Raw genomic sequence first — 219240 nt, forward strand, 5'->3', positions numbered from 1 at the left:
GCGTAATAATAGAAACTTGACCAGTGTAGCCCAACGAGGATATTGCGGTTTCAATCGCCTCACAGGCAATCCGATCAGCGGTGATCACCGTCACGGTATCTGCCGTCTTCTTATCGAGGAGATATTCGACAGCGAGACCAGCGAACACCGGATCCGCTTTCTCGACGTCATGTTCGTCTTTGTCTGTAGATTTTGAAGCGATCGCCCGCCGTGCAATATCCTGAGCGGTCGTCGCCTTGCTGTGTGACACAGTCGGTGCATCAACAGTCTTGGCCCACCCCTCATCTTGAGCGCGCTCCAAGGCTGGTCTGACGCCTCCCTGTTCGATTTCTTCTTCAACGCGGGAGGGTACGAAGAGAGTGACGCTGGCACGTCGAACGACTTGGCGGAACCGACGATGTTTGGACGTTCCGGGATTCCCTGCGCTGATGAAGACATTCGTATCGACTAATGTGACGTGCTCGGGGGAGAGAGGAGATGACTCGTCCATGAGACGGAAGGCAAATTACGATTCTGAATTCGGAAGCGGGGCGGCCACGTCGAGGTCAGTCTCGAACTCGATATCACCTGCGATGTCTGGAAAGATGACATCGAAGTGTGGATCGTATTCTTGTCCGACTGCGAGCGCAGGTCTCAAAGCGAGAACGATACTGATTGCCTCGCCAGTCGGAATGTCGAGTGGATCGGCAACCATCCGCTGTGTGATTTGACCTGCATAGTGCAGCCCAGCCTGTCGGACTGCAGCAGCCACTTTCCCAACACCATATCGCTCCACGAAGTACGAGACGTCTTCATCGACCTCTTGAAGCGCGACTGCATGCAGGATCGTCGGTGTCACCACAATGCCGTCGGTCGTGATTTGTAGTGGCTCCGCGGTCACTTCGACAGGCCGGTCACCTTCCAGCGTGACGATACCGAGCGCCTCGAGCGTTTCGACGTGATCGTAGACCGTGGTCTTCGGAATCGCCAGAGCCTCCTTGATCTGTGGGCGAGTGGCTGGTCCGTAATAGCAAGCGTAGACGTAGACGCGAGCAAGCGCTGGATGCTCCAGCAGTCGTCCGACGGTCGCAAGCTGATTGATTCCGGCTTCGAGGTCCTGCGATGGTGTTTTTGAGACGGAACGTGGGGGCATACACTCTAGTACGAAATCCGTAAACTTCAAACTAGTCCCGCCGCCCGAACCAGCAGAGACACCACCACATTGGCGCTCTTTTTCGCCACCCGAAGAGTGGAGTACACGCCGCCGTCCCCCCGAGCTTCACGTGAAAGAGTGGTGTGTCCCCCCCACCGTCTTACCCAACAACGCGACGGCGGAGAGTCCAGCGTTGGGTAAGATGGCACCCACCACCGTTTCAGCAATTCTCAGCCAACCGCCGACACGCACCGCAGAACAGCGAGCACGAACACACACCATCACTTCACCGAACGGTGGTGTGTGTCTCCGCTCGACGGGCGGGGACGGACACGACACAGAGGTGGGTGGTGGGCCGCCTTTCGAGGGAGGCCCCGTCCGTGCCGTCCGGGCCACGTACCGTCCCGCCGTGGCACGTTCAGGTGTCGGCCTCGGGAACCGTGTCCGGGCGTCGCAGGACGTACGCTATGGCGACGACGATTCCGAGCACCGGCACCAGCGTACCGAGCACGTAGCCCCACCAGAACCGCGGCGTCCCCGTCAGCCGATACATCCGACGGGCGTCGAAGAACGTCGCGACCGGTAACAGCGGCCACGCGACGACGACGAGCGGCGGAAACAGGAACGTGGCACCCCAGACGAGCACGCCCCCGACAAGTAGTTTGTACCAGACATCCGAGGGAGCCGGTTCGCGGGACTCCGTTTCCGCGTCGGTCGCCCCCGACGACGGCACCGGGTCGGCTGTGGTCTCGGCGGCGTCCCCGGCGCGCTGTTCGGGGTGTGTCCGCTCCGGCGCGTTCTCCTCCCGCTCCGGCGCTTCCCCGTCATCGGCGGCGTCCACGCCGCGCTCTGCGGTCCGCGGTTGCGCTGTCGACGCCGGGGCCGGGGTGTCGTCCACCGACGCCGGGCCGTCCCGCCCCGCGCTGGAACTGCCCAGCGACCCGAAGACGTCGGCGACCCGGTCGACGACGGGTCGCGCTGTGCTTTCGGGCCGTCCGACGCGGTAGACGGTCGGGTCGCTTTCGGACTGGGCGGGCAAACTGTCGAACGCCTCGAATTCGGAAGCGCCCGTCTGGGCGGTCGTTTCTATCCGCTCGGTACCGACGAGGTCCGCGCGGGTTCGGTCCCAGACTGGGATACCGGCCCGCTCCAGCAGACCCACGAGCACGAATACGACGACAAAAAAGACACACAGGCCAACAATGGCGGCGGATACGTAGCCAACCGTCGACGACCCAACTGCGTCGAACGTACCGTATGCGGCCCCACCACCGATGATAAGGCTGAGGACACCGGCCACGAAGAATGGCAACGCCGACGGTCGCCACTTTTTGAGTGCTGCGATGGCTTGTGGAACAATATACCACGTATCAGCATCGCGCGTCCCAGCATCGAACTCGAGGACATCCCCCCGAATCGTTTGTAATCGCTCACAGACCGCTTCGGCATCGGCATTGGGAGCAGCAAGCCGTCCGCTGGCGGTGACAACCTGTGTCCCCTCCTCGGGGGCCAGCCAGCCAAAGGCCACGACCGAGAGAACGACGCCGAGGACAGCGACAACGGCAGGGGGAATCAAGCCGAGGTCGTAGCCCGAAACGAGATAGACAGCGCCCCCAAGGGCAAAAGCGAGCGGAAGCAGCACGACCAGCTTCCGAGCCCACCCCAGCGAGGGAACTGACGGAGTGACGACGCCCGCCCGTTCAAGATTGGCGTATCGATGCTGCGTCCAAAACAGCGAGTCGTCCGTTGTCGACACCGTTGGTTGACTGTCACAGAAGGTCTGGCGAATGGCAGCAGCGTCGTCCGGTTCGAGTCGGTAGCGTCGCAGCAAGCCATCCCGAAGCTGGAGCCGAATCAGCGCGTCGTCGTCTTCGAGAGACAGTACAACGAGTGCCCCAAGCGTGACAAGCCCGCCGATGGCGGACAAATAGAGCCACAGCAGTCCGTCATCCACGGCTCGCGCCAGAAGCGTCGTCACGACGGTCGCGATGACAACGGCGGCAATGAATTTCGCATACCGGAGGAGATACCACCTGCCTTCGTAGTAGTCCAGTATCTCGACCTGTTCCGGAGCAACCTGCGTCCGATACTGGACCCGTCGAAACGGTGTCCGCGTCGTCCCCGTCACCGTGACAGTGGTCTCGAAGGTGTCGGTGAACGCCTCGAAGACCCGGTCGAGTTCTGCGGATGGGATGGCGCGGCTCGCAGCAAGCGACGAAAGCTCTCCCTCGTCGGAAGGTCGGGTAGAAAACCAGACTGCAAGCACAAAGAGGCCGGCCACAAGAGCCGACGCGACGGTCCGTTGCACAGTAGTGCCCCCAACCACGCCCGTCACGAGCCACGTCAGCACGCCAGCGAGCACGGCGATGACAGCGCCGACAACCAACGACAGCCACGTCCACGTGACCGTTCGGCGGCCTGCAACGAGCAGTTTTGACCGGGGGACGTACTCCGTTAGCCCGTCGTCATGCTCGACCGTGAGCAGGGGCTCGTCGAGTTCAGCCATCGCCGATTCGTACTGCTCGACCGCCGTTGCAGCGGTTTCGGCGGGCAGTTTGAACAGCGCCCGAGTTCCGCCATCGGTTCGGAAGACAAGCGTATCAAGGTCTGTGGGACTACGTAGATACAGCCACAGCGCGATGCCACCGACGAGTGCCGCCACCCCACCGACGCCAATGGAGATAGGGAGGTCGTATGCAGTGCTCGCAAGTCCTCCAGCGGCAAGCCCGGCGAGCAATCCACCGCCGACCGCGATATATCGGCTCCAGTCGTCAGGTGCCGAGCGATAGCGGAGGCCGTCGAGGCGGGCAGGAACGAACCAGTACTCGCGGTCGACGATGTACAGAGGGGTCTTCCAGCCCGAAGCATACCGCAAGAGCACATCGGCCCGCTGCTGGAAACGTTCGAGGTACGGCTCCGGCTCACCGCCGAAGGAGACACGCCCGCCGAGAGACTGAATGGTAACCCCCTCCGAGGGACGTCTGGAAACCGCGGCGACCACGTACCCGCCCACGACGGCTGTCCAGGCCACCATTCCAGCAGTCCCGCCGATTACGTCCGTTACGAGCGAATTGGCAACAAAAGCGACCAGCAACACCGCAACGGCAACCCCAATCCGCAGACTCGTCGTGTCGGTCAACAAATACGCGATAGCGTCCTTGTTTAGATGGCGGATGGTTCGAGGCGTCTCGTCGTCGTCCTCCTCGTAGCGCTCGTATACAATCGTCCGCTCGTCGAATCGCGCGAATGACTGGCCGTCGCATACGCGACACGACCGAGTGTTCGTTGTGTATGTATCTCCGCAGTCTGTACACCGCCACTCGGTAGCGCTCTCCGAATGACCCATCCGCCGATTCCCCCAGTAAGAATATGTATATAACCATACAATAATTTTGCGGAAGACGGGTTTGTGAATCGCTCAGGAAGTATGACGCTCGGCTTCGGCAGACGAACCGCGGCAAAAGGTGGGGTGGGATGGGCCGACGCCGTCCGTTCATTCCTCGACGGTAATCGTCCCCTGCATCGACAGCCGGTGTGGCTCACACCGATATTCGTAGACGCCCGGCACCTCGAAGGTGTGTTCGTATTCGAACCCCTCGTTTCGCGTCTCGGGGACGCCCTCCCACTGGCTGTCGTCGGGCTGGCTGCGAACCTCGATGTTGTGAAAGTCGCCCTCCCAGACGAACCGGACCGTCGTACCACTCGAAACAGTCAGGGCCTCGGGCTCGAAGTTCTGTGTTCCACCGGGGCCGACAATGACCGTCTCGGGGGCTTCCACAACGGTCAGCGACATGGTGTCTGTCGCCGGTAACGCGCGCCCGTCGGGAGTTGCCATCTGTACCGTGAGTTCGTACTCGCCGGGCGAGCGCTCGATGTCCGCCGTCGTTGCCCCGTCGTCGAGGTGGACAACCGCATCCGTACGCGGTATCTGCTCGCCGGTCGGTGTCGCGCCCGTTCCAAACCCGACGACGAAGTAGCCGGCCGTCTGGCCGGCCTCGGAAAGCGGCGTCTCCGCCGCCGCTGTGGTGACCGCACCGCTGGGTTCGAACGCGAACGACACCGGCGACGTGGCCGGCTCGTCCGCGGCAGGGTCGGCGATGGTGAACGACCCCGACTCGACGCTCACCGCGACGGTGTCGGTAAGCGGGAGCGCACGCCCCTCGCCGTCGGCGGCCTGCAGCGTCAGCTCGTGTGTGCCGACGGGTAGCTCAAGGACATCGCGGGTGTCGCCATCCTCGTAGTGGACGTGGGCGTCGCCGTGTGGCACCGGCTCGCCGGGGTCGGTGGCACCCTCGCCGATGCTGATAGAAAAATACCCCGCGTTGTCGGTCGCCTCGCCGGCCGGCTGTATCTCGATGTTCGTCGCGGTCATCGAGACCGCGACGCCGTTGGCTGCCGTCTCGCCATCCAGCGGTGCCTCGAACGATACGGCCGCGTCGGCTGCGACGTTGGTGGGCTGGTCTTCGTCGGCGGCTTCGTCGCCGGCAGCGGGCTCGTCGTCGTCGTCGGGCTCTGGGGTCGCATCTGTCTCGTCGTCGTCCACCGACTCGGGCGTATCGTCATCCGGCGCTGTATCGCCACAGCCCGCGATGGCTGCGGCAAGTCCAAGCCCACCGATGCTGAGAATCTGTCGTCGCCGGGGCGGAGCCATACATCGAGTATGGCTGCAAGTAGCATATCGCAGTCGATAGCGGCAGCGTTTGAGCCGTGTCGGCGCAATACCCGCCCTAGGTTCGAGCCGTCGGTGTCGACACACCGCCAACAGCGCAGTCCATCCCGGGTCGGCGATACGCCACTTCGACATCTCAGAGAGCGTGGATCGCAGTAGTTCGAGGAGAAAGCCTCGTGTTTTTGCAGGGTGAAATGGTGGCGTCCTCTCGCTCACTCTTGAGAATGGTAACAATGTCGGAGAGCTCAAAGAGTCGACGATCATCACGCTCGTCTGCTGCGTCCTCAACGGAGCGTTTGAAACCAGAGCGGCTGAACAGGGCGAGTCTATATGGTAGCACACCACTTCCATTGGGTGTCCAGTCGATGTGCACTACAGGCGGGACAGGCCGAGTGCCTCGGGGTCGTACGGAAGACGAAGTCTTCCGTGATGACGAGACGCCTTCGGCGTCTCGAACCACTTGCCCCCGAGGCGGGTCACCGGCTACCAGTGTTCGCTGACTGGAAGGGGTAGTGCTATTTGGTATCACGTTTTAGTGTCTAAGATGAGTAATCCGTCACCAACCATGATGCAGGGTGATAGTGGCGTTGTCGGGCTGAATCAGCTGCTCCGCGGCGGATATCTTCGGAACCGGATGTATCTCATCGTCGGAACGCACGGCACGGGGAAGACGACGCTTTGCAGCCACTTTGTGGAGGCGGGCCTCGACGCCGGCGAAACCGCCCTGTTCGTCCACGGCGAGGAGTCGGCATCCGAACTCCGCGAAAACGCCGCCCAGTTCGGCATTGATATTGCGGGTGCCGAATTCCTTGACCTCGGCCCGGATTCGGCGTTCTTTGAGAAAGACGAAACGTATGACCTCGTCGACGCCAGCGAGGTCGAGGGCAAGCGATACACAGAGCAAATCCGCGAGGCGATTACGGAGATCGACCCCGACCGCCTCGTCATCGACCCGATTACGCAGCTTCGGTATATTGAGGCGTCGGACTACCACTACCGCAAGCGTGTCCTCTCGCTGATTCGCTTTCTCAAAGAACACGAGATTACCGTCCTCGGGACGACATCGGTCAGCGACACCCACTCGACGGCGTCGGAGATTCTGTCGATTAGCGACGGCGTCGTTCGGCTGTCACGGAGCGAAACGGGGCGTCGAATCGAGGTCGAAAAGAACCGCGGCCGCGGCCAACAGAGCGGCACCCACGGAGTCGAAATCCGCGCCCACGGCGTCGAGGTGTTCCCGAAGCTCACGCCGCCCGAATCGCCCGCCGAGCGGCGTGGTCTCGACCCCGTCGCAACCGGCGTTGGGGAACTCGATTCGCTCACCGGCGGCGGGTTCGAACACGGTACGACGACGTTTATCAGCGGTCCGCCCGGCGTCGGCAAGACAACGGTTGGAGCATATTTCTTATTTTGGGCGGCACAGCAGGGCGAAACCGCGGCCGTCTACCTGTTCGAAGAGCGCATCGAAACGTTCGAAAAGCGGTGTCGGGCGATCGGGCTGCCTATCGATGCGCTCCGGGATGACGGCCGGCTCAAACTCACCCGTATCGAACCGAACGCGATGTCTGCCGAGGAGTTCGCCAACATCGTTCGAACCGACGTTGTCGACGGCGGCGTCACGACAGCGATGATAGACGGGTTCTCCGGCTACACGACATCCATCCAAGGCGAACAGGACACGCTCAAGCGGGATTTGCATGCGCTCCTTCGGCATTTGAACGAGCTAGATGTTGCGGTCTTCATGACGGAGGCCGTCCATCAGATAACCGGCCTCACGTCAGCGACAAGCCGGAACATCAGCCCGCTGGCCGACAATCTCCTGTTTCTCACGTACGTCGAGTTGGGCGGCTCGCTCGGCCGTGTCATCGGAATGCTGAAGAAACGCACCGGCTCCTTCGAAAGCGGGATTCGCGAGTTCGAAATAACCGACGAGGGGGTACAACTCGGAGCGCCGCTGGACCATCTGCAAGGGCTCCTCGAAGGAACACCGTCGACACGCGGACACCGGCTCGAATCGAGCGACACGGAGCCATGACCGACGGCGGAGCCACGCCGGAGGACCGCTATCCGCAGCCGCCGGCGCTCGACGATGTGGATGCGACCGTACAGGTGCTGGTGGTCGACGACGGGAACCGACGCATCATCCGGGATATGCTTGCAGACCACGTCACCGTCGTTTCGGGCGAGACGGTGACTGATGCGGACCTATATCTCGTCGAGGACCGGCTGTTGGAGCGCTACCGCCACGCACTCTCGGACGCGATGGACGACCAGCATCCGGTGTTCTGCCCGATTGTGCTCATTCAGTCACGCGGGAGCGAAGCCGGCGTCCCGGCATCGCATGACGGAGGTGCGGTACTGATTGATGAGGTTATTTCGGCACCGATTGACCGCACAGAGCTGGTCCGGCGGATACAATCGCTGCTCGTCCGTCGGCAGCAGTCGCTCGAGTTGAGCGAGTCAGTGACGACGCTGCGGGAGCGAGAACAGACACTGCGCCGGTTCGAGCGGGCGATACGGCAGACGGACAACGCCGTGGCTATCACCGCCGCGGATGGCACTATCGAAATGGCGAACCCGGCGCTTGAGGAGCTTACCGGATACAGCGAAACGGCACTAGTTGGCCGTCAAATCGGCGCGTTAGAGCCGGGGGACTCGCATATCACCTTCGACGATGCGTTCTGGGAAACCGTCCAGAGCCGAGCGACATGGGACGGCGAGGTCACCATCGAGCACGCCGACGGAGACAGACGCATCACCGATACAACGGTCGCGACAATCGCGGACGGCGACCGCGCCGAAAACCACGGGCCGGCTGACGACGGCTTCGTCATCGTCTGCAACGACATCACCGACCGAGTCACACAGGAGGAGCTGCTGCAGCAACGGGAAAGCCAACTGGGATTGCTTCGGGAGATACTCACCCGGATACTGCGACACAACATCCGCAACGATTTGACCGTCATCGAGGGCAACGCGAAGCTGCTCGCCGAGCGGGCGTCCGACCCGGAAGACAGTGACCTCGCAGAGACCATCGCTGAGACGGCGGGTCGGCTCCACGAAATAAGCGAGACAGCCAGAAAGTACAGCAATCTCGTCGGCAAAGAGCCCGAGACGGCCGCGGCGTTCGAGTACGACCTCGCCGAACTCATTCCGGAGTTGGCCACAGACCTAGAGTCGGCGTATCCGGAGATTACCGTCGAATGGGAGGCTCCCGACACCTGCCCGGTCGTGGCGACCGACAGCCTGCGGGTCGCACTCGAAGAGCTACTCGAAAACGCCGCCGAGCATAACACAGCGCCGGACCCCACAATCAGCATTCGCGTCCATGCGGCCGAGGACATCCGTATCATCATCGAGGACAACGGCCCGGGACTGCCCGAGACGGAGGTAGCAGCACTCGAACAGGGTCAGGAGACGCCGCTGGTACACAGCGTTGGCGTTGGGCTGTGGCTGAGCAAGTGGGCAATCGAGGCCGTCGGCGGCACGCTCTCGTTCGACACCGGCGAGTCGGGGACGAAAGCCATCATCGAACTCCGCACACCGGCACGCGTCTCCGGCGTGGAGTATACGGTATCGACACCACGCGAGCGCGAACAGCGGCTCAAACGGCTCGTCGGCCGAATGACAGACGGTGTCGTCGAAGTGGGTGCCGACTGGCAGATTACGTACATCGATGACCAAGCCGAGCCGCTGCTTGAATGGGATGCGGCCGACGTTCGTGACTGCGACCTGCGGAGCGTCTTCCCGGACAGTCGGGAAACATCCGTAATAGAGCAGTACCGGACGGCGATGGAAGACCGGTCCGCCGAGAGCTTCGAGGCGTATTTCCCGGCACTTGGCCGCTGGCTGGAGGTGTACGTCTATCCCGACTTCGAGGGCGGACTCTCGGTGTATCTCCGGGATGTGACGGACCGGCGAGCGTACGAACAGGAGCTGACGGCGCGAACGCGGCAGCTCCGTGGCGTACTCGACAGCGTGGACGCCGCCATCTGGCTGCGCGACCCGGAGAGCAACTTCCTGCTGGTAAACCAGCAGTTGCGCGACCTCTTCGGTATCCCTGCAGAACGCGATATCGTCGGCAAGCCGCTTGATATCGTTCTCCCTGACGATGTGGCCGCCCAGTTCCGCAGCAACGACCGGCGAGCATGGGAAGCCGAAGCGACCATCGAGTCCGAAGAGACGGTGGCGACAGAAGCCGGCGAGCGGGCGTATCTCACCCACATCACCCCGTTGTACGACGATACCGGGGAGCCGTATGCGACCTGCGGCATCGCGACAGACATCACCGGACAAAAGCAAACCGAGACCGACCTGCGCGAGCGGGTCCGCGAACTCGATGCGCTCCACCGGACTGCCGAGCTGTTTGCCGCTACGGAGGCATCGACCAAGAGCGTGCTTGAGAGCCTCGTTTTCGACATCCCGACGTGGTTCCAGCATCCGGACCGCACCGAAGCGAGGCTGGTCTACGACGACATCGAGGTCACGACAGACGGATACGAACCGCTGGACGACCAGCTTTCGGTGTCGATGACAACTGATTGGGATGCGGAGTTGGCAATGACAGTCGGGTATCGTGCCGACGACCACGCCGACGCCAACGACCCGTTCCTTGCCGAAGAGCGTGCGCTACTGGACAGTGTGCTGTCGTTCATGCATGAACACCTCGGCCATCGTCGCAGCAGACGGCTCTACCAGACGATAGCGGAGCAGTTCCCGAGCGGCGGCGTGTTCCTGTATGACAGCGACCTGCGGTATCAAATCGCCCGTGGACGCGGGTTCGAGTGGGCCGACGTTGGTCCCGAATCCCTAGAGGGGAGCCGGGTTGAGGACATATTCGACGGCGAGACGAAAGCGCGGCTGGTCGACCTGTATGAGTCGGCACTCGACGGCGAGGAACGCTCGATTGAAATGGAGTATTTCGGGCGTACGCATCAAGTCCGCGCCGCACCGGTCCGCGATGCGGACGGGCGAATCCGCTATGGGGTCTCGACCACAGAGGACATCACCGAACAGAAAGCCCAACAAGCGGAGCTAGCGGCAACGAACCGGCGGCTCCAGATCGCCCTTACGGCGACTGAAACCGGGATTTGGCAGTGGAACGTGGCGACCGACGAGGTCTACTGGGATGACACCGTCGAGCGCTTGCTCGGCTTATCGCCCGGCTCGTTTGAAGGGACTATCGAGGCGTTCGAACAGCGGGTCCATCCGGACGACAGAGAAAGATTGCAAACAGAAATCGACCGAGTGCTCGACCGCGGTGGCCGCTTCGAGACGGAGTTCAGAATGTATCACGAAGACGGGGACCCGCGGTGGGTGGCTGTTCGGGGGAAGGTGACCGAACAAAACGACTCCACGTGGGTGGTCGGCGCACACACGGATATTACCGAGCGGAAAGAATACGAGCGGCAACTCGAAGCCCAGCGCGACAATCTTGAGCTCCTAAACGAGATGCTCCGGCACGATATCCGAAACGACCTCAACGTCATCAGTGGGTATGCGGACCTGCTGTCGGAGGCAGTCGACGGAACGGCCCAAGACGACATCGAAACAGTACGGCAGAAAGCCGAGGAGGCGATCGGGCTGACAAAGACAGCCCGCGATCTGGCGGCGGCAATGTTAGATGCCCATCCCGAACAGCAGTCGCTGCCCCTTGCACAACCGCTTGAAGAACAGATAGAAGAGATTCGCACCGGCAATGAAGAGGCCAACATTACGGTCGAGCGACCGCTACCGGAGGCGGTTGTCGAGGCCGACGAGATGCTTGCGGCAGTGTTCCGGAATCTGTTGCAGAACGCGATCCAACACGCCGATACGGACAGCCCGGACGTGGTCGTGACCGTCGAAGCGGCCGATGACACAGTACAGGTTCGCATCGCCGATACCGGTCCGGGCATCCCTGACGCACAGAAGGACGACATCTTCGCCAAAGGCAAAAAGAGCGCCAAAAGCGCCGGCACCGGCATCGGGCTGTATCTCGTCGAGACGCTCGTCGAGCGGTACGGCGGTGCTGTCTGGGTCGAAGACAACGAGCCGAGAGGGGCCGTCTTCGTGGTTGAACTTCCAAAAGCGCGTTGAACATCCCGTTGTCGGCCGCTTTGTGGTTTGTCATTGTCTACCTAGACGTCGTTGCGAAGACGCCGTACGTCTACTTCGTCTGGCGCGACCGAATGGCGTTCGAAGAAGACGACGGCGAGTTCCGCACCGTCGATGATGTCACCAAACAGCCGGTGACGCCGGCCGACTGAGGGCTGCAATCGTCGCGAGGCTGGCGTACCGACGTTTCTGCGCTCCGGAGGCAGCCGTCAGGAGCCCTCAGCGGCGGGGTCGGCACCACCGGATTCCTGTTCGGGTGAGGCGGCCATGGCTGTGTCACCGTCCTCCGGAACGTCCTCGAACTGGTATCCCGGCGGGTCCTCTTCGGGTTCGGAACAGCCAGCGACCACCGTAAACGTCGCAGCGGCCGACGCCGCGATGAGGAACTGTCGTCGAGTGGTATCAGATGCCATGGAGAAAGAAGACAGTGGAGCTATCTGAACCTTTGGGCGGGGGCAGAGAGTGAAAACGGGCCCACAAACGACCTCAGTCAGCGCGGTGGGGGTGTTCGTCCCGGCTGGTCGTCGGCACGCCCCGGCCACTCAGCGCCATCGCAAAGAGCACCAGCGGCGAGAGGAAGCCGAACAAGTAATACGGCGCATACGACAGCGTCGCGACGCCGGTCGCTGAGGCCATGAAGACGCCGCCGGCGTGCCACGGAATCAGGGCACCGGTCGGGGTACCAGCCGCTTCGACGGCCCGCGAGAGTTCGTCGCTATCCAGTCCGAACTCCTCGTAGAGATTCCGGAGCGTCATCCCCGGAAGCACGATGCTCATGTACTGTTGGGCGGTGAGCGCGTTGATGAGAATCGCGGAGACACCGGTTCCAGCGATCAGCCCGCCCGAACTCTGGACGCCCTGCGAGAGATGGTGGGCCAGCACCGCAAGCACACCGGTATGCTCAAGCAACCCGCCCAGCACCAGCGCGGCAACGACGATGGTTATCGTCCAAGCCGACCCCGTGAGACCGCCGGTCGCGAGGAGGTCGTTAACCAGTTCGGACCCGGTTTCGGGGGCGGTCCCCGACATGAAAACCTCCCAAGCGGGGACGAACGCCGCCCCCTGAACCAGTATGGCGGTACAGACGCCGGCGAACGTGCCCACGACGAGCACGGGAAGAGCAGGATAGCCGCGAAGCGCCAGCCCGAACGTAATCGCAAGCGGTGCGAAGACGAACAGCGAGAGATTGTACGTCCCGTCGACGGCGGTCTGAATCTCCGCGATGCGGTCGGCCGGCACAGCGCCGCCAGCCTGCAGCCCGAGGGCGGCGAACCCGAGCACGGCAAGCCCGAACGCGATGGCTGTCCCGGTTCGCATCCGGTAGATGTGGTCATACAGCGAGGTGTTTGTCACCCCGGCGGCGAGGTTCGTCGTATCCGACAGCGGCGACTGCTTGTCGCCGGCGTACGCACCGGAGATGACCGCACCGACAGTCATCGGGCCGGGAACACCGAGTCCCGTCCCGATACCGACGAAGGCGACGCCGAGCGTCCCGACGGTGGTCCACGACGACCCGATTGCAAACGCGACCACGGCGGCGAGAATCGCTGCGACGGGGAGGAACACCCGCGGCGAAAGCAACTCCAGACCGAAATACATCATCGCCGGAATCGTTCCGGCGTCGACCCACGTTGCGATGAGGGCGTAAATCGTGAATATGATGAGAATCGCCTGCAGGCCCATCAAGAGCCCGTTCGAGATGCCTTCATACAGGTCGGGCCACGAATACCCGAGATACTGACCGAACGCGCCGGTGAACACGATACTCCAGAGTAGCGGAACGTGAGGGTCCAACCCGAGCACGGCCGAGCCGACCCCCAAAAAGAGGACGACCGCCAACACCGGAGCGAGCGCCAGCCGGAACGACGGCCGCCGCTCCGGGGCGATGTCGTCGACGGTTTTCGGCGTGAAATCGAGTGCCATCGCTCTCGTTATGCAACTTAATCATAAAAAGTCTATGTTTGATAACCCAAAGGCATGAATGGCGGTATCGCAACCCACGGGCGAGAATACACCGGATGCAGAGAACGGAACAACAGTTCGGACGGCAACGGCCATCAAGTAGTAAGAAGCGATAAGCTAGCCGCTGGGCTGTCTAGCGGCCGACATCGCCGCCGCTGTTGCGACGCCCGCGGCGAAAAACAGACGCCGGGAAGCGATGGAATCTATGGGCCTCACCAAGCGGCGTAGATGGCGTAGTTGAGGACAAACGCGAACGATACCCAACCGAGATACGGCACCAGCAGCGCGGCCGCAAGGCGGCTGACTCGCCCAAAAGCTGCGATAGTAGCCAGGATGGCGACCCAGAGCGCGCCGACCACGACCAGTCCCAAGTCGGGGCGCTGTAGCCCGAAGAACGTCGGCGTCCACGCCAGGTTGAGCACGAACTGTGCGGCGAACGTGCTGAGTGCGACCCGAACCGCCCGTTTGTCAGTTCCTCGCAGCCAGACGATTGCCACTGCCACGCCCATGAGGACAAACAGGAGCGTCCAGACGACCGGAAAGAGCAATTCGGGCGGGTAGAACCACGGACGCTCGAACCAGCCCGTCTCCGAGCCGACACCCACCGCGGGTGCGGACCCGAGGGCGGTTACTCCCAGTACCGCACCGACGCCAACGATAATGTCTCGCCGCGTCAGGTCGTCTCGTCGGAGCACGTTGCAGCAACTCGATGGGGACCATATAATACCTATCGCCGGCGAGTCCCCGTCATGCACCGTCGCGTCGAAGCCGCGTTGCTCGTCGGCGTGTGTCTGCTTGCTGTCGGGCTGTGTGTCGCCTACGGCGCTACCGAGCCCGCGCCGGACCGCCACGACTACCCCGAGGTCGATGACCTCGGCGTCTCGCCGGACCATCCCATCGAGTCGCCGGCATCCATCGGCGGGACGGTCGCCGCAACCGACCCTGTGGTCATCACCGCCAGCGTTGATGGCAACACGGTCGCCTACGTCGTCCGGGATGGCCCCGCGGTGACCGTAGGCCAAGAGCTGTGGGTCTTCGGCCCCGTCGAAGCCGTCGACGGGCCGGTCGACACCGGCGCTGGGACCGACGCTACCGTTGTCGCACAGGTCGACGCCGAGAGAGCGGTCGTACAGGACCCGTGGGAAGTCGGCTACATGTACGCCGTGTCAGCGCTGGCGGTGTTGTGGGTGCTGTTCCGGGCGGTCCGTCACTGGCGGCTCGATACGACGGCGCGGGCTGTCGTCCCGCGGGGTGAGCGCCGTGGCTGAACTGCTAACACACGTGCTAGCTGCCTACATACTCGCGACAGCGCTGTCGTGGCGCTGGCGGTCGCTGACCGCTCCGTATGTCACAGTCGCGATGGCCGGGGCGGTCACGCCCGATTTGAATCGGCTTGCGTTACTCCTGCCGGGCGAGCACGTCGAGGCAACTCTCGGCGTTCCCGTCGATTGGGGAGCCTTCCACACGCTCGGCGGGACGGCCGTCGTCGTGGCTGTCGGGGCGTTGCTCACGCCGGCGCGTCACCGTCGGCTCGTTGCTGCGATGCTCGCTCTCGGGGCGCTTTCACACCACGCGCTCGACATGCTGTTGTTTACTCCCACCGGTCGCTCGTACGCCGTTTTCTGGCCGCTCACCCAATATACGCCGCCGACGCCGGGGCTGTACCTGAGTACCGACCGCTGGCCGGCCCTTGCCGCCGGAGGGCTGGCCGCGGTCGTGTGGCTGCTCGACCGCAGACGAGAGATGGCTGCCGAGGACCGCTAGACAGCGCCGGGAACAGACGACGGCGCTCAGAGCATCGCACGGATGCTATCGGCGTTCCCAACGTACTGGAGCGTTAGCTCCCCGTCCTCGTCTTCGTCCCGCAGCTCCGGCATCTCGATGTCGAACGGCCCGATAGCAATCGTCCCGAATCTGCGGCGTTGCCGATACCTAACGCGGACACTCGCAGCCGAGAACAGCCACGTAATCGGCCCCGAAACGGGCTCACAGCTCCGGATATCAGTAGCCGGGACAAACCGGACGAGCGTGTCGTGGTGGGTGTTGTACACCGCGATTCCCGAGGAGTAAATCCGGTACTCGATGTTCGTATACCGCCGGTGGATGGCCCACACTGCGGCGGCGGTGAAACAGACCGTCGAGAGGACGTAGAGCACGCCCCACAGAAGCTCACCGCGGGAGCCGAGGCCGGCGAGTTCGACGATGAACAGGCCGTAGGTAAAGAAGCCGAGGGTGGCTGCCAACCCGACGCCGACCAGCGATAGCGGCACGTACGCCGCGAGGAGCGGTCGCGATGCCGGTGAGACACACAGCGCTGGCTGGCCGGGGGGCGGCGTCCTGCGGAACCGGTCCGGAAGCGTCGGCGGCGTGATGGTGACGGCGCGCTCGGTCAGGATGTCGAACCCGCTCTTTGCGAGGATGATTCCGACGACGACTGCTGCGAACTGGTCTTCGGAAACGAGCCCGCCATCGGCGAGCATAACGATGCCGGCGAGGAGCCACAGATAGACAGCCGGGCGGAACACCTGAAAGGTCGGCGTGACGCGTTGGGACTCCCGGTCGGTGATAAACCGCCGGAGGGCCATGGCGTGCCCGAAGACCGTCCCGACGGCTGCGAGCAGTACCGTGCCCGCTACCTGCGGCGGGGCGTCCGACCGCAGCAACTGCGCAAGCGTCGCTTCGAGCGGCGTCACCACCGCGACCAGAATGTGTAGCACCCCGGCGATAACGAGCGCATACACCGCAAGCCAGAGCAAATTGAGTCTGAACGCCGGTCCGCCGTCCCACAGCGCGATGTCGTCGGGGAGCCGCCCGTCGCGGGTGGCCTGTGCGAGCAACACCTTTGGGACGTTGAATACGAGTACCACTCCGATTTCGAGCCAGTACAGCAACAACACCAACACCGGGTCCCAGCCGAGTGCGAGCACCCCCGCTAACGGCAGGAGGTTCGCTCCCAGCAGGGCGGCCAGCGGACGGTCACGCGTGGAGGGCTGCATCAGCAGTACGGAGAGATGTTGTACGACGCGTCCTAATACTCCCGGGGTTCGTGGGTCGTGAGGACAGCGCTCGCGGTGCCGATACAGGCCGGGGGAGAAGGGGTGTTTCGTTTCGGAGTTGTCGTTCCACGCGCCGACAAATTGCGCAATCTCAATCGGGAAAGCGCCCATCGGACCGTTATCTGATATTCATTTAGATATATGGGATTTATGCGACTGAATACGCAGTTGTAGGCCTAAACAGCATATATTCGAAAGCTTTAGTATGGATTGGCGTTACACTCGATATATAGTGAGCACGAACAACTCAGCCAACGGGGCCGCCCACAACAGCTACACCCAGAAGGGAAAGCTGTTCTGCACCTCCTGTTCCTACAGCAGTCGCTACGACGGGGGATGGACAACCGTCGAAGCCGACGGCACACTCCACTACCTGTGTCCGTGCTGTGGGACCGAAATCACAACCCGAACAGCGGATACGACGCCGCATTCTCAAACAGCCCGAGTGCCGGCTGTGGGTGGAGAAAAGCGATGACCCGCCACGCTGTTGTTACCGGGCTAGCGATGTACCGGTCCGGAGCTGTGACCCTTGAGGAAGCCGCCGCCTGCGGGGGCACCTCCACGGCGGCCCTCGCTGCCGCCCTGAGGTGCCGTGGTATCGAGCTACGGGACGAAGACGATCTCACCGTTGCCGAAGCCGCATAGAAAATTCCCAGTGAATCTTGCTGCTTGTCGACTGCCTGAAAACGCCGTAATTTTGTTCTTTGCCGAGCAGCGACTACACCTAGATGCTCGAGACGCTTGCTGACGTGATATTATCTGTTCTCCGATACGTCGGGCTCCCTGCTCTATTCGTCTTTTTCATTATGAAAGGGGCGTTCATCGCGAAACCAATTCCCACGACAGTGATTCTGCCGGGCTACGTGCTCGTAGTCTCCGCAGACCGCATCGAGACCGCAACTATCATCCTCGTTTCGACAGTCGGCTTCGTCGCCGGGCAGCTCCTTGTCTACTACCTCGCACGCCGGGAAGGGCTGTCATCAATGCAGTCATCATCGCGAATCCACATCCCGTCCGAACGTATCGACCAAGCCGAACGATGGTTCAAGCGGTACGGTGGCCTCGGCGTGTTCGTGACCAACTTCGTCCCGTATCTTCGAGGGCTGATATTCATTCCAGCGGGTGTAACACGCTATCCAGTGCTTCCGCTCGCGTTTTTCGCGTTCGCCTCGACACTGATATACCATACAGTGATCGTCGCCATCGCCGTGGGAGCAGTGCGGGCGATACTGTGAGCAGTCGCAGCAGCGGTGTGCGTGGCGACGCGCTCCTCGCTCACACACCTGTCAGCGGAGCTGTCGGACGAACGCAACTGCCCCGAATGCTGCAGGACACTCAGGCAGCAAGCGGGTCAACATCGCCGGCGGCGTAGTAAAACGAGTGGCCGGACGGACACTGCGCTTCGTGTACGTCGTAGTCGTCGCTGGGTTCGATTTCGGTGTCTTTGACGAACTTGATTTCCTTGTCAGCCGTTAGCTCAACCACTGAGAAATTGATGTGCGTGTCGCAGATGGGACAGGCGACGACCTGATCCCCCATTTGTTCGGTTCGTTCGATACCCATACGGCCACAATAGATAGCATTTACCATATATCTTTCCACTAGTTTTGATTATTAGGATACGTACGGCAACCCTAACGCAGTATTACTGGACGACGGGCGCTATACATTCCGACCGGCCACTGCTGGCTTCGCAAGCCGACATGAGAGAAACACACATGCCAAAGCCGGGGGGTTCCGCACTGTATTTTCTTTATCCAACATGAGGCGGCGTACACTGTTTTTGTGAGTAATTCGTTGCTGCGGGAGCAACTTGATGTACGTTCAAATCGAACGCAAAAGCGCATGAAACACCTCACCGCCGAAGAGCTGGCAGACCAGAACGTACTCCAAGAAGGCGACATCACGACCGTATTCGACGAAGCGGCGATGGTCGTCGAACAGAGCCGGTATCAAGCTGAAACAGCAGCAGCGGAGAGCCCCCGAACGCACGCGGACGATGAGTTCTACTACATTACCGCCGGAGCGGGGAAGATGCGGGTCGGCGACGAAACCAGCGAGGTGAGCGCGGGGGACGTGGTCTACGTCGACGGAGGCGTCAAGCACGACTTCTTCGATATCGAAGGCGAGCTCAGAACGCTCAAAGTGTTTGCGAGCGCCTGACCCGGTAACGTACGGGGCACCGACTACACGACTCTGTTTTGCAATCCGTCTCCCGACGCGAGCCGCTCGACGTTTTCGGCGAGAATATCAGCGCGGCGTTCGAAATACGCCGGCGTGTGTCCGGCGTTGTGTGGCGTGATGAGAACGTTGGCAAGCCCCCACAGTGGATGGTCCTCGGGAAGCGGTTCGGGGTCGGTTACGTCGAGCACGGCACCCGCAAGCTGGTTCGAGCGAAGGCTGCTCAGGAGTGCGTCGGTGTCGACGACCGGACCGCGGGCGATGTTTATGAGCAGCACATCGGGTGGCATCGTCCGAAGCACCTCGGCATCGATTAGCCCCTCTGTGGTGTCTGTCAGCGGGCAGGCAAGAATGACATAGTCGGCCCCGGTGACGGCCGCGTGGATGTCGTCGAAGCCGACCACCTCGTCGGTCGGGCCGCCCTTCGCCGGGGTGTAGCGAACGCCCGTGGTCTCGACGTCGAACGCCTGTAGCCGGTCAACAATCGCTTCGCCGATAGCACCGAGACCGACGACGGTTGCGTTCGAGCCGGCCAGCTCGCGCGTTTGGTAGCTTCGCCATTCCCGGCGCTCCTATGGCAGCTACATCGGGCAGTGTAAACAGCGTGCCGCTAAGCGCTTGGGCACCCATACCGACGAGCCTCGGGCGAAACTGTCGCTGTACGCGAACATAGCCGATACGTATCATAGAGAAAGCCGCTCTTATAGCCACGAGAGGCCATCAAGCGGCTATTTCCCATTCGATGGGTATCGTCACAACGGACACTGTTTTGCCGTTTGAAGGGCCAGCTATGACGTCGACCGGCCACGAATCCGAGGCGGCTGGGCCAACGCTGTATCTCGAATCGAGCGAGCTTGACCCAACGGAGTCGTTTTGCACAGATGTCTTCGAGAATGCAGCCGACGGCGAGTATCGGGTCGTCCAAGTAACGGCGACACAGTCGTTTGAGTCGGTCCGTGACGCGTTGAACACGCAACTGGAACAGATTAACGACCCATCGGAAGCGGCAGTCATCATCACGACGCCGCAGGCCGAAAAGGAAGCGACTCGGGGGCAGGTCGGTGAGGATACGCCCCTGTATGGGTTCCGGGTGAGCCCGGACGACCTGACGGGCATCTCGATTGCCTTCTCGCAACTCATCGAAAAGTGGGAAGCCGAGGATGCGCCAGTGAAAATCTGTCTGCGCGACATTGAGTCGCTGCTACCCTACCACGACGCTGAGTTGGTCTACCGGTTCCTCAACACCGTGCTTGCGACGCTACAGGGAGCAGGCGCTGATGTCCATGCACATTTCCGCTCCGGGGCAACCGACGACCAGTCGCTGCAGTTGTTCAGGTCGCTGTTCGATACCGTCGTCGACCACGAGGCGTCACCCCTGCAATCGGTGGCTGAAACGGAGCCCGACGCCGAGCAAGCACCGTCAACAGCGTCGGGCGAGGCCACATTGTCCGGAGATGACGAGGACGCAGCCGACAAAGAGACAGCACCGGAGCCTGACTCCGTCTCCAGCGGAGAGATGTCAAACGAAGAAATCGATACCTTCCTCTCCGGAGAGGGGTATGGAACGCTCGCGTTCGGCGGTGACAAGCCGTATGCGATTCCCATGTCCTACGGCTACGATGACAGCGAGCGGGTACTCTACATGCATATGGGATTGTTCGAGGGAAGCGAGAAAGCATCCCGAATCAGAGACCAGACACCGGCATCGCTGGTTGTCACCCGTTATGAACGACCGGATAAGTGGCGGAGCGTCGTTGTCGAGGGAACGGTCTCGAAGCTCTCCAGAGACGAGGTTCGAGAACGGGAGGTTGTGACGGCGTTTGCGAAAAGCGAACTCGCATCGGTCGATATCTTCGTTCCGGACCTTTCGGAGGTCGACTTCGAGTGGTATATGCTCGACCCGGAAACGCTCAGCGGCCGCCGAAGCGTCGGGTCGATGGCCGGTGCCGAGCGCTGAAGCCGCTGGCGTCCACTCCAAGTCCGCCGTGACAGCGTTCGGACAGCGGGTGACGAGACGCCACGAGCAGCGAGGATAACCGACAGGATAATAAATAGTATGTAGATATTATTATCCAGATGCGAAACCGTTCCACATTGGAGCCATCACCGTGAGTCGTTTTCCGTCTCTGCTGTGCCGGTCTGTCGCCCGGGGGCGTGAGTACCTCGTAGACTGTGCTCGCATCGATACTCGGTCGCTGGCTGTCTTCCGAGTCTTCGTCGGCTTGCTGGTCGTTGCCGACGTGTTTCTCCGTGCCCGGAACTTTTCGTTCTATTACACCGACAGCGGTGTCGTTACCCAAGCACTCGCTCAAGCCGACACCCACGAGTACGCGGTGTCAGTCTACTATCTCACATCCGACACCACCCTCATCGCCGCGTTACTTGCACTGCAAGTCTTCATCGCGCTTGCGCTCGTTGTCGGCTACCGGACCCGGACCGCAACAGCACTGACCTTCCTGTTTGTCATCTCGCTTGACCACCACAACCCGTTCGTGCTTAGCTACGCCGACACGCTGTTTCGCCTGCTGTTGTTTTGGGCACCCTTTCTCCCGCTCGGCGAGCGGTGGGCCGTCGATGCGGTCCATGCTGCCCGGACGCCCCGGCAGTCAGTGGTGGGCGCAGCCACGTTCTTGGCGCTCGCCCAGATGGTCTTCATGTACTTGCTGAACGGTATCCACAAGACCGAGTCGGAGGCATGGCAAAGTGGCGAGGCGACGCCGCTGATTTTCGGCATCGACGAAATGACCTTCCTGCTCGGTGAGTTCTTGGGTGCGTTCCCGACGCTGTTGACCTACGGCGGATTGCTCTGGTTCTATATGCTGCTGGGGTCGTGGCTGTTGTTCTTTTTGCGAGGGCGGCTCCGTCTCCCGCTTGTCGCGCTGTTTGTCGGCGGCCACCTCTCGTTTGCGCTCACCGTCCGCATCGGCGCGTTCGCCTACGTAGCTCTCGCCGGGCTCGTTTTCTTCCTCCAGACTCCGTTCTGGCGGGACGCCGGCCGGCTTCTTCGTCGGCTGGGCATCGATACTGCCGGTGTCGTGCCGCGAGACCGGCTCTATCGGTTTGCCGATACGCTGCCTGCGTTGCGGCTCCTTTCGGGCCGCTATGCAGTCATACGGACCGGCGCATACAACGCTGCGCTTGCGGCTGTGCTGGTTGCGCTAGCGCTCGTTTGTGCGGTCTTCCTGTTCAACGCCGGCGCCATCGTAGACGACGGATACGAACAGAGTCGACTCAACCACGAGGTCGAGCACACGACCGGTGGGGAGTACGTCCACACGGTTGCAGCGGGACTCGGCATCAGACAGCCTGAATGGAGCGTCTTCGCCCCACACCCCCGAACAAACGACCGATACTACGTCTTTGGCGCAAAGACCGTCGACGGACAAGAGCGTGACGTCTACAACGACCGCGCGTTCACTTGGGACCGGCCCGAGCCGCTTCAGGAGCAACACGACACCTACCGCGAGCGGTTCTTTATGAACAGCGTCAGACGCGCAGGGGACGATGCCGAACTACCCGGGCGGTTCGGCGAGCACATCTGCACCGTCTACGAAGAACAGTACGGAATCGAACTCACCCACATCAGCATGTTCGAAGTCACGGAGGATATCACTCTGGAGACGATTACCGACACCGACAGCCGAGAGGACGACCGCGAGCATTTCTACAGACATGACTGTGACTGACACCTCGCAGCGCCAGCGCCGTTGGCAGCAACGACGGTCACGCAAGCGGCTCGCTCAGTTCGCAAACAGGGCCTGCGTGAACGCCACCCGGCTGCAAAAGTGGACGGTTGGCGAATATTTAGACTACTCTAACCATATCTTTCCTTGGCGCAAACTTATTGTTTTGTAGCACATCCGCTTCAGGTGATGGATGCGTCTCCGGTCGTCGAAGAGTACGTCAAGCAACTACACCGGCTCGAAGCGGAACACGGCCGCCGAATCCGGACGACAGAGCTCGCAGAGGCTGTCGACCGGACGAAGGCGTCGACGACGAGCATGGTCCAGAAGCTCGACGAGCGAGGGCTCGTCGAACACGAAGAGTACGGCGGCACCGCCCTGACGCCGACCGGTGAGGCGGTCGCAGACCGACTGGTCCGGAAACACCGGCTTCTGGAGACGTTTCTCGTCGAACAGCTTGATTTACCGGAAGCGGTGGCCCACGATGAGGCCGACCGGCTCGAACACCACGTCAGCGACGGCGTCACAGACCGACTCGCAGAACTCCTTGGCGCTCCCGGCGGACCAGCGTGGGACAGCCGGGCGGTGTATCCGGCCGCAGCGTCCGCAAAGCGGCTGACAAGCGGCGAGCCCGGTGAGTCGCTCGTCGTAGAGGCTGTCCCCCACCGCCAGCCCAAGGCCCGCTCGTATCTGCTCGAACGTGGTGTCAAGCCGGGAGCCGTCATCGAAGTCGACGAGGTCGGCCCTGCCGGCCTCGTGACAGTCACCGATGCTGCGGGCGACCGCTCCGTTCCGGTTCCAGGCCGCCTTGCTCGGTACGTCGGTGTCCGACCGCCGCCGGGGGTAGACCGCAATGATTAGACACGGCTAAACTATAGTTTAGCTTAGTAAAATACTTCAACCTGCTCAGAAAACGTACTGGTGATGAGTTCCCATCCGCGACAGAACGAATCGAAGGGTGTCTCGCGTCGTACATTCGCGTTGCTTGCGGGAAGCGCCGTCACTGCCGGGCTTGCGGGGTGTACTGACGACCCCATGGAGAACGGTGACGCGCCGGCGACAAACGGCGGCGACGACCCGTCAGATCTCGATGTCGATGACCGCACCGTCGTCGCATCGATGCCCGCGCTGTGGGATTTCACTCGGCAGGTCGCCGGTGACGGCGACGACACAGTCCAGCCAATCGACATCGTCCCGGTCGGCGAACACGGCCACGACTGGAACCCCGAGCCCGCGACCGTCGAAGATGTCGACCACGCCGGCGCGTTCGTCTACATGCGTGATTTCGCCGCGTGGCAGGACGATGCCGCAGCAGCGCTCGAAGACGACGGCGGTACCGTAGTCATCGACGCCTCTGCCGGCATCGACTTCTTCGATAGCCCGGCCGAAGACAACGACGAACACTGGTGGATGGACCCCGTCTACGCACAGGAGGGTGTCAGCAACATCGCCGACGGGCTGGCTGAGATGGACCCCGACAACGCGGACTACTACCGGGACAACGCCGCGGCATTTACTGACGAACTCCAAGCGCTCCACGAGGACTTCCAGGATATCGTCGACCGAGCCGAACTCACTTCCATCGTGGTCGCGACCCACGACTCCTTCCAGTGGTGGAACCGCCAGTACGGCATCGACGTCCACTCTCCCGTCGGTACGTCGCCGGACGACGCTGCGACGCCGCAGGACGTCCAAGAAATCGAGGAGCTAATGGAAGACGAGGGTATCGAGCACGTCCTCTACGACGTTGGCGAGCCGGCACAGCTCGCCGAATCGCTGGCCGCCGAAACGGATGCAGACATTCTGCCGCTCACGCCCGTTGAAACGCAAATCGACGGCGCGCCGGAGCTGGATACCGGTATCGAGATGGAGCCGGACTGGGGCTACCTCGAACACTTCTACGAGATCAACCTGCCGTCGCTCGAAACCGCACTGCACGCCGAGTAACCTCGTATCGAACCCGAAGACAACTAACCGTCCCACCGAAGTAAACGATGCCCAACATACTCACGAACGGACGCTCGGCTAACGGGGCCGAGGACAGACGCACAGACAACACGACCAGCGACGAACGCTCGACGGCCGCCGTCAGCGTCGAAAACGTCAGCTTCGCCTACGACGACCAGTCGGTCCTACAGGACATCTCGATGGAGGTCTCTAAGGGAGATTTTCTGGGTCTTGTCGGCCCGAACGGCTCCGGGAAGACGACGCTCCTGAAGATTATGCTCGGCCTTCAGACTCCCGATTCGGGGTCGGTCGAGCTGTTCGGCACGCCGGCATCGGAGTTTTCGGCGGGGACGCGGCTGGGCTATGTGTCACAGCACTCGACGGACGCGGACTCGATGATGCCGGTCACCGTCCGCGAGGTCGTCGAGATGGGCCGGTACCCCCACGCCGGCCTCGACCGACTGACACAGACCGACCACGACATCATCGACGACGCCATCGAGCGGGTCGAGATGGAATCCTACGCCGACCGGCGCATCAGCAACCTCTCCGGTGGCCAGCGCCAGCGAGCCTACATCGCCCGCGCGCTCGCCTCCGAGGCCGATCTGCTCGCACTCGACGAGCCGACAGTCGGCGTCGATGCGGATGTCGTCGACCAGTTCTACGAGCTTCTGACGGAACTCAACAACAACGGAATCACTATCATGCTCATCGAGCACGACATCGAGACGGTGAGTGAGTACGCTGACACGATGGCGTGTCTCGATGGCGAGCTCTACGAGCACACGACGACGAGTGAGTTCCTCGAAAGCGGTGCACTCGAACAAGCGTTCAGTTCTGCACGGGCAGTAAGCTCCAGACCCGTCGCAGGGGGCGATTAGCCGTGGCCGTTGGGAACATCCGGAATCGCGAATACAGCACGCGAGCACTCAGTATTCCCGTCCTCTTGGTCGCGTTTGCGGTGTTCATCGTCTGGCTGTTCCCGCCGCTCTTCGAGCGCTTCTGGGGTGTGATGGAGGTCATCTTCAACGACCATTGGCTGGTTTCGAGTTCGTTCCTCCAGCACGGCTTCACCGCCGGTGTCCTCATCGGCTTTACTGCCCCGGTTGTCGGCTCGTATCTCGTCAACCGACAGATGGCGCTCATCGGCGAGGCCTTGGCACACACCGCCTTCGGTGGCGTCGCCATCGGGCTGTTCGTCGGCGCAGCGGTTCCCGACCTCAACTACCCGCTCGTGTGGGCGCTCGTCGTCGCCACGATAGCCGCACTCGGCATGCAGTACGTCGCTGTCAAAACGGACGGCTATGCCGATATCCCGATCGCCATCATGCTGACCGGCGGTTTCGCGGTCGGTATCGCCGTCATCTCCTACGGTGTTGTCTTCAGCGCGACCGTCGAGAGCTACCTCTTCGGCGACATCCTGTTCGTCCCGTTCGAAAACGTCCAGCTGATGGTCGGGCTCACGCTGCTTGTGGGACTTGTTGTCGGACTCACACACAAACAGCTGAAGTTCATCACCTTCGACCGTGAGGCGGCACGGCTCGCCAGAATCAACGTCTGGTTCTACGATACGCTGCTTATCGTGCTAACGGCGCTCGTGGTCGTCGCGGCGATGCAGATACTCGGCGCGATTCTCGTGGCTGGAATGCTCGTCATCCCCGTCGCAGCGGCGATGCAGGTGACAGGCAGCTTCAACCGCGGGATGCTCATGTCGGTCGGCTTCGGACAGGTCGCCGTCATCGGTGGGATCCTCAGCTCCTATTATCTGGGCATCGCCACCGGGCCGATGATCATCATCGTCGCCATCCTCATCTACATCGGCGCGGTTCTCAGCTAACAGCCTAGATACGGAGAACCACAAGCGCGTGGTGTTCTTGCACCGGCAAAAATGAATGAACGCCCTGCGCCCGAAGGGCGCAGTCAGTCGTCAGCCGCGTCGGTCAGTTTCTGTCAGCACGCCGTCGAGTCGCGAGCAGCGCCGCACCGAGCAGCGCGATGAGCGCGATGACAGCGCCGAAGCCGGCCTGGTCGTCAGGCTCGGGTGTTTCTTCGGGCGTGTCGTCAGGCGTCGCTTCAGGTGTCTCTTCGGGCGTGTCGTCCGGGGTCTCCTCCGGTGTCTCTTCCGGCGTCTCTTCCGGCGTCTCCTCGACCGCTTCGAGTTCGCCGAAGATACCGTTCTGTTGGACGACCGTGCTCCCGCGGACGCGGAAGCCAACGCGGGCTTGGTCGCCTTCGTCACGGTTGCTGAAGTTGATCGTCGCTTCGAAGGAGCCGTCCTCTTCGATGTCGACGCTCTGTGTTTCGAGGAAGCTGGCGGTGTCACCGCGCTGCTGGACGCGAACGGAGGCACTCGACCCGGGCGCGATGTTGGTCGTGCCGGAGATGGTTGCCTCGTCGCTGGGTTCGATGACGACGAGGCCGTCCTCAACGTTGTCGAACTGTGCGCTGCCAGTCGCGAAGGTGAACGTCGCCGACGTCACGGCGTTCTCACCGGGGCGGAAGTACGGGTAGGCTTCGTCGCCGACATCGCCGTCAGCGCCGCCTGTCGGGCCGAGTTCGTCGATGTCTTGGCCTTCCAGCGAATTGTAGCCGAGGTTATTCTCGTCGGCTGTATCCTCGATGTCGTCGGCATCGAGGAACGTGAACCGGTCGCTGTCGTCGGTTTCGTACTCCAGCGAGACCTCGAACTCCGCACCGTCGCGGAGGCTGCGGTCGAACGGCTCGGCGTCCGTGTCGACGACGATGTACAGCTCTCCAGCCTCGTTGTCGGCAAGGATGAAGACGTTGCCGGGACGGGCGTCTCGGAGGTCAAGCTCGTTGGCGTCCTGGTTGCCAATCGGGTCGACATCCTCGAAGGTAAAGGAAATACCTTCACCAGTCAAATCGGAGTCGTCGTCGGCCGCTTGGTCAACGGCGAGTTGGTAGAGCGTGTGGGCGCTGAAGCCCTCCTCTTCATCAGGGATGACGGGGTCGAAGTCGCCTTCGAGTTCGACGAGCATCCCGAAGATGCCCGATGCCTCGATTTGGGCAACGAGGAGGTCATCAATCGCGATTTCGTCACGCTCGGTCAGCGGGCTGTCGTTGATGAGTTCCTCGATGGTATCTTTGTCGTCAGCGTTTTCTTCGGGACCGGTCCAGATGACCGTGTCACCAAGTGACGGACGCTGCAGGTCCAGCGTCGCAAAGCCGTCCTCGTCTTCGACATCTGAGACGCCGTTCTCAGCGATGAACTCGCTGGATGCGGTCGCGACGAGGTCGTAATCGGTCGCCTGCAGCGGCCGGACAATCTGTGTCGTCGGGTGGTCGTCATCGTTGCTAATCAGGTCGAGTTCTTCGAGGTACTCCTGGAAGTTGACCCGGTCGCCGTCATCCGTGTCGTCATCGTCGTAGAATCGGGGGACGATTTCCCAGTTGTTGCTTTCGGCGAGTTTCGTGTAGGGGAACTCACCGGATTCAATGTCGTCGAATTTCTCGCCCTCGATTTCCGGGCCCTCTTCATTCGCAAGTCCGATGAGACTCTCGACGATGTCGTCGTCGGAGTAGAGCATCGAACTGGAGTCAGCGCCGGTGCCCATCATCCGGGTGTTGAGCCAGAATTCGACACTGCCGCTGTCGCTGTCGTCTTCGACGTAGATGATGTCGACGAAGCCGGCGTCCTCACTGCCGAACTGGAGGAGGGCTTCGTCGGTGTCTTCGAGTTCAAGTTCGACGTGGACGATGTCACCGGCGGTCTGGGTGTAGACACCCTGACTGAAGTCGATGCTGACGTCCTCGTCGTCGACGGTTGCGCTCGCGGTAGCTTCGGCTTCGGTGTCGTGGACCTCGAAGTCGAAGTCATACGTGCCGTCGTCGATGCCGAAGAAGCTCACGTCCTCGGCGGTGTCGCGAATCTGGTAGAGCAGAATTTGCTCGTCGGCGTCGTCAACGCCGTCCTCGTAGAGAACGACGTTCCAGCTACCGACCGGATTGACGTTCCCGCCAACCTCGCCGAGGTCGTAGTTGGCGTCACCGTCAACGCCGACACGGAGTTGCGCTTCCATGTCGTAGCCGACGTCGCCAAGCTCGTTTTGAGCGTTCTGAATGAAGTCGAACGGATTGTCGAACTCGGCTTCGTTGCCGTCATCGTCGGTAACGTCGACGCCGTCTTCGTCGTCGTTGAGCTCGACAGTGCTGATGTTTTCGAAGTTCTCGAAGCTGTCGAGTTCGTTCCAAGTGAAGATGTTGAACAGTTCCTCGTCGTCGAGGTCGCCGTCAGCGCTCACGTTGAGCGAGTAGGTCCCACGGCGGGAGTCGATGTCGAGTTCGACCGTGCTGTCGCCCCAGTCATCGCTGAGAGCCGGGAGGTCGTCTTCGTCGAACTCAACGTCAAGGCTCTGGATGGTTGTCTCAAACGTGTCCTCTTCAGCCGGGCTAGGTGGTAAATTCCCACCACGGAGGAAGTAGTCGTCAGCATCGAGGTTGTCGGTGCCTATCTTGACTACGTAGAGACCAGCGTCAAGCAGATCATCAAGATTGGCTTCGCTCGTGCTGTCGCTATTACCGATTGTGGTGTTAAGGAAGTCTTCTGCGCCACCGGAGAAATCACTGCGGAATTCCTCAATGTCTCCGTATATATCACCGCTACTGATTTCTCTTTCAAACGAGCTGGAGTCGACGCTGCCGCCCTCAAACGAGTCGACACTACGGAGCTCGTAGCCATCTGTTTGGTTGATGTCGTCACCAAAGACGAAGACATCTTGTCCTTGCCAGACGACAGAACCTTGGTTTGCATACTCAACGTTTGCGTCAGGAGTGTTCGCAGCCGCACTTCCCGCAAGCGCCGCTGTTCCGGCAAAGAGCCAGAAGAACATCAGCGATGCCAGGAAGATGGCCCGCAGTTTATGATTGGGTTTTCGTGTCATGTTTGGTTTCGTTTCGTTGGTGCCGCCGAACCTGCCTCCAACCGCAGCACAACAGCGAACCGACGGTGGCTGCCACCGCCGCGGCCGTACTTGGGTCCGACGACATGGGTAGGGGCACCCCGAATAGAACCCGGGGGTAGATATATGCTTTCTGGGCAGAATCGGCCGTGTTAGCACTCAGCTAACCGAAATAGAGGAAATACGGGGGACCGAATAGCGTCACGCGCTCGCAGGCGAGAGCACAGATTCGATAGTCGCAGGCCACCGTCAGCTACCGGGACGGCGGGCGCTCCAGCGGTGGCGCGGCGTCGTACGCGGCAGCCCCCTCGCTGGAGCGGAAGAAACAAGCGTTAATCCACCAGCCGGACTACCGCCGTCTATGATCTCCCGGCGTGAGTTCGTCGCTTCCGTCACCGCTACGGGTGCTGTTGTCGTCGCCGGTTGCGGCACCGACGAAGACGCGGCTCCCGAGGAGACGCCCGCCCCGAACGACCTCGGCATCGAGCTGCTCGACCACACCTTCCGGCGCACCGCCGGCGGCGGCATCGAAATCGAGCTCACCCTCGAAAACCGCGCCGACGAGGAGCGGTCCGTCGACATCACCGTACAGGTTTACGACGACGAGACGCTGCTCGACGAGACGCTGGTGCGGATGACGACGCCGGCCGGCGAGCAGAACACGTCCTCGAGTGTGCTGGTCGACCTTGCTGCCGTCGAGGCTGTCACCCACTACGTGCTGTCCGTTCGCCGTGACCCGTTCGTCGACCCCGAGGAGGCCCCGCTTCGTGAGGCGTTCGACGGCGACCGACTCCGGGAGGCGCTCGAATGACCGACGACTCGCCCGCCGTCGCGCTCCTGACCGGCCGTGACCATCCCGACCTGACCGAGGACGGGCGGGCGCTCGCTGACGAACTCAAGCGCCGTGGCATCCATGCCGAGCCGGTCGTCTGGTCGACGGCGGACGTCGACCGCCTCGGCGACTACGATGCCGCCCTGATTCGGGCTTGCTGGGATTACCACACCGACCTCGATGGGTTCCTGTCGTTCCTTGAGGCGCTGTCTGCGTCGGCGGTCGCTGTCTACAACCCGCTGGCTGTCGTCCGGTGGAACGCCCACAAATCCTACTATCAGGACCTCGCAGCCGCCGGGCTCCCGGTACCGCCGTCGGTGTGTCTTGACGCCGGTACTGACACATCGCTCGAAGGAATTCTCGAAGCACACGGGTGGGCCGAAGCCGTCGTGAAACCGGCTGTCGGTGCGGGGTCGGAGGGCGTCTGGCGGACAACGCTCGAAACCGCCGCCGCCGACCAACAGCGGTTTGTGGCCGCCTGTGCCGACAGCGATGTCGTCGTCCAGCAGTACCGCCCGGAAATCAAACACGGCGAGCGCTCTCTCGTGTTCGTCGACGGCGAGTACAGCCACGCCTGGAACGACCCGACGAAACCGGATGACTTCAGCGATTTCGAGCCCCCGGCGTTCGGCTACGAGCCGGACGACAAGACGCGGGAGACCGCCCGGGCGGTGCTCGACGTCGCCTGCGAACAGGCCGGGTATACACCGGCGGACCTCCCCTACGCCCGCGTCGACTACGTCGACAGCGACGATGGTCTGCTCGTGCTGGAGGTCGAACTCATCGAACCGAACCTCGGACTCGTCGGCGCAGGAGCGGTCGAACGGCTGGCCGAGGCGGTTGCCAAGCGGCTATCGTAACTCGAAGCCCGACGACGGAACGCACCGGCCACGACCGCAGCCGCGGCGGCGGCCATCTTGATTCAGCGAGGGAATCCCGGCGTTTACGCCGGGAGGGAATCGCGTAAGCTCCGGGCGACAACCGCCGGGACTGACGCCTGATTGAATACCAGACGTAAGAGTTTAGTTACATGGATGCTTACATAGCTCTGTGCGAACCGACGTAGACATGGAGCGGGATGGCGACCTCCACGAACGGGTTAAAGAGTATGCCCGTGAGAACGGTATCCGCCACCCGCGAGCATACCGCGAGCTAATCGAAAAGGGATTAGAAGCCACTGATGCCGACTAAGACGCTCGAAGCGACACTCGCGCCGCCGACAGCTCACAAAGAGCGAAAGCTACAGCAACTCCACGACCTGTATCACGAGGGGCTGCACGAAGCGTTCGAGGCTGGCGCTGATACGCAGTCGGCAGTCAACGACATTGTGACGCCCTACGACCTGCCGTATCAGGTCAAAGACGCACTCAAAAACTACGTGCCGTCGTTGGACGATGCACAGGAATTGAGTGACGACCACCCGACACGGATGGTCAACCGTGCCGCCAGCTTCGACTACTCAGAGGAGCGAACACACAGTTACGTGTGGGAAGTCCCGCAACCCGGACGTGGGACGAATTTCTGGGTACCGCTTCGCATCAATCCTGAACAGGAGCAACTGTGGGCCGACCTACTGGACGGGAACGTGTCGCCCGGTCAACTCCAACTGATACAGAATCGCACATCATGGAAGCTACACGTCGCCGTCGAGTATTCCGTCGAGGACGCCGACTACGATACCGACAGCGACGACGTGACGCACATCGGTCTGGACATTGGTGAATCGTCGCTTATCATGGGCTGTGCCCTCAGAGACGGTTCACCGACCCGCCCGCTTGTGTGTGACGGGAGCCGTGCGAAGCATCTCCGCAAAGAGATGCACACCACCCTCAAACGCCTGCAAGAGCGTGACGCCGCCGAGTGGCGCATAGACGAGCGATTCGACCACTACCAGAACGCCCTCACGGATATTGTCGAGAAGGCGTCTCGGCAGGCTGTCGAGTACGCCCGTGGATTCGAGAAGCCGGTGCTGGTGATGGAGGATCTGACGTACATCCGCGAATCGTTGGACTGCGGCAAATTCATGAACCGGCGACTCCACGCATGGGCGTTCGCTCGGTTACAGGACCGAATTGAGGACAAAGCGCGAGCCGCTGGTATCCCGGTCGAATACGTGAACGCCGCATACACCTCGCAAACGTGCCACGAGTGCGGTCACATCGGCTATCGAGACAGTGGCGGAGCGTTCCACTGTACGAACGACGGGTGCCACATCACGACGTTTGAGGGTGATATAAACGGCGCTATCAATATCGCACAGCGGGCAGACCCGTGGGGAGAGAGCGTGCCGCTGAAACCGGCAGGCAATGACTCGCCTCGGGATGGGAGTGCCTGTGACAGCACCACGACCCACACCGAACAGAGCCAATCAGAGCAGATGACGCTCGGTGAGGTCGGGTCGAAACCCACTGCCAGTAATTAGCTGGTATTCCCACGCAGGGAAGCCGCGCCGTTCACGGCGCGGAGGATGTCACTAGCAAAAAGAACGACCGCGGACGACGTCACTCGACGACGACGGCGCCGTACTGGTTTTGTGCACGGTGGGCCGTACAGACGTAGAGCGCGGCGCCCGGTTCGTCGAACGTCACCTCGTAGGTGAATCCCTCTTCGTCGACAAGTTCGGTCTCTAGGTCGAAGTCGCTGTCGGGCTCGGACACGACGTTGTGGGCGCCGCCCTCGCCGGTCCACTCCCACGTGACAGTCGTACCGGCATCGATACGGACGCCCGCAGGGTCGAACGCGAAGCCGTTCGGACCTGCCCCGTTGTCGATGGTGATTTCGTCTTCACCAGTCCGGTCGACAAGCCCGTCATACTGGTTCGCATCGTGTTCGTTGAGGAAGTTCTCGGCTGCTTCCGCTGGGTCCTCGGGAGCGGCGTCGTCGCCGTTTCCGTTTTCGTTTCCATTCCCGTTCCCGTTACAGCCGGCAAGCGCGCCGGTTGCCGCAACAGCTGCTGTTCCACGGACGAATCGGCGTCTGGTGTGTGTGCCCATACTCGGGGTAGCGGGCGAAGGAGGATATCTTTCGGCCGCTACATGTTCGGTTGCAGCTTTTTTGTTCGGGAATGCAACGTTTGGTCGGGCAGTCGGCTATCGCGGGGGCGTCGTTGCCCGGACAGTCAGTACTCGACAGCGTCTTCGATGGCCGCTTCGAGGTCGGCCCAGAGGTCATCGACGTGTTCGGTGCCGACGCTCAGCCGGATGAGTCCGTCAGTAAGCCCCGCAGCGCGGCGCTCCTCGGGCGGAATCGAGGCGTGGGTCATCGTCGCCGGCTGTTCGAGAAGGCTTTCGACGCCGCCGAGGCTCTCAGCGAGGGTGAACACCTCCGTCGAGGAGACAACCTCACGCGTCTCCTCAAGCGTCGCATCGAGTTCGACGCTGACCATCCCGCCGAAGCCGTCCATCTGTTCGGCCGCGAGTTCGTGGCCGGGGTGGTCATCGAGACCCGGGTAATGGACGCGGTCGACGGCCGGGTGGGCATCGAGCTTTTCGGCGATGGTTTCGGCGTTCGCACAGTGGCGGTCCATGCGGACAGGAAGCGTCTTGGTGCCACGGAGTACCAGAAAGCAAGCGAAGGGGTCGGGCGTCGCGCCGACGCTGTTTTGATAGAAGCCCAACTGCTCGTCGAGGTCAGCGTCGTCGGTTACGAGCGCGCCGCCGACAACGTCGGAGTGGCCGCCGAGGTATTTCGTCAGCGAGTGTGAGACGATGTCTGCGCCGTGTTCGAGCGGGCGTTGCAGATACGGCGTGGCAAAGGTGTTGTCGACCGCACAGAGCGCGTCGTGGTCGTGGGCGATGGCCGACAGCGCCTCGATATCATTGATGCGCAACAGCGGGTTGGTCGGCGTCTCGACCCAGAGCAGTTCCGTTTCCGGGCGGATGGCCGCCTCGACGGCGTCGAGGTCGGTCGTATCGACAAAGGAAAACGAGAGGTCGTACTGCTCGAAGACCTCCCGAAAGAGGCGGTGGGTGCCGCCGTAGACATCGTCGCCGGCAACAACATGGTCGCCGGCCGACAGCAGATTCAGCACCGTATTGATAGAGGCCATGCCGCTGGCGAAGGCCCGTCCGTAGTCGCCGCCTTCGAGCGCGGCGAGGTTGTCCTCAAGGGCCGTCCGCGTGGGGTTGCCCGTCCGGGAGTATTCGTAGCCGCGGTCCTCACCGGGGGCGTCCTGCTCGTAGGTCGAGGTGGCGTAGATGGGTGGCATAATCGCGCCGGTCTCGGCGTCAGGCGACTGGCCGGCATGGATCGCCTGCGTCTCGATGCGACCGTCGGCCGGCTCCTCGTCCGTCTCGTCGGAAGGGTCAGTCGGCTCCATGAATCCACTCCTCGTAGGAGTCGTAGATACCTTTCGACAGGTAGCGCTCGCTGGAATCAGGAAAAACCGTCACGACCGTATCGTGTGGCAAGCTAAGGTCGCCGTCAGCGGCACGGCGCGCGACATCGAGGGCGACGACGCTTGCGGCCCCCGAGCTCGTTGCAACGAGCTGTCCCTCCTCGGCAGCGAGCCGCTTCAGCTCTTTTTGGGCGTCCCGGTCGCTCACCGACTGAATCTCGTCGACCAGCTCCGGGTCGAACAGCTCGTTTGTGGTGTGGTCGTGTGTGCCGATGCCTTCGATGTTGTACTCGCTGGCTTCGGCATCATCGCCCGCCGCCCGACGAAAGACCGACCCCTCCGGCTCGACGGCGACGATGTGTGTCGCGGGGTTCGTATCGAGCGCATACCGGGCCATCCCCATCAGCGTCCCGGCGGTCCCGCAGCCGGCGACGATAGCGCCGACCTCGCCGTCGAGCGCCTCGTAGACCTCCGGCGCAGTCGTCTCCGCGTGGGCCTGTACGTTCAAGTCCGTCGAGAACTGCTGGGGAACGACGGCGTTGGGCTCGTCGGCGGCGAGTTCGTGTGCGCGTTCGATGGCACCACCCATCCCCTCCTCGGTCGGCGTGTTGACGATGTCGGCACCGAGCGCCCGCATGAGTACCTGCTTTTCGACGCTAAACTTCTCGGGGACGGTGAAGACGGCGTCGACGTCGTACTGGGTGGCCGCCATCGCCATTCCGATGCCGGTGTTGCCGGCCGTCGGCTCAATGACGGTGCCCCCGGGGTCGAGGTCGCCGGACTCCAGTAGTCCCTCGATGATGTGGACGCCGACCCGGTCTTTGATGCTTGCCCCCGGGTTGAAGGATTCGAGTTTGGCGTAGACAGGAACGTCGGGCGGGCTCGCTTGCACTCGCACGAGCGGCGTCTCGCCAACCGTCTCGACGACGGATGCGAGCGGCTCCCGGTGTGTGGTCATGGTCGCCTCCCGTGGTTTTGCATACAGCTTCGACGCTTCGTCAAGCGAGAAAATAAAACCGCGTGCTAATTTTCAGGCGTTTCTGCCATCACCCAAAGAGCCCTTGGAACACCGCCGCATGGAGCTGTGGAGTCCTGTCGGAGACCAACACTGAATACCCCGGCGCATCCACCGTGGCGCATGCGATGGACTCGACGACGCGTCGTCGCTGCCATCGGTGCCGCTACGACGGCAGCGGTGGCCGGCTGCAGCGATACTGACGAGGATGCGGAAAACGGAACGCCGGCCGGTCAGGAACACGAACAGACACCGACGCCCGAACAGACGCCGGAGCCAGCAAGCGCCGTCCCGATGGTCGGATACGACGCAACGAGGACGGCTGCTCCGCCGGGCGTAGCCGGTCCGGCCGGTGCGGTCGAGGCCGACTGGACGTTCGAACTCGACGACCGGACGACAGCCGCACCCGTCATCGCTGACGGCACGGTCTACATCGGTGGCGACGACCTCACGGTGTACGCCATCGACGCCGACGACGGCACCGAACGCTGGCAGTACAGCACCAACGGCGACGTGACCGCCGCCGCAGCCACCGACGGAGACCGGGTCTATGTCGGCAGCAGTGACGGCAACCTCTATGCGCTTGCCGACGGCGACGACGAGTGGGTCTTCGAGACCGGCGACGGCATCGACTCAGCACCTGCGGTCGTTGACGGGACTGTTTACGTCGGCAGCGGTGACCGCACCGTCTACGCCGTCGATGCCGACAGCGGCCAAGAGCAGTGGCACTTCGACGCCGACGACAGCGTCACTGGCGCGCCGGCCGTGGTCGGCGACACCGTCTATGTCGGCAGCCGCGACAGCAACGTCTATGCGATTGCTGCCGACGACGGTACAGAACGCTGGACGTTCCGCACCGAAGGGGCCGGCTCTGTGTCGCCGGCCGTCGCCGACGGAACGGTGTACGTGGGCTGCTGGGATGGCCGTCTCTACGCCATCGACGCCGCCGAGGGCGAGGAGCGCTGGCAACTGTCGCTCGACGGACGGGTGCAGGCGTCGCCGGCCGTCGCCGATGGGACAGTGTACGCGGCCAGCACCGGCGGCGACGTTGTCGCGGCGACGACTGACGGCGAAGCGCTGTGGCGGACGAACACGAACAGCCGCATCGAGTCGGCACCGACCGTCGCTGGCGGCGTTGTCTATCTCGGCAGCGGCGACCGGAACGTGTACGCCTTCGATGCCGCCAATGATGGCGAGGCGTTGTGGCGCGTCGATGTCGAGGGCGCCGTCCACGCTGCTCCGGCGGTCCTCGATGGAACGGTCTACGCCGGGACCTACGGCGGTGACGTTGTCGCGCTCAGAAACGAATCGGCGTAGCTGCGGCGGAGACCGCAGCGACATCTTCGTGGCGGCCTGTCGAACCGGATGCGTTTCCAAACTGTTTATACGCCGGCGATTGGAACCGATTGGTATGCCCAAAGAGCAAAAAGAGGTCCGAGACCTTCAGGAAGGCAACTACGTCATGATCGAAGATGTCCCGTCGAAAATTACCTCCTACAGCACCTCGAAGCCGGGCAAGCACGGGAGCGCCAAAGCCCGTGTCGAGGGAACGGGCGTCTTCGACGGCCAAAAGCGGAACTTCACCCAGCCGGTCGACGCGAAGGTCTGGGTACCCATCGTCAACCGAAAGCAGGGACAGGTTGTCTCCGTCTCGGGTGACGACATGCAGGTGATGGACCTCGAAACCTACGAGACCATCACGATGCGCATCCCTGAGGACCTCGCCCCCGAATCCGACGACGAGATCGAGTACCTCGAATTCGAGGGACAGCGCAAGGTCGTCTGAATTTCTATGGGCGGATTTCCCGGTGCAAACGCCTCCCGTGAGGCTGCCGATTATGCTGTCGTCGGGGCACCGCTGGACGTCTCGACGACGTTCCAGCCCGGCACCCGGTTCGGTCCCGACCAAGTCCGCCGCTTTGCCCGCCCGTTCGACGACTACGACCACCGCACTGGCAGACGGTTCTCGGACCTCGTCTGCGACGCCGGCGACGTCGCCGCCTGGGACGACGCCGCCGATTACCTGCAGTTTCTGGACGGCCAACTCACAGACCACCACCGCGACGGTCGAGTGCCGCTGTTGCTCGGCGGCGAACACACCGTCACTGTCGCCGGCCTCCGGGCGGCCGACCCCGATGTCTACGTCTGTTTGGACGCCCATCTCGACCTGTATGAGTCCTACGCCGGCAACGACCTCGCCCACGCAACGGTCGCCCACCACGCGCTCGACATCGCCGATGAGGCAATTCTGCTGGGCGTTCGCACCGGCAGCGAAGCCGAGTGGGACCGCGCCGCAGAAAGCGACGTAACCGTTGTCGAACCAGAGGCTGTCGCCGGCTGGACGCCCGACTTCGACGGCGAGGCCTACTTCAGCGTCGATATCGACGCCGCCGACCCGGCGTATGCGCCGGGCACCGGCACACCGGTCCCGTTCGGGCTGGAGCCACGGACGATGCGGTCCGTCGTCAGGGCCGTTGCCCCGCAGGCGGTCGGCTTCGACGTTGTCGAGGTCAACGACCGCGACGACGGACAGGCGGCCTCGCTTGCTGGCAAGCTGCTTCAGGAGTTCGTTTTCGCACACGCCGACGGCTAGAACGGAGCGTCCTCGTTGCGGCTGGGCCACGCCGCGACGCCGAACGTACAAGGCCCGCCCGCCCGAGGCTCCGGGCATGCAACTGGAGACGCTCTGTTCCCGGCTCGACGACCGACTGAACCACGATGACTACGCTGATGTTGATGCCAGCGCTAACGGCCTGCAGGTCGGCGATGACGACCGGACCGTAGAGCGCGTCGCCGTGGCCGTCGACGGCGTCGAGGCAACCGTCGACGCCGCTGCCGAGGCCGGCGCGGACCTGCTCGTCGTCCACCACGGCTTCGTGTGGGGTGGCCTCGACCGCGTTACCGGCCGTGAATACGACCGCATCGCTGCCTGCATCGAAAACGACGTACCACTGTACGTCTCTCATCTCCCGCTGGATGGTCACCCGGAACTCGGCAACGCTGCCGGGCTGGCTGAGTTCCTCGACTGTACGGTGACCGAGCCGTTCGGCGACTACGGCGGCGTCACTATCGGCCAGCAGGCCCAGGCTGAGACACCCTACACGGTTGCCACCCTCCGCGAACGGCTGGGCGACCTCGATACCGGCGGGCAGCCGGTGCAGGTGCTCGATTTCGGCCCCGAAACCATCGAAGATATCGCCATCGTCACCGGCTCCGGGACGGACTGGATACGGGAGGCCGAGGCTGCCGGCGTCGATGCGCTGGTGACCGGCGAGGGCAAGCAGAAGGCCTACCATGAGGCCCGTGAGGCCGGAATTTCGGTCTTTCTGGCGGGCCACTACGCCACCGAAACGTTCGGCGTCCGTCGGATAGCCGAACCCATCGAAGAGTGGGGCCTCGAAACGACGTTCCTCGACCATCCGACGGGGTTGTGACCCCGTTTCGTTGTCGGGCATCCCGCGTTGCCTAGCGGTTTCGGAACCGACGCCACGTATATATATGTGTGGCCGCAGCCACGGGATGTATGGACGACCCACCCGCCGGAGTCGGCGCCGAAGGAGGGCCGTCGGAGACTGTCATCGAAACTGACGAGGCGACCGTCACCGAGAGCGCGGAGCTTGAGCGTACAATCGGGCTTTCGGGCGGGCTTGCCATCGGTATCGGAACGATGATCGGCGCGGGGATTTTCGTCTTCCCGGGGCTGGCAGCCGGGCGTGCCGGGCCGGCGGCGGCGTTGTCGTTCGCCATCGGTGCGGTCATCGCCCTGCTGGTCGCGCTGCCGGCCTCCGAGCTGGCGACCGCGATGCCGAAATCCGGCGGCGGCTACTATTTCATCTCCAGGGGGCTGGGGACGCTTGCCGGCACCATTGTCGGCCTGTCGCTGTGGTTCGGGCTGGTGTTTGCGACCGCCTTCTATCTCGTCGGCTTCGGCTACTACGCTGTCGACGCGCTTCGTGAGGTCGGCTTCGCCGTCGGCGAGGGCATCGTCATCCCGTTGGCGCTGCTTTTCGGGGCGGCGTTTACGGTGTTGAACGTGACGGGGACGGAAAACGCCGCGAAGCTGCAGAACGGCATCGTGGCGCTGTTGCTCTCGATTCTGGCCGTCTTCCTCAGCGCAGGCGTCCTGACCTCGCTGGGCGTCGTCGGCGAACCCTCCGCTCCCGAGCAGTTCCTGCCGGCCGGCGCGGGCATCGGCATCGTTTTCTCGACAGCAGCGCTCGTGTTTACCTCGTATCTCGGCTTCGCACAGATAGCGACCGTTGCCGGTGAGATGAAGTCGCCGGGGCGGAACCTGCCGCTGTCGATGGTCGGGTCGGTGCTCGTCGTCGGCGTGCTCTACGTGCTGACAATATTCGTCGCCACGAGCGCCTTCGGCGCGACGCGACTCTCGGAGCTCGGCGAAACGGCGATGGTTGCGGTCGGTCGCGAACTCCTCGGTCCCGCCGGGGCGCTCGCCATCATCATCGGTGGCCTGCTGGCGACGATGTCGAGCGAGAACGCGTCGATTCTATCGACCTCGCGGGCGATTTACGCCGTTTCGCGGGATGGGCTGCTACCGTCGGCGGCCAGCCGTATCAACCTGAAATACGGCACCCCACACGTCGCGCTGGGGATGGCCGGCGGGCCGATACTCGCGCTGACGTGGACAGGACGCGTCGAGATACTGGCCGAAGTGGCGTCGTTTCTCCATCTCGTCATGTACGGGCTCATCTGTATCGCTCTCATCGCTCTCCGCCGCGACGAGCCGTCGTGGTACGACCCGGACTTCCGGACGCCGGGCTATCCCGTTATTCCCATCCTCGGCGCGGTCGCGAGCTTCGCGCTCATCGCATTCATGCAGCCGCTGTCGCGCATTCTCGGCATTGCTGTCATCATCGGTACCGCCGTCTGGTATGTCTACTACGCGCGGGACGTGAACCTCAAAGGAGCACTATAACCATGACACGTGTACTCGTACCAATCGAAGTGTTGGAAGGACAGTCAGTTTCGTGGGGACTCATCGAACTGCTCGGGACGGTCAACGTCACCGTGCTCGGCTACCACGAGTTGCCGGAGCAGACGCCACCCGAGCAGGCCAAAGAGCAGTTCGAAGGGCGAGCCAACGAGGCGCTTTCCGACCTCGAAACCGAGTTCCGGGATGCGGGGAGCACGGTCGACTCACGGCTCGTCTTCACGCAGGACGGTCGAAGTACGATCAACCGGGTCGCAACGGAAGTCGATGCCGACGCCTACACGATTCCGGGCATGACCGGAGACATCGCACGGATTTTGGTACCGCTGTCCGGCGATGTCGCCGTCGAGCGCATCCTCAGCTTCGTCGAAGCGCTGCTCGGCGGGCGCGACATCGGCGTGACGCTGTTTCTCGCAAGCGACGCCGAGGGGGCGGGCGAACTACTCGACCGAAGTGCAACACGGCTCCGCGAACAGGATATTTCGGTCGAGACGCGGCTGGAGACGGGAGATAGCCCGTTCGACGCGCTCGTCGAGGCCGTCTCCGGTCACGACGCGGTCGTCATGGGTGAAAAAGCGCCGTCGCTGTCGTCGTTCCTGTTCGGCGAGGAGACAGAACGCCTCGCAACCGCGTCCGTCGGCCCCGTGCTCGTCGTTCGAAACCCAGACAACCGCGAGGCGTGACGGCTACGCCGTCGCGCGCTTCCACTCGGCGAGGCCGACGACCTCGCCGTCGACCGCCTCGGGGTCGGCCTCGACAGCAGCCCACCGAACCATCTGCGCAACCGATTCCGGGTTGCGGCCGCCGCCGTGGTTCGTCAACTCCGTATCGACCCGCCCGAGGTCAACGACGCCGACGGTGGCGTCGAGTTCGGCGGCGAACTGCCGCGCGATGGCCTCGGCGGCGGCCTTCGAGACCGCATAGGCACCGACGCCGGCTTTCGCCTCTCGGGCGACGTTTCCCGACGGAACGAGCACGCGAGCGTCCGCCGAGAGATGCGGAACGGCCTCCCGAATCGTAGCGAAGACGCCGCGGGCGTTCGTTCGCAGCATGTCGTCGAACGACGAATAGCTCGTCTCGAAAAGCGGCGTCTCGCCGGGGGGTCCGTGGTAGACGCCGGCGTTGGCGACGACACAGTCGACGCCGGGAGCGTCGCCGGCCCGGGCGGCGGTCTCCAGCAGCCGCTCGGCGTCGTATTCGTCACGGACATCGGCTCGAACCGCCGTGGCCTCGCCGCCGTCGGCTTCGATGTCAGCAGCGACGGCCTCGATGTCGTCGGCGCTACGGCTACAGACGACGACGTGTGCGCCGGCGTCGGCGAAGTCGGCTGCGACCGCCCGTCCGACGCCGCGTGACCCACCGGTGATAACTACGGTGTCCATATCGGCCTGTCGCGCGCCTCCACCAAGGCGGTTTTCCTGTGAGTCTCTCCCCCACACCCGACTTAATAGGGGTGCCGCTCGTACGAAGGTGTATGTCTTCGACCCGTTCGGTCGTTGTCGTCGGCTCCGGGTTCGGCGGCCTCTCGGCGGCCTGCTATCTCGCCGACGCCGGCCTCGACGTGACGGTGCTGGAAAAGAACGAACAGCTCGGCGGTCGAGCGTCAGTGCTGGAGACCGAGGGGTTCCGCTTCGACATGGGGCCGTCGTGGTATCTGATGCCCGACGTTTTCGAGCGGTTTTTCGACCATTTCGACCGCGAGCCGGGGGACTTCTACAAGCTCGAACGCCTCGACCCACATTACCGCATCTTCTGGAAGGACGGCGATACGGCGGCGGTCACCGACGACCGCGAGGAGATGCGGAAGCTCTTCGAGGAGTACGAATCCGGTGCCGGCGAAGCGCTCGATTCGTATCTGGCGACCTCGCGCGACCACTACGAGTTCGGCATGGAGACGTTCGTCTACGAGGACCGCCCGCGGCTCCGCGACTGGGTTGCCCTCGACGTGATGCGTGCCGCACCTGTCGGGCTCAAGCTGTTGGGGACGATGGACGACTACGTCGCCGACTACTTCGATGACCCGAAGCTCCGCCAGATAATGCAGTACTCGCTGGTTTTCCTCGGTGGCGCGCCCAACAACACGCCAGCCATCTACAACATGATGAGCCACGTCGATTTCAATCTCGGCGTCTACTATCCGGAGAACGGTCTGCGGTCGGTCGTCGACGCCTGCGTCGAGTTAGGCGAAGAACTCGGCGTCGAGTACGTCACCGACGCCGAGGTCACCGAAATCGTCAACCGCAAGGACGGGTTCACCGTCGAGTCATCCGCCGGCGACTTCGATGCCGACCGCGTCGTCAGCAATGCCGACTACGCCCACACCGAACAGGAGCTGTTGCCCGAACACGAACGCCAGTACGACGCCGAGTACTGGGACTCCCGGACCTACTCGCCGTCGGCGTTTCTGCTGTATCTGGGCGTCGAGGGCGATGTCGAGCCGCTCGAACACCACACGCTCGTGTTGCCGACCGACTGGGACGGCCACTTCGAGCAGATATTCGACACGCCGGCCTGGCCGGACGACCCCGCCTACTACCTCTGTGTGCCCTCGAAGACCGACGACAGCGTCGCCCCCGAGGGACATTCGAACCTCTTTGCGCTGGTGCCGGTCGCGCCGGGGCTTGACGACGATGCGGAGACCCGGGCGTGGTACCGCGACCTCGTGCTGGACGACATCGCCGAAAACACCGGCGTCGACCTCCACGACCGCATTGTCTTCGAAGAAACCTTCACCGTCTCGGAGTTCGCCGACCGGTACAACAGCACGCAGGGAACGGCGCTTGGGCTTGCGCACACGCTTCGGCAGACGGCGCTGCTCCGGCCGCCGCACCGTTCGGACGCCTGTCCGGGCCTGTACTTTACCGGCGCGTTCACCACGCCCGGCATCGGCGTTCCGATGTGTCTGATAAGCGGCGAACACACCGCTGAAGCACTCCTCAACGACGCGAGATGAGCCAGCCGCTTTTCGACCGCCTGCTGCCGAGCGACGCCACCGCCGCCGGCTATCTCCTGCGGCTGTCTCGGCCGCGCTTTTGGCTGTATCTCGCCGGCCCCGTCGTCGTCGGGGTCGCCTACGCGGCCGAGACACCCGCAGAGCTGTTTTCGCCGCTTGCAGTCGCGCTGTTTGCCTATTTTCTGCTGCCGGCGAACGTCTTCCTCTACGGTGTCAACGACATTTTCGACGCTGACATCGACATCGAGAACCCGAAGAAAGAACAGCGAGAGGTTCGCTATCGCGGCGATTGGACCGTCCCCGCACTCGTCGTCGCGACGGGCGCGCTCGGCGTGGCGTTCCTCCCGGCGTTGCCGCTGGCCGGCGTCGCCGCGATGGTCGGCTTCCTGTTTTTGGCCGTCGAGTACAGCGCCCCGCCGCTGCGGTTCAAGACGACGCCGTGGCTGGACTCGCTGTCGAACGGCCTCTACATCCTGCCGGGCGTCGTCGCCTACGCCGGTATCGCCGGTGACGGCCCGCCGCTTGCAGCCATCGCAGCCGGCTGGCTGTGGGCGATGGGGATGCACACCTTCTCGGCGATTCCGGACATCGACCCCGACCGTGCGGCCGGCATCGAGACGACGGCGACCGTCCTCGGAGCGCGTCGGACCTACGCCTACTGCGGTGGCTGCTGGCTGGCGGCGGCGGCCGTCTTCGGAACCGTCGATGTCTTTTTCGCCGCTGTCCTCGGCATATATCCCGTCTTCGTCGCCGCCATTGCCGGCCTTGGTATCGACCCCGAACGGGCGTACTGGTGGTTCCCGGCGCTCAACACCGCCGCCGGAACCGCCCTCACACTCGGCGCGCTGTGGGTGATGCTGCATGCGTAAACTGGTCGTGTTCGCGGGCGGTCTGTGGGAGGTGACGCCGTATGCGTAGTTTCGAACTTCCCGCCCGGCCGCACGTCGAGCGCCGCCTCGACGAACTAGTCGACGAGAACCGCTTTACCATCGCGGTCGTCTTCCCTGCCGTCGGTGCGATAACGCTGCTCGGTTCGGCGGAAGGCGTGCTGCCGGAACCGCTGTCGTTCAATCCGTACTTTTTGCTTTTCGGCGTCGCGGTGATGCGGCTGCCGCTCATCGCCGGCATCGCGCCGCTGCTAACGAAACGCGCCGCAGCAGGGCTGTTGGTGCTGTGTGGCTACACCTACGCCATCGAATTTACCGGCGTTCTCACCGGCTACCCGTACGGCCACTTCGAATACGGGGTCGACCTCGGGCCGATGCTCGCCGGCCACGTCCCCGCGGCGTTGCCGCTTTTCTTCCTGCCGCTTGTGGTCAACGCCTACCTCCTGTGTCTCCTCTTGTTGGGCTCGCTGGCCCGCCGGGCAGCCGTCCGAATCCCCATCGTCGTCGCGGCCGTCGTGGGGATGGACCTCGTGTTGGACCCGGCGGCCGTGGCGGTCGGCTTCTGGGCCTACGACGCCGGGGGACTCTACTATCAGGTCCCGTGGACGAACTACGCCGGCTGGGTGCTGTCGGCGACCGTCTCGGTTGTCGTCCTCGACCGAGCCTTCGACTGGAACGGTCTGCTGGCGCGGGTAGAGAGCTGTCGGTTCATGCTCGACGACCTCGTGAGCTTTGTCATCCTCTGGGGCGTCGTCAACGCCTACTTCGGCAACTGGCTGCCGGCGCTGCTGGCGGTCGGGTACGGCTATGGGCTCTGGCGGACGGACCGGTTCGACTTCCCGGAACGATAGCAAAAATGAAGCAGGCCGGCTATCCCATCGGAAGCGGGTCACGCGGTCGTTCGGATGGTATTGCGGTTTCTTCGCCCATCGAGATAGGGCTGACCCTCGAAAAGACCGCCTCGGGGTCTTTCGTCCACGCCCAGTGCCAGCGCGTCCGGGCGACAAGCGCCAGCTTACGGAGCGTGCCGAGCGACGGCGTCTGAGTGACCGTATCGAGGTCGTGGTCGCGAATGAGTCGGTGATGGTCCGCATACAGCACCGCAGCAGTCAGGACAGGGAGCTGGCAGTCGACAGGAAGGTACTTGATGCCCGCGACGCCCTCACGGTAGCGCCGTTCGGCCCGTTCGAGCTCGTGTTCGATGGCGTCGCCGAGTTCGTCAGTAAACCGGTGGGCTTCGATATCGGCTGGGTCAACGTCGTAAGCATCCAGCGTCTCCTGCGGCAGATATATCCGATTTCGTTCCTCGATGTCCTCGCCGATGTCGCGGAGGAAGTTCGTCAGCTGGAACGCCTCACCGAGCGCTCTGGCGCGGGGGACGGCGGCATCGGTGTCTTCGGTTCCCATCAGCATCGTCATCATCACCCCGACCGCCGAGGCCGACCCCTGCATGTAGGCTTCGAGTTCCTCGTAGGTCTCGTACCGGGACTTCTCGATGTCGGTCAACATCGCGTCGATGAACACCTCGACCTCCTCGTCGGGAATGTCGTGACGGCGGCGGACCTCGGAGAACGCCTCCAGTACGGGGTCATCGGGCTCAGTTCGACCGAGCGCCGCCTCGCGAATGTCGAGCAGTTCCTGCCGCTGTTCGTCCGGCGAGAGGGCTCCCGGGTCGTCGACGACCTCGTCGGCGAGGCGGAAGAAGGCATACAGCACGTACGTCGGGTGGCGGACACGCTCGGGCAGCAGCCGCGTCGCATAATAAAAGGTCTTCCCAGTCTCTCGATGGATGGACTTGCTTTCCGCAAGCTGGGTCGAATCGACCATCTTCTAGAAAGGACGGCCGGCTACACCTTATTTGTTTGTGCCGACCCAAACCTGACATTCAACGGAACTGGATAATAAACCTTTCTATGGGCTGCGAAGAAGCGGCGGTAGCGACCGTCTACACCGCCGCAGTCAGGCTATCTGGGCTTCGTATTCGTCGGCTGTCAGGAGTGACTCGTAGTCGTCGCCGTCGGCCTCGACTTCGAGCAGCCAGCCGTCGCCGAAGGGGTCGTCGTTTACCAGTTCGGGGGCATCTTCGAGGTCGTCGTTAACCGCGACGACCTCTCCGGAGACGGGGGCATAGAGGTCCGAAACAGCCTTGATGGACTCGATGACGCCGAACTCGGCCTCGTGTTCGATGCGGTCGCCGACCGACGGCAACTCGACGAAGACGATGTCGCCGAGTTCGTCTTGGGCGAAATCAGTGATGCCGACCCTGACGACATCGTCGTCGGGCTGGGCCCACTCGTGGCTCTCCAGATACCGCCGGTCAGCGGGAACGTCGAAGCTCATATCGGTGTTATTTGCGGTGGGCCTTGTAGTGGTATCGGCTTGCCGGCCGCCGCCGTCGGACAAGACACTACTCGTAGAACGGCAGCGCCTCGACGACAGCGTCCTTCTCGTCGCCTCGAACCACGACTGCCAGCTCCGTTCCCGGCTCGGTGTATTCGACCGGCACGTAGCCGAGCGCGATGGCCGCCCCGAGCGTCGGGCTCATCGTCCCGCTTGTGACTTCGCCGACGACATCACCGGCGGCGACGATGTCGTGGCCGTGGCGGGCGATACCGCGGTCTTGCAGCCGAAGGCCAACGAGCCGCTCGTCGGGGCCGGCCTCCCGTTGGGCCGCGAGGGCATCGCTGCCGACGAACTCCGTGCCGAGGTCGACCGCAAAGCCGATGTTCGCCTCGTAGGGGGTCCGCGGGTTCGTCTCGGGGTCGAACTCGTTGCCCCCCAGCAGGAAGCCGGCCTCCAGCCGAAGCGTATCTCGGGCACCGAGTCCGCACGGCTGGCAGTCCAGCGCCGACCAGACCGTCTCGGCCGCGGCCGTCTCGAACAGCAGTTCGACGCCGTCCTCACCGGTGTAGCCGGTTCGGGAGACGAGACAGTCCACGCCGGCGACCGTCCGCTCGGCCGCTTCGAAGCGGCTGAGGTCGAAGACATCGACATCGAGCGACGACAGCAGTTCCAGCGCGTCGGGACCCTGTAGCGCGACCATCGCGTAGTCGTCGGTAGCGTTGTCGACCGTGGCCGCAAGGTCCCAGCGGTCGGCGAAGGACCGCCACCGCTCCGCCATCAGTTCGTCGTTGCCGGCGTTGGGGACGAAAAGATAGGTCGCACCGTCTGGCAGCCGGTAGACGACGGTGTCGTCGAGTAGGACGCCATCGTCGTCGGTGATACCGGCGTATGTCGCCTCACCGGGAGCCAGCGACGCCACGTCGTTCGTCGTCAGCCGGTTTGTCAGCGCGGCAGCGTCGGGACCGGAAACCTCGATTTCACCCATGTGAGAGATGTCGAACTTGCCGGCCGACTCCCTGACGGCGTCGTGTTCAGTCCGGATGGAGTCGAACTCGACGGGCATCTCCCAGCCGCCGAACTCGGTCAGTTTCGCGCCGGCGTCGGTGTGGGCATCGAAAAGCGGTGGCGTCCGAAGGGACATACCGGGGTCTCGACGGCGGCGGAGTAAGTATTTATTTGTCGGCGGACCGCCGAATCCGCGTATGGGACTGTTCGACCGGCTCCGCGGTGAGACGCGAGTCGGCATCTTCGTCGACGGCCCGAACGTCTTTCGGGCGGAGTTCGACGTCGACCTCGACGAGTTGCGGGCGCTGGCGGGTGATGAGGGGACCATCGCGGTCGCCCGCGTCTACGTGGACGAAAACGCCAGCGGCGGGCTGATTCAGGCCGCCGAAGCCCGGGGCTTCGAGGTCGTGACGACAAGCGGCGACGTTGACGTGAAGCTCGCTGTCGACGCCGTCGAAGCGGCCGTCGACGAGCAGGTCGACACCGTCGTCGTCGTCTCGCGGGATACGGATTTCAAGCCGGTGTTGGAAACGGCAGCAAAGCGCGGCCTCCACACCGTCGCCGTCGCGCCCGGCACCCACGGCCGCTCGGACGCGCTTCGAAACGCCGCCCACGACGAGATTACACTCGAATAACATGACCAGTATCGGCGTTCTCCTCGGCATCGGGGCCGTTGCGACGGCGGTCGTTTGGGTCGGGTCGTCGGCGCTCGAACGGGCCTCCGGTCGGCTGGCCCGCCACTATGGCCTTCCACGGCTGGTGCAAGGGACGATTCTCGCCGCACTGGGGTCGTCAGCGCCGGAAATAGCCAGTACAGTCATCGCGACCATCCGGTATGGGGAGTTCGAACTCGGTGTCGGTGTTGTCGTCGGCTCGGCGGTGTTCAATATCCTCGTCATCCCGGCGCTTTCGGCGCTGCTTGCCGACGGCGCGCTCGACACCGGCCGCGAGGTCGTCTACAAGGAGGCTCAGTTCTACATGCTGTCGGTCGCGGCGCTGTTTCTCGTCTTCGCGCTGGCGGTTATCTACTTCCCGGCCGAAGGCGACGGACTTCAGGGCAACGTCACCCGTCCGCTGGCGGTGTCGCTGCTGCTGCTCTATCTGCTCTATATTTTCGTGCAGTATCTCGATGTCAGCGAGTCGAACGCCAAGACGACACGGCTGGAGCGGCGGCGGTTAGCAATCGAGTGGGGGTTGCTCGTCGCGGGCGTTGGGCTCATCATCGCGGGCGTCGAGGGGCTTGTCGTCGCCGCCATCGGCCTCGGCGAAGCCTTCGGCACCCCCTCGTTCCTGTGGGGGCTGACCGTCGTCGCGGCCGCGACGAGCCTCCCGGACGCGCTCATCAGTGTCGCCGCCGCCCGCATCGACGAGCCGGCCGTCTCGCTGGGTAACGTTCTCGGGAGCAACATCTTCGATTTGCTCGTGGCCATCCCCGCCGGCGTGTTGCTCGGCGGCGCGGTCGCGGTGTCGTTTACCGCCGCCGTCCCGATGATGGCGTTTCTCGTCGTTGCGACGGTCGTCCTGTTTGCCTTCGCTAGGACCGGCATGGAGATATCGAACGCGGAGGCGTGGGCGATGTTACTGCTGTACGGCAGCTTCATCGCGTGGCTGCTGTTGGAGAGCATCGGCGTCATCGACATCGTCTGACGCGGGAGGGCCATCCTGTCCCGTGTGGCTTTTGCGCCGGCCGGCCGAACCCCGGAGCATGTACGACGGCCCGATACTCGACAATCATCTCCATCTCGACCCAGTCAATGGCCGCGGAGCAGACGCCGCCGCGGAGTTCGCCGATGCGGGGGGCACACATCTCAACGTGCTGAACAAACCGTCGTGGAACCTCGTCGGCGAGGTCGACGACGAGGACGGCTTCCGGGAGACGTTCGACATCACCATCGATGTCACCGCTGCGGCCGACGAACTGCTTCCCGGTCGCGCGTGGCCGGTTTTGGGCGTCCATCCCGCGCTCATTTCACAGCTTGTCGACCGCGGGTACGGCCCCGAAGAGGCAGCGGAGCTGATGTGTGCCGGCATCGATGTCGCCGCCGAGTACGTTGCTTCGGGGCGCGCGCTGGCAATCAAGTCCGGCCGGCCGCACTATGACGTTGCCGACGCCGTCTGGGAGGCTTCGAACCAGGTGATGCGCCACGCGTTCGCCCGCGCCGCCGAGGTCGGCTGTGCCGTCCAACTCCACACCGAGGGCGGCGAAGACTTCGAAACGGTCGCCGAGTGGGCTGAAGCCGAAGGGCTGGCCCGCAAGCAGGTCGTCAAACACTATTCGGCCGGATACGTCGACGGGCCGATACCGAGCGTTATCGCCCACAAGGACGAACTCGAACGGGCCTGTGGGGGCGAGTGGCCGTTCTTCATGGAGACGGACTTCATCGACGACCCCGACCGACCGGGGGCGGTTCTCGGGCCGAAGACGGTGCCGAAGCGGACCCGATGGCTCGCCGAGGCAGGCCACGAGACGGCGCTGCGCCGGGCACACGTCGAGACCCCGGCACAGGTCTACGGCATCGATACCGAGGCGACGCTGGACGAGAACTGACCGAAGCAAGTCAAAGTGAATCGCCTCGGGGTCAAGCCCCGAGGCTTCCCGTTTCTACGACGTGACTTGCAGACACTTCATGGATATCATCCGTGTCCGTAGCGGTCACAGTCTCCACGGGCGTGTCTTCGGGCCATCCAAGCCCTAACGCAGAAAAGCCTCTCTCCAAGACATTCATCGCTGCATTCGCGTCCCTGTCCGTCTCGAACCCACAACTCGGACAGGAGTGTTCTCTGACCCAGATGGGTTTCGCTGACTCCACACCGCACGACGCGCATTCTTTGGTGGTGCCTCGTGCTTCGACTTGCACGACGTGACAGCCGTACAGGTCGGCCTTGTATTCGAGGAGGGTGATGAACTGTCGCCACGCCGCATCCTGCTTGTTGCGACCGTTGTGCGACTGTTCGAGCATTCCCTTCACGTCCAAGTCCTCAACGAATACAGCATCGTACTCGCGGACGAGCCACGTCGTAATCTTGTGCTGGTAGTCCAGCACCTTCCGCTTGATGTGACGCTTGACCTTCGCCACTTCCCGGCGTTGCTTCTCGTAGTTGTTCGACCCTTCTTCCTTCCGCGACAACTTGCGTTGTTGACGGCGAAGACGCTCGTACTCGTCTTCGAGGTTGAGCCAATCCACGGTCTTGCCGTCGCTGGTGTGGATGTAGTTCTGGATGCCAAGGTCAATCCCAACGCTGTTACTTGCGTCAAGCGAGTTCACGTCGGGCTTCTCGGGCAGATCGGCGTCGTCGGTTTCGAGGCCGAACGAGACGAACCACTCGCCGGTCGTCTCCTTCTTGACCGTGACTTCCTTAATCGAAGCGAAGTCAGGAATCGGGCGATGGTAACGGATTTTGACCCAGCCGATTTTGCTGAAGCGAACGTAAGCGAACCTGTCACGGCCCCTCTTTTCATCGAGGTCGAAACCGGACTGGTTGTACGTCATGCTTCGGTACTCGGTAGGTGCTTGCCGTTTGAGCTGACCAACGTTGTACCCCTTCTCTTTCTTCTTGCGAAGATTCGAGAGGTTCCGATGGAAGCGAGCGACAGTGGCTTGCGCGGCCTTCGAGTGCAGTTCACCGAACACAGGCCATTTGCGCTTCCACTCGGGGAGTTTGTTGTTCTGGTCGTACTCGGATGGTTTGTCGTCCTCTGGGCTGTTCTCGTAGTCCCAGCGGACATGGTTGTAGAGTTGGCGATGAACGTCCAGATGATGTTCCAGTCGCTCCGCTACCTCTTGTGTCGGGTAGGCACGGTAGCGGTGACTGTGTTCCATCGCTGTCTCTTGATTACCGATGTGTTCACTTAATGGTTTGTATCCCTGCGTGTCGGCTTCATCCCCGAGGTCAAGCCTCGGGGTATTCGCCTTGTCCACTGATAAACTTCTTTCACGGAACATCCGGGCCACAAGATTATTTTAACCGGGGGCGACAGCTACGACAGTATGACTCCCGCTACCGACGCCGATAGCAAGCCGTTCATCGAAGCGGCTGTCACAGGCGCAGTTGCCTGGGTCCTCGGCTACGTCTTCACCTATCTCATCGTTTCCGGCGACATCGAGGAGTCGCCGCTGAATCAACTCATCGAGGCCTTCGAGGGCGAGCAAGCGACCTACGAAATCGTCGGCTGGGTGTTTTATAATGCACACCTCGTCGATGTTTCCTACTCCGGGCTCGGCCCGCTTGCGCCGCCGCAGAACTTCGTCGGCGGGGATGGATTCACCCCGTTCCTCTATGTCATTCCGCCGGCACTGCTCGTTATCAGCGGCCTCGCCATCGCCCGCTATACGGGAGCATCGGATGTCAACGACGGAGCCATCTCGGGGCTGCTCGTCGTGCCGGGCTATCTCGTGTTGGCGGCGCTGGGGACGGTGCTGTTTTCCATCTCTGTCGGCGGCGTCTCCGGCGCGCCTGACCTCGCGCCCGCGGTTCTCATCGCCGGCGTCGTCTATCCGGCGGTCTTCGGCGCGCTCGGCGGTGTCGTGGCATCAGTGACGGCCTGACGGCAGGACGCAGCGTCTCACGTCTCGGCAGCGAGTATCGGCTCGACGTCGTCGAGCACCTCCTCGTGGTCTTCGGCAACCGATTCAACGATGTCTTCTTCCGCATCGTCGAGCGCTTGGGGCTCGGCATCGGCTTGGGCGACTGCTATGGCCGCTGTTTGTCCGTCGTGTGCGGTTTCGAGGAGGTCCTGCAGAAGGCTAACAATCTCTTGGCCGTCGTACTGCTCCAGTTCCTCATCCGGAACGATGGTTTCGTCTTCGATTTCCTCGTAGCGTTCCCGGATGTCGGATTCACAGTTGTCGAGCGTCGTCTCAGTTTCGTCAGCCAGCCGGTCGAATCTGGATGCGTCGAACGTCTCCGGGGACTGCAGCCACTCCTCCAGTGCGGTTCCGACCGAGTCGACGCGAACCGAGACCTCTTCGGTGCAGTGCTGGACCATCTCCCAGTCCTCGCTATCGATATCAATACAGCCCGCAGTGACGATACCGGCACCCCCGAAAGCGCCAGCGACGAAGGACCGTCGGTTCATTACCCCGTTGCTATTTTATCCGAAATCATAAGCGTACCGACGAATGTGGCTAGCCGAATCGGCTCCTGTATCGGCCGCCCTCAGCAGATGACCCGCTCGACGTCCAGCGCTGTCGCTCGCCGGACGACCGCGTCAACGGGGTCAGCAACGCCCGAGAGGTTATCGGAATCGCCATCAAGCACCAGCAACGCGGCCCGCCGCCCCGGTTCGATGACCCCACAGTCAAGACCGACGGCCTCGGCACCCGCGGTCGTAGCCATCCGGAGCACTGTCTGTGAGGGGAGCTCAAACGTCTTCGCAGTGTATGCCATCTCGCGGAACATCGACGGCGGATTCAACATCACGTTGTCCGTCCCGAGCGCGACGTCAGTGTACTCAAGCAGGGTTTCGATGGGCGGCCGGCCGACCCCGAGCACGCGGTTTGCACGCGGACAGACCGCGATTGGCGTTTCTTGGTCGGCGACGCGTTCGAGATGCTCGGCCTCCGCATGGACCATATGCACCAGCAGGTCCGGCTCCAAGTCCAGCGCCGGATGAATGTCGGTCGCGTCGGGCTCTCCGGCGTGGATGGCAAACGGGACACCACGCGCTGCGGCGGCGGCCCGTTGGCTGGTAAAGTCGTCGTCGTTCGCGCCGCTGGCACCGAACCCGTCGGCCACGTCCAGCACCGCGGCGTCGTCGCTCCCGAAGATGAACGCCTCGATGTCGAGGCCCTCGGCCGCTTCGCGTAGGGTTTTGGCCCCCTCGATGCCGAACTCGCGGAAATCGAGAAACGCCGCGGTGCCGGTCTGCTGCATGAAGCGGAGCGTGCGATACATTGCATCGACTGCCGTCTCGCGGTCGGCCGCCTGCAGCCGCTGGTGTTTCAGGCTGTCTGGAGGGGCCACTGCCGCTTCGAGGCCGAGGTCGACGGCCGCCTCCTTGGCGACGGAGTCACCGACGTGGCTGTGGGCGTTCACGAACGCCGGCAGGATGATGCGGCTCGCATCGCCGTCGTGGTCATCAATGCGTTCGACCGCGGTAATGTGGCCCTCCTCAATGACGACCCGGCCGTACATCGGGTCGAACGACCGCCCGGCGAGGACCGTCCCCTCTAGTGTCTCCATAGATGGAAGACGTGAAGCGGAGGCATATGAGTTGTTGGAATATGGTTTCTTTATTTACGGAATTGCGTGGTTTTTGGTCGTCAATCGGATGTTTCACAACTGCTCTTTGAGGTAGATGCCAAGGTAGCCACCGAGAGCGGCCAGCCCGACCGTGTAGACGGCCGAAAAGCCGAGCAGCAGCGGCCACAGCGACACTGGCAGTCCCGGCCCACCGAGGAGAAACGGGAAAAAGAACAGACCGCCAACGAGCGTAAAGAACGCAACCGGGAGAAACATGAAGCCCCCGGCCAGCGCTCCGGCCTTGGCACCGTCGGTCCGGGTGCCGCCGTCGAGATAGGCGGTTGTCGCGCCGCCGAGTAGCGTCGACAGCGGGATGAAGTACAGCACGACGCCGACGACAGCGCCGATAACAGCATTGAGTACCGTGCTGCTGCCATCGTCGCGCGGTGTGTCTCGTTGTCGGGCATCGTCGTGTCGACTGTGGTCGCGGGAGAGGGTATCGTCCGAGCGGAGGGAGTCGTCAGGGACCATACTTGGGGGCGGACGCGGCCGAGAGAAAAACCCGTCGGCGCGGCGCAGAACGGCCAGCCGCATAGTCGAGATGGAGCCGCTATTCGTCGTCGTAGCGCGGCGTCTGCAGCCGCCGAGCCACGAGAGCGAACGCGCCAAGACAGACGAGATACAGCTGCCAGCCGCCGACTGCGATGGGGAACCGGCGGTCGACCGGCCCGTCTTCGAGTGCGGAGGAGGGCTGTGCCGGGTTGCCGACGTGGGTGTCGGCAGTCGTGCCGGTCCGGCCGGCGTCGACGGCCGCGCCGGTCTCGTCGCCGAACTCGATGTCAACGAACGTCTGGACGACCCCGTCGCTGGCCGAGAGATACAGCTCGCCGTCGAGCGCGTAGAACGTGTCTCGAAGCGGCCAAAAGAAGTTGATGCCGGAGAGGTGGCTCCAATCGAGGGCGATGTGAGCGACCGTGTGAGCAACGAGGGCGACCCACGCGACTCGGATGCCGTAATCGCCGAACCGGTCGCGAAGCCACGAGCCATCGCGAACCGTCTCCCAGTAGAGGACAGCGGCTGCGGTGACCGAAAGCATCATGGTATGCAGGACGGTCCGATGAGCGCCGTCCATCACCCAGCCGAGGGCGGTATCGAGTTCGGGAAACAGGATGACAAGCAAGACGACAAGGAGCGCTCGCCGGTCATAGAACCGTCCGAGAAGTCCGACCGCAAGCAGGAACGCGACGGCTGCGTGGACGACTGTCGACGGCATTATCGGCCACCCCCTGCGGCGCGGTCGATGCGCTCGACGCGGGACTTTGCGACGGCCGCCACGACAGCGCCCCCGACAAGGACGGCCTGCCAGCCAGATTCGACGAGATAGAGCCGGCGGTCGTCATCGCCGGGAGCGACCCACGAGCGAACGTGATGTGTGTCGGTCGTTCCCGGCGATGCAAGGCCGAAAGCACCGCTTCCGAACTCAACGTAGGTCTGGACAAGCCCCTCCTGTGTCGAGATGACAAGCCGGCCGACGACAGCGAAATAGCGGTCCGAGAGCGGATACAGCACGGCAGCCCCCGCGGGGCTGAAGAGTTCGGGGGCGATGCCGGCGACCGCATACGCCGCTGTCGCAACCCACGCAACCCGAACGCCGTACCAGCCGTACCACGAACGAAGCCACGATGTCTCGCGGAGCCGAGTGTCGTAGGACAACAGCACCGCCGCCGCGAGCGGAATGAAAAGGGAGTGAAAGACGGCGTTTGTCGTCCCGATGGCGACGAGTTCGAGGGCAGCGTCGGCGTCGGGAGCAGCGGCAGCAGCCGCAACGACGGTCAGCGACCTGCGGTCGAAGGCCGCACCGAGCAGGGCGACGCCGACGAGAACGCCGAGTGCGATATTGACAAGCGTCGGCGGCATCGAACACCGCTGAGTGCTGCGAGCGCATAATCGTTCCGCCGGAGGCGGAAGCGACCGTTTATATTCGTGGCTGGCGTCGCCTCGGATATGCGTGAGCCGCGTGCGGAACTCGCCGAGCGAATCGCCGGCGAGGTGACGCTGTCGGACGACCCGGGAGCGACGCTCCGGAAATGGCGCGAGGAGTTCGATGTCGCCCAGACGACGCTGGCGGATGAACTCGATGTTTCTGCGTCGGTCGTCTCGGACTACGAGAGCGGCCGACGGGGCAATCCCGGTATACAGATCGTCCAACGCGTCGTTGAGGGGTTGTTGACGGTCGACGAGCGCCGCGGCGGCGACCGGGTTCGCCAGCACGCCCGGGTGCTGTCTGCGGGCTTCGACAGCGATGTTGTCTACGACCTCCGGGAGTATCCGGCGACAGTTCCGATACCGCGGTTCCACGAGGCCATCGGCGCCGAACCGGTCACAGAGGGGCAAGCCGAGACGGTCGCGGGCCACACCGTTATCAACAGCGTCGAGGCAATCAAGCGACTCTCCAGCGAGGAGTTCTACCGGCTCTACGGTCAGTCAACCAACCGGGCGCTGGTTTTCACTGACGTGACTCGCGGCGAATCACCGCTGGTCGCGCTACGCGTCGTCACGCCGACGCCGTCGGCAGTCATCCTCCACGGACTCGACGCCGACGACCTCTGGGAGCACGCGCCAGCACTCGCCCGAGCGGACGGGGTCTCGCTTGCGACGACGACGATGCCGCTGGAGGCGTTGCTCGAAGAACTGCGGTCGTTCCCGTAGCTGTCCGACGCGTACGGGCGATAGAAGGGGTGTTACGACGACTACTCGTCGACGAGGACAGCGTTTACCTGCCCGTCCTGACCGGGGCGGGAGGTAACGCGGGCGCGACCCATGTCGGTTTCGATGATAGCGCCCTTGGTGATGATGTTCCGCCGGACGTAGTTGGGGTTCGAGGGGTTCTCCGCGACGTCCTCGATGGTCGCGGGCTCGACGCCGTCGTCGGTCGCGACGCTGGCGGTGTTTTTGGCGACGGCGCGGACCTTGGCGTTGCCACCGTGGGTTTCGACGACCTTCAGTTTCTGATCGCCGACCTGCGTTTCGGTCGGAGCCGAGCCGAGTTCGTGCTTGCGCTTTTTGCGAACGGCGCGCCGACGGCCGCCGGTTCGCTTCTTGGTAGAGCGGGCGTGGTTCATACAAGCCACGTGTCCGGGCGCGTACTTCAATGCCTCGGGTTGGAGCCGTCACAGCGCATCCCCTCGCGGTGAAGTCTCGCCACGCGTCCCGAACGGCTAAACCGGCGGCGGCCGACTGCCAGTGTATGACGCTGAACGAACTTCCGGAGCTGTCGCCAGCCGACGGCGAGGTCGAGACCGCCGAACTCGTCGTTGAGGACGACGTCCTCGTGAAGCTGTTTGCACTCGGCCCCGGCGGAGCCTTCGACCCCCACGTCCACGACGACTGCGAGAACGTGTTTCACCTGCTCGACGGCGAGGTCATCGTCACACAGGACGACACCGAAGAACACATCGAAGCACCAGCGGTCGTGCACAATCCCCGCGGCATCGAACACGGGGCACGGAACGACGGCGACGAGCCGGCGCTGTTGACAGCGAGCCTGTGTCCGCTTCCCTGATAAGTCGATGTCGAGCATGAACAGTCACTCTCTCACTCGGAGCACGGAACGGCAGAACCCCCGACAGCGACGCGAGGCGGGGCGACGGCCGTCACAGGGCGGACACACTGGCCGCCAGCGAAAGCGCCCCCAGTTGAGCCAGTCAAGCGGGGTGGACCGATGCTAAACCCCGTCCGCGTTGACGCCATCATCGACCTCACCTATGGCGCGTTGATTGCGCTGTCGGTTGTCCTGATTGCGACGTTCGAGCCGGCGGCTGTCGGTGTCGCGTTCGGAATCGGTGTGTTCGCATCGTACGTCGTTCACGTCGTCTGGAAGATGGCCCGGTTCGACCCGAGCTGGATGACCCAGGCCGTCGAAGAATCCGTCAGCGAAACGGTCGGAAAGCAGGTCGAAGAGGTCCAAGACCAGGTGGAAAAACAGGTCGGCGACGTCCAAGACCAGGTGGAGGAAACCGTCAGTGAGACCGTCGAAAAACAAGTCGAAGAGACAGTTGGCGAGACCGTCGAAAAACAAGTCGAGGAAGCGCAGGCGCAGGTACAGGAGACGGTCGAAGAGACGGTCGAAGAGACGGTCGAAGAAACGGTTGGCGAGACCGTCGAGGAGGTCCAAGAACAGGTTGAAGCTGTCGACGAGCGGGTCGACCGACGGCCTCGGGAAGAAGACATCGAAGAAATCGTCGAAGAGTCAGTCGACGAGGAAACCGAACAGTCCTGACATCCTCGCCGTAGCCGTTACGCTACTTATTTTACGCACATCGGTATAATATCGTCCAATGGTCGAAGCCCTTCTGGTAGTCGGGGTTATCGCGTCTCTCTTCGTCGGATTCAATATCGGTGGTTCGTCGACTGGAATCGCTTGGGGGCCACCCGTCGGCGCGGGTATCATCAAGAAGACGACTGCGGCGGGGCTCATGACGGTGTTCGTCTTTCTCGGCGGTTGGACGGTCGGCCGCAACGTGATGGACACACTGAGCGGACAGATTATCACGATCGAACTCACGCTCTCGGCGGGCGTTGCGATTCTCTTTTTCATCGGGCTGGGCATCCTCGCCGCCAATATCTTCGGCGTTCCCGTTCCGACGTCGATGACGACAGTCGGCGCGATTGCCGGGCTCGGGCTGGCGACTGGGACGCTTAATTACCCGGTAATCGCGGGGATTATTTCGTGGTGGGTCGTGACGCCGGTCATCGGGTTCTGGATCGGCGGCATTATCGGACGCTACATCTATCCCGAAGTCAATCGACGGGTGCAGATCAAGAAGTCGGAGGGACCGCTACTGACCCTCGACCGTGATGCGGCGGTTCCGAAGCCGACGTTTGGCCCGAACACGACGTGGACGGAACTCATCAGCACGTCAGCCGTACTTGTCATCGGCTGTTATATGGCTTTCAGCGCCGGGGCAAGCAACGTCCCGAACGCTGCTGCACCGCTGGTCGGTGGTGCAAGCGGACTTCCCGACGATACCGCAATCATCCTTGCCACAATCGCCATCGGAGTTGGCGGGTTCACAATCGCTCGGCGAACGATGGAGTCGGTCGGCGGTGAACTGAGCGACATTCCGTTGCTCGCGGCTCTTTTCGTGATGGTCACCGCATCGACGATTACGACGGTGCTCTCGTGGTTCGGCATCCCCATCAGCCTCGTGATGTCGACGGTGATGACGATTGTCGGTATCGGGTGGGGCCGTGCGACCCGGCCGGTTACTGTCAGCGACGCCGTCAGACGGGACACGGGAGACGCTGAAATCGTTCCGGGAGCAATTACGGCGAAAGGAATGGAGGGCAAAGCCGCATCCCCGATCGGTGAAGCAGAGCCTGACGAAGTGCTCGATGCGGGGGACCTGTTCAACCCCCGGGCCGTTATCAAATACATCTCGATGTGGATTATCGGGCCGTCGATATCGACGCTGCTTGCCTATGGGTTCTTTCGCATTCTCCCGGGCGTTGCCTGAGAAATAACCCAGGTTACGAACAACCGACCAGAAAGCAGCTTGATTATCGAGTGTTTTACAACCTGTTTGCGAATCAGGCAAACAAGTTTTATCTGCTATCGGTCTGAGATGTAGCTGTCGACAATGTACGATGAGATTCTCTTTCCGACCGACGGCAGCGACGCTGCCGAAGCGGCGCTGGCCCACGCTATCAGCATGGCCGACGCATACGACGCACAGCTCCACGTCCTGTATGTCGTCGATACAACCTACGCCGGCGTCGGGGCAGCCGGGAACACGAACGTTAACTCCCTCCGTGAGGAGGGCGAGTCGGTGCTGTCGTCGACAGCCGACCGAATCAAGGACGCCGGCCGCCCGGTTGAGACGGTGCTGAAGGAAGGCCATCCGTACGACGAGATACTCGCCTACAGCGAGGCGGGTATCGACGTCATCGTAATGGGGACCCGCGGCCGCAGCGGCGTCGACCGATATCTATTGGGCAGCGTCACCGAAAAAGTCGTCAGGACCGCCGAACCACCCGTTTTTACCGTTCGACCGGAGGAAAAGCCAGAGTAGTCCGGTCTCGTATCAATCGTCGGCCGGCGCGCCGGACCGCGCCGGAGGCTCCGAGAGCAGCCAGCCGCCGGTCGTTGCCTCCTCGGCGACGTGGGGCTGGAACACCCACGCCGAGAGCACCAAAATCGGCACCATCGTCACGCCGACAACGGCAAAGCCCCAGTGGAGGCTCGGAAGGAAGTACGCTGAGAAGACGAGCGGGTATATCGACCCGCCAACGGAGCCGATACCACCGACGATACCGGCGACGCTACCGGAGTCGTCGGGAAACATCGCCGGCACCTGCGCGAAGGTGACATCCTCCGCGCCGTTCACGGCGCGGCTTCCCTGCATGGGAATGCCGGCTAACTACCGGCAGTGGGTTCCGACCCGACCTCTCCGAGCGTCATCTGCCGTGGTTGGCTCTGTTCGGTGGGGGTCGCGGCGCTGTCACAGGCGCTCCCATCCCGTGAGATGTCATCGCCCGCCGGTTTCAGAGGCAGGCTCTCACCCCACGGGTCGTGGCGGTCAGCGATGTTGACCGCCGCGTTGATGTCTGCGTGGTACTCCGATACCCAACACTCGTCGTTCTGACACCGGAACTCATCGCCGTCCCGATACCCGATGTGCCCGCACTCGTGGCACGTCTGGCTCGTGTACTCCGGGCGGATGTATTCGACCGGGATGCCAGACTCTCGCGCTTTGTCCTCGATGCGCTCCTGCAAGCGAGCGAACGCCCATGCGTGGAGGCGTCGGTTCATCCACTCGCCGTAATCGAGGTCTTCGCGGATGTACGAGAGGTCTTCCAGAACGACCACAGGCTTCTCGAATCGGCAGGCGTACTCGATTGCCTGCCGAGACGCCTTTTCGATGATGTCTGTGAGTGCGTTCTGGTAGTGGTCGAACCGTTCGTCAATCCGCCACTCGGCGGCGTCACGCTCTTGGAGGCGCTTGAGCGTCGTGTGCATCTCTTTGCGGAGGTGACGAGCGCGGCCACCGTTGATGAGTAGTGGGTCGGTCGGAGTGCCCTGCTCGCAGGCACAGCCCGCGAGCAGGTGTGCTTCGCCAATGTCGAAGCCGACTGGTGTTACATCGTCGTCTGTCGGTTCGTAGCCCGGTTCTTTAACCGGAAACTCGACGGTGACGTGAAGCGTCCACGACGTGCGGTGACGTTGCAGGCGGAGTTGTCCTGCCGACGCTTCACCGTCCACGATGTCGTGCCACAGTTCTTCTTGAGCGGGGTTGATACGGAGTGGTATCCAGAAGTTCGTCCCGCGACCGGGCTGTGGTACCCACCACGTAAACTCGTAGTCGCGTTCCGGCGAATGGTCGAACTCAGCGGCTTGGTTGGTGAGCCGAACCGGGTGGTCGTCGTCCAACTCCTGTGCATCGTAGGTTCCGTGCAGTTGCGGAACGTAGTTACACAGGGCCGCCTTCGCCTGATACGGCAGGTCGTAGGGAGTCACCACGTCGCTGGTGGCGGTCATCGTCTCGCACCCGGCCTCAAACGCCTCGTGGAGTCCTGCCCGGTAGGTGTCGAGCAGGTCGCACAGTTTGCGCTCTTTGTGGGCTGTCGGCGGGGCGAGCGTGGCCTCCAGCGTTTTCGTGGTTGTCGCGGTCATGCTACTGGTTTTCCACGTAGTCCATCAGCACGTCGATGCTCACTTGACCGGTCGTGGCGAGGAAATACCCCGGCTGCCAGAACGCATCTTCGAGCGTCTGTTTCACCTCAGGGTACTCCTGGCGAATCCGGCGGGATGTGACGCCCTTGAGCGAGTTGATGAACTTCGTGAGGTCGGTGGTGGGTTTGGTCGTGAACAGAATGTGAACGTGGTCGGTGCCGCCGTCCACGTTCTTGATGTCGGCCTCGAAGTCCTCTGCAATCTCGTGAGCGACTTCAGCCACGCGCTCCAGCCGCTCATCGGTGAGGATGTCGGCGCGGTACTTCGTGACGGTCACGAAGTGATATTGAAGCGCGTAGACCGTGTGCGACCCGGATTGCAGGTGATACTCCATTTGGCCTCACCAAATACAAGACACCCAATCTCAATAACTCTTGTGCCGTTGGGTATTCGGTCGGGCAAAACCGCGTGGACTGTCGAACCGGGCTTACGCGATTCACGCCCGCCGTGAACGGCGGGATTCTCTCGCTGAATCAAGATAGATTCGATGCGATGTGCGTTTTCGATGCGACGCTGTCCAAGCGCCCCTCTTGCCATTGTTTCTGGGGATGGACTGCGGCCACATACGGCTGAGCGTTGATATTAGTTCGATATATGGCGACGCCACGAACAAGTGGTTCTCGCCCGCGGCAATGGGCGTCGGCTACCGACCTGCGAGACCGACCAGGTGTGGCGCTTCGGCGACGATTATCTCCTCGGTGCCAAGCTGAGCCGCGTTCTCGCTGCCCGGCAGACAGAAGACGGCCGCTCCGTCAGCGATACCGCCGACAGCACGTGTGCCGACGACTCGGGTATCGATTTCCTCGTAAGAGAGCGTCCGGAACAACTCACCGAACCCCGGAAGTCGCTTGTCGAACAGCGGCTCGACGGCTTCGATTGTCACGTCGTCCGGCGTGACACCGGTGCCGCCGGTCGTGACGACACAGTCGACATCGTCGCGGCCGATGAAGCGGTCGACAGTGTCCTGTACCCTGTCGTAGTCGTCAGGGACGAGTTCCCGGACAGCGATTTCGTGGCCGGCGTCGGCCATTGCCTCGGCGATAGCGTCGCCTGCGCCGTCTTCCTCTATTGTTCGGCTCGAAGAGATAGTCAGTAGCCCGACACCGAGGCTGTCGACATCGTGATGATGATGGTCGTGGTCATGGCCGTCGTCGTGGTCATGGCCGTCGTCACCATCGTGGTCGCGATGGGTCTCATCAGCGCCACCCGTTCCGTTGTCTTCGTCCACAGCGCCTTCGTCGCCATGTTCGGTGTCGGTATCGTCGGTCATACCCGAGCCTCGGCGGCCGAGTGGATAAGGGCGGCGGAGCCAAAACGGACGTGTAGTGGACTGGCTGGCTGGTATGCCGCGCGTGGCTTGCTGACACCGCTAGTGTTTTGCACCCGCCGAACACAGGCCCAGATTATGAAGGCCATCTTCTATGAGGAACACGGCTCGACAGACGTACTGCAGTACGATGACTTCGACGACCCGGAAATCGGCCCCGAGGAGGTACTGGTCGATATCAAAGCCGGCGGGCTGAACCACCTCGATGTCTGGACGCGGAAGGGGATGCCGAGCCCCGAGGAGCTGCCGCATATCCCCGGCAGTGACGGGGCCGGTGTCGTCAGCGAGGTCGGCGAACGGGTGACACAGTTCGAGGCGGGTGACCGCGTCGTCGTCGAGCCCGGTCTCTACTGCGGGGAATGTGAGTTCTGCCGGAAGGGCGAAGAGTCGCTGTGTGTCGATTACAAGATGCTCGGCGAGCACGTCCGCGGCGTCCACAGCGAACTCGCAGCGGTTCCGGAGACGAACCTCATCGAGCTGCCCGAACACGTCGACTTCGTGACGGCGGCATCGGCACCGCTGGTTTTCCAGACCTCTTGGCGGATGCTGATGACGCGGGCCGAGATTCAGCAGTCCGACAGCGTCCTCGTTTTGGGTGCTTCCGGCGGCGTCGGCCACGCCTGTGTCCAAATCGCGGCCAACGAGGGCTGTGAGGTCTTCGCGACGGCGTCCTCGGAAGAAAAGCTCGCCCACGCCGAGGAGTGTGGAGCCGACCACCTCATCAATTACGAGGAGGAGGACTTCGACGAGGCGATCAAGGAGCTGACCGACGGACGCGGCGTCGATGTCGTTGTCGACCACATCGGCGAGGCGACGTGGGACAACTCGCTTTCGGCAGCGGCTCGCGGCGGCACCATCGTCACCTGCGGAGCGACATCCGGCATCTCTCCGGAGACGAACATCCCGACCGTCTTCTGGAAGCAGCTCGACATCCTCGGATCGACGATGGGGACGCCTGGCGAGGTCGACGAAGTAATGACCAAGGTCTTCGACGGAACGTTCGAACCCCACGTCCGAGAGGTCCTTCCCATGAGCGAGATCGCACGCGGCCATGAGATGCTCGAATCCCGCGAAGGGTTCGGCTCTGTCGTGGTCGTTCCGGACAGCGACTACGACCCCGGCGAGTATGAGTGACGGCTACCGACACGACCCTGATGCCTTCGACGAGGAGGGCGACCGTATCGTCGAAAGCGACATCGAAGAGAGCCGCGGCCACGGTGGGTCAGGCGGCGACGACGTGTCCGGCGAGCATCCCGACGCCGTCGAGCGGGAGTTCGACTGGCGCGGCTGGACGCTCGTGGCAGCTATCTTCGTCGCCTTTCTCGTCGTGCCGACCATCATCTACCTCTACCCGCGCTTCCCGACGCTGTTCGGCCTCTCGTTTTTGGATGCGTACCTCGTGTTGCCGATGGTGCCGGCGCTTGTGCTCGGCGTGCTAGCGGTGTGGGCGACGACTCGCCCCTGAGTTCCGCAGCCGCCACACGCGCCTCGGGACCCCCACGCTTTTTGCCTGACCGCAGGTGTATTCACCCATGACATCGACGGCGGAAGTCGCGGCGTTCGCCGCGGACGTAAGCTACGACGGACTCCCGGAAACGACCCGCGAAGCCGCAAAGCGGCGCGTGTTGGACGCGGTCGGGGTCGCTCTTGGGAGCCGTGACGACGAGCGGACAGCGCCGGTCCGTCGGGCGGTACCGCGAGTGACGACCGACGGCTGTCGGCTCTGGGGAACCACCGACGCGGCGACGGCGTCCGATGCGGCGAACCACAACGCCACGGCGACGGCTGTGGGGCCCGGAGGTGTCTACCTGTCGCCGACACTATCGGCCGCATACGGACCACTGGCAGCCGTATTGGCTGTCGCTGAGAGCCGCGGGGTAACCGGCGAGGAGACACTCGCGGCGCTTGCGGCCACACAGGAGATTCACGGCGAGTTGGCACTGAACGCGCCGCTTGATGAGTTCCATCCGGCAAGCCATGGCGCTATTGCCGGCGCGGCCGGTGTCGGTCGTGTGCTCGGACTTGATGCCGAGCGCATCGAACGGGCTGTCGGTCTGGCCGCAGGACAGGCGTTGCTGGCTGTCGGCGACGACGAGTACGCGGCGCTTGCGGTCGGTGCGAGCGCCGCCACCGCAGCCGAAGCCGGACTGCTGGCCGAGGCAGGAGCAACATCCCCTGATACGCTGGCTGGCCCGGGCGGCTGGCACGACCTCGTGGGGCCGTTTGACCTCGATTTCGACCCGGGGTGTGAGCGGGTTCGTGATGCCGCCGTCCTTCCATACGACGTCCACCCATACGCACAGACGGCAATCGCCGCCGCGGTCGACCTTGCGGCGGATGCCACTCTGGACCCGGCTGATATCGATACTGCCACGGTTGAAACGTTCGCCGACGCCGTTCCTGTCGTCGCCCCCGAGGCCATCGCAGCGGCGCTCGTCGACCGAGAACTGTACAGGCAACCCACCGCACGGGCCGATCTCGGCCCGGTCGCCGAGGCAGTCGAGACGGCGGCTGACGACGACCTCACCGACCGAGCGGCACACGGCGAACTGCCGGCGCGAGTCACCGTCAAGCTCCGCGACGGGGCAGTCCACGAGGTCGAGCACGGCCGGTTCGACGGCCATCCCGCACAACCGGCCCCGTGGGGGACTGTCGAAGAGAAGTTCCACGCGCTCGCAGGCGACCGGTATGACGCCGACCGCCGGGCCGACATCGTCGATACGGTCCGCAGTCTTGAGGCCGAAAGCGCCACTGAGCTGGCGTTGCTCTTGGATTGATAACCGCGGCGTGGCCGCCGTTGGGAGAGTGGAGGGCCAGCCATCTGCTGATGGTCTGTCGTGGCACCCGTGGGGAACAGACCCGTTCTCAATCCATCGGGTGCGATGCACACCATATTAAAATAACCAACAGCCTTAATATCAAATAGTGTATGGTGGCTACTGTGACGAGCGGGTCTACTAACCAACGAACGAGCCGCGAGGCGAGCACAGAGGCCGAAAAAGCAGAGGAAGCGGCTGCAACGGCTGAAACGGTCGAGCCCGACGCAGTCGACCCCGACGACGTGGTCAAGACCGCCGATGGCGAGCTCATCCATGAACCGACGGGGCTCGTGCTCGAAGACGAGCATATCGACCGTGGTCCGGAGTGGCGTGCGTTTACCCACTCCGAGCGGCAGTCGAAATCGCGTGTTGGGGCGCCGACGACCCAGACGATGCACGACAAGGGGCTGACGACCCAGATCGACTGGAAGGACAAAGACGCCTACGGGCAGTCGATTTCGTCGGACAAGCGGTCACAGATGAACCGACTGCGGAAGTGGCAAGAGCGGATTCGGACCAAGGACGCGGGCGAGCGGAACCTGCAGTTCGCGCTGTCGGAAATCGACCGGATGGCCTCGGCACTGGGCGTCCCCCGGTCGGTGCGGGAGGTTGCGTCGGTTACGTATCGGCGGGCACTGGATGAAGACTTGATTCGGGGACGCTCGATCGAAGGGGCCGCCACGGCGACGCTGTATGCCGCCTGCCGGCAAGAAAGCATTCCGCGGTCGCTCGACGAGGTCGCAGAGGTTGCCCGCGTCGAACAGAAGGAAATCGGCCGGACCTACCGGTATCTCTCACAAGAACTCGGCTTGGAGATCAAGCCCGCCGACCCGAAGGAGTACGTCCCGCGCTTTTGTTCGGAGCTTGCGCTCTCTGAAGCCGTCGAGCAGAAGACCCGAGAGATCATCGACGTAACCGCCGAGGAGGGAATGCTTTCGGGGAAATCGCCGACGGGATACGCCGCCGCCGCGATTTACGCTGCGTCACTGCTCTGCAACGAGAAGAAAACACAACGGGAGGTCGCCGAAGTCGCACAGGTGACAGAAGTCACTATCCGCAACCGCTATCAGGAACAGATCGAAGCGCTCGAACTCCACTGAGTCGTCGGCTCGCTGCCGGAACGAGTCAGTACCGGCCGCCAGTCAGTCGTTGCTACACTTGGTGTCGTCGTCACGTTCGCTCTCCGTGCCGGCGGCGCGTTCGGAGTCAGCGCTGTCAACGTGTTCGTCACCGGTGAATGCGGGCGCAATGCCGCAGGTCCTGGCGTAGTGGCGGAGCTCGGCCGTTGAAATATCGGCCTCACGGGCGGCCTCACGAGCCGTCGACAGCCCGCGGACGTAGCGTGCCACCGCGGCTCTGGTTCGGGCGTCGTACATATCCCTCGAAAGCCGATACGCGGTTATCGAATGTAAGGCTTTTTCTAAATATCACACATGTATGGACAGTCAAAGAGGAAATGGCGTTAGTAACAGACTATTTTCCACATTAACCTTCGAAGTCTCGACGCATTGCGATTTCGAACCACGGGCAGAGCCGTAGCTGTCGGTACCAGCGCTGATTCTCATAGAGGCGTTCGTAGGGAGCCCAAAGCACTCCGGCCACCTCTTCTTCGTCAGGGTCGAGCGAGACGTCGTCGAGCGTGCACTGCAGGACCGAACAGACCTCCCATTCGAGGCCTGCATCCAGATAATACCGCTTGTACTCGAACTTGTCTGTCACCCGGAGGTCACTGTACTGGTCGGGGGTGACTCCCAGTTCCTCTTCGAGCCGTTCTCGGGTTGCTTCGAGTTGCGTCTGTCCCTCGACGGGATGCGAGGCCACGGTGCCGTCCCAATGGGTGTCCCACAGGCGCTTTGTCGGCGCACGCTGAGCGAGCAGAACGTTGCCGTCGCCATCGAAAACGAGCACCGTAAACGCCCGGTGGCGGATGCCGTCGCCAGTGTGAGCGTCGAGGCGGTTGACAGTCCCTGCGGCGTTGTCGTCGCTGTCGACAGCGATGACATCTTGCCCGGCGTTCGGGTGGTCGGCCGTCTCGGCGTCGGTCGTATCCATGCCCCATCCGACGGGCGGGGCCACCAAGGGCGCTTCGGCTTCATGGGTGGCGTGCCGCTATCCGCGGCGCTCGGCGAGAATGAGTCGGGTCTTCGTCGAGACGACCTCGTCGAGTTCGCGGGCACGAGTAATGAGGTCATTCAGTGTGCCCGTGTCCGTCGTGTCGACGACGACGACGACGTCTTCCTCACCGGAAACCTGCCAAACGAAGTCGACCTCGCGCCACTCGGTCATCCGGTCGGCGATGTCGCCGGTATCGACATCCACAGCGACGCTGATTTCTATCATCGCCTTCACGTTCCCGGTACGGGTTGCGATGGTGAACCGCTCGATAATTCCCTCTTCGAGCAGTCGCTCGACGCGGTTGCGAACCGTCCCCTCCGACGTGCCGACCTGTTCGGCGATTTCGGTGTAGGGGGTCCGGGAGTCGCGCCGGAGGATGGCGAGTATCTCTCTGTCGAGGTCGTCCATCGAGATTCGTGGGTTGCGGCCGCCGGCACTTACCGATTACGAATTTCGTAATGAGGCTTCGAACACAAGCGTTAATGCGGGGTATAGCATACGCATCTCGTAATGACGGACGCCTACGTGGCACTGGAAGACGGGCGTGTCGTGGAGGCACGCGCCCGTGCTCCCGGCCGCACGCGCGGTGAACTGGTTTTCACGACCGCCTACACCGGCTACGAGGAATCGCTCACGGATCCGAGCTACGAGGAGCAGATTCTGACCTTCTCGTACCCGCTCATCGGCAACTACGGGGTTCGAGAGGAACGGTTCGAGTCCGACCGCGTCCACCCCCGTGGCGTCGTCGCCCGCGAGCTAACCGAGGATGTCGCCGAGTGGCTCGAAGACGAAGGCGTGCCGGCCGTCGACGCCCTCGACACGCGCGACCTCGTCACCGGCATCCGAGAGCAGGGAGCGATGAAATGCGGCATCGCTGCCGGCCCGGACGCGACCCCCGAAGACGCGGAGGCCGAACTGGCTGAGTGCAAGGGGATGAGCGAGCATACGGACATCGGCGGTCAGGTGTCCGTCGACGAACAGCTTACGTTCAACGCCGACGGTGACGGGCCGACTGTCGCGCTCGTCGACTGCGGGGCGAAAGGCTCCATCATCGACTCGCTCGTCGACCGCGGTGCTACTGTCGAGATGCTACCCTACGACGCGACGGCCGATGATGTCAAGGCTGTCGACCCCGACGTGCTGTTCATCTCCAACGGCCCGGGCGACCCCAAGAACTTCGAGGCAGCGGCCGACCTCGTCGACGAATACGCCGGTAACCTGCCGCTTGCAGGCATCTGTCTCGGCCAGCAGGTCATCGCTAACGCCCTCGGCGGCGAAACCGAGAAGATGGAGTTCGGCCACCGCGGCGTCAACCAGCCGGTCATGGACCTCCGGACCGAAAAAGTCGTCATGACGACCCAAAACCACGGCTACACCGTCTCCGAGCCGGGCGAGCTTGATGTCACGCAGGTCAACGTCAACGACGAGACGCCCGAGGGTCTCGAAAGCGACGAACTCGACATCATCACCCGCCAGTACCACCCCGAAGCCAACCCCGGTCCCCACGACACCCTCGGGTTCTTCGACGACGTTCTCGGAATGGTCGAGGAGCCGGCGGCAACCCAGTAGCGCCACGGGACGTCTGTTTGGCATCATTTAACAAGAAAAAGAGCTTATTAGCGCTTTCTATCTATAGATTACGGTCGTTTCGCTCCGGCGATTCGGTTTCGGGTTTTTATGTGCAGTCGCGTCAATAACGTGCTATGTCGCTGAACGTATCACGGCTCCTTCTCCCCGGCCGTGTCCGGCACAGTTATACGGGGAAAATGGGTGCCACCTTCGCCTTTGTCGGCGCGTTAACGGTGCTCTTCGGAGCCATCGCATACGGTGAGGTAACCGCCGCCGCCGCGACCGGCGATGCCGCAGCCGTACAGGAGGCGGCAGTATCGGCCATTCTCGGGCTCATCATCCTGCTCGGGATCAACCTCGGGCTCGTTGCTGCCACGCTGGGCGGTGACACCGCCGCCTCGCTTTCAACGCTGGCCGCGAAGGCCTCGCGGATGGGCGACGGCGACCTCGATGTCGAGCTTGAGACCCGTCGCGAGGACGAAATCGGCGACCTCTATGCGGCCTTCGACGAGATGCGCCAGTCGGTGCGGACATCGCTGGAGGACGCCAAGAACGCTCGCGAGGACGCAGAGCAGGCACAAAAGCGGGCAGAGGAGATCAACACGGAACTACAGGCCGAAGCCGAGCGCTTCGGCGAGGTGATGGACCGCTGTGCCGACGGCGACTTTACCCAGCGGCTCGACGCCGAAACGGACAACGAAGCAATGCAGTCCATCGAGGGGTCATTTAACGAGATGATGGACGGCATCGAGGCGCTTGTCGGGCGCATCGAGCGCTTCGCCGACGCAGTCTCCGAAGACGCAGAAGCCGTCCGTGCGAACGCCGAATCGGTCATGGAGGCCAGCGAGGACGTAAACCGCGCCGTCCAGAACATCTCCGATGCGGCCGGCGACCAGACCGAAACCGTCCAGCAGATCGCACTGGAGATGGACGATGTCTCGGCGACAACCGAAGAGGTCGCCGCCAGTGCCGACGACATCGCCAAGACGGCTCGGCAGGCCGCCGAAACGGGCGAAGCCGGGCGGGAGACCGCCGAGACGGCCATCACCGAGATGAACGAGGTCGAGTCGAGGACCGAACAGGCAGTCGCGTCAATGGAAGAGCTCAACGAAGACGTCCGCGAGATCGGCGAGGTCTCCGAGATGATTGCGGATATCGCCGAGCAGACGAACATCCTCGCGCTGAACGCCTCTATCGAGGCAGCACGGGCGGACGGCAACAGCGAGGGCTTCGCGGTCGTCGCCGACGAGGTCAAGGCGCTCGCCGAGGAGACGAAGGCAGCGACCGAGGAAATCGACGACCTCATCGGGACCGTCCAAGACAGAACACAGACGACGGTCGACGACATCCGCGAGACAAGCGACCAAGTTTCGGAGGGCGTCGAGACGGTCGAAGATACCGTCGACGCTCTCGAACGTATTGTCGACAGCGTCGAGCGGACCAACGACGGGATTCAAGAGATCAACCAGTCGACAGACGCACAGGCTGACGCCGCACAGAAGGCAACAACGATGGTCGAAGATATGGCTGCGACATCCGAACAGACTGCAAGCGACGCCGAGACGGCCGCAGAAACGACGGAGACACAGGCCGAGTCTGTCAAAGAGGTCTTCGACCTCATCGATGGCCTCTCCGAGCAGGCCGACACGCTCAGCGAGACGCTCCGTCGGACTGACACCGAAGAGGCGTCAGCAGCCGACCTCGATGACCAGCCGACGCTCGCGGCGGGGGATGATTAACGATGGTGGGACTTACGACCCTCTTTTGGCTCGGCGCAATCGGCATGCTCGTCGGCACGCTCGCGTTCGCGTGGGCCGGCCGTGACGCCGGAAGCGGCGAGCGACGGTACTACGTGACACTTGTCGGCATCAGTGGTATCGCAGCAGTCGCCTACGCCGTTATGGCGCTGGGTGTCGGCTGGGTTCCCGTGGCCGAACGGACTGTTTTCGTCCCCCGGTACATCGACTGGATTCTCACAACCCCGCTCATCGTCTACTTCCTCGGGCTGCTTGCGGGGCTTGATAGTCGGGAGTTCGGCATCGTCATCACGCTCAACACCGTGGTCATGCTCGCCGGCTTCGCCGGGGCGATGGTGCCCGGTATCGAGCGCTACGCGCTGTTCGGCATGGGGGCGGTCGCATTCATCGGACTGGTCTACTACCTCGTCGGGCCGATGACCGAAAGCGCCAGCCAGCGGTCCTCCGGAATCAAGTCGCTGTACGTCCGCCTCCGAAACCTGACGGTCGTCCTCTGGGCGATTTATCCGTTCATCTGGCTGCTTGGACCGCCGGGCGTGGCGCTGCTGACACCGACTGTCGACGTGGCGCTTATCGTCTACCTTGACCTCGTCACGAAGGTCGGGTTCGGCTTCATCGCACTCGATGCTGCGGCGACACTTCGGGCCGAACACGGCGAATCGCTCGCTGGCGTCGATACTGACACGCCTGCGGTCGCCGACTAAAAAGCGCCTGTTTTTCCGCGAACGTCCCGTCGTTATAGGCTGAGCAGGCGCAATACCACGTCGTTCACGGCGTGGATACGCGCCGTCGCTCTGGGAATCATCTCCATTCAAACACTTGCTCTGAGTTTCCCACAGTAACGTTTTATTGACAGGCCGCCTTACCAAACAGTAGGAATCGGTCGGAACGGAGCGGATTCCGTCCCGTCCTACAGAGGCGGCCTGTCCGCCCACATCAATGAGACAATATCTGGAACGTGGTCACGAACATCGGATGCTCGAAACGTCCGATCCATGGTGACTGCGGTTGCAGAATTTCCGCTACCGTGAATTCCGGTGACGCCTGCTGGCGTCCCCACGGCAAAAACAACGTTGGGACGCCAAATATGACTGAGGATACACGTAACGGCGGCTTGGCACTGCCCGCAGTCCAGCCCGCTTCAGATCGTGAGCATCCCGCCGGATTCGTACCGGGATGATGCTCGGTTGGACTGCAAACCTGAAACTCCCAACTGCGGTCGGGATTCCTCCGCCTTCACGCGGAGGAGGATGTCAATCTACGTAGCGGTACTGCCGTTCGCCCATTCGCCCCCAGCCGTCGAAGACGAACTCCGAGTCAGGGGCCGTGAACTCCTCGACGGCCGTCTCCTCGTCGTAGTTGTGGGCGTCGTGGACGTCCTCGTACTCCTCGAAATCGAGGTCGTAGCGGGAGTCGAGCTGCTCGTCGATGTTCAGCGCATCGAGCTCAGCCTCCCAGCCGTCCTGTATCGTCTCGACGTGAATCTCCGCCTGCGCGCCGGAGCCGTAGGAGCCGACGAGTAGCTGGTCGCCGACGGCGTCCTCGCCGGCCTCGGCAAGGGCCTTCAGTCCCGACACACGGGCGACGTGGACGGAGCCGGTGTACCAGTTGCCGACCTGCCGGGAAATCGAAAGGGTCGGGTTGATAGTCCGGTCGTACCACTCCTGATACCGGTCGGTTTCCTTGAGCGCGTCGGTGTACTCCGACAGCGCCTCGCGGTATTGTTCCTCGTCGTCGAAGCCCTCCGGCCGCGGCTGGCGACCGATGTCGTCAGCGAGTGCGTCTTCGATGTCCGTGTCGCGGATGATGTGCCGGTAGGCGAGCACTGCCGCCTTCCGGACCATCCCGGGGAACGGCGTGTGGAACGGCCCGAGTCGGAAGTCGTCGGGGTGGATGTCGCCGCCGACGCGCTGGTAATCAATCATCGCCTCGCGCATCCGGGCGAGATAGACGTTCACCGAGCGCTTGCCGTCAACGCTGGGGAACTGCTGTTGTGGCTTGAGGAAGTCAGTCTCGTCGGCCGAGCCGAAGCCCTGTGCCTTCGACAGTTCGACTAAGTCCGGGTCCTCGTCGATGAGCATCGCGACCGCGCCAGCGCCCTGTGTCGACTCGCCGGGGTCGTCACGAGCGTACAGCGCCGTATCAGTCGCGACGACAATCGCCGCCCGTCCGCGGTTGCGGCCCGCGCGAATCCAGTTGTAAGCGTCGTCGATGCTCTGTGTGCCGGCCACGCAGGCGAACTTGCGCTCGCCCTTGTTGGCGTGATGGAAGTCGCCCTCGAAGACCTGTTCGAGACAGCCCGCGATATACGTCGAGACGGGCTTGGAGTGGTCGAAGGCCGACTCAGTGGCGACGTCGATACGGCCGATGTCGTCCGGTTCCAACTCTTTCCGCTCCATCAGCCGATGGGCGGCGTTGGCCCCCATCGTCACGATGTCCTCGTACGTATCGGGGAACGAACTGGCGTGGAGGCCGAGCCCCTTCGTGTACTTTTCCGGCGCGTCGTCCATCGCCGGCGCGAACGTCTCCGCGAGGTCGAGTTTGAGCTTCCCGGTGTGAATCTCGATGGCGTCGATGCCTACGCTCGTCATACCTGCCGTGTCGTACCGGTGGTATAATATTTTGTCGATGGGTACTTCGACGATTGACGAATTAGTGGGCCGAACGTTTGTATGCGAAGAATACAAAGTAAACATATGGGGACGATATCAGCCAGAGTGCCGGACGAGCTAGAATCCGAGCTTGAGGCATACCTCGAATCCGAGACACTCGACCGGAGTACGGCAGTCAGAAAGCTCCTCTCGGAAGGACTCGAGCAGTGGCGACGCGAGCAAGCACTCGAAGCGCTCGAAGCCGGCGAGATGACGGTCAGTGCCGCTGCCGAGCAGGCTGGCCTCTCAGTCTGGGAACTAGCCCGGCTTGCCGAGGAACATGACATCACGTGGGTCGACAGCGACCACCTCGAAGCGGACCTCGAATCGCTGTAGATGTGGGTCTTCGATGCGACGCCGCTCATCTACCTCGCGAAGGCAGAGCAGTTGGAGATGGTAGCGGCGCTCGAAAAACGGTGTGTACTTCCTGGCTCAGTCTATGAGGAAGTCGTCGAGGCTGGAATCGAACAGGGCTACCCCGACGCCTGTCGAGTTGAACACGCCGTCACGGACGGCACACTGGCCGTCGTCGAAGGAGAGGAGACACCGCTTTTGGGCCGCCTCAGGGAAGCAGACGGGCTGACTACAGCCGATGCATCGGTGCTTGCCTGTGCCGCCACCCACGATGGCGTTGCCGTAATGGACGAGTCATATGGTCGGAATATCGCCGCCGCCGAGGGCATCGAGACACGAGGAACGGCGTATCTGGTGCTGTTGGCAGTCAAACGCGGGACCATCGACGCTGAAGCGGGGCGGGAAGCGATTGATTCGATGCTGGACGCCGGGTGGTACTGTTCGCCCGACGTGTATGGGAAGGTGGTGCGGAAGTTGGAGTCGTTCGAGTGAGCTATCGACCGGTTCAAATCGATTGCCAATATCAGCCGTCTACTTGGATAGGGTATGTATCTCTGCTTCCGTCTCCGAAGACCAGCGTTACATCGAAGACGTCTTGGCTTACATCAACCTCCGGGCGGCCAGATCCGTCGCTTTCAAATTCGGCTAACGTCATGTCGGTGGTCCCTTCCGGCAGGTCAGCATACTCGCCATCAGCGCCATCATCTTCGAAGTCAACCGGGTCATCTCCGAGGTTGATGCCTTGTTGACCACCACCAGCGTCAAAACGCCCGTCACTGCCGCTGAATACGACCTCGTCGTTTCCACCGTTATTGACACGGTCTGCATCTCCCTCGCCAGTTTCGTAGTCGATACCGAGCCCAGTCACAACCACGCCATCATCCGGTGTTTCGATTGTGAAATCAACTATCGACCCGGCTTCGTTTGTCGTTTCCGCGTCTATTATATCCGTTCTATCAGCCATTGGGTCGCCGCTTTCGTCGACCTCAACGGTTACGCTGTCGGTGTCTTCACCCCATATCCCGCGGCTGTCCTGACCACGTATTATAAGCGTGTTCTCGCCTTCGTCGAGTAGCGTAGCCGATACTTCGTCGTCTATGACGTCGACTTCAACATCTTCGAGGAATTCACCATCACTAGTTTCCATCGGGTAAGCATTCCCCTCACCGGGGTCGTCACCCTGTAGGTACCATTCAGCGGCTTGAATGGTCGTGCCGCCCCGCTCGTCGCTGATTTGACCGATATTCGAGACGGTCGCTGTAAGTTCGAAATCATCATCCGCGCCCAGCGGCTCATCGCCTTCATCGGGACCGTCCGCATCGAAAACTCTCGGGCCGGGAAGCGGATCGCCTCCATTTCCAACTCCGACTTCGCGTGACAGCTGTATCGGAGTGAGTGTGTCATCCTCAGTGCCCCCATCGAACCCGACCCGTGTCACTCGGAGGTCGTATTCGTTCTCAAGTTCTACCGTTATACTGTCGTCTTCAGCATTGACATTCACACCGGGCGAGCCGGCCAACTCGTCCTCCCATATTTCAGGCTTTCGGGTCGGAAGCTGTATTCGCATTTCATCACCAGCGGGCTCAAGCGGAATCGTACCGGTCGGGCCGTCAAGTGTTTCGGGATCAAGTGTTACTGCTTGCGAACTCGAACGGGAGATATCACCGCTGAATAGAACCAGATTGATCCGATTGGTTTCAGGGCGGATGACGGTCTGTCCACGAACAGTGAGTTCAGCGTTCCGAAATTCATTGTACAGTAGCGAGTGCTCAATAACAGTATCAGGCGGATCCTGGAACTCGTTGTAGTTGGGCCGGTATCGAAGGAACGTTGTATCGAGATCGCGGTCGAGGAGAACCTCAGGTGAGCTTTCGAATTCCCCGCCAGCGACGGCGGCGTCTTCAATACGGACCGGTTCTACAGGGTCGATGGTTTCAATAGTTCCAGCGGGTGAGGGTGGATTCACGGCAACAATCCGAGCTGGGTACTCTGTCCCAAGCTGGACCCTGACGGGTCGGTGCTCAGAGACGGGGCGAAACTCCCCGTTAGTATCTTCAACTGACCGGAGGTCAAGCAACGAGTTCCGCAAATCTTGCATATCGCTTTGCACCTCGCTGTTGTGGTTAAATTCAACCTCGGCGTTCTGGTTCGGGACGACAAACGCCTGATAACTGGAGAAGGCGATAATCAGTATGCCGAACAACAGTATCGTCCCGACGAGGACGGATTGACCGCGCTCGTCGGCCGCAAATGTCATACTCGAACCACGTCGGTCGCAGATAAAAGCGTGTTCCCTATTCCTCTTCGACGAGTTCGGGGTCCGAAAGCGCCCGTCCCAGCGAGTCGAGGCCGTTGACCCAGTCGGCAACGAAGCCGTACTCGATGTCTTCGGCAACGTCGAGACCGATGTCGTCGCCCTCGATGACGAGCGTGCCGGCCTGAACGCAGTGTGCGAGGGCGGTGTCGAGGTCTTCCTCTTCGGCTTCGGCCGCCGCAGCGGCGTCGATGTACTGCTCGATGGTGCCTTCCTCGGCGGGACCGCCGACGATGTACTCCTCGGCGGCATACAGCGCACAGACGAGCGACGTCTGGATGCCGTCGACCAGCGTGAGCTTTTCTTCGTCGTCGATGTCGACCTCTTCGAGGACGATTGCCCGGATGTTGTCGATCTCGGCGGCGGCGGCCTCGGCGTCTTCGAACTCGCCGTCCTCGTAGTCGGTGATGACCTTCGCGATGGCGATAGTCGCATCGTCGAGGAGGTTGAAGAACAGCCGCGCGGAGTCGTCGCTTTCGGGGTCGATTTCCTCCTCGCGAAGTCTGTCTAACCAGTTGTTCCACCGTTCTGCCGTGTAATACTCGCCGGGAGGCGTGCTCATGCCCGAAGGTACGCGGGGCGGGGGATATGCCTTTTCCTTGGCGGTCTGTCCGAAGTCGACTACTCCGGAATCTCAGGGTCGTCACCGTCGGCGGTGTCTTCGATGACGACGCGTTCGGATTCGACTTCGCCCTGCTGGTCGTAAAGGGAGATCGTGATTTCGTAGTCACTACCATAGCTGTACCAGTCACGGTACTCCAGGGAGTCGGTTGGTGCGCCTGAGCTTCGTGACTGAGCGCTGCCTTCCTTTTCGAAGTCAACCTCAACTGACTCGAACTGGTCATCCGGGTCGGCAACCGCGTAGTCGACGGTGTATCCCTCACGAAAGACGATGAGAGCAAAAAACGAATCGTCGGACACCGAGAGGTCGGAAAAGCTCGGCCGCTCGGGTTCCCGAACCTCCGTACTGTCGCTGGCGAGTGCAACATCTCGGTCGTCGGATTCATAGAACGTCGCCGACACGTCGTCACCGGCCGTGAGCCCGCCGACATCGGCAGCAGCAACGGTCACCGTTTCGTCGCTGTCGGCCGCTGTCTCGTACTCGGAGCCGTCGTGGGTGACAACCAACCAGCCGTCAGTACCGGTATCGAGTGCAATATCGAAGCTGTCCATCCCCGCGTGGATATCCGGTTGGACCGTCAGGGCTCCCGCAGCAGAGACTGTGGTCGCATCGGTTGCCAGTTCGGCACCGCCGTCTGCTTCGGAGAGAGTCGCAGTGATTGTTTCATCGGCGATAGGTACGTCGTCGGCGTCGATATTCTCCGTTCCCGAACCGTCCGGGTCATCGACGTTGAGTTCGAACTCGTCGCCGGCTTCGTTTTCGACTCGAAGGAAGGCACTTTCGAGGTGCTCAAACTCGTATGCTACCTCGAATTCGTCTTGGCCGTCGAAGATCGGCGACTCGACGGTGACAGAGCCGGTGGGGTCCGGTGAATCTTCAATCGAAACTGTCTCTGTCGCTGCATCGTCGTCGGTAGCGACAGTCACCTCGGCAGTAGGAACGTAGCCGTCAGTTATCTCGTAGGATTCGATTTCGGTGGTCCCTTCGTCAGCATCGAGCTGGAGGTCGTCCGCAACCACGTCGTCGATGAGAGTGTTGCCGTCTGCATCCTCGATAGTGAGCGTGATGTCTTGGGTATCGGCTTCTATATCGACATTCTGGACCGAATACTCGACAGTGAGGTCCTCACCGACCGCGCCACTATCGAGGTCCAGTATAGCCACCTGAAAACCGCTCGGGAGCTGTAGCGTCTCTTCTGCGACGACAGCGTTGTCGGCCGTATCGATGACGATGACCGTTGTCTCGCCGACGCCGCCGTCGAGGGTGGCGCGCTCGCCCGGGCGGAATTGGCTCTCAAGCGTCTCGACAGTCCGGTCCTCAATGCTTCCGCGCTGTTCGCCGCCGTTCCGCGTGACGATGTCAACCGACGCTGTGTCGAGGGGTTCACCACCGGCGTGGACGAGTACTGCTTCCCCATCGACCGCCTCGATTTCGATGTCAGCCAGCGGACCGTCCGGCTGCTGTTGGTCGAGAACGCTCGGGACGGTGTAGGCACCGACCGCTGTTGCCGAAACCAGAAAGACAGCGACGAGCAGCAGGCTTCCGAGGCTCTCGGACTGTCCCCTGTCGTCGCGTCGCCACATCAACGGTTGTACCTGCGTAACGAGGCAGTATAATCCCTCGGCTGACTACTCGCCTTTCGGCTCCCGTCCGAGCTCCGCTTCGACTGCCTCTACCTTCTCGCGTGCGCGCTGGTCGGTCGTCCGCTTGTCGTCGACTTTCAGGAACGTGCTCACGCGGTCGGCATCGACAGCCTTGTGGGCGGCACCGACCGCCGCCAGTAGCGTGTCGATGTCGTCGGCTTCGATAACGGTGCCCATTGGGTTCGTCTCGTAGGTCACATCGAAGTCATCGAGGGCCGCGACGGCGTCAGCGACATCGCTCGCCATGCTGTCTTCGATGACCGGTGCGACGCTTAGGAGTGCAACGACAGACATACACGGCCGTTCGAGCGGGAACGGCAAATAACCGACTGCCGAGGCCACATGCACGCCCGCAGCGAGGAATCGCGGGGTCCGAAAAGTGACCGCCGCTGATTGATGTACGACGTGTTTGTGCCCATTGTACAGTACAGATGCTACTTCCGCATCGTGAAAGTTGCCCGATTGAAAACTGTGGAGTAGCTACCCGAGTGGTGTCCCTGTATGGACGAAAGACGATGCACGCGACGGCAGGTCGGCGCAGGTGTGATTGGCGGCCTATCGGTGCTCGTCGCTGGCTGTCTCGGAAACGGCGACGGAAACAGCAGTCACGGCGACGGCAGTTACAGCGTCGACATCATCGACAGAGACACCGACAAAGCGGTCGCCGACTACCACGGCCACTGGCACGGCGACCTGCCATCCGTACCGGTCGGAGAACACATCTCTTTGGGTGCTGTCGCCGAAGACGACGAGGGCAACGAAGTCACGCTCGGCGACGACGGGCTTCAGCTCGCTGCTCGGGAAGTCGGCGACGGCGGGATACTCAGCACGGACTCCCACGGCAACCACGTTCACATCAATGGAGACGCAGCCGGAGAGACAGCCGTTGTCGTTGCGTTACACGATGGAGACCACGTCGAGTGGGAATCGTCAGCGCCCATCGACGTCGTCGTCGAGTAAACACGCAGGCGTTGCTCGTCGGGTAGTTCAGTAGAGAAATGCGCTGGCCGAGATTTGAACTCGGGTTGTGACCATGGCAAGGTCACGTGATACCACTACACTACCAGCGCGCCTTCGCATCTCACCGTACCGGCGAGATGAATAAAAGGCTTGCGAAAGCGCCGCCGGCATGCGACACTGGCGTCTGGGAGAGGGACACACGGCTGAAACCCCTGTGAACGCGGTGCACGACCGCCACATACCGCGATACTTTTATGGGTGGATTCGGTAGGACCGGCACAGTCTCGTGAACGGACGAGGAAGCGTTACGGCATGACACGCAGCGTGCTCGTGCCGTCGTCTCTGACCCGGGAAGCCGAGGACAAACGCGAGGCGACTCGCAAACTCGGCTACGTCGCCCGTGCGGCGACGGTCTTCCGGGTCGACCGCCTCGTCGTCTATCCCGACCGGGATGGCGACGACGGCCGGTTCGGCGACGGGTTCGTCAGCACCGTGCTGGAATATGCCGCCACGCCCGCATACCTCCGAAAAGAGGTTTGGGACAGGCGGGGCGAACTGGAGTACGCTGGCATCCTGCCACCGCTCCGCGTGCGTTCACAGACCGGCTCCGGATCGGACGGTTCGGGGTCGTTAAGACAGGGAATCGTGACCGAGGTCGGACCTGACGGGCGCGTCCGGGTCAATTGCGGAATGCAACACCCGATCTCTCTCCCCGTCCCTCCCTCGATGGAGGTCGGGAAGGGAGAGCGCGTCACCATCAGGGTCTCTTCGCGAGAGCCGGTTCGCGCAAAGCTCGTCGACGAATCCCCACCGGGATTCGCCGTCGACTGTGCGACCATCGAAGCCAGTCTCGCCCGCCCGGACGCCGGCGTCCGTATCGCCGCGTCCCGGCATGGGGAGACGCTTTCGGTCGACCGTCTCGACGGTATCGTCGGTCGGACGACCGCCAACGGATTCACGGTCGCCTTCGGCGCCCCCGAACGGGGGCTGCCGGAGATACTCGGCTGTGAGCCTCGCGAGGAGGCTATCGGCGATGAGCCCGAAGCGCGGTTCGACCTTTGGCTCAATACGGTTCCGAACCAGGGTAGTGAGGTTGTGCGAACGGAAGAAGCGTTGTTCGCCACCCTCGCGCCCCTCACACTGGAGTGAGATAAATGCCACAACCAAGCAGACCACGAAAAGGCTCGATGGGCTTCAGCCCCCGTAGCCGTGCGGCCAGTGAGGTACCGCGCTTTAACTCCTGGCCGGACGACGAAGGACAGCCCGGTCTTCAGGGCTTCGCCGGCTACAAGGCCGGCATGAGTCACGTCGTTGCGATCAACGACGAGCCCAACTCCCCCCGAGAGGGACAGGAGGAGACCGTCCCGGTGACCGTCGTCGAGACGCCACCGATGCGGGCTGTCGCCGTTAGAGCCTACGAAGACACACCGTACGGAAAGCGACCACTGACCGAGGTTTGGACCGACGAGGTCCACGAGGACCTCGAGCGGTCCCTTTCCGTCCCAGAGGAACAGTCCGGAGACATCGAAGGCGACATCCGAACGGCACTCGACGAGGGTGCCCTCGCGGACGTGCGGGTCATCACCCACACCGTCCCCGGTGCGCTTTCGAGCGTCCCGAAAAAGGAACCCGACGTGATGGAGACACGCGTCGGCGGCGGCTCGCTGTCCGACCGCGTCGACTTCGCGCTCGATCTGGTCGACGACGGCGGCGAACACACCGTCACCGACGTCTTCCGCGCCGGCGAGTACACCGACGTCGCTGGCATCACGAAGGGCAAGGGGACCCAAGGTCCCGTCAAGCGCTGGGGCGTCCAGAAGCGAAAGGGCAAACACGCCCGACAGGGCTGGCGCCGACGCATCGGCAACCTCGGCCCATGGAACCCCTCGCGGGTCCGCTCGACGGTCCCCCAGCAGGGACAGACCGGTTACCACCAGCGCACCGAACTGAACAAGCGGCTTATCGACCTCGGCGACGACGATGTCTCCCCGGATGGCGGCTTCGTCAACTACGGCGAGGTCGACGGCCCCTACGCCCTCGTGAAGGGCTCCGTTCCCGGCCCGGACAAGCGCCTCGTGCGCTTCCGGCCGGCGGTGCGACCCGGCGACCAGCCGCGCCTCGACCCCGAGGTCCGGTATGTCTCCACCGCTTCGAATCAGGGATAATCCATGAAGGCAACAGTACGCGACCTGGACGGCGACGACGCGGGCGAGGTCGAGCTCCCGGCGGTCTTCGAGACCGACTACCGGCCCGACCTCATCAAGCGCGCGGTGCTCGCCGCACAGGCCAACCGAATTCAGGACACAGGTACCGACGAGTACGCGGGCCTTCGGACCCCGGCAGAATCCCCCGGCAGCGGCCGCGGGATGGCGCACGTCCCACGACAGAACGGTCGTGCGCGTGAGGTGCCGCAGGCCGTCTCCGGCCGCCCGGCACACCCGCCGAAGGCCGAGAAGGACCGCGGACTCGACATCAACACGAAAGAGCGCAAGCTCGCAACGCGCAGCGCCATCGCCGCGACGGCTAACGCCGACCGCGTCGAGGAGCGCGGCCACGAGTTCGACGAGGAGACCGACCTCCCGCTCGTCGTGAGCGACGAGTTCGAAGACCTCGTCAAGACGCAGGAGGCCGTCGACGTGCTGGAGGCCCTCGGCGTCTACGACGACATCGAGCGCGCCGAGGACGGCAAGACGGTACGCGCCGGCCGCGGGACGACCCGTGGACGGAAGTACACCGAGCCGAAGTCGGTGCTCGTCGTGACCAGCGACGACCAGTCGCTTGCGGCACGGAACCTCGCTGGCTCCGACGTAGCAACGGCCGACGAGGTCAACGTCGAAGACCTCGCACCCGGCACGCAGGCCGGCCGGCTCACGCTGTGGACCGAAAGCGCCCTTGCGGAGGTGGCCGAGCGATGACGATCAAGCACCCGCTCGTCACCGAGAAGGCGATGAATGACATGGACTTCGAGAACAAGCTGCAGTTCGTCTGCCACCCCGAGGCCACGAAAGGCGACATCGCGGCGGCAGTCGAATCGCAGTTCGACGTCGAAGTCGATTCGATCAACACGCAGGTCCGCATGGACGGCGACAAGAAGGCTATCGTTGAGCTGTCGGCCGACGACGACGCGCAGGAAGTCGCTTCCCGAATCGGGGTGTTCTAAGAATGGGACGCAGAATCCTCGGACAACGACGCGGCCGCGGGACCTCGACGTTCCGCGCCCCGTCGCACCGATACAAGGCAGACCTGTCGCACCGGAACGTCGAAGAGTCCGACCTCGTCACCGGCGAGGTCGTCGACATCGAGCACGACCCGGCGCGGTCGGCACCGCTCGCCGACGTGCAGTTCGACGACGGCGACCGCCGACTCGTCCTCGCACCTGAGGGCGTCACCGTCGGCGACGAGATTCAGATCGGCGTCTCGGCCGAAATCGCCCCCGGCAACACGATGCCGCTGGCGGAGATTCCGGAAGGCGTCCCGGTCTGTAACGTCGAACGGCAGCCCGGCGACGGTGGGAAGTTCGCCCGCGCCTCCGGCGTGAGCGCGACGCTTCTCACCCACGACCGCAACGCAGCGGTCGTCCAGCTGCCGAGCGGCGAGATGCGCCGGCTGTCGCCGGAGTGTCGCGCCACCATCGGCGTCGTTGCCGGCGGCGGACGAACGGAGAAGCCGTTCGTCAAGGCCGGCAACAAGCACCACAAGATGAAATCGCGGGGCGGCAAGTGGCCCCGCGTGCGTGGGGTCGCGATGAACGCCGTCGACCACCCGTTCGGTGGCGGCGGCCGACAGCACCCCGGCAAACCCAAAAGCGTCTCCCGTGACACGCCGCCGGGCCGTAAGGTGGGCGACATCGCCTCCAAGCGGACCGGCCGTGGCGGCAAAGGAGGACAAGAATGAGCTCGGAATACCAGATCGGCCACGAAGGGGAGTTCACCTACCGTGGTCACACGCTCGACGAGCTGCAGGAGATGGAGCTCGACGAGGTCGCGGAACTGCTTCCCGCCCGACAGCGGCGAACCATCAAGCGGGGTCTCTCCGTCGAGCAGGAGAAGCTGCTCGACGAGGCACGCGAGGCCGGCGAAGAAGAGACCGCAAACAACCCGATTCGAACCCACCTGCGGGATATGCCCATCCTGCCAAGGTTCGTCGGGCTGACGTTTGCGGTCTACAACGGCCAGAGCTTCGAACGCGTTGAGGTAGAGCCTGAGATGATCGGCCACTACCTCGGCGAATTCCAGCTCACCCGAACGTCGGTCGAACACGGACAGGCCGGCATCGGTGCGACCCGCTCCTCGAAGTTCGTACCGCTCAAATAACCATGGGAATCAGCTACAGTGTCGACGTCGACCCGGACGAGACGGCAAAAGCGATGCTCCGGGAGCGTCACATGAGTCACAAGCACAGCAAGGAAATCGCCCGGGAAATCAAGGGCAAGACGGCCGGCGAGGCTGTCGACTACCTCGAAGCCGTCATCGACGGCGATCGGTCGGTGCCCTTCAAGTCCCACAACACCGGTGTCGGTCACCGAAACGACATCGAGGGCTGGGACGCCGGACGGTATCCGGAAAAGGCCTCCGAGGCGTTCCTCGACCTGCTGGAGAACGGCATCAACAACGCCGACCATCAGGGCTTCGAGGGCGAGGAGATGGTCATCGAACACGTCGCGGCACACAAGGTCGGCGAATCCCCCGGCCAGAAGCCGCGCGCGTTCGGCCGTGCCTCGCCGTGGAACACCCCGCAGGTCGACGTCGAACTCGTACTCAGAACGGAGGACGACGAATAATGGCAGACGAACACCAGTTCATCCACGACGGGCTTCAGCGAACCCAGATTGACGAGTTCTTCTCCGAAGAGCTCTCCCGTGCCGGCTACGGCGGCATGGAGGTCGCGAAGACGCCGATGGGCACCCAGATCGTACTCAAGGCTGAGAAGCCGGGGATGGTCATCGGCAAGGGCGGAAAGAACATCCGAAAGATCACGACGACGCTCGAAGAGGAGTTCGGCCTCGAAGACCCCCAAGTCGACGTTCAGGAGGTCGACGAGCCGGACCTCAACGCCCAGATCGTCGCCGACCGGCTGGCCAACGCGCTCGAGCGTGGCTGGTACTTCCGGAAGGCCGGTCACACGACCATCGACCGCATCATGGAGTCCGGCGCCCTCGGTGCCGAGATCATCCTGAGCGGAAAGGTCACCGGCGCACGCTCGCGCGTCGAGAAGTTCAACCGCGGCTACATCAAGCACAACGGCGAACCCGCCGAGAGCATCGTCGACAGCGGTGTCGGCACCGCGGTCATGAAGCTCGGCACCATCGGCGTGCAGGTGAAGATCATCCCGCCGGAGGCCGAGCTGCCGGACGACTTCGAGGTCTACGAGGACATCGAGGTCGAGGACTTCGTCGAGGAGCCGGAGGGCGACGTCGAGGAGCTGCTCGAAGCGCCCGAGGACGCCGAGGCCGAATCGGTCGGCGCTGACCCTGAAGAGGTCATCGAAGAAGAAACCGAGGCGGAAGCCGTCGAGGAGGTCGCCGAGGAAGAAATCATCGACGAGGAAGGCGTCGAGGCCGAGACCGGCGACGCGCCGACCTCGCCGCCGGACGCCGCCGAGGAGCCGGACGAAGCGCTCGACGAGGACGTCGAGGCGGAAGCCGAAGAGCTCCTCGACGAGATGGAAGACGAGACGACAGACGAGGAGGAGACATAGTATGGCCATCCTGCACGTCGACGAGATCCGCGACATGACAGCCGCCGAGCGAGAGGTGGAACTCGAACAGCTCGAAACCGAGCTGCTCAACGAAAAGGCCGTACTAGCTGCCGGTGGCGCGCCCGAGAACCCGGGCCGTATCGGCGAGCTGAAGCGAACGATCGCCCGCGTGAAGACGATTCAGCGCGAGGAGGGCGACTTCGACGAATGAACCCCGAGACGCTCGTCCGCCACGAACTCGTCGGCCTCGACGTCGAGGTCACTGACGCGCCCAACCCCGACCTCGTCGGGATAGCCGGGCGTGTCCACGACGAGACGATGCGAACGCTGCTCGTGGCGACGGGCGACGGGGTTAAACAGGTGCCGAAGGCGGAGACGACGTTCCGGTTCGAACTCGACGAGGCGGCTGACAACGGGTCGGTCGCGGTTGTCGTCGAGGGCGAACGGCTCGTCGCACGACCCGCCCTCCGCACCGAAACCAAAGGAGGTTCACTATGGCAATAGGACTCGACGTAACACAGCCTCCGGAACCCGAAAATCCGGAGGAGTACGACTACGAGACATGTCCTTTCTACGGTGAGCTGCCCGTCCGCGGGCAGGTCATCGAGGGGACCGTCGTCTCGACCGACATGGAACGTACCGTCATCGTCGAGCGAGAGTACGACGTGAACGTACCCAAGTATGACCGTCTCATGAAGCGACGGTCCCGCATTCCGGCACACGTGCCGGAGGTACTGGAGCCGCTCTCGGTCGACGACGAAGTAAAGATTGCAGAGACCCGACCGCTCTCGAAGACGAAGAGCCACGTGGTCGTCGAAGTCACGGAGGGTGATGCCTAATGGAGGCACTCAACGCTGACGTGACACAGGGCCTCGAAAAGGGCTCGCTCATCACGTGTGCCGACAACACTGGCGCACGCGAGCTGAAGGTCACCTCGATTTCCGGCTACTCCGGCACCAAGAACCGCCATCCGAAGGCGGGACTCGGTGACAAGATAACCGTCTCGGTCACCAAAGGGACCCCTGAGATGCGACGACAGGTCCTTGAGGCGGTTGTCATCCGCCAGCGCAAGCCCATCCGTCGTCCGGACGGCACGCGCGTGAAGTTCGAGGACAACGCGGCGGTCATCGTCGACGAAAACGAAGACCCCCGCGGGACCGAACTCAAAGGCCCCATCGCTCGTGAAGTCGCAGAGCGGTTCGGGAGCATCGCCTCGACGGCGACTATCATCGTATAGCTATGACACGACAACCACACAAACAGCGCAACCGACAGGAGCGCGCCGCGCTGCACGAAAAGCAAAAGCAGGTTCGCGCGCCGCTGTCGCCGGAGCTCCGCGAGGAGTACGGCCAGCGGAACGTCCGCGTCAACGCGGGCGATACGGTCGAGGTCCAGCGCGGCGACTTTGCCGGCGAGTCCGGCGAAGTCGTCACTGTCGACCTCCGTGCGGCCGAGATTCACGTCGAGGACGTAACACAGGAGACGGCGGACGGCGAGGAAGTGCCGCGTCCGCTGGAAGCCAGCAACGTCCAAGTGACCGAACTCGACCTCGAAGACGAGGTCCGCGAGGCGCGCCTCGAAAGCGAGGAGGATAACGAATGACGAACCATCAGAAACGACTGGCCGTCCCGAAGTCGTGGCCGGTCGAACGGAAAGAAGAGGCCTACACGACGAAGGCCGCAGCAGGTCCGCACGGCGAAGAGGGCGTTCCGCTCCTCATCGTCCTGCGTGACGTGCTCGGCTACGTCGATTCGAAGAAGGAAGCACGCTACGCGCTCGAACAGGACAGCATCCTCATCAACGGGACGGCTGTCTCCGACGAGCGTCGACCGGTCGGGATGTTCGACATTCTGGCCTTCGACGAGCGTGAGGAGTACTACCGCATCTTCCCCGACGAGGGCGGTCGGCTTTCGCTGACGCCCATCGACGAGGACGCGGCGGGCTCGAAGCTCGGCAAAATCGTCGGCAAGACGCAGGTCGCCGGCGGCGACACGCAGCTGTCGCTTCACGACGGCGAGACGCTGCTCGTCGAGGACGCCACCGCCTACGACACCAACGACTCCATCGTCGTCTCCAACGACGGCGAGGAAATCGTCGCGCACTTCACCTACGAGGAGGGTGCGCTGGTGACGGCGGTCAGCGGGGCCCACGCGGGCCGCATCGGCACCATCGACGAGATTCAGGTCACGCCCGGGTCGTCGGCCAACAACGTGCTCATCGACGCCGAAAACGACGACGAGCGCTTCGAGACCGTCGAAGAGTACGTCGTCGTTATCGACGAGAACTTCACTGACGGAGGTGACGACGAATGAGCTCCGAACCAGACGCTGGCGAGTTCCACGAGATGCGTGAGCCGACAGTCGAGAAGGTCGTCGTCCACATGGGCGTCGGCCGCGGCGGTGAGCCGCTGGCGCAAGCCGAGGAAATCCTCGAAGAGATCGTCGAACAGCAGCCGGTCCGGACGACCGCCCAGAAGACGATTCAGGACTTCGAGGTCCGGGAGGGCGACCCCATCGGTACGAAGGCGACCCTCCGCGGTGAGGACGCCGAGGAGTTCCTCGAGACGGCGCTGCCGCTGGCGGACATCGACCGCAAGCAGTTCGATGAGACCGGCAACTTCAGCTTCGGCGTCGAGGAACACACCGAGTTCCCGAGCCAGGAGTACGACCCACAGATAGGCATCTACGGCCTCGACGTGACGGTCAACCTGGTTCGGCCGGGGTACCGAGTGCACAAGCGAGACAAGGTCAGCCGGTCGATTCCGTCGAATCACCGGCTTACCGCCGAGGACGCAGTGACGTTCCTCGAATCCAACTTCGACGTGGAGGTCTCCGAATGAGCGACTCAGAACAAACAGGCGAGCAGGCCGCAAAGCGAACCGGCCAGCTCGAAACGTGTCAGCGCTGCGGGCGCAAGCAAGGTCTCGTCGGTAAATACGATATCTGGCTGTGTCGACAGTGCTTCCGAGAGGTTGCCCGCGGCATGGGCTTCAAAAAGTACAGCTAACAATGGCGGACAACGACCCCCTGGCCAGCGCGCTGTCGGGACTGGACAACGCCGAGAGCGTCGGCCATCTGGAACAGACGATACAGCCCGCCTCGAACGAAATCGGCTCCGTACTCGAGGTCTTCTACGACCGCGGGTACGTCGACGGCTTCCAGTTCGTCGACGACGGCAAGGCCGGACGTTTCGAGGTTGAACTGAAAGGCGCCATCAACGAATGTGGTGCGGTCAAGCCCCGCTACTCGGCGGGTGCAGACGAGTTCGAAAAGTGGGAAAAGCGATTCCTCCCCGCCCGTGACTACGGGACCCTCATCGTCACGACCAGCCACGGCGTCATGAGCCACTACGAGGCCCGCGAACAGGGCATCGGTGGACAGGTAATCGCATACGTCTACTGAACCATGCGCACAGAAATCGAGATTCCGGACGAGGTCACGGCGACGATGGACCACCTCGAGGTGACCGTCGAGGGACCGAACGGAAGCGTCACGCGACGCCTCTGGTATCCCGACATCACGGTCGACGTCGAGGACGGTGCCGTCGTCATCGAGACCGACGACGACAACGCCAAGACCCGCTCTACGGTCGGCACCTTCGAGAGCCATGTCACCAACATGTTCCACGGTGTCACCGAGGGCTGGGAGTACAGTATGGAAGTATTCTATTCACACTTCCCGATGCAGGTCTCCGTCGAAGGTGGAGACATCGTCATCGAGAACTTCCTCGGCGAGAAGGCCCCGCGGAAGACGCCAGTCCGTGGCGACACCAGCGTCGAGGTCGACGGTGAGGAACTCACCGTCAGCGGCCCGAGCATCGAAGACGTCGGCCAGACGGCGGCCGACATCGAACAGCTGACGCGTGTCTCCGACAAGGACACCCGCGTCTTCCAAGACGGCGTCTACATCACGGAGACGCCCGACCGAGGTGATGTCTGATGAGCGATGATGCTGCCGACGAATACGAGGAACTGACCGACATCAGCGGCGTCGGAGAGGCGAAAGCCGAGACGCTCCGGGAGGCCGGCATCGAGACCGTCGATGACCTTCGGGAGAAGAGCCAGGACGAACTGGCCGACATCGACGGCGTCGGTAACGCGCTCGCAGCGCGTATCAAGGCCGACGTCGGCGACCTCGAAGTCGACGCCGAGACCGACACCGAAGTCGAAGACGAGACGCCGGAAGAAGCCGACGACGAAGCGGAAGCCGAAGACGTCGAGACGGAACTCCAGCCGCGCGGGCTGGCCGACAAGACGCCGGAGCTTTCCGACGAAGAGGAGCGACTCCTCACGGAGCGAAAGCGCGTCGGCAAGCCGCAGTTCAACCGGCAAGACTACCACAAGGACAAGCGGACCCCGACCTCGTGGCGTCGCCCCCGTGGCACGCTCTCAAAGCAGCGCCGCGGTATCAAGGGCAAAGGCCCGACGGTCGAGGCCGGCTTCCGGACGCCGAAGGAAGTTCGGGGCAAGCACCCGAGCGGCTTCGAGGAAGTCTACGTCGAAAACGTCGACGACCTCGAAGGCGTCGACGGCGACCGCGAAGCCGCCCGCATCGGCTCGACGGTCGGCGCTCGCAAGCGCGAGCGCATCGAAGAGGTCGCAGAAGAAGAGGGCATTCGCGTGCTCAACCCGACCTACGTCGAAGTGGAGGTCGAAGAATAAGATGACTGACCTGAAAGCACAAAAGCGGCTCGCGGCCGACATCCTCGATGTTGGCGAGAACCGCGTCCGGTTCGACCCGGACGCACAGGCGGAAATCGCCGACGCGATTACCCGAGAGGACATCCGCGAACTCATCGAGGACGGTACCATCGAAGCGAAGACGGCCAAGGGCAACTCCCGTGGCCGTGCCCGGAAGCGACAGCAGAAGCGCGCCTACGGCCACAAGAAGGGACACGGCTCCCGGAAGGGTCGTTCTGGCGGGCGACAAAACGAGAAGGAAGACTGGCAGAGCCGGATTCGCGCCCAGCGGCGCGAGCTGCGCGAGCTGCGCGACGCCGGCGACATCAGTCGCGAGCAGTACCGCGAGCTGTACGACATGGCCAGCGGTGGCGAATTCGACAGCGTCGCGGACCTGAACCGATATATCGACGACAAACACGGTGAACAATAATGGCGACAGGACCACGATACACGGTGCCGATGCGGCGTCGCCGCGAGGCCCGAACGAACTACCATCAGAGGTTGCGCCTGCTGAAATCAGGCAAGCCACGACTGGTCGCTCGCAAGAGCAACAACCAAACCAAGGCGCAGCTGGTCGTTACGGGTCCGCAGGGAGACGAGACCGTCGCGAGTGCCACCTCGGCCGACCTTGAAGCGTTCGGCTGGGAGGCTCCGACGGGGAACCTGCCTGCGGCGTATCTGACCGGCCTGCTGGCCGGCAAGCGAGCCATCGAGGCAGGCCTCGACGAGGCCGTCCTCGACATCGGGCTCAACACGGCGACGCCCGGCAACAAGGTGTTTGCAGTACAGGAAGGTGTAATCGACGCAGGGCTGGAGGTTCCCCACAACGAGGATGTCTTCGCCGACTGGCAGCGGACCCGCGGAGCACACATCGCGGAGTACGCCGAGCAGCTCGAAGACGGCCTCTACAGCGGCGACTTCGACGCGACGGAGCTTCCGGACCACTTTGACGAAGTGCGAGAGCGCGTGGAGGATGAACTATGAGTAACGGATGGGAGCCGCGAACGCGGCTCGGACGGAAAGTAGCGGACGGGGAGATAACCTCGATGCAGGACGCCCTGCAGTCGGGACTCCCGCTGAAGGAACCCGAGCTCGTCGACCAGCTCCTGCCGGGGCTGGAAGACGAGGTACTGGACATCAACATGGTCCAGCGGATGACCGACTCCGGCCGGCGCGTGAAGTTCCGCTGTGTCGTCGTCATCGGCAACCGCGACGGCTACGTCGGCTACGCACAGGGCCGCGACGACCAGGTCGGCGGCGCAATCCAGAAGGCCATCGATGTCGCGAAGCTCAACATCATCGACGTGCCGCTCGGCTCCGGCTCTTGGGAGGACCGCCCCGGCGGTCGTAACTCCCTGATGCGCCGGACGACCGGCAAGGCCGGCTCCGTCGAGGTCGAACTCAAGCCCGCACCGCGCGGGCTCGGCCTGGCGGCCGCGCCGACGGTCCGGCACGTCCTCGAGCTCGCTGGCGTCGAGGACGCCTGGACGAAGTGTCACGGCAACACGCGGACGACGCTGAACCTCGCGAAGGCGACGTACAACGCGCTCCGGAACGCTTCGGAGTCGCGAACGCCCGAACACACGCGACAGGTTCGACAGGAGGCACAAGAATGAAGGCCATCGTCCAAGTTCGCGGTGAGGTAAACCAGGAACAAGGCGTCCGTGACACCCTCGAGATGCTCAATCTCGACCGGGTCAACCACGCGACGCTTGTCCCGGAAACGGACGCCTACGACGGTATGGTCACGAAGGTAAACGACTGGGTCGCCCACGGCGAACCCTCGGCCGATGTCGTCGCGACGCTCATTGAGCGTCGCGCCGAGCCGGCTGCGGGCGAGGGCGACATCGACGACGAGTGGGTCGCCGACAACACCGACTACGACGGCGTCGAAGCACTCGCCGAGGCACTGGTCGATGAGGAGACGACGCTGCAGGAAGCGGGGGTCTCGCCGACGCTTCGGCTCCACCCGCCACGCGGCGGCCACGACGGTATCAAACACCCCACCAAGGAGGGGGGCCAACTCGGCAAGCACACGACCGAGGAGATCGACACGCTCCTGGAGGCGATGCGATAATGTCAAAAAAACGTAGACAGCGCGGGTCCCGCACCCACGGCGGCGGTAGCCACAAGAACCGGCGCGGTGCCGGCCACCGTGGCGGCCGCGGCAACGCGGGCCGCGACAAACACGAGTTCCACAACCACGAACCGCTCGGCAAGTCCGGTTTCAAGCGTCCCCAGAAGACACGGCGGGACGTCGAGACCGTCAACCTCCGTGAGCTCGACGAGGACATCGCTGTGCTCGTCGAGGACGGCATCGCAGAGGAGTCCGACGACGGCTACGTCGTCGACGCCCGCGACGTCGTCGAGGACGGCTACGAGGCCGACGTCGTGAAGGTCCTCGGAGCCGGCACGGTGTACAACGAGCTCGAAATCGTCGCCGATGCGTTCTCCGAAAGCGCCGAGCAGGCGCTTGAAGTCGCTGACGGCGAGGCCGTGCTCTCCGAGCGCGGCGAGGAGCTTGAAGCCGAAAAAGATTCAACCGACGAGGAAGACGAGGAATCGTAAATGAGCTGGAAGGAAGCCGCCGAACCGGTGCTCACACGACTACCCGCAGTCAAGCGGCCGGACCGGCACGTGCCGTTCAAGCGAAAGCTCGGCTGGACAGCGGGTGTGCTCGTGCTGTACTTCTTCCTGACGAACGTCGGGATATACGGCCTCGGGCAAGGCGAGGACATCTTCGGACAGTTCCGGACCATCCTCGCGGGCGAACAGGGTTCACTGCTACAGGTCGGTATCGGTCCCATCGTCACCGCATCCATCGTGCTCCAGTTGCTCGGTGGGGCGAACCTGTTGGGGCTGAACACCGACGAGAACCCCCGTGACCAAGCGCTCTACCAGGGTCTTCAGAAGACGCTCGTCATCGTGATGACGGCGCTGACGGCCTTCCCGATGGTGTTCGCCGGCTTCCTTCAGCCAAGCCAAGCGGTCGCGGATTCGCTCGGCATCTCGACCGGCGCGCTGGGCTGGATCATGTTCCTCCAGATCTTCCTGGGCGGAATGTTGATCCTCTACATGGACGAGGTCATCTCCAAGTGGGGCGTCGGCTCCGGTATTGGCCTGTTCATTATCGCCGGCGTGAGCCAGCGGCTCATCGGTGGCTTCATCGCCTGGAGCGGCCTCGACGCCGGCTACGTGGGCTTTTTCCCACGGTGGTATGGAATCCTGACCGGACAGGTAGAAATGGGGCCAGTACTCACCCAGACAGGGCTGTTTGACCTGTTCCTCGGCCCCGGCGAACTACTGGCGCTGATTACGACGCTGCTCATCTTCGGCATTGTCGTCTACGCCGAGTCGGTTCGCGTCGAGATTCCGCTCTCGCACTCGCGGGTGAAGGGTGCGCGCGGCCGCTTCCCGGTGAAGCTCATCTACGCCAGCGTCCTGCCGATGATTCTCGTCCGGGCGCTGCAGGCCAACATCCAGTTCCTTGGCCGAATCCTCAACAACCAGTGGGCCGGTATGCCCGCAGTCATCGGCGAATACAGCGGCTCGGAGCAAGGCTTTGCCGAGCCGACCGGCGGCCTGTTCTACTATCTGGCCCCCATCTACTCGCCCGAAGACTGGATGTGGTGGCTCGGTGAGACGGCCGCCGCGCCGTGGCAAATCATGCTTCGCGTCGGGGTCGACCTGACGTTCATGATCGTCGGTGGCGGCATCTTCGCCATCTTCTGGGTCGAAACGACCGGGATGGGGCCGCGAGCGACTGCCGAACAGATTCAGCGCTCCGGGATGCAGATTCCGGGCTTCCGACAGAACCCCGGTACGACCGAGAAGGTCCTTGAGCGATACATCCCGCAGGTGACTGTCATCGGCGGCGCGCTCGTCGGATTGCTGGCTGTCATGGCAAACATGCTCGGCACAATCGGACAGGTGACAGGGACCGGACTCCTGCTCACCGTCTCCATTACCTACAAGCTCTACGAGGAAATCGCCGAAGAGCAGCTGATGGAGATGCATCCGATGATGCGCGAGATGTTCGGCTAACACCGAGACGCCAATTTTCCGATAGTAACCGATTTGAGGCTCCCGCGAATCGAACCGGTATGCGTATCGTCATCGTCGGTGCCGGCGAGGTCGGAACCTCGATCGCAGACAGCCTCGCCGCAGACCACGATGTCGTCGTCGTTGATATCGACGAGGACCGCGCCGAGACGCTCAAATACGACATCGACGTGATGACACTGGCCGGCGACGGCACGGCGCTTTCGACGCTGCAGACCGCCGACGTCGGCTCTGCTGACCTCTTTATCGCCAGCACGGACGACGACCGCGCTAATCTCGTCGCGTGTGGGACGGCCAAAACCATCGGCGACCCGTTCACCATCGCCCGGACAAACAGCGTTGAGTACCTCCGGACGTGGGAGCTGACCGAGTCAGCGTTCGGCGTCGACTTCATGGTCTGTTCGGACCTGCTGACCGCCGAGGACATCGTCCGCGTCGTCGGGCTGCCGTCGGCGGTTGATGTTGACCCTTTCGCGGGGGGCCTTGTGCAGATGGCGGAGTTCGAAATCTGTGCGGGAAGTCCAGTCGCCGGGCAGACAGTCGCCGAGGCCGACCGCTTCGAGTCGCTAACGTTTGCCGGGCTGTTCAGGGACGGCGAGATGGTGCTTCCGCAGGGGGACACCGTGGTCAAGCCCGGCGACCGTGCGGTCGTCATCGGCAGTCCCGAAAGCGTACAGGCGTTCGCCAGCGACCTCGCGCCGGAGGCCACCCCGGGCGGCGCCGACGAGATTGTCATCATCGGCGGCTCCGAAATCGGCTACCAGACCGCCCGGCTGCTCGAAGAACGAGGTCTAAAGCCTCGGCTCATCGAACAGGACCACGACCGGGCGCGAAAGCTCGCCGAGGAGTTGCCGGAGACGCTCGTGATGGAACACGACGCCACGGATACCGAATTCCTCGCCCGCGAGCACGTCGACGAGGCTGACATCGTCGTCGCGGCGCTGGACAGCGACGAGCGCAACCTGCTTGTCTCGATACTGGCGAGCCGGCTGGGAACAGAACGTATCGTCGCCGTCGTCGACAGTGCCGAATACGTGGACCTGTTTGAAGAGATCGGCATCGATGTCGCAGTCAACCCCCGGCAGGTTACCGCCGAGGAGATAACGCGGTTCACTCACGGTGGTGTCGCCGAGAACATCGCCGTCCTCGAAAACGACCAGGCGGAGGTGCTCGAACTGGAGCTGACCGACAGCGGTTCCCTCACCGGACAGACGGTCCAAGAGGTCGCCGACGGCCTCGACGCCGAGTTGGTCTTCGGGGCAATAACGCGAGGACGAACGCTTATCGCACCACGGGGTGACACCGAATTGCTCCCCGGCGACCACATCGTCGTCTTCGTCGAGACGGCGTTTGTCGATGAGCTGACGAGGATGGCATAATCGACCGATGGTCAGGATACGCGTCGATTGGCGTGCGAGTCTCGACCTCACGGGCCGGGTACTGCTGTATCTTGCTGCGCCGCTGTGTTTCCCACTCGTGTTGGCGGTGTGGTACGGCGAAGCGCTCGTGCCGTTTCTTGCCGCCATTGCAGTGACGCTGGCGCTCGGAGCCAGCCTCCGGACGCTACCCGGCGACCCGGGGAACCTCGGTCCCAGAGAGGCGTTTCTCGCCGTTGCGCTCATCTGGCTGCTCGTGGCGGCGGTCGGAGCGATACCATTCATCGTCGCTGGTGTTGGAACCATCGCCCACCCGGTGAACGCGATGTTCGAGTCGATGAGCGGGTTGACGACGACCGGGGCGACGGTGCTACAGGAGTTCGACCACCACAGCCGCTCGGTGCTGATGTGGCGACAGCTCATCCAGTGGCTCGGCGGGCTCGGGATTCTCGTACTCGCGACGGCGATTCTCTCGGAGATCGGGGTCGGTGGGGCGCAACTGATGGAACGGGAGAGCCAGACAAAAAACGTCAGCAAGCTGACGCCGCGCATCTCCGACACCGCCAAGCTCATCTGGGGGCTGTACGTCGGAATAACACTGCTCGCGGTGGGTGTCTACTATGGGCTCCATCTCGCCGGGGTCGCCCCCGAGATGGACCTGTATAACGCTATCGCCCACGCGTTTACCTCGGTCGCGACCGCCGGGTTCTCACCGGAACCGCTGAGTATCGGGGCTTTCGAGCCGATTGTCCAGTGGGCCATCATTCCGTTTATGATCGCAGGGTCGACGAGTTTCGTGCTCATGTATATCGCCATCAACGGCGAGCCGATGCGACTGCTGCGAAACGACGAGTTCCACTTCTATTTGGGTACGCTGGGGCTCTTTTCGGCCATCGTCGTCGCAGTCCTCGTCTTCGACGGGACCATCGATTTCAGCTCCGAGGAGACGATTCGGCACGCCCTGTTCAATGTGACCTCGATTGTGACGACAACCGGGTATGCGAGCACCGACTTCGAGCTATGGTCGGCGGCCGCGAAGTACGTCCTCTTTCTCTCCATGTTCACCGGTGGGATGGTCGGGTCGACGACCTGTTCGGTCAAGTCGCTCCGGTGGCTTGTTGCGCTGAAATCGTTCCGGCGGAACCTCTTTACCAGCGTCCATCCCGAGGCGGTCCGACCGGTCCGGCTTTCGGGCAGTCCTGTCGACGAAGAGACCATCCGCGACATCTACGCGTACCTCCTCTTGGTCGTCGTCATCTTTGCGGTATTCGCCGTCTTCGTCGCTGTCGACGCCGACCGGGCCGGCATCGGGCTGTCAGCGTTTGAGTCGATGGGGGCAGCCGCCTCGACGTTTCTGAACATCGGTCCCGCGTTCGGCGAGGCCGGGCCATACGGAACCTACGACATCTTCCCGATGTCGACGAAGGTAGCGATGATACTGCTGATGTGGATCGGTCGCATCGAGATTATTCCGGTGCTTGTGCTGCTTACCGCCGCCTTCTGGCGGTCGTGACCGGACCCGTCGGATTTATCCGAAGAGCTGTTGAACACCAAGCGAATGCGGTCAATCCGTCTCCGTGTCGACTGGCGAGCCACGGCGAGCCTCCTCGGGACCGTCCTGAAATATCTCGCGGTCGCCCTGCTCGTCCCGCTAACTGTCGCAGTCATATACTGGGAGGACATCTGGGTCTTCGCTGTCGCTATCGCTATCACGGTCACGCTCGGTTTCACGCTGGAACGACTTGACCCGGAGCCGGACATGGGGCCCGCAGAAGCGCTGTTGCTTGTCACGGTGTCGTGGCTGGCTGTCGCCATGGTGGGGTCGGTGCCGTACCTGCTGGCCGGCTATGGGACGGCGTCGACGCTTGCAAACCCCGTCAACGCCCTTTTTGAGTCGATGTCGGGCTTTACGACGACCGGGGCAACGGTAATGGGAGAGATATCGACCGACCAGCACTCACACGCGCTTTTGCTCTGGCGACAGCTCACCCAGTGGCTCGGCGGGATGGGCATTATCGTTCTAATGATTGCGATTCTGCCGGAACTGGCGGTCAACGGTGCCCAGTTGATGAAGACCGAGGCACCGGGACCGGAGCTCCAGAAGCTCACCCCTCGGATCGCCGAAACTGCCCGCGTGCTGTGGCTCGTCTACTTCGGCTTCACCGTACTGCTTGCGGCGTTGCTGTACGGACTCCATCTGGCCGGCTTCGCGCCGAATATGCACCTCTACAACGCTGTCGCCCACGCCTTTACAACGCTACCGACCGGCGGGTTCTCGCCGGAAAGCGACAGCATCGCCGCCTTCTCCGCGGTCGTCCAGTGGGTTATCATCCCGTTCATGGTCATTGCAGGAACGAACTTCGCGCTCTTTTGGCACCTACTTGACGGGGACATTCGGACGCTGCTGAACGATGCTGAGTTCCGGGTCTACGCTGGAGCGATTGCGGTGCTGTCCGCAATACTGGCTGCGTTGCTATACGGCGGTGCGGCACCGGCACAGGAACTCGGCGGCACGACGGCCGGCAACACCGAAAACGCGCTTCGGCAGGCCGCCTTCCAAGTTGGCTCGCTGATGAACTCGACGGGCTTTGCGACCAGCGACTTCGCCCAGTGGGGCCCGACGGCCCAAGCGCTGCTGTTGTTCACGATGTTCGTCGGTGGGTCGGCCGGCTCGACCGGCGGTGGTATCAAGGTCATCCGCTGGCTCGTCGTCATGAAGGCGATACGTCGGGAGCTTTCGGTGACGGCGCGGCCTGAAGCGGTCAAGCCGGTCCGGCTCGGCGGTTACGTCGTCGACGAGGACGTCGTTCGTGGCATCATGGTCTTTACGCTGCTGTATCTGGCGCTTTTCGGCGCCGCAACGGTATTTTTCGCCGTAGATTCGCTCCGGGTCGGCTACGAGTTGAGCGTCCTTGAGGCGATGTCGGCTTCGATTGCCACGTTGGGGAACATCGGTCCCGGCTTCGGAATGTTGGGGCCGTTCGGCAGCTATCTCGGGTTCCCGCCGGAGACGAAGATCGTCATGGTGTTTCTGATGTGGGTCGGGAGGCTAGAAATCATCCCGGTCCTTGCGGTGTTCACCGGCGCATTCTGGAAGCGATGAGTCACTCGACCCGAAGCTCGTAGTCCTCGTCGGCACCGTAGACGGTCCGGAACAGCGCCTCGACAAAATCGGCGGCGTGTTTCGCGTCGGTGACGGCCGAGAGATAGACGACGCCGTCGTCGGCCGTCCGAGTCTCGGGCTGTTTGATTTTGAACACGTGGTACTCCGAAAGCAGCGTCGCAAGCCGCTCTCGCTCGTCGGCGGCGGCGTCGAGCCGGAGCCGCCGGTCTTCGTAGCCCACACGGGTGTCCCCTGCCACGAAGGTCACCGTGCCGCCGTCACGCCTGACAGCGAGGATGTGTTCGACGAGTAAGCGGCGGCGACCCTCGGCGTCGGTCGCTCCCATCGTAGCCATGTCGGGGCGGCCGGCACATGAAGCCGGCGCTCGGCGGCATTCAGACAACTCTTTTAGGGGTCGGTTTGAACGGGCGAGTATGAGTCAGCCGAAGATTCTGCTGCTCGGAGCACCGGGGGCAGGCAAGGGGACACAGTCGAGCAACATCGTCGACGAGTACGGCGTCGACCACATCACGACGGGGGACGCGCTGCGAGCGAACAAGGACATGGAAACCGAACACGGGACGCCACGGGAGTTCATGGAAGCCGGCGAGCTCGTTCCCGACCCGGTGGTCAACGAAATCGTCCAGGCAGCCATCGACGAGGCCGACGGCTTCGTCCTCGATGGCTACCCGCGGAACCTCTCGCAGGCGGAGTATCTCTCCGACATCACCGACGTCGACGTTGTCGCGCTGCTGGATGTGGGCCGCGATGAACTCGTCGACCGGCTGACCGGCCGGCGGATGGACCCCGAGACCGGTGACATCTACCACACGGAGTTCAACATGCCCGACGACGAAGAGGTTCGTGAGCGACTCGTCCAGCGCGACGACGACACAGAAGAAACGGTCAACGAGCGTCTCGACGTCTTTGACGAAAACACCCAGCCGGTCATCGACTACTACGAAGACGAGGGCGAACTCGTCCGCATCGACGGCGAGGCGAGCCCGGACGAAGTCTGGGACGACCTCCAAGCCGCCATCGACGACGCGCTGTAGACAGCAGCGAAACCCGGCCGGCAACAGCGACGCTTTTTTCGAGACTGCGTGTCGAGCGGCGCATCGAAGGTAAAAGGTTGATTACCCACGCTTCGTTAGGGGCGGTAATGGCACGTACAGCGTCGAAGGTACAGAGCCTCGTCAAAGAGGACGCGGAGATGGAGGAGGCCCTCGAGTACGTCCTCGAAACGGCCGACGAGGGGAGCGTCTCGTGGGGCGATGTCTCCGACGAGCTAACCAGCGGCCAGTGGGGCCGCCTCATCGAAAAGGGGATTCTCGTCGACTCCGACGGCGAGGGGTTCGATGTCGACGACCCCGACGGCGTCCGCGAGGCCCTCGAAGACGACGACCTCGAGTTCCCCGACCCGCCGGATGCGGATTCGTCGTGGACGAAGTGGGATAAGGGAGCCGCCGTGGGTTCGGTGGCGATGTTCGCCGGCTACATGTTCGACTCCGTCCGGGAGCCGCTGGCCGACGCACTCAACCTGCTTTTGGGCCCGCTTTTGGACCTGCTGCCCTTCTTTGCCGTCGTGATGGTGCTCGCGCTGTTTACCGGGCTCTACTCGACGCTGCTGCAGTCGAACCTGATGGACATGGAGGTCATGGGCAAATACCAGGGCCGGATGAAAGAGATTCAGGAGCGCCGCAAGGAGGCCAAAGAACGCGGCGACGACGAGGCGCTCGAACGCATCCAAGAAGAGCAGATGGAGGCGATGGCCGACAACCTCGGGATGTTCAAAGAGCAGTTCCGGCCGATGGTGTGGATTATGCTGCTCACCATCCCAGTGTTCCTGTGGATGTACGCCGTCGTCGGCTTCCGTGGAGCGCCGCTGTATCCCGAGATCGAACTCGTCCCGGTTGTCATGCCCATTGCCGGCGAAGTCGACTGGACCCACGGCCTGCTCGGCCCGATACAGGTCTGGATTGTCTGGTACTTCGTCTGCTCGATGTGCTTTACGCAGGTGCTTCGAAAGGCACTGAACATCCAGACGACGCCGACGTGACCGCACGCCCTCGCCGCGAAGGGTAACGTCTTTCAACGCCAGCGGCGGAGTACTGATATGTTGATAACCATCTCCGGGCCCGCCGGCAGCGGCAAGAGCACCGTTGCCGCCGGGCTAGCGGAGTCGCTCGGGTACGAACACGTGAGCGGCGGTGACATCTTTCGCGACCTCGCCGACGACCGCGGGCTGACGCCGTTAGAATTGAACAAACGCGCCGAGGAAGACGACCAGATAGACCGCGACCTCGACCGGAAACAGCGGGACATCGCCGAATCGCGGGACGATATCGTGCTCGAATCCCGGCTGGCCGGCTGGATGGCCGGCGAACACGCCGATTTCCGCATCTGGTTGGACGCACCGCTCAGCGTTCGCGCAGAGCGCATCGCCGACCGCGAGGACAAATCTGTCGAACTCGCCCACAACGAGACGAAAGAGCGCGGCAAAAGCGAGGCGCTCCGCTATCGGGAGTACTACAACATCGACATCGAGGACCGGTCGATTTACGATTTGGCGCTCAACACCGCACGCCTGTCGCCGGACGGCGTCCGTGCTGTCGTCGAATCGGCCGTCAACGCCTACGCGCCCGACGACGACGAAGGACAGACCCCCGTCGAAGGCGTCACCTACGAGTTCTAAACGATGCGTGAACGTGGCCCACCGGCCGACCGTGACCCCGAGACGCTGCTGGAGTTCGGCGTCATCAACCTCGACAAGCCCCCCGGCCCCTCGGCACACCAGGTCGCTGCGTGGGTGCGGGACATGGCCGGCGTCGAGCAAGCCGCACACGCCGGCACGCTGGACCCCAAAGTCACCGGCTGTCTGCCGGTGCTGACCGGAACGGCGACCCGTGCCGCACAGGTCTTCGACGAGAGCCGCAAAGGCTACGTGGCTGTCCTCGAACTCCACGGCACCGCACCGTCAGACCTCGAATCGACTGTCGCGGAGTTCGAAGGACCGCTCTACCAGAAGCCGCCGCGGAAGTCAGCCGTGGCCCGCCGGCTCCGTACCCGCACTGTCCACCGGCTCGACGTACTGGAGTCCGAAGCCCGGCGCGTGCTGCTCTCAGTCGAGTGTGAAAGCGGCACCTACATCCGAAAGCTCTGCCACGACATCGGCCTCGCTGTCGGAACCGGCGGCCATATGGGGCCACTGCGTCGGACGAAAACCGGCGGCTTCGACGACCGGACGCTCGTGACCTTCGAGGACTTCGCTGATGGGCTGGCGTTCTGGCGGGACCACGACGACCCCGAACTGCTCTGTGACGTCGTTGCTCCGGCCGAGCGGGCGCTTGAGGGACTCCCGCGTCTGACTGTCGCCTTCTCGGCGGCGTCAGAGATAGCCAACGGCGCGCCGGTCTACGCGCCCGGCGTGTTGGCCCACGAGCTCGACGGAGCCGATGAGGGCTCGCTTGTCGCCTGTTACACCCCCGATGGTGCAGCGGTCTGTCTCGGCTGGCTGGTCGGCGACCCCGACGCTGCCGACGGTACCGTCGCCGAACTCGAACGTGTCCTCGTTTAACACGTCCACGGCGAAACGAAGAGGTTAAACGTTCCAGCGCCGTCCCTCGAAATGCAAGGGACCGTGGGGTAGTGGTATCCTCTGCGCATGGGGTGCGTTGGACCCGTGTTCGAATCACGGCGGTCCCATTTTTCCCCGTACAACAGGAAGTCAGTAGACGTTTCAGCGTCTCTATGGCAGGTTAGCGGGCTGAGTATAACGATAACCAGCATCTGAGCACACGCCTGGACCTGCTTGGTCGGCCTACTCGCTTTCGCACCGGGTGTGTTGTCCCCAGAATCCGGGATATTTTGTAACCGTCACATCGCCGAGCACCCGCGTCTGGCAGGCGAGCCGGAGGCCGGATTCCGGGTCGTGGGGCGGAACGGCGAGCCGCGACCGCTCGCGCCGACCGATGTTGCTTACCGCACCGTCGATTTCGACCGCACACGTCCCACAGGTACCAAGTCCACGGCAGTTAAGCAGGTCCGAACGACCGTTGTGTGGAGAGAGGCCGGCGTTTAGCAGGATATCGCGGAGTATCGCTCCCTCCTCACACTCGATTTCCCGGCCGAAGGCGGTGACCGTTGGCATACGACATGTTGCTTTGGAAAGGGCAAAAACACTCCGACGATGTCGGCTACGGGTTTTGTAGGCGGCACCAACAGCCATCGGGACGGTGTTGACTGAGTAGAGCGACCGACATCGTTTACTTCTCCGATGACGATTGCGAGCTAAATGCAGCGCGTGACCGAAATCATCGACACAATGCACGACGCCAACTCGGGGTCTTCCATCCGGGTTGAAACGGAGGCCGATGTCTACCACGGAACGGTCACCGAGACGGAGTACACGCCACCCGGAGCCGACGAGACAGGACACGTTCGCGTCGAGTTTCAGACCGCAGCGGACGAAACGTTCGTCGTCCGAACAGCCGCGAGCGACGCCGCCCGGAAGTTTTCACGACCGGAGGTACAGCCGGCTACGGGCGGGGAAGCTGCCCCCGTCGGCGCGTTCGACTTCGAGTAGCGGCGACGAAAGCCAAAGGACGGGAGGAGGAGTCGGTGGGAGAGGCCGGGCGTATCCGACTCGCCCGAGTCGGGATGCCCACTTGGGGTCTTGTCCGCGGTGAGAATAGCCCCTATGGCGGCAATTTGCGGTGGGTTCAAAAGCAGCCTGCGCACGGTTGGCAACCGCCCAGCGGGCACGTCCGGAGGCTTTTATATCGTCGCGGTTGAACGTCTGGTGTGGCAGATTCCTTCGACAGCGACACCCGCCCGCCGGACGATGTCGACGACACGCCGACAGTGTCGTGTTCGCGGTGCGGTGATGAGTGGGACCTCGACTACGAACTGGACACCCTCCGAGTCGGCAACCAGGCCGTCGAGCGGTTCGCACTCGACCACAAGCGCCACACCGGCCATTTCCCCGACGACGTAACGCCGTGGGTCGCAGCCTGCGAACAGTGTCCGGACGGCGACGAGTTCCTCCGCGAGCGGCCCGCACAGCGGTGGGCTGAGATTCACGCCCGCCACACCGGTCATGCGGTGTCACTCAAGGGGTCCGACGACGAGACGGCGACGGTTGACAGGTAGCGCAAGCTACTCGTCTGCCATCTCCTGCAGCCGTTTTCCCTCTTCAGTCTCGACGTCCAGTTCCGGTACCTCGACCGGTCGCAGGTCCTCATTGACCGCGACGAAGACGAAGTACGATTCGGTCGTTACCTCACGGTCACCGTTCAGCGGGTCCTCGCCGTAGGCCCGGACGCGAACGCGGACGCTTGTCCGACCCGCCTCGTAGGCGTAGGCCTCGACAAGCGCTATTTCACCGATTTCGAGCGGTCGTTCGAAGTCGACGGAGTTGATGTGGGCAGTCACGCATGGACTGCCGGCAAACCGCATCGCGCTCATCGCACCGGCTTCGTCCATCCAATTGAGCACGTTCCCCCCGTGGGCGGTTCCGAGATTGTTCGCATGGTGGGGTTGGATGCGGTTCCGGTCTTCGATGAACGTCTCCAGCAGTTCGACCATGGAACACGGTTGCGGACGGGGAGGGCATAAACCCGTTCCCGGTAGGACCCGGCATCGGAGCAACGGGAACCGAAAGACGGGAGCAGGGGCTAGTGCTGGTCGTTGTGGAGTCCGGGGTTCGTGACCGCGCCATTGGCGGCCGAGCCGAAGAGGCTCCCGTACTTGGCGACAACGCCGTTCGTGTAGGCCGGTTCGGGGTCGTCGCGCTCGTCGAGACGCCGTTCGAGCTCCGAATCAGAGAGGTCGACCTCGATGGTTCGGTCGGGGATGTCGACGGTGATGTGGTCACCGTCTTCGAGCGCGCCGATAGGGCCGCCGACAAACGCCTCCGGGGCGATGTGACCGATCATCGGCCCGCGGGTCCCGCCGGAGAAGCGGCCGTCGGTGAGCAGCGCCACATCGTCTTCATGGCCAGCACCGACGACGGCGGCGGTGACACCCAGCATCTCCCGCATGCCGGGGCCGCCCTCCGGCCCCTCGTTGCGGATGACGATGACGTCGCCGGACTCGATGTGGCCCTCCTGGACGTACTTCATCGCGTCCTCTTCGTTTTCGAAGACGCGAGCGGGGCCTTCGTGGTAGAACTCATCGTCGCCGGTGACCTTCAGCACCGCACCGTCCGGCGCGAGGTTACCGGTGAGAATCTTGATAGCGCCTTCGGCTTCCTTCGGGTCGTCGACGGGATAGAGGAAGTCAGCGTCAATTTCGTCGTCGGTGGGGAGCCCGTGTTCCGATTCGAGATGAGCAAGCTCCTCTTCGATAGTGCGGCCGGTGACGGTCAGCTGGCTGCCATCGAAGAGGTCTGCCTCCATGAGCCGCCGAATGACGACGGGGACGCCGCCGATTTCGTGGAGGTCGTTCATCACACGGTCGCCGCCGGGCTGGAGGTCAGCGATCTTCGGTGTCCGACGGGAAATCGCATCGAAGTCCTCGATATCGAGGTCAATGCCGGCCTCTGCTGCCAGCGCGAGCAGGTGGAGGACGGCGTTCGTCGAGCCGCCCATCGCCGTCTGGAGGGCGATGGCGTTCTCGAAGGACGTACGGGTCAGGATGTCCGAGGGATGTCGGTCTTCTTCGACGACTTCGACGGCGAGTTCGCCGGCGCGTCGGGCGACGGCGTACCGCTCGTGGTTCTCAGCGGGCGGGGAAGCGCTGCCGAGCGGTGCGAGCCCGAGCGCCTCGGACAGCGAAGCCATCGTGTTGGCGGTGAACATTCCGCCACAGGAGCCTGCGCCGGGGCAGGCGTTGCGTTCGAGGTCATCCAACTCGTCGCCGCTCATTTCGCCCTGTGCGTAGGCGCCGACGCCTTCGAAAACCTGCACGATGGTCACGTCTCGGCCCTCGTGTTGGCCAGGCATGATGGAGCCACCGTAGAGAAAGACCGAAGGGAGGTCTGTCCGGATGGCAGCCATCATCATTCCGGGAAGGTTCTTGTCACAACCGGCGACGGTCACAAGCGCATCCATCCGTTCGCCGAACGAAACCAGCTCAACGCTGTCGGCGATGACTTCGCGGCTGATGAGCGAGGCCTTCATTCCCTCGGTGCCCATCGAGATAGCGTCGGAGATGGTTATCGTCCCGAACTCGATGGGCATTCCGCCGGCCTCGTCGATACCCTCAAGGGCCGATTCAGCCACGTCGTCGAGATGAACGTTACAGGGCGTGATATCCGCCGCCGGGTTCGGCACACCGATGAGTGGTGACGAGAGGTCCTCGTCGTCGTATCCCATCGCCCGGAACATCGCCCGGTGGGGCGCACGCTCCGGTCCTTCGGTGACCTCGCGGCTTCGAAGCCGCTCGTCTTTGCCGTAGGCCCCCGGTTCGTCGCCGTCGAGGGCCGCGTCGTCGTCTGGCTCGGTCTGCTGGCTCATATTCGGGGGGTGGTGGTCGAGTAACTTAACCACCGGTGTCCCGGTGGCCGATATGGGGCAGTTGAAGATGCAAATAATTGTCGGCTAAAATAGTACATCCAGTTACCGTGTCGACAGACAGTCAGAAATACGTATTACTATATTAGGGTAGCGCTTAATTACCATCACTCGAATCCCACGGTGTATGAGACCAATAAGCACGGCCTCGAAGGCGGACATCTACGAGTGTTTCGACTGCGGTGTGCGCATTGAGACGACGGTTGCGGGGCGCTGTGACTGTGGTGGTGAGTTCGTCCATCTCGGCCGAAGCCGAGACCTGTAGCCAGCGGCGAAACGTGGCCGGGGCGAAACCGACAACACGGCCAGCCACGAAGGACCGGCAATGCGAGTCCGTGTCGAAACCGGCGGACGGGTTCACATCGGGTTCCAGAACCTCTCGCTGGCCCACGAACGGCTTTACGGCGGCGTCGGCCTCGCTATCGACGAGCCACGCGCCGTTGTTGAGGCGGAGCCAGCGTCGACCGTTGAGTGTGACGACGCTGTCGTTGCGACGTACGCCGAACGGGCCTGCAGCGAACTCGGCGTCAACGGCGCACGCGTCGAGGTCTGCGAGCGGCTCCCCCGTCACGTTGGCCTCGGCAGCGGGACACAACTGGCGCTAGCGACCCTTACTGCGGTCGCCCGCGCTCACGATGTGGCCCTCACTGTTCGGAAACGAGCGCCGGCGCTGGGCCGTGGCGGCCGCAGCGGCGTTGGCGTCGCGACGTTCGAGGCCGGCGGATTCGTCGTCGACGCAGGACACCCAACAGAGCGATTCACGACCGACCCACCCGCCGCCGGCTCGTGGACGGTACCTGAAGTGGTCGCCCGACGGCGGGTCCCCGACGACTGGCGGCTCCTGCTGGTGCTGCCGGACGCCGCCCCCGGCCGTAGCGGCGACGACGAAGACGAGAGTATCCGCGCTGTCGTCGAAGACGCCGACCCGGGTGTCGCCGACGAACTTGCTGGCGTCTTGGTTCGCCGGCTCCTGCCCGCCGTCGCGGAAGGGCGGCTCGATGCGTTCGGCGATGCCGTCGGCGCGTTCGGCCGGCTCAACGGCGCGTGGTACGCCGACCAGCAGGGTGGCGTGTATCGCCCGCCCGCCGGCCGAATTATCGATAGGTTGTCCGACTGCCCCGCGGTTCGCGGGCTCGGTCAATCGTCGTGGGGACCGGCGGTCTACGGCGTCACGGACGCATCGATGGCGGCGGACGCGACAGCGGACGCGAGGGCGGCGCTCTCGGAGCTCGGCGTCGACGCCCGGGTACAGGTCGTCGAACCGCGTAACGAAGGAGCCCGCGTCGAGACGCTCTGAGGAACACGCCGGCGTCTCGCTCGGTGTGTGTCACGGGGGCACTGACCGCTGCCCGGCGGGCAAACGCTTTATTCACCCGGCGACCAACGGAAGCGTATGGACCGTATCCCGTTCGGGATTCGTCGTCTGGACACGACAGTCGGCGGCGGCGCACCGCCCGGTAGCGTCGTCCTGCTCTCGGGAGAAGCCGGGGCGGGTGCTCGCGAGTTCATGTACACCAGCGCACTGCTCAACGGGCTCGCACGGAGCAACCCGGACCTGTTTGAACTCTACTACGGTGGCGTCGATGACCGCTCGACGCCACCCGACAGAGTCCACTACGTCTCCTTTACCGACGGCGAGCGAAAGCTCCGTAGCGAGATGTCGCTGGCTGTCGACGACGAGATAGTCGACGAGGCAGTCGGCAACATCACGTTCCACGACCTCTCGCCGGAGTTCTTCCGCCTCAGCCCCGTTCCACGGGAGTGGTACGCTGAACGGACCCAGTCGATTACCGAACTCGGCGGCTCCGAGAGCCGAAAGAGTGTTCCAGAGGCGCTCGGCGACCGACTGACGGAACACGCTGCCGGTAACCTTGTCGTCATCGACTCTATCGGCGACCTCATAAGCACGTCAACGGGCGACCTCACGTGGGGCGACGTACCCGTGTTACTGAAAGGGCTCTCCCGGGCGGCGTACAACTGGGGTGGACTGATTATCGCCCACGTTAGTCAGGAAGCACTGACCGACCAACGGCACGGGGAACTCGTCGATGCCACTGACGGGACATTGCTCTTCGAGTGGGAAAGCGGCGGCTCTGCCCGGGCGAGAACGATGGTCGTCAAGCAGTTCCGCGGCGTTCTCTCGCGCATCGAGGCCGAGGACATCGTCCGCTTCGAGACCGAAATCGGCGACGCTGGCTTCGATATCAGCGACGTTCGGAAAATCCGGTAATCTGCCGAACGCTTAACTGGATGTCGGCCCTAACAACACCTGATGGCTACTGAGCCGGCAGGTGGGGCCGAATTCTCCGTCTCGCTGCCACCCTCGCTCGCCGAGTGGCTCGACGAACGAGCGGCAACGCTCGGTATGGACCGCGAGGAGCTTCTCGTCCAACTTGTCGGCTCGTACCGTACCGCCGCCGAAATCGGTGACGAAGAAACCAAAGAGCTCATGCAGAGCCTCGATATCGAGGCGGTAGTCGATGAGGCGGTTGCCGACCGTCTGGAGGCGGCTGATGACCTCGGCGAAATTGAAGGCCGCCTCGAGGCCGTCGAAACGGGGCTGGCAGACAACGTCGAGGACCTCCGCAGCCGTGTCCTCCAGCTCCGCGACCTCGTCCAAGACCGCGCCCACGCCGACCACGGCCACGAGGAGTTCGACCAACTCGCCACTCGCACAGAAGACCTCGCAGGCGAGCTTGAGACGGTTCGTCGGGACATCGAAGACCTCTCCCAAGAGCTAACGACCGTCGACGACCGGTTCGAGGATGTCGAGGGGAAGCTCGACCGGCTGGCGCGGGTCGTGCTCGCGCTCCGCCGTGAAATCGAGTCGATATCGACCACGGACGCGGAGATATTAGCACATCTCAGACAGCGAGCCAACAGGAACGGAACGACCGACGCCGTCTGTGCGTCCTGTGGCGAGCGAGTCAGCATCGGCCTGCTCGGCGAGCCGCTGTGTCCGTACTGTGATGTCGAGTTCCGCGACATCGAGTACGCCGACGGCCGCCTGCGGTGGTTCTCGACGCCGCGGCTTGTTGGCCCGGATACCCCGAAGGCGGAGCATGACGATGAGTGAAGATGCCGACGACGCCGCTGCCGGGACGGCTGACGAGAGCGATGACGCCCCAGAAGCGGCTGTGGAGGAGAATGACGACCCGGAAGCGGCTGTGGAGGAGAATGACGACCCGGCTGTCGCTGTCGACGAATCGCTTGCTGAATTCGAATTAGAGCCTGCCGACGACGAGTCGCTCGAAGAGCTATTTACCGAGGTCGAAACGCCGGACGTCGACGGTGAGGAGCTCTGGGAGGAGGTGCTTGCTGACCCGGCAGAGGCGACTTCGGAGCCGGCCGAGGCGGCGGAAGCGGCGGTTGCCGGCGAGGGAGCGGCAGTCGATTCCGGCGAGACGGTCGTTCAAAAGGACAAGTACTGCCAGCGATGTGAGTACTTTGCGGCACCGCCGGAACTCGCATGTGAACACCCGGGGACCGAAATCGCCGCCGTCCTCGATAGCAAGCAGTTCCGCGTCGTCGACTGTCCGATAGTGGCCCGTCGGGAGCACGCCAAGGCGCTCTTTCCGGACGAAGAATAGGGGACCGCAGACTTTTGCGTTCGCCCCAGCTACGAACACGTATGCAGTTCTGTGACGACTGCGGTTCGATGATGCACGCCCAGGGCGAGGCGATGGTCTGTTCGTCCTGTGGCGCAACGACGGAAAAAGACGAAGCCAAAGCCGCCGAGTTCGTCAGCACCGACGCACAGACCGACGACGATGTCATCGAATCATCCCCCGACGCCGATTTCGAGGGGAAGCCGACGGCCGATGACATCATCTGCGACGAGTGCGGCCACGGCGAAGCGTGGTATACAATAAAACAGACCGGGGCCGCCGACGAGCCACCGACGCGCTTTTTTAAGTGCAAGGAGTGCGGCCACCGCTGGCGCGGCTACAGCTAACTACAGCTTCGGTCCCGACTGTGACTGCGGCGACTCGTCAACCGGACTCTTGTCCTCCTCACGGCCAAGCTCAAGCATGTCGGCGACTTTGAGACGGTTAACCTCGCCGAGTCGGTCGGCAATGTCGGTCATGACCGACTGTGCAGCGTCCTGAACGGGGCTTGCATCCAGCTTGACTGCCGGAAGTTCGCTCCCGTCGGCACCGAAGTCCTCGTGAATCGGGAGCTGACCGAGCAGTTCGACATCGTAGCTTTCGACCATCTCCTCGGCCCCGCCGCGGCCGAACGGGTCGTGTTCGTCGCCACAGCTCGGACAGTGGTAGCGGCTCATGTTCTCGACAATGCCGAGGACAGGCGTCTCGTGCTTCTCGAAGAGCCGCAGCCCTTTCCGCGCGTCGTCGACGGCCATCTCCTGTGGCGTCGTGACGATGACGACACCGGCAACCGGCAGTGTCTGAACGAGGTCAAGCGAGGCGTCGCCGGTCCCGGGCGGCAGGTCAACGACCAGATAGTCGAGCGCGCCCCATTCGACGTTCTCGAAGAAGTGAGTCATCACGTTGTTGACCATCGGCCCACGGAGGATGGCCGGGTCGTCTTCCTCTTCGAGGAGAAAGCCCATGCTCATGACCTTCACGCCGTCGGCGGTCGGCGGGACGATTTTCTCATCGGGGGTGACACCGGGCTGTTCCTCGACCGGCAGGACGCGGGGCGCGTTCGGGCCGTGGATGTCGGCATCAAGCAGGCCGACACGGGCACCGAGCTCGTCGAGCCCGGCCGCGAGGTTCGCGGCAACGGTCGTCTTCCCGACGCCGCCCTTGCCGGAGGCGACCGCGACGACGTTCCGGACGTTCGGCATTACTTCCTCGTCGAAGCCGTGCTCGCGGCCGACCTCGGCGTAGAGGTCAGGTTCGAGGCCCACATCGGAGACTGCCGCACGGATTTCGTCGCCGAGCTCCAGCTCTGCCGGGGCGAACGGCGTGTTGAACGCCAGCGAAATCGACGCCGTCCCGTCGTCGATTTCGACGTCGTTTATCAGCTGCATCGACAGGATATCCTCGCCGACGATCGGGTCTTCGATTTCCCGGAGCCGCGCTTCGAGTTCGTCTTCGAGTTCGGTCATCTGATTGTCCGTTTGAAGGGCTCGCGGACGTATGAGACTTTACTTTCCGGCCACGAGAAGAAACATCGAAATCGGGTTGTTCGGCGGTCGATACGTCGTCTCAGGTGGGGGTCACATCGCCGGCGGAAGCACGATGCCGAGCAGTTGGGTCAGGATGTAGAGTCCGACCCACATCGAGACGATGATACCGATGAGGTAGCTGAGCCCCATCAGCGACGTCTTGATGGTGCGCGGTTTGCCGAGGAACCACGCGAGGACGACCGTATAGACCGGCAGTCCGATGACGGCGAAGATGACCCACGTGCCGGGGTAGATGAATTCCCACGTCATTAGTCATCAGCCTCCGAATGACCGTGGCCGTCGCCACGGAGGTGTTCAATCGCGTGCAGTTCGATGACCGGGAACAGCTTGAGGACGGCCATGAAGAACAGGGTACACAGCGCGATAGTCCCTGCAACCGACGCCAGCTCGATGGGGCTGGGGAAGTAGTCGCCGGGCACGCTGTAGTACATCCCGAAGGTCGGATACTGCAGTCCCTCGACGACGAAGAAGACCTTCTCGACGAGGGTGCCGACAAGCACCATGACACTCGCGATAATCGACCGGGTCGCGGTGAAGTACTTCTCAGGCTTGACCGCCTGTGCGAAGATGTACGCCAGCGCGATGATGACGAGGCCGATAGCGAACCAGTAGACCGGCGAGGTGATCTTCGCCATCGTGACGTACGCCTCGTCGACAGGGGCGGCGTAGACGCCGGTGATAATCTGCTGGAGCTGGAGCCACAGGAACAGCAGGCTGAACAGTCCGAGCCACAGAGTTAGCCCCTGAACGACCTTGTCAGTCAGGATGTGATACCAGTCGTAGCCGCGGCGGAGCACGGTCGACAGGATGATGACGCCGGCCAGCGCGGAGGTCAGCGCGATAGACAGGAACTGCGGCCCCTGCACAGCGCCGTCCCAGCCGGGCATCGACGGCACCAGCGCGAACAGCCACGGAATCACACCACCGTGGAGCAAGAGCGGCGCCATGACGATGATACCGAGCGCGAGCCACCAGACCATCCGTTCGATAATCTGGTCTTCCTTTTTCGTGTAGCCGATGGTCATCACCTTGTAGAGCGGCTCAAGCTTGTTCGGGAGGTCATCCCGAAGCCGCGTCATGTCGTAACGAAGCGTCAGTGCCAGATACGTGGCGGTCATCACCATGTAGAGGGTGATGACGGTCACGTCCCACACGAGCGGCGACTGGTGGACAGTCACCGGGTATGAATCGACGATGCTCGTGACCATCCGGTCTGGTCGGCCCATGTGGACGACAATGTAGAAGCCGGCCATGCTCAGCGCGCCGAGCGTCAACAGCTCTGCGAGTCGGGCGACCGGCTGGTATTTTTTCATACCGAACAGCCGGACAGCCGCAGAGAGGATGATACCGCCGTGGGCGATACCGACCCACCAGATGAACGCGCCGATGTAGAGACCCCACGTGACGCCGCCACCGGAGCCCCAATCGGAGAGGTTCGTAACCGCGAGCCCACGGTCGACCTGATAGAGCCACAGGCCGATCCAAGCGAGCCCGACAACGGCCGCGAGGGCGAAGACGATGTAGAATTTCTTGCCCGTTGTCTGCATCGGACGGACGATATCGTCCGTACTAGGTGTTTTCGAGGACATCAGTCATCACCCGTCCCGAAGGTCAGCTGGTCGAGGTGCTCTTTGCGGTCGTCCTGAACGCCGATCTGCTCGTAGGTGACCGGGCCCTCAACCTGCTCGGCTTCGGGGCCGGGCTCGTTGCCGAGGTACGTGACGTTCGGCTGGGTGCCGAGGTCATCGAGCAGCTTGAACGCCGAGAGCTTGCCGCCCCACGGCGTGTTGGATTCGCCCCAGTCTTCGTCGATGTCGACGTTGTTGGTCTCGCCGTCTTCGTTTTCGAGGGCTTCCTCGGCGCGCTGCTCGAGGAACTGGTTGGGCCGGCTGTCGGGGTCGTTGACGTCGCCGAAGTGAATGGCGCTCATGCCGGCCGTGTCGCAGGCCTCCATACAGGCGACGGTACCGACCTTCTCTTCGCCTTGGTGACCATCCTGCCGGGACGGACAGAAGGTACACTTGCCCATGGTACCCTGCGCTGGCCGCATGTCGTTCCACTGGCCGCGCTCGTCGTGGAGGTGGTCGTCAGTCTCTTTGAGGTGTTCCTGTCGTTCCTCATACGGCATCTCCTTGAGCTCGTCGTAGTCGTTTTCGGAGCCGGGGAGGTCCTCGTATGGAACGTCGGGTTCGCCCCACTGGAAGTAGTTGACACCGTACGGACAGGCGACCTGACAGTATCGGCAGCCGATACAGACCTCGTAGTTCGTCAACACGAGACCGTCCTTGTCGCGGGTGTGTCGGGCCCGAACCGGACAGACCTTCTCACACGGCGCGTTCGAACAGTGCTGGCAGGGCCGAACGAGGAAGTTCTCCTGTTCTGTCTGCTCGTCCTCGTAGGTGAGGACGTACATCCAGTTTGCACCCTCCGAGGTCTGGTTCTCCTCGATACAACCCGTGACACACTCCAGACAGCCGTCACAGCGTTCGAGGTCAATGACCATCCCCATCTGGACATCGTCGTCGTCGCCCGTGTCCGATACGGGGTTGTCACCGTACTCGTCGTCGGTCGGGCTGGCGGCGCTCGCGACACCGCTGAAGCCGAGCGCCGCAGCACCGGCACCCATCTTCTTCATCGTGTCTCGACGGGTCTGGTCAGTGTCGGGGTCGAAGTCGGACAGCTTCCCGACAGTACCGTCCTCGCCAGTGAGCCGCTGGAAGAGACCTCCGTCGTCGGACTCCATCTCTTCCTCGTAGGCCTCGGCAGTCGGGCGGTCGTCGACATCGAACTCCTCGACGACCGCGTCGTTGTATCGGTCGTGGAACTCGGCTTCAGAGAGTTCGCCCTGAATGAGCCGCATGGCGTCTTCCGCCATCTCCATGCCGAGGTCCGCATCGTATTCGGTCTCCTCGAGCTTCTCTCGCATCTCCTCTTCCCATTCTTCACCCATGGGATGGAACGATTCGTCCGTTGGTTCGTCGTTGCTCCCGCAACCGCAACTGTCGCGGTCGCAGGATGAGTCGTCACTGTTCATTGATAATCACCGTAGCGTGCCATCGAACGTCCGCGGCCGCCGGGCGTCGCCGACGGAACGGTCATTCGACGATCACCGCGTGTCCGCGCTGACGGTCGGCTCGTAGGTAACACAGAGAAAGTACCTCCTCGTCGAAGACGTGGTCGAATGAGACTCCTCGGCGACAGCCGGAGTCGGTGCCGCGGGTGGAGCAGGAGCTATCACCGCACCACTCCAGGACAGCCTCCGCCCCGCCGGAAACCTCGATGGCAGGAGGTCGTAGGGCGGATGCCTCGTCCGCTTCGACGAATCCGTACGGTAGTCGAACACCGGTTTCGCCCGTCGTGTCTGCGAACGGCGCTCCAGCGCCAGCGTCGCCCGAGGACGCGGGCTGGTCGTCGCCGACCAATGGGTAATGAGCCGCCGGGCCGTCGGCTGTGCTCGCCGTGGGTCCATCGGTGAACGTCCGCCTCTCGACACCGGGCGCTGCCATCACTCGGGGTGTTTGACTGGACAATATTAAATACTCCCCATTCCCCGTGACTGCCGGCAGTAGACGGCCTCAGACGGGCGTTTCGACTGATTCGGCAACTTTATGTGCATATAAGAAATAGGCTGAACATTGGCGGTCGTTACTGAGACGAAGGTTCCACCAGTTCGTTCGGCGAACGAACCACACTGTATATATACTACCGCCGGAACGGCCGTCTCCGACAGCCACTTTGCTCGCGGGCACGCAGCGTTCGTGTGCGCGTCGAAGTGTATCCCGGCAAAGAAGCTGTCGTCGACTTTGACCCCTCGCTTACCTTCGAGTGTGTCGACGACTGCACGTGGTGTTGCCACCACGGCGTGCTGCTGTACGAGCAGGACTTCCTCGAACTCGCCGACCGGGAGTCACTTGCGGCCTCGACAGCCTCGTTTCAGGGCCGGGACTTCGTCCGCCGGGAAACCAAACCCGACGACCACCCGCACACCGGCGAGGACGGCATGGCCTGTGTCTTCCTCGGAGCCGATGGCCGCTGTCAGCTCCACGCTGAATACGACTGGAAGCCCACCCGCTGTTCGGTCTTTCCGCTGGAGGTGACTGTCGAGGACGGCGACATCCACGTCGGCATACGTGGGGAGGCCCACGACCACTGCGACGGCCTCGACGTCAGCGAGCGCCGAGTTGTCGACCATCTCGAGGCGTTCCTGCCGGAGTTGCTATGGGAGCTCGACGACCCGACGACCAAAATCGAGCTTTAGATGGTCGTCGTGTCGGTGCTCCCGCACTCCGGACACTGCGTCAGTTCGCCGAGCGGCGGGTGCTGGACGTTCCCCCACGCGTCGGCGTCGGGCGGCGCTTCGAAACCGCAACTTCGACAACGATGTGTGGTACTAACAGACATGATTAATGGTGACACACCACTATCACTTAAGCGTATCTCCGGGCGGAACCGACATGGCTGTCGAGCGCCTACGACCGGCCGGCCGATGACGAGGCATCCGGGCCGAGTCGGTGTAGGCAGCCGGCAGCGACGAGCCCTATGAGTGCCGAGGCCGCTACTTTTGACGGTAGACAACGTCTCTGGGAGTATCTGGTCGTGGCCGCGGTAGAGATAGGCCCCGGTCAGGTTCTCATCGGGCGAGCAGACACGGATTTATTTATCGGTCGTCAGAGGCACCACAGCAACGGCGGAGGGCAAACCAGCGGTCAAACAACATCGACGACTTCGGGTGTCGCCATCCGCGCCAGCACGATAGCCTCGACATCGGCTCTGTCAGCAATCGCGTCGGCGATAGCGCGGGCGGTCCGTTCGTCGGCCGCGTCGTCAACCTTGTTGATAAGGGGGATGGCGCGTGCGCCGTCCGGGATATCCTTCAGACCGCCAGCCTCGTCGGCGACGACCGAGCCCACCGTCTCCGGAGTTATTTCGTCGCCGATATCGATGTCGGCCAGCGCGGCGACTCGCTCCGGCCGGTGGACGTGTGTCTCATCCAGCGGCTTCCCGACCGCGTGGGCGCTGACGACCGGAACGACCGTTGCTGTGCTGGCCGGCAGCTGTGGCTCTCGGTTGTTCGGCGCTTTGAACTCTCGGGTGCGCGCGCCGTCTGCTTTCACCAGTACAGGACCGTCGTGGGCGTCGGCGACCGCATCGACAATTTCGGGGCCGTAGCCGCGGTAGCGGTCGCTGCGGTCGTGGCCGGCGACGAGCCCGAGCGGGTACGGCGGGGCAGCGTCGAGTTCGGCGACCGGGTCGTCGGTGACTCGGACCGACGCAACCTCGCGGTCGAAGATGGGTATCCGAACCGTTGCCGTCACGATGGGCTGGTCGAGCAACCCTGCCAGCGCATACAGCGTCGTCTTCTTGCCGCCGGCACCGACCAGACAGGTGACACCGTCGGCGGCCGAAAGCGCCGCTACGATGTCGGTCACGGTTCAGTTCGCGGCGTCCCCGTGTCCAGATAGCTCGGTGCGAGGTCGTCGAGTTCGAGCCCGAGGAGATAGGCGTCGGCCTCGACGGCCCCCTCGGCGAGCCATCCGACTGCCTCGTAGAAGGTGTCGTCAGTGAGCTCCTTGATGTCGGCAGCGGCGGCCGGCAGCCACCAGCCGTGCGCCGAGAGGAACGCCCGCCGGTAGTCGTCGGCCCCGTCGCGGGCGAGCATTTCGAGGGCGGCGAGTTCGACCGCCACGTGGTCGGGTTCCTCACGGAGATGCTCGGAATGCTCGATGCCGAGGTCGCGGTAGGTCTGTTTGACCGCCGCCAATGGCTCGCCCAGATAGTCGTCGGCATACCACGATTCGTGGGCCTGCATCTTCGGCCGTGGGCCGACAAAGAGCCGGGTGTGAACCCGCTTGAGGCGGTCGGCTTCTTCAGCCGGGTCACTGACAGTCGACTGCCACTTCGAGAGCAGTCGGTAGCCGTTGGCGAGCGCTTGCGGTGACGCGTCAGTCGGGAGCTGTTCACTTGCGAGTCGGTCGACGGCCGCCTCGCTCGGTGGGTCCGCGAGGACCCCCGAGAGGAAGGCATACAGGTCGGCGAGGTCGGCCGCCGTGTCGGCTGGTTGTGTCATAGGAGCGTTGAAATCGTGTATGGAACGCGGTGATAAACAGGTTGGCCCTGCGCCGCTACATCGGGAGCGGCAGCGGCGTGAACTCGGCGGCGAGGATGTAAACGAGCGCGAGCGCTATTTTGCCGGCGACCGCGAGAGCGCCGGCGAAGACGTACGATGCCGCGGTGACATCATCGGGGAGCGCTCCGGACCGCTGTGCGAGCGCACTGCCGCCGAGGAAGATGGCAGGCAGGACCATCCCGCCGACGATAGCGACGCCGATAAAGAGGCCAGCGTACGTCGTCAGCATGTTGTTGACTGCCTCTGCCGCGGCCGGGGCCTGTCCGGGCAGCATCGTCACCGTCGCAAGAACGGCCAGCAGGGAGCCCACGAGCAGCCCGGAGGCCGCAAGGGCATACGACTGGAGCGTCCGCCCCGGCGAGCGGGTCGCAAGCGCTGTCAGCCCGACGGCCGCCGCCAGCCCGGCACCGAGGCCGCTGAGTATCTGAACGGGAATCAGGAACGTTTTGTCCCACAACGGCACCCGGTTGGTGGCACCGGAGCCGAGCGCCATCGCCGAGTACAGCAAGACACCGGCGGCGAGTACGCCAAAGAACGCACCGAGGCCGAGCCGTATCTTCTCGGACGGCCGGGTGATATCGGCCAGCCGGTCAAGCAGGTCAAGCAGACCGACACGGTTGGCGACGCCGCGGACGCCACCGCCGACAGTCCGTCCGCCGGTCGCTGTCTCCGCCGTACCGCCGTCGGAGGCAATATCCGTGCCGCCGTCGGCGACCGCCGGTCGATTGGGCCGCTCCTTCCCGAAGGCCGTCCAGCCGAACATCAACAGCGCGCCAAGGCCGAACCCGGCGATGAGGTACGACCCGATAGCCATCCACGAGCCGAGGTTCGACATCGTAAACGGGAGCGCCATCGCCCGGAACGGCGTCGCGAGGTGAGACAGCATAATCGGCGGGCTGATAGCGATGACGAGCAGGCCGGTCAGATAGCCGTATTTGGCGAGCTGGCCGTGCTCGACTGACTCCCGTCGCTTCGAGAGCACGTCAGCGACGTAGGCGGTCAGGTACGCGCCGCCGGCAAGGCCGATGAGCGCGACGTATTGGGCGATTTTCCAGTCCCACTGCGTGTACGGTTCGTTGAAGATTATTTCGAGTGGCATGGGTGAATCACTCCGATATCACGCTGTCGGCGTCGTCCCCGAAGACGATGCGGGCGGCCTCCGGTTCGAACGGCGTCGAGGTGCCCTCTTCGTCGAGCTTCTCGGAGAGTTCATCCGGCGTGCCGAAAAGCAGCGCGTCGGTCGGACACTCCGAGGAGCAGGCCGGTTCGAGGTCTTCTTCCTGTCGGGGCTCGCAGGTAGTACACTTGTCCATCAGCCCGTTGCCCCGTGCGCCGAGGGGGTTCATCTCGTCGGCTTCCGGGACCTCGGCGTCGGGGTACTGCGGCGCGCCGAACGGACAGCCGACGCCGCAGTAGTGGCAGCCGATACAGAGGTCGCCCGATACCCGCACGGTGCCGTCGTCGCGGAACAGGAGGGCGTCGGTCGGACAGACATCGACACAAGGGGCCTCGGCGCAGTTGTAACACTGCATCGGCTTTTGGGCCTCGTCTTCGGTGCCATGTTCGAGGGCGACGACCTCGATGCGGTTCGTCTCCGGCGGGAGGTCCCACGTTCGCTGGCAGGCGACCTCGCAGGCGCCGCAGTCGATACAGGACTCCCAGTTGGGGATGACTCGGGCCGTGTCGTTGGATTGGTTGGTGCTCATTGTCGGTTACCGTTTGTGTCGGTTCATACGCTGTTCCTGCCAGTCGAGCTGCGTCTGGGACAGCTCCGGAATCTCATCGTCGTCGGCGGTCCGGACGCTACAGAGCGTCGTCTTCGTCTCCTGCATCTGCGTTTCGACGTCGTAGGCCGGTGCAGTACCGGCGTTGATGGTTTCGCCGATGACGAGCGGTTCGAGCCCATCGGGGACGTTGCCCGTCACTTTCTCGCCTTCGAGGATACCGCTCCAGTGGAACGGGGCAAAGGCGTGGTCCGGTGCGACCCGCTCGGATGGCCGAGCCTGAACCATCATCTCCGCATGCGGCGTCTCGGTGACTATCCAGTCACCCTCCTCGACACCGAGTTCGTCCGCGACCGTCGGATGGATCTCCAGGTACATCATCGGCGCCCGCGAAGCGGTCCCCAGCGTACTCCGGGTCTTCGCTCCGGCACCGGTGTGTTCGACCTGTCGGCCGGAGGTGAGCACGAGGTCGTAGTCCTCGACGGCATCGATGTTGTCCTGCTGGACCTGGTAGTTGTCAAGTTCGACCCGCCAGTGGTCCTCAACCCGGTCGTTGCAGGGATACTCCTCGACAAGGTCCGGCCGCGGCGAAACGGCCGGCTCCCGGTGAACCGGGTACTCGTCGGTGAGATTCCACGCCTTCATTCGTGCCCGGCCGCGCCCCCACGGCGAGTCGGGCTGTGGGTTGTCGAAGTCCTCGTAGTCAGACACGTCGATGTCGTGGCCCCGCTCGGCGAGTGCTTCGGCGGTGTCGAGTACCGACGTGTCTTCGCGTTCGGCGTACTCCATCGGGAGTGTCTTTGCGGCTGGGTTCCCGGACTCCGGAAGAACCGTCGCGAAGCCGGGATACTGTGGGACACCCTCGATTTCGCCGTCCCACCACTCCGGCTCATAGGAGTCTCTGAGCTGCCAGTTGTCATCCGGGCTTCCCCACCAGCGAGCGCGGAAGTCCATACCACCCTCCGAGGGTGGCTTCGAGGCGTCGTAGAGAATCGGCGTCCCGGGGTGGTCCTCGTGCCAACAGGGCCACGGCAGCCCGTAGTACTCGCCGTGGAACTCGTGGGCCTCGTCGACCTCGGCCTGGAGGTCCTCGACACTAAACAGGTCGGCGTTTTCCTGGTGGGCCTTCAGCCGTTCCGGCGTCTGGCCGACGTAGCCGACCGAGCGGGTCCCGAGGTTCCACTCGCGGGTGACGTCTTCGACCTCGTCGTAGTCGAAGTGTTCGCCGAGGCCGAGGCGTTCGCCGAACTCACACATCAGCTCCCAGTCTTTTCGGGCGTTGTGTCGGGGCGTCGCCGCCTGGCTCCGCCACTGAATCTGTCGGCCGGTGTTTGTCGCGCTGCCGGCCTCTTCGAGATTCGTCGCCGCCGGCAGCAGGTAGGCGTCGGTATCCATCTCGGCGAGTTCGGCAACCTGGTTCGGGAAGATGTCGATGTTGACGATGAAGTCGAGTTCGTTCACCGCCTCGCGGACCTTCCCGTACTCGCTGAGCGAGGCGAGCCCGTGGCCCCAGAAGATAGCCGCTTGGAGCGGGTCCGGCTGGTAAATTTCCCACTCGTCGTCGAGAACACCCTCGAACCAGCGGGCGACGGTGAATCCGTCTTTTTCCATCAGCTCTCGGGAGTGGAACCGTTCGCGGACCTCCTCGTAGCTGATTTCGCCAGGGGTGCTTTCGGTCTCCGACCAGACACTCGCCCAGTGGCGCCACGCGCTCTCGTCGAGCCCGTAGTAGCCCGGCAGTGTACTCGAATCGACGCCGAGGTCGGTCGCGCCCTGCACGTTGTCGTGGCCACGGAAAATCGGTGTGCCACCGGCCGACTGGGCGGCGTGGCCGAGCGCGAGGTTGAGCATCGCGTAGGCACGGACGTTGCCGTTGGCGTTGTTGTGCTGGGTGCCGCCCATCGCCCACTCGACGCAACTGACGTCGGCGTCGGCGAGTTCCTCGGCGAGTTCCATGAGGTCCGATTCGGAGGTGCCACAGATGTCCGAGACGGTTTCGAGGTCGTAATCGACCAACACGTCGTCACGGAACTCCGCCCAGTCCATCACACGGCTGTCGATGAACGCCTCGTCGTGGGCGTCGAGATTGAAGACGATGTGGTACAGCAGCCCGTAGATGAACGCCACGTCCGTCCCCGACCGGAACTGATAGAATCCGTCGGCGGCGGCCGCCGTTTCGGTGTACCGCGGCTCGGCGACGATGTGCTTGCCGCCGCGCTGTTGGGCAACCTGGAAATGCTGCCAAGCGACCGGGTGGCTCTCGATGGGGTTGTGGCCGATAATCAGGTTGACATCGACGTTGCGCATGTCGTTGGAGTTGTTCGTCATCGCGCCCACCCCCCACGTGTTCGCGATGCCGGTCACGGTCGTCGAGTGACAGATACGCGCCTGGTGGTCGATGTTGTTCGTCCCGTACAGCGAGGCAAGCTTGCGGATGAGATATGCGGCCTCGTTGCTGTGACAGGCCGAGCCGACCCACATCGTCGCGTGTGGCCCCGTCTCCTCGTGGATATCGTTGAGCCGGCCGCAGATTTCGTCGAGAATCTCGTCCCAGTCCATCCGCACCCAGTCGCCGTCCTCCAGCTTCATCGGCTCCTTGAGGCGCTGTTCGGAGTTCTCCGTCTGCGTGAGCGACGACCCCTTCGAACAGAGCCCACCCTGATTGATGGGGTTGTCCTCCCACGCCTCCTGGCCGACGATGGTGTCGTCTTCGACGGCCATCTTCAGTCCACACCCGACAGAGCAGTGGGTACAGACCGTCTTGACGAGCTCTTCGCCCGTATAAGGCGGTCCGTCGTCACCCGCCGCGTCGTCCTGTGCCCCACCGCGTTCGAGTAGCGTTCGTCCCCCGACTGCTGCAGCGAGTGTCCCTGCGGCCCCCGCCTTGAGGAACCCCCGCCGGTCAAGGTCGAGTGTTGAACGTGACATAGGCCACCATATGATACTATTTACAATTAATATACCGGTTCTTTACATTCGATTGCAAGCAATTGAAGGTCTTTTTATACGTGCTTTGCTCCGAGCTCCGAAACCACACCGTGACATTTAATCCCATGAGCGCCCCTATCGGAGTACAATGCCCATCGCAGACCGGATGCTCCGGGTCGACCTCTCCGCCGGGCGCGTGGCGAGCGAGGCTGTTCCCGACGCGTGGCTCGAAAAGTACGTCGGCGGGAAGGGGCTCGGAGCCCGGTATCTCTATGAGATGGAACCGGGCGTCGAGCCGACAGGGCCGGCAAACCGCCTGCTGTTTATGGTCGGACCGCTGACCGGCTACACACCCGGCGACCAGCGGTACGCGGCGCTGACGAAATCGCCGCTGACCGGGGCGTTCCTCGATTCCTACGGCGGCGGTACGTTCCCCGCTCGGCTCGCTGGCTCGCTCGGCCCACATCTCGGCATCGAGATAACGGGCGCGGCCGACGAGCCGGTCGTCCTCGTCATCGAGGACGGCGAGGCGACTGTCGAGCCGGCGACATCGCTGTGGGGCCGCGACGCCGAGGCGACGTGTGAGTCGTTCCCGGACGCCGCCGTCGCCTGCATCGGCCCCGCGGGCGAACACGGCGTCCAGTATGCGACTATCGCTTCGGACGGCGGCGACCACCACGCCGGCCGCGGCGGGGCGGGAACGGTGATGGGAAGCAAGAATCTGAAAGCCGTCGTCGCCCGTGGGCCGGCCCCGGATGGCTTCGAGAAGCTCCGAGACCGCTACGAGGCCGCGTTCAAAAACAGCAACACTGGCCAATGGCTCGCGGCCAGCGAAACGCTCGAAACCGTCGATTTCGCCGACGCCGTCGGCGTGCTCCCGACCCGTGGCTGGCAGGACGCCGAGTTCGACGGGGCCGAGGATATCGGCATCGAGACGGCACGCGAACGCGCACACGGTCGCGAGCGGCCCGACGACCCCGTCCCCGGCGGGTTCCGTGTCGACAGCGACGCCGGCGAGAGCGTTCCTCGGGGGGCAACGCCCATCGTTTTGGGCGCGGGGCTCGGTATCGACGACTTCGACGCCGTCGCCACGCTCGGGACGGTCTGTGACCGGTTGGCGCTCGATGTCATCACCGCCGGCAACGCCGTCGCGTGGGCCGTCCGCGCCAGCCAAGAGGGACTCATCGACCGGTCGATTTCGTTCGGTGATGAAGCGGCCGCCCGCGACCTCATCGAGGAAATCGCCGAGCGGTCGACGCCGCTCGGCGACACGCTCGCCGACGGCGTCGATGCCGCCGCCGAGCGGTACGGTGGCGAGGGGCTGATTCCGACAGTCAAGGGCATGGAGCTGTCGTCCTACGACCCGAGAGGAGCGGCGGCGATGGCGCTTGCCTACGCAACGAGCGACCGCGGTGGCTGTCACCGCCGCGCTCGCCCCGTTGAGGCAGAGCCGATAGCGGGCGGCGACTGGAGCACCGAGCGGCGCGCAGCGACCGTCGTCGACGAGCAGGACCGCCGGGCAGTGCTGTGGAGTCTCATCGCCGATGACTTCCTCGAAGAGGTGTTCAGAGCCGACCTCGGAGCCGAGTGGCTGGAGGCCCTCGGCTACGACCACGACCCGGAGGACCTCGAAGCGGTCGGCGAGCGCGTCTGGACGCTGGTGCGGCTGTTCAACGTCCGCGAAGGCTTTTGCCGCGAGGACGACGAGCTACCGGCCGTGTTGACCGAACCCCCGGAGTCGGGCGGTGAGGGTATCGACCCGGACGCCTTCGATGCGCTCTTGGACCGCTACTACCGCCAGCGTGGCTGGGACCAACGTGGCCGGCCGACGGCCGAGTTGCTCCGCCGGCTCGACATCGCCGACCTGCCCGATTCGGCAACGCCGGTCCCAGCCGCGGCCGGAGGTGGTGACCGATGACCGAGCGCATCGACCTCGACGACATGGCCGTCGAGGAAAAAGCGGAAGACCCGGACGGCAACTACGGTGACTGGCTCTGGCGGGGCGAAGGGGACCCTGACGACGAACCCAGCCCTGGCTGGACGGATGGTGATACCGAAGCGACGAGCGAAAGCGAGGAATCAACCGGCGGCGGCCCGGACCGGCAGGCCGCTCCCGGCGTTCCGAGCACCGGCGGGGGCGGCCCGGTCGGCGTCCCGGAGGACCGGGGCGGTGCCGGCGGCGGAACGTCCGGCAGCGCCGCCGAAAACACGCCGGGCGGCGGCATCGAACAAGCCGGAACGGCCGAGACTCACGATGTCGATATCGACGATATGACCATGGCGCTTACCTACAAGGCCGCCCACCACTTCACCGAGCCACAGCGGGTCTTCGCGGAGGCCAGAGAGTGGGCCGACTGGGTCGGGGTCGTCGGCGAGGTCTCGACGCCCGCCATCCGGAAGTTCCAGCGCGAGGCCGGCGTCGAACTGGACTTTTTCGGCGGCTCCGAGTCCGGGCCCGACGAGCGGCTTGCCGACATTGACGCCGAGTCGATGTTCTACGCCGAGCGGATGGTCGTCGTCGGCGTCGACGGCGACGAGTGGATAGCTGACGCGGCGGACTGGGAGTTCGTCCCGCTCGAACACGCCGCCGAAAAGGCCGATTGGGAGCTCAAAGAGGAGTTCCTCGACTAGGGCGGCCTGTGAACTACCCCACCCTGCTCGCGCTGACGCGCTCGCTGAGGGTGGGGTTTCCTGCTTCCACGACGTTGTCAGACTGCGTCTGACAGCCAATCAGATTCCGCGGAATCTGATGAACGCGCTTTGCAGGAACCGGAGAGGTTCCCACAGGGAGCGCAGTCTCCACAGGCGTTCCTTCGGAGTGCCCCACTCCTAGTGTCTCGACGGGGTAGTTCCGTGGGACAGCGCACGCTTCTTGTCGCGTTCTAACGCTGTCCGTGGCTGGGAGCTTCGCAAGGAGCGAGCCGGTCGACGTGGAACGGCCAGCGAGTCGAAGTCCACAGGTCGGAACGCCCATCTTACACGCTGGTCGGGCGTTCACCGATAAAAATGCTTGCGTGGGCCTGTGAGACAGCCTCCAGAACATGCAAGGAAAGGTGAAGACGGCGTTGACGAATCGCGGAGCGATTCGTTCGCACACCAGAAATCGGAGATTTCTGGGGACGTCCTCAGAAACGTAGTTTCTGATGGGCTGCACGAGAGCTTGCTCTCGTGAACGCTGTATCCCCGCCCTACTGCGTCCTCAGAACGCAAAGCGTTCTGATGTGCGAACGAGAGCTCCGCTCTCGTTAACGCTCCTTGTCCGCTACGCGGACTGCGCTGCTCGTTGAGGAAGGGGGCTTAGCGCCTCAATTCAGCTAAGAGCCGCTATGGAGCAGTTCCGTCCGGCACTGCGGGCAGTAGTGGATGATGCTTTCTTCGGCCTCCGGCGCGAGGTCTGCGACCACGTCGCCGATTCGTTCCTCGATAGCTTCGGCGGTGGCTTCGCTCGTGTACTCCCGACCACAGCCGGCACAGGTCTGCATCTCTCCCTCCGCGACGAGCGTCCACGCCGGGTCCGGACCCGTCTGCTGTTCGGGCAGTAACCCGAGGTCAAGCCCGGCGTCGACGGTGATGACATCCTCGACGCAGACATCGGCACAGAGCCCGCAGTTGACACATCGCTCGTGGTTGAACTCCAACCCGGAGCCGGTGCGGCGGAGTGCATCCGTCGGACAGAACCGCGAGCAGGTCGGCGTCAACGTACAGCCCTCGGCGACATCGACGACGCCGAACGTCTCCAACCCACGGATGTGGTCGCGGTCGGGGTCGACGTGTTCGAGAATCGTCCGGACGCTTTCGAGCGCCCACGCGTGGGTGTCGAAGGCGGGCGCATCGCGGTCCGGGTCGTCAATGCGGCCGGTCGCCTCGTGGTCGCCGGCGGGGACGGGCGACTCGTCGAGGCCGACGACGGCGAACTGCGAAAGCGCCTCGACGAACGCCCCCGGGTCGTCGGGGTCGGGCGAAAAGAAGGCGACCCGTTCGCCGAGCCCGAGGTCGGTCGTTGCCGTGTTCAGCCGGTCGACGAGTTCGGCTTTCGGGTCGGGGCCGGAGTGCAGACAGTGGCCGCCGCAGCCGACGATGGCGACGCCATCCGCGCCCGCTGCCAGTGCGTGCAGGACGTGTGCCTCGCCGACCGTGTCGGTACAGTTGACGTCGACCGGCAGTATCGGCGGGTACTCGATGTCGTCCGTGCCGGCGGCCGCACGCCGACCGTACTCCGAGAGCGCGGCCTCGGCCCGCTCCGAACAGACGAAGGCGACAATCGGTGAGTCGATACCGGGCGAGTCGCCGCCGAGCAGCCCCGAGACGAGGCCGCCGTCATCACCGGGCGTCAGGAGTGCCTCGACCTCGCGGGCGATTCGTTCGTTCGACGGCTCTCGGAGCATCGTCGCGCCGGTCGGGCAGGCGCTGGTACAGGCACCACAGTCCTGACAGCTGTCGCGGTGAAACCCGACCTCGTCGATGGCCGTTCGTTCGACGGCCCCGTGCGGACAGGCGTCGACGCAGGCGTTACAGCCCATTTCGCCGTGGTTGCCGGACGCACAGATATCCATCTCTAGGTCGAGATAGTCGGGGCTCTCGAAGCCGCCGAGCAGCCGCTCGACGGTGTCGATGGTGAGGCTGTCGATGGGGGCCGTATGGAAGCCCCGCTGCCCACCGACGGTACCGCTGTCGCCGTCGGGATAGACAATCTGGTCGCACTCGACGGTGCGTTCGACGCCGTCCATCTCGATAGCGTCAGTCGGACAGACATCGACCCACTCGCCGCCCTCGGCGTCGGGGGCGATGTCGACCGGGCGTCGGGTCACCTTCCCGTCCGGCCCCTCGTGGACGCATTTCATACACGAGATGCAGTCGTCGGTGACCCGCGAGCGGACGGTCACCTCGAAGTCGCCGTAGGTTCCGGAAACGTCGACAACCCGGCCGCGCTCGACCGATACGTCATCGAGGTCGGCGTCAACGTCGGTGAGTTCCGCGCCATTAGCAAAGAGCGTCACCGTCGCCGGGCCGGCGATTGCGGCGGCGACCTCGGGCGCGCCGACGACGACGACCTCGTCGCCGGCCTGATGTATCGAGCTCCGCGGCATCGGCGTCTCCTGCCGGCCAGCGTTAGCGGCGTTGAGCAGGCGGGCGGTTTTGTCGGTCGCCGTCGGCTCGTCGTGGACCCAGCCGGCCCCCTCGCGCTGGTCGACGAACTCGATTTCCGCCGGGTGAACGCCGTGTTCCTCGGCGACGCCACGGAGCTTCTCCTGCATCTTCGGCTCCGGACAGGTGACGAGCAGTTCGCTGAGGTCGTACTCGTCGATGACGTGTTCGAACGCGCCGATTTTGTCCTGACAGAGCAGGCTCGAACTGGCCGCGACATCGACATCCTCGACGTCCTCGCGGGCGGCTTCGAGGTCGATGTCGCAGGTGTCGGCGCACGAACAGAGAAAGGCACCCGTGCTCATTATCCCCATTCATCCATCGGACGCACCTAAACCTGTCGCGGAGGCCCGTCCTTTGCCGGGGGGTTGATATTGACAAAGAGTTAGGCGACGAGTTCGGCGCCGGTCTCCGAGAGCGCGACCGAGACGTCCTGTCGGGTCCGCTGGTTAATTTGGTCGAGGTTCCGGGTCAGGACATCGAGAATGTCCGCCGGTTCCGGATAGACGAGAACGCTTTCGTCGTCGTCCTCGATGACGAGTTGGGTATCCCGCAGCGTCACGGTGTCGCCTTCGATGCCCGCGACAACGACCGGAATGGCCTCACCACGGTCGGACCCGCCCTCTTCGACCTTGGTGATGTAGACCGATTCCAGCGATATCAGGTCCTTGTACTCCCGTATCTGTTCGGCACAGGCGACCATGTCCTGTGTGATGGCCGTCTTCTGTTCGTTCCCGTGCTCCCCGGTGTAGCAGTGTTTGCACACCCGCAGTTCCATCCGCATGCCGCCCTGTTTTCAGCGAGCGACCATGACGGTTGCGTCCGCGGCGGGGGCGGCCGCGGTGTGCTCCGACGGACGACAGCCACATGCCGACGGCAGCCGAAGTGAGGGTATGACTGACCGACCGACGCCCGGTCGCGGGCGAACACCGACCGCGCAGGCTATCGACCCGGCGGCCCCCGACGAGTTCGGCCTCACGCAGGTGTGGTGGGGCGACGGCAAAGGCAAGACGACGGCGACACTCGGGATGGCCTTCCGCGCCGCCGGCCACGGCTTCCGCGTCCACGTCCTCCAGTTTATGAAGGGTGGCGCAGACAGCGTCGCCGACGTTCGCGGCGAATACAACGCCATCACCGCAGTGCCGGGTATCAGCTATGAGAACCTCGGCCACTACGGCTGGCACGCGATGAACGACGGCACGGAGGAACGCGACCACGCCGCCGAGGCCGAAGCCGGACTGGACCGCGCCCACGAGCTGGTTGCGGCGGCCGACGACGCCGACCTTACGTCGCCGTTCGACCCGGACAGCGACCCCGACGACGGCGTCCACATGCTCGTCTTCGATGAGATACTCTACGCCGCCGACAGGGAACTCGTCGACCCCGAGGCGGTCGTCAGGCTCGTCGAGGAAAAACCGGAGAACCTTGAACTCGTGCTGTCAGGGAGCCACTCGCGGCCGGAGTATCTCATTGAGTCGGCCGACCTCGTCACGAACGTCCGCAAGGAGAAACACCCGATAGACGACGGACAACGGGCGCGGATGGGCACCGAATACTGACGCTCAAGCGAGCAGCGCCGCGCCGAACGGCATGACCATCCCGGCGAAGGCGATGTCAGCATAGGCCAATATCATCACGAGTATCGCGCCGGGGATACCGCCGACCGCACAGATGAGGACGGCGACGGGCGTGATTTCGACCCCGAGTCCGAGGGCGCTGGCGAGAAACAACACGATGACGCCGACGACCGCGTTGACAATGAACGGCTTGACGGCCTTGATGACCGTGTATGCGCCGAAGAGCAGCGCCAAGGCGATGACGAGCAGCGTCAGTTCGAGCGTTGTGACCATGCACGGCGCTACATTCAGCGGAGTTGACCTCCTCCCACCCGTAAACGGGGTGGGATTCCCACGGTACCGCACCGCTTGGTTGGGCGTTTCAGGTTTGCAGTCCAGTCGGCATGACCAGAACTCCTGGCGGGGCCAAGCCGCCGTTACTCCTATCCCGGCATGGGATTCAGAGTTACCGTGCTGTTCGGCATCCACAGCCAGCGGCCCAAAGGGGATTCCTTCAGACGTGGCGTGGCCCGAATCCCGATATTATCCGTTTACCAGGGCGGCGAAACCGCCTCGGCGTGGTCATGGCTACGTCCCGATTGAGGATAAAACTCCGGGATGGCTCGACCTCGTGGAGAGGGTTCTAGTTGTCGGCTTCATCCACACCCGTAAACGGGTGGGCTTTCGCCTCGCTACCGCTGTAAGTCCCTTGGGGCCGGCGGCGACGAGAACGAAACGTTTTCACGGGGGCTGCCGCTACAGTAAGTAGAGGGACCGTGGGTTAGTGGTATACTCCGGGCCTTGGGTGCCCGTGACCCCGGTTCGAATCCGGGCGGTCCCATTATCGGTTTTCGTGACGAAGAGCGGATTCGAATCCTACCGAACGCGCACAGCGAAAGCGAGCACGTTCGGGTCCGGTTCGAATCCGGGCGGTCCCACTGGCTTTCTGTTGGCTGTTGAGGGGGTAGCGCGTATCAGCCACGGCTGGGGACCGGCGGGACGACGAACAGCGAGACAGCGACGAAGGCGGCGGCGACGGCGCTACCGAGGCCGAGCCCGGCCGCAAGCGGGGCTGTCGACCACCAGCCAGCGGCTGCCCCTCCGGCCATGGAAGCCGGCATCGCCGCCAACAACCCGTCGTACCGCGTCGGTGTGTCGGGCACAGTTCGGTGCTGTGCCGGCAGCCACTTGAGGGCGACTGCAGCAGCGTTCGTAGCCGCCCTCAGTGACGCTGTGTCGGCGGCTCCCGCGAAACCTGCCGGAGGCTCGGAGCGCGGCGCTGAACCGATGGGATAGTGCCGCCGCGTGTCCAAGCGCCGCCGTGACCGATACGGAGACCGACCGCGTTGCCGCCGTCCGTCGGACCGGTTTCGGGCTGGTCGCTGGCGGCATCATCTTCGCCGCGCTGTCGACAGTCGCCCCGGGCGTGCTGCTGGCCGGCGTGCTGTTGGCGGCGGCCGTCGTCATCCGATTTGAGCAGCCGCCGGGAGCCGGCGTCATCAATCTGAGTGCGGCGCTGGCGATACTCGGGGTGCTGTTGTTCCTCAACGGGGCACTCGACATCGGGCCATTCGGGCCGGCGGCCGTCGCCGGCTTCCTCGTGGTGGGCGGCGCGTTCGACATCATCGCCGCGCGGCGGCTGGCGGCGTACGTCGACTGATGGTAGCTACCGTAGCTAGATCAACTGCTTCCGAGAGGGGCGGTAGTCCCGCGAGAGGCGCTACTTGCCCCAGAAGGGGTCCCGCTTGCGCTGCTTGTCGAGGTACATCCGCAACGCTTCGAGTTCGTCGGTCGGAATCTCGTCGGCGAGTTCCTGTTCGAGGATCTTGGCGTGTTTCTCGGGGACCTCCGCCCAGAGTTCGTCGCCTTCCTCGATCTGTCTGCCGACCGTCGGGCCGTCAATCGAGGCGGCGACCTGTTCGCCGGTGCGGGCCTCGTCGATGTCGTCGCCGGCATCCTGGAGCGATTTCAGTTCGCCGACGCGTTCGGGCTCGTTGCCGTCCCACTTGACGACACGGGAGTTGCGCTTGAGCGTGCCCGAAAGGACTTCGACGCCGACAACGGCGGGATTGGACTGTCGAAAGACGTGGTCTTTGAGAACGCGGAACCGACAGGGCCGCTCGATTTTGTCGAGAATCTGCTCCTGTTGGGCCTCCTCGATTTCGGTGACGTAGTCGTCGTACTCCTCGACGAGTTGGTAGATGACGTCGTCGGCGAACAGTTTGACATCTTTTTCCTCGGCCTCTCGCTCGGCGTCGTCGAGCACGTCGACGTTGAACGCGAGGACAGCCTCGTGTTTCGGCTCCTCGGCCGTCGAAGCGACGGCGATATCGCGGGGGGCCACGTCGCCGACCTCCGCGCGGACGATGGGTATCTCGGCTTCCTCAAGGGCGGCCGCGATGGCCTCCAGCGAGCCGAGCGTGTCGGCCTTGACGACGATGCCTTCCTCCTCGGTGACGACCTGAATGTCGGCGAGTTCGGCCTCGACTTCGGCGATGACCTCTTCGACGGGGCGGTCGCGAACGACCCGGACGGGCGCGCCGGCCATCGCATCGTCGAGGTCGGGTGCAGCGATTTTGATACCGGCCGCCGCGCCGACCGCCTCAACCTGCTCGAACTGCTTTTCGGTGCGGATTTCGGCGAGCGGCTGGGGCTGTAGCAGCGCCCGGACATCGGTGACGATGGTTTCGTTTTTGCCGCCGACAACGATGGTGTCGTCGGCACGGATTGTGCCGTCATAGAGGACGATATCGAGCGTCGTCCCGAAGCCGCGTTCCTCCTTGACTTCGAGGACGGTCCCAACGCCGGGGCCGCCAACGTCGATAGACATCTCCTCTTTGAGATATCGCTGGGAAAGCCCCATCAGCACCGTCAGCAGGTCGGGAACACCTTCGCCAGTCTCGGCGGAGACGGGCACGACGCCGATGTTCTCACGGAAGTTCTGGACCCGCCAGTACATATCGGCGGAAAAGCCCTCGTCGGAGAGTTCGCCGATAATCTCGTAGAGCTGTTCGTTGAGCCGAGATTCAGCGCGGTCGCTTTGGGCTTCCAGCGTGCGCTGGACCGGCTCGTCCGGGTTGGGATTCCAGCCCGGCACGGTGTCGATTTTGTTCGCCGCAACGATGAACGGCGTTTGCGTGCGCTTGAGGATGTCGAGCGCCTCGTAGGACTGCGGCTGAAAGCCGTCGTTGACGTCGACGACGAGGATGGCGATGTCGGCCAGCGCGCCGCCGCGCGACCGCAGCGTCGAAAACGAGTGGTGGCCGGGCGTGTCAATGAACAACAGCCCGGGCAAATCGAAGTCCTCCGGCGAGACGAGCTGGCCGGCGAGCTCCGAGATGGTATCAAGCGGCACGGCCGTCGCGCCGATGTGCTGGGTAATCGCCCCGGCTTCGCCGGCAGTCACGGCGGAGCCGCGGACCTCGTCGAGCAGGCTCGTCTTGCCGTGGTCGACGTGGCCCAGCACGGCGACTATCGGCGTCCGCAGTGCCGTCCCGTCCCCGGCGTCGGTGGTATCGGATTCAGACATAGAAGGGCCCTTTGTCTACCTGTGGCCGCCGCCGTCATATAACGGTTTCAATGTCGGCTCGCTGGCGACCCCCCTACACGCGCCCACAGCGACCCCGAAGGTGACGAACGCTGTGGACCCGAACGTTGATAGCCCAGAAAGCACAACCGGGGCGTATGGTAGACATACTCGCCGAGAACCTCTCGGAGAAGGAGGTAATGGGGTCGGACGGTGCCAGCCTCGGCACCCTCTACAACATCACGATGGACCTGAAGACGGGGACACTACAGGACCTCGTCATCGAGCCCGGCGAGCGGGCCGGCGACCTTGAATTCGAGCGGGACGAACAGGGCAACTATCGAATCCCGGTCAGCCGCGTGCAGGCCGTCAAAGATACTGTCGTCGTCGCTCGCTGATTTTCGATGCACGTTCTCGATTCGTCGGCGTTTATCAACGACTACACGACTGACGAACAGCTCGCGACGATTCCGCTCGTCCGCGAAGAACTCGAATCCGAAGCCGGCTATCGCTTCGACGCGCTCGAAGGGTCTGGAATGCGCATTCACATCCCGGACCCGGAGACGGTCGAGCGCGTCAAGCGGGCCGCCCGCGAGACCGGCGACGCCGAAACGCTTTCTCGAACCGACATTCGCCTACTCGCGACGGCCTTCGAACTTGACGGCGTCCTCGTCACCGACGATTACGCGATGCAGAACGTCGCCGACAAGCTTGATACGGCAGTCGAAGTCATCGCACAGGAGGGCATCGACGAGCGCCGCGACTGGAACTACCAGTGTCAGGGTTGCGGCCGGACCTTCGACGAACACCACGAGCGCTGCCAAATATGTGGCAGCGACCTCGAACGGAAACGTCCCTGAGGCTGTCCTCGGATATCCGGGTAGGTACCAAGCCCGCGCTGTCACGCGGTAGTCGGAGGCGGCCAGTTTGGGGACTGGTGGAATCAGTCCAACTCCTCAAGCCCGACCGCCACGAGCTGTTCAAGTACCTCCCGCTCGGTCAGTCCATGCCGGACCGCCAACCGCTGGACCTGCTGGGCCTGCTGGTCGTCGCATTCGAGCGTGTACTCCGGCATGTAATGACGTGTGTTACCTATTGGCATAAAGATGCGTCAGACGGACGGCGGACGCCGGAGCGACAAACAACCTTAATCTATCGGTGACCGCTACGGCGGGTATGGACCGACGCTACGGCGGCCGGCCCAAGTGGCGGGTCGTCGCCGACATGACGGCCGTCGGCGCTGGGGCACTCATTGTCGGCATGTTGACCGGCATCGTAGTTTTCTGGCTCCTCGGCCAGCCGCTGGGACTCGACCCGGAGGCACCAGCCGGCCAACTCGTGTTCTCGCTTGGGACGTACAGCGGGCTTGCCGCCGCAGGGCTCCTGTATCTCGTCCGCCACGAACTGCCGCTGTCGTATGTCCGTGCCCGGCTGCCGTCGGTGCGCGATATCGTCGCGACGGTCGTGACGCTGGGGCTGTTGGGCGTGCTCGCGATAGCGCTGCCGGAGGTCGTCGACCGGCTCGGACTGCCGCTTGCCGAACACGGCGTCGCCGACGTCATTGAGGTGAACCCGGCGGTCGCGTTGGCGTTCGTTCCGCTTTCGATACTCGTTGTCGGCCCCGCAGAGGAGTTCGTCTACCGAGGCATCATCCAGACCCGTCTCAGAGAGCGGTTCGATGTCGTCAACGCCGTCGCTATCGCGAGTGTCGTCTTCGCCGTCGTCCACGTGCTGGCGTATCTCGACCCGGCGAACCCGCTCGGAACGCTCGTGACAGTCGTTTTTCTGCTGTTGCCGCTGGGTGCGGTGCTCGGGGCCGCCTACGAGTACACCGAGAATCTGGTCGTCGTCGCGGTCGCACACGGCGTCTACAACGCCACGGTGTTCATGGTCAGCTACGCCGATGTCGTCGGAATGTGGTAGCGGCGGTCACTCGACGCGTCGGACGGTCTTGTCCGCGACCGCTTCGGCTTCCTCGAAATCACCGCCGCCGAGGAGTCCGCGGGCGGCGCGTTTGCCCCACTCGACGGCCGGCTGTGTGAACGTCTCGATGCCCAGCAGTTCGCCGTAGAGAATACAGGCGGCTTCCATCCCGTAGAGCAGTTCGCCGACGCCGTGGGCGTCGAGGCTGTCGAGTTCGATGCGGACGTTCGGCTGTCCAGCGGCGGCCAGCGACGCCTCGGTCGCCTCGAATTCGGCATCAAGCAGCGACTCCAGCGATTCCCCGCCGAGATACGACAGCGCGTCGATATCCGTCTCGGGGATGTCGACGCCCGCCCGCTCTCGCGGGCGGACGAGCGTGACAAGCTTGTCCTTCCGACCGGCGCGGTACAGTTGCAGCTGCGAATGCTGGTCGGTCGCGCCGAGCGCCCGGGCCGGCGTCTGTCCGAGGCCGTCCTTACCGAGGCTTTCAGCCCACAACTGGGCGAACCACTCAGCGAACGGTTCGAGCTGCTCGGCGTACGGGACGATAGCGTTGGTCGTCGCCCCGCGCTGTTCGGTCGCGTAAGCGACCGCACCGTAAGCGTAGGCCGGCGATTCGAAAAGCGACGGCGCAAGCGACTCACGGCCGGCCGCGCCGCCCGCGAGAACGGCTTCGATATCGCAGCCGAGCGCGGCTGCAGGCAAAAGCCCGACAGCCGAAAGCGCCGAGAAACGGCCGGGAACGCCCTCGGGAACCGTACACGACGGCAGGTCGTGGGCGTCGGCGAGCGTCCGCAGCGGCCCCTCCGCGCCGGTCGTGACGACCGTCCGGTCGGTCCAATCGACGCCTGCGTCGGCCATCGCTTCACGGACGACGAGGAAGTTCGCCAGCGTCTCGGCGGTCGTCCCCGACCGCGAGACGACGTTGACGAGCGTCGACGAGAGCGGGAGCTCATCGAGCAGTTGACGGGTGGGGGCCGGGTCGACGTTGTCGAGCGTGTAGTGACTCTCGGCACCCAGCGCTGCCGTAATCGTTTCAGCGCCGAGCGCCGAGCCGCCGATGCCGACGGTCAGTACTGCCTCAGGGTCGAACCCCGAGACAGCCTCATAGATGGCGTCGGGGTCGGTATCAGTCGGGAGTGCGAGGCTCGCATAGCCGAAGCGCCGGGCTTCGATGTTCGCTTCGATGCGGTCGTGGGCGTCGGCGACACGGTCGTCGAGCCGCTCTAATGACGCCTCGGAGACGCCAGTGACGGCCTCGGCGGCGAGGGCGTTACCGAAATCGACGTTCATGTTCCGGTCACCGGCGGCGACCGCCAAGGCGTTGACGGTGAGCGGACGGTCGGAGACGTGCTAGCGGCTCCCGCGAAACGCCGAAGGGCATCGATACCGTTCGAGTGGATATGAACGCCCAGGAAGGCTGTTTTTTAGTCACGCACGCTGAGGAAGCGTCGGCGGTGCTGAAAGACGTCGACCGCGGACAGGTCCACACCCTGGCCGACAACCCCGGCGTCGAGGTCCGAGACGTCATCGAGGGGACGGTCGCCCCCGAGCCGCCGATGGAAGTGGCCTACCAGCTTGTCGACATCGAGACGCGCCGGCAACTCTCCATCGAGGAAAGCCCGGAACCGCCGACCCAACAGGAGCGGGCGATGGCCGCCGAGCAGCCGACCGGCGAGATGGCGACCGAAGAACGCGCCGGCACCGGCGAGATACACGTCCTTTCGGTTCCGGAAGACCAAACCGAGCCGGCCGTTGAGGATGTTCTCGACGACGAAGCGACGCTGGTCCGGGCCGCGAAGCTGGGCGTCGAACGCGTCGAAATCCGCAGCGAACCCGGTGTCGTCAGTGTCCGGTATCTCCCCTGACCGGCCACCGCAGCCCGCTTTCGCGATAGAAACGCCTTTCCGGCCACGCGGATTCTCACCCGGTAATGACCAGCGTCAAGGAGTTCCGCATCGAGGAGCCGGCAACGGAAACGGACCTCGGTGCCGGAGCGTTCGTCTTCACCGATGACTACTCGGTGTTCGACTGGGGGAAGATGCCCGACTCGATACCCAACAAGGGTGCGTCGCTGTGTGCGATGGGCGCGGCGAACTTCGAGCGGCTGGAGGCCGAAGGCATCCCGACCCACTACCGCGGCGTCGTCAGCGGCGGCGAGGTTGTCGCACTGTCGGAGGCGGTCTCACCACCCCGGGAAATGGCGATCGAACTCACGCAGGTCCCCGACCTGCCGCACGACGGCCGCGAGTACGACTACGAGGCGTTCCACGCCGACGCCGGAGAGAACTACCTGATTCCGCTCGAAATCGTCTTCCGAAACACGGTCCCAGTCGGCTCGTCGCTGCGCTCGCGGGCCGACCCCGAAGCGTTCGGCCTCGACTACGAGGAGTGGCCCGACGAGCCGGTCGATTTGCCGGAGCCAGTCGTGGAGTTTTCGACGAAGTTCGAGGAGTCCGACCGGTATCTCTCGCGGTCGAACGCCGACTACATCGCCGGCAAGGCCGACATTGACGACCTCGAATCGGTAGCCCGCGATGTCAACACCATCGTCACCGAGACGGCTGCCGAAGCCGGATTGAAACACGAGGACGGCAAAATCGAGTGCCTGTATTTCGACGGCGAAATCCGGGTCGCCGACGTGGTCGGCACCTTCGACGAGAACCGCTTTTCCCACGACGGCCAACAGCTCTCCAAGGAGGTCGTCCGCCAGTACCACAAGCGGACCCAGTCCGAGTGGGTCGAGGCGGTCGGCGAGGCCAAAGAGCGGGCAAAGGCCGAAGACGTCGCCGACTGGCGGGAGCTCTGTGAGACGGAGCCGGAGCCGCTCGACGACCACGTTATCGATGCCGTTCGGGACATGTACACCGCCGGCACGAACGCCTACATCGACCGGGAGCTGTTCAGCGCGCCGCCGCTTTCAGAGGCCGTCGAAACGGTCAGGAAACTGTAGGCGGACGAATCCCGGGTGTTTTTATTATCGGCTGTAGAACGGCCGGATATGACCCCCCTACAGATTCTCGACCCCGTGATGGCGGTCGTACTGCTGGGTATCGTCACGACGCTCGCCATTGTCTTCGGGTTCATCTGGGCGTACGGCAAGATACGGGAACCGCCGGAGATTCACACCGACGACGAGAACGGCGGCCACGCGGCCTGAAAGGACGGCACTGTTTCTGCACCGTGTTTGGAGCAAGACCGTACTGACAGCAAGCCGCGGGTGTCCCGTGGCAAGACTCTTAGGGTAGCCAAAATATCGTCAGTTACAAGCTTTTAGGATAGCCAAAACGAACCACGGTGGAAGACGTGGACGGGTTAGAAGTCGACAAAGCGGTGCCCAGTAGCCGTTTTTCCTGGCCAAATCGTTCTCTTTTCGGGACAGATATCGATAGCTATATATGCTTTAGGCCGACCTAAAACTACATGTATGAGTCAGCAGCGACAGACTGACGGTAACGACGGTCGGTTCACCGGGCGGCGAGCATTCATTGTAGGCGCAGCGGCAACCGGTGTTGCCGCATTCGCCGGATGTACTGACAACGGCAACGGTGACGGCAACGGCACCGGCAACGGCACCGGCAACGGCACCGGCAACGGCGACGGCAACGGGGGCGCTGACAGCGTCGCCGGTGCATCCCCGCTCGGCCAGCCGGTAGAACCCGCAGGCGTTTCGTGGGACGACCTCGGTGACCTTGAAGGCGAGATCACCGTCTATTCGGGGCGGACGCCCGACCAAATCGACCTTGTGTTCGAGCAACTCGAAAACGAGTACAGCGGGCTAACGATTAACCGCGACTACGACGACAACGACGCACAAGTCAACCAGTTGATGCAGGAAGGCGAGGCAACGCCGGCGGACGTGTTTTATTCACAAGACCCCGGCGCACTGCAGGCAGTCGCCGACAACGGTCTTACACAGGTGCTTCCGGAGGATGTCATCGACACCGTTCCGGGAAGCTACCGGCATCCCGACGGACACTGGACCGGCGTCAGTGGCCGCGTCCGGTCGGTTCTGTACAACAGTGACCGTCTCGACGAGACACCGTTCGACAGTTGGGACGAGCTTCCGGACGACATCTTCTCGTACGCCGAAGATCCACGGTTCGAAGGCATTATCGCAACACGTCCGAACTCGGGGACCTTCCGCGGGTTCATTCAGTCGATGGTCGAACTCGAAGGCGAAGAAACGACCCGCCAGTGGGTTAGCGACTTCATGGACCAGGACCCACAGCTATTCACGAGCGGCAGTAGCCACGCGGAGGCGATCAACCGCGGTGGGGACGACGATCCGATAATCGGGCTCGGAAACAGCTACTACGGGGCTCGCATCGTCAACGAAAACCCCGACGCGCCGCTCCGCGTTGCGTTCACACAGGATGACCCGGGCGCTCTGTTCAGCGTGGCCGGTGTTGCTGCGACGGCCAACGTTGATGACCCCGAACTCGTCGCTGAGTTCGTGCGCCACCTGGTCGCCGTCGAGGGCCAGGAGTTCATGATGGAGGACAACGGCGAGTTCCCTGTCATCGACGGTGTCGACTACGTCGGTCCGCTGCCCGGCCCCGACGAACTCAACTCGCCGACGTTTGACCTCTCAGAGTTCGATATGGAGCTTCAGGGCGCGCGCGAGCTCCTCGAAGACGAAGGGATGCTTCCGGTCTAACAGCCTTCGAAACACCCGCTTCGTATCACCGTTTTACCGCGTCCGGAATCTCCCGAGCCCGGTGGAGGCTCGGGACAGGTTCCAGCTCCGTGGCGAACTGCCCACGCCCGTGTCGTCTAGACAGCGCATATAGAACAGAAGGTTGGCCCGCTCACGTAGAGAGTAATCCAAAGCCTTAGGCCGGGCGGAACCGAAAATCGGCGTAATTCGCTCGGCGAGCAGAAAACGACGGTAATCACACGGACATACCGCCGTTTTCGCATGGGACCGCACGACGGTACAGCGGAACACAGTGGCCGGACAGCCGTGGGATATCGGCCGCATCTGCTGAAGAAAGACACTATCACACCAATGACGGAACAACGCCAGTCGGACGAATCACCACCAAGCGGTTCGATTAAGGAGCGCATCGACCCTTGGATGGTCGGCCTCGCGTTGCTTAGCGCCATCCTCGCCGCACTTGTCGTCTCACCGATGCTCTGGCTGGTCTGGCAGGCCACAACGGTCGAGCTTGGACGGGCATACGACCTGATGTTCTCTCTCCGGACCGCAGAGATTACCCTCAACAGCATCGTGTTGATGGTGTCGGTCACCGGCTTTTCAATACTGCTCGGCGTTCCGCTTGCAGTGCTGACAGTCCGAACTGACCTCCCGTACCCGCGGTTCTGGACAGTCGTCGCCGCGCTGCCGCTCGTCATCCCGAGCTACATCGGTGCGATTGCGTTTGTCTCGATGTTCGGTTCTGGGGGCGAGATTGATTCTCTGTTCGGCATGACGATTCCGCGAATCGACGGGCTATGGGGGGCTGTTTTCATCATCACCCTCTACACGTATCCGTACGTCTTTCTGACGACGCGGGCCGCGCTGGTCTCGATGGACAGTCGACTCGTAGACGCCGCCCGGACGCTCAATCATGGCCCCGTCAAAGCGTTCCGCGACGTGACACTGCCGAACATCAGACCCGGTATCGCGGCCGGGGCGCTACTGGCAGGGCTGTATGCGATTTCTGACTTCGGAACGCCCGCGTTCATGCAGGCTCGTGTGTTCACAAGCCGGATATACGGGGAGTTCAGCGGGTTTCAAGTCGAGTACGCCGCGTTGCTCGCGCTGCAGCTAGTCTCTATCGTCGCCATCGTGCTCGTTATTGAGGCCGGCATCGGCCGGGACGAAGACGCCAGCGGCGGGGGCGGAAGCGGGGCGACTATCATGCTCGGCCACTGGAAGTGGCCGGCGATGGGCTTCGTCTCGTTGCTCGGCGTGCTTACACTTGTCATCCCGGTTGCAATCTTTACTACCTGGGTGTTCCGAAGCGAAGGAGACCGGATCCCGGCCCTCGAATTCCAGACCGAGGTAGCGTTCAACTCGGTCTATCTTGCGCTACTCGCCGCACTCGTTGCGTGTCTGTTCGCTCTGCCGGTCGCGTATTATTCGGGCCGGACGAGCTCCTTCGTTTCACGAGTCCTCGAACGTGCTACGTACATCGGTTTCGCGGTCCCCGGTGTCGTCATCGGTCTGGCATTGGTGTTCCTCGGCACGCGAACGCTGCCGTCGTTGTACCGGGAGGGGGTGTGGCTGCTCGTGTTCGGCTACGTCATTCGATTCCTCCCGCAGGCGGTCGGCACCGTCCGGTCGTCGGTCCTCCAAGTCGACGACGAGACTATCGAAGCCGCACGGACGCTCAACGCCGGACGGTTGGAGACGTTCCGCCGCGTGACGCTTCCGATGATAGCCCCAGGTGTCGTCGCCGGGGCCGTCCTTGTCTTCCTCACGACGATGAAGGAGCTGCCGATGACGCTGATGCTCCAACCAATCGGCATGGACACACTCGTTATCAAGGTGTGGCAGGCACACGAAGCACTCGCATATCGGTACGCCGCTGTTCCGGCGCTACTTCTCATCCTCATTTCGGGCGTGACAATGATTGTCCTGCTCCGGCAGGAAGGCTACGAGGTTACCTGACTCGGGTGGAGCACCTACGGTCAGTCGTCGCCCGAGACCGCCTCGCCGAGGCCGTCGACCGGACGGTCGGGTACCATCTCGTCGAAGGACTCCGGCAGCCCGAGTTGGTAGTCGTCGGTGTCGACATCGTCTCTCAGTTCCGTACGGCCGTGGTAGACGTGGGTCGCGTTGTCGAGGTGGAGTTGGACGGCCTCCAAGAGTGCCTCAGCCTCCAGCGGCTGGCCGCGGCGTTCGAGCTCTTCGGTACTTGCGCCCGCGGGTGCGTTGAACGCCCGTTGGGTGATTATCGGTCCTTGGTCGAGGTCCGTCGTCACGTAGTGGGCGGTGACGCCAGCGATGCGGACGCCTTCCTCGCGGGCCTGCCGATAGGCCTCCGCACCGGGGAACGCCGGGAGCAGGCTCGGGTGGATGTTGATGATGCGGTCCTCATACCGGAAGACGACGTTCGGGCTGAGAATCCGCATATACCGCGCGAGGACGATGAGGTCGGTGTCGTAGTCGTCGAGGAGTTCGAGGAGTCGCTCCTCGTCGGGGGTGCCCTTCTCGTCGCCGATATTATAGAAGTCGACGCCGTAGTGGTCGGCAAGCGGTTCGAGGTCGTCGTGATTGCCGATGATGACGCTGATGTCCGCGCCGAGTTCGCCGTCGGCCCACGCCTCGAAGAGCGCCTCCAGACAGTGGGACTCCTTTGTCACGAGAACAGCGATGGTCCGTGTCTCGCGGTCGGCCGGGAACCGCACCTGAATGTCGACACCGAGTTCGTCGCCCAGTTCCGAAAGCGCCGTCCGAAGCTCCGACTCCGTACAGGACATCCCTGCGGTGTCGACGGACATCGTCATCCGGAAGATTCCTTCCCGGACGGCCTGGTCGAGGTCCTCGATATTGATGTCACGCTCGAAGAGCAGCGTCGTCACGCGGGCGATGAGACCGGTGTCGTCGTCGCCGACGACCGTAATTTCGGTGTACTCTCGGGTCACGGCCGCCACCTCCGACTCGGGCTGAACGGGCCAGTCATACTGTGCTGTCAGGGGGCCGGCTGTCAAAAGGGCGACGTTCTCGTCTTCTGTGGCGGGTTCTCCCCCGGTAGGGAGACACACGTCCGCGAGTCCGACGGTCGTATCCACGAACGTGTACACCTCCCCGAATACACAACCGTTTTCACGCACGAACACGCCACGTCAGATATGACCGCCTACACCGCGACCGTCACCGTCCGGCTGAAGCGGGGCGTCCTCGACCCCGAGGCCGAAACGACACAGCAGGCCCTCGAACGGCTCGGGTTCGAACTCGAAGACCTCCGGTCCTCGGACCGCTTCGAAGTCGACCTCGACGCCGACGACGCCGAAAGCGCCCGCGAGCGGGCCACTGAGATGGCCGAGCGCTTGCTGGCGAACCCGACTATCCACGACTACGACGTCGACGTCGCCGAAGCCTAAGATGACCGTCGCTATCCAAATGCTACCGACGCCCGCCTCGCCCACGGAGGGATCGGCGTGACCGTCGCTATCATTCGCTTCGGCGGCTCTAACTGCGACCGCGACGCCGAGCGAGCGCTCGCACATCTCGACATCGACGCCGAAATCGTCTGGCACGAGGACGGCCTCCCCGAGGAGACGACAGGCGTGATGATTCCCGGCGGCTTCTCCTACGGCGACTACCTCCGAGCCGGCGCGATGGCCGCCCGTGCGCCCATCATGGACGACGTCCGCGAGCAAGCCGAGGCGGGCGTGCCGGTCCTCGGCGTCTGCAACGGCGCACAAATCGGCTCTGAGGGCGACCTCACTCCCGGCGCGTTCACGACGAACCGCAGCGCCCGCTTCCAGTGTGAGCCGGTGTATCTACGCGTCGAGAACGCCGAGACGCCATGGACTGAGGCCTACGAGGACGGCGAGGTCATCGAGGTACCAATCGCCCACGGCGAAGGGCGGTTCGAAATTGCCGACGACGAACTCGAAACGCTCGTCGACGAGGACCGAGTCATCTTCCGCTATTGTGACGCCGACGGCAATGTCACCGACGCGGCAAACCCCAACGGCTCGAAGGACAACGTCGCCGGCGTCCTCGGCGAACACGAAAGCGTCGCGGTGCTGATGCCCCACCCCGAGCGGGCGTCGCTGCCGGATATCGGTCCGACGGACGGACAGGGCGTACTCGAAGGGTTCCGCTGACTAGTTGACAAGCGGCTGGTTGTAGGCCGTCTCGTTTTCCATCACGTACTCCCACGTTGCGGTACACTCACAATCGACTTCCTCGAAGACCGACGGGTCCTGTCTGAGGTTGAAATCCTTGATAGCCCGCTGGACGAGGTCGTCACACTCCCCGCAGTTGTGCGGGCCGCGGTCGGAGCCGTGGCCGACCGGGTCGGAAACGACGATGACATCCTCGTCGGCGGTCGCTTCGAGCACGTCACAGACCGACCACAGCCACGGCGGCCGATAGCCGCCGTCGTGGTAGAGTTCTTCGACCATCGTGTGCCGCTGGACGTTACAGGGGTTCATCGAGACGGTGTGACAGCCGTCGGCGGCCGCACACCGACGCACCGACCGCTTCATGTCCTCGACAGCGTCCGGCTCGGCGAGAAACGGCGGCTTCAGCAGGAGATACGCCTTCACGCCCGCACCAGTCGCCTGCGCCTCAACGCAGGCGTCCTCGAACTCTGCGAAGTCGAAGTATTTGTTGACGGCGTCGTGGCGGACCCGGTCGGTCGCGGTCTCCAGTCCGATTGCCACGTCGGTTTCGAGCCCTCGGTCAGTGAAGTCGGCGACCTTCTCACGGTCGACAAAATCCGGCAGCGACTCGACGACCATCCGGTCGCGGTCGGCGAACGTCTCGGCGATGGCCGCCCGCGTCTCGGCGGGGATTTCCCGCTCGTCGAGAAACGAGCCGGAGGTGTAAATCTTGATGAGTCCCGCCTTTTCGTCGGCGTTGTCGGCCTCGTGGTCCAGACAGTGCTGTATCTGGGTCATCAGGTTCTCGTGGCCGACGCTGCCGCCCTCGACCGACTCGGCGACGTATCCACACATCGTACAGCCACCGGCGCGTGCCCATCGGCAGCCGCCGGTGTTGAGAATAATCGTAAGCGACTGGTATACGCCGTCAGGGGTGTTGTCCTCGTCGAGCCACACCCGCGTCGGCTCCGTCGGGTCGTAGGTGTCGTCGTTGCGCGCCCGAATCTCGCGCATCACCTCGTTGTGGGCGTCCATTCCGCGCCCGTCTTCGTAGGTATCCGGCGTCGGCTGACTCATTGGCAGGCCTAGCCCGGCAGGCCGTAAATCCGTGTCGACTGCCCGTTCAGCGACAGCAGCCGCCGGGCAGCCGCCACCACCAGAGCGTTGCTCCGAAGGCGGCCCCGACGGCGTTGTAGCCGACATCCAGCGCTGACATCGTCCGGTAGGGGAGTTGCCCCTGCAGCAGTTCGATGGCGGCCCCATAGAGCGTGGCGACGGTGACTGCCACGAGCAGCCTCCGAGGGTCGTCAGCCCGGAAAGCGGCGGACAGAGCCACTGCGAGGACGGCGTAGCCGCCGACATGGAAGACAGCAGTGCCGCCGGGGATAGTCGTCCCGCCATCAGCGACACCGGGGTCAATGACGGACGCGACGAGCAACACTGCCGCCCAGCCCCCGGCGGCAGCGGCCCATCGGGGCCGGAGTCGAGTCATGGCCGCCGTTCGGCCGACGCGTACTTCAGCGGCGTGGTCGTTCAGCGAAATCAAAACTGGTTACTCCTCTACGGTAAGTATTACCTCGGTTGGGGACATCTAGCTAGGCGGTGTAACCGTATGACTGACTTAGGAGGGTTCCACGACCGAATCGCACGCATCGACCTCTCGGAGGGCGATGTCGCCTACGAGAGTATCGACCAGAAAGACGCCGAGAAATATCTCGGGGCGCGCGGGCTCGGTGCCAAGTACGTCTTCGACCAAGGGCCAGATGTCGACCCGATGGGGCCGGAGAATCTGCTGGCGTTCATGACCGGACCGCTGACCGGTACACAGGTGACGATGAGCGGCCGCATCGCCGTCTGCACGAAGTCGCCGCTCACCGGAACAGTAACCGACAGCCATCACGGCGGCTGGTCGGGCGCGCGCCTAAAGTGGGCTGGCCTCGACGGGGTGCTCTTCGAGGGTGCGGCAGACAAGCCGGTGTACGCCGTCGTCGAAGACGGTGCCGTCGAGCTGCACGATGCGTCACACCTGTGGGGAAAAGGGGTCCACGAGACCCGGGATATCCTTGCAGAGGAACATGAAGGCGCCTACGGCAAGAACCTCTCGATGATGGGTATCGGCGAAGGCGGCGAAAACGGCGTCCGATACGCCTGCATCATGAACGAAGACGACCGAGCGTCCGGCCGGGGTGGCACGGGCTGTGTGATGGGTTCGAAGAATCTCAAGGCCGTGGTCGTCAAGGCAAAAACCGACATGCCGAAGCCCGCCGACCCCGAGACGTTCACGGAAGGCCACAAGCAGGCCATGGAGCTGATTCAGGAGTCGGAGGTCACCGCGCCCAATGAGGGCGGGCTCTCGCTGTACGGGACAAACGTCCTGATGAACGCCACCGAGGAGATGTCGGGGCTCCCGACCAGAAACGCCAAATACACCTCGACGAACGATGCTCGCGAGGACGGCTTCGGTGACGAGGGCTTCGACGCTGAGGCGGTCTCCGGCGAGAACGTCAGAGAGAACATTCTCGTCGACGAGCCGACCTGTCACTCCTGTCCGGTCGCCTGCAAGAAGGAAGTCGAGGCCGATGTCGTTCATAAGGGCGAGGAGCTGAACGTCCGGACTGAATCCTACGAGTACGAGTCGGCGTGGGCGCTCGGTCCCAACTCCGGCCACACCGAGCGTGACGAAATCGCGCTGATGTTACAGCGGTGCAACGACCACGGCATCGACACCATCGAGGCCGGCAACATGCTGGCGATGGCGATGGAGATGACCGAGGAGGGCAAACTCGACTCGCTTGGCGAGGGTATCGAGTGGGGCGACACGGAGGAGATGGTCGAGATGATAACGAAAATCGCCACCCGTGACGGCGAGTTGGCGGACCTGCTCGCCGAGGGGCCCCGTCGCGTCGCCGACCGGATGGACGCCCACGACAACTCGCTGGCGGTCAAGGGCCAGACGATGGCCGCCTACGACCCCCGCTGCATGAAGGGGATGGCAATCGCATACGCGACATCGAACCGCGGCGCCTGCCACCTGCGCGGATACACCCCCGCCGCCGAGATTCTCGGCATTCCGGAGAAGGTCGACCCCGTCGAGTGGGAGGGCAAAGGCGAGCTGACAGCGACCTTCCAAGACATGCACGCTATCAGCGACAGCTTCGATATCTGCAAGTTCAACGCATTCGCCGAGGGCATCGAGGAGTACGTCACCCAGTACAACGGGATGACCGGCCGCGATGTCGGCGAGGAGGAACTACTCGAAGCCGGCGAGCGTATCTACACGCTCGAACGCTACTACAACAACCTGGCCGGCTTCGATGGCAGCGATGACGACCTCCCGGACCGCTTCGTTGAGGGCCGTGAGGGAGCGGTCCCCGGGCAGGGCGGCAGCGAGGGCAGCCTCGTCGAACTCGAAGAGCTGAAAAACGAATACTACGAGACCCGTGGCTGGGTCGACGGCGTCGTCCCCGACGAGAGACTCGACGAACTCGGTATCGATGTCGGCCCCGGAACGGGCGTCTCGGCGGGCGACTCAGCCGCGCCGGCCGACGACTAATGTAGCCGGTTATCGGCTGAGGTCGAAGGCGACGGCGACACCGCCGCCGATGACACCCCAGAAGACGAACCGGTATCGACCCGCCGGGAGCTCCGGACAGACCGCAAGGTCGTGAATCGATTTTTCTTCGATGGCTTCCTCGGTGAGTTCGACCTGCCACTCGAAGCCGTCGCCCGGCGAATGGACGATTTCCTCGTCGGTGTACCCCATCGGTCGGTCGGCGTCGGCAACGCGAACGTCCTGCCAGCCGTCGTCGGTGGAGACCTGCAGATTGTACTTGTTTCTATTGCCGGTATCGACAAATCGGTCGGCAACGTTTGTCAACCGGATTGTCGCCGTTTCGCCGTATTCGTAGGCCGGTTCGTCGACGCGAAGCGCAAGGGCTGGGTCGCTATCTGCTTCGACCGTCCCCCACTCGATTTCGGCCTCATCAACGCCCTGCGGGTGGCGCTCAACCTCTTCGGCGTCGCAGTCGAGCGGAGGAACCGGTTCGGGGTCGTCGTCAGGGCGTACGTGCCCCGTAAGGTCAGCAACCGTCGGTCCCAGCGGGTCGTCGGCCGTTCCGACGACAGTCGCCGTCTCGCCCCACCCGTTGGTCACCGCAACGGCAGCCGTATCGGCCGGGTCGTCCTCGAATGTGACCCGAAGCAGCGCCGATGGGTAGGTGACGACCTCGGCACAGGCGGTCTCCTCCTCGCTGGTATCGATGACATCGGCGCGTGCGACCAGTTCACCGTCGTCGAGACGGCTGTCTGCGATTTCGAGTCGGTCGTGGCAGGCGTTCGGGCCGACAGACTCGACGACGACGAGCCGCTCGTCTCCGTAGTCGATGTTCTCGAGAAACGACTGGAACTCGTCGCTGCGGTCCTCGCCGACGGCATCATCGTACCGGCCGAAAACTGCCTGCTGGCGGTCATCGTCGTCGATAACGACGACGTTTCCGACGGCGTCGTCTCGGTCCCACGCTGGGCGGCCGGTCCGCACCGCAAGCGGCATCGTCTCGGTCGTGATACCGTTAGTCTCGCCGTTGTCCGTTTCGGGGTCGAGACAGCCGGCAACCGCGGTGCCAACGCCGACACCGGCGAGCCGAAGCGCTGTCCGCCTGTGAAGCTTCATACACGACCGTCGATGGCCAGTAGATGAGTGGCTTGTGGTGGCTCAAAGAGCCGCTTGATATACGTTAGCCACCGCTCACCGGGGGGAAAAGTGCGAGTTCGTCGCCCTCCTCTAGGGTCGTCTCGAACCCGTCATCCGAGACGAACGGGTTCCGGTCGTTTCTGAGAACGCGGATGTGGTCGCGCAACTCGCCGTCTTCGTCGAGCACCTCAGCTTCGAGGTCCGGGTGGGCCGCAAGCAGCTGCTCGAAGGCGTCCCCGAACGTGTCGCCGGGGGCGGCATCGACCTCGACGCGTTTCGTCCCGGCAGCCTCAGCGAGGTTGGCGAATAGTCGCCATTCCATACCTGTACTGTGAGGGGCCGGCCGTATTAGGGGTGACGACCGTGCCGCCGGATGATTTATGAGCGGCGTCAGAGTATGTCAACACATGTCACGAACACTATTCGGTATGCTCGGTGCGGTAATGGCACTGTTTCCTGACGCTGTGCTCGATGCCTTCGAAGCAATCGCACTCGAATCGCCCGGCGAGTACACGCCGAGACCGTGGCTTCGCTCCGGGGTCAGAGCCGAGGGACTCGTTTACGCCGCTCTTGCCGTGGTCGGTGGGAGAGCCTACACCGGACTACTGTACGTCGTGGGCGCGGTCGGCGCAGTCGTGGTCGCCGCGCCACGACAGTATCTCGCGTTCGGGGCCCGACTCGCCTACGAGGACGGCGACAGCGTCGAGTGGACCGATGGGTTCGTCCGTGCGGCGCGCTGGTTGGGCGTCTGCTGTGTCCTGCTGGCTGTTCGGGGGGTGCGAACGGAGCGAGAGGACTGACCTCACCGGACGACCGTTACGGGTACTGGCGACCGGCGAACGACTGTCTCGGCGACACTGCCGAGCAGTATTCGGGAAATGCCGTCCCGGCCGTGGCTCCCGATGACGACGTGGTCGATGTCTTCGTTTTCGGTAGCGTCGATGATAACCCGTGCTGGACGACCGATTTCGGCGGCCGTCGCGACTGAAACCCCGCGGTCGTCGCCGCGTTCGACGGCCCGTTCGAGCATGTCGTTGGCGGCGTCCCGTTCGGCATCGAGAACGCGGGCGACGCCGCCGGCTTCCATACCGGCCCCATAGCCGGCCTTCGAGGGGTCGATAGCCCGCAGACAGACCAGCGTCGCCTCCGGAAACTCGTCGGCCGCGTGTTCGAAGGCCGTCCACGACTGCTCGGAGCCGTCCATCGGTACGAGAACGCGCATACCGAACCGAGCGGGCCGGCAGACAAAAAGCCACCTCCGAATCCCGGCTGCTGTCGCCGCGGCCGGTCAGTCTCTTCCGTGGCGGGTCAGACAGTTCGAAAGCCCACGGAGCTCGACCGGTTCGGAGTTGTCCGGCGAGTAGACCACCATCTGTCCCTGCTCCATGTAGGGGACTTTTCCTTCCAAATTCGAGGGGATGTTAACGGCCTTGATGGCGTCCTCGTCGCCGAGATTCAGCACGACAGTCGTGTTTATTTGCTTGAATATGGGGTCGGCGATATCCTGTGGGTCCTGCGTGATGAGAAAGAGGCCAAGCCGTTCCTTGCGGCCCTGCTTTGCCGCCTCGGCGAACTTGCCGATAACGCGGTCGGCTTGGACGCTGTCGGCGTCGGTCAGGAAGTTGTGCGCCTCGTCCATCCCCAAGACGAGCGGCGTCTCCTTGATGCGGTCGTGTGTCGGGTCGTTGGAGAGCTTTTCGTCGACGATGAGCGAGGCGACCGCAAGAACCACGGTCGTCGTCGCCCGCGAGTCGTTGATGTGGTAGGTCGGCACCGTGGTGACGCCGCCGGGCCGGACGAACTCCGAGACGAGGTCCGTAATCGGGCGCGCATCGCCATCGAAGATGTGGCTGAAGCCGCTGATGCGCCGTCGAACGGCATCGAAGGTCGCTTCATGGACTTTGCCGGATTCGTCGAGTTCCTCCCGAAGCGCCGGGTCATCGAGGAACGACCGGAACTGCTCGTAGGTGCCGCCGTCGCCGAACTGTCGCTTGAACCGCTTCAACAGCACGCTGACGAGCGCGTTGTACTGGTTGTCGTTGAGCCCGCTGCCGGCGACGAGCCACGGGTTGTCATGGACCATCGAGAACGGAATCGAGAACTCGACCTGCTCGGCGCGGTGGTGGGAAGCAGCATACGACGTGCCGTCGACGGCCGGTACGAACGCCTTCGTGTCGTCGACACCGCCGTGGGCGATAGCCTCCCGCTCGAGCCGTCGCCTGAACTCGGTTCCGATGTCGGGGTTGTCGTCGTGGAGCTGTGCGTACTCGTCTTGGGGGTCGAACTGGACGAGCGCAGGTGCGCGTTCGCGGCCGTCGCCGATGTCGTAACGGCGGTCAGCGGCGAGATACTGCCGTAGAATGTTCTTGGCGGTGTGGGTCTTCCCAGAGCCGGTCCCGCCAGCGACGAGCGTATGTCGGAATACGAGCGGGTCACCGGCGTCGTCGTCGTCCTTTAGCCGATAGTCGATGGTCGGCGGGCTGGCGGCCGTCTTGACCTTCTGGCCGCCGACGGAGAGATGGCCGACGAAGACGCCCGCCTCCGGAATCTTGAGCCCGGTCTTGATTTCGGTATCGTCGACCGCCTCTCTGACAACTGTCTCGGGCTTTGGCACCCGGTCTGTCATCCGGCGTTTGAGGTCACCGTCCTCTTCGTAGAGCACGGCAACGGGCTCCAGCGTCGCCATGAACTTGTAATCGTGTTCGTCGATGCCGTCGCTTCGCATCGCCCGGCGGGCATGAATCTCGGTCGCGTCGTCGGCACGGAACTCGCGTTCGTATTCGAGCGCCGCAATCCGGCAGAAAAGCCGCTCGCCGTCCGGGTAGGCCGCAACGAGGTAGCTCCCGATGCGGATATCATGACGGTTGTCGGCGGTGACGTAGGCACGCAGCCGGGTGTCATCATCGTCCTCACTGATACGCAGCCCCGCAGAGGCCGAGATGGTCCCGATACCACGGTCGGTACCGACCGGGGTCGCCGAAACCGCCTCGAAGTCGTCGCCGTCGTTGGTGTCGTCGCGTTCGTCGTCGTCGCCGAAACTGTCGAATCTACCCGGGTCGGACATACACCGATTGTGTCCGGCATCGATTAAAAACGTGCGCATGCCGCGCTCGGCCTACTTGTCGTTGGTGTCGATATCGTCGATACCTTCACCGGGCAGGCTGATGAGGTTCTCCCGGCCGATGCGGAGTTTGTCAACCCGGTCCTCGTCAGCCATCGACGACAGTAGCTGTGAGACCTTCGCGTTCGACCAGCCGGTTTCCTTGACGATGTTGGCCTGCTTCATCCGCCCGCCGTTCTGTTCAAGCAGGTATTCGACGCGCTCCTCGTCGGAGAGCAGTTCCATGTCGATTTCGTCGTCCGCCGTCTCGGCGTCGCTTCCGGCAGCGTCGTCGGAGGTCGGCTCCGCTGACGCGCCGCCGGGCGGGGGACTATCGGCGGAGGCGTCCGGTGGTGTTTCTTCGCTTCCCGACCCGCTGCGGCGACCAGTTGGCGGCCAGTGGCGGGCGACAAGCAGGTACAGGCCCAGCAGTAGGGCTGCGCCGCTCAACAGCAACGCGCCCCACAGAAGCATCGTCGATATCCCGACATCGGGAGCCGGCCCGGGCGACGACTGCGGGTAGACGATGGTGAAGTAGCCGGGGCCGAACGTCTCCGGCCCCTCCCAGTGGAGGTCTCCTTCTTCGGCACCAATCGGCGAGGTCGTCGGGCCGGCGTAACCGGGCGGGGCCGCAATCGTAAGCGACTGGTCGTCTTCGAGACCGGGGAGCCACGGGCCGTTCGTGGTGTTGAACGCATCGTCGACATAGAGCGTCCCGTTGTCGTCGATACGGGCGAACGACTCCCAGACGAACGTAACGCGGAGCTCGCCGTACTCCGTGCCGTTTTCGTCTTCGACGATTGCGCTGTCCCGGCGTGGAGCGGTAACGGCCATCTCACGGTCGGCCGCCCGCTCGGCTTCGGCGGCGGCCCGCTGGAACGCCCCGTGTCCGGGGTCTAAATCCTCACGGCCCGCTTCGAACGCTTCGGCGAAGGAGTCGAACCTGTCGCGGTCGGTCTCGTTGGTGAACGGGACAGAGACGGCTATCGTCCACTCGGCGTCGCCGTCGTCTTGCAACTGTGCTTCGAAGTGCGTCTCCTCGGCGTCGGGCTGGGCGAGAGCCGGGGCGGCACCGGCGGCTACCAGACACAGGAGGAGGGCACAGACGAGGACGGGAACCCGACACCGCATTGGGTAATGTGTGGACACCCGCAGGGCAAAACCCTTTCCATCGCGAGATAAAACGTCTCAACGGTTGATAAAGCGTCTCGGCAACTGTGCGCCCGCCATTTCGAGGCGGGCGAGTACGGGCGGATTTTTATTCGTCGGCGTACAGGGGCTCCATATGAACGGTGCCCGAGCAGTCCTCTGTGCCCTCCTCATCTGCGTGGCCACCCTCGGCGGCGTCGTCATCGCCGCCGATTCGCCGGACGGGGCGTCGGCCGCCGAGCCGACGGTGTCGGCCACGGACGCACCCCTACCACAGACTGACGGTGAGTCCGACCGGCTGCTGTCGATTGTCTCGGAGGGCGACACCGCCGAGTATCTTGACCCGCCGCCCGGTACAATCGACCGGAGCGGCCAAGAGACAGTCATCGTCGATGTCTCCTCCGCAGTGGGGACAAACAGCGACACCATCAGAAGCGAATTCCGCCAAGAGTCGCTCGTAGCGGCGTTCGAGGAAGCGACGACCGATGCGGAGCGAAACGACATTGCCGCCGATGCGGCTACTCGGCTCGACGAGCGCGCCGACGCCCTCATCGCGGCCGAGCGGACGGCTATCGCCGAATACAACGACGGGGCGATAGGCGAACGGGAGTTCCTCTCGCGGATTGCGGCAATCGACAGAGCGGCAGACAGAACAGCGACGACAGCCGACTGGCTCAGAGACGACGCAGAGACACACCTGAGCGACGAAGCCCAGCAGCAAGTCGCCACCGACGCCGCACAACTGCTGCGGTTGCAGGGGCCGGTCCGGGAGCGAACGGCTGCTGCGCTCGGCGGCGACGAGCCGGTGCGGGTCAACGTCGACACCCGCGAGGAGGCGGTCGTACTCGCCACCGTCGATGACGGTACCTACGTCCGCGAGGCCGTAGACCCCACGGCACAGACGGTCCATATAGAGGACCGCTACGATGATGATACCGTGCTCGCGCTGTCGCGGTTCCAAGAGCTGTACCCATGGGTCGACGACGCCCGGAGCGGGACGAGTATCTCCCTGTTCAACTCCGACCACCCGCCGACTCGCATCTACCAGTTCGAGATTCCGCACACGCAGGGCGAACTCATGGCCTACCTCGATGGTGGGTCGGCCGACATCATCCACGAGACCCACCGGCTTGACCCCGAGTCGATGCCCGCGACGACCTACGAAGCGAGCGACAACGGGCTGGCGCTGCAGGTGAACGCGACCCGCGGCGGCGGTCCGCTCGGCATCGAGGTTGTCGATGCGGATACCGGAGATGACGTACCGGCGACAGTGCGCGTCAACGAATCCGAAATCGGAACAGCCGACGACGGGCAACTGTGGACGGTCAGCCCCCGTGGCGCAGTGACGGTGACCGCGAGTCACGGCGGCGATTCGGTCTCGCTTGAGACCGAGCTGTAGCCCGGGCTTTTTATGCGATAGCGCGCCAGACAGGCCATGTCCGACCGTGCGGTCGCTCCTATCGTCGCCGTCGTCTGTCTCGTCGGCGTTGTCGTCGCACTTGCTGCGGCCGTCGGCGGTGCGGTTCCGACCGATGTTGCCGCACCGCCGCCGTCGGCGACCATCGACGCCTCGGCCGGGGCGGACGGAGAGCTCCGGCTGACACACCGCGGCGGCGAGCCGCTGACTCCCGAAACGCTACGACTGCGGGTCTCCGTCGACGGCGAACGGCTCGACAAGCAGCCGCCGGTGCCGTTCTTTTCAGCCCACGGCTTCGAGAGCGGCCCGGATGGGCCGTTCAACAGCGCCTGGAACGGCGACTGGCGGGCCGGAGAGACAGCAACCGTAACTGTCGCGGAAACGAACGCGCCATCTGTCACCGTCGGCTCGACGGTCGAGATACGGCTCTACGCGGGTGACCACCGATTGGCGCGGCTGGAGACAACCGCTAGCACAGTGTAGTGACCCGTCCGAACGACTACCTACCGCCGCATTCTGCGCGGGTTCATTTCTCGTCGGGGACCTCGGCAATCGTCGTAATCGCACGCGGCGTGCCGGGCGCGCGCTGCTGAATGCGGTGTTCGAAGGTCTCGAAGCCGGCCGCCGCGAACATCCGGTCGGCCTCGTCCTCGTCGTAGAAGAGCATGATAGCGTCGGCGAGCTTCTGGAACAGCGTCGAGTTCGGATAGTCGGGGCCGACGACCAGCACCGTTCCGCCGGGCTTCGTGACGCGGCGGGCCTCCGCAAGCGCGTCGACGGGATTGGGCCAGTACTCGATGGACCCCGACGACCAGTAGGCGTCGAAGCTGTTGTCGTCGAAGGGAAGCCGTTCGGCGTCCCCGCGGTGGAAATTGACGGTCCCACGTTTGCCGAACTTGGCGTAGGCCTTCGCAAGTTGGTGGGCCGACTGGTCGAGGCCCCACACATCGTCGGTGTGTTCCAACAGCCCCTCGGTCGCGAAGCCGGTCCCACACCCGACATCCAGCACGCGGTCGCCGTCGTCGATGTCGAACCACGTCAGTGCCTCGTCGCGCATCTCCTCGTTCCAGATGAAGGGGTTGATGGTGTCGTACGCCTTCGAGAGGTACTTGTAGAAGAGCCGCGCGCGGGCTTTGTCTTCGAGGACTCCCATCACGCTACATAGGTTCGGTCGGGCCATAAGACCCCGGATTCGGGCCGGGCAAGCGGCAAAGAATCGTCAACACTCATTACACGCCCCGCCCACAGGCGAAGTATGGCTTTCGAGGAGATGGACGTCGATACCATCTGGATGGACGGCGAGTTCGTCGACTGGGACGAGGCACAGACCCACGTGCTGACCCACTCGCTGCACTACGGCACCGGCGTCTTCGAGGGTGCGCGCTGTTACGATACCGAGGATGGCCCGGCACTGTTCCGCTGGGAGGAACACCTCGACCGGCTCTTCGAGTCGGCGAAGGTGCTCGACCACGACATCGACCACACACACGAGGAAATCACCGACGCGACGCTGCGGCTCATCCGCGAGCAGGGCCTCGAATCCTGCTACATCCGGCCGCTGGTCTACTACGGCTACAACTCGCTGGGCGTCTCGCCGGAAGACTGCCCGACAAAGACGATGGTCGCCTGCTGGCCGTGGGGGGCCTACCTCGGTGAAGACGCCATCGAAAACGGCGTCGACGTGATGGTGTCGACGTGGCGGAAACACGCCTCCAGCCAGATTCCGACCAACGTGAAAGCGACCGGTCCGTATATCAACTCCATGCTGGCCGGCGAGGAGGCACGCCGCAACGGCTACGTCGAGGCAATCGTCCTCAACAAGGAGGGGAAGGTCGCCGAGGGGCCCGGTGAGAACATCTTCATGGTCAACGACGGCGAGATATACACGACCGGGCTCTCGGAGTCCATCCTCGACGGCATCACCCGCGATACGGTCATCGAACTGGCGCGTGACCTCGGATACACCGTCCACGACGAGGCCGCTATCGGCCGCGGACAGCTCTACACCGCCGACGAGCTGTTCTTTACCGGCACGGCCGCCGAGGTCACGCCCATCCGGAGCGTCGACGACACCGAAATCGGCAACGGGGGCCGCGGCCCGGTCACCGAGGAGATACAGCAGCGGTTCTTCGATTTGGTCGACGGGAAGCTCGACGGCTACGACGAGTGGTTCCTGCCGGTCGAAACAGAATAACAGCGTCTGCCGAGGTTAGTAGAAGGCTATCGGCGTCCCGGCGGCGTCGTCTTCGGCTATCTTTTCGAGTGCGTCGTCGAAGTCCTCGCGCCGGACCTCAGTGCGGCCATCACGGATAGCAAACATTCCGGCTTCCGTAGTGAGACTTTCCAGCTCCGCCCCCGAGAACCCCTCCGTCTCTTCGGCGATAGCTGCGAGGTCGATGGCCGAGTCAAGCTGCATCCCACGGGAGTGAATCTGGAGAATCTGGGTTCGGCCCTCGATGTCCGGCTCCGGAACCTCGATGAGCCGGTCGAAGCGACCGGGACGGAGAATCGCGCGGTCGAGCATGTCGAAGCGGTTCGTCGCCGCGATAATCGAGATGTCGCCGCGTCGGTCGAAGCCGTCCATCTCCGAAAGCAGCTGCATCATCGTCCGCTGGACCTCGGCGTCGCCGGACGTCTTTGACTCCGTCCGCTTGGCGGCGATAGCGTCGATTTCGTCGATGAAGATGATGGCGGGTTCGCGCTCGGCGGCCAACTCGAAGAGGTCACGGACAAGCCGTGCGCCCTCGCCGATGAACTTCTGGACCAGCTCGGAGCCGGCCATCTTGATGAAGGTCGCGTCGGTCTGGTTGGCGACCGCCTTCGCCAGCATCGTCTTCCCCGTCCCGGGCGGCCCGTGCAGAAGCACGCCGGTCGGCGGCTCAATGCCGACCTCCTCGAACTTGCCGGGGTTGGTTAGCGGGTCCTCGACAGCCTCACGGACCTCGCGAATCTGTTCGTCGAGGCCGCCGATGTCGGCGTATCCGACATCCGGGCGCTCGGAGATTTCCATCGCCTGTGCCCGGGCGTCGGTTTCGGCGTCCAACACCGTCTGGATGGCAAAGGAGTCGTTGATTGCGACCCGGTCGCCGGCCTCCAGTTGGTTGTAAAGCCGAGGCGAGACATCGGTGATGACCTCTTGGTTGTTTCCGTGCTGTTTGAGCAGCACTTGGTCGTCGGTCAGCTCCTCGACGGTCGCCAGATACAGCGACGAGGTCTTCAGCGCCTCGTTTTCGGCCTGTAGCTCGCTGACCTCCTCGTGGAGTTCCGATTGCCGCTCGCGGGCGTCCTCTAGCTGGTCCGCGAGCTCCTCGTGGACCTGTGAAACCTCGATGAAGTGGTTCCGAAGCGCGGCCAGGCGCTCGGCCTCGGACATCTCGGGGTCGAGGTTGAGCGTCGGCCGGTCCGGAAGCGAGGGACTATGCGACATTAGCCGTCGATAGGCGTTGGAGATTAAAAGGGCCTTTGGGTGGGGGAGAGCGTTGCGGTACCGAGTGACACGCTGCTTTCCGGCGGTTCTGACCCCCAGCGGGGGACATATCACTCCTCGAGCGACTCGTACTCGGCGACCATCTCGTCGTAGGTGTCGATAGCCGACTCGACGGGGTCGGCCGTCGACATATCGATTCCGGCCGTCTCCAGCAGCTCCAGCGGGTAGCCGCGCGAGCCGGACCGGAGGAACTCGCGGTAGTCGGCGGCCGCCGACGCACCGTCGCGCTCGATGCGGTCGACGATGGCCGTCGCCGCGCTGATGCCCGTCGCATACTGGTAGACGTAGTAGGCGCGATAGAAGTGGGGAATCCGCATCCACTCGCGCGCGATGTGGTCGTCAACGACCGCCGGCTCGTAGTACTCGGCCTTCAACTCCCGGTACAGTTCGTCGAGCCGGTCCGGCGTCAGCGCCTCGCCGGCCGCGTTCAACTCGTGGGCGCGGTGCTCGAAGTCGGCGAACATCGTCTGTCGGAACAGCGTCGACCGGAACCGTTCGAGATACTCATCAAGGACGTGCCGTCGGAAGGCAGCATCATCGACCGTTTCGAGAAGGTGTTTCGTCAGCAGCGTCTCGTTGACCGTTGAGGCGATTTCGGCGACGAATATCTCGTAGTTCGAGTAGGTGTACGGCTGTGTCTCGCTTGTCAACTCCGAGTGCATCGAGTGGCCGAGTTCGTGGGCCAGCGTGTACATCGAGGAGATGTCGTCCTGATAGTTCAGCAGGATATATGGCTGGCTGTCGTAGGTTCCCCCGCTGTAGGCACCGGACTGCTTGTTTTCGGTCTCGTAGACATCGACCCATTGGGATTCGAGCCCCTCGGCCATCCGGTCGCGGTAGTCGTCTCCGAGTGGCGCAACGGCGTCGATGACGTACGATTTGGCCTGCTCGTAGTCGACAGTCGGGCTCTCGTCGTTTTCAAGCGGCGCGTACAGGTCCCACATCCGGAGTTCGTCGACGCCGAGACAGTCGCGTTTCAGCGCCGCATGCCGGTGAAGAACATCGAGGTTGTCCTCGACGGTCTCGACAAGCGTCTCGTAGACCGCCACGGGAACGTTTGGGCCGTTGAGGGCTGCCTCGCGGGCCGAGTCGTAGTTCCGCGCGGCTGCGAGCTTCTCGTCGGCCTTGACGCTCTTTTTATACGCAGTGGCGACGCTGTTGCGGTAGTCCGCCCACTCGTCGTAGAATGACTCATACACCCGGCGGCGGAACTCGCGGTTGGGGTGTTTCTGGAGTGTCGTGAAGTTCGATAGGGTAATCGGCTGCGGCTCGCCGTCCGGGTCCTCGACAGCAGGGAACTCCATATCGGCGTTTGTCAGCATGTTGTACACGTCACCGGCGGCGTCGGTCACGTCGCCGAGGTCGGCAAGCAGCTCTTCGATTTCGGCCGACCGCGTGTGCGGCTTCATCCGCAGCACGTCGTCGAAGTAGTGGTCGTACGTCTCCAGGGCGGGGTTTTCGTCGATATACTCGTCGATAGTCTCGCGGTCGAGGGCCTGTAGCTCCGGCTCGATGAAGCTGGCGGCGCTGGAGGCGTCGGCCGCCAGCGACCGCGCACGCGCCGTAAGCGCCTGATACGTCTGGTCCGTCGTGTCCTCGTCTTTCCGCATCCGGGCGTAGGCAGCGACGTTGGCTGCCTGCCGCATCACCGACTCACGGAGTTCCAGCACCGACTGGAGCGTCTCCGGGCTTTCGGTGACCCGGCCCTCGTAGGCCGCGAGGTCCTCAAGCCGACCTTCGAGTTCTCCGAAGGCGTCCTCCCACGCCTCGTCGTCAGCAAAGAGGTCCGTGAGGTCCCACGTGTACGTCTCGTCGATGTCGCTTCGCTCGGGAACCGAACTCATGGCGGCGTCTTCGGCCGGCGCGACCCTAAACCCGTCGTCACTCGGGCGGCGAGAGCGCGCCGGCAACGCGGGCGTCGGCCAACCGTTGGCGGCGGCGCGTCGCAAAGACCGTCCGGGCTGATTCAGCAGCACGGTCATCGACCGTGAACTCGACGCCCGGATAGACGACATCGGCCAACAGCAGCGGCTCGGGTGGCGCGGCGGCGATACCGTCCGCCCCTGAGAGCGGGTCGTCGTCGAGGGCGCGGCCGAGAAACGAAAGCGGCCGCTCACCGCGGGCGACGGCGGCGACGGCGGCGACGAGCCGCCGGACGAGCTGGCGGGCGAAGCCGCCCGCACGGCAGTCAACGACGAGAAAGGGCCCCTGCCGGCGGAGCCGCATCGACAGCGTCCGTTCCGTGCCGCGGTCGTCGGGCGTGAAGTTGTGGAAGTCATGCGACCCGGAGAGCCGGGCACAGGCTGCGCGCGCCCGTGTCGTATCGGCGGACGGCTCCGGCGCATACAGGAAGTACCGGTAGGCACGCGCCGTCGCGTCGTGTGTCGCATGAAAGGCGTCGCCGACATCGGCGGCGGCCCACGCCCGAACGGACGCGGGAAGTTCGCCGTTGAGCGCCCGCGGCAGGAGCCACGCCGGAGCCTCGAAGGCAACCGTCTGTGCGCGCGCCGAGACGCCGGCATCGGTGCGGCCGGCGGCGGCGTAGCCGGGGGGCCTGCCGTCCTCGAAGGCGACGCCGAGCGACGACAACGCCTCGAACAGCGCGTTTTCGACGGTTTCGCCGTGGGGCTGCCGCTGAAACCCGCGGAAGCCGGTCCCGTCGTAGGCGATTCGGAAGGCGCGCATCCCTCAGGCGTAGTCGTCGTAGGTGGGCCGTCCCTCCTCGGGCGGGAACGCCGCGAGCGGCACCTGCGTCTGGTCGCCGCTTGCCATGTCTTTCAGCGTCACGGCGTCGTCTTCGAGGTCCTGTTCGCCGACGACGACGACCGTCTCGGCGTTGATGCCGTCCGCATAGGAGAGCTGGTCGCCGAAGCCGCGGTCCGAGAGGTCAGTCTCGACGACGTGGCCGAGTGCTCGAAGCTCTCTGGCGACATCGAGGGCGACATCGCGGGTGTCGCCAACCGTCAGAACGTAGTAGTCGGTCGAAAGCTCCTCGGCCGGCCAAACGCCCGCCCGCTGGCAGAGCAGCGACAGTGTCTCGTGGCCGATACCGACACCGACAGCGGGCGTTGGCTGGCCCCCGAAGCTCTCGATGAGGTCGTCATAGCGGCCGCCGCCGAAGACCGACCGCGAGACCTCGCCGCTGGTGTCGAAACACTCGAAGACGACACCGGTGTAGTAATCGAGACCGCGGGCCGTCTCCAGCGAGACCGAGCAGAACTCGCGGACGCCGAAGTCCGCAGCGGCGTCGAGGACGGCCTGCAGGTTCTCGACAGCGGCCTCGACACGGTCGGTGCCGGCGAATTCGACGAGTTCCGAGAGGTCGTCGGTGCGGAGCAGCGAATCGAAGGTGTCGGCTTCCTCGTGTGTCAGTCCCGCGCCGACGAGCAGCGAGCGGTACTCTTCGTCGTCGATTTTTTCGCGTTTGTCGACCGCGCGGATGGCGTCAGTCGTGTCAACGTCGCTGTCCATCGCCGCCAGCAGACCACCGAGGATATCTCGGTGCGAGACGCGGAACTCGAAGTCCGCACCGTCGAGGCCCAAGTCGGTCAAGGCGTCGGCGGCGGTCGCGAGGACTTCTGCGTCGGCCTCCGGGCGCTCGGAGCCGAAGATGTCGATGTTCGTCTGGTAGAACTCCCTGAAACGGCCTTGCTGGACCTGCTCGTAGCGCCAGAAGGGCCGCGTCGAGAACCACTTGACCGGCTTGGCGAGCGCCTGCTGTTTCGCGACGACCATCCGGGCGACCGTCGGCGTCAGCTCCGGCGTCAGCGAGACCTCGCGGCCGCCCTTGTCCTCGAAGGCGTACAGTTCCTCGACGATTTCTTCGCCGGATTTGTCGACGTATAGCTGCGTCCGTTCGAGGGCGGGGGTGCCGACCTCGCGGAAGCCATAGCGTCGAGCGCGCGTTTCGATGGTGTCTGTGACCTCCCGGCGGGCGGACATTTCGCCGGGGTAGAACTCACGGAAGCCCTTCAGGCCGTCGTACATACGGGCGGCTTCGACGGCGAGGGCCTAAAAGGTGCGATTGTCGACTGCAGCGGCGGCGTCGGGGGTTAGTCTTCGACGACGACCTCGACCGGCTCCTCGTCGTCGTCCAGTTCCTCGTCGCCACCGGACTGCTGTTGCTGATAGAAAAGCGCCGCGGCGACCCCAAGGACGAGCCACGACCGCCAGTTGGCGAGGTTGAGCGTGTACCCGATGCCGAACGGTTTCTTTACGAGCATCCCCTCGCCGGGTTGCCAGTACGCCGAAAGCATCCGGCTGATGGAGGGCCGTTCGAAGTTGTACGGGATACCGAACAGCTCACCGGACTGCGGCTTGTCTGTCATACCTACCCCTACGTCGGACCGGGACTTATCTGCTGTGGTGGGACGGGAACTATCAGGCCCGGGCCCGAAACGATAGTATGCACCAGTTCCTCGACGGCGAGTGGGTGACAGAGTACGAGGCGACAAACGAAGACGGCGAGTTCGAGCGGCAGACGACGACGTTCCGCGACCGGGTCGACCCCGAGGAGGCGACGGCCGGCCGGTATCATCTCTACGTGAGTTACGCCTGTCCGTGGGCCCACCGGACGCTCATCGCCCGGAGGCTGCTCGGCCTTGAAGACGTTATCTCGGTCGATGTCGTCGACCCCTACCGCGCAGCGGACGGCTGGCAGTTCAGCCCGGAAAAGGACGGCTGCACGCCGGATACGGTCAACGGCTTCGATTACCTCCGGGAGGCCTACGTCGCCGCCGACCCGAACTACACCGGGCGTGTGACCGTGCCGGTGCTGTGGGACACCGTCGAGGACACCATCGTCAACAACGAATCCAGAGAGATACTCCGGAACCTGACGACGGTGTTTGCCGACCTCGGCAACGGGGTCGACCTCTCGCCGGAAGGGTTGCGCGACGACATCGATGACGCGCTCGACCGCATCTACGAACCGATAAACAACGGCGTCTACCGCACCGGGTTCGCCGACTCACAGGCGGCCTACGACGACGCTGTCGCGGAGCTTTTCGATGCACTCGACTACTGGAATTCGGTGCTCGAAGACCAGCGGTACCTCGTCGGCGACCGGCTGACCGAAGCGGATATCGCGATGTACACGACGCTTGTCAGGTTCGATGAAGTGTATCACACCCACTTCATGTGCAACCGTCGGCTCATCCGCGAGTACGACACGCTCTGGCCGTACCTCCGGGACCTCTATACGACGTTAGGCTTCGGCGAGACGACGCGGATGGACCATATCAAGGAACATTACTACACGACCCACCCCGACGTGAGCCCGAAGCGAATCATTCCGGCCGGACCAGCCCCCGACTTTGAAGCGCCACACGACCGCGACGAGTTGGCCGGCGAGCCACCGGTCTGAGGCCACATCGAGCCGCCGCCGTTCGCCCGCGTCGGTACCCCATGAGAACCGCCAACAAGCATATATGCATGGGTGGTATACACACCCATAGCCATGCCCGACACGAAGCGCGGCCGCGAACGGAAGGGAATGAAGAAGCAAGAGCAGCGCCGTCGGCGCGAAATCGAGCGCGCAATGGAAGCGCGTGACCACGAAATCGACCTTGATGCGGTCTACGAGGACGAAGAGGAGCTGGAAATCGAACTCGACCGTTGAGCGTCGCTCGACGGCGTGTTTCGTCTTCTCCGAAGCAGTGACCGCCCGATAGCCGCGCGTGTTCCGAACCGGCTTCGGCGTTCGAAGCGACTTATACCCGGCACGCACAAGCAGCTAGTATGACCGACTACGAGCTCGATGCGGTCGACCGGGAGATACTCTATGCGCTGCAGGAGGAAGCACGGAACCTCTCGTCGAGCGACATCGCCGAGCGAACCGACGCCTCCTCAAGCACGGTCCGCAAGCGTATCCAGCGGCTCGAGTCGGAGGGTGTTATCAAGGGATACAGCGCCAACATCGACTACACGAAGTCGGGATATCCGATTCGAATGTTGCTTTACTGTACCGCGCCGATACCCGAACGGGGCGAATACATCGACGACATCCTCGACATTCCGGGGGTTGTCTCGGCACAAGAACTCGTCACGGGCGAACAGAACCTACTCGTGACGGCTGTAGGCGAAACCGACCAGGACATCACGCCGGTCGCACAGCAGATCGCCGATATGGGATTGACCATTACCGACGAGGTACTCGTCCGTAGCCACCGGTCGACGCCGTTCGATGATTTTTCGTCTGAGTGAGGACGGTCAGGCACCCGATACCGCGCAGGCAAGCCTCGGGAAGCCTGCTTCACACTCGAATCACCGCTGAATCGGACGCTCGCCGCCGCTACGTGCCGAGGCCGGCACGAACCTTCACGTGAACTACCCCTGCCTACTCGCCTGCTTCGCAGGCTCCTTGAGGCAGGGGCTTCCTGATTCAACGACGCGACTTGCAGACACGGAAACCGAGTCCACAGCGGTCGCAGTCTCCGCAGGCGTTGTCGCTTCGGAGTGACCCACTCCTAGCTTGGCGAGACCGCGAGAAAGAACGTTTAGCGACGCGTTGAAATCCCGGCCCAACTCAAAGCCACACGCGGGACACGAGTGTTCGCGAACCCACAATGGCTTCGCCGTCTCCACCCCACACGAGGCACACTCTTTCGTCGTCCCCGCTGGTTCGACTTCGACCACATGACAGCCGTGTTTCCGCCCGTGATGCTTGAGAATACGGATGAAGTCGCGCCAGCCCACCTCGGCTTTGTTTCGGGCATTCCCATCATCTTCCAGCATCGGCTTCACGTCCAAGTCCTCGACGAACACGGCGTCGTACTCGGTCGTGTACGCGTGGGCGAGTTTGTGCTTGTAATCGCGTTTCTTGTTCCGCATATCCATGTGGACCTCTGCGACGCGCTGGCGCTGCTTTTCCCAGTTGTTCGACTCGTATTCCTTGCGGGAGAGCGACCGGTGCTCGCGTTCGAGGCGTTCGCGGTCGTCAGACAGGTCGAGACGGTTGATTGACCGCCCGTCCGAATCGTGAATGAAGTTGAGGACGCCGAGGTCGAGGCCCACTGTATCTTCGGGATCGATGTCTTCGGGGTCTGGTTTCTCTGGTTCGTCTCGGTCTATGCTGAACGACGTATACCACGCACCCGTCGCCTCTTGCTTGACGGTGACGTGTTTGATGTCGTCCGGGTCGATGTCGCGGTGAATTCGGATGGGGATTTCGAGCGTCTTACCACGCACTTTCTTGAGTGTTAAAAGTCCACGACCCTCGGGGCCACTCTTGTTGTCGAGTTCGAAGCCCCGCTGGCGATACGTGAAACTCTGGAATTCTCGCGGCTTCTTCCAGTTCAAGTCCCCGATTTTGTGCCCGTTATCGCGTTGCTGGGCGAGTCCAGTGATGCTGTGGTAGATACGCTCCACAGCGGCTTGGAGGACGGTGGAGTAGACGCTACTCCACTCCTCCCACTTGGTTTTCCAGTCGGGGAGTTCGTCACGAACGCTCCAGACGCGTTGGCGGACGGTTTGGTCGGCGCGTTCGGGGAGTTGGTCGAGCCGGTACAATGCATGGTTGTAGACTTGGCGCACGGTGTCACGCTGCCAGCCCAGTAGCTCTCGCTGTCTACTTGTTGGCAAGAGTCTGAAACGCGGGCTGTAGTCCATGCGCGTGTACTTGTGTTTTCGCTTTATAGTTTATTAAACATGTTGGTTGAGCGTGGTTGATAGTCGTGCGGGCACTGTATCCCCGCCCTACTCGCTCCCGTTGGTCGCTCCTTGAGGACGGGGGCTTAGCGCCCTCTCTTCACCTAAAATCATTTCTTTTTGCACGAATTCGTCTATTCAATGAACAATCTCGAACAGACCGTTCGAATCGAAGGGTATAATAACCAGACTGTTCATTGAAAGAGTAGAAGCCAGTAGAGAGTCCATGCGATGGCTCGTGCTGGTTCCGGACGAAACATGAGTAGTAAACCATCCCCACCCGGCGACGCTACCGCACAGCGCTCCGAACGGCCGCCGTCGTCTTCGCTTGTGCCGCGGGTGTCGACGTGGACGGTCTGGGCCCTGTTTCTCGCGAGCGTCGGGGTCCTCGCGGTCGCAGTGTGGCGCGGCGTCGGCTGGGGTGTCGCCGGTATCCTGCACATTGACGGGCTGACAGCGGTGATGTGGGTCGTCGTTACGTTCTTCAGCGGCATCGTTCACAGCTACTCGCGGCGTTACATGGACGGCGACCGCTACATCGACCGGTTCTTCGGCAAGGTGTTTGCGTTCACCGTCGTCGTCGGCGTGCTCGTCGCGGCCGACCACGTAGCGGTGTTCGTGGCCGCCTGGTTGGCGATGGGACTGGCGATGGCGTCGCTCATCGGTCACGTCCGCGACTGGGAGCAAGCACGCGCCGCCGGGCGGCTGGCCCGCCGCTACTTCCTTGGCAGCAGTCTGCTGCTGGTTGGGGCGTTGGCTCCGCTCGTCTGGATGACCGATGCGACCACGATTACGGGACTGCTCGCCGCGTTCGATACCGTCCCCCGGACGGTCGCCATCGCGGCCGCTGGCGGAATTTTCCTCGCGGCCATCGTCCAGTCCGCGTTGCTCCCGTTCCACGGGTGGCTGCTCTCCTCGATGACGGCACCGACGCCGGCATCGGCGCTGATGCACGCCGGATTCGTCAACGCCGGCGGTGTCCTCCTGACGCGGTTTGCGCCCGTCATCGCCGACGAGCTGGTGTTCATGTCGGTCGTCGTCTTGGTCGGTGCCACGAGCGCGCTGCTCGGGCAGGCGATGTTGCTCGTTCAGACGGATATAAAACAAAAGCTCGGCAGTTCGACGCTCGCACAGATGGGCTTTATGATTATGCAGTGTGGGCTGGGCTTTTTCGCCGCGGCAATCGCTCACCTCATTCTCCATGGCTGCTACAAGGCCTACCTGTTTCTCGCCTCCGGGGCGACCGTCGAACAGACCACACCGAAAAAAAGCGGCCACGGCCACACCAGCCTCGGATTCCCCAGCCTAGCCATCAGCCTCCTCACGGCCATCGGCGGCGGTGTGCTGTTCATGGCGCTTACCGGAAAGCTAGCGGGGCTGACCGTAACGCTCGACAGCGGCATCGTCCTGACGCTCGTGGTCGTGCTCACGACGCTGACCGCGGCGCGCGACATCCTCCATCAAGCGAGTCTGCCGACCGCTGTACGGTTCGTCGGCGTTCCGCTCGTTGTCCTCGTCGCTATCGGCAGCTACGCGGTGCTTTTCAACGCTATCTCCGGGATGCTCTCGGGCGTGCCGATGACTCAGACCCCAACAGAGCTGACCGCCATTCACTACCTCGTCGTTGCGCTGTTCGCCGGAGCCTATCTCGCCGTCGAACTCGGCTATCACCGGTCGAGCGAACGGCTCTACGTCGCGCTGCTGAATCTCTCGCAGCCGGACTCGGAGACTGTACTCACCAACAAGGAGGACTACCATGACGTCTGAATCACCGACCAACTACGACGGTATTGACTCGCGCATCGACACCGTGGCCGACAGGGTCGGCTCCGTGTGGCCGCTGCACTCGTTTGTCACGGCGAACCCCCTCTCGGGGTTCGAAGGCAGTCCGTTCGAGGATGCGGTCGCCGAAGGCGAACGGCTCTTCGGCGGCCGCGGCTATCCGCGTGCGGACATCTTCCGTCGAGCGTGGGAGGATGGCCGCATCGACGACGACGCGCTCCGGACGGAGTTAGAGCGCCGCGGCATCGAGCGCGACCCCGAGACGCTGCTCGAAGCGATGGAAACGGCGGAGACGAAACGCGACGACGACCCCGACGACGCGACGGCGGCGGTCGACCGTGTGCTCTCGAAATGGCTCGCCGCGTATCTCGACCAGGGACAGGCACCCTGGCCGATGCCGAACCGCGAGGAGGGCTTCTATTCGGCCTGGCGTGCGGTCGCGCCCTACGACAGCGATGTTCCCGGTTGCGACGACACCGAAGACGTGCCCGCGACGGCCACCGGCGCCGTAGAGACGGTGCTCGATGCGTACCCCCGTCGCCGATGGGACAGCATCATCGAACACCACCTCGCCGCGCTGCCCGGCTGGACCGGGTTCATCAAACAGCGAGCCGACGACGAGTTCGACCCCTGGCAGTCCGAATACCCAATCACGCTGACGGAGTATCTCGGGGTCCGGCTGACGCTCGTCGACCTGCTGGATGCGCCGGTAGCGCCCGAAACTGACGCCGACGCCGGTGACGAGACGACCGCCGTGCGCGAAGCCTGGCTGTCTGCCTGGGAGCAGAGCTACCGAGAGCACCTGCTCGAAGACGTTGACGACGACGTCACCGAATCGTCCCACGGTAACGGCAAGCGTCCGGCCGCACAGCTCGTGTTCTGCATCGACACGCGCTCGGAGATAATCCGCCGCCACATCGAACAGCAGGGACCGTACGAGACACACGGCTACGCGGGCTTTTTCGGGGTTCCCATGCGACACGAGGCGTACGGCTCGGACGTGACGACCGAGGCCTGCCCGCCGATTGTCGAACCGGAGCATATCATCGCCGACCGGCCGGACGCCCACCACGCCGAACAGGAGACGGCGCACAACCGGTGGCACGGGCTGGTGAGCGCGGCCCGGAAACACTTCAAGCGGCTCAAGACCAACCCCGTCGCCGCGTTCCCGTTCGTCGAGGGCGCAGGCAGCGCCTACGGGTCGGCAATGGCGCTTCGGACGCTGCTGCCGTCCGCCGTCTACAAACTCGGCAGCACCGTCGACGAGCACGTTCCGAGCAGCCACGAGTTCTGTAGCCCGACGCTCGACCGCCCACGGATGACCCACGAAGAAAAAGTCGAGTACGCACAGACGGCGTTCGAGCTCATGGGCTGGACGGAGTTTGCCCGCCTTGTCGTCTTCACGGGCCACACGAGCCACACGACGAACAACCCGTTCGATTCGAGCCTCCAGTGTGGGGCGTGTGCCGGAAATCCCGGTGGTCCGAACGCCAGAGTGCTCGCCAAAATCTGCAACGACGAGGCGGTCAAAGACGACCTCCGCGAGCGAGGGGTCGATATCCCCGACGACACCGTCTTCGTCGGCGCAGAGCACAACACGACAACCGACGAGATTACCCTGTTCGACGGGGAGGTGCCCAAGAGCCACCACGCGGACGTGGCAGCGCTACGCGATTCGCTCGAACAGGCACGCGCCGGAGCGGCCGCCGAACGCAGCGAAGCGCTGAACGGGGCCGACCCCGACAAGGGCGTCAGCGAGACAGCGAGCCGCGCTGCCGACTGGGCACAGACCCGTCCCGAATGGGGGCTGGCCGGAAACGCCTCGTTTGTCATCGGCCCGCGCGAGTTGACCGCCGACAGCGACCTCGACGGGCGTGCGTTCCTCCACTCCTACGACTGGACGACTGACCCGGACGGGGACGCACTCGAGCTGATTATGCTCGGACCGCTCGTCGTGACGCAGTGGATTAACAACCAGTACTACTTCGCGACGGTCGACAACCGCGTCTACGGGAGCGGCTCGAAGGTCACACAGAACCCGGTCGGCAACATCGGCGTCGTCCAGGGCAACGGCGGCGACCTGATGATGGGGCTGCCGCTCCAGTCGCTCATGTCGGACGACGATTCGCCGTACCACCAGCCGCTCCGGTTGACAGCCGTCATCCACGCCTCCGTCGAGAACGTGACAGACATCCTGCGCGAGCACGGCCACGTCAGGCGGCTCGTAGACAACGGCTGGGTCGGAAACCTGACCGTCGTCGACCCGACCCGCGATAACGCCGCCTTCGACTACGTCGGCGGACTTGAGTGGGAGCCATCGGTACAGCAGGACGCGTCGTCTGAGCGGGTTGCTGCGCCCGCAGCGTCGGACTGAGCAACGCAGGCCCGTCGTCCGGGGCGTCTAGAGCGTCTGTCTCAGCAGTTTCGAGGCGGAGCCTCCGGCCTCAAGGAGCGAGGACTTCCGACGCCAGTCGGAAGGACGACGCGAGTAGGCCGGGGAGGACAGCGTGGAGCGGAGCTCCACGGGCCGTGCGAGCGGGCCTGCGGCCCGCGCGCAGAAGCCGACACCCCCGGCACAGACCACGGACCGTAGCCGCCCTTTCTCCCCGACGTTAATAAACCACCGGCCATACATCTGACGTATGGAGGTGCGGCGCACTGTTCCAGTCAAACTCGACTTGGACAGCGACGACGCCGCGCTTCTCCGCGAAACCGTTGGCGAGTTTTTGTGGGCCGCGAACTACGTTGTTGACCACGCTTGGCAGGGCGAATACAAGACGACCAGCAAGGCCCAGTTGCAGGAGGAAACCTACGACGAGGTACGCGAACAGACGCGGTTACACGCGAATCTCGTCCAGAACGCTCGCAACAAGGCCGCCGACGCCGTACAGGGGGCCGTCGCTCGCTGGAAGCAAGGCGAGTACGCAGGAAAGCCACACTTCTCGCAACCGACTGTCGTCTACGACAAGCGGTGTGCGACCTTCCACGACGAGTCCGTGTCGCTGGCAACCGTTGATGGGCGTATCGAAGTCGAGTACGTCCTACCAGACGGCGACCGCGATACACCTCACAGCCGGTATCTCGACAACGACGACTACGAGGTGACGGGCGCGGAACTCCACAACAAGGACGGCGAGTGGTTCCTTCATCTCCGCACAAAGGCGGAGATGGAGTCGGACACGCCGGAACAGGCAACGACCGGGCACAGCACAGTCCTCGGCGTTGACCTCGGCGTGAACCAACTCGCCGTCACTTCGACAGGGAGGTTCTGGAGTGGTCACGAGTTCGACCACTGGCGACGGGAGTACGAAAAGCGGCGGGCGTCACTCCAGCAGTGTGGGTCGCGCCACGCCCACGAGAACATCCAGTCTATCGGTCGCACAGAGACGGGTCGGTTCAAGATGATGCTCCACCGGATTGCGAACGGCATCATCGAGGAAGCCGTCGAGAACGATTGTACGGTCATCGCCTTCGAGGAGTTGACCGGCATCCGCGACCGGCTCTCCGGTGCCTCGTGGGGACACAAGTGGGCCTTCGAGCGGTTGTACGAGTACGTCGAATACAAATCCGAACTCTACGGTATCGACGTGGAGCAGGTGGACCCGGAGAATACGTCACGCCGTTGCTCACACTGTGGGTTCACCCACCCTGACAACCGCGACGGCGAGGGTTTCGAGTGTCTGAAATGCGGCTACGAGAACCACGCCGACTACAACGCGGCGAAAAATATAGGCTTGCGGTATCTCCGCCGTAACCAAACTGGGGACGGCGGAGGCGCACCCGTAGGCGTGCGCTTGAATCGCGGGATGGTGAACGCGAATGGAGTGTATGAACCTCCTGCCGGGGAGTCCGGCCAGAGCGGGAGTCCACGCGAAAGCCCCACCCTCAACGAAGCGAACGGCGAAGCCGTGAGCGAGTAGGGTGGGGTAGTTTACTCGGCAAAATAACCGAGTGTTCGCAGTTCCGCACGCGAGCCCTCGCTGGAGCCCGTTTCGTCGGCATCGAGCGCATAAAGTGTGGAATCGCCGCTCCCGACGTAGACGGTCCCATCAGCTACCGTCGGTGACGACTGCACCGCGCCTCCGGTTTCGAACGTCCACCGTTCGGACCCATCCGAAGCAGCAACTGCGTAGAGGTTGGCGTCGTCGCTGCCGACATAAACCGTCTCACCGGCCACTGTCGGCGACGAGTTGACCTCGCCCCCAGTTGGGAACCGCCATTGTTCGCTACCGTCTTCGGTAGCGACCGCATAGAGAGCAGCGTCTTTGCTGCCTATCCAGAGTGTTTCTTCAAGCACCGTCGGCGACGACCAGATGCTGTCGCCCGTCTCAAACTGCCACTGTTCGACCCCGTCTGTGGTGTCGATGGCATAGATGTTGGCGTCGTAACTGCCGACATACACGGTGCCGTCAGCAACCGTCGGCGAAGAGTAGACACGACCCTCAGTGTCGAACTGCCACCGGTCGGTGCCGCTATCGGCATCAAGCGCATAGACGGTCCCATCAGTACTCCCAACATAGACCGTGCCGTCGACGACAGCGGGTGAGGAAACGATGCCGTCTCCAGTTTCGAACCGCCACTGTTCGGCTCCGGTTTCGGCGTTGAGGGCGTACATTGTCCCGTCCGTGCTCCCGACGTAGACGGTGCCGTCGGCTACTGCCGGCGAGGCTGTCACCCAGTCAGTAGTCTCGAACCGCCACTCGTCTCTCGCCCCGGGGCTTGAAAACAGCCCGTAAATGGCGGTATCGGTGCTCCCGACATAGAGTCCACCGTCGGCACCTAGCGCCGGTGATGAAAAGACACCAGCCTTCGTATGTAGCCTAGCTGTTGTGCGTCGTGTGCCGTCGCTTGTCGACACACTGTGGACGGTACTGTCGTCACTACCGACATACACCGTACCGTCGCCGACGGTCGGCGATGAAACGATACGGCCGGTCGTTTCGAACGCCCACACAACGCGACTCGGTAGTACGTCGTCACGGTGTGCGATACCGAGCCCGGCACCGACGCCAATGGCGAACGAGCCGCCAGCAAGCAGGAACGATCTACGGGAGGGCGTATCCATACCACGTCTGCTCTCGCGTGACCACTAAAATTGTTTGGTGTCATCTAAATAAATAGTGTGACGGCGTGCATACTGTCTGGACTACGGGTACGTTGACAGTGACACATACCTCTCGCTTGTCGGTGTTGCGTCTCGGGTACCGACGGCGCTGTCGCTTGTCGGTGTAAAAAATGTTGAAAAGCCGAAAGTGAATCGGCCGTTGTTTACAGGCGCGTCAGGTTCGTCGCTCGAGGGCCCTTGTCGGCCTCCTCGATGTCGAACTCGACTTCCTGTCCTTCTTCGAGGTCCGGGCCGCCGACATCCTCCATGTGGAAGAAGACATCCTCGTCCGCGTCCTCAGTTTCGATAAAGCCGTAACCGCCAGTGTCGTTGAAGAAATCAACCGTTCCGGTTGCCATCTTGTGTTCAGAAGGTGGCGTGATATATAACCCTTGCGAAGCGCGACGGCGGACTACCCATCAAGCGACGTCAGTGAGTCGAGGTCGGGGACGGATTTGGCGGCGTCTTTTATTTGTTCCATCCGCTCGGTGTGTTTTTCGGCGGCGAAGGCCTCGAGCTCCTCGGGCGGAATACCGACATCGTCGAAGGATTCGTCGCCGACATCTGTCGTGATGTCATCGACGAGCGGTAGCAGCTCTCCGACGATGTCATCGAGCAGTTGCGGGTCGACCTTGCCGTCGCCGACGAGTGCTTTCAGCTTGGCCATCCCGAAGCCGACGTGGCGGCCCTCATCTTGCCGAATCTTCGTGAACCCATCACACAGCCCCGGCAGATGCGGTAGTTCCGGGTAGCTGTCGGCGGAATACGACTGTTGCATCCCGTAGTAACCGGTCTGGGCGAGAATCCCCTCGATGACGAGATGGTAATGGCAGTACGCCTTGGCGAACTGTTCGGCCGTCGGAGCCGCGAGCAACCGCTCCATCGCTTCCTCGTTGCGGTCGAAGAGTTCCTCGTAGGCGTCGTTGAACCACGTCTCGTCGGTGGGCGAAGACGGGTCGAGACCGAGTGCGTCCTCGACGGGGTGGATGACCTCCCGCCAGTACCGGTCGAAGAAGTCCGTGTGCTTTGCCTCCTCGTATATCTGAGTCGTGACGAACATCTGGTCGTCGATACTGCCGAGTGCCGTCGCCAGCGGCGCGAGGTCCTCAGTCACCGCCTGCTCGCCCGCGCCAAAGCGGGCAACGCCGGAACGAAGCCCATCGAGGTACGTCTCGGGGGTGTCAGTCGAATCAAGAAACGCTTTCAGGTTCTCGCGGTCGGTGTCCAGTTCGATATCGTGGGGGTCCCAGTGTCGCTCGACGGCGTTCCGGTAATACCGCATCCCACGGGACTCCCGGTCGAGCGGAAGTTGTCGCGTGCTATCGAGGTCCATTGTTCCGCAACCGTTAGCAGCCCACCAATATAATTCGTCCCCTCGTTTGCAGGTCAGAACGTGTACGCCAGCATGACCTCGTCGACGTGTTCGTCGCCGATGGTGTAGTGGTTCTTGCGGACACCTTCTGTCTCCCAGCCGCGTTCCTCGAGGAAGGCGATGGCTTCGTCGTTTGTCGTCGGGACGCTGTTGTACACCTTCCGGTAACCGTTAGCCTCGGCCCAATCGAGGGCGCGTTCGAGTAGCCGAGTGCCGATGCCGTGGCCCTGATGCTCGCCGCGGACGCCGACGGTCAGCTGGGCGGTGCTCTGGAGCTTGTCGAGCTGTGGCAAATCGAGATGCGACCAGCCGACCACGTCGCCGTCGACGGTCGCGACGAAGAAAACGCGGGATTCAGCCGTGTTGTGTCGGTTGACGGCGTCTTCGTAGAGAAGCTGTTCAGCGATGGACTCAGCGACGATGTAGGTATCTTCGGCGGTGACATCGCGGATGGTATCGATGAGTCCCTCGAAGTCCGTCTGTTGGGCCGGTCGTACCGTGTAATCGATGTCGTCGGTCGAGTACGTCTCGATGGAGCCGACATCGAGGGCCACCTGCAGGGTGCCGCCGTCGTCTTCGAGGTAGCCACGCTCCTGCAGTTGTTCGAGAGCGTCCTGAAACTCCTCGGCCGGGAGCGATGTCACTTCCCTGACCCGGTGGCGGGCGGCCGTCCCGTGCCGCTCGACGAACCGGTATATCTCCTCGCCGGCCTCTGTCTCGAAGGTGGGCTGCTCGGACGTTTCCATATCCGGTCCCGAGGGGCGAGAGCAACTTAGCTCTTGGCTCCGTTACTGATAGCGCCCCCGGGTTTCGATTTCCCGGAGATGGTCGACAACGGCCCCGTCGCCGGCCGACCGGTAGGCGTCCTCGAAGGCCGTAATTTGTGCCGTGGGGTCGTCGGCGGTGCCGCCGAGTGCGCCCTCGAAAACGTGGAGGTCCATCGCATAGTCCTCGACGGCGTCGGTGTAGTAACCGAGGCCGAAATCAATGAGGAACGCACGGTCCTCGCCGACCCGGACGTTCCGCGGTGTCGGGTCGCCGTGGACGAACCCAGCCGCATGGCAGGCGGCGAGATGTCGGCCGACATCCCGGACTGCCGATTCTGAGAGAGCGGTCTTGAGGTCGGCATCGCCGACGTACTGGAAGACAAGACGGCCCGCGTCCGGGTCGACATCGTAGACGACCGGCGTGGGAACGCCCTGTCGTCTGGCTTCGCTTGTGAGCCGGGCCTCCGAGCGGGTCCGCTGGCTCCGAAGGCGCGAATCGAGGACAGGATGCCGGTAGGCTTTCTCTAGCCGGCGCTTCGTGACGCGGCCGCCGTCGGCATCGATGTCGACGACAGCCTCTGCGCCCTGGCGGCGTTCGTCGGTCGGGACAGGGCGGGCGACGGCCTCGTCGTCACGCCAGGATACCGGCACCTCGTCGGGGCGGAAATCCGGGCGAACGCCCGATTCGGGGATAGAGATGATGTCGCCGGCCTCGTACATCTTCGCCCCGAGGACCGCTATCATCCCGGCGTTGTCACGGAGGAACCGCGGTTCAGGGACGTAGATGGCAGCCCCACGGTTCTCACACATCTGTGTCAGCATCTCCTGGAGCCGGCTGTTTTGTGCGACGCCGCCCCCGACGACGAGTTCGTCAGCGCCGGTCAGCGACAGCGCCCGCTCGCTGACCTCGGCGAGCATGGCGAAAATCGTCTCCTGGAGCCCACAACAGACGTCCGCAACGGGGGTTCCGTCGTCGTAGGCCTGCTTCGCAGCCGACATGATACCCGAAAACGAGAAGTCCATCCCCTTGACGACGTAGGGGAGTTCGACGTAGTCGCCGTCCTCGGCGTGGGACTCGACCTTCGGACCGCCGGGGTGGCTCCAGCCGACGTGGCGGGTGAACTTGTCGATGGCGTTGCCGACGCCGGTGTCCATCGTCTCGCCGAGCACGCGATAGCGGCCGTTGTGGTAGCCAAGTACGTGCGCGTTTGCGCCCGAAGCGTTCAAACAGACCGGCGATTCGAAGCCGGAGCGATGGCGGCCGATTTCGAGATGGGCGACCATGTGGTTGACGCCGACGAGCGGACACGACAGCGTGCCGGCCAGCGACCGGGCTGCGGTGCCGGCGATGCGGAGACACGGGCCAAGTCCCGGGCCTCGTGAGAAGGCGACGGCGTCGATGGCGTCGGCGGGGTCGCCCCAGTTCGATTCGACGTGGTCGAGGGCAGCCTCGACGACCGACGGCACGGCCTCGCGCATGTGTTCGGCCGCCTCGCGCGGGTGAATGCCGCCGCTCTCGGGCACGTAAGCGTCGGAGTCGATGAAAACAGCGTCAGTCTCGGCATCGAAGACGGCCGCACTAGCACACCAGGCCGTCCCTTCGATACCGAGAACGCGGGTCACGACCTACTGGAACTCGGTGTAGCTGCACTTGCCGCAGTGCTTGCGGTCGCCGTACTCACCGAGGAAGGTGTCGCCACAGCGGGGACACTGCTCGCGGTCCGTCGTGCCGTCCTCGTTGTAGAACTCGTAGCGGGCCATCCTCAGGCCTCCTCAGCCGCCTCTTCGTCGGCTTCTTCGTCTGCTTCGATCTTGTTCCGTTCGAGGGCGTGGTCCTGCTCGACGGCCTTGGCGTCGTCGGCGCTGTCGTAGACCTTGGCGTGGCCGACCGTCTTCCGCATCCCGTATTTCGTATCGAGTTTGCGAACGACGACCTCGCTGGCGTCCTTGTTGAGCTTGGCCGCGAGGGAGTCGCGGACGGAGAGTCGGGACGGGGTCGCCTCCTCGTGAGTCAGCTGGAACCGGACATCGGTCCGGTGCAACATCGGGTTTTCGTCTTCGTCAATGATGTCGACGTCCATGGTTACGTTACCACGAGTTTCCGTCGAAGCACCTAAAAGGATTTCGAAGCCATAGACACGGCGACGCCCGCCGGAGCGGCTAGGAGAGAATCGACTCGATTTGGCTGTAGTCGCTTTGCATCCGCTCGATGATGTCCCGACATTCCGCCTGCGTCTCGTCGGTGACGTGGACAAGCACCATCCCTTCGCCGGGCTGGCCGTAGACGACCGAGGCCCCCACAGGGGCGGCGACAACCGCCGGCAGGGACGCGAGGTCTTCCTCGCCGTCGACGACGACGACCGTCGGGTCCGGCCGGTCGAGGGCCGTCGACAGCGCCTCCAGCAGGTCGTCGGTAATCGTCGACTGCGGATTGGCGACATCGATTCGTTCGTCGAACTCCTCTATCGCCGACAACACCTTCCGCTCGACACGTTCGCGCTCGGTCTTGCCGTCGACGATGGCTGCCGCCGGGCGGTGGCCCGCCTCCAGCAGGTGGTAGGTGACGATGTCGCCGACCGCGACGAGTGGGTCGCCAGCGTCGGCGAGCAGCTCGTCGGTGTCGGTATATATCTCACCGAGCGGGTCCTTGAGCTCGCCGCGCATCTCGGTTGGCAGCTTTGCGAGGATTTTCGACATGTTACCGGACCTTCAGCGCGTAGCGTCCCGGTTCGGAGATGCCCATCTCCTCGGCGATGCGGCTGTCCTCGGGATGGGCGACAACGACGTAGCCGGCCCAGTCCTCAGTCATCGAGGTCGACCCGCAGGACGGACACTGCTCGCCGTCGTCGACTTCGAGGACGCGATGGCAGTCGCGACACACCAGCCGGTCCGCCATCTAATCACCCGCCTGCGCCTCGCGGCGCTGCCGTTCCTCTTCGAGCCAGCCGTGCTTGCCGAGTCCCGGCTGCTTGGCTGTCAGGCCGATTTTGGAGTCTCGGGGGTTGCGCTCGTCGATGGACTTGGTGACGATGCGTGCGCGGACGGAGTCGCCAACACTCAGCACGCGGTTGGAGTCTCTGGACGCGAGCTGCTGGTTTTCCTCGTCGTAGGCGAGATACTCGTCGGAGATCTGAGAGACGTGCAGCAGGCCATCGACCGGACCGATGCCGACGAAGGCACCGAAGTTGACAACCTCGACGACTTCCCCGTCGACGACTTCCTGCATCTGAGGATCGAACGTGACGGCGTCGAACTCCGCCTCGTAGTAGACGCCGGGGCGGTTCGGCAACACCGCGCCGTCGCCGATATCGTGGACCGCAGTTACCGAGACGATACTGCCGACGTCTTCGTCCATCTGTCCTTCGAGCTTGTCCTGTAGGAGCCGCTTGACCAGCTCGGGCGACACGTCCGCGAGGTGTCTGGGCGGCACCTCAACCGTATCTTTGAGTCGGACCCGTTTGTACATGCTATGGTTCAGTGATTTCGAATTTGGTTCGCCCCCGTAAACTAATTACGGGAACGTTCGCTTCCAGCAGCCGCTCACGGAGCGGCATATCGCTCGTCACCGCGTAGTCTGCCTCGCGGCCGAGTTCGACGACGGCATCGTCGGCGTACTCAGCGTTGTGCTCGACGACCGCACACTCCCGTTCGGCAAGGTCGGCACCCACACTCGCGGCGGTCGCCTCCTCGCCACCGCCGCCCGAGAGGGATTCGAGTTCCTCGACGACGGCCTGTGGGACGACAGCCTCGTACTCGCCGAGCAGGCGGTCGAGTTCCGCGAAGGTTCTGACGCCGACTTCGACCGGAGCCATCAGTGCGTTCGTATCGAGCACCACGCGCATCACCGAAGCGTTCCGACGCCGATGAGCCGCCAGCGAGCGCCCACGCGGCGGTTGATAGCGATTTTCGAGCCGTCGGGCGCACAGACCGGTCGTTTCAGTTGTACCTCACACTCGTCGTCGCGAGCGCTCGTAACCGAGCCGACAGTGGTTGCCGTCCCGACGGTCAACATTAGCGGCTCGCCGGTCGATATCGGCTCTATCTCCTCGGCGTCCTCGCCGACGACGCGGTCGAGGAGTTCGACATCCATCGTGAACGACTCCCGCGTCGGCGGCAGCGACCCCGGCGGGCCAGCGACCTGACCTGCCAGCGCGTCGCCCTTCGTCAGCGAGGGGTCGAGGCCGGTCCCGACACCGAGCAGACCGCCGGGCGTGACGGTGTCGACGAACTCGCCGCCAGCCTGTAGCGACCGAACCGTCGTCTCGACGGGCTGGTACTCCGACTGGCCGCCTTCCTCGATTTCGCGGCCGGGCTTGATTTCGATATCGTCGTCGGCCTCAAGCTGTCCCTGCGTGAGCGAACCGCCGAGAACGCCGCCGGTCAGGTCCTCCCACGTCGTCCCCGGTCGGTTGATGTCGAACGAACGAGCGACCTGCAGGCGCGCGTCAGCGTCGGGGTCCCGGTCGGGGGTCGGAATCTCGGATTCGATAGTCTGCATCAGCAGGTCCATGTTCACGTCCTGCTGGGCGGAAATCGGGACCACCGGCGCGTCTTCTGCGACGGTGCCGTCGACGAACTCCTCGATGGCCTCGTAGTTGTCGAGTGCCTGTTCGCGGTCGACCAGGTCGATTTTGTTCTGGGCGATGACGATGTTGTCGATGCCGATGATATCCAGCGCCATCAGGTGCTCTTCAGTCTGGGCTCGCGGAACCGGCTCGTTGGCTGCAATAACGAGCACAGCACCGTCCATAATGGCCGCTCCCGAGAGCATCGTCGCCATCAACGTTTCGTGACCCGGCGCGTCGACGAAGGACACCGTCCGGAGATGCTCGCTTTCGGAGCCGTCCGGACAGGTTTCCTCGACGGTGTACCGGTCGGGTTCGTCGAGTTCCGGACACTCCCGGAACGTCGCGTCGGCGTAGCCGAGGCGAATGGAGATGCCGCGTTTCATCTCCTCGGAGTGCTGGTCGGTCCACTCACCGGAAAGCGACTCGACAAGAGTCGTCTTTCCGTGGTCGACGTGGCCGACCAGCCCGATGTTCACCTCCGGTTGTCGGTGTTTCTGCGTCATTTAGTAATGACGTGAATATCCTCCCCTGCGACTGATAAAGCTACTGTTCCGCGCTCGTGGCCATCGGTGAGCAAAAAGCCGATATGCCATCGTTGTCCCCGTAACGTCGGTCGGACGTGCAACCGAGAGCCGCAGAAACACCCCTGGTGAGTCTCAGGAAAGCAACCACACAGCTTCAGCCAGCACTACGCGCCGAGGTCGACGGCGAAATCCGACTGGAGCCACATCTCCGGCTCCTCCCGGTCGTAGATGACGACCTCGCCGTTATCAAGCGAGAGGTGGCCGTACTGGCCGTCGTCGAGCGGCGTCGTCGGCGGGTCGATACGCGAGTCAGCGCCGTCGTCGGTATCGGTGGGTGCGTTACTCATTCGCATGCGACCGAAACGGAGCGACGGGAATAAGCCTTCGGCTAATTTCGACGTTACAATAATATGCTGTATTATGTCGGTTATATATTTCGTCGAAACGCTCAGGGCGAGGACAGCCCCACATGCCCTTGATGCCGACGTTTCCCGACCGGGCGGCCAGAAACGCCCTCGCCGACGACTGCCAGCGGTGTCCCGAACTCGCCGACTGCCGAACCGAAATCTCGTGGGGTGTTGGCTCCAGTGACGCCACGCTCGTCATCGTCGGCGAAGCGCCGGGAGCCGGCAACCCCGACGCCGACCGCTGGCGGGGCGGCAACTACACCGGCATGTCCTACACCGCCCAGCACAGCGGCCGCCGAATCCGGGAACTCTTCGAGTCGCTGGAGTACGCGCCCGACGAGCTGTATTTTACCAACGCCGTCAAATGCTTCCCCAGCGACGGCGAGGGGTCGAACCGCGAACCAACGAGCAAGGAGCGAGACAACTGCCGGCCGTACCTTCTTGAGGAGCTTACCGCCATTGAGCCGGCGTGTGTCGTTCCGACGGGGCGACACGCCACCGAAACCCTGCTGGCGGCGGCCGACAGAACGCTCGATGGGTTTCTTGATGCCGTGCTGACGCCGATTCGGACCGACGGGCTTCCGCCGCTGTTGCCGGTGTTGCACCCCTCGTATCAGGCCATCTGGCGGTCGCGGCTCGGCTACGAGGCCGACGAGTATCGGCACGCCATCGGCCGGGCGCTCTCGGAGCTCGGGGCGGGGCCGCGGGGTCAACGTTGATGTAACCGCCGGCCGATGTGTCGACCATGTCGGACCGAACCATCTTCGAGCAGATCATCGACGGGGACATCCCCGCCCGCATCGTCCACGAGACCGAAACCACGCTGGCGTTCCTTGATGCGAACCCGCTTGCGCCGGGGCACACACTCGTCGTCCCGAAAGAGCCCTACGAGCGGCTCCGCGACCTGCCGCCGGAGCTTTCGGCCGATGTCTTCGAGACCGTTCGAACGGTGACGCCGGCGGTCCAAGACGCCGTCGATGCCGACGCGACGACTATCGGCATCAACGACGGCCCGGAGGCAGGCCAAGAGGTGCCGCATCTGCATGTTCATATCGTTCCCCGCTTCGAAGGCGACGGGGGCGGCCCGATACACGGCGTCGCCGGGAAGACACCGGAGCTGGGCGACGAGGAGCTCGACACCATCGCTGACGACATCGCCGAGGGGCTCGACTGACACCGGAGCGGCGATTTCCGACCGCACTATTTTTCACCTAGAGCGAGTGGAAAGTCAAATATGAACGGAACGACTGCGGCGTTCGTCGGAGCGACCGGCGGTGCCGGCACGACGCGTCTCACGCTCGAATGCGGCCACCTGCTGGCGTCAGCGGGCCACGATACCGCGGTGTTCGACGCCGCGTACGCGACGCAGGGTCTAGCCGACCACGTTTCCGGCCGCATCGACACCGACGTGACAGCGCTCTGTCTCGGCGACGAGCGGCTCGAAGCCGCGCTGTACGACCAGCAGCTGCAAGGCGCCGGTCGGCTAGCGGTCTGTCCGGCCCGCGCGCCCTTCGAGCGGTTCGCGCGGGCCAAACGCCCCGAGGCAGCCGAAGCGTTCGAAGACCAGGTTGACGCCGCCGCTCGCCAATTCGACTACGTGCTTGTTGATACTCCGCCGGTGGCGGGCAACCAAGCAGTCGCCGCAGTGAACGCGGCTGAGGCTGTCGCCGTGGTCTGTGACGCCGACCGCGCGGCTGACGCGGTACCACGAATGCGGGACCGGCTGGCCGATGTCGGCGCGGAGCCGGACGCGACGGTCGTGACACACGCGACAGCACACGAGGAGGGGGACGTTACGGTGCCACCATTCGAAGCCGACAAGCCGGGAAGCGACGAGGACGCGCCCGGATACCCGGCGCTTGTCGATGTCGTAAACACCGTCACCGAAGCTTCGGTTCCGGAGCCGGAAGCGGAGGGAGTGCTGGACCGGCTCGTCCCCTAGACGAGGTCGCCGAGGTCGCTGCGGGTGTCCGAAAGCGGGTCCGCTGGCGACGACACCGATAGTTCGTCGGCGACGGCCGCCTCGGCCGCCGCTATCGGCTCGTGGGTAGCGACGTACGTACCGAGCGCGAACGCCCGGTCACCGACGCCGGCCAGTCGCTTTGCCTCAGTTCGGGAAAGGTCGCCGGCCAGCCAGTCCTCCAGCACGCGCCGTGCCGTCGGCGACACCGGCTCGATGGGTTCGCCAAGCAAGTAGAGCGCTTTCGCCGCAGTCGTCTTCGGCAGCTCAGCAACAGCGGCCGCACGGCCGACGCTTGCGCCGTCCGCATACGCCTCGACAAGCGTCGCGGCCGCAGTAGCCGAACACGGCAGTCGCTCGGCGAACGGGGCAAGCCGCTCAGCGAGTGGCGTCTCCGTGGCGTCGGTCGTTGCGACACCACGCTCTTGCTGTTCGGCCGTCACCTCGAGCCCCGAGGCGATGTCGGCGAGACCCATATATCGGAGTCCGTTCGCGATGCGTAATAAACATCATTGTATTCCGGACGGAACAGTGGCCCAACGGAGGTGAAGCCTACCGGTTACCGGTAGGCTCGTTCGTGTCTCGGGGTGCTGTTTCCACCGCTCCGAGCTCTTTTTTAAAATACAATCCCGCCGTAGCTCCTCGTGTGATGTACACCGCGACGCGAAAGGCGTGCCCGGAGTGTGATGGCCGCCTCCGAAGCACCGACACCGAGACGGTCTGCGACGAGTGTGGACTCGTCGTCGCCGAGGACGAACTCGACCGCGGCCCCGAGTGGCGGTCGTTCAGCGACGACGAAACGAACCCGGAGCGATGCGGCGCGCCGCTTACCCGCTCGCGGCACGACCGCGGACTATCGACGGAAATCGGCCGCTCGACGCGGCTGAAAGGCCGCAAGCGGCGGCGGGTGGCACGGATGCGCCGCCAGCACAACCGAGCGCAGGTTTCCTCGAAGCGCGAACGGAATCAGATGCACGGCTTCATCGAAGTCCGACGACTCATCGGTCAGCTCGGGCTCCCCGAAGCGCTACAGGAACGCGCTTGCGTCCTCTTCGAATCGGCACAAAACGAAGACCTCCTGCAGGGACGCTGCATCGAGGGCTTTGCTGCCGCCGCCGTCTACGTCGTCTGCCGGACCGCATCGGTCTCCAGAACGCTCGATGAGATCGTTGCCGCCGCCAGCGCCACCCGCGATGAGCTCACCGTCGCCTACGACGCGTTGAACCGCGAACTCGGCATTCCGACAGGGCCGATAGCCCCGACGGAGTATCTCGCCCGTTTCGCCTCGAAGCTCGGCCTGCCGTCGGCCGTCGAGCGAACCGCCCGCGAGCTGGCGACCGACGCTGAGGAATCCGGGCTTGCCGTCGGCCGTGACCCAAGCGGCGTCGCAGCGGCGTGTCTCTACACCGCCGCCGAGGAACACGACCACGACGTGACACAGGCGGAAGCCGGCGACGTCGCTGGTGTCTCGGCTGTCACCGTCCGGAGCACGTATCACGACCTCCGGGACTGAGCGAGCGTCCGGAACGCCTCGACCGGAATATCGACAGTCTCCAACCGCTCGGAGACCGCCGGTGGCACTATCGACAACTGCGAGGCCAACCGGCGGTCTCGGGCGAGTGCATCGGTCAACTGTTCGGCGGCAGACAGCCCGCCCACGGCGGCGACAGCGTTGGCCGCCTCGTCGAGGCTTTCAGCCGCAGCGAGCCGTTCGCCAGCTTCGAGACGGGACTCGACGTTCTGGACCCACGCCGCGACACCTGTCGGAAGCTCGTCGGCCACCGGTTCAGAAGCAACAATGGCGACCGGCTCCGTGGACACATCGCCCGGCGTCGCAAAGCCGATGCCGACGGGCGCGGGACCGGCTTCGACGGTTACGCGGTCGCCGTCCCAGTTCTCGGTGGGGATTCCCTCCCGCCGGGGCGGCCAAACTGGCCCATCACAGCGGGCGACGAGCTGAACACGGCGAGGGGCATCCGCGCGGACGACTCCCTCGACGAACGTTACGCCGTCAATGTGTCGCGTTTCGGCGTCGATGCTCGGCACGGGAAGCCTCTGTGCGTTACCAGCGATAAACCATCGGTCGGAGCGAGACGACCGGGACGCCGAGCCACGCCTCGGCATCGCCCGATGTGGCGAAGTGGCGACACGCAAGCGTCAGCGGTCGTTCGAGGCTGCCCACGCGGGCGAGCGCCAGCGCCGCTGGAACCGGGCCGGCACCGTCGAACGTCGTCGCCCCACAGCCCGGTAGCGCCGCGACCGCGTCGTCAGCCGCGGGACGCACCGCCTCGGCGAGCTCAGCCCGGGCGGCCCGTTCGAGATTGCCGAGTTCGTCTTCCAAGCGCAGACGCCGTTGCCTGACATCGCGTGCCTCCCGAGCACGCTCGCGTGCGGCGTCAAGTCGCTCTTTGGCCGCTGCGTGGTCCGTTTCGGCCTCAGAGAGGTCGGCTATCGCCTGCCGGTATGTGTCCGCTACGTCGTCGCCGGCTTCAAGCCGGCCACGGAGCGTTGCGACGCGCTCGCGTTCGGCTTCGAGGCGGTCGGCGGTTTCAGCGACTCGCCGTCTGGCGGCCGCCCGGGTCGGCACGGACGCCGAAAGCGACTGCAGTTGCTCACGAGCCCTCTCGATATCGTCGGCGACGCTTGCTTTGTGGCCGTTCGAGCGTGCAGCCGCAGCAAGCGCCGCCCGCCGGTCGAGGGTCACTCCCGGCGCGATGACCGCGACGTGGTCGTAGAGACTCACAGCTCCTGTCGCTTGAGTTCGTCCGGCGACGGATGCGGAGAATCGACGGCGAACTTCGCATAGGCGGTCGCCGGCTCAGTGCGGTTCTCGTAGGCTTCGGCGGCCTCTCTGACCGACGCTGGGAGGTCGCGGAACTCATTGAACGGCTCCGTCCGTTCGAGCTGTACGTCGTCCGGGTGCTTTTCGCGAAGCCGCAAGGCGAGAAACGCCCCGTGGTGGGTGTCCGCCAGCAGCGCGGCACGGCCGAAGCGGCGAATGACGCTTTCCTCGTGGGTTCGGCAGACGTTCCGCAGCGATGTCCGGGCGGCAGTCGAATACGTCACGACCAGCAGCACGAGCGTTACTGCGCCGCTTTATTTCTTAAAATCAACGCTCTCCAATGCGTTCGACCGTCGGGGCGTCGGCGTCGGTCAGCTCCCGGACGCGCTCGCGGGCCTCGCGTTCTGAGGCGGCGACAACGACGGTCCCGGTGTCGGCCCGATAAGCGGAGCGTTCGCCGTCGAACTCCGTCGCGAACGTCCTGACCGCGGCTCTGATGCGACGCTCGCAGGTTTCGAGGTCCGCCTCGCCGGCCTCGAAAGCCGAAAGCGCCGACTCGATCTGTCGGAGCGCGGCGATTCGGTCCATTCACACTGTCCGCAGGTGGTCGGTCTGCGGTTCGTAGACGTCGCCCTGACGGCGCAGCTTTTCGATTTCGTGTTCGGCCTGCGAGCGGTCCATCCCCATCTCCTCGGCGCGGTCGAGAACGACATCGATAGGGGCACCCTCGTCGTACTCGGTTTCGACCTCGCTGATGAGCGACTTGATGTTCTTGATGCGGTCGCGCTGGGTCTTGGAGGTCCCTGACTCGATGATGTCGGCGTCGAGTTCGCCTGTCTCCGGGTCGACACCGACATCCTCCAGCGACGACCGGACGATTTCGATAACGCGTTCGGCGTCGTCTTTGGTCGCCGTATCGGAAAGCCGGATGCGGGCGCTGGCTTCGGCCAGCCGGACGAGCGCCTCCAGCTTTCGGGCGGTAATCGGCACCGGGTTGTCCTCGCTTTGTCCCTCCAGCCGTAGGTCGACGTAGAACTCCTGAATCGCCTCTTTTGCCTCCTCTGTCATCGTCGGATAGCAGTTCCGCTTGGCGTAGGCGACGTACTTCCGGAGGAGTTCGTCGTCGATAGCTGGCGCGACATCTTCGGTAACCGAATCGACCTGCTCTTGGGAGACGTTCGAGGTCGCGGCTTTCGTTCGGTGAGTCTGGAGTTCGCCCGCGTAGTTCGTCTCGATGATGTGTTCGGCGAGCTGTCGGTCCTCCTCCTCGTCGGGCTGGTCTGTGACTGTAAAGATGAGGTCGAACCGCGAAATGAGCGGCGGGTCAAGGTCAATCTGTTCGGCAAACGGCTCGTATTCGTCGAAACGACCGTGTATCGGGTTTGCGGCCGCCAGAAGCGAACACCGGGATTTCAGCGTCGCGTTGATGCCTGCCTTCGAGACGCTGATTTCCTGTTGTTCGAGGGCCTGGTGCATCGCCGACTGGTCTTCCGAGCGCATCTTGTCAAGCTCGTCGACGGCGGCGATACCCTGGTCGGCAAGCACGAGCGCACCGGCTTCAAGCGTCCATTGCTGGCCCTCGCCGAAGTCGTCGCGGACGGCGGCGGCCGTGAGACCGGCGCTCGAAGAGCCCTTGCCGGACGTGTAGACCGAGCGCGGAGCAATGTTTTTTACATACTGTAGGAGCTGTGAGTTGTGGGAGACGACGTCGTTCGAGAGGTAGCTGTGTGTCGATTCGACTTCGAGGTCGTAAACCCACTCGTCTTCTGGTTCAACGGGCTCGATAGAGTCAATTCGGTCCCAGCCGATATCACCGTCGGCGAGCGAGCGGAGCCGCTCGACGTCGTCAGCCACGGCGAGCGCCCGGCAGAGCGCATCGGCAACGGCCCGTTCTGCATCCGCGACCGCACCGCCGTCCGGCCGGGCCTCGGTTCGCTCGTCGTCGCCGATAGCGGTCCGTGTGGCATCCATCCCGGATGCGAGCGACGCCTGCGAAGGGTTGAGTTCGTCGCGAGCGGCGGCGATAGCGTCCGAATCGCCGTCGTCGACGCGGTCGGAAAGCGACGACAGCTGTTCAATCCGGCGCTCGAAAGCAGTCAGTACCGTTTGCAGGCGAGACCGGCTCGGGTTCCGGTCGCCGCGCTCGTACTGCTGGTAGGTCGACCGCGGGAGACCGCAGTCGTGCTGGGACAGCCGCAGCGACGTCCGAATCCGGCGGAGCTGGTCGCCGACGTTCGGGATGACATCGGGGGTCGTGGCTGCGTCCTCGCTTCGCACCGCTTCCGCGTCGGCTGTTTTCCGAGCCGTCACGGAGCCGAGGTCGTCGACATGCTGCCCGAAGTCGTCGCCGTCATCTGCCGGAAGAGCACGCGGGACAGCAACAAAATCATTCTCGGAGAGGTCATCGGCGACAAGCGGAGAAAGCCCTCCCTCGGACTGTACGAACAACGGATGGCTCGGCGTCACTTCGAGTTCCCGGCCGCTTTCGGTCCGAATCCGATACATCTTCTCGGGCGCTTGTCGCTTCCAGACCTTCGTCGCACGGCCGGGCGCAACTGCCCCGCCGTCGGTGGTGAGAACGTCGATATCCGACTCCTGATAGAACCCATCCGAGATTTCTGTCGGGTCCTCAAGGGTCGATTCGACGATATCTCTGATGGGCTTTTCGTCGCCGCTTGCAAGCGTTACGGACGTATCTCCGTCGACGCACTTCCCCGTACCGGGGTCGCCGATCAGGAGCATATGGAGGTCACCCCGGATGCGAGAGCCGTCAGGGAGGTCCTTGGTGACGCCGGAGAAAAGCTGCATGATGATGGCCAGTTTCTGCTGTTCGTAGCCGTAGATCGACGGGGCCATCGACTCAACCATCTGCTGGTAGATACCGTCGTCGTTGGAGAGTTCGATAATGCGTTGCTTGTCCTCGTCTGTGATGTCCATGTCTTCGAACTGCTCGTCTTCGATTTCGACCGACATGCCGTCCATGTAAACGTCGAAGACGGGCGATTTCTCCTGCTCGGAGCCCTGCTGGTCGAGGTGGAGGACCCCAGCCACCCGGACGTGGTCGCCGGCGGTCACCTTACCGGTGATGTCGTCCTCGATGTGGACATCGATGCTCTGTGGGGTTTCACCGCCGCGAAGCCCCTCAGGAGATTCTTGGACGCGGATTTTCTGGGCGTCGACGAACTCCGACTGGTCGAAGTTGATGTCGAAGGGCCCCTGTCGTTCACAGCCCTGACACTCGTGGGGGTCATGGAAGTCGCCGGCGGTTTGGGGGATACGGGTGAGGGTGCCACAGCGCTGGCACTCGAAGGCGGCTTCGGTGATTTTCGGTCGGACATCCGTCGCCTTGCGGACGATGCCGGTCACCTCAACGAGGTTGCCGCGGTGGCGCGCACGGATATCGCGAATGCCGGTCGTTTGTTGGAGGTTATGGACGCGAACGTGGGCACGCCCGAGTTGGACATCGACCGGAAGGTCATAGAGCCGCAACGCCTCCTCGGCGTAGTCGCGTATCTGGTCGGGTTGGGCGACGAGGTCGTCTGCGAGGTCGGCGTCGAACCGGTAGAGGTCGTCCCAGTCGATATACAGCGAACGCTGGTCTTCGGGGTATTTCTGGGCGAGTTGTCCAATCTCGTCCCGGTAGTAGTCGCGGTAGAACTGCTCGAACTTGTCAATTATCTCTGTGTCCTCCGCGCGTGCCATTGGGGATATGCCCTTTGGCGCGCGACCGGATAAGAAGTTTGCCACGTGACGGCGACGGAACTACCGGCGGAGGAACGACGGCAACGAAAGCGACTCGGGCGGTCCGTCCGATAACGGCGACTTCGAAAGCGCCTCCGGCAGCCCGTCGGCCGGCGTGTCGGTCCCGGCGTCGTCGTCACCGGAGATGTCACCGAGTTCTTGTTCGACAAGCCGCTCCCATATCTCCTCGTCCGGTTCGTCGTCGGCTTCCAGCGACAGCGCCCGGGCACGGCCTTCTTCGTAGGCGAGTTCGAGGATGCTCTCATCGTAGGCGTCCGGCGAGTTCGCCTTGAGCCGCTCGTATTCCTCACTGCCAGGGGTGTCACAGACCGACGCCACGCCCAGGGCGTAGGCACGTTCGAGCACCGCCTCAGAAGTGTAGTCGACGTCGTCGTCGAAGTAGCTCTCGTACATGGTCAGTGTGTCTGGAGCCGTCGACCGCCGACGGAGAGGCCGTCGTCGCCGAACGAGACCTCGTGGATGTCGGTGTCGATAGCTGTTCCACGCATCTTCAGTACCTGTATGCCGCGCTGCATCCCCCCGTCCTCCAGAAAGTTGTGCAAGAAGACAACGCCGTGGGCGAGGTAGTGTTCGTCCGCGTAGGCCGAAGGGTCCGTCATCTCGGATATCAAAAGCACTGTCGCGTCAGTCCGCTTCAATGACGTGAGAAACTGGATGATGTTGCTTTCGGCATCGTTCAGGAAGTGGTCAAGCAGCATCGTTGAGTCGACAACGACGCGGTCGATATCGTTCGAGTCGATAAAGCCGGTGAGTCGGTTGATGAGTCCTGACGCGTCCCGGTGTTTTCCCGGTGACTGAAAGAGCCGCTTGCCCTCCGAGGAGAAGACATCGACGAACGTCAGCCGGTCGGACTCGAGGACCTGCTCGAAGCCGATGTCGTATCCCGACATGTCGTGAGCGATGTCCGCCCGCGACTCGTGCATACTAATAAACAAGCAGCTCTCGCCGTTCTTTGCGCCATCAACCAGAAACTGCGCCGAGAAGGTCGTCTTGCCGCTCCCCGGCGGACCGGACAGCACGTAGAGCCGCCCCACCGGAAACCCTCCCGCAACGAGGTCATCGAAACCCGCGACACCGCTGGAGACTCGCATAAGTAGAGTACGGGTAATCGACTACATAAGCCCTGATTTCGACTCAGCGCTCAATGTGGTCTCCTCCTCCGAAAACATCTATGTGTCGGGCAGCCGGACCACCCGCATGAACGTCGATATACTGCTCTTTGACGGGTTTGACGAACTCGATGCGGTCGGCCCCTACGAGGTGTTGCGGCTCGCCGGGCGTCACGGCGGTGACATCGCCGCTCGGCTCGTGACTGTCGAAGGGGTCGCGGCGGTCGAAGCCAGAAACGGGCTCCGTGTTCGAACGGACGGCCATCCCGACGATAACGCGGACCTGCTTTTGGTTCCGGGGGGCGGCTGGAATGACAGCGACGCGCCGGGAGTCCGACGCGAGCACGAGCGCGGTGTCGTGCCGGAGTTCATCGCCGACCGCCACGCGGACGGCGTCACCGTCGCGTCGGTCTGTACCGGAGCGATGCTCCTCGCGAAGGCAGGACTGCTCGACGGACGGCCGGCGACGACTCACCACACCGCCCACGAGGACCTCAGCGACGCGGGTGCGAATCTTCGAACAGACCGGTTCGTCGACGACGGGGACGTGCTCACCGCCGGCGGTATCACGGCCGGCTTCGACCTCGCTTTGGCCATCGTCGAAGACCACTGCGGGGCTGATATCGCGGCGGCTGTCGCGACGGAGCTAGAATACGAGCGAGCGATTTAGGAACCCACCGCCCCGAGAAAATACCGTGCGACTGGAGAATACGTATATTGCCGTCGACGGGGTCGGCGAGACGACCGAACGCGAGCTGTGGGCGTCGGGCGCGCGCACGTGGTCGGAGTTCGACCCGTCGCTGTGTGGCCCAACGACCGCCGACCGCATCGAGTCGTTCATCGAGCAGGCCCGCCCCCGGCTCGATGCGGACGATTCAGCGTTTTTCGACCGACAGCTGCCGTCCTCGGAGCGGTGGCGGCTCTACGAAAACTTCCGCGATGAGGCCTGTTTTTTTGATATTGAAACGACCGGTCTCGACCAGATGCGTGATACCGTGACCTGCGTGAGCATCCATCAAGGTGGAGAAACGGAGACGCTGGTCCGCGGCGACGACCTGACGCAAGGGAACCTCGAGGCGCTGCTCGATGGACCGCTTTTGATTTCGTTCAACGGCGCGCGCTTCGACGTGCCGTTCCTCGAGACAGCCTTCGATATCGACATCGAAGCGCCGCATCTGGACCTCATGTATCCCTGCAAGCGGGTCGGCCTAACCGGCGGGCTGAAGGCCATTGAACCGGAGGTCGGCGTCGAACGGGACCGACCGGACCTCTCCGGGAAAGACGCCGTTCGGCTGTGGCGGGACCACGAACGCGGCGTCGACGGCGCGCTGGAGACGCTCATCTCGTATAACCGCGAGGACACGGTCAACCTGAAGACGGTCGCCGACAGCGCCGTCGAGCGGCTCGACCGGAAGCTCCTCCCTTGAGATGGACTGGCGACTCATCACCGAAGAACGACTCGATGGCCCGACGGCGATGGCATACGACGAGGTGGCGGCGGAGACGGTCGCCGAGGGCGGACCGGCGACGGTCCGGCTCTACCGGTGGACGCCGAGTACCGTGTCGCTCGGATACGCCAACGACGCCGACATCATCGACTGGGAGTTCTGTGCCGCCAACGGTATCGACGTGACACGCCGTGCGACGGGGGGCGGCGCTATCTATCACGACGGTGTTGGAGAGGTCGCCTACTCGATAATCGCTCCGAAGGCCGACCTGCCGGGCGATGTGACAGCGAGCTACCGGCAGCTCTTGCAGCCAGTCCTGTCGGCGTTCGAGGCCGCCGGGGCCGAGGTCAGGTTCGCGCCGGAGCCGTCGGAGCCGCTGTGGCAACCGATGTGTTATCTCCGCGGGCTCGACCCCGCACACGACCTCGTCGGTCCCGATGGCCGCAAGGTCGCCGGCAACGCCCAGCACCGTACCCGGGAAGCGGTCGTCCAGCACGGGTCGCTAACGGTGGCGGCGAAGCCACAGCGCCACATTGGGTGCTTTGCCGACCCGCCGGTCGACCCCGCGGACTTCGAATCCACGGTCACCGGTATCGACGTCGACCGGGCGGCACTCGTCGAGAAGTTGGAAGCGTCGCTGGCAGCGTGGGCCGACGCCGACGACGGCGGGTGGACAAGCGTCGAGCGCGAGCGCGCCGCGGAGCTTGTCGATGTGAAATACGACAACGATAGCTGGGTGCGGGACCGAGGCGACCCGACGTAGTGGCCGTCTACCAGCCCGCTGACGGAGTCGTTCCGAAGCCCCTAACGTCGTGCCGCCCCGAATTGTAGTATGGTTCAGGTCGGAGCGCACACGTCTATCGCCGGCGGCGTCGACAACGCCGTCGAAGAGCAGCTCGAATACGACGGCACCTGCGGGCAGATTTTCACCCACTCGCCGCAGGTCTGGCAGGACCCGAACATCGGCGACGAGGAAGCCACCGCGTTCCGGGACCGCTCGGCCGAGGCCGGCGTCGGGCCGTGGGTCATCCACAGTTCGTATCTCGTCAACCTCTGTACGCCGAAAGACGACCTCCGCGAGAAATCCATCGATTCGATGCAGAAGGAAGTCGACGCGGCCGCGACGCTCCACATCCCGTACGTCAACGTCCATCTCGGAGCACACACCGGCGCAGGCGTCGAGCAGGGACTCGACAACGCCGCCTCGGCGCTAGAGGAACTCGATATTCCGGACGGTGTGACGGTGCTCATCGAGTCGGACGCCGGCAGCGGCACCAAGCTCGGCAGCACCTTCGAGGAACTGGCGGGCGTCCTCGACCGCTGTGACCAGCCGCTCGATGTCTGTCTCGATACAGCCCACATGTTCGCGGCCGGCTACGACCTCTCGACGCCCGAGGGTGTGGCGGAAACCTTCGAGGCGTTCGACGAAACGGTCGGTCTCGACCATCTCGAATATATTCATCTCAACGATTCGAAACACGACTGCGGGACGAACAAAGACGAACACGCCCACATCGGCGAAGGAAAAATCGGCGAAGCCGGCATGCGCGCGTTCATCAACCACGAGGCAGTCGCTGACGTGCCGTTCGTCTTGGAGACGCCGACCGAGAACGGCAAGTCCTACCCGTGGAACATCAAGCGGGTCAGAGAGCTGTACGAGGAAGCCTAAGCGGCGACGGCGGGCTTGCGGCCGCCGTGCTGTGTCACCCGCTGGTGTCGAACTCGAACCGCGCGCCGCCGTCGTCACTTTCCGTTACTGACACCGACCAGCCGTGTGCGTTCGTGACGGCCGCAACGATAGCGAGGCCGAGTCCGGTGCCGTTGCCGCCGGTGTATCCCTGCTCGAAAATCTGTTCACGTTCTGCTTCGGGAATCCCCGGACCGTCGTCTTCGACGTAGAAACCGTCGGCTGTCGGACCGACGCGGACGGTTACGTCCGGGCCGGCGTGTGTGACACTGTTTGCAAACAGGTTCTCGAAGGCGTGGTCGATGCGGTCGGGGTCGGCTTCGATAGTGGTGTCGTCGTCGACCGAAAGCGTCGCGTCCGCAGTATCGACGTGCTGCCAGCAGCGCTCGGCGACGGTTGCAAGCGAAACCGGCGACGTCCCCTCGACGAGCGCTCCCCCGCGGACGAGCGCAAGCGTGTCGTCGATGATTGACTCCATCCGGTCGTGTGCGTCGGCGACCCGGCCGAAGGTGTCGTCGTCGCCGGTCTCACGGGCGAGTTCGAGACTGCCGCGGGCGACATTCAGCGGGTTCCGGAGGTCGTGGCTGACGACGCTGGCGACCGTTTCGAGCCGCTCGTTCTGTCTGCGGAGCCGACGCTCATAGCGGTGGTGGCGGAGTTCGTAGCCGAGCCACTTTGCCAGCGTCTTGACCGTCGACTGCTGGATTTCGAGCACGATTCGGTCGCGGGGCTTCTCGCCGCCGAAACAGACCGTCCCCACGACGTCGCCGTCGACAACGACGCGCGCACCGACATAGCATCGGAGTCCGAACCGCTCGAATGCAGGGTCGCCGGCCCATCCCTCTTCGATAGCATCGCCGACGACCAGCGGCTCGTCGCGTTCGATGGTTCGGCGGCAGTAAGTCCGACAGAGCGGGTCTGTCGCCCCCGTCTGGATGTGTTCGTGGTCGCCGACGGCGGCGATAATCTCTTGGGTGTCATCCTCGATTCGGGTCGCATACGCCAGCGGGTAATCAAAGGCGTCGGCACCCATTTCGAGGACGCGCTGGATTTTCGTCTCGATGTCGTTGTCGGTGGCAGCGGAGCTGTCGTAAAGCCGGTCGAGCGCCTCGTTTGCCTGCTGGACCTGTGTCTCAAGGCGGCGCTTTTCTGTCACGTCCCGCTGGATACCGACGAACTTGCGGATGTCACCGTCGTCGCCGAGTATCGGCGCAATCGTCTGGTGGGCGATATACCGCCGTCCGTCCTTCGTCTCGTTGAGTATCTCTTCGTTCCAAACGTCGCCGCTGAGAATCGCGTCCCACAGTTCCTCGTAGTAGGCATCGTCCTGCCGGCCGGATTTGAGTATCCGTGGGGTGTGTCCGATAGCTTCCTGTCTGGTGTAGCCGGTCAGGTCCTCGAACGCCGGATTGGCGTACTCGATGGTACCGTCGGCGTCGGTGACGACGATAGCGTCAGCGGCGTGTTCGACAGCCGCCTCGATGCCCTCAAGATGGCCCGCCGGAAGGCAATCGCGGGCAGCCCTAATTCGAGACCTGACACGCTCGGCGAAGGCAGACCCGGGGTCGCCGTCGTCCGGAAGCGGGACGTAGTCGGCGACGCCGGCTGCGATGGCGTCGCTGGCAAGTCGTTCTGAGCCATCCGCAGCGACCAGCACAACCGGAAGGGTGCTGTCGAGCCGGGACAGCAGCGCCAGCCCGTCGAGCGTCGGCGGGGCATGCCGGCAGACGACGCCGTCAACGCGGTGGGCTTCGAGGTAGTCCAACGCGGCCTGCGCCGAATCAACCGTCTCTACTGCCAAGCCATCGGCGTCGCTCAATCGTTTGGAGACTGAATCGTCAGGGTCGGTGGCGACGTAGACGATGGAGAGCGGAGACTGGCTCGCCGGCGCACCTGTCCGGTCGCCGGACCCAACGCCGTCTCGGGAGGAACACGACGCGGCGGCAACGGCTGGCTGTTCGGTCATCAGTACAGTATCGACGCGACAGCCATTAAATAAACGCCTGCTATATGAAGAGGATTAATCGATAGCGACACCGGACGGCAACGCCTATCCCGCAGGCTCCACTACCGGCGGGCTAATGCGGGAGTTCTCCGCCGAGTATCTGCGGACGACCAGACGCGGGATGTGGGCCGACAGCCGGGCGGCGCTGTCGCCGCTCGACCTCGGCGGCTGTGAGCGAATCCTCGATGTCGGTTGTGGCGAGGGGGCGTTGACCCGTGTGCTCGACGAGGAATCCCCCGGTACGGTCGTCGGCTGTGACCGCGACCCCGGACTGCTGGTGGAGCTTTCAGGGCCGGCAGTACAGGGCGATGCGTATCAACTGCCGTTCGCCGACGGCAGCTTCGACCTCGTGGTCTGTCAGGCACTATTGGTCAACCTCCCGGAGCCAGAACGGGCAATCGACGAGTTCGCCCGCGTGGCTGCCGACCGGGTCGCCTGCATCGAGCCGGACAACAGCGCCGTCGCCGTCGAGTCGACCGTGGACGCAGAAAGTGCGCTCGCGGCACGCGCAAGACAACGGTATCTCGCGGGCGTCGACACCGATGTCGCGCTTGGGGCCGACGCTGCCGACCTGTTTCGGGAGGCCGGGCTCTCGAATGTCCGGACCCGCCGGTACGACCAGACGCTCGTCGTCGAGCCGCCATACAGCGAAGCGGCGGTTCGGGCCGCGGGCCGCAAAGCAAGCGGCGAGGGGCTCCGAAAACGACGGGAGACGATGGCCGGCACCGAGGAAGCCCTCGATGCACTCCGAAGCGACTGGCGCGAGATGGGCCGGGAAGCCGTTCAACAGATACAGGCGGGCAAATACCGCCGGAAAGAGACCGTGCCCTTCTATGTGACCGTCGGTGAGGTGTCGGCGTAGTCGCCGCAAGCGCGGCGTTCAGTCCCGCCGCCCCGGCAGATGGCTCTCGTGTCGGAGTGTCTCCCGGTCGAGGTCGGTCGCCGCGTCGCGGCCGGCAAGGCCCATTGTTAAATCGAAGTCGGCGATGAGGTTTTCGAGGACGTGTTCGACGCCGTCCTGTCCGCCAAGAGCGAGCCCGTAAATGAACGGGCGGCCGATGAGACAGGCGTCGGCCCCAAGCGCCAGCGCCTTGTAGATATCAGCGCCGCGACGGATACCCGAATCGAAGGTAACGGTCACGTCGTCGCCGACGGCGTCGACGATGTCCGGCAGCGCTTCGAGGGCGGTAATCGACCCGTCGACCTGCCGGCCGCCGTGGGTCGAGACGCCGACGCCGTCGGCCCCGTGTTCGACCGCCAGCTTGGCGTCCTCGGGGTGGAGCACACCCTTGATGAGCACCGGCAGGTCGGTGTGCTCGAAGACGAACTCGAGGTCATCCCACGTTAACGATGCGTCGCCGAAGATATCGAGGAAGTGGTCGACAGCAGCCTGTGGCTCCTCCTCGGGCGGGGCCTCGAGCTGGGAGCGGAACTCGGGGTCGGAGAAGTAGTTGGCGACGCCCTCTCCTTCGAGGAACGGGTAGTAGCCGCGGTCGATGAGTCGCTCCCGCCAGCCGAGCGTCGGCGCGTCGACGGTGACGACAATGGCGTCGTATCCGGCCTCCTCGGCGCGCGTCAGGAACGACCGGGCGATGTCCTCGTCGGCGGACCAGTAGAACTGGAACCACTTCGGCGTATCACCGAGCGCCTCGGCGACCTCCTCCATCGGCGTCGAGGAAAGCGACGAGAGGATAAACGGTACGTGTAGCTCGTCACAGGCGCGGGCGGTAGCGAGTTCCCCCTCCTCATCGACGAGTGTCTGGACACCGAGCGGCGTGACCATCGCCGGGTAGTCGACCGTCTGGCCGAGCACCTCCGTCGAGAGGTCGCGGTCCTCGACGCCGCGGAGCATCCGCGGCACGATGCGCCACTCGGAGAAGTCCTGTTCCGTGCGGAAGGTCTCTTCGGCGCCCGCACCGCCGTGGATGTAGGCGCGGGCCGTCTCATCCATCACCTCGTGGGCCTGCTCGCGGAGGTCCTCGTAGCTGGCGGGAAACTCCGGGACGACCCCCTCGTGCATTCCCTCTCGGTAGACGCGATTCACCTTTCGGTTGCCGAACTGCTCGGACATGGGACGAAACACGGCGGCCTCCAGCAAAAGCGTTGGCAGCGGTGGAGACCACTCAGTCGTCGCTTGACAGCGACTCGGCGGCGAGTCCGAGCGGCGCGAGGTCGAGTTCCGAGACGAGAGCGGCCGCGCGGTCATACGGAGAGCGGTCCGGCGTGTCGGCTTCGGGGCGGGACCGGCCGGCCGACGCATAGACGGCCCTGACAAACGCCGCTCTGGCGAGCCTGTTCTCGAAGAGTCCGTGCAGGTAGACACCGAGGACAGCATCGGTCGCCGCGCCACGCTCCTCGAAGGGGCGGTCGACGGGCGACAGCAGGCGGCTCTGTCCCATGTGGATTTCGTATCCGGAGACGGGTCCCGAAGCGCCGGCCAGCGGCCCACAGCCATCGAGCGTCCGGGTCACCGGCTCGACGGTTTTTTCGGGGTGGAACCGTGTCTCGACGGGGAGCAATCCGACGCCGGGGACTGTTTCGGTATCACCGGTCCCCTCGATATCGGCATCGAGCAGCCGTTCGCCGAGCAACTGGTAGCCGCCGCAGATACCGACCACCGGCCCATCGAAGGCGCGAAGCCTGTCGTAGAGGCCGGCCTCGCGGGCTGCTAGCGCGTCATCGACGGTGTTTTTCGTACCGGTGAGGACGACGGCGTCGGCTGAAAGCGGCGCATCCAGTGGGACAAAGCGAACGCGAACGCCCGGAACGCGGGCCAGCGGCTCGATGTCGGTAACGTTCGAGGCCCGTGGGAACCGCGGGACGGCGACCGTAACCGTCCGGCCGTCCGCAACGCCATCGTCGTCGCCGAGCGTCGCTGATTCATCGGCCGCCGGGAGTGAGACGCTGTCTTCTTCCGGAAGCCCCGGGTCGTCGTACGGCAGGACGCCGAGAACGGGAACGCCGGTCTTTGCTTCGAGCGTTTCGAGCCCCGGCTCCAGAAGCGAAACGTCGCCCCGAAACTTCGTGATGACGACACCGGCGACCCGCTCGCGGATGTCTTCCGGGAGAAGCTCCACGGTGCCGACGATGGCAGCGAAGACGCCGCCGCGTTCGATGTCGGCGACAAGCACGATGTCGGCATCCGCAAAGCGAGCCGTCTCGATATTGGCGAGGTCGCGGTCCTGCAGGTTGATTTCGGCAATCGAACCGGCCCCTTCGGCGACGATAACATCGTGGTCGGAGGCGAGCCGCTCGTGGGCGCGTTCGGCTGCCGCCCGGGCGCGCTCCCAGCCGGTTTCGTAATACTCGCCTGCGGCGAAATTCCCGGCGGCCGCACCGTCGATGACGAGTTGTGACTCTCCCGACCCGCGGGGTTTCAGCAGGACCGGGTTGTGGTCGGTCGTCGCGGCGACGCCGGCTGCCCGTGCCTGCACGTACTGCGACACGCCGATTTCACCGAAGCCGGAGCCGGTCGCCGCCGCGACGGCGCGAGCGTTGTTGGACATGTTCTGCGCCTTGAACGGCGCGACGGAGACACCACTATCGGAAAGCAGTCGGCAGAGGCCGGCCGCAACAGTCGATTTGCCGACGTGGCTCGCCGTCCCGGCGACGAGCACCGTTCGCGCGCGTGACACGGCATACCTGCGTGGCGGCGGCACATACTGCTTACGGAGCGGGCCGGGGGCGGCACCGCCGTCGGCCACAGAACGTTTATCGGGCCGGTCCACGAACTGCATACAATGGACGACGGGGCAGACGTAGAGCTCGCGGCGTGGCTCGAAAACCGAACGACGTTCGAGCCGCCGGCGTCGTTCGTCGAACAGGCGAACGTCACCGACCCCGATATCTACGAGGCCTTCGAGGAGAACTGGCCAGACTGCTGGGAGCGGGCGGCCGACCTGCTTGATTGGCGGCGTCAGTGGGACACAGTGCTCGACGACTCGGATGCGCCGCAGTATGAGTGGTTCGCCGATGGCCAGCTCAACGCGGCCGAAAACTGCATCGACAGACACGTCGAAGCCGGTCGGAAAAATCAGGCGGCGATTCGCTGGGTCGGCAAGCGCGGCGAGACCGAGACCTACACCTACGGCGACCTCAAGCGCGAAACCGAAGCCTTCGCGGCGGCGCTGCGCGACCTCGGCGTCGGCGAAGACGACCTCGTGACGCTGTATCTGCCGATGATTCCGGAGCTACCCATCGCCATGCTGGCCTGTGCCCGCATCGGCGCACCGCACTCGGTCGTCTTTGCCGGCTTCTCCGCCAACGCGCTCGAAACGCGGATGCGAAACGCCGAGGCGTCGTATCTCGTCACCTGTGACGGCTACTATCGCCGCGGCGACGCGCTCAACCACAAGGGGAAGGCCGACCGGGCGGTCCGAAACCTCGACTGGGATGTCGAAACCGTCGTCGTCGACCGCCTCGGCGGCGGCCTTCCCCACTCGCTGGGGGACGGCCAGTACGACTACGGGACGCTCGTCGACGACTACTGGGGCGAATCCGTCGAGCCGGTCGTCCGCGACGCCGAAGACGACCTCTTTGTGATGTACACCTCGGGGACGACCGGCGAGCCGAAGGCCGTCAGGCACACAACCGGCGGGTACCTCGCACAGGCCGCGTGGACCTCGCATGCGGTATTGGACATCAAGCCGGACGACACCTACTGGTGTTCGGCCGACATCGGCTGGATTACCGGCCACTCCTACATCGTCTATGGCCCGCTCGCGCTCGGGTCGACGACGGTCATCTACGAGGAAACGCCCGATTATCCCGAAAAGAGTCGTATCTGGGAGCTCATCGAGCGCTATGAGGTCAGCGTCTTCTACACCGCACCGACGGCGATTCGGGCGTTCATGAAGTGGGGCAAGGAGCATCCCGACGAACACGACCTCTCGTCGCTGCGGCTGCTCGGTACCGTCGGCGAATCCATCAACCCGAAAGCCTGGAAGTGGTACTACGAGCACATCGGCAACGAAAGCTGCCCCATCGTCGACACCTGGTGGCAGACCGAAACCGGCGGCATGATGATTACAACGCTACCCGGTGTCAGCACGATGAAGCCCGGGTCGGCCGGCCAGCCACTGCCGGGCATCGACGCCAAGGTCGTCGGCGAAGACGGCGAGAAGGTCGACCCCGGCGAAGCCGGCTACCTCGTTGTCGACCGACCGTGGCCGGGGATGCTCCGCGGACTGGCCGGCAGCGACGAGCGCTTCGTCGACGAGTACTGGCAGCCGTTCTCCGACCCGGACGACGGCGAGTGGGTCTACTTCTCCGGCGACAGCGCGAAAGTCGACGAGGACGGCTACATTACGCTTCTCGGCCGCGTCGATGATGTCATCCCGCTGGGTGATTTCCGCATCGGAGCGATGGAAATCGAGTCGGCAATTGTCGGCGTCAAAGGTATCGCTGAGGCAGCGGTCGTCACGACTGGCAGCGAGCTACTCGCCTACGTCAGCACGGAACGCGGCTACACAGGCGATGCAGTGCTCCGGCGGCGCGTCGTCGACGCCGTCGAGGATGATATCGGCGAGGTCGCAGTTCCGGACCACGTCGTTTTCGCGCCGGAGCTGCCGAAAACGCGTTCGGGGAAAATCATGCGACGGCTGCTGGAGGACATCGCCACCGGCGAGGAGCTGGGCGACATTAGCGCCCTCCGGAACCCGGAGACGGTCGGGGAGCTCAGGGCACGACTGGCTGGCGAGACGCGGTCGTATCTCGAGTCCGAGAACTGACTTCGTATTTTCTTGCTTATTCCGAAACACGCTTGGTATGCGGCGTACCGCTGTGCTGATTATCTCCTTCCTGAACGGTCAAAACGCCCCCAGTGGGCGCATGTCCCCAAAGGCTAAGGTTTCGCAATTGCACGTCAAAACGAAATGGAGGAACTCGGGGCGGCGGAATACGAGACGTTGCGGGAGGCCGCGACGACCGCCAGAGAGCAACTTGTGTTGCGGCTGGCGGCAGAAGCGGGGCTCCGACCGGCCGAGCAGGCACAGCTTCGGCTCGACGATATCGACCGGCGGCAGTTCGACGGGGAGGTTCATCACTTCCTTTCAGTCAGGGGTGCGGACGGGACGGTCCGGCGCCGGGGGTATCTGCCAGCCAGCCTCGCACGGACAGTCGAAGAATACGCCGAAGCGACCGGCCGTGAACCGGCCGACCGTCTCGTCGATGTGACCCCCCGCCGGATACAGATGCTCATTTCGGAGGTCGGCGACCGGGCGGCGAAACGAACCGGCGACGAACGGTTCGAATCGGTCTCCAGTGACGCGCTGCGGCGGTATTTCGCCCGGCGGCTGCTGTCCGAGGCGAACATCGACCCGCGCGTTGTCTGTGCGGTCGGCGGCTGGGACCGGCTGGCGGCACTGGACGACTACGTCAATGAGGTTGACGACGCTGCCATCGCCGCGGCGTTCGGGGCGGCGTCAGGGGGGAGCGGCGATGCAGGGGCATCGCTCGAAGGGGCCGCAGGGGCGGCAATGTTTGAACTCGACGCTGACGGCCGGATTACTGACGCGGATGGGGCGGTGGCATCGCTGCTCGGCTACGACAGCGACGGCCTCGCCGGAACGGCGTTCGGACAGCTCTTCACCGAGACGGCTCGGGAGCGAGCACGCCCGCGGGAGGTGCTTGCTGCGGCAGGCCGCGACGACGTGGCCGTCACCGAGTGCCGGCTCCGACGAGCGGACGGCACCGAAACACGGGTGTCGGCACTGGTGTGTGCGCTGCGGGACGGCGACCGGTTGGAAGGATTCGCGGTCGTGCTCCGGGAGCCGGGGACCGACAGTCAACAACCCGACGGCGTCTTCGAGCGGGCTATCGAAGCCGTCGGACAGCCGGTGTGCTTGGCAACGCTGGACGGGCAGATAGAGCGCGTGAACCCGGCCTTCGAGGCACTGCTCGGCTACTCGCGCGGCGAGGCGGTCGGCCGGTCGGCCGAGGACATCCTGAGTTCGGGCGAGGACACGGACAGATACTACGAGGAGCTTCGCGAAACCGTCCTTGAAGGGGAGACATGGACCGGAGAAGTGACCGTCCGCCGGAAGAGCGGCGAGCGCGTCCACGTCAGACAGACCGTCTCGCCGGTGTTCGACGACACCGGTGATGTCGAGTTCGTCGTTGTCGTGGCGACTGACGTCACAGAGCGCGTCCGTAGCGAGCGGGCACTCGCCCGGCGCTGTGAGACACTGGAACGCTTGGAGGCCCTCGTTGCGGACATCAACGCGGCGGGGAGGGAACTCATCGATGCGTCGACCCGACCTGAAATCGAGGCTGCAGTTTGTGCGTCGCTCGCCGAAAGCGACGCATATGCCGCCGCGTGGGTCGGCGGCACCGACCCCGGCGAGCCGCGGGTTCGCCCCCGGGAGTGGGCAGGGGCCGAAAGTGAGGCCGACGACGCGGTCGCCGTCGAGTCGCCGGCCGTCGAGACGGCCCTCGACCTCGGGACCCCCCGGGTGACCGCCGGCGACCTGCCGGCCGACATCGTCGGACCGTTCGACCCGGACGCGGTGGAGGGCTACACCGCCGGCGTCGTTCCGGTTGCCTACGGCGAGACGACCTACGGGCTGCTTGTGGTTTTCACCGAACGCGGAACCGCCTTCGGCGACCGCGAGCGGACACTGCTTTCTGACCTTGGGGCCCGAATCGGCCACGCGGTGACGGCTATCGAGCGCCGGAATCTACTTTTGGCCGACACCGTCGTCGAGTTGGAGTTCGGCTGCAACGACGAGAATGCCTTCCTTGTGGCCGCAACGGAGGCCCACGACTGTACCTGTTCGCTGGAGGCTGTGGTTCCGGTCTCGGAGGAATCGTTGTTGTTCTACGCAACGCTTTCGGGGGCGAAGCCGGACGCGGTGCTCGATTCGGCAACGGCGATGGACGGCGTCACCGACGGTCGGTACATCCGCGAGTACGACGACCGGTCGCTCCTGGAGTTCACCGTCGAGGGGAACTCGCCGGCGCTGACGCTGACCGACCTCGGCGCGACAATCTGTGAGGGTGTCGCCGAGCACGGCGAGCAGACGATACGGGCTGAACTCCCCAGCGGCGCGGACGTGCGGTCGGTCGTCGAGGGGCTTCGGTCGGTCTTTCCCGATACGACGCTACGGTCGAAACACGCTGTCGACCAGCCGGTCGAGACGGTCGCGGAGTTTCAGGACTCGCTGGCCGAGCGACTCACGGACAAACAACGGGCCGCGCTCCGGGCCGCGTACTTCGCCGGCTATTTCGACTGGCCGCGCGGGTCGACCGCCGAGGAGGTCGCCGACTCGATGGGCGTCTCCTCGCCGACGCTCCACAACCACCTTCGAAAGGCCGAGCGAAAGCTTCTGTCGGCCTTCTTCGACCACACCGGCGAGCATCTCGGGAGCGAACAGCCGGAACACCTCTCGGGCTAACCGCACAAAACAGTTAGACACGCCCCTCTGTTGGGTCGGGATGGCGTCCGAGCGACGATAGCTTCGGGGCGCGGATACGTTCATGGTTGATGATTTTGGTAGCGATACATGCCCTAGATACGGCTTCAGACGGGTGATTAGCTGTTTGTCAATCGGCGGCAAAGGCGGCGATTTTGTATGCTTAGATTCCCCGCTTATTAGGTACCCCTCTATTCGATGTAGTGTAATGTCTGACACGGACGAGACGCAACTCGAAGCGCGGCTCGCAGACCAGACGGAGTTCGAGCCGCCGGAGTCGTTCGTCGAACAGGCGAACGTCACCGACCCCGATATCTACGAAGAGTTCGAGGAGAACTGGCCGGACTGCTGGGAGCGGGCCGCCGACCTGCTCGACTGGGAGACCGACCACGACGAGGTACTCGTAGACGACGACGAGCCGTTCTACGAGTGGTTCGTCGGCGGCGAACTCAACGCCTCCGAGAACTGTGTCGACCGCCACCTCGAGGACCGGGGCGACGAACTCGCCATCCAGTGGGAGGGCGAACTCGGGGAGACACGCTCGTACACCTACGAGGAGCTCCACCGCGAGGTAAACGAGTGTGCGGCGGCGTTGCGCGACCTCGGCGTCGGCGAAGACGACATCGTCACGATGTACATGCCGATGGTTCCGGAGCTGCCCATCGCCATGCTGGCCTGTGCCCGCATCGGCGCACCACACTCGGTCGTCTTCGCCGGCTTCTCCGCGGACGCGCTCGCGACACGGATGAACGCCGCCGACTCCGAGTATCTCGTCACCTGCGATGGCTACTACCGACGCGGCGACGGGCTCGACCACATCTCGAAGGCCAACGAAGGACTCGAAGGTGTCGACCACGAGACGACGACGGTCGTCGTCGACCGGCTTGGTGACGACCTCGACCACGAACTCGGCGACGACCAGCTCGACTACGACGACCTCGTCGCTGACTACGAGGGCGAGTCCGTCGAGCCGGTCGTCCGCGACGCCGAGGACATGCTCTTCTTGATGTACACCTCGGGGACGACCGGGAAGCCGAAAGGTGTCAAGCATACGACCGGCGGCTATCTCTCGTATGCCGCCTGGACGTCGCATTCGGTGTTGGATGTCAAGCCGGACGACACCTACTGGTGTTCGGCCGACATCGGCTGGATTACCGGCCACTCCTACATCGTCTACGGCCCGCTCGCGCTCGGCACCACGACCGTGATGTACGAGGGCACGCCCGACTACCCCGACAAGGACCGGATGTGGGAAATCGTCGAGAACTACGAGGTCGACCAGCTCTACACCGCACCGACGGCGATTCGGGCGTTCATGAAGTGGGGCGAGGAGTATCCCGAACAGCACGACCTCTCGTCGCTGCGGCTGCTCGGCACCGTCGGCGAGCCCATCAACCCGAAAGCATGGAAGTGGTACTACAAGCACATCGGCAACGAAAGCTGCCCCATCGTCGACACCTGGTGGCAGACCGAAACCGGCGGCATGATGATCACGACGCTGCCCGGCATTGCGACGATGAAGCCCGGGTCGGCCGGTCCGCCGCTGCCGGGCATCGATGCACAGGTCGTCGACGAAAGCGGCGAGGAGGTCGCGCCCGGTGAAGCCGGCTACGTAACGGTCAACAAACCGTGGCCGGGGATGCTCCGGACGCTGTACCGTAATGACGACCGGTTCATCAACGAATACTGGGAGGCATACTCCGACGAAGAGGCCGACGAGTGGGTCTACTTCCCCGAGGACGGCGCGAAAATCGACGACGACGGCTACATTACCATCCTTGGCCGTGTCGACGACGTTATCAACGTCTCCGGCCACCGGCTCGGAACGATGGAAATCGAGTCCGCAGTCGTCGATGTCGAGGGCGTCGCCGAAGCCGCCGCGGTCGGCGGCGACCACGATATGAAAGGCGAGGCCGTCTACACCTACGTCATCCTCGAAGACGGCTACGAAGAAAGCGAAGAGATGCGTCAGTCGATTGTCGAGGGCGTCGAGGACGGTATCGGACCCATCGCCCGGCCCGAGCAGGTTATCTTCACTCCTGAGCTGCCGAAGACTCGGTCCGGGAAAATCATGCGGCGACTGCTGGAGGATATCGCCAACGACGACGACCTCGGCAACACGAGCACACTACGAAACCCCGACATCGTCGACGACATCCAAGAGAAGGTACGGAGCGACTGAGGACTACGCTACGTCCAATTTTTAGGAAAGGACACAGGGCAAGAACCGGAACTGAGACTGAAACACATGGCAGATAAACACATGCACGAAAACGATTCACACGAAACGGAGGCCGCCGACACGGGCGACACCCCTGATGACGGGGAGCTCGTGACTGACGGCGGGATGTCAGACGTAGAGCGCGAAAAGGAGATCGACTACCTCGATGTCGAAATTAACCTGCTGAAGCCGGCGACGCCGTTCATGCGGGACCACCTGCGGGTCATCTGGCTCGGCTTCGGTATCTGGATACTGACGACGTTCGGCCCGGTGACGGCCACGCGACTCGCACCGGAGCTTATGACCTCACAGATGCCGCTGATCGGGTTCCCGCTGCACTACTTTCTCATCGCTATCGGTGGGCCGAGCGCCGCGCTCATCCTCTCGGTGTGGTACGCCCGCAAGCGTGACCAGATCGACGAGAAGTACGGCATCGAACAGACCGTCTCCGAGCCGGAGCCGGCCGAGACAGTCGCTGAAGAAGCCGCCGCAACTGACGGGGGGGTTGACGAATGAATATCGCAGCACTCGCCGCGACGCTCGCGATGCTCCCGCTGCAGGTCGAAGAGGCGCTACTGCCGGAAGGGCTTGACATCGGGTTCAAGCTCCTGCCCGCGATTATCGTCATCGTGATGATGCTGTCGTTCCTCGCGGTCGGGTTCTTCTTCAAGGTGGCCAACACCGACGACATGTGGGTCGCCGGCCGCTCTATTGGGAACGTCGAAAACGGGATGGCAATCGGTGCCAACTGGATGTCGGCCGCATCGTACCTCGGTATGGCCGCCCTCATCGCCCTCGATGGTGTCTACGGGCTGGCCTTCGTCGTCGGCTGGACGACCGGGTACTTCATCCTGCTCATCTTCATGGCGGCGCAGATGCGGCGGTTCGGGAAGTACACCGCACCCGACTTCGTCGGCGACCGGTTTAACTCCGACACCGCACGCGCTATCGCCGCAATCACGACGTTCCTTATCGGCTTCGTGTACGCGCTCGGACAGGCCCGCGGCATGGGTCTCGTGGGGATGTACATCCTCGGCGACATCAACAACGTCGTTCCGATTCCCGGCCTCGATGCCTACCAAGCGATGATGGTGCTGTTCATGATTGTCACCATCGCCTACCTGTCGCTTTCGGGCATGCTCGGCGCGACGAAGAACATGGCGCTGCAGTACGTCATCCTCATCGTCGCGTTCCTCGTTGGGCTGTTGGCGACCGGTTGGGCCGCCGGCTTCTCGACGGTGCTGCCGCAGCTCGAGTATGGGCAACTCATCGGTGACCTCAGCGCCGAGTTCTCCGAACCGTTCGCAACACACAGTTACTACCTCTGGGTTGCGACCTGTTTCAGCCTCATCTTCGGTACCTGTGGACTGCCACACGTGCTCGTCCGGTTCTACACGGTCGAAAACGAGCGGGTCGCCCGCTGGTCCTGTACGTGGGGGCTGTTCTTCATCGCGCTGCTGTACCTGAGCGCGCCGGCTTTCGCCGCGTTCGGGACGGCGCTGTACGCCGACCAGGTCGGTGCCGTCTACGGCGACCCCGGCATGACTGCGGCTGCAGCCGACGTGATTGTCGTGCTCGCGGCACAGCTCGCTAACCTCCCGACGTGGTTTGTCGGGTTCGTGGCGGCCGGTGGCATCGCCGCCGCCGTCGCCACGACGGCTGGACTCTTCATCGCCGCGTCGTCGGCGATTTCCCACGACATCTACGCTAACATCATCAACGAGGACGCCACGCAGCGACAGCAGGTCATCGTCGGCCGCCTGAGCATCGTCGCCATCGGTGTGTTGTCGATTGCCTTCGCACTGGACCCGCAGGCACCCATCGCTGCCCTCGTGTCCTTCGCGTTCGCGCTGGCTGCTATCGTGCTGTTCCCGATGTTCTTCCTCGGTCTCTGGTGGGAGAAGACGAACCGGCAGGGCGCACTCGCCGGCATGTCGACCGGTATCGTCCTGTGGTTCATCCCGATGCTCAACGAGGGCCAGTTCGGCCTCGTCAACGGCGGCGCCGGCTGGGGCATTGAGGTGCTCTCGACGTGGATGCCGGCTATCGGGTCGGCACTCATCGGTGTTCCCATCGTCTTTGCGGTCACCATCGTGGTGTCGCTCGTGACCGAGGACCCGCCGAAGAAGACGAAGATGATGGTCCGGCAGTGTCACAGCCCCGACCCGATGGGCAAAGACGTTACGGCAGCCGAGGTTGTTGAACGACGTATGGAGGAACGCGGGGACGCACCCGCTGACGACTAACCATGTACGAACGCATACTCATCCCGACGGACGGAAGCAAAGTTGCGAAGGCCGCAGTCGACCAAGCGGTTGACATCGCCGAGAAGTACGACGCTGAGGTACACGCGCTGTACGTCGCTGACACCGACGCTATCAGCTACAGCCTCGGAACAGAGCAAGTCGACCGCATCCGCCAAGGCAACTTCGAGGGCATGACCGAGCTCCGCGAGGAAGCAAAGGCCGCGACCGGCTACGTCGCCGAACAGGCCGCCGAACACGGCCTCGAATCCGTCGAACACCACGCGGGCGGACAGCCCCACCGGCTGATTTCCAGCTACGCCGAGGACCACGGCATCGACCTCGTCGTGATGGGTAGTCACGGTCGCTCCGGCGTCCGGCGAGCGCTGCTCGGTAGCGTCACCGAACGGACGCTCCGGTCGACGCACGTCCCGGTGCTCGTCGTCGACTACCAAGGCACCGACGAGTAACCGGCTTCACCGCCGGCGTTTCGGTTCGATATCAAGACACAACTACGAGGCACCCGACGACAACACATGGGGTTCACCGACAGCATCCGCGAGCACGTCCGCGAACATCGGACCGGCATGGTCCACGACCTGATGTTCGCCGTCGTCTGGGTCGCCATCGTCAACTTCCTGTTTAGTGCCGTCTTCACGGACGCGCCGAGTTGGGCGTTCTACATGTTCATGCTCGCGGGAATCCCGGCGTACTTCGGGTTCTTCTTTTCGCTGTCGATGGCAAGAGCACAGCAGGACTCGCAGTGAGTCCACACACTGATTACCGTCTCGACTGAACCGAGAGCTATGGACCTTACGCAAAACATCCAGTTTGGGCTCCTGTATCTACTGACGGGAATAGCAATGGTCGTCATCGACATCGCGACCGACATCGGGTTCTGCCTGCTCGAGGCCAGCGGCGTCTGTCTCGTCGGCTTCACGACGCTTGGGCTCATCGGCGTCGTCATCGGCAGCGGCCTGCTCGCCCGCGAGTACTTCTAGTCGTCGGTCTGTTTCTGCCGCTTTCTTTGGTGGCGGCGGCGAATCCTGACACACCACAGGCTAGCCGCAGCGAAAATAAAGGGCAACGCGACCGCTTCGATTCCCCACGAACCGGAAAGCGCCGGATACGCCGTGCTGCCTGCCATTACCGCAAAAAGCAACGCTAACAGCCCGGTTATCGGAATGACGAATCCGTCCGGAAACGGCTCTCCCCGCTCGGAGCGACCGGTGTCACTGCTCATGGTTTCGGTACGGTATGCTATCGGCTAACGCTTTCGGTCCATCAGAGGGGAAAGTGGGACAGGGGAAAGGAGCGTGTGCCCGTCCTCCATCAACCGCTGGGAGCGGGGGGATAATGTGTCTTGTGCCGCTGTCGGCCGCCCGTCAGACGCCCGTCGTCTGTGAGTTTGTCACTCACTCTTCGCCGCGCAGTTCGATTTCCGCAACGAGTTCGTAGGGTGGTGTTCCCTTCCGAATCGCATCGAGCAGCACAAAGGCTTCATCCGGCTTGAGGAAGTGTTCAGTAATCGCCTGGCCGAGCGGCGTCGGCTCCAACCCGTCGATGAACTCGTATTTGAGGAGTTTCCCGACGGCGTGTTTCGTCGGTACGTCGCCGACCATCCGCTCGTTGAGTCGCTTGGCGGCCTTTCCGGCCACGACCACGTTCGCCAGCGTCTCCTCGATAGCCGCCGTCTCGTCGTAACGGGTGACGACCGGCTCCATCTCGCCTTTCAGCAGCTTGAACGCCACCTCGTCTTCGGTCATCTCCATCGAGTTGTGGTAAGCCCCGTCGGGTTCAACGAGCAGGTAGACCGTCCCCTTGTCGTGGTAGTCGGGGCGGCCGGCGCGGCCGAGCATCTGCTCGAACTCCTGTACTGAGAGCCATTCGATGCCCATCGCCAGCGAGTCGAAGATAACCTGGGAGGCGGGGAAGTCGACACCAGCCGCAAGGGCCGCCGTCGTCACGACCGCGGCGAGGTCCTGATTGCCGAACTGTCGTTCGACGCGTTTCCGCTCGCCGTAGTCGAGGCCGGCATGGTAGGCGGCGGAGTCGTACGCAAGCTGTCGGGATATCTCGTGACAACGACGGCGGGAGTTCGTGAAGACGATGGTCTGTCCGCGATAGCCCTTCGACGATTTGGTGTCGAAGGCCCGCTTGACGAGCTTGTCCTCGATGTCGAGCTTCTCGCGGTCGTCGGCGAAGGTGACGTGTCGTTCGATGGGGACGGGCCGTTCTTCGAACTCGATGAGCTGTGCGCCGAGTGACTCGGCGAGCGACCCGGCGTTGCCGACCGTCGCCGACAGATACACCCACTGCGTGTCACACTGGTTCGTCCGGCAGTAGTGTTTCAGCCGCGAGACGAGTCCATCGAGGCGGTGGCCGCGTTCGTCGGCCCCGAGGTTGTGGACCTCGTCGATGACGACGGTCCCGATGTCACCGAGGTCCTTGCCGGTCCGCAGCGCGTGGTCGATACCCTCGTAGGTGCCGACGATAACGTCCGCCCCGGGGTCGAACCGGTTGCCGTCATCGCGGATGCGCGAGGCACCGACCCGGAGCGTAATATCGAGGATATCGCCGTAGTCCTCCTCGAAGTCCTCGTGTTTCTGGTTCGCCAAAGCGACAAGCGGCACCAAAAACAGCAACTTGCCGTCGCCCGAAAGCGCACGGTCGATGCCGGCCAACTCGCCGACGAGCGTCTTGCCGGTGGCGGTGGCGCTGACGACCAGCTGGTCGCGGCCCTCCAGCAGGCCGTTTTCGACGGCGAGACTCTGGACCGGCAGTAGCTCGTCGAACTGGATGTGCGACTGCAGCTTCGGATGTACATCGAGCGTGTCGGTCGACACGAGGTCGATGTCGTCGGTCGTCGCGCTGATTTCGTCGAACTTGGTCAGCTCCGGGTCAAGGTCACCCGACAGCAGGTTGATAACGGATTCGAGGTCGCCGACCTCTACGAGCAGTTCCTCGAGCCGGTCGCGAGCGCCGGAGCGCAGCCCGCGGTAGTTGGCCTCGCGTTCGAGCTCCCGTTTGGCACAGTCGGGACAGATATGCTCGTTGTCGGCCTCGATGGCCGTCTCCGAGGTCAGCGGCGAGTACCGACCGTTTCCGGCGCAGTACCGGCAGGTCCGGACCTGCTTGGCATCGAGCTGGTAGCCGTCCAACATGGCCTCAAGCTCCGCTCGGCCGGCCCGAGAAGTCTGTTCGGAAATGCGAATGCGCGTCGCGCGGCGGGCGAGTTCAACGAACTGCTCGGGACGGCGCGGCACGTCGTCGTCGCCGTCCTTGACACGAAAGCGACCGGGGCGGGGGCCGGCGCTCGTCTCCTTGAGCTCCAGCCGTCCCCGGAACAGTCGCTCGCCGTCGCGGCGGGCGACAACAGCGTACTCGCCGTCCGTCTCGTGGAGAAACAGCGTCCCCACATCGGCGACCTGCTTTGACACGGACGGAGTTACTTCATCCGAGTATTTCAGGCGTTCGGCTCGGCACCCGATGGCAGCCGCTACTCGACCAACTGAATCTCGTCGTCGCCGTTCGGCACCGCACAAAGGAACGCTCCGGGAGCGTCGCCCTCGTTGCGGTACCAGTGGACGGCCCCGGCAGGGATGAGCAGCGAATCGCCCGCCGAGACCGTGTGTTCCTCGTCGCCGATGCCGACCACGTACTCGCCTTCGAGCACGTACTGTTCGTGTTCGACCTCGTTCGTGTGTTCGGGGACCGTCGCGCCGGCTTCGAGGACGAACCGCCGCAGCGCGAAGGTCGGTGCGCCGTCGTCGGGGCCGACGAGTACGCCCTTCCGGAGCCCGTCGGCTGCATCGACGGTGTCGTACTCGACGTCGTTCGCACGCCTGATGAGTGGTGTTGGCTGGCTCATGGAGGTGTCACGGCGGCCGGGAACAAAAACGGTCCCGTCGCTAGACGGAGGGAAACACCAAGACCGAAAGCCCGCCCGTGCGGCTACGCGGCGTCGTCCGGGTCAACGAGGGCCAGGGTATCAGCCAGCCACGAGGCCGCGTCGTCAAGCGCGTCGGGGTCAGTTGCCTTCAGCTGCAGGCGGTTGTGGCCGGCTTCGCGGTCGGGATAGCAACCGACGGCAACGCCGAACCGGTCGCGGACATCCTCCAGCCGGTCGAGCAGGTTCGCCTCGGGCTCTTCGGTGTAGAGGTACCGTGATTCGGTGTCGCCGTTGAACTCCTCGGCGACCAACTCGAACATCCGCTCCATCTCCGATGGGATGCCGGGAAGGACGTAGACGTTGTCGACGACACAGCCCGGCGAGAGGCCAGCGTGGTTGATTAGCGGTCGAGACCCCCTGGGGAGCCGTGCTTCCGCAGCGGCGTCGACCTCGAGGTCAGGGTACTCACCGGCGATTGCTTCGAGGGTTCGTTCGACATCGGCGAGAGCAACCTCGTCGACGACGAGCCCCCGGTCGAAGGCGTCGGCGACGGCCTCGACGGTCACATCGTCGGGCGTCCGGCCGAGACCGCCGGTAACGAGGACTGCATCGAAAGCGTCGCTGTACCGACCGACGGCGTCGGCGATGACCGCGCGCACGTCCGGGACGACGAGTGTTCGCTTGACGGCGACGCCGCGGTCGGAGAGCCGGCCGGCAAGCCACGTCGCGTTGGTGTTTTCGGTGTCGCCGGCCAGCAGTTCGTCGCCGACGGTCACCAGTGCTGCATCCATAGTACAGCGGATGGCGGCGACAAACAAAAACGTAGGGCGGCGGCTACCGGAGAACCGTTGGAAGGAAGGTCCGGGTGCGGGAATTGAACCCACGTCCCAGCCACCACAAGGCTGGAGGATACCACTACCCCAACCCGGACACGCACCTGTAGTTACCCGGCTGCGATTCATATACGTTTCGACTCCCTGTGCGGTATGGAACGGCCACACACGGCGGCTGTGGCCGCTGCTGGCGACCGGCAGGCTGTGTACTTTTAACCGACGGCGACGTAGAGTCGCTACCGTGGCGATAACGGACAAAATCTACGTCAAGAACCACAGACAGCTCGCCTCCCAGCTCGATACGAGTTTCCCGAAGAGTGCGTTCTCCGGAGCGACGCTTGACGTGTTGTTCACCGGCGACGGCATCGCCAAGCTTGACGACGCCTCCAGAGACCGGGTGCTGGATTTCGCCGAGGACTTTCTGGACTGTGACTGTCAGGGCCACCCCCACTGCGGCTGTCCGGAGCGGAAGTTCATCGCCTATCTCCTCGAACTACGGGCACAAGGGCTCGGCCCCGACGCCATCGTCGACGTGATGGGCGACGACTATATGTTGTATGCGTACCCGGGCGACGTCCTCTCGTTTCTCGACAACTCGGTCCGGACGCTTGAGGCGGCCGAGCGGCTGGCGGATGTCGACGGACAGAACGAGGCAGGCGAGGAAATACGGCGCAAGCGGCGCGAGCTTTCCGGTTAGCCGAGGCGGAACGGCTCCTCTTCGGATTCATCGCCGTCGAGGTCCTCAAGCTGGATGACGTCTTCTGCTTCCTGCTCTTCGACCTGCTGGCTGAGCTTCGTGACGTACTGCTTGTACTCTTCGAGCTGTTCACGGAGGTGTTCGGCCTCAAGCTCAAGCCGCTCGTGTTCGCGGACGAAACTCTTCGGCACCTCGACCTTCGGCGGGAAACTCTCGGCTGCATCGGCGGTCTCGGAGGCGCTACCGCTCTTGAGCTCGTGTTCGGGGACCACCCGGACCTGCCCGTCGTGGGCAACCAGCGTGTCCACGTAGTCGCGGAAGACGGCCGAAAGCGAAATGTCACGCTCTTCGGCTATCTCCCGGAGGGTCTCGAACGCCTCCTCGTTGACCCGGAAGGAGATGGTCTTGTTTTTGTTGCCCATATTGGCTGTAACTGGCTCGCCCAGACACATAAGGGTTTGTCAGACACGCCCACGCCACGCGGCATGGGGGTGGAAGCGACCCACCCATCGGCCAATTGAACCCTTTCGACGGTCCAACGAAAAGGCCTATCCGCGGAGCCGGCCGAACAGATACCAATGAGTGTCGACCTCGCCTTCGACGAACAGGAACTGTTGCCGGCGGTCGCACAGGACGCCGAGTCCGGCGACGTGCTCATGCTGGCGTACGTCTCCGAGGAGGCGGTCGCCCGGAGCCGCGAGACCGGCTACGCACACTACTACTCCCGAAGCCGCGAGGAGCTGTGGAAGAAAGGCGGCTCCAGCGGCCACACACAGGAGATAGAGGAAATCCGCGTCGACTGTGACGGCGACGCGATACTGTATCTGGTCGAGCAGGCCGGCGGCGCCTGCCACACCGGCTACGACACCTGTTTCCACCGGACCCTCGACGGCGACATCGTCGGCGAGCAGGTGTTCGACCCCGAGGAGATTTACGAGTGAGCGGACGATGACGGAGCCATCGACGGCCGACGGGGACGCCCCCGCCGAGGCGCTCGACGACGCCGCCACCCGCCTCGACCAGCTACAGTCGGAGCTGGAGGCCGACGGCCTCGACCGCTCGACCCTTGAGACGCTCGCCGACGCCTATCGGTCCGTCGAGACGGTCCTCGACCGCTGGGAGGAGCGGGCGACCGACTGGGACGACTTCGAGGGATACGTCAAGTTCCGCAACGACCTCGCGGGGACGCTCGATTCGATACCCGATGACATCCCGGACCGCGAGGCGTTTGTAGACGCCGACAGCCACGTCAAGACGGGCGGCGTCTCGAAATCACTCAACGAAAGCGATTTCGAGGCCGCCCGCGAGGCGCTCGCCCCGGTGCGGGCGCGCGCCGAGCAACTCGACGAGTTACAGGCGGCGGAGTCGGCGCTGCGGGACGCACGAAAGGCGGCAAAGCGCCGGCTCGAAACACTCGAAGACCGGATAGCGGAGCTCGAACGGGCCATCGAGCTCGGCGATGCCGACCTCGATGCGCCGGTCGAGAAGCTCAAAGACCCGATGGCCGACTACAATGAGGGTATCGAGGCGGCGTTCGAGGCGTTCCTCGGCGACGCGTCGGCCCGTGAGGTGCTCTCGTTCATCCAGACAGCCGCTGAAACACCGCTTGTCGAGTACACGTCGCCCCCGGAGGCGCTGGTGTCGTATCTCGACACCGAGCCGGCCGGCGACCACACCCTCAGCGAACTCCTAGAGTACGCGGAGTACTCGCCGTCGAAGTTGGCCCACTACGTCGACGACCCCGACCGGTTGAAGCGGCGGGTGGCGACAAACCGGACGTATCTTGAGGGGCTGTCTGCTGCCCCGCTCCAGCTTGATTGGCCCCCGGCGGCTGCCGAAACGCTCCGGTTCCAGGTGAGCGAGCGCCTGCCACTTGCGGCGAAGCTGGCAGACGAGCCGACGGTCACTGCGTTGCGGACGGTCAGCGAGCGCACCCGCCGCGATGACTACGAAGAACTACGGACGGCTGCGGCCGCTCGCGAAGAGCTGACGAAGACGGAGCGACAGCGGCTCCAGAGCGGTGCTATCGAGGCTGAACTGGAGGCTGCACGCGAAGAGCGCACACGGCTTCGCTCGGCGCTTGGACGGACCGATTAAGCCTCTGCTTGTGCGTCTTCCATCGGGTCGCGGAACGTCTCAAGCAGTGTCTGTGCCCGCGCTCTATCGCCGGCTTCCGCGTAAAGACGCACCAGCGGTTCGGTACCGCTCGGCCGGACAAGCACCCACGCGTCGCCGTAATCGAGCCGATAGCCGTCGGTAGTCGTCAGTTCCGCATCCGCGTCCTCGGCGACTTTTTCGGCGGCGACGAGCATCGCCTCGCGCTCGTCGGGGTGGTCGTATTCGATGTTGGCACGGAGATACGCGTAGCCGCTGTAGTCGGCGACGACATCGCTGGCTGGCCGGTCGGCGACAAGCGCCAGAAACCGGGCGGCCGTGTAGGCCCCATCGCGGGCAATACGGTAGTCGGGAAACATGATGCCGCCGTTGCCCTCGCCGGCGACGGGGACCGATGTGCCCTCACGGCGGAGCTTCCGGATGCGGCTGATGAGGTATGTGCTGCCGATTTGTGTCAGCTCAAGTTCCGCGTCCGCATCGGCGACGACATCGACAAGCCGCTGTGAAACGTTGACCGCTGAGACAACAGCGTCGCCCGGCTCCAGTTCGGCGTCCGCAAGGGCAGCGAGCGCGGCGTCGCCCTCGATGTGGCTCCCGGTCTCATCGACGAACATCGCTCGGTCGGCGTCGCCGTCATGCGCGATGCCGAGGTCGGCGTCAGTCGAGCGGACGAGCCGGCGGAGCGACCCGAGGTTGTCGGCAACTGGCTCCGGGTCCCGGCCGGGGAAGTGGCCGTCCGGCTGTCCGTTGACCGTAACCACATCGCAGCCGAGTTCGCGGAAAAAGCGGGGGCTGGTCACACAACCAGCGCCGTTGCCAGGGTCGATAGCGACGGTCGGCTCGGCGGCGGCTAGCCGCTCACGGAGGCCATCGGTCGCCAACCGGTCGAGAAGCTCTTCGACGTAGGTCTCCGGTGCGTCCGGGATTCGGGTCGAACTCCCGACCGCGTCGTAGCCGACGAGGTCGAAGTCCTCGGCGAGTAGCCGGTCCTCGATTGTTTCGAGCGTCGCTCGGGGAAGTTCGGTCCCGTCACCGCCGACGAGTTTGACGCCGTTGTATGCTGGTGGATTGTGGCTGGCGGTAATCATCACGACCGGTCGGCCGGTGCGGTCGGCGTAGGCCTGTGCGCCCGGCGTGGGGACGACGCCAAGCCGGGCGACAGAGCAGCCGACAGCCGCGAGGGCGCTGGCCGCGGCGTCGGCAAACAGCTGCCCGCTTGTCCGCGTGTCCCGTGCGACGGCCATGGTGTCGGCGTCGAGTACCGTCGCCGCCGCCGCGGCGACCCTGCCGACAAACGGCGGGGTCAGTTTCTCGCCGACGACGCCGCGGACTCCGCTCGACCCGAATACGTCCATACCGGAGCCTCCACGGCCGGGACCAAAGTGATTCCGGGACCGATAGACGGCAGCCCCAACCCAAACGCTTTCGACGCCCCCGGCCGGCAGGCCCGATATGAGCGACGAGGACATCAGCATCCACGAAAAGCGCGTCTACGCCGACAAGTCGGCAACGACGACGGCGCTTGTCGCCTCAAGCGTCGGCGTCACCGAGGTCAAAATCTCCGACGACATCGTCGGGGAGTTCTCGCTCGCCCACCGGTGTCAGGCGAGGGATGTCGCGACCGGGAACGGACGGGCAGCCGTTGCGACCGAGGCGGACGTACTCGTCGGCGTCGACGGCGAGTTCGTCGACACTGGGTTCGGGCCGGCGAGTGCGGTCGGCTACGGGGACGGTCTCGTTGCGGCCGGTGGCGGCCGCATAGCCCGCTACGACGGCGACGACTGGGAGCAGTTGTCGACCGTTGAGAACGTTCGGGCCATCGACGGTGATTTCGCGGCCGCGGCCGGCGGTGTCTACCGCCTCGATGGCACGCACGTCGGCCTCGACGATGCCTACGATGTCGTCGGGGGTGCAGAGCCGCTTGCAGCAACTGGGTCGGGGCTGTACTATCTGGCAAACGGCTGGATGGAAGCCGCAGACGGGAGCTTCCACGCCGTCGCAGGCGGCTCATCGACGGCGGCTCATGCTGTCGGTGACGGAACGCTCTTCGAGCAAAACGAAGAATGGACGGCCGTCGAGCTACCGACCGAAGAGTCGGTCGTCGACGTCGCTCACGGCGACGGCGCTTACGCGGTCACGGAAACCGGGACTGTTCTTGCGACCGTCGGCGATGGCTGGCGGCACCGAGCGCTCGGACTCCCTGACGTGTCCGGGCTCGCTGTGCTTTGACCTCCTCCCACGGCTGAAGCCGTGGACTTTCGCCTCGCAATACTGTAATCACCCGGCCAGTTCCGACTCCGATTCGGCGTCGGCCAGCGGGTACCGCTGTTCGGCCACCGCAAAGGCCAGCGTGCTGGCGAGGCCGACAAGCGTTCCAACGGTCAGCGTCGCCGCGAGATACGAGATACCGGCGAAATCCAGCTCGAGGAAGAAGGCGCTGAGGCCGTGGAGAACGACGGCGATGGCGACGACGTAGAAGGGGGCGTTAAGATACCGCCAGCGGAAGCCACCGGAGAGATACTCGTCGGTGACCCGACCCAGCGAGGCGATAACGCCAGCCGCGGCGACCCATTCGACGGCGCCGTAGACGAAGGCGGCTGTCGCCGATACCGCCTCGGGGTCGACGGTTGTGAGCTCGCCTGCGGTCTCGACACCGCCGACGATGCCGACAGCAACAAGCGCCGCGGCGACGACGTACGTGACCAGTTGGACACGGCCGGCAAAGAGGCCGACGCGGACCTGTTCGAGGGCTTCGTCGATGGTCGATTCGAGGCCGAGCCCACGGAAGAGGATATACAGGCCCAAAAGCGCCGAGATGACACCGAGTGTCGACCCCGGTAACCCGAGCATGTCGGCGACGATGGCAACCGGATAGATGAGCAGCAGGATACCGAGCGGAATCAGGATTGTGCCGCGGGTTTCGGGGTCCGCAAGCACCTGCTTGAACGTGTAGTACATCGACTCAAGGTCCTGTGCCTGCCGGACGACAACCCGTCGGACGCCGTCTATCGGCACCCGCGAACGGATAACCGGCAGGACGCTTTCGTCCTGTGCGCCGTCGGTGACGACGACTGCACGGACGTCTTCGCCGGTTGAAAGCGACGCAAGAACGGTGTCGACCTCCTCACCGACCTTCCGATTGGCTGAGACATCGGCCTTGGCGGTGCCGGTGACGACTGCGACCTCAACTGACTCGTCGTCGATGGTGTCATAGAGGTGGACGCCCTGAAAACAGACGTTCACGTCGGAGTCCTCGGGGTCGGCGGTCGCCAGAGCGACGGCGGCCTCCTCGACTGCGTCACGGCCGACTACCGGCGTCTCGAAATCGGTCTTCCGGCCGAGGTCGTCATCGAGGTCGACACATAAGATGAGCAGCATCGCTCGCTGTCGGCGTATTCCACGCGGCGGCTTAAGACCCTTCCCCCTGCCGACCGACCGGTGTGTAGCCTCGACGAATCGGCGAGGGCGGAACGTACGACTTTTGAGTGTCTGGCGGCAATGAGGTACAACTAATGATTTCGGAGGGCTGCGAACAGTGTGCCGTCGGCGGTAAGATGGTGCTTTTCGTCTACGGCTACTGCGACCAGCGCGACTGTTTCTACTGTCCGCTCGGCGAGAACCGCAAAAACGTCACACAGGTCTACGCCAACGAGCGGCCGGTCGAAACGGAGTCGGACATCATCGAGGAAGCAAAGCGAATGGACGCGCTCGGCTCCTCGATTACCGGCGGCGAGCCACAGGAGGTGCTCGAACGGACCTGCAACTACATCAGCCTCCTGAAAGACGAGTTCGGCGAAGACCACCACACACATCTCTACACCGGCATCACCGGCGGCGAGGAGAACATGCGCCGACTCGCTGAGGCCGGCCTCGACGAAATCCGGTTCCACCCGCCGCTGGAGCAGTGGGGCGACCTCCACGGCACCGAGTGGGAGGACATCCTCTATACGGCCCGCGACGCCGGCATCACGCCGGCGTTCGAGATTCCGGGTATCCGCGCCGAACCGGAGTTTCTCGAATTCCTCGACGAGGGGGCCGCCGAGTTCTGCAATATCAACGAATTCGAGATGTCGGACGGCAACTACCGCCGGATGCAGGAGGCAGGCTTCGAACTCCGCGAAGACCACATGTCGGCGGTTGAGGGGTCCCACGACATCCTCGAGACGATGGGCGACCACGAGCGGGTCTACTTCTGTACCAGCGTCTTCAAAGACGCCGCCCAGCACCGGTCGCGGCTCAAGCGTATGGCTCGGAACGTCCGCCGGGAGTTCGACGAAATCACCGACGACGGCACCATCGTCTACGGGAAGACGTGGGTGACCGAAACGCGCCTCGACGAACTCGGCGTTCCGGAGTCCTACTACACGGTCAAATCCGACCACGTCGAGCTGGCGTGGTGGTTGCTTGAGGAGATGGTCGATGAGGGCGACATCGAGGACGGCGAAATCGTCGAGCAGTATCCGACCTACGACGGCACCGTTGTCGAGCGGACGCCACTCGCCTGAACCGGCAGCCGAAAGCCACGATGTTTTTGTCGTTCGGAACGGCCGTAGAGATATGATACTCTCCGATGCCGACATCCGGCGGCGGTTAGACGAGGGCGACCTCGCCATCGAGCCGCTGGATGACCCCGAACTACAGGTGCAGCCGGCGAGCGTCGACCTCCGGTTGGGACGGGAGTTCCTTGAGTTCCAGCGTGCGAACATCTCCTGTATCCATCCCACGAGCGAACGCGAAGTCGACG

At 63.7% G+C, this 219240-nt stretch carries 237 protein-coding genes, 4 tRNA genes and 4 pseudogenes (2 of these 245 only partly in view); 137 read left to right on the forward strand and 108 right to left on the reverse strand.

The annotated features are described in order from the left end of the window. The 4 genes from NP_RS11555 to NP_RS11570 form a co-directional block, all read right to left on the reverse strand. A protein-coding gene (locus tag NP_RS11555) for a hypothetical protein (RefSeq protein ID WP_011324048.1) crosses the window boundary here: on the reverse strand, positions 1-490 show its 5' portion. The gene continues 47 nt to the left of window position 1, outside the view; only the first 490 of its 537 coding nucleotides appear in the window; it begins with the start codon at positions 488-490; the stop codon falls past the left edge of the window. A gap of 15 nt (positions 491-505) precedes the next feature. Beyond that, positions 506-1132: a winged helix-turn-helix domain-containing protein gene (locus NP_RS11560; RefSeq protein ID WP_011324049.1), complete on the reverse strand. Its 627-nt coding sequence runs from the start codon at positions 1130-1132 to the stop codon at positions 506-508. Between the two features lie 418 nt (positions 1133-1550). Further along, positions 1551-4478 (reverse strand): hypothetical protein, encoded by a 2928-nt coding sequence (locus NP_RS11565; protein WP_011324050.1) that lies wholly within the window; start codon positions 4476-4478, stop codon positions 1551-1553. Between the two features lie 147 nt (positions 4479-4625). Then, positions 4626-5783, reverse strand: a complete 1158-nt coding sequence (locus tag NP_RS11570; protein WP_011324051.1) for a DUF4399 domain-containing protein — start codon at positions 5781-5783, stop codon at positions 4626-4628. Between the two features lie 583 nt (positions 5784-6366). Between NP_RS11570 and NP_RS11575 the strand changes: the two genes are divergently transcribed. From NP_RS11575 to NP_RS14640, 3 genes are read left to right on the forward strand one after another with little or no spacing between them, the layout of a single operon-like run. Continuing rightward, positions 6367-7836: an ATPase domain-containing protein gene (locus NP_RS11575; RefSeq protein WP_049939697.1), complete on the forward strand. Its 1470-nt coding sequence runs from the start codon at positions 6367-6369 to the stop codon at positions 7834-7836. Next, on the forward strand, positions 7833-11879 hold the full coding sequence (locus NP_RS11580; RefSeq protein WP_011324053.1) for a PAS domain S-box protein: 4047 nt from the start codon (positions 7833-7835) through the stop codon (positions 11877-11879). Before NP_RS11575 ends, NP_RS11580 begins: the two co-directional genes overlap by 4 nt. A gap of 20 nt (positions 11880-11899) precedes the next feature. Further along, positions 11900-12049 carry a hypothetical protein gene (locus tag NP_RS14640; RefSeq protein ID WP_158303766.1) on the forward strand — a complete coding sequence of 50 codons (150 nt, stop codon included), beginning with the start codon at positions 11900-11902 and terminating at the stop codon, positions 12047-12049. A gap of 57 nt (positions 12050-12106) precedes the next feature. On the opposite strand, the gene NP_RS11585 is transcribed toward NP_RS14640, so the two are convergent. The 3 genes from NP_RS11585 to NP_RS11595 all read right to left on the reverse strand — a co-directional run bounded on the left by NP_RS11585 (position 12107) and on the right by NP_RS11595 (position 14554). Beyond that, positions 12107-12310, reverse strand: a complete 204-nt coding sequence (locus NP_RS11585; RefSeq protein ID WP_011324055.1) for a hypothetical protein — start codon at positions 12308-12310, stop codon at positions 12107-12109. A gap of 73 nt (positions 12311-12383) precedes the next feature. Further along, positions 12384-13820, reverse strand: coding sequence for an arginine/ornithine antiporter ArcD (gene arcD, locus NP_RS11590; protein WP_011324056.1), 1437 nt, complete (start codon positions 13818-13820; stop codon positions 12384-12386). Positions 13821-14071: 251 nt separating this feature from the next. Further along, a complete protein-coding gene (locus tag NP_RS11595; protein WP_049939699.1) occupies positions 14072-14554 on the reverse strand; it encodes a TspO/MBR family protein in 483 nt (160 codons plus the stop codon). A gap of 54 nt (positions 14555-14608) precedes the next feature. Here NP_RS11595 and NP_RS14995 point away from each other — a divergent pair, with 54 nt between their 5' ends. Together NP_RS14995 and NP_RS11605 are read left to right on the forward strand one after the other, a co-directional pair. Continuing rightward, the gene (locus NP_RS14995; RefSeq protein WP_011324058.1) at positions 14609-15127 is read left to right on the forward strand and encodes a hypothetical protein; all 519 of its coding nucleotides are present in this window, start codon (positions 14609-14611) and stop codon (positions 15125-15127) included. Beyond that, a complete protein-coding gene (locus tag NP_RS11605; protein WP_011324059.1) occupies positions 15120-15623 on the forward strand; it encodes a metal-dependent hydrolase in 504 nt (167 codons plus the stop codon). Before NP_RS14995 ends, NP_RS11605 begins: the two co-directional genes overlap by 8 nt. Before the next feature lie 26 nt (positions 15624-15649). Here NP_RS11605 and NP_RS11610 read toward each other — a convergent pair whose 3' ends face one another. Further along, positions 15650-16855, reverse strand: a complete 1206-nt coding sequence (locus tag NP_RS11610; RefSeq protein WP_049939700.1) for a DUF6498-containing protein — start codon at positions 16853-16855, stop codon at positions 15650-15652. Positions 16856-17386: 531 nt separating this feature from the next. Between NP_RS11610 and NP_RS15225 the strand changes: the two genes are divergently transcribed. Further along, on the forward strand, positions 17387-17560 hold the full coding sequence (locus NP_RS15225) for a DUF7317 family protein (RefSeq protein WP_455429674.1): 174 nt from the start codon (positions 17387-17389) through the stop codon (positions 17558-17560). An 83-nt stretch (positions 17561-17643) separates the two neighbouring features. Then, complete coding sequence (locus NP_RS11615; protein WP_011324062.1) at positions 17644-18150, forward strand: DedA family protein; 507 nt, start codon at positions 17644-17646, stop codon at positions 18148-18150. Between the two features lie 100 nt (positions 18151-18250). On the opposite strand, the gene NP_RS11620 is transcribed toward NP_RS11615, so the two are convergent. Next, on the reverse strand, positions 18251-18478 hold the full coding sequence (locus NP_RS11620) for a hypothetical protein (RefSeq protein WP_049939702.1): 228 nt from the start codon (positions 18476-18478) through the stop codon (positions 18251-18253). Between the two features lie 282 nt (positions 18479-18760). Here NP_RS11620 and NP_RS11625 point away from each other — a divergent pair, with 282 nt between their 5' ends. After that, positions 18761-19078 (forward strand): cupin domain-containing protein, encoded by a 318-nt coding sequence (locus tag NP_RS11625; protein ID WP_011324064.1) that lies wholly within the window; start codon positions 18761-18763, stop codon positions 19076-19078. A 23-nt stretch (positions 19079-19101) separates the two neighbouring features. On the opposite strand, the pseudogene NP_RS11630 reads toward NP_RS11625, so the two are convergent. Then, a pseudogene (locus NP_RS11630) lies at positions 19102-19665 on the reverse strand (NAD(P)-dependent oxidoreductase); the annotation flags it as partial. Positions 19666-19886: 221 nt separating this feature from the next. Between NP_RS11630 and NP_RS11635 the strand changes: the two are divergent. The 6 genes from NP_RS11635 to NP_RS11660 all read left to right on the forward strand — a co-directional run bounded on the left by NP_RS11635 (position 19887) and on the right by NP_RS11660 (position 26563). Beyond that, entirely contained in the window at positions 19887-21053 is a 1167-nt protein-coding gene (locus NP_RS11635) for a pyridoxamine 5'-phosphate oxidase family protein (RefSeq protein ID WP_011324065.1), read from the forward strand. A gap of 151 nt (positions 21054-21204) precedes the next feature. Beyond that, positions 21205-22782, forward strand: coding sequence for an HTTM domain-containing protein (locus NP_RS11640; protein ID WP_011324066.1), 1578 nt, complete (start codon positions 21205-21207; stop codon positions 22780-22782). 186 nt (positions 22783-22968) lie between these two features. Further along, positions 22969-23640 carry a metal-dependent transcriptional regulator gene (locus tag NP_RS11645; protein ID WP_011324067.1) on the forward strand — a complete coding sequence of 224 codons (672 nt, stop codon included), beginning with the start codon at positions 22969-22971 and terminating at the stop codon, positions 23638-23640. Between the two features lie 63 nt (positions 23641-23703). Then, positions 23704-24726 (forward strand): metal ABC transporter substrate-binding protein, encoded by a 1023-nt coding sequence (locus NP_RS11650; RefSeq protein ID WP_011324068.1) that lies wholly within the window; start codon positions 23704-23706, stop codon positions 24724-24726. Between the two features lie 47 nt (positions 24727-24773). Then, positions 24774-25607, forward strand: a complete 834-nt coding sequence (locus NP_RS11655; protein ID WP_011324069.1) for a metal ABC transporter ATP-binding protein — start codon at positions 24774-24776, stop codon at positions 25605-25607. 2 nt (positions 25608-25609) lie between these two features. Further along, entirely contained in the window at positions 25610-26563 is a 954-nt protein-coding gene (locus tag NP_RS11660; protein ID WP_011324070.1) for a metal ABC transporter permease, read from the forward strand. 103 nt (positions 26564-26666) lie between these two features. On the opposite strand, the gene NP_RS11665 is transcribed toward NP_RS11660, so the two are convergent. Then, positions 26667-29627, reverse strand: a complete 2961-nt coding sequence (locus tag NP_RS11665; protein WP_011324071.1) for a BGTF surface domain-containing protein — start codon at positions 29625-29627, stop codon at positions 26667-26669. Positions 29628-30006: 379 nt separating this feature from the next. Here NP_RS11665 and NP_RS11670 point away from each other — a divergent pair, with 379 nt between their 5' ends. From NP_RS11670 to NP_RS11680, 4 genes are all read left to right on the forward strand, one after another. Continuing rightward, positions 30007-30456 (forward strand): hypothetical protein, encoded by a 450-nt coding sequence (locus NP_RS11670; protein ID WP_011324072.1) that lies wholly within the window; start codon positions 30007-30009, stop codon positions 30454-30456. After that, positions 30453-31337 carry an ATP-grasp domain-containing protein gene (locus NP_RS11675; protein WP_011324073.1) on the forward strand — a complete coding sequence of 295 codons (885 nt, stop codon included), beginning with the start codon at positions 30453-30455 and terminating at the stop codon, positions 31335-31337. The genes NP_RS11670 and NP_RS11675 overlap by 4 nt, the downstream gene beginning before the upstream one ends. Before the next feature lie 190 nt (positions 31338-31527). Further along, positions 31528-31668 carry a hypothetical protein gene (locus NP_RS14815; RefSeq protein ID WP_011324074.1) on the forward strand — a complete coding sequence of 47 codons (141 nt, stop codon included), beginning with the start codon at positions 31528-31530 and terminating at the stop codon, positions 31666-31668. Next, on the forward strand, positions 31658-32899 hold the full coding sequence (locus tag NP_RS11680; protein ID WP_011324075.1) for an RNA-guided endonuclease TnpB family protein: 1242 nt from the start codon (positions 31658-31660) through the stop codon (positions 32897-32899). Before NP_RS14815 ends, NP_RS11680 begins: the two co-directional genes overlap by 11 nt. A gap of 79 nt (positions 32900-32978) precedes the next feature. Here NP_RS11680 and NP_RS11685 read toward each other — a convergent pair whose 3' ends face one another. The 3 genes from NP_RS11685 to NP_RS11695 all read right to left on the reverse strand — a co-directional run bounded on the left by NP_RS11685 (position 32979) and on the right by NP_RS11695 (position 35771). Then, positions 32979-33470 (reverse strand): halocyanin domain-containing protein, encoded by a 492-nt coding sequence (locus NP_RS11685; RefSeq protein WP_011324076.1) that lies wholly within the window; start codon positions 33468-33470, stop codon positions 32979-32981. Positions 33471-33595: 125 nt separating this feature from the next. Then, positions 33596-34795, reverse strand: a complete 1200-nt coding sequence (locus NP_RS11690; RefSeq protein ID WP_011324077.1) for a cystathionine gamma-synthase — start codon at positions 34793-34795, stop codon at positions 33596-33598. Continuing rightward, positions 34782-35771: a PLP-dependent cysteine synthase family protein gene (locus tag NP_RS11695; protein ID WP_011324078.1), complete on the reverse strand. Its 990-nt coding sequence runs from the start codon at positions 35769-35771 to the stop codon at positions 34782-34784. The genes NP_RS11690 and NP_RS11695 overlap by 14 nt, the downstream gene beginning before the upstream one ends. A 180-nt stretch (positions 35772-35951) precedes the next feature. Here NP_RS11695 and NP_RS11700 point away from each other — a divergent pair, with 180 nt between their 5' ends. The 6 genes from NP_RS11700 (at position 35952) to NP_RS11725 (ending at position 41462) form a co-directional block, all read left to right on the forward strand. Next, positions 35952-37145 (forward strand): outer membrane protein assembly factor BamB family protein, encoded by a 1194-nt coding sequence (locus tag NP_RS11700; protein WP_011324079.1) that lies wholly within the window; start codon positions 35952-35954, stop codon positions 37143-37145. Positions 37146-37239: 94 nt separating this feature from the next. Then, the gene (locus NP_RS11705) at positions 37240-37614 is read left to right on the forward strand and encodes a translation initiation factor IF-5A (RefSeq protein ID WP_011324080.1); all 375 of its coding nucleotides are present in this window, start codon (positions 37240-37242) and stop codon (positions 37612-37614) included. Between the two features lie 6 nt (positions 37615-37620). Beyond that, a complete protein-coding gene (locus NP_RS11710) occupies positions 37621-38421 on the forward strand; it encodes an arginase family protein (RefSeq protein ID WP_049939710.1) in 801 nt (266 codons plus the stop codon). A gap of 76 nt (positions 38422-38497) precedes the next feature. After that, on the forward strand, positions 38498-39262 hold the full coding sequence (locus NP_RS11715) for a Nif3-like dinuclear metal center hexameric protein (protein ID WP_011324081.1): 765 nt from the start codon (positions 38498-38500) through the stop codon (positions 39260-39262). 89 nt (positions 39263-39351) lie between these two features. Then, positions 39352-40764, forward strand: coding sequence for an APC family permease (locus tag NP_RS11720; protein WP_011324082.1), 1413 nt, complete (start codon positions 39352-39354; stop codon positions 40762-40764). Positions 40765-40766: 2 nt separating this feature from the next. Then, positions 40767-41462 (forward strand): universal stress protein, encoded by a 696-nt coding sequence (locus NP_RS11725; protein WP_011324083.1) that lies wholly within the window; start codon positions 40767-40769, stop codon positions 41460-41462. A gap of 3 nt (positions 41463-41465) precedes the next feature. Here the strand turns inward: NP_RS11725 and NP_RS11730 are convergent, their stop codons facing one another. Then, on the reverse strand, positions 41466-42161 hold the full coding sequence (locus NP_RS11730) for an SDR family NAD(P)-dependent oxidoreductase (RefSeq protein ID WP_011324084.1): 696 nt from the start codon (positions 42159-42161) through the stop codon (positions 41466-41468). A gap of 92 nt (positions 42162-42253) precedes the next feature. Between NP_RS11730 and NP_RS11735 the strand changes: the two genes are divergently transcribed. Genes NP_RS11735 through cruF form a run of 3 tightly spaced genes read left to right on the forward strand, consistent with a single transcriptional unit; the run spans position 42254 to position 45470 of the window. Continuing rightward, positions 42254-43732: a phytoene desaturase family protein gene (locus tag NP_RS11735; protein ID WP_011324085.1), complete on the forward strand. Its 1479-nt coding sequence runs from the start codon at positions 42254-42256 to the stop codon at positions 43730-43732. Then, positions 43729-44601, forward strand: coding sequence for a prenyltransferase (locus tag NP_RS11740; RefSeq protein ID WP_011324086.1), 873 nt, complete (start codon positions 43729-43731; stop codon positions 44599-44601). Before NP_RS11735 ends, NP_RS11740 begins: the two co-directional genes overlap by 4 nt. A 41-nt stretch (positions 44602-44642) precedes the next feature. Next, positions 44643-45470, forward strand: coding sequence for a bisanhydrobacterioruberin hydratase (cruF, locus tag NP_RS11745; RefSeq protein ID WP_011324087.1), 828 nt, complete (start codon positions 44643-44645; stop codon positions 45468-45470). Positions 45471-45489: 19 nt separating this feature from the next. Here the strand turns inward: cruF and NP_RS11750 are convergent, their stop codons facing one another. The 3 genes from NP_RS11750 to gcvT form a co-directional block, all read right to left on the reverse strand. Next, the gene (locus NP_RS11750; protein ID WP_011324088.1) at positions 45490-46446 is read right to left on the reverse strand and encodes a phytoene/squalene synthase family protein; all 957 of its coding nucleotides are present in this window, start codon (positions 46444-46446) and stop codon (positions 45490-45492) included. A gap of 132 nt (positions 46447-46578) precedes the next feature. After that, a complete protein-coding gene (gene gcvH / locus NP_RS11755; RefSeq protein ID WP_011324089.1) occupies positions 46579-46959 on the reverse strand; it encodes a glycine cleavage system protein GcvH in 381 nt (126 codons plus the stop codon). 67 nt (positions 46960-47026) lie between these two features. Beyond that, the gene (gcvT, locus tag NP_RS11760; protein ID WP_011324090.1) at positions 47027-48103 is read right to left on the reverse strand and encodes a glycine cleavage system aminomethyltransferase GcvT; all 1077 of its coding nucleotides are present in this window, start codon (positions 48101-48103) and stop codon (positions 47027-47029) included. Positions 48104-48164: 61 nt separating this feature from the next. Here gcvT and NP_RS11765 point away from each other — a divergent pair, with 61 nt between their 5' ends. Genes NP_RS11765 through NP_RS11775 form a run of 3 tightly spaced genes read left to right on the forward strand, consistent with a single transcriptional unit; the run spans position 48165 to position 50515 of the window. Then, positions 48165-48602: an NYN domain-containing protein gene (locus NP_RS11765; protein WP_011324091.1), complete on the forward strand. Its 438-nt coding sequence runs from the start codon at positions 48165-48167 to the stop codon at positions 48600-48602. 1 nt (position 48603) lies between these two features. Next, positions 48604-49614, forward strand: coding sequence for a sodium:calcium antiporter (locus NP_RS11770; RefSeq protein WP_011324092.1), 1011 nt, complete (start codon positions 48604-48606; stop codon positions 49612-49614). A gap of 58 nt (positions 49615-49672) precedes the next feature. After that, a complete protein-coding gene (locus NP_RS11775) occupies positions 49673-50515 on the forward strand; it encodes a TatD family hydrolase (RefSeq protein ID WP_011324093.1) in 843 nt (280 codons plus the stop codon). 31 nt (positions 50516-50546) lie between these two features. Here the strand turns inward: NP_RS11775 and NP_RS11780 are convergent, their stop codons facing one another. Next, positions 50547-51788 (reverse strand): RNA-guided endonuclease InsQ/TnpB family protein, encoded by a 1242-nt coding sequence (locus tag NP_RS11780; RefSeq protein ID WP_011324094.1) that lies wholly within the window; start codon positions 51786-51788, stop codon positions 50547-50549. Between the two features lie 168 nt (positions 51789-51956). Here NP_RS11780 and NP_RS11785 point away from each other — a divergent pair, with 168 nt between their 5' ends. Continuing rightward, positions 51957-52514 (forward strand): hypothetical protein, encoded by a 558-nt coding sequence (locus NP_RS11785; protein ID WP_011324095.1) that lies wholly within the window; start codon positions 51957-51959, stop codon positions 52512-52514. 17 nt (positions 52515-52531) lie between these two features. Here the strand turns inward: NP_RS11785 and NP_RS11790 are convergent, their stop codons facing one another. The 5 genes from NP_RS11790 to NP_RS11810 all read right to left on the reverse strand — a co-directional run bounded on the left by NP_RS11790 (position 52532) and on the right by NP_RS11810 (position 56067). Continuing rightward, on the reverse strand, positions 52532-53044 hold the full coding sequence (locus NP_RS11790) for a hypothetical protein (protein WP_011324096.1): 513 nt from the start codon (positions 53042-53044) through the stop codon (positions 52532-52534). 80 nt (positions 53045-53124) lie between these two features. After that, complete coding sequence (locus NP_RS11795) at positions 53125-54150, reverse strand: amidohydrolase family protein (RefSeq protein WP_011324097.1); 1026 nt, start codon at positions 54148-54150, stop codon at positions 53125-53127. A 93-nt stretch (positions 54151-54243) separates the two neighbouring features. Continuing rightward, complete coding sequence (locus NP_RS11800; RefSeq protein WP_049939712.1) at positions 54244-54681, reverse strand: DUF5518 domain-containing protein; 438 nt, start codon at positions 54679-54681, stop codon at positions 54244-54246. 79 nt (positions 54682-54760) lie between these two features. Continuing rightward, positions 54761-55423, reverse strand: a complete 663-nt coding sequence (locus NP_RS11805; protein WP_011324099.1) for a metal-dependent hydrolase — start codon at positions 55421-55423, stop codon at positions 54761-54763. Beyond that, positions 55423-56067: a hypothetical protein gene (locus tag NP_RS11810; RefSeq protein WP_011324100.1), complete on the reverse strand. Its 645-nt coding sequence runs from the start codon at positions 56065-56067 to the stop codon at positions 55423-55425. The genes NP_RS11805 and NP_RS11810 overlap by 1 nt, the downstream gene beginning before the upstream one ends. Positions 56068-56154: 87 nt before the next feature. Here NP_RS11810 and NP_RS11815 point away from each other — a divergent pair, with 87 nt between their 5' ends. Then, positions 56155-56859: a helix-turn-helix domain-containing protein gene (locus tag NP_RS11815; RefSeq protein WP_011324101.1), complete on the forward strand. Its 705-nt coding sequence runs from the start codon at positions 56155-56157 to the stop codon at positions 56857-56859. A gap of 41 nt (positions 56860-56900) precedes the next feature. On the opposite strand, the gene NP_RS11820 is transcribed toward NP_RS11815, so the two are convergent. Further along, the gene (locus NP_RS11820; protein WP_011324102.1) at positions 56901-57272 is read right to left on the reverse strand and encodes a 30S ribosomal protein S8e; all 372 of its coding nucleotides are present in this window, start codon (positions 57270-57272) and stop codon (positions 56901-56903) included. 125 nt (positions 57273-57397) lie between these two features. Between NP_RS11820 and NP_RS11825 the strand changes: the two genes are divergently transcribed. From NP_RS11825 to NP_RS11840, 4 genes are all read left to right on the forward strand, one after another. Beyond that, positions 57398-57712, forward strand: a complete 315-nt coding sequence (locus NP_RS11825) for a cupin domain-containing protein (protein WP_011324103.1) — start codon at positions 57398-57400, stop codon at positions 57710-57712. A 159-nt stretch (positions 57713-57871) separates the two neighbouring features. Continuing rightward, complete coding sequence (locus NP_RS11830; RefSeq protein ID WP_011324104.1) at positions 57872-58429, forward strand: hypothetical protein; 558 nt, start codon at positions 57872-57874, stop codon at positions 58427-58429. A gap of 58 nt (positions 58430-58487) precedes the next feature. Then, complete coding sequence (locus NP_RS11835) at positions 58488-59666, forward strand: inorganic phosphate transporter (RefSeq protein WP_011324105.1); 1179 nt, start codon at positions 58488-58490, stop codon at positions 59664-59666. Positions 59667-59789: 123 nt separating this feature from the next. Next, the gene (locus tag NP_RS11840; RefSeq protein WP_011324106.1) at positions 59790-60221 is read left to right on the forward strand and encodes a universal stress protein; all 432 of its coding nucleotides are present in this window, start codon (positions 59790-59792) and stop codon (positions 60219-60221) included. 12 nt (positions 60222-60233) lie between these two features. Here the strand turns inward: NP_RS11840 and NP_RS11845 are convergent. The 4 genes and pseudogenes from NP_RS11845 to NP_RS11860 all read right to left on the reverse strand — a co-directional run. Then, a pseudogene (locus NP_RS11845) lies at positions 60234-60527 on the reverse strand (MFS transporter); the annotation flags it as partial. A gap of 38 nt (positions 60528-60565) precedes the next feature. Further along, entirely contained in the window at positions 60566-61822 is a 1257-nt protein-coding gene (locus NP_RS11850; RefSeq protein ID WP_011324108.1) for an RNA-guided endonuclease TnpB family protein, read from the reverse strand. Between the two features lies 1 nt (position 61823). Then, positions 61824-62216, reverse strand: coding sequence for an IS200/IS605-like element ISNph5 family transposase (tnpA, locus tag NP_RS11855; RefSeq protein WP_011324109.1), 393 nt, complete (start codon positions 62214-62216; stop codon positions 61824-61826). A 309-nt stretch (positions 62217-62525) separates the two neighbouring features. Next, positions 62526-63152 carry a MogA/MoaB family molybdenum cofactor biosynthesis protein gene (locus tag NP_RS11860; RefSeq protein WP_011324110.1) on the reverse strand — a complete coding sequence of 209 codons (627 nt, stop codon included), beginning with the start codon at positions 63150-63152 and terminating at the stop codon, positions 62526-62528. Positions 63153-63287: 135 nt separating this feature from the next. Between NP_RS11860 and NP_RS11865 the strand changes: the two genes are divergently transcribed. The 4 genes from NP_RS11865 (at position 63288) to NP_RS11880 (ending at position 67128) form a co-directional block, all read left to right on the forward strand. Beyond that, on the forward strand, positions 63288-64343 hold the full coding sequence (locus tag NP_RS11865) for a zinc-binding dehydrogenase (RefSeq protein ID WP_011324111.1): 1056 nt from the start codon (positions 63288-63290) through the stop codon (positions 64341-64343). Beyond that, positions 64336-64674 (forward strand): hypothetical protein, encoded by a 339-nt coding sequence (locus NP_RS11870; protein WP_011324112.1) that lies wholly within the window; start codon positions 64336-64338, stop codon positions 64672-64674. The genes NP_RS11865 and NP_RS11870 overlap by 8 nt, the downstream gene beginning before the upstream one ends. A 67-nt stretch (positions 64675-64741) precedes the next feature. Beyond that, positions 64742-65986, forward strand: coding sequence for an MmgE/PrpD family protein (locus NP_RS11875; protein ID WP_011324113.1), 1245 nt, complete (start codon positions 64742-64744; stop codon positions 65984-65986). Positions 65987-66138: 152 nt separating this feature from the next. Then, positions 66139-67128, forward strand: a complete 990-nt coding sequence (locus tag NP_RS11880; RefSeq protein WP_011324114.1) for a transcription initiation factor IIB — start codon at positions 66139-66141, stop codon at positions 67126-67128. 42 nt (positions 67129-67170) lie between these two features. On the opposite strand, the gene NP_RS11885 is transcribed toward NP_RS11880, so the two are convergent. The 3 genes from NP_RS11885 to NP_RS11895 all read right to left on the reverse strand — a co-directional run bounded on the left by NP_RS11885 (position 67171) and on the right by NP_RS11895 (position 68551). Beyond that, positions 67171-67377: a hypothetical protein gene (locus NP_RS11885; protein ID WP_148215462.1), complete on the reverse strand. Its 207-nt coding sequence runs from the start codon at positions 67375-67377 to the stop codon at positions 67171-67173. 136 nt (positions 67378-67513) lie between these two features. Beyond that, positions 67514-68080 carry an NUDIX hydrolase gene (locus NP_RS11890; RefSeq protein ID WP_011324116.1) on the reverse strand — a complete coding sequence of 189 codons (567 nt, stop codon included), beginning with the start codon at positions 68078-68080 and terminating at the stop codon, positions 67514-67516. Between the two features lie 57 nt (positions 68081-68137). After that, positions 68138-68551 carry an Lrp/AsnC family transcriptional regulator gene (locus NP_RS11895; protein ID WP_011324117.1) on the reverse strand — a complete coding sequence of 138 codons (414 nt, stop codon included), beginning with the start codon at positions 68549-68551 and terminating at the stop codon, positions 68138-68140. Between the two features lie 102 nt (positions 68552-68653). On the opposite strand from NP_RS11895, the gene carA reads away from it, so the two are divergent. The 3 genes from carA (at position 68654) to NP_RS11910 (ending at position 72173) form a co-directional block, all read left to right on the forward strand. Beyond that, a complete protein-coding gene (carA, locus tag NP_RS11900) occupies positions 68654-69712 on the forward strand; it encodes a glutamine-hydrolyzing carbamoyl-phosphate synthase small subunit (protein ID WP_011324118.1) in 1059 nt (352 codons plus the stop codon). A 197-nt stretch (positions 69713-69909) separates the two neighbouring features. Continuing rightward, positions 69910-71451, forward strand: coding sequence for a sensory rhodopsin II transducer (locus tag NP_RS11905; RefSeq protein ID WP_232503974.1), 1542 nt, complete (start codon positions 69910-69912; stop codon positions 71449-71451). A gap of 2 nt (positions 71452-71453) precedes the next feature. Continuing rightward, positions 71454-72173, forward strand: a complete 720-nt coding sequence (locus NP_RS11910) for a bacteriorhodopsin (RefSeq protein ID WP_011324120.1) — start codon at positions 71454-71456, stop codon at positions 72171-72173. 549 nt (positions 72174-72722) lie between these two features. Here NP_RS11910 and hmgB read toward each other — a convergent pair. Continuing rightward, complete coding sequence (gene hmgB / locus NP_RS11915) at positions 72723-74060, reverse strand: hydroxymethylglutaryl-CoA synthase (RefSeq protein ID WP_011324121.1); 1338 nt, start codon at positions 74058-74060, stop codon at positions 72723-72725. Positions 74061-74165: 105 nt separating this feature from the next. Between hmgB and NP_RS11920 the strand changes: the two genes are divergently transcribed. Beyond that, on the forward strand, positions 74166-74456 hold the full coding sequence (locus tag NP_RS11920; RefSeq protein WP_049939716.1) for a hypothetical protein: 291 nt from the start codon (positions 74166-74168) through the stop codon (positions 74454-74456). Further along, positions 74457-74966 carry a DUF3368 domain-containing protein gene (locus NP_RS11925; protein WP_011324123.1) on the forward strand — a complete coding sequence of 170 codons (510 nt, stop codon included), beginning with the start codon at positions 74457-74459 and terminating at the stop codon, positions 74964-74966. 31 nt (positions 74967-74997) lie between these two features. On the opposite strand, the gene NP_RS11930 is transcribed toward NP_RS11925, so the two are convergent. From NP_RS11930 to NP_RS11945, 4 genes are read right to left on the reverse strand one after another with little or no spacing between them, the layout of a single operon-like run. Beyond that, positions 74998-76731, reverse strand: a complete 1734-nt coding sequence (locus NP_RS11930; protein ID WP_011324124.1) for a hypothetical protein — start codon at positions 76729-76731, stop codon at positions 74998-75000. Between the two features lie 37 nt (positions 76732-76768). Further along, positions 76769-77350, reverse strand: coding sequence for a DUF2150 family protein (locus tag NP_RS11935; RefSeq protein ID WP_011324125.1), 582 nt, complete (start codon positions 77348-77350; stop codon positions 76769-76771). 59 nt (positions 77351-77409) lie between these two features. Next, positions 77410-78993, reverse strand: coding sequence for a type IV pilin N-terminal domain-containing protein (locus NP_RS11940; protein ID WP_011324126.1), 1584 nt, complete (start codon positions 78991-78993; stop codon positions 77410-77412). Between the two features lie 45 nt (positions 78994-79038). Next, positions 79039-79347: an MTH1187 family thiamine-binding protein gene (locus NP_RS11945; protein ID WP_011324127.1), complete on the reverse strand. Its 309-nt coding sequence runs from the start codon at positions 79345-79347 to the stop codon at positions 79039-79041. A gap of 207 nt (positions 79348-79554) precedes the next feature. On the opposite strand from NP_RS11945, the gene NP_RS11950 reads away from it, so the two are divergent. After that, positions 79555-80013: a hypothetical protein gene (locus NP_RS11950; protein ID WP_011324128.1), complete on the forward strand. Its 459-nt coding sequence runs from the start codon at positions 79555-79557 to the stop codon at positions 80011-80013. A 39-nt stretch (positions 80014-80052) separates the two neighbouring features. On the opposite strand, the gene NP_RS11955 is transcribed toward NP_RS11950, so the two are convergent. After that, positions 80053-80123, reverse strand: a tRNA-Gly gene (locus NP_RS11955). Between the two features lie 202 nt (positions 80124-80325). Between NP_RS11955 and NP_RS11960 the strand changes: the two genes are divergently transcribed. The 28 genes and pseudogenes from NP_RS11960 (at position 80326) to NP_RS12095 (ending at position 98932) form a co-directional block, all read left to right on the forward strand. Continuing rightward, the gene (locus tag NP_RS11960) at positions 80326-81162 is read left to right on the forward strand and encodes a putative RNA uridine N3 methyltransferase (protein WP_011324129.1); all 837 of its coding nucleotides are present in this window, start codon (positions 80326-80328) and stop codon (positions 81160-81162) included. 5 nt (positions 81163-81167) lie between these two features. Beyond that, a complete protein-coding gene (locus NP_RS11965) occupies positions 81168-82178 on the forward strand; it encodes a 50S ribosomal protein L3 (RefSeq protein WP_011324130.1) in 1011 nt (336 codons plus the stop codon). A gap of 3 nt (positions 82179-82181) precedes the next feature. Further along, the gene (rpl4p, locus tag NP_RS11970) at positions 82182-82928 is read left to right on the forward strand and encodes a 50S ribosomal protein L4 (RefSeq protein ID WP_011324131.1); all 747 of its coding nucleotides are present in this window, start codon (positions 82182-82184) and stop codon (positions 82926-82928) included. Beyond that, positions 82925-83173: a 50S ribosomal protein L23 gene (locus tag NP_RS11975; RefSeq protein WP_011324132.1), complete on the forward strand. Its 249-nt coding sequence runs from the start codon at positions 82925-82927 to the stop codon at positions 83171-83173. The genes rpl4p and NP_RS11975 overlap by 4 nt, the downstream gene beginning before the upstream one ends. Before the next feature lie 2 nt (positions 83174-83175). Next, positions 83176-83907, forward strand: coding sequence for a 50S ribosomal protein L2 (locus tag NP_RS11980; RefSeq protein ID WP_011324133.1), 732 nt, complete (start codon positions 83176-83178; stop codon positions 83905-83907). Beyond that, positions 83904-84326, forward strand: a complete 423-nt coding sequence (locus NP_RS11985) for a 30S ribosomal protein S19 (RefSeq protein WP_011324134.1) — start codon at positions 83904-83906, stop codon at positions 84324-84326. Before NP_RS11980 ends, NP_RS11985 begins: the two co-directional genes overlap by 4 nt. 2 nt (positions 84327-84328) lie before the next feature. Beyond that, on the forward strand, positions 84329-84793 hold the full coding sequence (locus NP_RS11990; RefSeq protein ID WP_011324135.1) for a 50S ribosomal protein L22: 465 nt from the start codon (positions 84329-84331) through the stop codon (positions 84791-84793). After that, positions 84793-85710 (forward strand): 30S ribosomal protein S3, encoded by a 918-nt coding sequence (locus NP_RS11995; RefSeq protein WP_011324136.1) that lies wholly within the window; start codon positions 84793-84795, stop codon positions 85708-85710. The genes NP_RS11990 and NP_RS11995 overlap by 1 nt, the downstream gene beginning before the upstream one ends. A 1-nt stretch (position 85711) precedes the next feature. Continuing rightward, complete coding sequence (gene rpmC / locus NP_RS12000; protein WP_011324137.1) at positions 85712-85921, forward strand: 50S ribosomal protein L29; 210 nt, start codon at positions 85712-85714, stop codon at positions 85919-85921. Continuing rightward, positions 85918-86214 carry a ribonuclease P protein component 1 gene (locus NP_RS12005; RefSeq protein WP_011324138.1) on the forward strand — a complete coding sequence of 99 codons (297 nt, stop codon included), beginning with the start codon at positions 85918-85920 and terminating at the stop codon, positions 86212-86214. The genes rpmC and NP_RS12005 overlap by 4 nt, the downstream gene beginning before the upstream one ends. Beyond that, a pseudogene (locus NP_RS12010) lies at positions 86205-86537 on the forward strand (30S ribosomal protein S17); the annotation flags it as partial. The gene NP_RS12005 and the pseudogene NP_RS12010, both read left to right, overlap by 10 nt. 11 nt (positions 86538-86548) lie before the next feature. Continuing rightward, positions 86549-86947: a 50S ribosomal protein L14 gene (locus NP_RS12015; RefSeq protein ID WP_011324140.1), complete on the forward strand. Its 399-nt coding sequence runs from the start codon at positions 86549-86551 to the stop codon at positions 86945-86947. Positions 86948-86949: 2 nt separating this feature from the next. After that, entirely contained in the window at positions 86950-87312 is a 363-nt protein-coding gene (gene rplX / locus NP_RS12020; protein WP_011324141.1) for a 50S ribosomal protein L24, read from the forward strand. Beyond that, positions 87309-88022 (forward strand): 30S ribosomal protein S4e, encoded by a 714-nt coding sequence (locus tag NP_RS12025; protein WP_011324142.1) that lies wholly within the window; start codon positions 87309-87311, stop codon positions 88020-88022. The genes rplX and NP_RS12025 overlap by 4 nt, the downstream gene beginning before the upstream one ends. After that, positions 88019-88549 carry a 50S ribosomal protein L5 gene (locus NP_RS12030; RefSeq protein WP_011324143.1) on the forward strand — a complete coding sequence of 177 codons (531 nt, stop codon included), beginning with the start codon at positions 88019-88021 and terminating at the stop codon, positions 88547-88549. Before NP_RS12025 ends, NP_RS12030 begins: the two co-directional genes overlap by 4 nt. Next, positions 88546-88716 (forward strand): 30S ribosomal protein S14, encoded by a 171-nt coding sequence (locus NP_RS12035; protein WP_011324144.1) that lies wholly within the window; start codon positions 88546-88548, stop codon positions 88714-88716. The genes NP_RS12030 and NP_RS12035 overlap by 4 nt, the downstream gene beginning before the upstream one ends. Positions 88717-88718: 2 nt before the next feature. After that, positions 88719-89111 (forward strand): 30S ribosomal protein S8, encoded by a 393-nt coding sequence (locus NP_RS12040; protein WP_011324145.1) that lies wholly within the window; start codon positions 88719-88721, stop codon positions 89109-89111. A 3-nt stretch (positions 89112-89114) separates the two neighbouring features. Continuing rightward, positions 89115-89648: a 50S ribosomal protein L6 gene (locus NP_RS12045; protein ID WP_011324146.1), complete on the forward strand. Its 534-nt coding sequence runs from the start codon at positions 89115-89117 to the stop codon at positions 89646-89648. Further along, entirely contained in the window at positions 89648-90370 is a 723-nt protein-coding gene (locus NP_RS12050) for a 50S ribosomal protein L32e (RefSeq protein WP_011324147.1), read from the forward strand. Before NP_RS12045 ends, NP_RS12050 begins: the two co-directional genes overlap by 1 nt. 1 nt (position 90371) lies before the next feature. Then, complete coding sequence (locus NP_RS12055; RefSeq protein WP_011324148.1) at positions 90372-90821, forward strand: 50S ribosomal protein L19e; 450 nt, start codon at positions 90372-90374, stop codon at positions 90819-90821. Then, on the forward strand, positions 90821-91375 hold the full coding sequence (locus NP_RS12060; protein WP_011324149.1) for a 50S ribosomal protein L18: 555 nt from the start codon (positions 90821-90823) through the stop codon (positions 91373-91375). Before NP_RS12055 ends, NP_RS12060 begins: the two co-directional genes overlap by 1 nt. Next, positions 91372-92007: a 30S ribosomal protein S5 gene (locus tag NP_RS12065; protein ID WP_011324150.1), complete on the forward strand. Its 636-nt coding sequence runs from the start codon at positions 91372-91374 to the stop codon at positions 92005-92007. The genes NP_RS12060 and NP_RS12065 overlap by 4 nt, the downstream gene beginning before the upstream one ends. Further along, a complete protein-coding gene (locus NP_RS12070) occupies positions 92004-92468 on the forward strand; it encodes a 50S ribosomal protein L30 (protein ID WP_011324151.1) in 465 nt (154 codons plus the stop codon). The genes NP_RS12065 and NP_RS12070 overlap by 4 nt, the downstream gene beginning before the upstream one ends. Further along, complete coding sequence (locus tag NP_RS12075; RefSeq protein WP_049939723.1) at positions 92465-92959, forward strand: uL15m family ribosomal protein; 495 nt, start codon at positions 92465-92467, stop codon at positions 92957-92959. Before NP_RS12070 ends, NP_RS12075 begins: the two co-directional genes overlap by 4 nt. After that, positions 92960-94435, forward strand: a complete 1476-nt coding sequence (gene secY / locus NP_RS12080) for a preprotein translocase subunit SecY (RefSeq protein WP_011324153.1) — start codon at positions 92960-92962, stop codon at positions 94433-94435. 59 nt (positions 94436-94494) lie between these two features. Beyond that, positions 94495-95832 (forward strand): Trk system potassium transporter TrkA, encoded by a 1338-nt coding sequence (gene trkA, locus NP_RS12085; RefSeq protein WP_011324154.1) that lies wholly within the window; start codon positions 94495-94497, stop codon positions 95830-95832. 7 nt (positions 95833-95839) lie between these two features. After that, complete coding sequence (locus NP_RS12090) at positions 95840-97342, forward strand: TrkH family potassium uptake protein (protein ID WP_011324155.1); 1503 nt, start codon at positions 95840-95842, stop codon at positions 97340-97342. A gap of 45 nt (positions 97343-97387) precedes the next feature. Then, the gene (locus NP_RS12095) at positions 97388-98932 is read left to right on the forward strand and encodes a TrkH family potassium uptake protein (RefSeq protein WP_011324156.1); all 1545 of its coding nucleotides are present in this window, start codon (positions 97388-97390) and stop codon (positions 98930-98932) included. 1 nt (position 98933) lies between these two features. Here the strand turns inward: NP_RS12095 and NP_RS12100 are convergent, their stop codons facing one another. Then, on the reverse strand, positions 98934-99278 hold the full coding sequence (locus tag NP_RS12100; RefSeq protein ID WP_049939726.1) for a hypothetical protein: 345 nt from the start codon (positions 99276-99278) through the stop codon (positions 98934-98936). Between the two features lie 88 nt (positions 99279-99366). Between NP_RS12100 and NP_RS12105 the strand changes: the two genes are divergently transcribed. From NP_RS12105 to NP_RS12125, 5 genes are all read left to right on the forward strand, one after another. Further along, a complete protein-coding gene (locus tag NP_RS12105; RefSeq protein ID WP_011324158.1) occupies positions 99367-99987 on the forward strand; it encodes an adenylate kinase in 621 nt (206 codons plus the stop codon). A gap of 107 nt (positions 99988-100094) precedes the next feature. Further along, positions 100095-100991, forward strand: coding sequence for a DUF106 domain-containing protein (locus tag NP_RS12110; protein WP_011324159.1), 897 nt, complete (start codon positions 100095-100097; stop codon positions 100989-100991). Between the two features lie 57 nt (positions 100992-101048). Then, positions 101049-101627 (forward strand): (d)CMP kinase, encoded by a 579-nt coding sequence (gene cmk / locus NP_RS12115; RefSeq protein WP_011324160.1) that lies wholly within the window; start codon positions 101049-101051, stop codon positions 101625-101627. Positions 101628-101630: 3 nt separating this feature from the next. After that, on the forward strand, positions 101631-102509 hold the full coding sequence (locus NP_RS12120; RefSeq protein ID WP_011324161.1) for an RNA-guided pseudouridylation complex pseudouridine synthase subunit Cbf5: 879 nt from the start codon (positions 101631-101633) through the stop codon (positions 102507-102509). 57 nt (positions 102510-102566) lie between these two features. Then, positions 102567-102637: transfer RNA gene (locus NP_RS12125), tRNA-Pro, on the forward strand. Between the two features lie 115 nt (positions 102638-102752). Here NP_RS12125 and NP_RS12130 read toward each other — a convergent pair. After that, positions 102753-103082 carry a 2Fe-2S iron-sulfur cluster-binding protein gene (locus NP_RS12130; protein ID WP_011324162.1) on the reverse strand — a complete coding sequence of 110 codons (330 nt, stop codon included), beginning with the start codon at positions 103080-103082 and terminating at the stop codon, positions 102753-102755. A 144-nt stretch (positions 103083-103226) separates the two neighbouring features. On the opposite strand from NP_RS12130, the gene NP_RS12135 reads away from it, so the two are divergent. After that, a complete protein-coding gene (locus tag NP_RS12135; RefSeq protein ID WP_011324163.1) occupies positions 103227-103517 on the forward strand; it encodes a hypothetical protein in 291 nt (96 codons plus the stop codon). Between the two features lie 218 nt (positions 103518-103735). Beyond that, positions 103736-104083: a hypothetical protein gene (locus NP_RS12140; RefSeq protein WP_011324164.1), complete on the forward strand. Its 348-nt coding sequence runs from the start codon at positions 103736-103738 to the stop codon at positions 104081-104083. Positions 104084-104089: 6 nt separating this feature from the next. Here NP_RS12140 and NP_RS12145 read toward each other — a convergent pair whose 3' ends face one another. Together NP_RS12145 and ilvD are read right to left on the reverse strand one after the other, a co-directional pair. After that, positions 104090-104518 (reverse strand): acyl-CoA thioesterase, encoded by a 429-nt coding sequence (locus NP_RS12145; protein ID WP_011324165.1) that lies wholly within the window; start codon positions 104516-104518, stop codon positions 104090-104092. 89 nt (positions 104519-104607) lie between these two features. Beyond that, positions 104608-106389 carry a dihydroxy-acid dehydratase gene (gene ilvD, locus NP_RS12150; protein WP_011324166.1) on the reverse strand — a complete coding sequence of 594 codons (1782 nt, stop codon included), beginning with the start codon at positions 106387-106389 and terminating at the stop codon, positions 104608-104610. Between the two features lie 184 nt (positions 106390-106573). On the opposite strand from ilvD, the gene NP_RS14475 reads away from it, so the two are divergent. The 6 genes from NP_RS14475 (at position 106574) to NP_RS12175 (ending at position 110401) form a co-directional block, all read left to right on the forward strand. Continuing rightward, positions 106574-106711 carry a rubrerythrin-like domain-containing protein gene (locus NP_RS14475; protein ID WP_011324167.1) on the forward strand — a complete coding sequence of 46 codons (138 nt, stop codon included), beginning with the start codon at positions 106574-106576 and terminating at the stop codon, positions 106709-106711. 60 nt (positions 106712-106771) lie between these two features. Continuing rightward, entirely contained in the window at positions 106772-107743 is a 972-nt protein-coding gene (locus NP_RS12155) for a beta-ribofuranosylaminobenzene 5'-phosphate synthase family protein (protein WP_011324168.1), read from the forward strand. Between the two features lie 96 nt (positions 107744-107839). Continuing rightward, positions 107840-108676, forward strand: a complete 837-nt coding sequence (locus tag NP_RS12160) for an RAD55 family ATPase (protein WP_011324169.1) — start codon at positions 107840-107842, stop codon at positions 108674-108676. A 42-nt stretch (positions 108677-108718) separates the two neighbouring features. Beyond that, positions 108719-109522, forward strand: coding sequence for a rad50 ATPase (locus NP_RS12165; RefSeq protein ID WP_011324170.1), 804 nt, complete (start codon positions 108719-108721; stop codon positions 109520-109522). Next, positions 109515-110036 (forward strand): hypothetical protein, encoded by a 522-nt coding sequence (locus tag NP_RS12170; protein ID WP_011324171.1) that lies wholly within the window; start codon positions 109515-109517, stop codon positions 110034-110036. Before NP_RS12165 ends, NP_RS12170 begins: the two co-directional genes overlap by 8 nt. Positions 110037-110077: 41 nt before the next feature. After that, the gene (locus NP_RS12175) at positions 110078-110401 is read left to right on the forward strand and encodes a transcription factor S (RefSeq protein WP_011324172.1); all 324 of its coding nucleotides are present in this window, start codon (positions 110078-110080) and stop codon (positions 110399-110401) included. Here NP_RS12175 and NP_RS12180 read toward each other — a convergent pair whose 3' ends face one another. From NP_RS12180 to NP_RS12200, 5 genes are all read right to left on the reverse strand, one after another. Next, positions 110402-111520: an Mrp/NBP35 family ATP-binding protein gene (locus tag NP_RS12180; protein WP_011324173.1), complete on the reverse strand. Its 1119-nt coding sequence runs from the start codon at positions 111518-111520 to the stop codon at positions 110402-110404. 111 nt (positions 111521-111631) lie between these two features. Then, a complete protein-coding gene (locus tag NP_RS12185; protein WP_011324174.1) occupies positions 111632-111850 on the reverse strand; it encodes a hypothetical protein in 219 nt (72 codons plus the stop codon). Then, positions 111850-113190: an NrfD/PsrC family molybdoenzyme membrane anchor subunit gene (gene nrfD, locus NP_RS12190; protein ID WP_011324175.1), complete on the reverse strand. Its 1341-nt coding sequence runs from the start codon at positions 113188-113190 to the stop codon at positions 111850-111852. The genes NP_RS12185 and nrfD (NP_RS12190) overlap by 1 nt, the downstream gene beginning before the upstream one ends. Next, on the reverse strand, positions 113190-114635 hold the full coding sequence (locus tag NP_RS15000; protein WP_011324176.1) for a 4Fe-4S ferredoxin N-terminal domain-containing protein: 1446 nt from the start codon (positions 114633-114635) through the stop codon (positions 113190-113192). The genes nrfD (NP_RS12190) and NP_RS15000 overlap by 1 nt, the downstream gene beginning before the upstream one ends. Positions 114636-114696: 61 nt before the next feature. Further along, the gene (locus NP_RS12200; protein WP_011324177.1) at positions 114697-115107 is read right to left on the reverse strand and encodes a hypothetical protein; all 411 of its coding nucleotides are present in this window, start codon (positions 115105-115107) and stop codon (positions 114697-114699) included. Positions 115108-115361: 254 nt separating this feature from the next. Here NP_RS12200 and NP_RS12205 point away from each other — a divergent pair, with 254 nt between their 5' ends. Then, positions 115362-115859: a YkgJ family cysteine cluster protein gene (locus tag NP_RS12205; protein WP_011324178.1), complete on the forward strand. Its 498-nt coding sequence runs from the start codon at positions 115362-115364 to the stop codon at positions 115857-115859. Here the strand turns inward: NP_RS12205 and NP_RS14820 are convergent. The 6 genes from NP_RS14820 to NP_RS12230 form a co-directional block, all read right to left on the reverse strand. Continuing rightward, on the reverse strand, positions 115856-116002 hold the full coding sequence (locus tag NP_RS14820) for a hypothetical protein (RefSeq protein WP_011324179.1): 147 nt from the start codon (positions 116000-116002) through the stop codon (positions 115856-115858). The genes NP_RS12205 and NP_RS14820 overlap by 4 nt on opposite strands. Positions 116003-116307: 305 nt before the next feature. Then, positions 116308-117030 (reverse strand): selenium cofactor biosynthesis protein YqeC, encoded by a 723-nt coding sequence (yqeC, locus tag NP_RS12210; RefSeq protein ID WP_011324180.1) that lies wholly within the window; start codon positions 117028-117030, stop codon positions 116308-116310. Next, positions 117027-117668 carry a TorD/DmsD family molecular chaperone gene (locus NP_RS12215; RefSeq protein ID WP_011324181.1) on the reverse strand — a complete coding sequence of 214 codons (642 nt, stop codon included), beginning with the start codon at positions 117666-117668 and terminating at the stop codon, positions 117027-117029. The genes yqeC and NP_RS12215 overlap by 4 nt, the downstream gene beginning before the upstream one ends. A 55-nt stretch (positions 117669-117723) precedes the next feature. Next, entirely contained in the window at positions 117724-118827 is a 1104-nt protein-coding gene (nrfD, locus tag NP_RS12220; RefSeq protein ID WP_011324182.1) for an NrfD/PsrC family molybdoenzyme membrane anchor subunit, read from the reverse strand. Positions 118828-118834: 7 nt separating this feature from the next. Next, positions 118835-119434, reverse strand: coding sequence for a 4Fe-4S dicluster domain-containing protein (locus tag NP_RS12225; protein ID WP_011324183.1), 600 nt, complete (start codon positions 119432-119434; stop codon positions 118835-118837). A 6-nt stretch (positions 119435-119440) separates the two neighbouring features. Continuing rightward, positions 119441-122380: a molybdopterin-dependent oxidoreductase gene (locus NP_RS12230; RefSeq protein ID WP_011324184.1), complete on the reverse strand. Its 2940-nt coding sequence runs from the start codon at positions 122378-122380 to the stop codon at positions 119441-119443. A gap of 148 nt (positions 122381-122528) precedes the next feature. On the opposite strand from NP_RS12230, the gene NP_RS12235 reads away from it, so the two are divergent. Together NP_RS12235 and NP_RS12240 are read left to right on the forward strand one after the other, a co-directional pair. After that, positions 122529-124298: an aldehyde ferredoxin oxidoreductase family protein gene (locus tag NP_RS12235; RefSeq protein ID WP_011324185.1), complete on the forward strand. Its 1770-nt coding sequence runs from the start codon at positions 122529-122531 to the stop codon at positions 124296-124298. Next, positions 124295-125011, forward strand: a complete 717-nt coding sequence (locus NP_RS12240) for a DUF7124 domain-containing protein (RefSeq protein WP_011324186.1) — start codon at positions 124295-124297, stop codon at positions 125009-125011. The genes NP_RS12235 and NP_RS12240 overlap by 4 nt, the downstream gene beginning before the upstream one ends. A 13-nt stretch (positions 125012-125024) precedes the next feature. Here NP_RS12240 and NP_RS15140 read toward each other — a convergent pair. From NP_RS15140 to NP_RS12250, 3 genes and pseudogenes are all read right to left on the reverse strand, one after another. Next, positions 125025-125222: pseudogene (locus NP_RS15140) on the reverse strand (hypothetical protein); the annotation flags it as partial. A gap of 472 nt (positions 125223-125694) precedes the next feature. Next, on the reverse strand, positions 125695-127830 hold the full coding sequence (locus tag NP_RS12245; protein ID WP_049939735.1) for a hydrogenase iron-sulfur subunit: 2136 nt from the start codon (positions 127828-127830) through the stop codon (positions 125695-125697). Positions 127831-127910: 80 nt separating this feature from the next. After that, positions 127911-128309 (reverse strand): hypothetical protein, encoded by a 399-nt coding sequence (locus NP_RS12250; RefSeq protein ID WP_011324188.1) that lies wholly within the window; start codon positions 128307-128309, stop codon positions 127911-127913. A 109-nt stretch (positions 128310-128418) separates the two neighbouring features. On the opposite strand from NP_RS12250, the gene NP_RS12255 reads away from it, so the two are divergent. Further along, positions 128419-129084 carry a cob(I)yrinic acid a,c-diamide adenosyltransferase gene (locus NP_RS12255; protein ID WP_011324189.1) on the forward strand — a complete coding sequence of 222 codons (666 nt, stop codon included), beginning with the start codon at positions 128419-128421 and terminating at the stop codon, positions 129082-129084. A gap of 3 nt (positions 129085-129087) precedes the next feature. Here the strand turns inward: NP_RS12255 and NP_RS12260 are convergent, their stop codons facing one another. Continuing rightward, entirely contained in the window at positions 129088-129375 is a 288-nt protein-coding gene (locus NP_RS12260) for a pro-sigmaK processing inhibitor BofA family protein (RefSeq protein ID WP_011324190.1), read from the reverse strand. 476 nt (positions 129376-129851) lie between these two features. Here NP_RS12260 and NP_RS12265 point away from each other — a divergent pair. Further along, a tRNA-Pro gene (locus NP_RS12265) sits at positions 129852-129922 on the forward strand. Positions 129923-130055: 133 nt separating this feature from the next. On the opposite strand, the gene NP_RS14485 is transcribed toward NP_RS12265, so the two are convergent. Further along, positions 130056-130244 (reverse strand): hypothetical protein, encoded by a 189-nt coding sequence (locus NP_RS14485; protein ID WP_011324191.1) that lies wholly within the window; start codon positions 130242-130244, stop codon positions 130056-130058. Positions 130245-130402: 158 nt separating this feature from the next. Between NP_RS14485 and NP_RS12270 the strand changes: the two genes are divergently transcribed. After that, positions 130403-130741 carry a hypothetical protein gene (locus tag NP_RS12270; RefSeq protein WP_049939736.1) on the forward strand — a complete coding sequence of 113 codons (339 nt, stop codon included), beginning with the start codon at positions 130403-130405 and terminating at the stop codon, positions 130739-130741. A gap of 60 nt (positions 130742-130801) precedes the next feature. Here NP_RS12270 and infB read toward each other — a convergent pair whose 3' ends face one another. After that, complete coding sequence (infB, locus tag NP_RS12275) at positions 130802-132610, reverse strand: translation initiation factor IF-2 (protein ID WP_011324193.1); 1809 nt, start codon at positions 132608-132610, stop codon at positions 130802-130804. A 155-nt stretch (positions 132611-132765) separates the two neighbouring features. On the opposite strand from infB, the gene NP_RS12280 reads away from it, so the two are divergent. Both NP_RS12280 and NP_RS12285 read left to right on the forward strand, forming a co-directional pair. After that, positions 132766-133005, forward strand: coding sequence for a PRC-barrel domain-containing protein (locus NP_RS12280; RefSeq protein ID WP_011324194.1), 240 nt, complete (start codon positions 132766-132768; stop codon positions 133003-133005). Positions 133006-133011: 6 nt separating this feature from the next. Then, complete coding sequence (locus NP_RS12285; RefSeq protein ID WP_011324195.1) at positions 133012-133467, forward strand: NOB1 family endonuclease; 456 nt, start codon at positions 133012-133014, stop codon at positions 133465-133467. Between the two features lie 83 nt (positions 133468-133550). Here the strand turns inward: NP_RS12285 and NP_RS12290 are convergent, their stop codons facing one another. Further along, positions 133551-133682: a CopG family transcriptional regulator gene (locus NP_RS12290; protein ID WP_148215463.1), complete on the reverse strand. Its 132-nt coding sequence runs from the start codon at positions 133680-133682 to the stop codon at positions 133551-133553. Between the two features lie 101 nt (positions 133683-133783). On the opposite strand from NP_RS12290, the gene NP_RS12295 reads away from it, so the two are divergent. Beyond that, a complete protein-coding gene (locus tag NP_RS12295) occupies positions 133784-134530 on the forward strand; it encodes a CPBP family intramembrane glutamic endopeptidase (RefSeq protein WP_011324197.1) in 747 nt (248 codons plus the stop codon). A gap of 6 nt (positions 134531-134536) precedes the next feature. On the opposite strand, the gene NP_RS12300 is transcribed toward NP_RS12295, so the two are convergent. After that, positions 134537-135823, reverse strand: coding sequence for a glucose-6-phosphate isomerase (locus tag NP_RS12300; protein WP_011324198.1), 1287 nt, complete (start codon positions 135821-135823; stop codon positions 134537-134539). Positions 135824-135933: 110 nt separating this feature from the next. On the opposite strand from NP_RS12300, the gene NP_RS12305 reads away from it, so the two are divergent. The 5 genes from NP_RS12305 to NP_RS12320 all read left to right on the forward strand — a co-directional run bounded on the left by NP_RS12305 (position 135934) and on the right by NP_RS12320 (position 141149). Then, on the forward strand, positions 135934-136398 hold the full coding sequence (locus tag NP_RS12305; protein ID WP_011324199.1) for a DUF5812 family protein: 465 nt from the start codon (positions 135934-135936) through the stop codon (positions 136396-136398). A 65-nt stretch (positions 136399-136463) separates the two neighbouring features. After that, entirely contained in the window at positions 136464-137483 is a 1020-nt protein-coding gene (locus NP_RS12310; protein ID WP_011324200.1) for a phosphoribosylaminoimidazolesuccinocarboxamide synthase, read from the forward strand. Positions 137484-137531: 48 nt separating this feature from the next. Continuing rightward, positions 137532-137690, forward strand: a complete 159-nt coding sequence (locus NP_RS14645; RefSeq protein ID WP_011324201.1) for a hypothetical protein — start codon at positions 137532-137534, stop codon at positions 137688-137690. A 267-nt stretch (positions 137691-137957) separates the two neighbouring features. After that, on the forward strand, positions 137958-139190 hold the full coding sequence (locus NP_RS12315; RefSeq protein WP_011324202.1) for an iron ABC transporter substrate-binding protein: 1233 nt from the start codon (positions 137958-137960) through the stop codon (positions 139188-139190). Positions 139191-139541: 351 nt separating this feature from the next. Then, positions 139542-141149 carry an ABC transporter permease gene (locus NP_RS12320; RefSeq protein WP_011324203.1) on the forward strand — a complete coding sequence of 536 codons (1608 nt, stop codon included), beginning with the start codon at positions 139542-139544 and terminating at the stop codon, positions 141147-141149. Positions 141150-141169: 20 nt separating this feature from the next. Here the strand turns inward: NP_RS12320 and NP_RS12325 are convergent, their stop codons facing one another. Next, positions 141170-142135, reverse strand: a complete 966-nt coding sequence (locus tag NP_RS12325) for a formyltetrahydrofolate deformylase (RefSeq protein WP_011324204.1) — start codon at positions 142133-142135, stop codon at positions 141170-141172. Positions 142136-142333: 198 nt separating this feature from the next. On the opposite strand from NP_RS12325, the gene purS reads away from it, so the two are divergent. Further along, complete coding sequence (purS, locus tag NP_RS12330) at positions 142334-142585, forward strand: phosphoribosylformylglycinamidine synthase subunit PurS (RefSeq protein ID WP_011324205.1); 252 nt, start codon at positions 142334-142336, stop codon at positions 142583-142585. 57 nt (positions 142586-142642) lie between these two features. Beyond that, complete coding sequence (gene purQ / locus NP_RS12335) at positions 142643-143317, forward strand: phosphoribosylformylglycinamidine synthase I (RefSeq protein WP_011324206.1); 675 nt, start codon at positions 142643-142645, stop codon at positions 143315-143317. Here purQ and NP_RS12340 read toward each other — a convergent pair whose 3' ends face one another. Both NP_RS12340 and NP_RS12345 read right to left on the reverse strand, forming a co-directional pair. After that, complete coding sequence (locus tag NP_RS12340; protein WP_011324207.1) at positions 143318-144394, reverse strand: archaeosine biosynthesis radical SAM protein RaSEA; 1077 nt, start codon at positions 144392-144394, stop codon at positions 143318-143320. A gap of 46 nt (positions 144395-144440) precedes the next feature. Beyond that, positions 144441-144809, reverse strand: a complete 369-nt coding sequence (locus NP_RS12345) for a VanZ family protein (RefSeq protein WP_011324208.1) — start codon at positions 144807-144809, stop codon at positions 144441-144443. Positions 144810-144929: 120 nt separating this feature from the next. Here NP_RS12345 and NP_RS12350 point away from each other — a divergent pair, with 120 nt between their 5' ends. Then, positions 144930-146870 (forward strand): aldehyde ferredoxin oxidoreductase family protein, encoded by a 1941-nt coding sequence (locus NP_RS12350; RefSeq protein ID WP_011324209.1) that lies wholly within the window; start codon positions 144930-144932, stop codon positions 146868-146870. A gap of 9 nt (positions 146871-146879) precedes the next feature. On the opposite strand, the gene NP_RS12355 is transcribed toward NP_RS12350, so the two are convergent. Together NP_RS12355 and NP_RS12360 are read right to left on the reverse strand one after the other, a co-directional pair. Beyond that, positions 146880-147986: a hypothetical protein gene (locus NP_RS12355; RefSeq protein WP_011324210.1), complete on the reverse strand. Its 1107-nt coding sequence runs from the start codon at positions 147984-147986 to the stop codon at positions 146880-146882. A gap of 64 nt (positions 147987-148050) precedes the next feature. Continuing rightward, a complete protein-coding gene (locus tag NP_RS12360; protein ID WP_011324211.1) occupies positions 148051-148329 on the reverse strand; it encodes a ubiquitin-like small modifier protein 1 in 279 nt (92 codons plus the stop codon). A gap of 85 nt (positions 148330-148414) precedes the next feature. Here NP_RS12360 and NP_RS12365 point away from each other — a divergent pair, with 85 nt between their 5' ends. Continuing rightward, entirely contained in the window at positions 148415-148807 is a 393-nt protein-coding gene (locus tag NP_RS12365; RefSeq protein WP_065813943.1) for a hypothetical protein, read from the forward strand. Between the two features lie 2 nt (positions 148808-148809). On the opposite strand, the gene NP_RS12370 is transcribed toward NP_RS12365, so the two are convergent. The 3 genes from NP_RS12370 to NP_RS12380 form a co-directional block, all read right to left on the reverse strand. Further along, positions 148810-149229, reverse strand: coding sequence for a universal stress protein (locus NP_RS12370; RefSeq protein WP_011324213.1), 420 nt, complete (start codon positions 149227-149229; stop codon positions 148810-148812). 66 nt (positions 149230-149295) lie between these two features. Further along, positions 149296-151071 (reverse strand): ATP-binding protein, encoded by a 1776-nt coding sequence (locus NP_RS12375; protein WP_011324214.1) that lies wholly within the window; start codon positions 151069-151071, stop codon positions 149296-149298. A gap of 51 nt (positions 151072-151122) precedes the next feature. Then, on the reverse strand, positions 151123-152238 hold the full coding sequence (locus tag NP_RS12380) for a helix-turn-helix transcriptional regulator (RefSeq protein WP_011324215.1): 1116 nt from the start codon (positions 152236-152238) through the stop codon (positions 151123-151125). A gap of 154 nt (positions 152239-152392) precedes the next feature. On the opposite strand from NP_RS12380, the gene NP_RS12385 reads away from it, so the two are divergent. Both NP_RS12385 and NP_RS12390 read left to right on the forward strand, forming a co-directional pair. Further along, positions 152393-153655: a DUF7096 domain-containing protein gene (locus NP_RS12385; RefSeq protein ID WP_011324216.1), complete on the forward strand. Its 1263-nt coding sequence runs from the start codon at positions 152393-152395 to the stop codon at positions 153653-153655. Positions 153656-153691: 36 nt separating this feature from the next. Continuing rightward, on the forward strand, positions 153692-154156 hold the full coding sequence (locus NP_RS12390; RefSeq protein ID WP_011324217.1) for a type IV pilin: 465 nt from the start codon (positions 153692-153694) through the stop codon (positions 154154-154156). Between the two features lie 43 nt (positions 154157-154199). Here the strand turns inward: NP_RS12390 and NP_RS12395 are convergent, their stop codons facing one another. After that, positions 154200-154826 carry a methyltransferase domain-containing protein gene (locus tag NP_RS12395; protein ID WP_011324218.1) on the reverse strand — a complete coding sequence of 209 codons (627 nt, stop codon included), beginning with the start codon at positions 154824-154826 and terminating at the stop codon, positions 154200-154202. 102 nt (positions 154827-154928) lie between these two features. On the opposite strand from NP_RS12395, the gene NP_RS12400 reads away from it, so the two are divergent. Further along, a complete protein-coding gene (locus NP_RS12400; protein WP_011324219.1) occupies positions 154929-155867 on the forward strand; it encodes a branched-chain amino acid transaminase in 939 nt (312 codons plus the stop codon). 15 nt (positions 155868-155882) lie between these two features. Here the strand turns inward: NP_RS12400 and pan2 are convergent, their stop codons facing one another. The 5 genes from pan2 to NP_RS12425 all read right to left on the reverse strand — a co-directional run bounded on the left by pan2 (position 155883) and on the right by NP_RS12425 (position 161488). Continuing rightward, positions 155883-157100 (reverse strand): proteasome-activating nucleotidase Pan2, encoded by a 1218-nt coding sequence (gene pan2, locus NP_RS12405; protein ID WP_011324220.1) that lies wholly within the window; start codon positions 157098-157100, stop codon positions 155883-155885. Between the two features lie 110 nt (positions 157101-157210). Next, the gene (gene pepF, locus NP_RS12410; protein ID WP_011324221.1) at positions 157211-159004 is read right to left on the reverse strand and encodes an oligoendopeptidase F; all 1794 of its coding nucleotides are present in this window, start codon (positions 159002-159004) and stop codon (positions 157211-157213) included. Between the two features lie 37 nt (positions 159005-159041). Further along, the gene (gene truA, locus NP_RS12415) at positions 159042-159845 is read right to left on the reverse strand and encodes a tRNA pseudouridine(38-40) synthase TruA (RefSeq protein ID WP_011324222.1); all 804 of its coding nucleotides are present in this window, start codon (positions 159843-159845) and stop codon (positions 159042-159044) included. A 3-nt stretch (positions 159846-159848) separates the two neighbouring features. After that, positions 159849-161147 carry a histidine--tRNA ligase gene (gene hisS / locus NP_RS12420; protein ID WP_011324223.1) on the reverse strand — a complete coding sequence of 433 codons (1299 nt, stop codon included), beginning with the start codon at positions 161145-161147 and terminating at the stop codon, positions 159849-159851. Between the two features lie 65 nt (positions 161148-161212). Continuing rightward, positions 161213-161488, reverse strand: coding sequence for a DUF5808 domain-containing protein (locus NP_RS12425; RefSeq protein ID WP_011324224.1), 276 nt, complete (start codon positions 161486-161488; stop codon positions 161213-161215). Positions 161489-161565: 77 nt separating this feature from the next. Here NP_RS12425 and NP_RS12430 point away from each other — a divergent pair, with 77 nt between their 5' ends. The 3 genes from NP_RS12430 (at position 161566) to NP_RS12435 (ending at position 163364) form a co-directional block, all read left to right on the forward strand. Then, positions 161566-162525 carry a glutathione S-transferase family protein gene (locus NP_RS12430; RefSeq protein WP_011324225.1) on the forward strand — a complete coding sequence of 320 codons (960 nt, stop codon included), beginning with the start codon at positions 161566-161568 and terminating at the stop codon, positions 162523-162525. 93 nt (positions 162526-162618) lie between these two features. After that, entirely contained in the window at positions 162619-162780 is a 162-nt protein-coding gene (locus NP_RS14490; protein ID WP_011324226.1) for a hypothetical protein, read from the forward strand. 119 nt (positions 162781-162899) lie between these two features. Continuing rightward, positions 162900-163364 (forward strand): Lrp/AsnC family transcriptional regulator, encoded by a 465-nt coding sequence (locus tag NP_RS12435; RefSeq protein ID WP_011324227.1) that lies wholly within the window; start codon positions 162900-162902, stop codon positions 163362-163364. A 123-nt stretch (positions 163365-163487) separates the two neighbouring features. On the opposite strand, the gene NP_RS12440 is transcribed toward NP_RS12435, so the two are convergent. Further along, a complete protein-coding gene (locus NP_RS12440; protein WP_011324228.1) occupies positions 163488-164768 on the reverse strand; it encodes an RNA-guided endonuclease InsQ/TnpB family protein in 1281 nt (426 codons plus the stop codon). A 297-nt stretch (positions 164769-165065) separates the two neighbouring features. On the opposite strand from NP_RS12440, the gene NP_RS12445 reads away from it, so the two are divergent. The 3 genes from NP_RS12445 (at position 165066) to NP_RS12455 (ending at position 170509) form a co-directional block, all read left to right on the forward strand. Next, positions 165066-166574 carry a proton-conducting transporter transmembrane domain-containing protein gene (locus NP_RS12445; protein WP_049939739.1) on the forward strand — a complete coding sequence of 503 codons (1509 nt, stop codon included), beginning with the start codon at positions 165066-165068 and terminating at the stop codon, positions 166572-166574. Continuing rightward, positions 166564-168963 carry a DUF2309 domain-containing protein gene (locus NP_RS12450; protein WP_011324230.1) on the forward strand — a complete coding sequence of 800 codons (2400 nt, stop codon included), beginning with the start codon at positions 166564-166566 and terminating at the stop codon, positions 168961-168963. The genes NP_RS12445 and NP_RS12450 overlap by 11 nt, the downstream gene beginning before the upstream one ends. Before the next feature lie 268 nt (positions 168964-169231). Continuing rightward, complete coding sequence (locus NP_RS12455; RefSeq protein ID WP_011324231.1) at positions 169232-170509, forward strand: RNA-guided endonuclease InsQ/TnpB family protein; 1278 nt, start codon at positions 169232-169234, stop codon at positions 170507-170509. A gap of 11 nt (positions 170510-170520) precedes the next feature. Here NP_RS12455 and NP_RS12460 read toward each other — a convergent pair whose 3' ends face one another. From NP_RS12460 to NP_RS12520, 13 genes are all read right to left on the reverse strand, one after another. Continuing rightward, a complete protein-coding gene (locus NP_RS12460) occupies positions 170521-171654 on the reverse strand; it encodes an outer membrane protein assembly factor BamB family protein (RefSeq protein WP_011324232.1) in 1134 nt (377 codons plus the stop codon). 203 nt (positions 171655-171857) lie between these two features. Next, positions 171858-172052, reverse strand: coding sequence for a cold-shock protein (locus NP_RS12465; RefSeq protein WP_011324233.1), 195 nt, complete (start codon positions 172050-172052; stop codon positions 171858-171860). A gap of 53 nt (positions 172053-172105) precedes the next feature. Next, positions 172106-173026 (reverse strand): ferritin family protein, encoded by a 921-nt coding sequence (locus NP_RS12470; RefSeq protein ID WP_011324234.1) that lies wholly within the window; start codon positions 173024-173026, stop codon positions 172106-172108. Positions 173027-173079: 53 nt separating this feature from the next. After that, positions 173080-173811: a GNAT family N-acetyltransferase gene (locus NP_RS12475; protein ID WP_011324235.1), complete on the reverse strand. Its 732-nt coding sequence runs from the start codon at positions 173809-173811 to the stop codon at positions 173080-173082. 42 nt (positions 173812-173853) lie between these two features. Next, positions 173854-175455 (reverse strand): bifunctional N(6)-L-threonylcarbamoyladenine synthase/serine/threonine protein kinase, encoded by a 1602-nt coding sequence (locus NP_RS12480; RefSeq protein ID WP_011324236.1) that lies wholly within the window; start codon positions 175453-175455, stop codon positions 173854-173856. A gap of 3 nt (positions 175456-175458) precedes the next feature. Further along, positions 175459-175593 carry a 30S ribosomal protein S27ae gene (locus NP_RS12485; protein WP_011324237.1) on the reverse strand — a complete coding sequence of 45 codons (135 nt, stop codon included), beginning with the start codon at positions 175591-175593 and terminating at the stop codon, positions 175459-175461. 2 nt (positions 175594-175595) lie between these two features. Continuing rightward, positions 175596-175913 (reverse strand): 30S ribosomal protein S24e, encoded by a 318-nt coding sequence (locus tag NP_RS12490; RefSeq protein ID WP_011324238.1) that lies wholly within the window; start codon positions 175911-175913, stop codon positions 175596-175598. A 79-nt stretch (positions 175914-175992) separates the two neighbouring features. After that, complete coding sequence (locus NP_RS12495) at positions 175993-176529, reverse strand: GTP-dependent dephospho-CoA kinase family protein (protein ID WP_011324239.1); 537 nt, start codon at positions 176527-176529, stop codon at positions 175993-175995. A gap of 1 nt (position 176530) precedes the next feature. Further along, on the reverse strand, positions 176531-176728 hold the full coding sequence (gene spt4, locus NP_RS12500) for a transcription elongation factor subunit Spt4 (RefSeq protein ID WP_011324240.1): 198 nt from the start codon (positions 176726-176728) through the stop codon (positions 176531-176533). Further along, on the reverse strand, positions 176729-177298 hold the full coding sequence (locus NP_RS12505; protein ID WP_011324241.1) for a DNA-directed RNA polymerase: 570 nt from the start codon (positions 177296-177298) through the stop codon (positions 176729-176731). It lies immediately after the preceding gene. A 1-nt stretch (position 177299) separates the two neighbouring features. After that, on the reverse strand, positions 177300-177674 hold the full coding sequence (locus NP_RS12510; protein WP_011324242.1) for a PIN domain-containing protein: 375 nt from the start codon (positions 177672-177674) through the stop codon (positions 177300-177302). Beyond that, positions 177674-178903 (reverse strand): translation initiation factor IF-2 subunit gamma, encoded by a 1230-nt coding sequence (locus NP_RS12515; protein ID WP_011324243.1) that lies wholly within the window; start codon positions 178901-178903, stop codon positions 177674-177676. The genes NP_RS12510 and NP_RS12515 overlap by 1 nt, the downstream gene beginning before the upstream one ends. A 185-nt stretch (positions 178904-179088) precedes the next feature. After that, positions 179089-179271 (reverse strand): DUF7331 family protein, encoded by a 183-nt coding sequence (locus tag NP_RS12520; RefSeq protein WP_049939741.1) that lies wholly within the window; start codon positions 179269-179271, stop codon positions 179089-179091. Between the two features lie 131 nt (positions 179272-179402). On the opposite strand from NP_RS12520, the gene NP_RS12525 reads away from it, so the two are divergent. From NP_RS12525 to NP_RS12535, 3 genes are read left to right on the forward strand one after another with little or no spacing between them, the layout of a single operon-like run. Then, on the forward strand, positions 179403-180050 hold the full coding sequence (locus NP_RS12525) for a uracil-DNA glycosylase (RefSeq protein WP_049939886.1): 648 nt from the start codon (positions 179403-179405) through the stop codon (positions 180048-180050). A gap of 26 nt (positions 180051-180076) precedes the next feature. Further along, the gene (locus NP_RS12530; RefSeq protein WP_011324246.1) at positions 180077-180505 is read left to right on the forward strand and encodes an HIT family protein; all 429 of its coding nucleotides are present in this window, start codon (positions 180077-180079) and stop codon (positions 180503-180505) included. A 60-nt stretch (positions 180506-180565) separates the two neighbouring features. Next, positions 180566-181273 (forward strand): AAA family ATPase, encoded by a 708-nt coding sequence (locus tag NP_RS12535; RefSeq protein ID WP_011324247.1) that lies wholly within the window; start codon positions 180566-180568, stop codon positions 181271-181273. On the opposite strand, the gene NP_RS12540 is transcribed toward NP_RS12535, so the two are convergent. Further along, a complete protein-coding gene (locus NP_RS12540) occupies positions 181270-181767 on the reverse strand; it encodes a DUF7858 family protein (protein ID WP_011324248.1) in 498 nt (165 codons plus the stop codon). The two genes, NP_RS12535 and NP_RS12540, sit on opposite strands and share 4 nt — an antisense overlap. Before the next feature lie 173 nt (positions 181768-181940). On the opposite strand from NP_RS12540, the gene NP_RS12545 reads away from it, so the two are divergent. Then, entirely contained in the window at positions 181941-182804 is an 864-nt protein-coding gene (locus tag NP_RS12545) for a transcription initiation factor IIB (protein WP_011324249.1), read from the forward strand. Here the strand turns inward: NP_RS12545 and NP_RS12550 are convergent. The 7 genes from NP_RS12550 to NP_RS12580 are packed head-to-tail and all read right to left on the reverse strand — an operon-like array spanning position 182786 to position 188926. Continuing rightward, positions 182786-183337, reverse strand: coding sequence for a DUF7857 domain-containing protein (locus NP_RS12550; protein WP_011324250.1), 552 nt, complete (start codon positions 183335-183337; stop codon positions 182786-182788). The two genes, NP_RS12545 and NP_RS12550, sit on opposite strands and share 19 nt — an antisense overlap. A 16-nt stretch (positions 183338-183353) precedes the next feature. Beyond that, a complete protein-coding gene (locus NP_RS12555; RefSeq protein WP_011324251.1) occupies positions 183354-184034 on the reverse strand; it encodes a DUF7856 family protein in 681 nt (226 codons plus the stop codon). After that, positions 184031-184369: a DUF7855 family protein gene (locus NP_RS12560; protein WP_011324252.1), complete on the reverse strand. Its 339-nt coding sequence runs from the start codon at positions 184367-184369 to the stop codon at positions 184031-184033. The genes NP_RS12555 and NP_RS12560 overlap by 4 nt, the downstream gene beginning before the upstream one ends. Before the next feature lie 31 nt (positions 184370-184400). Further along, entirely contained in the window at positions 184401-184661 is a 261-nt protein-coding gene (locus NP_RS12565) for a DUF7854 family protein (protein WP_011324253.1), read from the reverse strand. Beyond that, on the reverse strand, positions 184662-187775 hold the full coding sequence (locus tag NP_RS14225; RefSeq protein ID WP_011324254.1) for an ATP-binding protein: 3114 nt from the start codon (positions 187773-187775) through the stop codon (positions 184662-184664). Positions 187776-187835: 60 nt separating this feature from the next. Beyond that, on the reverse strand, positions 187836-188228 hold the full coding sequence (locus tag NP_RS12575) for a hypothetical protein (RefSeq protein WP_011324255.1): 393 nt from the start codon (positions 188226-188228) through the stop codon (positions 187836-187838). A 2-nt stretch (positions 188229-188230) separates the two neighbouring features. After that, a complete protein-coding gene (locus tag NP_RS12580; RefSeq protein WP_011324256.1) occupies positions 188231-188926 on the reverse strand; it encodes an RAD55 family ATPase in 696 nt (231 codons plus the stop codon). A gap of 106 nt (positions 188927-189032) precedes the next feature. Here NP_RS12580 and NP_RS12585 point away from each other — a divergent pair, with 106 nt between their 5' ends. The 4 genes from NP_RS12585 to NP_RS12600 all read left to right on the forward strand — a co-directional run bounded on the left by NP_RS12585 (position 189033) and on the right by NP_RS12600 (position 192061). Beyond that, positions 189033-189614, forward strand: coding sequence for a DJ-1/PfpI family protein (locus tag NP_RS12585; RefSeq protein ID WP_011324257.1), 582 nt, complete (start codon positions 189033-189035; stop codon positions 189612-189614). A gap of 25 nt (positions 189615-189639) precedes the next feature. Next, complete coding sequence (locus tag NP_RS12590; RefSeq protein WP_011324258.1) at positions 189640-190371, forward strand: ribonuclease H-like domain-containing protein; 732 nt, start codon at positions 189640-189642, stop codon at positions 190369-190371. A 1-nt stretch (position 190372) separates the two neighbouring features. Further along, positions 190373-191155: a lipoate--protein ligase family protein gene (locus NP_RS12595; protein ID WP_011324259.1), complete on the forward strand. Its 783-nt coding sequence runs from the start codon at positions 190373-190375 to the stop codon at positions 191153-191155. 69 nt (positions 191156-191224) lie between these two features. Continuing rightward, complete coding sequence (locus NP_RS12600; RefSeq protein ID WP_011324260.1) at positions 191225-192061, forward strand: deoxyribonuclease IV; 837 nt, start codon at positions 191225-191227, stop codon at positions 192059-192061. A gap of 34 nt (positions 192062-192095) precedes the next feature. On the opposite strand, the gene NP_RS12605 is transcribed toward NP_RS12600, so the two are convergent. Then, positions 192096-194045, reverse strand: coding sequence for a hybrid sensor histidine kinase/response regulator (locus NP_RS12605; protein ID WP_011324261.1), 1950 nt, complete (start codon positions 194043-194045; stop codon positions 192096-192098). Between the two features lie 115 nt (positions 194046-194160). Between NP_RS12605 and NP_RS12610 the strand changes: the two genes are divergently transcribed. Beyond that, entirely contained in the window at positions 194161-194946 is a 786-nt protein-coding gene (locus NP_RS12610; RefSeq protein WP_011324262.1) for a class I SAM-dependent methyltransferase, read from the forward strand. 18 nt (positions 194947-194964) lie between these two features. On the opposite strand, the gene NP_RS12615 is transcribed toward NP_RS12610, so the two are convergent. Together NP_RS12615 and NP_RS12620 are read right to left on the reverse strand one after the other, a co-directional pair. Beyond that, on the reverse strand, positions 194965-196155 hold the full coding sequence (locus NP_RS12615; protein WP_011324263.1) for a lactate 2-monooxygenase: 1191 nt from the start codon (positions 196153-196155) through the stop codon (positions 194965-194967). A gap of 52 nt (positions 196156-196207) precedes the next feature. Then, the gene (locus tag NP_RS12620) at positions 196208-197743 is read right to left on the reverse strand and encodes a cobyric acid synthase (protein WP_011324264.1); all 1536 of its coding nucleotides are present in this window, start codon (positions 197741-197743) and stop codon (positions 196208-196210) included. Positions 197744-197824: 81 nt separating this feature from the next. On the opposite strand from NP_RS12620, the gene acs (NP_RS12625) reads away from it, so the two are divergent. From acs (NP_RS12625) to NP_RS12660, 8 genes are all read left to right on the forward strand, one after another. Further along, positions 197825-199813 carry an acetate--CoA ligase gene (gene acs / locus NP_RS12625; RefSeq protein ID WP_011324265.1) on the forward strand — a complete coding sequence of 663 codons (1989 nt, stop codon included), beginning with the start codon at positions 197825-197827 and terminating at the stop codon, positions 199811-199813. A 144-nt stretch (positions 199814-199957) separates the two neighbouring features. Then, complete coding sequence (locus tag NP_RS12630) at positions 199958-202477, forward strand: bacterio-opsin activator domain-containing protein (protein ID WP_011324266.1); 2520 nt, start codon at positions 199958-199960, stop codon at positions 202475-202477. 226 nt (positions 202478-202703) lie between these two features. Continuing rightward, positions 202704-204677: an acetate--CoA ligase gene (acs, locus tag NP_RS12635; protein ID WP_011324267.1), complete on the forward strand. Its 1974-nt coding sequence runs from the start codon at positions 202704-202706 to the stop codon at positions 204675-204677. Between the two features lie 66 nt (positions 204678-204743). After that, positions 204744-205232: a DUF4212 domain-containing protein gene (locus NP_RS12640; protein ID WP_011324268.1), complete on the forward strand. Its 489-nt coding sequence runs from the start codon at positions 204744-204746 to the stop codon at positions 205230-205232. Beyond that, on the forward strand, positions 205229-206962 hold the full coding sequence (locus tag NP_RS12645) for a VC_2705 family sodium/solute symporter (protein WP_011324269.1): 1734 nt from the start codon (positions 205229-205231) through the stop codon (positions 206960-206962). Before NP_RS12640 ends, NP_RS12645 begins: the two co-directional genes overlap by 4 nt. Positions 206963-206964: 2 nt before the next feature. Further along, positions 206965-207429 carry a universal stress protein gene (locus tag NP_RS12650; RefSeq protein ID WP_011324270.1) on the forward strand — a complete coding sequence of 155 codons (465 nt, stop codon included), beginning with the start codon at positions 206965-206967 and terminating at the stop codon, positions 207427-207429. 66 nt (positions 207430-207495) lie between these two features. Next, on the forward strand, positions 207496-207726 hold the full coding sequence (locus NP_RS12655; protein WP_011324271.1) for a hypothetical protein: 231 nt from the start codon (positions 207496-207498) through the stop codon (positions 207724-207726). Between the two features lie 39 nt (positions 207727-207765). Then, positions 207766-207960 carry a hypothetical protein gene (locus tag NP_RS12660; RefSeq protein WP_011324272.1) on the forward strand — a complete coding sequence of 65 codons (195 nt, stop codon included), beginning with the start codon at positions 207766-207768 and terminating at the stop codon, positions 207958-207960. Here NP_RS12660 and NP_RS12665 read toward each other — a convergent pair. From NP_RS12665 to NP_RS12685, 5 genes are all read right to left on the reverse strand, one after another. Beyond that, the gene (locus tag NP_RS12665; RefSeq protein WP_049939745.1) at positions 207957-208202 is read right to left on the reverse strand and encodes a hypothetical protein; all 246 of its coding nucleotides are present in this window, start codon (positions 208200-208202) and stop codon (positions 207957-207959) included. The genes NP_RS12660 and NP_RS12665 overlap by 4 nt on opposite strands. A gap of 172 nt (positions 208203-208374) precedes the next feature. Beyond that, on the reverse strand, positions 208375-210399 hold the full coding sequence (locus NP_RS12670) for a DEAD/DEAH box helicase (protein ID WP_011324273.1): 2025 nt from the start codon (positions 210397-210399) through the stop codon (positions 208375-208377). A gap of 59 nt (positions 210400-210458) precedes the next feature. Beyond that, positions 210459-210830 (reverse strand): cupin domain-containing protein, encoded by a 372-nt coding sequence (locus tag NP_RS12675; RefSeq protein ID WP_011324274.1) that lies wholly within the window; start codon positions 210828-210830, stop codon positions 210459-210461. Between the two features lie 83 nt (positions 210831-210913). Next, the gene (locus NP_RS12680; protein WP_011324275.1) at positions 210914-211642 is read right to left on the reverse strand and encodes a competence/damage-inducible protein A; all 729 of its coding nucleotides are present in this window, start codon (positions 211640-211642) and stop codon (positions 210914-210916) included. 68 nt (positions 211643-211710) lie between these two features. Further along, a tRNA-His gene (locus NP_RS12685) sits at positions 211711-211781 on the reverse strand. A gap of 144 nt (positions 211782-211925) precedes the next feature. On the opposite strand from NP_RS12685, the gene NP_RS12690 reads away from it, so the two are divergent. Beyond that, on the forward strand, positions 211926-212381 hold the full coding sequence (locus tag NP_RS12690) for a DUF5814 domain-containing protein (protein WP_011324276.1): 456 nt from the start codon (positions 211926-211928) through the stop codon (positions 212379-212381). Here the strand turns inward: NP_RS12690 and NP_RS12695 are convergent. Beyond that, complete coding sequence (locus tag NP_RS12695) at positions 212378-212803, reverse strand: ribbon-helix-helix protein, CopG family (protein WP_011324277.1); 426 nt, start codon at positions 212801-212803, stop codon at positions 212378-212380. The two genes, NP_RS12690 and NP_RS12695, sit on opposite strands and share 4 nt — an antisense overlap. A gap of 156 nt (positions 212804-212959) precedes the next feature. On the opposite strand from NP_RS12695, the gene hisI reads away from it, so the two are divergent. Next, complete coding sequence (gene hisI / locus NP_RS12700) at positions 212960-213322, forward strand: phosphoribosyl-AMP cyclohydrolase (RefSeq protein ID WP_011324278.1); 363 nt, start codon at positions 212960-212962, stop codon at positions 213320-213322. Between the two features lie 7 nt (positions 213323-213329). Further along, the gene (locus NP_RS12705; RefSeq protein WP_011324279.1) at positions 213330-214478 is read left to right on the forward strand and encodes a DUF7118 family protein; all 1149 of its coding nucleotides are present in this window, start codon (positions 213330-213332) and stop codon (positions 214476-214478) included. On the opposite strand, the gene glmM is transcribed toward NP_RS12705, so the two are convergent. Continuing rightward, positions 214475-215851, reverse strand: coding sequence for a phosphoglucosamine mutase (gene glmM / locus NP_RS12710; RefSeq protein WP_011324280.1), 1377 nt, complete (start codon positions 215849-215851; stop codon positions 214475-214477). The two genes, NP_RS12705 and glmM, sit on opposite strands and share 4 nt — an antisense overlap. Positions 215852-215948: 97 nt before the next feature. Between glmM and NP_RS12715 the strand changes: the two genes are divergently transcribed. Continuing rightward, a complete protein-coding gene (locus tag NP_RS12715) occupies positions 215949-216725 on the forward strand; it encodes an HVO_0234 family beta-propeller protein (protein WP_011324281.1) in 777 nt (258 codons plus the stop codon). A 48-nt stretch (positions 216726-216773) separates the two neighbouring features. On the opposite strand, the gene NP_RS12720 is transcribed toward NP_RS12715, so the two are convergent. After that, complete coding sequence (locus NP_RS12720) at positions 216774-217874, reverse strand: DUF373 family protein (RefSeq protein WP_011324282.1); 1101 nt, start codon at positions 217872-217874, stop codon at positions 216774-216776. Between the two features lie 134 nt (positions 217875-218008). Here NP_RS12720 and NP_RS12725 point away from each other — a divergent pair, with 134 nt between their 5' ends. Both NP_RS12725 and dcd read left to right on the forward strand, forming a co-directional pair. Further along, positions 218009-219001, forward strand: coding sequence for a radical SAM protein (locus NP_RS12725; RefSeq protein ID WP_011324283.1), 993 nt, complete (start codon positions 218009-218011; stop codon positions 218999-219001). A gap of 52 nt (positions 219002-219053) precedes the next feature. Beyond that, positions 219054-219240 carry the 5' portion of a dCTP deaminase gene (dcd, locus tag NP_RS12730; protein ID WP_011324284.1) on the forward strand. It continues 401 nt past the right edge of the window, so only the first 187 of its 588 coding nucleotides appear in the window; it begins with the start codon at positions 219054-219056; the stop codon falls past the right edge of the window.

The organism is Natronomonas pharaonis DSM 2160, assembly GCF_000026045.1.
Taxonomy (GTDB): Archaea; Halobacteriota; Halobacteria; order Halobacteriales; family Haloarculaceae; genus Natronomonas; species Natronomonas pharaonis.

What these genes read in the sequence shown, in the direction of transcription:
- NP_RS11620 (WP_049939702.1), bottom strand. Translation starts at nt 18,478, where the DNA reads ATGGGTATCGAACGAACCGAACAAATGGGGGATCAGGTCGTCGCCTGT.
- NP_RS12430 (WP_011324225.1), top strand. Translation starts at nt 161,566, where the DNA reads ATGCACCAGTTCCTCGACGGCGAGTGGGTGACAGAGTACGAGGCGACA.
- NP_RS12395 (WP_011324218.1), bottom strand. Translation starts at nt 154,826, where the DNA reads ATGGGAGTCCTCGAAGACAAAGCCCGCGCGCGGCTCTTCTACAAGTAC.
- NP_RS11820 (WP_011324102.1), bottom strand. Translation starts at nt 57,272, where the DNA reads ATGAACCACGCCCGCTCTACCAAGAAGCGAACCGGCGGCCGTCGGCGC.
- NP_RS12630 (WP_011324266.1), top strand. Translation starts at nt 199,958, where the DNA reads ATGGAGGAACTCGGGGCGGCGGAATACGAGACGTTGCGGGAGGCCGCG.
- NP_RS11780 (WP_011324094.1), bottom strand. Translation starts at nt 51,788, where the DNA reads ATGGAACACAGTCACCGCTACCGTGCCTACCCGACACAAGAGGTAGCG.
- NP_RS11905 (WP_232503974.1), top strand. Translation starts at nt 69,910, where the DNA reads ATGGGTGCCACCTTCGCCTTTGTCGGCGCGTTAACGGTGCTCTTCGGA.
- secY (WP_011324153.1), top strand. Translation starts at nt 92,960, where the DNA reads ATGAGCTGGAAGGAAGCCGCCGAACCGGTGCTCACACGACTACCCGCA.
- NP_RS11825 (WP_011324103.1), top strand. Translation starts at nt 57,398, where the DNA reads ATGACGCTGAACGAACTTCCGGAGCTGTCGCCAGCCGACGGCGAGGTC.
- NP_RS14995 (WP_011324058.1), top strand. Translation starts at nt 14,609, where the DNA reads ATGCACCGTCGCGTCGAAGCCGCGTTGCTCGTCGGCGTGTGTCTGCTT.
- NP_RS12680 (WP_011324275.1), bottom strand. Translation starts at nt 211,642, where the DNA reads ATGGATGCAGCACTGGTGACCGTCGGCGACGAACTGCTGGCCGGCGAC.
- NP_RS12660 (WP_011324272.1), top strand. Translation starts at nt 207,766, where the DNA reads ATGGACCTTACGCAAAACATCCAGTTTGGGCTCCTGTATCTACTGACG.
- pan2 (WP_011324220.1), bottom strand. Translation starts at nt 157,100, where the DNA reads ATGTCGCATAGTCCCTCGCTTCCGGACCGGCCGACGCTCAACCTCGAC.
- NP_RS12070 (WP_011324151.1), top strand. Translation starts at nt 92,004, where the DNA reads ATGAAGGCCATCGTCCAAGTTCGCGGTGAGGTAAACCAGGAACAAGGC.
- NP_RS11870 (WP_011324112.1), top strand. Translation starts at nt 64,336, where the DNA reads ATGAGTGACGGCTACCGACACGACCCTGATGCCTTCGACGAGGAGGGC.
- NP_RS12060 (WP_011324149.1), top strand. Translation starts at nt 90,821, where the DNA reads ATGGCGACAGGACCACGATACACGGTGCCGATGCGGCGTCGCCGCGAG.
- truA (WP_011324222.1), bottom strand. Translation starts at nt 159,845, where the DNA reads ATGCGCGCCTTCCGAATCGCCTACGACGGGACCGGCTTCCGCGGGTTT.
- NP_RS12640 (WP_011324268.1), top strand. Translation starts at nt 204,744, where the DNA reads ATGGCAGATAAACACATGCACGAAAACGATTCACACGAAACGGAGGCC.
- NP_RS12380 (WP_011324215.1), bottom strand. Translation starts at nt 152,238, where the DNA reads ATGCGGTGTCGGGTTCCCGTCCTCGTCTGTGCCCTCCTCCTGTGTCTG.
- NP_RS12015 (WP_011324140.1), top strand. Translation starts at nt 86,549, where the DNA reads ATGGAGGCACTCAACGCTGACGTGACACAGGGCCTCGAAAAGGGCTCG.
- NP_RS12525 (WP_049939886.1), top strand. Translation starts at nt 179,403, where the DNA reads ATGCCGACGTTTCCCGACCGGGCGGCCAGAAACGCCCTCGCCGACGAC.
- NP_RS12320 (WP_011324203.1), top strand. Translation starts at nt 139,542, where the DNA reads ATGACGGAACAACGCCAGTCGGACGAATCACCACCAAGCGGTTCGATT.
- arcD (WP_011324056.1), bottom strand. Translation starts at nt 13,820, where the DNA reads ATGGCACTCGATTTCACGCCGAAAACCGTCGACGACATCGCCCCGGAG.
- NP_RS12460 (WP_011324232.1), bottom strand. Translation starts at nt 171,654, where the DNA reads ATGGATACGCCCTCCCGTAGATCGTTCCTGCTTGCTGGCGGCTCGTTC.
- NP_RS12145 (WP_011324165.1), bottom strand. Translation starts at nt 104,518, where the DNA reads ATGGTCGAACTGCTGGAGACGTTCATCGAAGACCGGAACCGCATCCAA.
- NP_RS12235 (WP_011324185.1), top strand. Translation starts at nt 122,529, where the DNA reads ATGCCCATCGCAGACCGGATGCTCCGGGTCGACCTCTCCGCCGGGCGC.
- NP_RS12350 (WP_011324209.1), top strand. Translation starts at nt 144,930, where the DNA reads ATGACTGACTTAGGAGGGTTCCACGACCGAATCGCACGCATCGACCTC.
- NP_RS12475 (WP_011324235.1), bottom strand. Translation starts at nt 173,811, where the DNA reads ATGGAAACGTCCGAGCAGCCCACCTTCGAGACAGAGGCCGGCGAGGAG.
- NP_RS12345 (WP_011324208.1), bottom strand. Translation starts at nt 144,809, where the DNA reads ATGACTCGACTCCGGCCCCGATGGGCCGCTGCCGCCGGGGGCTGGGCG.
- NP_RS12100 (WP_049939726.1), bottom strand. Translation starts at nt 99,278, where the DNA reads ATGGGAGCGACCGACGCCGAGGGTCGCCGCCGCTTACTCGTCGAACAC.
- NP_RS15000 (WP_011324176.1), bottom strand. Translation starts at nt 114,635, where the DNA reads ATGAACAGTGACGACTCATCCTGCGACCGCGACAGTTGCGGTTGCGGG.
- NP_RS11675 (WP_011324073.1), top strand. Translation starts at nt 30,453, where the DNA reads ATGACCGACGACTCGCCCGCCGTCGCGCTCCTGACCGGCCGTGACCAT.
- NP_RS12455 (WP_011324231.1), top strand. Translation starts at nt 169,232, where the DNA reads ATGGAGGTGCGGCGCACTGTTCCAGTCAAACTCGACTTGGACAGCGAC.
- hisI (WP_011324278.1), top strand. Translation starts at nt 212,960, where the DNA reads ATGAGTGTCGACCTCGCCTTCGACGAACAGGAACTGTTGCCGGCGGTC.
- NP_RS11650 (WP_011324068.1), top strand. Translation starts at nt 23,704, where the DNA reads ATGAGTTCCCATCCGCGACAGAACGAATCGAAGGGTGTCTCGCGTCGT.
- NP_RS11850 (WP_011324108.1), bottom strand. Translation starts at nt 61,822, where the DNA reads ATGACCGCGACAACCACGAAAACGCTGGAGGCCACGCTCGCCCCGCCG.
- hmgB (WP_011324121.1), bottom strand. Translation starts at nt 74,060, where the DNA reads ATGACGAGCGTAGGCATCGACGCCATCGAGATTCACACCGGGAAGCTC.
- NP_RS12175 (WP_011324172.1), top strand. Translation starts at nt 110,078, where the DNA reads ATGCAGTTCTGTGACGACTGCGGTTCGATGATGCACGCCCAGGGCGAG.
- NP_RS12300 (WP_011324198.1), bottom strand. Translation starts at nt 135,823, where the DNA reads ATGAACGTCGATTTCGGTAACGCCCTCGCCGCCGAGGCCGTCACTGGC.
- NP_RS12575 (WP_011324255.1), bottom strand. Translation starts at nt 188,228, where the DNA reads ATGTACGAGAGCTACTTCGACGACGACGTCGACTACACTTCTGAGGCG.
- NP_RS12425 (WP_011324224.1), bottom strand. Translation starts at nt 161,488, where the DNA reads ATGACAGACAAGCCGCAGTCCGGTGAGCTGTTCGGTATCCCGTACAAC.
- NP_RS12250 (WP_011324188.1), bottom strand. Translation starts at nt 128,309, where the DNA reads ATGCGGATGGAACTGCGGGTGTGCAAACACTGCTACACCGGGGAGCAC.
- NP_RS12260 (WP_011324190.1), bottom strand. Translation starts at nt 129,375, where the DNA reads ATGGTCACAACGCTCGAACTGACGCTGCTCGTCATCGCCTTGGCGCTG.
- NP_RS12240 (WP_011324186.1), top strand. Translation starts at nt 124,295, where the DNA reads ATGACCGAGCGCATCGACCTCGACGACATGGCCGTCGAGGAAAAAGCG.
- NP_RS12155 (WP_011324168.1), top strand. Translation starts at nt 106,772, where the DNA reads ATGCGAGTCCGTGTCGAAACCGGCGGACGGGTTCACATCGGGTTCCAG.
- NP_RS11765 (WP_011324091.1), top strand. Translation starts at nt 48,165, where the DNA reads ATGGGACTGTTCGACCGGCTCCGCGGTGAGACGCGAGTCGGCATCTTC.
- NP_RS11920 (WP_049939716.1), top strand. Translation starts at nt 74,166, where the DNA reads ATGGGGACGATATCAGCCAGAGTGCCGGACGAGCTAGAATCCGAGCTT.
- NP_RS12390 (WP_011324217.1), top strand. Translation starts at nt 153,692, where the DNA reads ATGTCCGACCGTGCGGTCGCTCCTATCGTCGCCGTCGTCTGTCTCGTC.
- NP_RS12340 (WP_011324207.1), bottom strand. Translation starts at nt 144,394, where the DNA reads ATGAGTCAGCCGACGCCGGATACCTACGAAGACGGGCGCGGAATGGAC.
- NP_RS11575 (WP_049939697.1), top strand. Translation starts at nt 6,367, where the DNA reads ATGATGCAGGGTGATAGTGGCGTTGTCGGGCTGAATCAGCTGCTCCGC.
- NP_RS11570 (WP_011324051.1), bottom strand. Translation starts at nt 5,783, where the DNA reads ATGGCTCCGCCCCGGCGACGACAGATTCTCAGCATCGGTGGGCTTGGA.
- NP_RS12650 (WP_011324270.1), top strand. Translation starts at nt 206,965, where the DNA reads ATGTACGAACGCATACTCATCCCGACGGACGGAAGCAAAGTTGCGAAG.
- NP_RS14645 (WP_011324201.1), top strand. Translation starts at nt 137,532, where the DNA reads ATGACCCCCCTACAGATTCTCGACCCCGTGATGGCGGTCGTACTGCTG.
- NP_RS11635 (WP_011324065.1), top strand. Translation starts at nt 19,887, where the DNA reads ATGACGTCGACCGGCCACGAATCCGAGGCGGCTGGGCCAACGCTGTAT.
- NP_RS14475 (WP_011324167.1), top strand. Translation starts at nt 106,574, where the DNA reads ATGAGACCAATAAGCACGGCCTCGAAGGCGGACATCTACGAGTGTTTC.
- NP_RS12180 (WP_011324173.1), bottom strand. Translation starts at nt 111,520, where the DNA reads ATGACCGAACTCGAAGACGAACTCGAAGCGCGGCTCCGGGAAATCGAA.
- NP_RS12160 (WP_011324169.1), top strand. Translation starts at nt 107,840, where the DNA reads ATGGACCGTATCCCGTTCGGGATTCGTCGTCTGGACACGACAGTCGGC.
- NP_RS12520 (WP_049939741.1), bottom strand. Translation starts at nt 179,271, where the DNA reads ATGAGTAACGCACCCACCGATACCGACGACGGCGCTGACTCGCGTATC.
- NP_RS12705 (WP_011324279.1), top strand. Translation starts at nt 213,330, where the DNA reads ATGACGGAGCCATCGACGGCCGACGGGGACGCCCCCGCCGAGGCGCTC.
- NP_RS11610 (WP_049939700.1), bottom strand. Translation starts at nt 16,855, where the DNA reads ATGCAGCCCTCCACGCGTGACCGTCCGCTGGCCGCCCTGCTGGGAGCG.
- NP_RS12225 (WP_011324183.1), bottom strand. Translation starts at nt 119,434, where the DNA reads ATGAGCACCAACCAATCCAACGACACGGCCCGAGTCATCCCCAACTGG.
- NP_RS12110 (WP_011324159.1), top strand. Translation starts at nt 100,095, where the DNA reads ATGGCACGTACAGCGTCGAAGGTACAGAGCCTCGTCAAAGAGGACGCG.
- acs (WP_011324267.1), top strand. Translation starts at nt 202,704, where the DNA reads ATGTCTGACACGGACGAGACGCAACTCGAAGCGCGGCTCGCAGACCAG.
- NP_RS12065 (WP_011324150.1), top strand. Translation starts at nt 91,372, where the DNA reads ATGAGTAACGGATGGGAGCCGCGAACGCGGCTCGGACGGAAAGTAGCG.
- NP_RS11725 (WP_011324083.1), top strand. Translation starts at nt 40,767, where the DNA reads ATGACACGTGTACTCGTACCAATCGAAGTGTTGGAAGGACAGTCAGTT.
- NP_RS14490 (WP_011324226.1), top strand. Translation starts at nt 162,619, where the DNA reads ATGCCCGACACGAAGCGCGGCCGCGAACGGAAGGGAATGAAGAAGCAA.
- tnpA (WP_011324109.1), bottom strand. Translation starts at nt 62,216, where the DNA reads ATGGAGTATCACCTGCAATCCGGGTCGCACACGGTCTACGCGCTTCAA.
- NP_RS12355 (WP_011324210.1), bottom strand. Translation starts at nt 147,986, where the DNA reads ATGAAGCTTCACAGGCGGACAGCGCTTCGGCTCGCCGGTGTCGGCGTT.
- rpl4p (WP_011324131.1), top strand. Translation starts at nt 82,182, where the DNA reads ATGAAGGCAACAGTACGCGACCTGGACGGCGACGACGCGGGCGAGGTC.
- pepF (WP_011324221.1), bottom strand. Translation starts at nt 159,004, where the DNA reads ATGAGTTCGGTTCCCGAGCGAAGCGACATCGACGAGACGTACACGTGG.
- ilvD (WP_011324166.1), bottom strand. Translation starts at nt 106,389, where the DNA reads ATGAGCCAGCAGACCGAGCCAGACGACGACGCGGCCCTCGACGGCGAC.
- NP_RS12200 (WP_011324177.1), bottom strand. Translation starts at nt 115,107, where the DNA reads ATGGCAGCGCCCGGTGTCGAGAGGCGGACGTTCACCGATGGACCCACG.
- NP_RS12360 (WP_011324211.1), bottom strand. Translation starts at nt 148,329, where the DNA reads ATGGAATGGCGACTATTCGCCAACCTCGCTGAGGCTGCCGGGACGAAA.
- NP_RS12040 (WP_011324145.1), top strand. Translation starts at nt 88,719, where the DNA reads ATGGCGGACAACGACCCCCTGGCCAGCGCGCTGTCGGGACTGGACAAC.
- NP_RS11705 (WP_011324080.1), top strand. Translation starts at nt 37,240, where the DNA reads ATGCCCAAAGAGCAAAAAGAGGTCCGAGACCTTCAGGAAGGCAACTAC.
- rplX (WP_011324141.1), top strand. Translation starts at nt 86,950, where the DNA reads ATGACACGACAACCACACAAACAGCGCAACCGACAGGAGCGCGCCGCG.
- NP_RS11700 (WP_011324079.1), top strand. Translation starts at nt 35,952, where the DNA reads ATGCGATGGACTCGACGACGCGTCGTCGCTGCCATCGGTGCCGCTACG.
- cruF (WP_011324087.1), top strand. Translation starts at nt 44,643, where the DNA reads ATGCGTAGTTTCGAACTTCCCGCCCGGCCGCACGTCGAGCGCCGCCTC.
- NP_RS11690 (WP_011324077.1), bottom strand. Translation starts at nt 34,795, where the DNA reads ATGGAGCCGACTGACCCTTCCGACGAGACGGACGAGGAGCCGGCCGAC.
- NP_RS12005 (WP_011324138.1), top strand. Translation starts at nt 85,918, where the DNA reads ATGAACCCCGAGACGCTCGTCCGCCACGAACTCGTCGGCCTCGACGTC.
- NP_RS11960 (WP_011324129.1), top strand. Translation starts at nt 80,326, where the DNA reads ATGACACGCAGCGTGCTCGTGCCGTCGTCTCTGACCCGGGAAGCCGAG.
- NP_RS12400 (WP_011324219.1), top strand. Translation starts at nt 154,929, where the DNA reads ATGGCTTTCGAGGAGATGGACGTCGATACCATCTGGATGGACGGCGAG.
- NP_RS11895 (WP_011324117.1), bottom strand. Translation starts at nt 68,551, where the DNA reads ATGGACGACCTCGACAGAGAGATACTCGCCATCCTCCGGCGCGACTCC.
- NP_RS11965 (WP_011324130.1), top strand. Translation starts at nt 81,168, where the DNA reads ATGCCACAACCAAGCAGACCACGAAAAGGCTCGATGGGCTTCAGCCCC.
- NP_RS11805 (WP_011324099.1), bottom strand. Translation starts at nt 55,423, where the DNA reads ATGCCGTCGACAGTCGTCCACGCAGCCGTCGCGTTCCTGCTTGCGGTC.
- NP_RS11865 (WP_011324111.1), top strand. Translation starts at nt 63,288, where the DNA reads ATGAAGGCCATCTTCTATGAGGAACACGGCTCGACAGACGTACTGCAG.
- NP_RS11625 (WP_011324064.1), top strand. Translation starts at nt 18,761, where the DNA reads ATGAAACACCTCACCGCCGAAGAGCTGGCAGACCAGAACGTACTCCAA.
- NP_RS11770 (WP_011324092.1), top strand. Translation starts at nt 48,604, where the DNA reads ATGACCAGTATCGGCGTTCTCCTCGGCATCGGGGCCGTTGCGACGGCG.
- NP_RS12470 (WP_011324234.1), bottom strand. Translation starts at nt 173,026, where the DNA reads ATGGACCTCGATAGCACGCGACAACTTCCGCTCGACCGGGAGTCCCGT.
- NP_RS12540 (WP_011324248.1), bottom strand. Translation starts at nt 181,767, where the DNA reads ATGGGTCTCGCCGACATCGCCTCGGGGCTCGAGGTGACGGCCGAACAG.
- trkA (WP_011324154.1), top strand. Translation starts at nt 94,495, where the DNA reads ATGCGTATCGTCATCGTCGGTGCCGGCGAGGTCGGAACCTCGATCGCA.
- spt4 (WP_011324240.1), bottom strand. Translation starts at nt 176,728, where the DNA reads ATGGCGGACCGGCTGGTGTGTCGCGACTGCCATCGCGTCCTCGAAGTC.
- NP_RS12675 (WP_011324274.1), bottom strand. Translation starts at nt 210,830, where the DNA reads ATGAGCCAGCCAACACCACTCATCAGGCGTGCGAACGACGTCGAGTAC.
- NP_RS11670 (WP_011324072.1), top strand. Translation starts at nt 30,007, where the DNA reads ATGATCTCCCGGCGTGAGTTCGTCGCTTCCGTCACCGCTACGGGTGCT.
- NP_RS11995 (WP_011324136.1), top strand. Translation starts at nt 84,793, where the DNA reads ATGGCAGACGAACACCAGTTCATCCACGACGGGCTTCAGCGAACCCAG.
- NP_RS12585 (WP_011324257.1), top strand. Translation starts at nt 189,033, where the DNA reads ATGAACGTCGATATACTGCTCTTTGACGGGTTTGACGAACTCGATGCG.
- NP_RS11880 (WP_011324114.1), top strand. Translation starts at nt 66,139, where the DNA reads ATGGTGGCTACTGTGACGAGCGGGTCTACTAACCAACGAACGAGCCGC.
- NP_RS12495 (WP_011324239.1), bottom strand. Translation starts at nt 176,529, where the DNA reads ATGTCGAAAATCCTCGCAAAGCTGCCAACCGAGATGCGCGGCGAGCTC.
- NP_RS12450 (WP_011324230.1), top strand. Translation starts at nt 166,564, where the DNA reads ATGACGTCTGAATCACCGACCAACTACGACGGTATTGACTCGCGCATC.
- NP_RS12280 (WP_011324194.1), top strand. Translation starts at nt 132,766, where the DNA reads ATGGTAGACATACTCGCCGAGAACCTCTCGGAGAAGGAGGTAATGGGG.
- NP_RS11860 (WP_011324110.1), bottom strand. Translation starts at nt 63,152, where the DNA reads ATGACCGACGATACCGACACCGAACATGGCGACGAAGGCGCTGTGGAC.
- NP_RS12510 (WP_011324242.1), bottom strand. Translation starts at nt 177,674, where the DNA reads ATGCGCGTGGTGCTCGATACGAACGCACTGATGGCTCCGGTCGAAGTC.
- NP_RS12050 (WP_011324147.1), top strand. Translation starts at nt 89,648, where the DNA reads ATGAGCGATGATGCTGCCGACGAATACGAGGAACTGACCGACATCAGC.
- NP_RS11615 (WP_011324062.1), top strand. Translation starts at nt 17,644, where the DNA reads ATGCTCGAGACGCTTGCTGACGTGATATTATCTGTTCTCCGATACGTC.
- NP_RS12290 (WP_148215463.1), bottom strand. Translation starts at nt 133,682, where the DNA reads ATGCCGGAGTACACGCTCGAATGCGACGACCAGCAGGCCCAGCAGGTC.
- NP_RS12185 (WP_011324174.1), bottom strand. Translation starts at nt 111,850, where the DNA reads ATGACGTGGGAATTCATCTACCCCGGCACGTGGGTCATCTTCGCCGTC.
- NP_RS12440 (WP_011324228.1), bottom strand. Translation starts at nt 164,768, where the DNA reads ATGGACTACAGCCCGCGTTTCAGACTCTTGCCAACAAGTAGACAGCGA.
- NP_RS11565 (WP_011324050.1), bottom strand. Translation starts at nt 4,478, where the DNA reads ATGGGTCATTCGGAGAGCGCTACCGAGTGGCGGTGTACAGACTGCGGA.
- NP_RS12530 (WP_011324246.1), top strand. Translation starts at nt 180,077, where the DNA reads ATGTCGGACCGAACCATCTTCGAGCAGATCATCGACGGGGACATCCCC.
- NP_RS11790 (WP_011324096.1), bottom strand. Translation starts at nt 53,044, where the DNA reads ATGAACCGACGGTCCTTCGTCGCTGGCGCTTTCGGGGGTGCCGGTATC.
- NP_RS12245 (WP_049939735.1), bottom strand. Translation starts at nt 127,830, where the DNA reads ATGAGCACGGGTGCCTTTCTCTGTTCGTGCGCCGACACCTGCGACATC.
- NP_RS11655 (WP_011324069.1), top strand. Translation starts at nt 24,774, where the DNA reads ATGCCCAACATACTCACGAACGGACGCTCGGCTAACGGGGCCGAGGAC.
- NP_RS12310 (WP_011324200.1), top strand. Translation starts at nt 136,464, where the DNA reads ATGACCAGCGTCAAGGAGTTCCGCATCGAGGAGCCGGCAACGGAAACG.
- NP_RS12695 (WP_011324277.1), bottom strand. Translation starts at nt 212,803, where the DNA reads ATGGGCAACAAAAACAAGACCATCTCCTTCCGGGTCAACGAGGAGGCG.
- gcvH (WP_011324089.1), bottom strand. Translation starts at nt 46,959, where the DNA reads ATGAGCTTCGACGTTCCCGCTGACCGGCGGTATCTGGAGAGCCACGAG.
- NP_RS12285 (WP_011324195.1), top strand. Translation starts at nt 133,012, where the DNA reads ATGCACGTTCTCGATTCGTCGGCGTTTATCAACGACTACACGACTGAC.
- NP_RS11585 (WP_011324055.1), bottom strand. Translation starts at nt 12,310, where the DNA reads ATGGCATCTGATACCACTCGACGACAGTTCCTCATCGCGGCGTCGGCC.
- NP_RS12515 (WP_011324243.1), bottom strand. Translation starts at nt 178,903, where the DNA reads ATGACGCAGAAACACCGACAACCGGAGGTGAACATCGGGCTGGTCGGC.
- NP_RS12025 (WP_011324142.1), top strand. Translation starts at nt 87,309, where the DNA reads ATGACGAACCATCAGAAACGACTGGCCGTCCCGAAGTCGTGGCCGGTC.
- NP_RS11740 (WP_011324086.1), top strand. Translation starts at nt 43,729, where the DNA reads ATGAGCCAGCCGCTTTTCGACCGCCTGCTGCCGAGCGACGCCACCGCC.
- NP_RS11720 (WP_011324082.1), top strand. Translation starts at nt 39,352, where the DNA reads ATGGACGACCCACCCGCCGGAGTCGGCGCCGAAGGAGGGCCGTCGGAG.
- NP_RS12545 (WP_011324249.1), top strand. Translation starts at nt 181,941, where the DNA reads ATGTACACCGCGACGCGAAAGGCGTGCCCGGAGTGTGATGGCCGCCTC.
- NP_RS12720 (WP_011324282.1), bottom strand. Translation starts at nt 217,874, where the DNA reads ATGCTGCTCATCTTATGTGTCGACCTCGATGACGACCTCGGCCGGAAG.
- NP_RS12315 (WP_011324202.1), top strand. Translation starts at nt 137,958, where the DNA reads ATGAGTCAGCAGCGACAGACTGACGGTAACGACGGTCGGTTCACCGGG.
- NP_RS11560 (WP_011324049.1), bottom strand. Translation starts at nt 1,132, where the DNA reads ATGCCCCCACGTTCCGTCTCAAAAACACCATCGCAGGACCTCGAAGCC.
- NP_RS11685 (WP_011324076.1), bottom strand. Translation starts at nt 33,470, where the DNA reads ATGGGCACACACACCAGACGCCGATTCGTCCGTGGAACAGCAGCTGTT.
- NP_RS12490 (WP_011324238.1), bottom strand. Translation starts at nt 175,913, where the DNA reads ATGGACGTCGACATCATTGACGAAGACGAAAACCCGATGTTGCACCGG.
- NP_RS12035 (WP_011324144.1), top strand. Translation starts at nt 88,546, where the DNA reads ATGAGCGACTCAGAACAAACAGGCGAGCAGGCCGCAAAGCGAACCGGC.
- NP_RS11795 (WP_011324097.1), bottom strand. Translation starts at nt 54,150, where the DNA reads ATGGAGACACTAGAGGGGACGGTCCTCGCCGGGCGGTCGTTCGACCCG.
- NP_RS12305 (WP_011324199.1), top strand. Translation starts at nt 135,934, where the DNA reads ATGAACGCCCAGGAAGGCTGTTTTTTAGTCACGCACGCTGAGGAAGCG.
- NP_RS11950 (WP_011324128.1), top strand. Translation starts at nt 79,555, where the DNA reads ATGGACGAAAGACGATGCACGCGACGGCAGGTCGGCGCAGGTGTGATT.
- NP_RS12370 (WP_011324213.1), bottom strand. Translation starts at nt 149,229, where the DNA reads ATGCGCGTTCTCGTACCGATGGACGGCTCCGAGCAGTCGTGGACGGCC.
- nrfD (WP_011324182.1), bottom strand. Translation starts at nt 118,827, where the DNA reads ATGCCACTCGAAATAATCTTCAACGAACCGTACACGCAGTGGGACTGG.
- NP_RS11715 (WP_011324081.1), top strand. Translation starts at nt 38,498, where the DNA reads ATGCAACTGGAGACGCTCTGTTCCCGGCTCGACGACCGACTGAACCAC.
- infB (WP_011324193.1), bottom strand. Translation starts at nt 132,610, where the DNA reads ATGTCTGAATCCGATACCACCGACGCCGGGGACGGGACGGCACTGCGG.
- NP_RS11990 (WP_011324135.1), top strand. Translation starts at nt 84,329, where the DNA reads ATGGGAATCAGCTACAGTGTCGACGTCGACCCGGACGAGACGGCAAAA.
- NP_RS11730 (WP_011324084.1), bottom strand. Translation starts at nt 42,161, where the DNA reads ATGGACACCGTAGTTATCACCGGTGGGTCACGCGGCGTCGGACGGGCG.
- NP_RS11875 (WP_011324113.1), top strand. Translation starts at nt 64,742, where the DNA reads ATGACATCGACGGCGGAAGTCGCGGCGTTCGCCGCGGACGTAAGCTAC.
- NP_RS12230 (WP_011324184.1), bottom strand. Translation starts at nt 122,380, where the DNA reads ATGTCACGTTCAACACTCGACCTTGACCGGCGGGGGTTCCTCAAGGCG.
- NP_RS12535 (WP_011324247.1), top strand. Translation starts at nt 180,566, where the DNA reads ATGAACGGAACGACTGCGGCGTTCGTCGGAGCGACCGGCGGTGCCGGC.
- NP_RS11935 (WP_011324125.1), bottom strand. Translation starts at nt 77,350, where the DNA reads ATGAGCACGCCTCCCGGCGAGTATTACACGGCAGAACGGTGGAACAAC.
- NP_RS12375 (WP_011324214.1), bottom strand. Translation starts at nt 151,071, where the DNA reads ATGTCCGACCCGGGTAGATTCGACAGTTTCGGCGACGACGACGAACGC.
- NP_RS12655 (WP_011324271.1), top strand. Translation starts at nt 207,496, where the DNA reads ATGGGGTTCACCGACAGCATCCGCGAGCACGTCCGCGAACATCGGACC.
- NP_RS11815 (WP_011324101.1), top strand. Translation starts at nt 56,155, where the DNA reads ATGCGTGAGCCGCGTGCGGAACTCGCCGAGCGAATCGCCGGCGAGGTG.
- nrfD (WP_011324175.1), bottom strand. Translation starts at nt 113,190, where the DNA reads ATGTCCTCGAAAACACCTAGTACGGACGATATCGTCCGTCCGATGCAG.
- NP_RS12485 (WP_011324237.1), bottom strand. Translation starts at nt 175,593, where the DNA reads ATGGCCCGCTACGAGTTCTACAACGAGGACGGCACGACGGACCGCGAG.
- NP_RS11840 (WP_011324106.1), top strand. Translation starts at nt 59,790, where the DNA reads ATGTACGATGAGATTCTCTTTCCGACCGACGGCAGCGACGCTGCCGAA.
- NP_RS11835 (WP_011324105.1), top strand. Translation starts at nt 58,488, where the DNA reads ATGGTCGAAGCCCTTCTGGTAGTCGGGGTTATCGCGTCTCTCTTCGTC.
- NP_RS12385 (WP_011324216.1), top strand. Translation starts at nt 152,393, where the DNA reads ATGAACGGTGCCCGAGCAGTCCTCTGTGCCCTCCTCATCTGCGTGGCC.
- NP_RS12120 (WP_011324161.1), top strand. Translation starts at nt 101,631, where the DNA reads ATGCGTGAACGTGGCCCACCGGCCGACCGTGACCCCGAGACGCTGCTG.
- NP_RS12105 (WP_011324158.1), top strand. Translation starts at nt 99,367, where the DNA reads ATGAGTCAGCCGAAGATTCTGCTGCTCGGAGCACCGGGGGCAGGCAAG.
- NP_RS12665 (WP_049939745.1), bottom strand. Translation starts at nt 208,202, where the DNA reads ATGAGCAGTGACACCGGTCGCTCCGAGCGGGGAGAGCCGTTTCCGGAC.
- NP_RS11665 (WP_011324071.1), bottom strand. Translation starts at nt 29,627, where the DNA reads ATGACACGAAAACCCAATCATAAACTGCGGGCCATCTTCCTGGCATCG.
- carA (WP_011324118.1), top strand. Translation starts at nt 68,654, where the DNA reads ATGACGGACGCCTACGTGGCACTGGAAGACGGGCGTGTCGTGGAGGCA.
- NP_RS12580 (WP_011324256.1), bottom strand. Translation starts at nt 188,926, where the DNA reads ATGCGAGTCTCCAGCGGTGTCGCGGGTTTCGATGACCTCGTTGCGGGA.
- NP_RS12465 (WP_011324233.1), bottom strand. Translation starts at nt 172,052, where the DNA reads ATGGCAACCGGAACGGTTGATTTCTTCAACGACACTGGCGGTTACGGC.
- NP_RS11890 (WP_011324116.1), bottom strand. Translation starts at nt 68,080, where the DNA reads ATGGATACGACCGACGCCGAGACGGCCGACCACCCGAACGCCGGGCAA.
- NP_RS11945 (WP_011324127.1), bottom strand. Translation starts at nt 79,347, where the DNA reads ATGTCTGTCGTTGCACTCCTAAGCGTCGCACCGGTCATCGAAGACAGC.
- NP_RS12095 (WP_011324156.1), top strand. Translation starts at nt 97,388, where the DNA reads ATGCGGTCAATCCGTCTCCGTGTCGACTGGCGAGCCACGGCGAGCCTC.
- NP_RS12605 (WP_011324261.1), bottom strand. Translation starts at nt 194,045, where the DNA reads ATGACCGAACAGCCAGCCGTTGCCGCCGCGTCGTGTTCCTCCCGAGAC.
- NP_RS12565 (WP_011324253.1), bottom strand. Translation starts at nt 184,661, where the DNA reads ATGGACCGAATCGCCGCGCTCCGACAGATCGAGTCGGCGCTTTCGGCT.
- NP_RS11830 (WP_011324104.1), top strand. Translation starts at nt 57,872, where the DNA reads ATGCTAAACCCCGTCCGCGTTGACGCCATCATCGACCTCACCTATGGC.
- gcvT (WP_011324090.1), bottom strand. Translation starts at nt 48,103, where the DNA reads ATGTCCCTTCGGACGCCACCGCTTTTCGATGCCCACACCGACGCCGGC.
- NP_RS11975 (WP_011324132.1), top strand. Translation starts at nt 82,925, where the DNA reads ATGACGATCAAGCACCCGCTCGTCACCGAGAAGGCGATGAATGACATG.
- NP_RS12445 (WP_049939739.1), top strand. Translation starts at nt 165,066, where the DNA reads ATGAGTAGTAAACCATCCCCACCCGGCGACGCTACCGCACAGCGCTCC.
- NP_RS12045 (WP_011324146.1), top strand. Translation starts at nt 89,115, where the DNA reads ATGCGCACAGAAATCGAGATTCCGGACGAGGTCACGGCGACGATGGAC.
- NP_RS12090 (WP_011324155.1), top strand. Translation starts at nt 95,840, where the DNA reads ATGGTCAGGATACGCGTCGATTGGCGTGCGAGTCTCGACCTCACGGGC.
- glmM (WP_011324280.1), bottom strand. Translation starts at nt 215,851, where the DNA reads ATGGACGTATTCGGGTCGAGCGGAGTCCGCGGCGTCGTCGGCGAGAAA.
- NP_RS12365 (WP_065813943.1), top strand. Translation starts at nt 148,415, where the DNA reads ATGTCACGAACACTATTCGGTATGCTCGGTGCGGTAATGGCACTGTTT.
- NP_RS11710 (WP_049939710.1), top strand. Translation starts at nt 37,621, where the DNA reads ATGGGCGGATTTCCCGGTGCAAACGCCTCCCGTGAGGCTGCCGATTAT.
- NP_RS12255 (WP_011324189.1), top strand. Translation starts at nt 128,419, where the DNA reads ATGACTGACCGACCGACGCCCGGTCGCGGGCGAACACCGACCGCGCAG.
- NP_RS15225 (WP_455429674.1), top strand. Translation starts at nt 17,387, where the DNA reads ATGACCCGCCACGCTGTTGTTACCGGGCTAGCGATGTACCGGTCCGGA.
- NP_RS12295 (WP_011324197.1), top strand. Translation starts at nt 133,784, where the DNA reads ATGGACCGACGCTACGGCGGCCGGCCCAAGTGGCGGGTCGTCGCCGAC.
- NP_RS12595 (WP_011324259.1), top strand. Translation starts at nt 190,373, where the DNA reads ATGGACTGGCGACTCATCACCGAAGAACGACTCGATGGCCCGACGGCG.
- NP_RS12600 (WP_011324260.1), top strand. Translation starts at nt 191,225, where the DNA reads ATGGTTCAGGTCGGAGCGCACACGTCTATCGCCGGCGGCGTCGACAAC.
- purS (WP_011324205.1), top strand. Translation starts at nt 142,334, where the DNA reads ATGACCGCCTACACCGCGACCGTCACCGTCCGGCTGAAGCGGGGCGTC.
- NP_RS11735 (WP_011324085.1), top strand. Translation starts at nt 42,254, where the DNA reads ATGTCTTCGACCCGTTCGGTCGTTGTCGTCGGCTCCGGGTTCGGCGGC.
- NP_RS12610 (WP_011324262.1), top strand. Translation starts at nt 194,161, where the DNA reads ATGCGGGAGTTCTCCGCCGAGTATCTGCGGACGACCAGACGCGGGATG.
- NP_RS11785 (WP_011324095.1), top strand. Translation starts at nt 51,957, where the DNA reads ATGACTCCCGCTACCGACGCCGATAGCAAGCCGTTCATCGAAGCGGCT.
- NP_RS12055 (WP_011324148.1), top strand. Translation starts at nt 90,372, where the DNA reads ATGACTGACCTGAAAGCACAAAAGCGGCTCGCGGCCGACATCCTCGAT.
- NP_RS11930 (WP_011324124.1), bottom strand. Translation starts at nt 76,731, where the DNA reads ATGACATTTGCGGCCGACGAGCGCGGTCAATCCGTCCTCGTCGGGACG.
- NP_RS12715 (WP_011324281.1), top strand. Translation starts at nt 215,949, where the DNA reads ATGAGCGACGAGGACATCAGCATCCACGAAAAGCGCGTCTACGCCGAC.
- NP_RS11800 (WP_049939712.1), bottom strand. Translation starts at nt 54,681, where the DNA reads ATGGTCCCTGACGACTCCCTCCGCTCGGACGATACCCTCTCCCGCGAC.
- NP_RS12215 (WP_011324181.1), bottom strand. Translation starts at nt 117,668, where the DNA reads ATGACACAACCAGCCGACACGGCGGCCGACCTCGCCGACCTGTATGCC.
- NP_RS12435 (WP_011324227.1), top strand. Translation starts at nt 162,900, where the DNA reads ATGACCGACTACGAGCTCGATGCGGTCGACCGGGAGATACTCTATGCG.
- NP_RS11695 (WP_011324078.1), bottom strand. Translation starts at nt 35,771, where the DNA reads ATGACCACACACCGGGAGCCGCTCGCATCCGTCGTCGAGACGGTTGGC.
- NP_RS11810 (WP_011324100.1), bottom strand. Translation starts at nt 56,067, where the DNA reads ATGCCGCCGACGCTTGTCAATATCGCACTCGGCGTTCTCGTCGGCGTC.
- NP_RS11985 (WP_011324134.1), top strand. Translation starts at nt 83,904, where the DNA reads ATGAGCTCGGAATACCAGATCGGCCACGAAGGGGAGTTCACCTACCGT.
- NP_RS12505 (WP_011324241.1), bottom strand. Translation starts at nt 177,298, where the DNA reads ATGTACAAACGGGTCCGACTCAAAGATACGGTTGAGGTGCCGCCCAGA.
- NP_RS11910 (WP_011324120.1), top strand. Translation starts at nt 71,454, where the DNA reads ATGGTGGGACTTACGACCCTCTTTTGGCTCGGCGCAATCGGCATGCTC.
- rpmC (WP_011324137.1), top strand. Translation starts at nt 85,712, where the DNA reads ATGGCCATCCTGCACGTCGACGAGATCCGCGACATGACAGCCGCCGAG.
- NP_RS11980 (WP_011324133.1), top strand. Translation starts at nt 83,176, where the DNA reads ATGGGACGCAGAATCCTCGGACAACGACGCGGCCGCGGGACCTCGACG.
- acs (WP_011324265.1), top strand. Translation starts at nt 197,825, where the DNA reads ATGGACGACGGGGCAGACGTAGAGCTCGCGGCGTGGCTCGAAAACCGA.
- hisS (WP_011324223.1), bottom strand. Translation starts at nt 161,147, where the DNA reads ATGTACGACGGCCTGAAGGGCTTCCGTGAGTTCTACCCCGGCGAAATG.
- NP_RS12725 (WP_011324283.1), top strand. Translation starts at nt 218,009, where the DNA reads ATGATTTCGGAGGGCTGCGAACAGTGTGCCGTCGGCGGTAAGATGGTG.
- NP_RS12135 (WP_011324163.1), top strand. Translation starts at nt 103,227, where the DNA reads ATGCAGCGCGTGACCGAAATCATCGACACAATGCACGACGCCAACTCG.
- NP_RS12165 (WP_011324170.1), top strand. Translation starts at nt 108,719, where the DNA reads ATGGCTACTGAGCCGGCAGGTGGGGCCGAATTCTCCGTCTCGCTGCCA.
- NP_RS11750 (WP_011324088.1), bottom strand. Translation starts at nt 46,446, where the DNA reads ATGGTCGATTCGACCCAGCTTGCGGAAAGCAAGTCCATCCATCGAGAG.
- NP_RS12130 (WP_011324162.1), bottom strand. Translation starts at nt 103,082, where the DNA reads ATGCCAACGGTCACCGCCTTCGGCCGGGAAATCGAGTGTGAGGAGGGA.
- NP_RS11775 (WP_011324093.1), top strand. Translation starts at nt 49,673, where the DNA reads ATGTACGACGGCCCGATACTCGACAATCATCTCCATCTCGACCCAGTC.
- NP_RS12645 (WP_011324269.1), top strand. Translation starts at nt 205,229, where the DNA reads ATGAATATCGCAGCACTCGCCGCGACGCTCGCGATGCTCCCGCTGCAG.
- NP_RS11940 (WP_011324126.1), bottom strand. Translation starts at nt 78,993, where the DNA reads ATGTGGCGACGCGACGACAGGGGACAGTCCGAGAGCCTCGGAAGCCTG.
- NP_RS12170 (WP_011324171.1), top strand. Translation starts at nt 109,515, where the DNA reads ATGAGTGAAGATGCCGACGACGCCGCTGCCGGGACGGCTGACGAGAGC.
- NP_RS14225 (WP_011324254.1), bottom strand. Translation starts at nt 187,775, where the DNA reads ATGGCACGCGCGGAGGACACAGAGATAATTGACAAGTTCGAGCAGTTC.
- NP_RS12030 (WP_011324143.1), top strand. Translation starts at nt 88,019, where the DNA reads ATGAGCTCCGAACCAGACGCTGGCGAGTTCCACGAGATGCGTGAGCCG.
- NP_RS12615 (WP_011324263.1), bottom strand. Translation starts at nt 196,155, where the DNA reads ATGTCCGAGCAGTTCGGCAACCGAAAGGTGAATCGCGTCTACCGAGAG.
- cmk (WP_011324160.1), top strand. Translation starts at nt 101,049, where the DNA reads ATGTTGATAACCATCTCCGGGCCCGCCGGCAGCGGCAAGAGCACCGTT.
- NP_RS11680 (WP_011324075.1), top strand. Translation starts at nt 31,658, where the DNA reads ATGCCGACTAAGACGCTCGAAGCGACACTCGCGCCGCCGACAGCTCAC.
- NP_RS11925 (WP_011324123.1), top strand. Translation starts at nt 74,457, where the DNA reads ATGTGGGTCTTCGATGCGACGCCGCTCATCTACCTCGCGAAGGCAGAG.
- NP_RS11645 (WP_011324067.1), top strand. Translation starts at nt 22,969, where the DNA reads ATGGATGCGTCTCCGGTCGTCGAAGAGTACGTCAAGCAACTACACCGG.
- NP_RS11580 (WP_011324053.1), top strand. Translation starts at nt 7,833, where the DNA reads ATGACCGACGGCGGAGCCACGCCGGAGGACCGCTATCCGCAGCCGCCG.
- NP_RS14820 (WP_011324179.1), bottom strand. Translation starts at nt 116,002, where the DNA reads ATGTCTGTTAGTACCACACATCGTTGTCGAAGTTGCGGTTTCGAAGCG.